At 44.1% G+C, this 162,329-nt stretch carries 142 protein-coding genes and 2 pseudogenes (2 of these 144 only partly in view); 23 read left to right on the top strand and 121 right to left on the bottom strand.

Annotated elements, in window-relative coordinates:
- A protein-coding gene (locus LOZ80_RS35255; protein WP_238168882.1) for an STAS domain-containing protein crosses the window boundary here: on the top strand, positions 1 to 266 show its 3' portion. It extends 22 nt beyond the left edge of the window; 266 of the gene's 288 nt are visible here — the last part of the coding sequence; its start codon lies off the left edge, out of view; it ends in the stop codon at positions 264 to 266.
- Between the two features lie 288 nt (positions 267 to 554).
- Positions 555 to 2,648 (top strand): sensor domain-containing protein, encoded by a 2,094-nt coding sequence (locus tag LOZ80_RS35250; RefSeq protein ID WP_238168881.1) that lies wholly within the window; start codon positions 555 to 557, stop codon positions 2,646 to 2,648.
- A 2-nt stretch (positions 2,649 to 2,650) separates the two neighbouring features.
- Here the strand turns inward: LOZ80_RS35250 and LOZ80_RS35245 are convergent, their stop codons facing one another.
- The 32 genes from LOZ80_RS35245 to LOZ80_RS35095 form a co-directional block, all read right to left on the bottom strand.
- On the bottom strand, positions 2,651 to 3,466 hold the full coding sequence (locus LOZ80_RS35245; protein WP_238168880.1) for a carbohydrate ABC transporter permease: 816 nt from the start codon (positions 3,464 to 3,466) through the stop codon (positions 2,651 to 2,653).
- A 15-nt stretch (positions 3,467 to 3,481) separates the two neighbouring features.
- Positions 3,482 to 4,378 carry a carbohydrate ABC transporter permease gene (locus LOZ80_RS35240; RefSeq protein WP_079414723.1) on the bottom strand — a complete coding sequence of 299 codons (897 nt, stop codon included), beginning with the start codon at positions 4,376 to 4,378 and terminating at the stop codon, positions 3,482 to 3,484.
- A gap of 142 nt (positions 4,379 to 4,520) precedes the next feature.
- On the bottom strand, positions 4,521 to 5,861 hold the full coding sequence (locus LOZ80_RS35235) for an ABC transporter substrate-binding protein (RefSeq protein ID WP_238168879.1): 1,341 nt from the start codon (positions 5,859 to 5,861) through the stop codon (positions 4,521 to 4,523).
- Positions 5,862 to 5,886: 25 nt separating this feature from the next.
- Complete coding sequence (locus LOZ80_RS35230) at positions 5,887 to 6,747, bottom strand: HAD-IIA family hydrolase (protein WP_238168878.1); 861 nt, start codon at positions 6,745 to 6,747, stop codon at positions 5,887 to 5,889.
- 241 nt (positions 6,748 to 6,988) lie between these two features.
- On the bottom strand, positions 6,989 to 7,525 hold the full coding sequence (locus LOZ80_RS35225) for a glycerol-3-phosphate responsive antiterminator (RefSeq protein ID WP_238168877.1): 537 nt from the start codon (positions 7,523 to 7,525) through the stop codon (positions 6,989 to 6,991).
- 75 nt (positions 7,526 to 7,600) lie between these two features.
- Positions 7,601 to 13,030, bottom strand: coding sequence for a glycerophosphodiester phosphodiesterase family protein (locus LOZ80_RS35220; protein ID WP_238168876.1), 5,430 nt, complete (start codon positions 13,028 to 13,030; stop codon positions 7,601 to 7,603).
- 229 nt (positions 13,031 to 13,259) lie between these two features.
- Complete coding sequence (locus LOZ80_RS35215) at positions 13,260 to 14,036, bottom strand: arylamine N-acetyltransferase family protein (RefSeq protein WP_238168875.1); 777 nt, start codon at positions 14,034 to 14,036, stop codon at positions 13,260 to 13,262.
- Positions 14,037 to 14,076: 40 nt separating this feature from the next.
- Positions 14,077 to 14,331: a hypothetical protein gene (locus LOZ80_RS35210; RefSeq protein WP_238168874.1), complete on the bottom strand. Its 255-nt coding sequence runs from the start codon at positions 14,329 to 14,331 to the stop codon at positions 14,077 to 14,079.
- Between the two features lie 39 nt (positions 14,332 to 14,370).
- Entirely contained in the window at positions 14,371 to 15,123 is a 753-nt protein-coding gene (locus tag LOZ80_RS35205; RefSeq protein WP_238168873.1) for a YwmB family TATA-box binding protein, read from the bottom strand.
- 77 nt (positions 15,124 to 15,200) lie between these two features.
- Complete coding sequence (locus LOZ80_RS35200; RefSeq protein WP_238168872.1) at positions 15,201 to 16,727, bottom strand: amino acid permease; 1,527 nt, start codon at positions 16,725 to 16,727, stop codon at positions 15,201 to 15,203.
- Positions 16,728 to 16,778: 51 nt separating this feature from the next.
- Positions 16,779 to 16,907: a hypothetical protein gene (locus LOZ80_RS39250; protein WP_268240172.1), complete on the bottom strand. Its 129-nt coding sequence runs from the start codon at positions 16,905 to 16,907 to the stop codon at positions 16,779 to 16,781.
- Between the two features lie 94 nt (positions 16,908 to 17,001).
- Entirely contained in the window at positions 17,002 to 17,856 is an 855-nt protein-coding gene (gene eutC, locus LOZ80_RS35195; RefSeq protein ID WP_238168871.1) for an ethanolamine ammonia-lyase subunit EutC, read from the bottom strand.
- Positions 17,857 to 17,880: 24 nt separating this feature from the next.
- Positions 17,881 to 19,242 carry an ethanolamine ammonia-lyase subunit EutB gene (locus tag LOZ80_RS35190; protein WP_238168870.1) on the bottom strand — a complete coding sequence of 454 codons (1,362 nt, stop codon included), beginning with the start codon at positions 19,240 to 19,242 and terminating at the stop codon, positions 17,881 to 17,883.
- Positions 19,239 to 20,720 (bottom strand): ethanolamine ammonia-lyase reactivating factor EutA, encoded by a 1,482-nt coding sequence (locus LOZ80_RS35185; protein WP_238168869.1) that lies wholly within the window; start codon positions 20,718 to 20,720, stop codon positions 19,239 to 19,241. Before LOZ80_RS35185 ends, LOZ80_RS35190 begins: the two co-directional genes overlap by 4 nt.
- Positions 20,721 to 20,728: 8 nt before the next feature.
- The gene (locus tag LOZ80_RS35180) at positions 20,729 to 21,178 is read right to left on the bottom strand and encodes a EutP/PduV family microcompartment system protein (RefSeq protein ID WP_238168868.1); all 450 of its coding nucleotides are present in this window, start codon (positions 21,176 to 21,178) and stop codon (positions 20,729 to 20,731) included.
- Between the two features lie 4 nt (positions 21,179 to 21,182).
- Positions 21,183 to 21,524 carry a BMC domain-containing protein gene (locus tag LOZ80_RS35175; protein WP_238168867.1) on the bottom strand — a complete coding sequence of 114 codons (342 nt, stop codon included), beginning with the start codon at positions 21,522 to 21,524 and terminating at the stop codon, positions 21,183 to 21,185.
- Complete coding sequence (locus LOZ80_RS35170; protein ID WP_238168866.1) at positions 21,500 to 21,808, bottom strand: EutN/CcmL family microcompartment protein; 309 nt, start codon at positions 21,806 to 21,808, stop codon at positions 21,500 to 21,502. The genes LOZ80_RS35175 and LOZ80_RS35170 overlap by 25 nt, the downstream gene beginning before the upstream one ends.
- 6 nt (positions 21,809 to 21,814) lie before the next feature.
- Positions 21,815 to 22,615, bottom strand: coding sequence for a hypothetical protein (locus tag LOZ80_RS35165; RefSeq protein WP_238168865.1), 801 nt, complete (start codon positions 22,613 to 22,615; stop codon positions 21,815 to 21,817).
- A 6-nt stretch (positions 22,616 to 22,621) separates the two neighbouring features.
- Positions 22,622 to 23,386, bottom strand: coding sequence for a phosphate propanoyltransferase (pduL, locus tag LOZ80_RS35160; protein ID WP_238168864.1), 765 nt, complete (start codon positions 23,384 to 23,386; stop codon positions 22,622 to 22,624).
- Positions 23,387 to 23,394: 8 nt separating this feature from the next.
- A complete protein-coding gene (eutM, locus tag LOZ80_RS35155) occupies positions 23,395 to 23,682 on the bottom strand; it encodes an ethanolamine utilization microcompartment protein EutM (protein WP_189015910.1) in 288 nt (95 codons plus the stop codon).
- 18 nt (positions 23,683 to 23,700) lie between these two features.
- Positions 23,701 to 25,188: an acetaldehyde dehydrogenase (acetylating) gene (locus LOZ80_RS35150; protein WP_238168863.1), complete on the bottom strand. Its 1,488-nt coding sequence runs from the start codon at positions 25,186 to 25,188 to the stop codon at positions 23,701 to 23,703.
- Positions 25,185 to 25,670, bottom strand: a complete 486-nt coding sequence (locus LOZ80_RS39245; protein WP_283214723.1) for a BMC domain-containing protein — start codon at positions 25,668 to 25,670, stop codon at positions 25,185 to 25,187. Before LOZ80_RS39245 ends, LOZ80_RS35150 begins: the two co-directional genes overlap by 4 nt.
- Before the next feature lie 19 nt (positions 25,671 to 25,689).
- Positions 25,690 to 26,346: an ethanolamine utilization microcompartment protein EutL gene (eutL, locus tag LOZ80_RS35140; RefSeq protein WP_283214722.1), complete on the bottom strand. Its 657-nt coding sequence runs from the start codon at positions 26,344 to 26,346 to the stop codon at positions 25,690 to 25,692.
- Positions 26,347 to 26,998: 652 nt separating this feature from the next.
- The gene (locus LOZ80_RS35135; protein ID WP_238168862.1) at positions 26,999 to 28,594 is read right to left on the bottom strand and encodes a limonene hydroxylase; all 1,596 of its coding nucleotides are present in this window, start codon (positions 28,592 to 28,594) and stop codon (positions 26,999 to 27,001) included.
- Positions 28,595 to 28,703: 109 nt separating this feature from the next.
- A complete protein-coding gene (locus LOZ80_RS35130) occupies positions 28,704 to 29,624 on the bottom strand; it encodes a DUF7638 domain-containing protein (RefSeq protein WP_238168861.1) in 921 nt (306 codons plus the stop codon).
- Between the two features lie 82 nt (positions 29,625 to 29,706).
- On the bottom strand, positions 29,707 to 30,606 hold the full coding sequence (locus LOZ80_RS35125; RefSeq protein ID WP_238168860.1) for an ATP-grasp domain-containing protein: 900 nt from the start codon (positions 30,604 to 30,606) through the stop codon (positions 29,707 to 29,709).
- Positions 30,607 to 30,746: 140 nt separating this feature from the next.
- A complete protein-coding gene (locus LOZ80_RS35120) occupies positions 30,747 to 31,130 on the bottom strand; it encodes an iron chaperone (RefSeq protein ID WP_238168859.1) in 384 nt (127 codons plus the stop codon).
- Positions 31,131 to 31,183: 53 nt separating this feature from the next.
- Complete coding sequence (locus LOZ80_RS35115; RefSeq protein WP_238168858.1) at positions 31,184 to 33,769, bottom strand: metallophosphoesterase; 2,586 nt, start codon at positions 33,767 to 33,769, stop codon at positions 31,184 to 31,186.
- A gap of 3 nt (positions 33,770 to 33,772) precedes the next feature.
- Complete coding sequence (locus LOZ80_RS35110) at positions 33,773 to 35,038, bottom strand: class I SAM-dependent methyltransferase (protein WP_238168857.1); 1,266 nt, start codon at positions 35,036 to 35,038, stop codon at positions 33,773 to 33,775.
- Between the two features lie 305 nt (positions 35,039 to 35,343).
- Positions 35,344 to 36,864, bottom strand: a complete 1,521-nt coding sequence (locus tag LOZ80_RS35105; RefSeq protein ID WP_238168856.1) for a TROVE domain-containing protein — start codon at positions 36,862 to 36,864, stop codon at positions 35,344 to 35,346.
- Positions 36,865 to 37,391: 527 nt separating this feature from the next.
- Complete coding sequence (locus tag LOZ80_RS35100) at positions 37,392 to 38,225, bottom strand: tetratricopeptide repeat protein (protein ID WP_238168855.1); 834 nt, start codon at positions 38,223 to 38,225, stop codon at positions 37,392 to 37,394.
- 24 nt (positions 38,226 to 38,249) lie between these two features.
- On the bottom strand, positions 38,250 to 38,903 hold the full coding sequence (locus LOZ80_RS35095) for a M48 family metallopeptidase (protein ID WP_238173203.1): 654 nt from the start codon (positions 38,901 to 38,903) through the stop codon (positions 38,250 to 38,252).
- A 189-nt stretch (positions 38,904 to 39,092) separates the two neighbouring features.
- On the opposite strand from LOZ80_RS35095, the gene LOZ80_RS35090 reads away from it, so the two are divergent.
- Together LOZ80_RS35090 and LOZ80_RS35085 are read left to right on the top strand one after the other, a co-directional pair.
- Positions 39,093 to 40,535, top strand: a complete 1,443-nt coding sequence (locus LOZ80_RS35090; RefSeq protein WP_238168854.1) for an L-fucose/L-arabinose isomerase family protein — start codon at positions 39,093 to 39,095, stop codon at positions 40,533 to 40,535.
- 27 nt (positions 40,536 to 40,562) lie between these two features.
- On the top strand, positions 40,563 to 41,666 hold the full coding sequence (locus LOZ80_RS35085) for an SGNH/GDSL hydrolase family protein (protein ID WP_238168853.1): 1,104 nt from the start codon (positions 40,563 to 40,565) through the stop codon (positions 41,664 to 41,666).
- A gap of 516 nt (positions 41,667 to 42,182) precedes the next feature.
- On the opposite strand, the gene LOZ80_RS35080 is transcribed toward LOZ80_RS35085, so the two are convergent.
- From LOZ80_RS35080 to LOZ80_RS35070, 3 genes are read right to left on the bottom strand one after another with little or no spacing between them, the layout of a single operon-like run.
- A complete protein-coding gene (locus tag LOZ80_RS35080; protein WP_238168852.1) occupies positions 42,183 to 44,729 on the bottom strand; it encodes a glycoside hydrolase family 2 protein in 2,547 nt (848 codons plus the stop codon).
- Between the two features lie 11 nt (positions 44,730 to 44,740).
- A complete protein-coding gene (locus LOZ80_RS35075; RefSeq protein ID WP_238168851.1) occupies positions 44,741 to 47,206 on the bottom strand; it encodes a hypothetical protein in 2,466 nt (821 codons plus the stop codon).
- A gap of 5 nt (positions 47,207 to 47,211) precedes the next feature.
- The gene (locus tag LOZ80_RS35070) at positions 47,212 to 48,315 is read right to left on the bottom strand and encodes an SGNH/GDSL hydrolase family protein (RefSeq protein WP_238168850.1); all 1,104 of its coding nucleotides are present in this window, start codon (positions 48,313 to 48,315) and stop codon (positions 47,212 to 47,214) included.
- A gap of 114 nt (positions 48,316 to 48,429) precedes the next feature.
- On the opposite strand from LOZ80_RS35070, the gene LOZ80_RS35065 reads away from it, so the two are divergent.
- Entirely contained in the window at positions 48,430 to 49,218 is a 789-nt protein-coding gene (locus LOZ80_RS35065; protein WP_238168849.1) for a helix-turn-helix domain-containing protein, read from the top strand.
- A gap of 239 nt (positions 49,219 to 49,457) precedes the next feature.
- Here LOZ80_RS35065 and LOZ80_RS35060 read toward each other — a convergent pair whose 3' ends face one another.
- From LOZ80_RS35060 to LOZ80_RS35045, 4 genes are all read right to left on the bottom strand, one after another.
- Positions 49,458 to 49,946 (bottom strand): hypothetical protein, encoded by a 489-nt coding sequence (locus LOZ80_RS35060; protein WP_238168848.1) that lies wholly within the window; start codon positions 49,944 to 49,946, stop codon positions 49,458 to 49,460.
- Positions 49,943 to 50,569, bottom strand: a complete 627-nt coding sequence (locus LOZ80_RS35055; RefSeq protein ID WP_238168847.1) for a DUF3990 domain-containing protein — start codon at positions 50,567 to 50,569, stop codon at positions 49,943 to 49,945. Before LOZ80_RS35055 ends, LOZ80_RS35060 begins: the two co-directional genes overlap by 4 nt.
- A 173-nt stretch (positions 50,570 to 50,742) precedes the next feature.
- Complete coding sequence (locus tag LOZ80_RS35050; RefSeq protein ID WP_238173202.1) at positions 50,743 to 51,309, bottom strand: GNAT family N-acetyltransferase; 567 nt, start codon at positions 51,307 to 51,309, stop codon at positions 50,743 to 50,745.
- 509 nt (positions 51,310 to 51,818) lie between these two features.
- Positions 51,819 to 52,241 carry a VOC family protein gene (locus LOZ80_RS35045; RefSeq protein ID WP_238168846.1) on the bottom strand — a complete coding sequence of 141 codons (423 nt, stop codon included), beginning with the start codon at positions 52,239 to 52,241 and terminating at the stop codon, positions 51,819 to 51,821.
- 362 nt (positions 52,242 to 52,603) lie between these two features.
- Between LOZ80_RS35045 and LOZ80_RS35040 the strand changes: the two genes are divergently transcribed.
- Positions 52,604 to 53,425, top strand: coding sequence for a cache domain-containing protein (locus LOZ80_RS35040; RefSeq protein WP_238168845.1), 822 nt, complete (start codon positions 52,604 to 52,606; stop codon positions 53,423 to 53,425).
- Positions 53,426 to 53,747: 322 nt separating this feature from the next.
- The gene (locus LOZ80_RS35035) at positions 53,748 to 54,725 is read left to right on the top strand and encodes an aldo/keto reductase (RefSeq protein WP_238168844.1); all 978 of its coding nucleotides are present in this window, start codon (positions 53,748 to 53,750) and stop codon (positions 54,723 to 54,725) included.
- A 403-nt stretch (positions 54,726 to 55,128) separates the two neighbouring features.
- Here the strand turns inward: LOZ80_RS35035 and LOZ80_RS35030 are convergent, their stop codons facing one another.
- From LOZ80_RS35030 to LOZ80_RS34965, 14 genes are all read right to left on the bottom strand, one after another.
- Positions 55,129 to 55,821, bottom strand: a complete 693-nt coding sequence (locus LOZ80_RS35030) for a 4'-phosphopantetheinyl transferase family protein (protein WP_238168843.1) — start codon at positions 55,819 to 55,821, stop codon at positions 55,129 to 55,131.
- The gene (locus LOZ80_RS35025) at positions 55,778 to 56,881 is read right to left on the bottom strand and encodes a flavin-containing monooxygenase (protein WP_238168842.1); all 1,104 of its coding nucleotides are present in this window, start codon (positions 56,879 to 56,881) and stop codon (positions 55,778 to 55,780) included. Before LOZ80_RS35025 ends, LOZ80_RS35030 begins: the two co-directional genes overlap by 44 nt.
- An 18-nt stretch (positions 56,882 to 56,899) precedes the next feature.
- Entirely contained in the window at positions 56,900 to 59,356 is a 2,457-nt protein-coding gene (locus LOZ80_RS35020) for a type I polyketide synthase (protein ID WP_238168841.1), read from the bottom strand.
- A gap of 26 nt (positions 59,357 to 59,382) precedes the next feature.
- Complete coding sequence (locus LOZ80_RS35015; RefSeq protein ID WP_238168840.1) at positions 59,383 to 61,164, bottom strand: fatty acyl-AMP ligase; 1,782 nt, start codon at positions 61,162 to 61,164, stop codon at positions 59,383 to 59,385.
- Positions 61,165 to 61,178: 14 nt separating this feature from the next.
- Positions 61,179 to 61,481, bottom strand: coding sequence for an acyl carrier protein (locus tag LOZ80_RS35010; RefSeq protein ID WP_238168839.1), 303 nt, complete (start codon positions 61,479 to 61,481; stop codon positions 61,179 to 61,181).
- 24 nt (positions 61,482 to 61,505) lie between these two features.
- A complete protein-coding gene (locus tag LOZ80_RS35005) occupies positions 61,506 to 62,669 on the bottom strand; it encodes a cysteine desulfurase family protein (RefSeq protein WP_238168838.1) in 1,164 nt (387 codons plus the stop codon).
- Positions 62,670 to 62,672: 3 nt separating this feature from the next.
- Entirely contained in the window at positions 62,673 to 63,032 is a 360-nt protein-coding gene (locus LOZ80_RS35000) for an iron-sulfur cluster assembly scaffold protein (RefSeq protein WP_238168837.1), read from the bottom strand.
- A 38-nt stretch (positions 63,033 to 63,070) separates the two neighbouring features.
- A complete protein-coding gene (locus LOZ80_RS34995; RefSeq protein WP_238168836.1) occupies positions 63,071 to 64,249 on the bottom strand; it encodes a LuxE/PaaK family acyltransferase in 1,179 nt (392 codons plus the stop codon).
- Positions 64,250 to 64,272: 23 nt separating this feature from the next.
- Positions 64,273 to 65,679, bottom strand: a complete 1,407-nt coding sequence (locus tag LOZ80_RS34990; protein WP_238168835.1) for an MFS transporter — start codon at positions 65,677 to 65,679, stop codon at positions 64,273 to 64,275.
- A gap of 238 nt (positions 65,680 to 65,917) precedes the next feature.
- Positions 65,918 to 66,607 (bottom strand): carboxymuconolactone decarboxylase family protein, encoded by a 690-nt coding sequence (locus LOZ80_RS34985; RefSeq protein ID WP_238168834.1) that lies wholly within the window; start codon positions 66,605 to 66,607, stop codon positions 65,918 to 65,920.
- A 329-nt stretch (positions 66,608 to 66,936) separates the two neighbouring features.
- On the bottom strand, positions 66,937 to 67,215 hold the full coding sequence (locus tag LOZ80_RS34980; protein WP_238168833.1) for a YxcD family protein: 279 nt from the start codon (positions 67,213 to 67,215) through the stop codon (positions 66,937 to 66,939).
- 2 nt (positions 67,216 to 67,217) lie between these two features.
- The gene (locus tag LOZ80_RS34975; RefSeq protein WP_238168832.1) at positions 67,218 to 67,649 is read right to left on the bottom strand and encodes a hypothetical protein; all 432 of its coding nucleotides are present in this window, start codon (positions 67,647 to 67,649) and stop codon (positions 67,218 to 67,220) included.
- Between the two features lie 131 nt (positions 67,650 to 67,780).
- Positions 67,781 to 68,749 carry an aldo/keto reductase gene (locus tag LOZ80_RS34970; protein WP_238168831.1) on the bottom strand — a complete coding sequence of 323 codons (969 nt, stop codon included), beginning with the start codon at positions 68,747 to 68,749 and terminating at the stop codon, positions 67,781 to 67,783.
- Between the two features lie 138 nt (positions 68,750 to 68,887).
- Entirely contained in the window at positions 68,888 to 70,036 is a 1,149-nt protein-coding gene (locus tag LOZ80_RS34965; RefSeq protein ID WP_238168830.1) for a DUF4163 domain-containing protein, read from the bottom strand.
- Between the two features lie 306 nt (positions 70,037 to 70,342).
- On the opposite strand from LOZ80_RS34965, the gene LOZ80_RS34960 reads away from it, so the two are divergent.
- The gene (locus LOZ80_RS34960) at positions 70,343 to 71,032 is read left to right on the top strand and encodes a YHYH domain-containing protein (protein WP_238168829.1); all 690 of its coding nucleotides are present in this window, start codon (positions 70,343 to 70,345) and stop codon (positions 71,030 to 71,032) included.
- Between the two features lie 783 nt (positions 71,033 to 71,815).
- On the opposite strand, the gene LOZ80_RS34955 is transcribed toward LOZ80_RS34960, so the two are convergent.
- The 14 genes and pseudogenes from LOZ80_RS34955 to LOZ80_RS34890 form a co-directional block, all read right to left on the bottom strand.
- Complete coding sequence (locus tag LOZ80_RS34955) at positions 71,816 to 73,903, bottom strand: TerD family protein (protein WP_238168828.1); 2,088 nt, start codon at positions 73,901 to 73,903, stop codon at positions 71,816 to 71,818.
- Positions 73,904 to 74,293: 390 nt separating this feature from the next.
- Positions 74,294 to 74,476 carry a hypothetical protein gene (locus tag LOZ80_RS34950; protein WP_238168827.1) on the bottom strand — a complete coding sequence of 61 codons (183 nt, stop codon included), beginning with the start codon at positions 74,474 to 74,476 and terminating at the stop codon, positions 74,294 to 74,296.
- A 45-nt stretch (positions 74,477 to 74,521) separates the two neighbouring features.
- Positions 74,522 to 75,553: a hypothetical protein gene (locus LOZ80_RS34945; RefSeq protein WP_238168826.1), complete on the bottom strand. Its 1,032-nt coding sequence runs from the start codon at positions 75,551 to 75,553 to the stop codon at positions 74,522 to 74,524.
- Positions 75,534 to 76,049 carry an RNA polymerase sigma factor gene (locus tag LOZ80_RS34940; RefSeq protein ID WP_238168825.1) on the bottom strand — a complete coding sequence of 172 codons (516 nt, stop codon included), beginning with the start codon at positions 76,047 to 76,049 and terminating at the stop codon, positions 75,534 to 75,536. The genes LOZ80_RS34945 and LOZ80_RS34940 overlap by 20 nt, the downstream gene beginning before the upstream one ends.
- A 149-nt stretch (positions 76,050 to 76,198) precedes the next feature.
- A complete protein-coding gene (locus tag LOZ80_RS34935; RefSeq protein ID WP_238168824.1) occupies positions 76,199 to 76,549 on the bottom strand; it encodes a DUF805 domain-containing protein in 351 nt (116 codons plus the stop codon).
- A 214-nt stretch (positions 76,550 to 76,763) separates the two neighbouring features.
- Positions 76,764 to 77,441, bottom strand: coding sequence for a DUF1266 domain-containing protein (locus LOZ80_RS34930; protein WP_238168823.1), 678 nt, complete (start codon positions 77,439 to 77,441; stop codon positions 76,764 to 76,766).
- Positions 77,442 to 77,458: 17 nt separating this feature from the next.
- Complete coding sequence (locus LOZ80_RS34925) at positions 77,459 to 79,420, bottom strand: J domain-containing protein (RefSeq protein WP_238168822.1); 1,962 nt, start codon at positions 79,418 to 79,420, stop codon at positions 77,459 to 77,461.
- Between the two features lie 2 nt (positions 79,421 to 79,422).
- Positions 79,423 to 81,120, bottom strand: coding sequence for a molecular chaperone HscC (locus tag LOZ80_RS34920; RefSeq protein ID WP_238168821.1), 1,698 nt, complete (start codon positions 81,118 to 81,120; stop codon positions 79,423 to 79,425).
- Between the two features lie 198 nt (positions 81,121 to 81,318).
- Positions 81,319 to 81,834, bottom strand: coding sequence for a hypothetical protein (locus LOZ80_RS34915; RefSeq protein ID WP_238168820.1), 516 nt, complete (start codon positions 81,832 to 81,834; stop codon positions 81,319 to 81,321).
- Between the two features lie 656 nt (positions 81,835 to 82,490).
- Positions 82,491 to 84,149, bottom strand: coding sequence for a GTP-binding protein (locus LOZ80_RS34910; protein WP_238168819.1), 1,659 nt, complete (start codon positions 84,147 to 84,149; stop codon positions 82,491 to 82,493).
- Position 84,150: 1 nt separating this feature from the next.
- Entirely contained in the window at positions 84,151 to 85,074 is a 924-nt protein-coding gene (gene cysD, locus LOZ80_RS34905) for a sulfate adenylyltransferase subunit CysD (protein ID WP_238168818.1), read from the bottom strand.
- A gap of 545 nt (positions 85,075 to 85,619) precedes the next feature.
- Positions 85,620 to 85,931 carry a type II toxin-antitoxin system RelE/ParE family toxin gene (locus LOZ80_RS34900; protein ID WP_238168817.1) on the bottom strand — a complete coding sequence of 104 codons (312 nt, stop codon included), beginning with the start codon at positions 85,929 to 85,931 and terminating at the stop codon, positions 85,620 to 85,622.
- A 90-nt stretch (positions 85,932 to 86,021) separates the two neighbouring features.
- Positions 86,022 to 86,300, bottom strand: a complete 279-nt coding sequence (locus tag LOZ80_RS34895; protein WP_238168816.1) for a type II toxin-antitoxin system Phd/YefM family antitoxin — start codon at positions 86,298 to 86,300, stop codon at positions 86,022 to 86,024.
- A 398-nt stretch (positions 86,301 to 86,698) separates the two neighbouring features.
- Positions 86,699 to 86,835 (bottom strand): annotated as a pseudogene (locus LOZ80_RS34890) (DUF805 domain-containing protein); the annotation flags it as partial.
- Positions 86,836 to 87,049: 214 nt separating this feature from the next.
- On the opposite strand from LOZ80_RS34890, the gene LOZ80_RS34885 reads away from it, so the two are divergent.
- Positions 87,050 to 87,388: a hypothetical protein gene (locus tag LOZ80_RS34885; protein WP_238168815.1), complete on the top strand. Its 339-nt coding sequence runs from the start codon at positions 87,050 to 87,052 to the stop codon at positions 87,386 to 87,388.
- 93 nt (positions 87,389 to 87,481) lie between these two features.
- Here LOZ80_RS34885 and LOZ80_RS34880 read toward each other — a convergent pair whose 3' ends face one another.
- Positions 87,482 to 88,618, bottom strand: coding sequence for an MORN repeat-containing protein (locus LOZ80_RS34880; RefSeq protein WP_238168814.1), 1,137 nt, complete (start codon positions 88,616 to 88,618; stop codon positions 87,482 to 87,484).
- A 188-nt stretch (positions 88,619 to 88,806) separates the two neighbouring features.
- Positions 88,807 to 89,064, bottom strand: coding sequence for a hypothetical protein (locus tag LOZ80_RS34875; RefSeq protein WP_238168813.1), 258 nt, complete (start codon positions 89,062 to 89,064; stop codon positions 88,807 to 88,809).
- Between the two features lie 261 nt (positions 89,065 to 89,325).
- Between LOZ80_RS34875 and LOZ80_RS34870 the strand changes: the two genes are divergently transcribed.
- The gene (locus LOZ80_RS34870; protein WP_238168812.1) at positions 89,326 to 89,673 is read left to right on the top strand and encodes a helix-turn-helix domain-containing protein; all 348 of its coding nucleotides are present in this window, start codon (positions 89,326 to 89,328) and stop codon (positions 89,671 to 89,673) included.
- 48 nt (positions 89,674 to 89,721) lie between these two features.
- On the opposite strand, the gene LOZ80_RS34865 is transcribed toward LOZ80_RS34870, so the two are convergent.
- From LOZ80_RS34865 to LOZ80_RS34810, 12 genes are all read right to left on the bottom strand, one after another.
- Complete coding sequence (locus LOZ80_RS34865) at positions 89,722 to 90,120, bottom strand: hypothetical protein (RefSeq protein WP_238168811.1); 399 nt, start codon at positions 90,118 to 90,120, stop codon at positions 89,722 to 89,724.
- Positions 90,121 to 90,144: 24 nt separating this feature from the next.
- Positions 90,145 to 90,804, bottom strand: a complete 660-nt coding sequence (locus LOZ80_RS34860; protein ID WP_238168810.1) for a restriction endonuclease — start codon at positions 90,802 to 90,804, stop codon at positions 90,145 to 90,147.
- 258 nt (positions 90,805 to 91,062) lie between these two features.
- Positions 91,063 to 93,021 carry a DUF2075 domain-containing protein gene (locus LOZ80_RS34855; protein WP_238168809.1) on the bottom strand — a complete coding sequence of 653 codons (1,959 nt, stop codon included), beginning with the start codon at positions 93,019 to 93,021 and terminating at the stop codon, positions 91,063 to 91,065.
- A gap of 19 nt (positions 93,022 to 93,040) precedes the next feature.
- Positions 93,041 to 93,370, bottom strand: a complete 330-nt coding sequence (locus tag LOZ80_RS34850; protein ID WP_238168808.1) for a nucleotide pyrophosphohydrolase — start codon at positions 93,368 to 93,370, stop codon at positions 93,041 to 93,043.
- A 16-nt stretch (positions 93,371 to 93,386) separates the two neighbouring features.
- On the bottom strand, positions 93,387 to 95,792 hold the full coding sequence (locus LOZ80_RS34845; protein WP_238168807.1) for a restriction endonuclease-like protein: 2,406 nt from the start codon (positions 95,790 to 95,792) through the stop codon (positions 93,387 to 93,389).
- Entirely contained in the window at positions 95,764 to 97,737 is a 1,974-nt protein-coding gene (locus LOZ80_RS34840; RefSeq protein WP_238168806.1) for an McrB family protein, read from the bottom strand. Before LOZ80_RS34840 ends, LOZ80_RS34845 begins: the two co-directional genes overlap by 29 nt.
- A gap of 140 nt (positions 97,738 to 97,877) precedes the next feature.
- Positions 97,878 to 99,617, bottom strand: a complete 1,740-nt coding sequence (locus LOZ80_RS34835; RefSeq protein WP_238168805.1) for a response regulator receiver domain — start codon at positions 99,615 to 99,617, stop codon at positions 97,878 to 97,880.
- A gap of 15 nt (positions 99,618 to 99,632) precedes the next feature.
- Positions 99,633 to 102,740 carry an ATP-binding protein gene (locus LOZ80_RS34830; RefSeq protein ID WP_238168804.1) on the bottom strand — a complete coding sequence of 1,036 codons (3,108 nt, stop codon included), beginning with the start codon at positions 102,738 to 102,740 and terminating at the stop codon, positions 99,633 to 99,635.
- A gap of 305 nt (positions 102,741 to 103,045) precedes the next feature.
- Entirely contained in the window at positions 103,046 to 104,305 is a 1,260-nt protein-coding gene (locus LOZ80_RS34825) for a DNA cytosine methyltransferase (RefSeq protein ID WP_238168803.1), read from the bottom strand.
- A gap of 36 nt (positions 104,306 to 104,341) precedes the next feature.
- Positions 104,342 to 106,282, bottom strand: coding sequence for a hypothetical protein (locus LOZ80_RS34820; RefSeq protein WP_238168802.1), 1,941 nt, complete (start codon positions 106,280 to 106,282; stop codon positions 104,342 to 104,344).
- A 322-nt stretch (positions 106,283 to 106,604) separates the two neighbouring features.
- Positions 106,605 to 106,985 (bottom strand): hypothetical protein, encoded by a 381-nt coding sequence (locus tag LOZ80_RS34815; RefSeq protein WP_238168801.1) that lies wholly within the window; start codon positions 106,983 to 106,985, stop codon positions 106,605 to 106,607.
- Between the two features lie 34 nt (positions 106,986 to 107,019).
- Positions 107,020 to 107,910, bottom strand: a complete 891-nt coding sequence (locus tag LOZ80_RS34810) for an AraC family transcriptional regulator (protein WP_238168800.1) — start codon at positions 107,908 to 107,910, stop codon at positions 107,020 to 107,022.
- Positions 107,911 to 108,112: 202 nt separating this feature from the next.
- Between LOZ80_RS34810 and LOZ80_RS34805 the strand changes: the two genes are divergently transcribed.
- Positions 108,113 to 108,577 carry a nuclear transport factor 2 family protein gene (locus tag LOZ80_RS34805; RefSeq protein WP_238168799.1) on the top strand — a complete coding sequence of 155 codons (465 nt, stop codon included), beginning with the start codon at positions 108,113 to 108,115 and terminating at the stop codon, positions 108,575 to 108,577.
- Positions 108,578 to 109,115: 538 nt separating this feature from the next.
- Here LOZ80_RS34805 and LOZ80_RS34800 read toward each other — a convergent pair.
- From LOZ80_RS34800 to LOZ80_RS34790, 3 genes are all read right to left on the bottom strand, one after another.
- Entirely contained in the window at positions 109,116 to 109,631 is a 516-nt protein-coding gene (locus tag LOZ80_RS34800) for a hypothetical protein (RefSeq protein ID WP_238168798.1), read from the bottom strand.
- A 432-nt stretch (positions 109,632 to 110,063) separates the two neighbouring features.
- The gene (locus LOZ80_RS34795) at positions 110,064 to 110,630 is read right to left on the bottom strand and encodes a YdeI/OmpD-associated family protein (protein WP_238168797.1); all 567 of its coding nucleotides are present in this window, start codon (positions 110,628 to 110,630) and stop codon (positions 110,064 to 110,066) included.
- A gap of 83 nt (positions 110,631 to 110,713) precedes the next feature.
- Positions 110,714 to 111,178 (bottom strand): VOC family protein, encoded by a 465-nt coding sequence (locus LOZ80_RS34790; RefSeq protein WP_238168796.1) that lies wholly within the window; start codon positions 111,176 to 111,178, stop codon positions 110,714 to 110,716.
- Positions 111,179 to 111,275: 97 nt separating this feature from the next.
- On the opposite strand from LOZ80_RS34790, the gene LOZ80_RS34785 reads away from it, so the two are divergent.
- A complete protein-coding gene (locus tag LOZ80_RS34785) occupies positions 111,276 to 112,187 on the top strand; it encodes a helix-turn-helix transcriptional regulator (RefSeq protein WP_238168795.1) in 912 nt (303 codons plus the stop codon).
- On the opposite strand, the gene LOZ80_RS34780 is transcribed toward LOZ80_RS34785, so the two are convergent.
- On the bottom strand, positions 112,178 to 113,728 hold the full coding sequence (locus LOZ80_RS34780; protein ID WP_238168794.1) for an MFS transporter: 1,551 nt from the start codon (positions 113,726 to 113,728) through the stop codon (positions 112,178 to 112,180). The genes LOZ80_RS34785 and LOZ80_RS34780 overlap by 10 nt on opposite strands.
- A gap of 173 nt (positions 113,729 to 113,901) precedes the next feature.
- On the opposite strand from LOZ80_RS34780, the gene LOZ80_RS34775 reads away from it, so the two are divergent.
- Together LOZ80_RS34775 and LOZ80_RS39630 are read left to right on the top strand one after the other, a co-directional pair.
- Positions 113,902 to 114,342 carry an Lrp/AsnC family transcriptional regulator gene (locus LOZ80_RS34775; RefSeq protein ID WP_238168793.1) on the top strand — a complete coding sequence of 147 codons (441 nt, stop codon included), beginning with the start codon at positions 113,902 to 113,904 and terminating at the stop codon, positions 114,340 to 114,342.
- Between the two features lie 286 nt (positions 114,343 to 114,628).
- Positions 114,629 to 114,954, top strand: a pseudogene (locus LOZ80_RS39630) (hypothetical protein); the annotation flags it as partial.
- Positions 114,955 to 114,993: 39 nt separating this feature from the next.
- Here LOZ80_RS39630 and LOZ80_RS34765 read toward each other — a convergent pair.
- From LOZ80_RS34765 to LOZ80_RS34750, 4 genes are read right to left on the bottom strand one after another with little or no spacing between them, the layout of a single operon-like run.
- Positions 114,994 to 115,527 (bottom strand): histidine phosphatase family protein, encoded by a 534-nt coding sequence (locus tag LOZ80_RS34765; protein WP_238168792.1) that lies wholly within the window; start codon positions 115,525 to 115,527, stop codon positions 114,994 to 114,996.
- Between the two features lie 60 nt (positions 115,528 to 115,587).
- Positions 115,588 to 116,037, bottom strand: coding sequence for an SRPBCC family protein (locus LOZ80_RS34760; protein ID WP_238168791.1), 450 nt, complete (start codon positions 116,035 to 116,037; stop codon positions 115,588 to 115,590).
- Positions 116,038 to 116,051: 14 nt separating this feature from the next.
- The gene (locus LOZ80_RS34755; protein ID WP_229757896.1) at positions 116,052 to 116,426 is read right to left on the bottom strand and encodes an ArsR/SmtB family transcription factor; all 375 of its coding nucleotides are present in this window, start codon (positions 116,424 to 116,426) and stop codon (positions 116,052 to 116,054) included.
- 52 nt (positions 116,427 to 116,478) lie between these two features.
- Entirely contained in the window at positions 116,479 to 117,120 is a 642-nt protein-coding gene (locus LOZ80_RS34750; protein WP_238168790.1) for an NAD(P)H-dependent oxidoreductase, read from the bottom strand.
- Positions 117,121 to 117,869: 749 nt separating this feature from the next.
- On the opposite strand from LOZ80_RS34750, the gene LOZ80_RS34745 reads away from it, so the two are divergent.
- The 3 genes from LOZ80_RS34745 (at position 117,870) to LOZ80_RS34735 (ending at position 119,398) form a co-directional block, all read left to right on the top strand.
- Positions 117,870 to 118,244 (top strand): hypothetical protein, encoded by a 375-nt coding sequence (locus LOZ80_RS34745; RefSeq protein ID WP_238168789.1) that lies wholly within the window; start codon positions 117,870 to 117,872, stop codon positions 118,242 to 118,244.
- 180 nt (positions 118,245 to 118,424) lie between these two features.
- Positions 118,425 to 118,928: a protein kinase family protein gene (locus LOZ80_RS34740; protein ID WP_238168788.1), complete on the top strand. Its 504-nt coding sequence runs from the start codon at positions 118,425 to 118,427 to the stop codon at positions 118,926 to 118,928.
- 5 nt (positions 118,929 to 118,933) lie between these two features.
- On the top strand, positions 118,934 to 119,398 hold the full coding sequence (locus LOZ80_RS34735) for a phosphotransferase (RefSeq protein WP_337951043.1): 465 nt from the start codon (positions 118,934 to 118,936) through the stop codon (positions 119,396 to 119,398).
- A 605-nt stretch (positions 119,399 to 120,003) separates the two neighbouring features.
- Here LOZ80_RS34735 and LOZ80_RS34730 read toward each other — a convergent pair.
- The 4 genes from LOZ80_RS34730 to LOZ80_RS34715 form a co-directional block, all read right to left on the bottom strand.
- Entirely contained in the window at positions 120,004 to 120,423 is a 420-nt protein-coding gene (locus LOZ80_RS34730; protein WP_238168787.1) for a hypothetical protein, read from the bottom strand.
- Positions 120,424 to 120,645: 222 nt separating this feature from the next.
- Positions 120,646 to 121,392, bottom strand: coding sequence for a GNAT family N-acetyltransferase (locus LOZ80_RS34725; protein ID WP_238168786.1), 747 nt, complete (start codon positions 121,390 to 121,392; stop codon positions 120,646 to 120,648).
- A gap of 740 nt (positions 121,393 to 122,132) precedes the next feature.
- Positions 122,133 to 122,723, bottom strand: coding sequence for a hypothetical protein (locus LOZ80_RS34720; protein ID WP_238168785.1), 591 nt, complete (start codon positions 122,721 to 122,723; stop codon positions 122,133 to 122,135).
- A 183-nt stretch (positions 122,724 to 122,906) separates the two neighbouring features.
- The gene (locus tag LOZ80_RS34715) at positions 122,907 to 123,491 is read right to left on the bottom strand and encodes an O-methyltransferase (protein ID WP_238168784.1); all 585 of its coding nucleotides are present in this window, start codon (positions 123,489 to 123,491) and stop codon (positions 122,907 to 122,909) included.
- A gap of 680 nt (positions 123,492 to 124,171) precedes the next feature.
- Here LOZ80_RS34715 and LOZ80_RS34710 point away from each other — a divergent pair.
- Positions 124,172 to 125,314 (top strand): matrixin family metalloprotease, encoded by a 1,143-nt coding sequence (locus LOZ80_RS34710; protein WP_238168783.1) that lies wholly within the window; start codon positions 124,172 to 124,174, stop codon positions 125,312 to 125,314.
- A 46-nt stretch (positions 125,315 to 125,360) separates the two neighbouring features.
- Here the strand turns inward: LOZ80_RS34710 and LOZ80_RS34705 are convergent, their stop codons facing one another.
- The 11 genes from LOZ80_RS34705 to LOZ80_RS34655 all read right to left on the bottom strand — a co-directional run bounded on the left by LOZ80_RS34705 (position 125,361) and on the right by LOZ80_RS34655 (position 137,812).
- Positions 125,361 to 125,690, bottom strand: coding sequence for a hypothetical protein (locus LOZ80_RS34705; protein WP_238168782.1), 330 nt, complete (start codon positions 125,688 to 125,690; stop codon positions 125,361 to 125,363).
- A gap of 612 nt (positions 125,691 to 126,302) precedes the next feature.
- On the bottom strand, positions 126,303 to 126,809 hold the full coding sequence (locus LOZ80_RS34700) for a TlpA family protein disulfide reductase (RefSeq protein WP_238168781.1): 507 nt from the start codon (positions 126,807 to 126,809) through the stop codon (positions 126,303 to 126,305).
- Positions 126,810 to 127,802: 993 nt separating this feature from the next.
- Positions 127,803 to 128,168, bottom strand: a complete 366-nt coding sequence (locus tag LOZ80_RS34695; protein WP_238168780.1) for a hypothetical protein — start codon at positions 128,166 to 128,168, stop codon at positions 127,803 to 127,805.
- A 151-nt stretch (positions 128,169 to 128,319) separates the two neighbouring features.
- On the bottom strand, positions 128,320 to 128,706 hold the full coding sequence (locus tag LOZ80_RS34690; RefSeq protein ID WP_238168779.1) for a hypothetical protein: 387 nt from the start codon (positions 128,704 to 128,706) through the stop codon (positions 128,320 to 128,322).
- A 264-nt stretch (positions 128,707 to 128,970) separates the two neighbouring features.
- Positions 128,971 to 129,516 (bottom strand): hypothetical protein, encoded by a 546-nt coding sequence (locus tag LOZ80_RS34685; protein WP_238168778.1) that lies wholly within the window; start codon positions 129,514 to 129,516, stop codon positions 128,971 to 128,973.
- 52 nt (positions 129,517 to 129,568) lie between these two features.
- Positions 129,569 to 129,925 (bottom strand): hypothetical protein, encoded by a 357-nt coding sequence (locus LOZ80_RS34680; RefSeq protein ID WP_238168777.1) that lies wholly within the window; start codon positions 129,923 to 129,925, stop codon positions 129,569 to 129,571.
- 56 nt (positions 129,926 to 129,981) lie between these two features.
- Entirely contained in the window at positions 129,982 to 130,500 is a 519-nt protein-coding gene (locus LOZ80_RS34675) for a hypothetical protein (RefSeq protein ID WP_238168776.1), read from the bottom strand.
- Positions 130,501 to 130,619: 119 nt separating this feature from the next.
- On the bottom strand, positions 130,620 to 131,222 hold the full coding sequence (locus LOZ80_RS34670) for a stalk domain-containing protein (RefSeq protein ID WP_238168775.1): 603 nt from the start codon (positions 131,220 to 131,222) through the stop codon (positions 130,620 to 130,622).
- Positions 131,223 to 131,274: 52 nt separating this feature from the next.
- Positions 131,275 to 131,865, bottom strand: coding sequence for a hypothetical protein (locus LOZ80_RS34665; protein ID WP_238168774.1), 591 nt, complete (start codon positions 131,863 to 131,865; stop codon positions 131,275 to 131,277).
- A gap of 111 nt (positions 131,866 to 131,976) precedes the next feature.
- Positions 131,977 to 133,413 carry a hypothetical protein gene (locus LOZ80_RS34660; protein WP_238168773.1) on the bottom strand — a complete coding sequence of 479 codons (1,437 nt, stop codon included), beginning with the start codon at positions 133,411 to 133,413 and terminating at the stop codon, positions 131,977 to 131,979.
- Between the two features lie 1,024 nt (positions 133,414 to 134,437).
- Positions 134,438 to 137,812, bottom strand: a complete 3,375-nt coding sequence (locus LOZ80_RS34655; protein ID WP_238168772.1) for a HEAT repeat domain-containing protein — start codon at positions 137,810 to 137,812, stop codon at positions 134,438 to 134,440.
- A 217-nt stretch (positions 137,813 to 138,029) separates the two neighbouring features.
- Between LOZ80_RS34655 and LOZ80_RS34650 the strand changes: the two genes are divergently transcribed.
- A complete protein-coding gene (locus tag LOZ80_RS34650; RefSeq protein WP_238168771.1) occupies positions 138,030 to 138,464 on the top strand; it encodes a hypothetical protein in 435 nt (144 codons plus the stop codon).
- Positions 138,465 to 138,618: 154 nt separating this feature from the next.
- Here LOZ80_RS34650 and LOZ80_RS34645 read toward each other — a convergent pair whose 3' ends face one another.
- The 10 genes from LOZ80_RS34645 to LOZ80_RS34600 form a co-directional block, all read right to left on the bottom strand.
- The gene (locus LOZ80_RS34645; RefSeq protein ID WP_238168770.1) at positions 138,619 to 138,816 is read right to left on the bottom strand and encodes a hypothetical protein; all 198 of its coding nucleotides are present in this window, start codon (positions 138,814 to 138,816) and stop codon (positions 138,619 to 138,621) included.
- A gap of 47 nt (positions 138,817 to 138,863) precedes the next feature.
- Positions 138,864 to 139,139 (bottom strand): hypothetical protein, encoded by a 276-nt coding sequence (locus LOZ80_RS34640; RefSeq protein WP_238168769.1) that lies wholly within the window; start codon positions 139,137 to 139,139, stop codon positions 138,864 to 138,866.
- On the bottom strand, positions 139,136 to 139,501 hold the full coding sequence (locus LOZ80_RS34635; RefSeq protein WP_238168768.1) for a hypothetical protein: 366 nt from the start codon (positions 139,499 to 139,501) through the stop codon (positions 139,136 to 139,138). The genes LOZ80_RS34640 and LOZ80_RS34635 overlap by 4 nt, the downstream gene beginning before the upstream one ends.
- A 209-nt stretch (positions 139,502 to 139,710) precedes the next feature.
- Entirely contained in the window at positions 139,711 to 139,992 is a 282-nt protein-coding gene (locus tag LOZ80_RS34630) for a hypothetical protein (RefSeq protein WP_238168767.1), read from the bottom strand.
- Positions 139,993 to 140,140: 148 nt separating this feature from the next.
- Positions 140,141 to 140,869, bottom strand: coding sequence for an ATP-grasp domain-containing protein (locus tag LOZ80_RS34625; protein WP_238168766.1), 729 nt, complete (start codon positions 140,867 to 140,869; stop codon positions 140,141 to 140,143).
- A gap of 74 nt (positions 140,870 to 140,943) precedes the next feature.
- Complete coding sequence (locus tag LOZ80_RS34620) at positions 140,944 to 141,408, bottom strand: hypothetical protein (RefSeq protein WP_238168765.1); 465 nt, start codon at positions 141,406 to 141,408, stop codon at positions 140,944 to 140,946.
- A gap of 141 nt (positions 141,409 to 141,549) precedes the next feature.
- Entirely contained in the window at positions 141,550 to 143,076 is a 1,527-nt protein-coding gene (gene rlmD, locus LOZ80_RS34615; protein WP_443146994.1) for a 23S rRNA (uracil(1939)-C(5))-methyltransferase RlmD, read from the bottom strand.
- Positions 143,077 to 143,139: 63 nt separating this feature from the next.
- Entirely contained in the window at positions 143,140 to 144,120 is a 981-nt protein-coding gene (locus LOZ80_RS34610; RefSeq protein ID WP_238168763.1) for a diacylglycerol kinase, read from the bottom strand.
- On the bottom strand, positions 144,092 to 144,904 hold the full coding sequence (locus tag LOZ80_RS34605; protein ID WP_238168762.1) for a sirohydrochlorin chelatase: 813 nt from the start codon (positions 144,902 to 144,904) through the stop codon (positions 144,092 to 144,094). Before LOZ80_RS34605 ends, LOZ80_RS34610 begins: the two co-directional genes overlap by 29 nt.
- A gap of 153 nt (positions 144,905 to 145,057) precedes the next feature.
- Positions 145,058 to 145,348 carry a YerC/YecD family TrpR-related protein gene (locus LOZ80_RS34600; protein WP_079414635.1) on the bottom strand — a complete coding sequence of 97 codons (291 nt, stop codon included), beginning with the start codon at positions 145,346 to 145,348 and terminating at the stop codon, positions 145,058 to 145,060.
- Positions 145,349 to 145,585: 237 nt separating this feature from the next.
- Between LOZ80_RS34600 and LOZ80_RS34595 the strand changes: the two genes are divergently transcribed.
- Positions 145,586 to 146,233, top strand: a complete 648-nt coding sequence (locus tag LOZ80_RS34595; protein WP_238168761.1) for an aminotransferase — start codon at positions 145,586 to 145,588, stop codon at positions 146,231 to 146,233.
- 323 nt (positions 146,234 to 146,556) lie between these two features.
- On the opposite strand, the gene LOZ80_RS34590 is transcribed toward LOZ80_RS34595, so the two are convergent.
- Entirely contained in the window at positions 146,557 to 152,040 is a 5,484-nt protein-coding gene (locus LOZ80_RS34590; protein ID WP_238168760.1) for an S-layer homology domain-containing protein, read from the bottom strand.
- Positions 152,041 to 152,079: 39 nt separating this feature from the next.
- The gene (locus tag LOZ80_RS34585) at positions 152,080 to 153,249 is read right to left on the bottom strand and encodes a HupE/UreJ family protein (RefSeq protein WP_238168759.1); all 1,170 of its coding nucleotides are present in this window, start codon (positions 153,247 to 153,249) and stop codon (positions 152,080 to 152,082) included.
- A 264-nt stretch (positions 153,250 to 153,513) separates the two neighbouring features.
- Here LOZ80_RS34585 and LOZ80_RS34580 point away from each other — a divergent pair, with 264 nt between their 5' ends.
- Positions 153,514 to 155,700 carry a helix-turn-helix domain-containing protein gene (locus LOZ80_RS34580; protein WP_238168758.1) on the top strand — a complete coding sequence of 729 codons (2,187 nt, stop codon included), beginning with the start codon at positions 153,514 to 153,516 and terminating at the stop codon, positions 155,698 to 155,700.
- Between the two features lie 249 nt (positions 155,701 to 155,949).
- Here LOZ80_RS34580 and LOZ80_RS34575 read toward each other — a convergent pair whose 3' ends face one another.
- Together LOZ80_RS34575 and LOZ80_RS34570 are read right to left on the bottom strand one after the other, a co-directional pair.
- A complete protein-coding gene (locus tag LOZ80_RS34575) occupies positions 155,950 to 157,332 on the bottom strand; it encodes an ABC transporter substrate-binding protein (protein WP_238168757.1) in 1,383 nt (460 codons plus the stop codon).
- Positions 157,333 to 157,413: 81 nt separating this feature from the next.
- Positions 157,414 to 158,493: a DUF3048 domain-containing protein gene (locus tag LOZ80_RS34570; RefSeq protein ID WP_238168756.1), complete on the bottom strand. Its 1,080-nt coding sequence runs from the start codon at positions 158,491 to 158,493 to the stop codon at positions 157,414 to 157,416.
- 326 nt (positions 158,494 to 158,819) lie between these two features.
- Here LOZ80_RS34570 and LOZ80_RS34565 point away from each other — a divergent pair, with 326 nt between their 5' ends.
- Positions 158,820 to 159,233, top strand: coding sequence for a thiol-disulfide oxidoreductase DCC family protein (locus LOZ80_RS34565; protein WP_238168755.1), 414 nt, complete (start codon positions 158,820 to 158,822; stop codon positions 159,231 to 159,233).
- 3 nt (positions 159,234 to 159,236) lie between these two features.
- Here LOZ80_RS34565 and LOZ80_RS34560 read toward each other — a convergent pair whose 3' ends face one another.
- Both LOZ80_RS34560 and LOZ80_RS34555 read right to left on the bottom strand, forming a co-directional pair.
- A complete protein-coding gene (locus LOZ80_RS34560) occupies positions 159,237 to 160,022 on the bottom strand; it encodes a DODA-type extradiol aromatic ring-opening family dioxygenase (RefSeq protein ID WP_238168754.1) in 786 nt (261 codons plus the stop codon).
- A gap of 147 nt (positions 160,023 to 160,169) precedes the next feature.
- Complete coding sequence (locus LOZ80_RS34555; RefSeq protein WP_238168753.1) at positions 160,170 to 161,132, bottom strand: N-acetylmuramoyl-L-alanine amidase; 963 nt, start codon at positions 161,130 to 161,132, stop codon at positions 160,170 to 160,172.
- 160 nt (positions 161,133 to 161,292) lie between these two features.
- On the opposite strand from LOZ80_RS34555, the gene LOZ80_RS39240 reads away from it, so the two are divergent.
- A complete protein-coding gene (locus tag LOZ80_RS39240) occupies positions 161,293 to 161,424 on the top strand; it encodes a hypothetical protein (RefSeq protein ID WP_283214721.1) in 132 nt (43 codons plus the stop codon).
- Between the two features lie 513 nt (positions 161,425 to 161,937).
- Here LOZ80_RS39240 and LOZ80_RS34550 read toward each other — a convergent pair.
- Positions 161,938 to 162,329: the end of a stalk domain-containing protein gene (locus tag LOZ80_RS34550; RefSeq protein ID WP_238168752.1), read on the bottom strand. 562 nt of this gene lie beyond the right edge of the window; 392 of the gene's 954 nt are visible here — the last part of the coding sequence; its start codon lies beyond the right edge, outside the window — the gene reads right to left on this strand; its stop codon occupies positions 161,938 to 161,940.

Below are 162,329 nucleotides of genomic sequence, written 5' to 3'. Positions count from 1 at the left end.
ACGAGCAACAAATAGACGTCATTTTAACCGGATTTATCGGCGTAAAAGAAGCAACCTCCATCAGGCAAATATTGTTTCCGCTCATTCAACAAGAATTTCACAGTCTCACTTTCCATCTGGGGGCAGTTACGGAAATGGACAGTTCTGGACTCGGTCTATTACTGGCCGTGCAGAAGATCGCAACAGATCACAACGCCAGCGTTTCGTTTAGAGATGTAAATGAACAACTAAAAGAACGTTTATACATGGCGGGTATAAAGCTGTAATAAGTAGGAATGTAAAGGAGCTAAGCGGCTAGTAACTGCTTAGCTCCTTTTTTGGGGTTTCCACCGCAGCTTTCTTGGACAGGCTTTGAAATCCAAGGTTGTTCCTTATAGACGGGACAATGGCCACACTAGCGATCTAATGAACTGTATTGGCGTTATCAACAATTGAATTCGTAAGGAGGGCTAACTTCTAGGTGTGATTTACATCACAGTTGGCTCCTGTCAGGCAAGATATAATTGGGTATATGGCTTGGATACAGCGGCACTGCAGCAGAGAGGGGTTCTTCCATGAATCGACATCATCCACATACAGAAGCCCTAAGAGATAGGCAAACATCAGACATGTTCGTATTGTCTTATGCCAGAATATTTCACGATTCACAGGAAGCCATTATGGTTACGGATCCGCACTCGAGAATCATGAGCGTAAATCCCGCTTTCGAAGCGATCACGGGTTATAACGAATCAGAAGTCATCGGACAAAAGCCGAGCATGCTGAAGTCCAGCTTTCAGGATCCCGGATTCTACATTAACATGTGGGCATCTATTCATCAGGACGGAAAGTGGCAAGGGGAGATTTGGAATCGCAGAAAAAACGGAGAAATCTATCCAGAGTGGCTCTCCATTAATTCCGTTAAGGATGAAAACGGGGTTCTGATTAATTACGTGGGCATGTTCTCTGACATCACGCTGCGCAAGAATACAATTTCCAAGCTCAGGCTGCATGCGCAAGTGTTCAGCAATGCTAGCGAGGGCATCATGATAACGGATAAGCAGCTCAAAATTCTATCCGTGAATCAAGCCTTCACAACGATGACTGGATACACGGAACTGGAAGCTGCCGGGCATACGCCGCGATTGCTTCATTCCGGCCTGCAGAATCAATATTTTTATATCCGAATGTGGGAAAGAATTCATACAACCGGCTTCTGGGAAGGCGAAATTTGGAATAAGAGGAAAAATGGCGAGTTGTACCCGGAGTGGCTGTCCATAACAACGATGCGAGATGAAAAGGGAAATATTACAAATTATATTGGCATGTTCACCGATATTACAGAGCGCAAGCAGACGGAGGAGCGCTTGAAATATTTGGCCCATTTCGATAAATTGACGGGGCTGCCTAATCGTGCCTTGCTTAGTGAATTGGTGAACGAAGCCACAACCAGAAGCATAGAAACAAACCGCAAGCTGGCTGTATTTTTTATTGACCTCGATCGTTTCAAAATGGTTAACGACTCTTTGGGACATAGTGTCGGAGACAAGCTGCTCCAGCAAGTCGCCAAGCGATTGATTTCCGCCGTGCGAAAGGACGATATCGTGTCCCGGCTGGGCGGCGACGAGTTTATTATCGTTCTACAGGATTTGCAGGAGCCTGCAGAAGCGGTCATCATTGCCAACCAGCTTATCGCCAGCATCAAAAAGCCCTTCTCGGTGGAGGACAATGAGCTCTATATTAACGCAAGCATCGGTATCTGCATGTATCCTAAGCATGGCGAGGATTTCGAAACGCTGCTTATGCACGCCGATTTGGCCATGTACCAAGCCAAACTTCAAAATGGCGGGTTCCAGTTTTTCAACAAAAGCATCATAAGCACTTTCCTGAGAAAGCTTGACCTGGAGAACGAACTGCGATGGGCGATTGCCAAGAATCAGTTCACTCTCTTTTATCAGCCGCAAGTCAGCGTAGAAACCGGTCAGATGGAAGGAATGGAAGCGCTGATCCGCTGGAATCATCCTATACTCGGACCTGTCTCGCCAGGGGAATTCATTCCGATTGCAGAGGAAACAGGGATCATCATGGATATCGGCAAATGGGTATTGAAAGAGGTTTGCTTGCAGCTCAACCGCTGGCTCTCTGCCTCGCTTGTCGTTCCTTCGATTGCCGTTAATTTATCGGCTAGACAGTTTCTGGCGCCTGACTTGGCCATGTCCATTCATGAGATTGTACATCAGACTAACTGCAACCCTCAACATATCGTGCTCGAAATAACGGAGAGCAGCAGCATGCACGACATCGAGTCGGTGTTACCCATCCTGCATGAGCTCAAATCATTTGGCTTCCAAATCGCGATAGACGATTTCGGCAAGGGCTACTCGGCGCTCGGGTATATCAAACAGTTCCCTATTGATATTCTGAAGATCGACAAGAGCTTCGTCCAAGAACTGACAAGTGATTCCAAGAGCGCAGTCATCACCAAAGCGATCATCGACATGTCTCACGGCATGGATCTTAGGGTCATCGCAGAGGGCGTTGAGACCTTGGAGCAACTGGAATGCCTGCGAAGAATGAACTGCGACATGGTACAAGGTTATTTCATTGATCGTGCTATGCCGACTGAGCAGCTCGAAAAGCATTACTTAAAACGAAGTACGATCAACTAGCTCTATTTAAGACCGGAATGCATGAAGCTCTCTACAAATTGACGTTGAAAGACGAAAAATGCTACTAGCAGCGGTAAAACAACCAGCAATGTTGCAGCAGTTACGGTCCCCCATTGTGCTCCGGTCTCCGAGGTTTGGGCGAAAATAGCTAGTCCCACGGTAAGCGAGCGATTCTCTACCGAATTGGTCACAATGAGCGGCCACATGAAATTACTCCAATGCGTACTGACCGAGATCAATCCAAAAGCAATGTAGGTCGGCTTGGCAGATGGGAAATATACATGCCATAAGGTGCGCCACCACGGGCATCCATCCACTTTGGATGCGTCGTCCAGATCTATTGGAATTTGCTTAAACGTCTGCCGCAGCAAGAAAACACCGAAGGCCGATGCCCAAAAAGGCAGCATAACCGCTAATTTGGTATCGACTAATCCCAGTTGCTTGATAACGGTATAGTTTGGAAAAATAAGGACTTCGGCAGGGATCATAATTTGTACGAGGAATAAGATAAATACAACACCTTGTCCAATAAAACGTAAACGCGCAAAGGCGTAGGCAGCCAATGTTGCTGTAACTATCTGTACAGCGAGAACACCCCCGACAATGATCAGCGTATTGCTGTAGTATCTTAGAAAGGGAACGGTTGACCAGGCCGACACATAGTTGCTGAACGTCGGATTCACGATTGCAAACGGGTTCGCTCTGGTAATAACTTCGCTGGATGGTGTAAATGAAGTGAACACGGTCCACACCAGCGGGATAAGGAATACAATGCCTAATACAACAACAATGGATCGATGCAATGTTCGAGCCAACATAAGTCAGATTACCCCCTAGTAATGAACACGCTTGTCCAAATAAGCATAGTTGAATATAGAAACCGCAAGTAAAATAACAAGCAGCACAACGGTCAGTACGGATGCCCTGCCCATATCCCAGAAGCTAAAGGCTGTCTCATATATGTGGTAAAGCAGCAGATTACTGGCATTATCCGGCCCGCCTTTCGTCATAATATACAGGTGATCGACCAGCTTGAAGGAATTCGTAATGGCTATGATCAGAACGAATAACGTAGTTGGCATCAATAACGGAAACGTAATTTTGCGAAAAACGTGCCACGGCCGTGCGCCTTCCACTTCAGCAGCCTCGTACACTTCCCTAGGCAAATTCTGCAAGCCGGCCAAATAAAAAATCATGAAAAACCCGGCTTCCTTCCAAATGACCATGATAATCATCGAAAAAGTAACCCAATGCGGATCCCCTAACCAGTTATGTGTCGGTACACCTATAAAACCCAGAAATTTGTCCAGCAAACCATAATCAGGCGTATAAATGAACAACCAGATGTTCGCTATCGCAATCATCGGGATTATTGTCGGATAGAAAAAGGCAGCTCGTAGAATGCTCGTTCCCTTCAGTTTGTTATTCACCCAAACAGCTAAATAAATGGCCAATAATAGACTTGTCGGCACGGTGCCGATAGAAAGAAGCATATTGTTTTTCATTACTTTCATAAACACTTCATCTTGCAAAACGTGGGCATATTGCTCGAATCCAACAAACTTCTGGACGGATAGTGTAGAGCTGAAGAAACTCAAATACACCGATTTAATCGTCGGATAGAATGTAAAAAGCGCAAGCAATATTAGGGAAGGAAGAAGCAAAGCATAGGCAAAAGCATTTTCTTTCCAGTTGATTTTCCTTCTTGTTAGCAGCGCTTGCTGTTTCAAATAAATCCCCCCGTACCTTGTATATCTGTATATTAAACGGCTATTGTTTGGGCTGTATGAAAAGCTAAAATAAATCTTGGATGCGGCTATCTCGGCTCATTCACCGTGATAGCCACACCCATCTTAATAAAAATCCAACTACTTATTTGCGGAATGTTTTCAAAATGTCATCTGCCTGCTGTTGGGATTTATCAAGGGCCTCTTTGGGCGACATATTGCCGAGCAAAGCAGCTTGAATGTTATCGTTAAACAATTTGGTCACTTGTCCGTTCTGGAATGTGGATAGTTCACTGTCTGCATATTGAAGCTGATCTCTGGCAACAGCGGCTTGCGGGAAGTCCTTCACATAATTCTTGAGCAGGTCTGTCTCGTAAGCTGCTTTGGTTGTGCCTACATAACCCGTATCAATCGACCACTGCGCAACACGCTGCGGCTGCGTCAAGAATTCGATGAACTTCACAGCCGCTTTCTTGCGGTCTTCTGGAATGCTTTTGAACACATACAAGTTGCCCCCGCCTGTTGGAGAGCCATATTTCTTGTTAGCCGGCAGGAACGATACCCCGAAATCAAATTTGGCGTCCGTTTTCACTTTCGTCAGGTTCCCCGTCGTGTGATACATCATAGCTGTCTTCCCGCTGATGAAATCCGATGGCACCGTCGCCCACTCCAGCGTGCCTTCTGGCATGACTTTATCTTTGCGGCCCAGATCCGTGTAGTATTGCAGCGCTTCTTGCACCTCAGGCTTGTTGAAATATACATTCTTCCCATCATTAGAGACGATGTTCGTGCCTGTTTGCAGAGAAAGTGCCTGCAGCATCCAATATTGGTAACCCGTACTTGGAATTTCGATCCCCCACTGCGATGTTTTGCCAGCGCCGTCCTTCACAGTCAGCTTGCTCGCCGCTTCACGCATTTCGGTCCAGTTCGCCGGGGCCTTATCCGGGTTAAGCCCTGCTTTCTTGAACAAATCTTTGTTGTAATAAAGGACGATCGTGCTGCGCTGGAAAGGAACGCTCCACACCGTTTCGCCTGATTTCGTATTCCCCATGAAAGCATCATAAAAACCGTTGAAATACTCTTTGTTGAAACGCGGTGTTAAATCCTCAATAGCATTCATCGAGAGCAAGCTGTACAAGTCTGTTGAAAGCAGCACCGCCAAATCCGGAGAAGTCCCGCCCTGCACGGAGGTGACGACTTTGGTCATCGTATCTTGATAACTTCCTCCATAGACCGGCTTCACCGTAATCGTGGGATTTTCTTTGTGAAAATCAGCAGCCAGTTGATCAATTAACTTCGTAATGGGGCCGCCAACAGCCACTGGAAAATAGAACTGCAGCTCTACTGGCTTCGCGTCCTGTTTAACAGTCGTCTCTGGTGTAGCAGCCGCCTCGCTGGCAGGAGCAGCTTTCGGTGTGCTTTCACCTTGTCCGCAAGCCGTTGTGACGAGCGCTACTGCCGCTAATGTAAGAAATACTTTTTTCATTGTTCATTCCTCCCGAGAATAGGTTTTATTTGATTTCGCTGAGTGATGCCAGTACATAGTCAGGCTTGATCCCTTGGAGCATGATGTCTTTGCGAGAATCCGCTCCAGTCAAAACGAGTGCTGTATACATGCCATTGGCATTGCCGAAGCAGATATCGGTGGATACTCGGTCGCCTACCATCAAGCATGCTTCTGGCGGGAAAGCCAGCTTCTCTAAGGCCTTTTTGGCGTAGTATTCCGAGGGTTTGCCAATCACTTTATAAACCGACTGCGAACTTGCCGTCTCCAGTGCTTTGACCAAAGACCATGTATCGGGAATCGCCCCATCCTCCAGCGGGCAAAATGGATCTGGGTTAGCAGCAATCAATTGTGCCCCATTGCGGAGAGCGCTCATCCCAAGTGTTAACTTCTCATACGTAAATTGCCTGTCCAGTCCGACAAGAACATGCGTCGCGCCGAGCGGGTCGTTCGTCGTTTCTACACCGTATTGCGCCAGTTCATTCTTCATGGCTTGCTCGCCAATCATCAGTACCTTAGCTTCCGGCAGATATTCCTGAAAGTACATTCTCGATACACATAAGGCCGTTAAAATATCTTCTTTGGAGCAAGCAATCCCCAACTGCGAAAGGCGTTCATGAACGCCCTCTCGCGTATGTGTTGTCGTATTCGTCACGAAGAGGATTGATTTCCCGCTTTTGCGAAGCTTGTCAATCGTAGACAACACACCTGGCAAAAGTTGATTTCCAGCATATACGGTACCGTCCAAATCGAACAAATAGCCGTCAAAAGCAAAGATTCCTTTTGGCACTTTCTGTTGCTCTCGGTTAACTTCTTCTCCACCTGAGGGTTCGAAGCCATTCTTAGGATGTGCAACGCGCTCTGACACAGTTTCTACCCCTTTTCACAGAAAAATAAAAACCCTTGTTCGAAAATGCGAAAATAAGCCTCGGTGAAACATAGCAAAAATGATATGCCCCAGCTTATTTTCGCACTTTGCAGAACAAGGGTTTTCTCCAATTCTCAACCCATCATTACCGGTAAGGTGCTGAATATTTAATTATTAAGTTGATTATACTCCCGCTTTATCACCGGTATATTAAATCCATGTAGAGAATTTGTAAATCGACTTACCACATGGCCGGATCCCCGGTTGAGATGTAATCAGCTCCGCTCGCCAACGCTTCCGTCATCTCATGCTCGTAGCGTATTAATCCACCAACGATTAACGGCTGTTTAATGGTTCCCTTAAGCTCGCGAATCACTCTTGGCATTAAACCGGGCATAAGCTCAACCTCATCGGGCTGACTGCTGTTGATCATGCGAATGGCTGTCTGAATAGCAGCTGAATCAATTGCAAATATACGTTGAATTGTCTTCAAGCCAGCTTGTCTCGCTGCCGTCACCGCTGCTGATTTGGTTGTCAGAATGCCGTCTATCTGAAATTTCTCGGCTAAATAACTGATCGCATAAGAATCTTTCCCTAGACCCGCAACCATTTCCATATGGACGTAGACCTTTTTACCTGAATCATGGGCTTGTCTAATGATCGATTCCAAATTCCCAATATGACCGGTCATTAAATTGATTCTCTCCACGTTACTCTGCAGCATCTTCGGAATTTGTTCCTCTTTCGTGACTGAAGCGATAATCGGGAACGGGTTCATCTGTGCACCTCCAAAAGAAACATACCTTCATCCCAAAGCGTAACATGCGTATGTTTGCTGAGTATAAACCCTGGATTATTCATTCAAGAAATTAGCTTTGACTAGTAAACGTTTCAACATGACGACCGATTGAGCGCGTGTTGCATAGCTGCCAGATGCTAGTGTGTCTGGTGCCATCCCATTCATCAACCCTAATTGAATTGCTGCGGCCATCTCCGATTGAGCCCAGATGATCTGGTCAGCATCTTGGAACGATGCCAAGGTTTCATCCCGCTTGGCGGAGCTTACGCGGGTGTCGATTCCCACAAAGTTCATCGCACGGACGACCATCGCCGCTTGCTCCTCACGTGTGATTTGTTGATTCGGGCGGAACGTTCCGTCCTCATATCCGGTAAACAGACCCGCAGTTGCAGCGGAACCTGCGACATCTGCAAACCAGTCGCTGGCTGCAACATCTTTGAAGCTAGTAGTTTTCGATGCTTCCATGCTTAACCCCAAGGAGCGAACCAACAATGCTGCGAATTCCGCGCGTGTGATCGAACGATCCGCTTCGAAACGGCTGTCGCTTACTCCATCTACGACCAGCTTATTTGCCAATAGCTCAATATCGCCTTTGGCCCAATGATTCGCTAGATCGCTGAAACTTCGATGATTTTCCACAATGGCGAATACGCCATTCTTGTTATGAATCAGCGTAGCTGTTGTCTTACCATCCTTGGTCACAAACAGCGTAGGAACAAAACGAAGTTGATTCGTTCCCGGAATCACTTGTACGCCGGTTGCTTTCTTCGGATCAATTGCCTTATCCAAGAGGATCGTACGAGAAGCATACGTTGCTCCGAGTGTCACAGCAGCCCTTTGTCCTGCTTGATTAGCCGCTTCCACCTCAAAATGAACAGCAGCAGTCATCGGTTTGCCTCCTGCAGCGCTAATGGCCCGATCTATGGCTGAGGCATCTTGACCATCGAGTTTCTTAAGTGTAACTCGAATCCGCAGGTCATCTATGCTTACGCCCAGTTGCTTAGCCAGTTCATCAAGCTTCAACATAGATAAAGGCAGCGTATAAGAGACATTCTCACTTGTGGCAAGCAGCGTTTGACCAGTAAGTTTACTTGCTTCGATCAGACCAGCTGCTTCCAGTTCCAGCGAATCACCGCTAAATTTCACTTCTACCTTAGAATGGGCACCTAGAGATTGCTTAAGTTCGGATGCTGTTACTTTACCTTCTTTGGCTTCAATGACTGCTGCGGCTGGAATGGCAGGTATTGTTGGGCTGCCTCCTGCAGCGGGAGATTCCGGGTTTGAGCCACCTTCGCCTTCACCATCCTGACCTGGTATTTGGATCGAGATAGGCGCTGTATAGATGTCATATTTATTCCCGTCATCCATCGCAGTTGTGTATCTTAACAGAACGTGAGCCGTTCCTGATTTCTTAGCTGTCACTTTAGCTCCGTCCAGAGCAACCAGCTCTTGACCGTCCAAAAGTACGAGTTCGGGGACAATGGTCGATTTCTTCCCTTTGTAAGACTGAACGACAGCTGCGAGAGTAGCGCTCTCTTCTTTAGCAAGCACATACTTCTCTTTCTCAGCTTGAATGGAAGCTGCCCAATCGGAAGCATAGTAGGCATAGTCCGTCGTAATCCCGAAAGCTCCCAGACCCATGTATTGAATAAAAGCACTCTTATCGTTCAGCGTCCATGGTGAAATGATTAGACCGCGATGCTTGGCAGCCTCCATGAATTTCTGGCCCAAGCCGCTATAGCTCGTGTTAAATGAAGCATTCAATCCCTGAAGCAGCTTCAATGTTTCCCTGAGCGACTTCGGAACATTCGTCTCATTCGCATACCCGCTAGTCAACAATCCCAGAGGCATCTCCGGCATAAGCTGCGCCATGCGTTTCAACTGATCTACACTGAAAGACATCGTGTCCACCAAAGCTTCGCCATCTATATCCTTAAGCAATTTGACATAGGCATCGACAGCTGCAGGAGTGCTGGTCTTAATTTCGGACATGACCATAGCACCCTTCTCCCTGGCAAGTTCGATCTGCTCATTCAGGGTTGGAATCTTCACATCGGGGAATCCATTGGGATATGGCTTGTTCGCATTTAATTTCTTTAATTGCTCCAACGTATAGTCTTCAACAAAGCCTGTTCCATTCGTCGTACGCTCCAGTGACCCGTCATGAAGAATGACAATATGTCCGTCCTTCGTCAAATACATGTCGTTCTCGATGAACTCTGCGCCCGCTTCTAAACCCAGCCTATTGCTTTCAATTGTATTCTCAGGAGAATTCGCCGGCATCCCCCGATGAGCGATGATATACGGTTTGCGAATCAATGTCGTATTCTTGTTGTACACTTTCAATGCTTCCCATTGTACAGCAGGCGAATCTGTCACGATCCCATTCACACCTGTCGCAATCAATTGATGCATCGCAATCTGCTTCTCGGGTGTGCTGGCCGTTTCCTTCGACCATACCATAATACTTCGCTGCTGAAGATAAGCAATGTTCTCTCGGGTTGATATCGCTTGCGGCAAAATAGCAATTCTAGCTAAACTTGCCGCTGTTTTTCTTCGAACATCCAACAGTTGATCGGCCTTCAAGCTGCTGTCGCCGCTGAAATCCAAAATGCCTCGGATGATCGGATAAGCGGTTCTCGCTCGTTTGATCAATTCTCCGTTGTCTGACACGACAGCAGCATCTTCCCAACTATTCGCTTTCAAGTATGCCACCAATTGATCTACCGTGGATTCATCCTTTACATAAAAAGCAGGGATGATTCGGCTGCCAATTTGGCTTAGAATTGCATCCAGACTGCTTAATTCAAGCTTTTCTGCAGGGTCTGTTACCTTCAGTCCTGGACCCACATGAATAATGAGATTCGAAGGCAGCGCAGGCGCATCCAGCTTCGCCAAATCTGCCGCACTTTGAAGCTCGCTTACGACGGACGCGGCCATCGCAATGCGGGTTTCCGGCTCGGTCACTTCAACGAAGCGACCATTCGGTACAGGAGGCAGTGCCTCTTGCTGCAGCGTCACGCGAATGTTGTCTACCTTCATTTTGCTGCCATTCGCTTGCAGACCGACCGCTCCTGTCGCATAGACTGTTGCTTGATCCGTATCCACCATGACACGATCGTTGATCCATTCCTGAACACGGTTTCCGTACGCTTTAACCGTATAATGGTACATTTTGGCCGGATCAATAGCTTCGGTATTAGAACCTCTGTCGATCACGTTCCACCCGTTGGCAGGCGTTCTCTCGGCGAATTCGATGCCATTTGCTGCGGTTGCATCTTTTCTGACCGCCATTTGGTAGTAAGGATAATCGTTGTTTTGAATACGGTACATGATGGAGTGCCATCTTGCCGTATCATTTGCCTGCAAGTGAGTCACGTCCGCTTCAATTTTGTAATTGCCAAACTTGCTTAGAAACGAAGGTAGAATGACCCGGGATGGATTATCCGGTGCAGCGAGTGCATTGATCTCAAAAGCTCCGGATTTCACTACAGCATTGGCAGCTGTCGTTCCTTCTTTCCGCGTCCAGCCGGCAGGAAGGGTACCGTCCGCCAGATGATCAAAATTCTCCTCGTACAGGACATAGTCGGTATCTGCTGAGTTTTTGGCAACAACCAGCATACTGACAGATGCGCTATCTTTGGTGCCTGTCAGCGTATAAACACCTTTCTGCTGCACCTTGGGTACATTGTTCTCAATAAGAACTGATGGACTGGTCGATGTCCAAGTCAGCTCATTCCCTTTCACTACACCTGTCGTGAGATTATTAAAGTCTGCTTGAAACTGTACAGCACTAAGATCCAATGGAGTTCCAACCGTCGCAAGTACATACCCTTTGTCGTCACCCTTTAAGGAAACAACCTTGACCCCCGTCAGGGATGGCGTCACTGTGATTTCCTGCGAAGTCTCAGCATTGCCATATACAGCCTTAATGGTTGCTTTCCCTGGCTTAATAGGGTAGATCTGGTTGTTGTTGATTTTGATGACACTTTCATCCGATGAATACAGCTTCACTCGATCCGCAGGCGGCGTCTCCGTAAGACCATCCGAATAGTAGACACTGCTCGTCACGCTTGCCGCGCCGCTTAACGCTTCCAACGAACTGGCTGAGGTAATCGTTAGCCGCTCTGCCGTGATCCGGGTAACCTTCAGATTATCGAAGGATACCTTGCTTTGATCTCCCTGAAAGCCAACTCTCCCTTTCTCCGGGAGCACCGCAGCTGCGAGATTTTTGTCGCCATATAATGTAAAGCTTGTATCGCTTTTGGCTTTAAAATATTGCTTCACATTGTTGTCATAAACCCTTACTTTCATCGTGTAATCCTTATTCACCAGCAGCCCAGCGCCCGTTGCACTTATCGGTGTGGGAGAATACCAATTCCCGTCCGAATTGCGATAAGCGGTCTCAATGGTGCCATTCTGCTTAATGGCCATCTGCGGGTATGGCGGCTTCCCGCTAGCGGGTGCGCGGAACATAATGGATGCCCATCTTCCTGTATTCAAAAAACTGCTAAAACGCACATCTGCTTCAATTGTATAGTTATCCCATTGAACAGGAGCAATGATGCGGCTTTGTTTGGACGTTGCATTCCCGTCGAACGTCATACTCCCATTGCCGTACGTATCTTGCACAACGGTAAAAGGCGGGCTTCCCGCATTCACATCAGATATCCAATTCGGGGGTATCGTCCCTGTGGCATAGCTGTCAAAGTTTTCCTCCAAAAGCACCGGATTGGGGCTTCCTGAGACTGGACTTGTATCCACCAGCTTAAGCGTGCCATAACCGGAGGTATCGTTCCAGAAGGAGGAGGACCCAAAAGCGCTCCAGTAGCTGGATCTTTGCTCTGTTGTAGCGGCCCCATAACGGTCTGTCGTCCCGATCTCCATGCCCAACTGTTTCTGTAGAATAGGATCAAATTTCAGCATTTCCCAAGGTACAGCGATCTCCGTAGACCAGCCTGATGCGGTCTGATTCATCGCTCGCAGTATTTTCTTCTCATCCTTGCCCGCATGATTATTCAGCGCAGCACCGAAATGAAACTCGGGTATGGTCGTTCCAGGCTGATAGACCAGGCCGATCTGCATATCCTCATTGCTGTATGGAGCTGAGCGGTGCACGCTCGGATCAAGAAAGACGTTGATATTATCCTGCTCGAACCAACTGCCCGATTGGCCGTTCAACAAGCTGTCATCATCTGCCTTGACGCCAATATACAAATACTGATTATCCCAGAGCAGGCCAAATTTCGACGCCTTAAAAGAACCTTGTCCAACTTTAACGTTGAGCGATTGATTCAGGCTCCACATGGATTCATCTAGATTGCCGTCGATGATAGGAGCCGTTAACGTTTTGTTGACCTCCATCGTCTTCCTACCCGACTCCTCCGCATGAACGCTAGGGACCCAGGCACTTGGCTGGAAAAGGCCGCTGACCAAGGTCGTAATCGTCACAATCCCTAAAAGCTTTGTTGACATTTTTTTCATGTCGCACATCATCCTTTTCAAAGTTTTGATAGGTGAACAACACAAAAAAACCCTCATTCAACAAAAGGAAAGCACGCGCTCCCTAAGGACGCACTTTTCTTAAGCCGAATAAAAGGGTTTTCTCCTAGACTCATACCCTGAGTATTCATTTGTATCTATTAGTTTCACTTTACCAAGGCTTTGTTATCCTTGCATCAACGTTGCATGAATGTATTGTAAATGCAGCAAGTTAGGAATCTAATTGAATTCCAAAATGCACGAGCAGAGCCTCGTTATATGCTTCATCGGTTTGCGGAGTAAAGGTTTCCACCCCTGAAGAAGTAAAAATACGAAACTCCCGACCTGCAACCGTATTCCGCCCCTCTAAGGTACGAATCGCCAGCATCGGGTTCTTGGTGAATATGGAATCAGGGGCTTTCTCGCACCAAAACGAAGCAAAAATAAAATCCTTCGCCAACTGCGGCTCCTCTGTGAACGAGTAAATGCGCTGCCACTCGCCCTTCTTCTGCTCGCAAAGCACCCAGCCGTAATCAGGATCGCGCTCCATCCGGTAGCACTCATCGCCTTGCTGCTGTTCTAATCCTTCCATTAATGCAATTGGCCTGCGGGGAACGATGCCCCCTACGCCAACGTCGCACAAATATGTCGCCCCTTCGGCTTCGACCCGTAGAACGTGATGACGCCGCTTCGGCGGTGCATTGGACTCGTCGCGCCAAAACCGGGCCACGAAGTCAGTGACCGGATAGCCCAGCTCCCGAAGCAGCCAACCGAATAAGGCATTCAACTCAAAACAATACCCGCCACGCCGGCGTACGACAATCTTTTGATAAACATCTTGCGGGTCCAGTGATAAAGCGATGTGATGGATAATGTCCAAATTCTCATAAGGCACCGTGTGCAAATGGCACTCCTGCAGTTCGGCTAACGTCTTGGCGCTGCCGTCGAGCGAACCCGTAAACCCTATTCGCTCCAGATAGGTCTGAATTTGACTACTTTTGCTATGCATGCCTAACCACCCGTCCTTCGTAAGTTAAACTGGCTGGAATCTATAGATGATTTCGATAGGCATGATTAATTTCCTGCTGGTTGCCATCCTCAAGAACCATGTAGCTATTCACAATAGCCGCTGCAAACATTGCGCGATTGTTGCGAAAGAAGTGAAATAAGAGCCTAGCCTCAGGACGCTCTTCATCATACTGCGCAAAGTTAAAGAAATCGTCATCGACCCAACCATCGCTTCGCAGGTTCTCAATAGCTTCAGCAATAATGCCAGGAATGAATGGCTTGGTTACAGTATTCATATTCGCACCCCTTCGATTTATATAATTCTATGAAATGGACTAGTATTCCATCGTTATGATTGGAGTGCCTACGGTTAAGCGCCATAAGCCCGACGTTGATTCTTGATGAAGAGCAATTTGCAGGTTCACCTTGTTGTTTCCGCTTTGAATGGAAGTTTGGAACTCCTCCGACGCTAAGGACATGCTCACCGTTTTCTGATCCTCATAGCGCTCCACGATATTGCCTTTGAATGCCCGAACCATACGGTTTACCAACGCATCGGAATCCATTCGTCCAGCTGAAGCTTGTTCAACTGCATACCCCTGCACCATGACATTCCACTGGCCTTGGATGCCCAGCTTCTTCAATTGCTCGTCCGCTTGATCCTGCCACTTGATGAGTTCAGACTGTTCGCTTTGTGGCGAAGCATCTAGTCGCAATACGGTATAGCAGCCTGCTTGTCCTGACGGACTTGCGACCGTTAAAGTGGCTTCAGCCCCGGAGACAACCTCCTTGGCAGCGGTATAAATGGGATGGTCGTTCGATTCACGCAATACCGCTGTCTGAGGAAGGCCCAGCTTCTGAGATAGCTCCTTGCCGACTTCCAGCATCTTCTGGTCTAATCCCCCGCATGCTCCGTAATAGCCTGTATATTTGAAAGTAATTTGATTTTCGCTCGTCATATAGGGTCTGACTGTGTTCAATAGCTGCAGTGTTTCTTGCTCACCATGCGCATCGGCCTGACGAACCCAGCCAAAGATAAGACCTGCAATTGAAAGGCATAGGAATGAAATCAACCATATTTTCTGCATATAAAAAGGCACCTCTTCACTAGAATCTTCGACTCTAGTAAAAGGATGCCCAAATCTAGTAAATGTTAAACAGAGGATTAATGTTCCAACTCTTTTTCCCGGCGTAAAATTTCGTCCATCGAAGTATTCAGCGCCGCCTGCGGCCCTGGAAAGTGCTTCTTGTAATACGTCAAATCCATGATAATGAGAAGAATCAACATACCGGCTACGGCATATCCAGCCATTTGATTGGGAGGAATCACCATGACAACACAGATGAAAATAATCCACACCAAGGCCACAACAGAGATGACTGTGCTGTATTTCCCGAGATTCCACGGCCCTAGATGCTTGTCTTGAAATCTTCCCTCTGCCTTGGCCCGCAGCTTGAGATAAATCGGAATGCCATAAGCCACATATAAGCCGACAACACTAACTGCCGTCAGGAAAGCAATGGTCGTGTAAGTCGCATCCGGGTTAACTAGTTTGATGATATAGTCGATGAAAGCAAGCAGGAAGGAGAGGATAATCGCCAACCAAATCGCCTTGGCTGGTGTGCGGTATTTCTTGGAGATCTGCGCCCATTGATGGCTGAGCGGCATGCCTTTGTCCCGGGAGAAGGCGTACATCATGCGGGAAAAAGAAGTGATGGAAGCCAGGCCGCAGAACCACATCGCCGCTGTGACCAGCCATAGAATGACCGAGCCGAATGTCCCGCCTAGCGCTTGGCTGATAACATAGATGAAGGCGTTGCTAGAACCAGCCGCAGCACCGGCATCCTTGATGGACAAGGTGACAAATGCCAGCATGATGAAGCCAATGACGAACGAGTAGGCAACGGATGTGAAAATACCCCAAGGCGCGCGAACACGCGGATTGATCGTCTCTTCAATGGTATGCGCGGAGGCGTCATATCCCGTAAAGGTCCACTGCGCTTGCAAAAGCCCGATTAAAAAAGCAAACATGTAAGGTTTATCGGAGAATGTTTCGCCCACTTTGAACAAATAAGCAACAGGATTCAGGTTGCCTTTGGTGAAGAAGGCCAATGACAGAACGAGCACTGCCACCACAGCGATATGGTACCAGGCGGAGAAGTCGTTCAGCCTCGAAACGATCCGGATCCCAATATGATTCAGTATGCCGTGCGTCAGCAGAATGATTGTGAAACAAATCAATACCGTTGTATTGCTGGAATCATAACCGAACACGCTCGCAATGAGCGGATCGGCGAAGAGGGCTACGGAGTAATCAATACCGGCCACGATGCCGATTTGTCCAATGAGGTTGATCCATGCGGTGTACCAGCCCCAGCGTTTGTTTTTGAGGATAGACGCCCAATGGTAGAGCGCGCCTGCTGTCGGAATGGCGGATGCCAGCTCAGCCATGACGGCTGCAACAAACATGACAAACAGGGCAACGATTGGCCAGCCGAAGCCCATCATTCCTGCGCCGCCATAGGTTAATCCGTGTCCATACAGCGATACAGCGCCTGTCAGAATGGAAATGATCGAGAATGAAATCGCAAAGTTGGAAAATCCCCCCATGCTGCGGAGCAGCTCTTGGGCATAGCCGAACTTGTTTAAATCACTTTTGTCTTTTTCATGATGATTGGAAGGTGTACTCATGTGGAATCCTCCTCATCAGATAACTACGATTCTACAAACAAGGTTCAAGGCTTATTTCCCCAGGAAACTTTCGTGCTTGCTCTCGTCGAATTCGCGTATGCTTTTATTTGCGATTCGGACAATCCATAAAGCAAACAAACACGTGATCACTACGATGACAATGCCAATTGTCAGTCCCATTCCGCCTCCACCTCCTTTTCGGACAATCCTTATAGAAAAGCTTCTGAAAGAAGCGCATTCTCGCTTGGCTGTATCAGTTCTGTTGAAAGTTCCGCTAGATGTCTAGATGGATGCCGCTGGTTTGCTGTTCCAGCATTTTCTTCACGATCGTGCCAATGTGCGCGCCGCCTTCAAGCGGAGGCGTTCCTCCACGATGAATGTTGGAAATGACTGTGCGGTCGCTCTCTACCGTGCCTTTGCGCGGTTTGTAGCACATATAAGCGCTAAGTGATTGTGACGAAACGAGTCCTGGTCTTTCCCCGATCAACAATACAAGTACGTCTGGCTGCACAATATCGCCAATATGATCCATGACAGCTACCCTGCCTCCGCGCACGAAAAAAGGAGTACCTGTGGATAACCCGTAAGAAGCAAGGGAATCGAGCAGCGCCGGATAGACATCACGCAGATTGGCATCCACCGCATTGGCGCTTAAACCATCCGATACCACAATCTGCACCTGCGGCTTGAACTTGCATCTGGCCTGGATTGCAGCGATGCCTTCATCCGTAACGACCCGCCCCATATCGGGGCGTTTCAAATAGTTTTCTGTATTCTCGTAGCGCGTTTCCACCGTAAATAAACCGAATTGCTCCAAAAGTGTCGCACTTGCCTCCCCATAGATGGAATCCACGGCTGCGGCATGATCACGGCGAAATTTAAGCACCTCTTTGGTGAGCGCTCTTGTTCCGACACGCCATACCCCTATTCTTGCAGGGGTGCTTGCAAGCAGTTCGTTCATCCCTTCCGCCCATTTGGGATTGGGAATTGGAGAGACAATAGTATCCAAGCCCAGGTTTGGTTCTGCCGAAGGGACTGCGGTATCCGCAGCTTTGGACAAGGCCAACTTCTTCGCAAGCTCAGCCATCACTCTATCCACAAGCTGGTCCAGCGGGACTGCATTGTACATGAAGGTTCCTCCCTCGTGCAGGTGCTACATAAAAAGGGTCGGATCACCCGCCAAGGGCGTTAATCGACCATTTTCCATAATGCCCATTTTGACCAGCCATTGCTCAAAAGCCGGGGCTGGACGCAGCCTCATCAATTCCCTTAGCGTCGCGATATCGTGATAACTCGTCGATTGGTAATTGAGCATGCAGTCGTCTGCCATTGCTACCCCAATCAAATAGTTAACGCCGGCAGCCGATAGCAGCACCGCCAAATTATCCATATCATTCTGATCCGCCTTCATATGGTTCGTATAGCAAACGTCCACCCCCATCGGCAGCTGCTGCAGCTTGCCCATGAAATGGTCCTCCAACCCGGCCCGAATAACCTGCTTGCTGTCATACAAATACTCAGGTCCAATAAAACCAACGACCGTATTGACGATAAACGGCTTATATGTGCGAGCCAGCCCATAACAGCGGGACTCCAATGTTACCTGATCGATACCGTAATGCGCTTCGGCGGACAGTTCAGAGCCTTGGCCCGTTTCAAAATACCATAGATTCGGCCCTGTCCCCGTACCATCCCTGGCAATCAGCGCATCTGCTTCATCCAGCAGAGCAATATCGATGCCGAAGGCTTTGTTCCCCTCTTCCGTGCCAGCCAAACTTTGAAACACCATATCGGCTGGAGCGCCTTGGCGAATAGCCCGCATCTGAGTTTTGATATGAGCCAGGACACAATTCTGCGTCGGAATTTGCCACTTTTCCATCACTTCCTTAGTGGCCAGCAAAATATTTTTCACGCTATCCGCCGAATCGATGACTGGGTTAATGCCAATGACCGCATCACCGATGCCATAGCTTAATGCTTCATACAAAGCGGCTTTGATTCCCTGAATATTATCCGTAGGATGATTGGGTTGAGCCCTGCCGGACAGCACGCCCTTTTGACCAATCGTAATGTTGCAATGCGAGGTGACCTCCATTTTGGCGGCAGCTTGCACAAGATCCAGATTGCTCATTAACTTGGCTGCAGCGGCAACCATTTCACTGGTTAAACCGCGGGAAAGCCTGCGAATCTCATCATTCCCTGTTTCTTGCCGCAGCAGATACTCCCGCAGCTCCGCCACCGTCCAATTGCGAACCTCCGTATAAATCTTCTCGTTCAGCCCTTCCTCGATCACACGCGACACTTCATCGATCTCCGGCGGCAGCAGCGGATGATTGCGAATGTCAGCGAGCGTCAAATCAGCCAGAACGAGCTTGGCGGCAACCCGCTCCTTCGCATCCTGTGCAGCAATGCCGGCCAGTTGATCGCCTGATTTCTCCTCATTGGCCTTCGCCATGACTTCGGTTAAATGTCGAAATTGAAAGGTTGTACCCAGCAGCGTAGTCTTCAGGTTCACGGGCTTATCCCCTCCGCTCTGTTATGGAAAGCCAGCGTCTTCACCACGACCGGAATCATGATCCCGGAGATCGGCTCACCCAAATCGATATAATCCCCGTACGCCACACGGATTTGATCAATACAGATCACTTTCGGGCGCTGCCCGCACCGTCTGCTCAAGGACTGACCAAGTGCCTTCGCGATATCTGTTTCGCAAATAACGACCAAAACCGTGCTGCTCGGAAAATGGTTAACAAAACTTACATGCAGCTGCTCTGCCAAGAACTGAAGCGAAGGATAGGTAAGGTTGTTCAGACCAGACAAAGCCAGCCCGAACGGCGGCGATTGCGCTTGGTCAAAGAGGCTTGCGCCGCTTCTCATGACGGCATCCATGCTAGCTGCCAGCAGCCCCGTCTGCTCAAGCATCTGCGGCGTGAGTTCAAGCTTAAGCACGGGCAGATTGCGTATCGGCAGCAGCGATGCATCCAGATGCACCGTCGCGCCGCTGATTTCTGTGCTCTGCATGCCAGCGCCGATGACCGTCGCTCTGACCGTCTGATCCGCTTGTACAAGGCGGATTGGATACTGCGCTGAGCACATCTTCCAGGTATGCGCAAGCAAGGGGCCGATATCTTGATGTATCGCGGTTTCAGATATACGAACCGGAGCCTTCCCTTCCATCAGCAGACCGATGCCTCCGGATACCATCCATTCTTCAATGGGGGGGATCACTGCAAGAGGATCGCCGTTGAGCAAGGAGCGAAGCGGCGCATCCTGGGCAGGCGTCGTAAGCCCGCTCAAATAATCCATCAGACTGCGGCACATACCCAGGCAGATCTCTTGAAGGTGCGTAAAGGTAACCGTATCGCCAGCCTCCACATCGTATCCGCTCGCCTTCAACCATGGACGGATGGATAGCGATACATCCAGTACAGTGCCTGTTGCGTCTATCTGGATAAGCCTGCCGCCAACATGAAAGGTTACGGTGCCAACGAGCTTGCCCCTTAGGAAAATAGCGGCATTCGCGGTGCCGCCGCCAATATCAATACTCGCGACCGCCCCGCGAATCTGCCGAGAGCGGCGCTCCGCCCCAGCCCCTTTGCCCGCAAGCAGCCCTTCCAGATCGGCCCCTGCCGTTGCGACCACGAAGTCGCCCGAGCGCTCGGCGAGGAGATGCAGGATTTGCCTCGCGTTTGTTTTGTTCGCCGTTTCGCCGGTAATAATCACGGCGCCTGACTTCAAATCAGCCGGGCGAATGCCGGCCTGCTCGTACTCCCGGGCCACGATTTCCCAGATGCGCTCAGCATTGATCTCGTCCCGGCTCTTCAGCGGTGTCGTATAAATCGGGCTTGCGTGCAGCAACTCCCGCTCCGCGATCTCGAATCGCGGCAGGCTGAGCGCGCCGGATGAGCGCACTAGTTTCAAACGACTTACAACCATCTTCGTCGTGCTCGTTCCGATATCAAGGCCAACGCTTGTGATCCATTCATTCTGCATGTGCTTGTTCACCTATCCCGTTGATGCATGATCGCCATAAGCCGTTCCTTCAGCTTCGCAATGCCTTCCATCGATGCAGCCGATGTCAGGAAGATTTCCCCTTCTGGCAGCGACTGTCTCAGCAGCAAGATCGCGCGGTCGATGTCAGCCTTAGGGTGATCGATTTTGGTCACCGCACCCATCGTGCGAACAGGAAATCCCTGCTCAAATCCAGGAGGGAAAAAGTTCCTGTCCCGCGCAGCATCTTGTACGAAGAGTACCGCTGCTGTCTCGTGAGAGGTCGCCATGAGGGAACGGTAATACAGCGGATTCTCGCTGTATTCGCCTGGTGTGTCGATGATCCAGTCCCGATAGACCAGGCTTTGGGTTTTGATGGCCGGATCGGATTCCCCGAACAAAGCCTTCATTAAGGTTGATTTGCCTGCGCCCACTGCGCCGATAATCATAACTTTTCTCATAGCTTCAAGACCTCGTAATCGGCGCAGTCGCGAATTTCAGCTTTCCCTGCAAGAAATCGTTCACAGCCTCCATCGCCATCTCCACCGCAGCCACTTCTCCGGTAAGCACGAGCGAACCCGTAAACCGATCCAAATAACCGATGCCCACATTGGCTGCTTTGGTCGCAATATCTGCGGCAATAATGGCCGTTTCGGTAGGGGTAAGCGTTAGAATACCGATCGCATTCCGCTCTTCGATGCCAAGTTTCGTATACAGAACGGGGTCTGGATTGGCAATCACATGAGCCAGTGTCAGTTGTTTGCCAGGCACATATTCTTGAATTACTCGCTGTTTCTGCTCTTCCATGCGTTCCCCTCGGTTTCTTGTGCGACCTCATAGCTATCTACAATGCCTACGATCATCGCATCGATCGGCACTTTTTTATCCGTGAACAAGGTTCGCGCCGGACTGCCTCTGGATACGATCACGTTCTCGCCGACGCCGGCTCCAATGCGGTCTGCGGCAATGATCGGCGTGCCCGCTTCACTGTCTTGGAAATCCATAGGCTGGATCACTAATAATTTGAGATTATCCATGCCCACTTCTTTTTGCGTAGCCCATACACTGCCGATTACCTTCCCTAAAAACATAGGACCTCACCCTTCAGCCGTATAGTCGATCGTAATCCCTTTCTCTTGGAGCATGTCTTTGGCGAGAGCAGAAATAATCGTTTTTCGGCCAACTTGCAAGGTGCGAAAAGGTTTCTTCTTGATTTCCCGCGTCACCCAATCCGCAGAGACAAGCCTTCCTTGATAGACGATAGCCCCGTCTGCCACTTGAATAATTGCTTCTGTCCGTGCAGGAGCGGAGCGAACTTTATTCACTGCCATCTCCGCCAACTTCTTCAACGGACCAAATTCTACGCCGTACATTTGCAGTTCCATTTTGTAATAATCAAAAAGGTTTATATAAGGCTTAGGCAGCGCTAGCGTCTTAAGCGTTCGGCGGTCAGCCCGTTTTAGACCCGAAATATCATCACCGATCAAAACAAATTTATGTTGGACCAAGGTGGAGAAAATAATCTCTGAAATAATCGTCCCTTTCATGCCCAGAGCAGCGCGTGCCGCATTATCTAGATCAATTTCCGGAATCACAATGCCCTCATAATCTTGCGGCACCTCCAGAGGCGACGGGGCGAACTCGTCGGAGGCAATGATTTTGCCGCGACCGCTGCATTCTACCTGATGTTTCCCTAGCCAAGACGATGCTTCGCCATCCAGAAATAAAATATCATGATGAATGTCGTGATTCGTTAACCATATAAAATGATCCGTAAAAGCCTCATGAGCCGTACTGTCATCGAAAATGTACAGCACCTTAGGCTGCTTAATCTCCTGTCTGTTTGCTGCATTCAGAAGCTCACGGACAATAGACTCGACCATCATCTTAATCTCCACCAAGAGTTACCTCCTTTCGGTACTCATGATTTCACCGTTTCTGCCAATAACTTGAACCTGGTCGCCTGAGTTCAAATGGGCCGCATTCGCTTCATCGATGTCGATATGGAAATCCAGCGAATACTGGGCGCTTACCCGTACGACTGTCTCCGTAAAAATAAGCGGCCGCTCCCCAGCCGTTTGCACAATGAGCCGATCGCCTTGGTTGACCTCGAAGAGGCGGGCGTCATCCGGGGACATATGCACATGATTCTTGGCTATGATCAGCCCCTGCTGCAAAACAACCACACCACTTGCCCCCACAAGTGTAATGCCAGGCGTCCCCTGGATATCGCCGGATAGTCGGACCGGTGGATGAATGCCCAGCGCATAGCCATCTGTGCGTGAAATTTCCACTTGGGACGCCCCGCGTGAGGGACCTAGAATCCGTACCTGTTGGATGATGCTTTTGGGACCAAGCAAAGCGACGGTTTCGCGAGCAGCGAACTGCCCCTGCTGGGTAAGCTCGCGAAGCGGTGTTAGTGTATAACCAGCGCCGAACAACGCCTGAACATGCTCGGCTGACAAGTGAACATGCCGATTGGACACGCCAACAGGAATACCCGGTAGAATTCGTGGATTCGACGACTGGGCAGACCTCAGTGCGATGCCCCGATCTTTTAGAAAATCAGCGGCCGCCGGCGTCAGCCTATCCCCCTCTTTTAGCAAATATGGATTGGGAATACCTTTCACCAGCTGCGTACGCAGATGCGTTTCCGTAATAAGCGCCATAGACGTATTTATCCTTCAAGCTTAGGAAGAATGAACTCAATGTCGGAGTGCGGACGCGGGATGACGTGGACAGATACCAGCTCTCCCACCTTCTCCGCAGCTGCTGCACCGGCATCCGTGGCCGCTTTGACAGCACCAACATCCCCACGTACCATGACAGTAACCAAGCCTCCGCCAACATGAACCTTCCCGACCAATCTCACATTGGCGGCCTTCACCATCGCATCCGCTGCTTCAATAGAACCTACCAAACCCTTCGTTTCCACCATACCTAGAGCTGCCATTTCTCCTGCCATTTGCATGTCCTCCTCGGGTTATGTATTTACCTGCATGTCGGAAAGTACATTCTTGATGATTTGCTCAACGTCTTCACGCGTAATGCCCAGCGGACTCAAGGTGTCCAAGCTTTCCATAACCCTTGCTGTCACTTCGTCTGCCGGGGACTTCAACGGCATTTCTCTGATACCAAAAGCTACACGCTTCCTATTCAGCAAATGCTGCGGACCAATGTTGTCCGACGTAATATTGCCTCCAAAAGAACCGCAACCGAGCGTCATCGACGGCCAGATGCCTGTCGTTGCCCCGATGCCTCCGAACGTTGTTCCTGTATTCACCACAATGCGCGAAGCTGGCTTCTCCAACCCGAACGCCTCAATGACCGCCATGTCCTCGCCATGAATACCGAGCGTATGTCCAAGTCCGCCAAGCTCCAGAAGCTCCATGCAGCGGAGGCAGCCTTCTCGCCAATCGCTAACCGTGTACAGAGCAAGTACGGGGCTGAGCTTCTCCATGGAAAAAGGATGCGCCAGCCCGACCTCCGACTCTTCCGCAATCATTACCTTTGCTTCCGCTGGAATGGTTATGCCAGCCATACCCGCAATCACTTGCGGAGAGCGGCCCACGACATTCGGGTTCATCCCTTTGCCCATGGTGAGAATCGAGCTGACCTTCGCTTTCTCGTCCTCGTTCAGAAAGTAAGCCCCTTGCCGCCTCAATTCGGCGACCAGCTCATCTTTGACTGCTTGATCGACGACAAGCGCTTGCTCAGAAGCGCAGATCGTCCCGTAGTCGAACGTCTTACTTTGCAATATCTGCCTCACCGCTTGGCTGATCTTCGCGCTTTGGTGGATGTACACCGGCACATTCCCGGGTCCGACACCATAGGCTGGCTTGCCTGAGCTGTAAGCCGCTTTCACCATGGCCGTCCCGCCCGTCGCCAGAATGAGATCCGTCAACTTATGCCTCATCAATTCTCCGCTCGCCTCGACGGAAGGACGGGTTAGACAGTGAATCAGCCCAGGCGGGGCTCCCGCTTTCTCCGCTGCAGCGCGCATAATCGCCGCTGATTCCTGTGAACATCGCAGCGCCGAGGGATGCGGGCTGATCACGATGGCATTCCTTGCTTTGAGTGAAATCAAACATTTGAAAATAACTGTTGAGGTCGGATTCGTCGAGGGAATAATCGCAGCTACAATTCCGACGGGCTGAGCGATTTCCCACACCTTGTTCACATCATCCTTACTAATGATTCCCACCGTCTGCATATCCTTGATTGCTGCATAAACATCTTGGGCAACGAATAGGTTTTTGGTCTTCTTATCGGCAGCTTTGCCAAAGCCTGTCTCTTCCACGGCCATTGCGCCAAGCCGTTCCGCCTCTGACTCCGCAGCCTCGGCCATAGCGGCTACGATGGCGTTAATCTGAGCTTGCGTCATTGCCTCCAGCTGAATCTGCGCCGCCTTCGCCTCTTGGAGGCAATCGCGAACCTCCTGGATCGCTTGCAAATCACTATCGAGCCTCATGTCACGGGACCTCCCCCTTCAATATCCAATTCCTTGAAAAGCCTCAGCAATTCGGCTTTGCTAACCAATTGGATATCCCGCCCGGCAATCGGGAACAGCGGGGTTTGCTGGGCTAGTTCTCTGAGCTGAACGACGCTCATTTTGCTCCAGCTAGGCGCAGGCTTGTCGGGCGCAGGAGTTTGAGATGAGGATACCCTAGCGGGTATATCCCGAATCATCTCGTATACGGAAGGATCAGGCCGCGGAATAACGTGTGTGGCTAGCAGCTTCCCCACTCTCCGCGCCTCATCTGCCCCTGCGTCTACCGCCGCTTTGACCGCTGCCACATCGCCCCAAATATAGATGGTCACGATGCCTGCATCCACTTGCTCATACGCGGTTACTCGGACATCCGCCGTTTTTGCTGCAGCATCTGCCGCTGCAATTAAGGCAGGCAAACCGTGGGTCTCGATCATACCTAGCGACATCAACTTCTCATTCATAGGGAACACCCGCTTCTCTTCAGCCTATTTTCTTAGGATCTCGGGCAATGCTTGTGACGGCGTCCGCGAACGCCGCTGCTGCGGCGGCACAGGCGGATTGACTGCCTGTCAGTAGTCCGCCCGCGAAGTTCGTCTCCGTCGGAGGACCATAGAACTTGCACATTCGCACATCGGCCGCTTTCAGGGCTGCATCCAGTCCGTACACAGCTTCAAGTGGCGGAGCAATGAGATAGGCAAGCGGTTCGCCTTCCCCGATTTCCGCCAGCGAAGAGAGATAGGAGCCTGTTCGGGACACCACATGCGCATAATAGGCGTGGGTGCCTTCTTGGTTGAGAGCGTAGAAGCAAGCTCCCGTCTCCATCACCTGCCTGGCGGCGTCCAGCCCGCTTCTCACTTCAGATGGCGATGCCCCGCCGAGGATGCCAATGAATTCGCCGGACAGAGGCCCAGAAGCATGCCCGGACCCGGCATAAAACGAACGGGCATACACCACTTCGACCGCTGCCTGCTTGGTCGCTTCATCGATTGCTGTGTAGCCCACATCATCGATGCTGGAAGTCAGCAAGCCGAGGCAGCGTATGCCCGGCTTCAGATCCAGCTGATGCGCTAGATCTGCATCAACGTTAGAGATAATCCTCATGGCGAGCGGGATCGCTCGAATCGGATGTTGGTTCACTCCTTTCACCTCTTCACCGTGAATGAATTCAAAAAGGTGCCTAGGCGCACAGAACAGTTCGTCGTTCTTGGACCTGAGGCACCTTTGCCATCTGTATGCTTTTGTTTATGGATATGTGGGTTGGACAAGGAATATGCTGAGGTTGGAAGATTTAGGGGCAATTAAACCTGCCGAAGAAGGGTATATGATTTCAATTGAAATAAGGGAGCTGCCCCAAGGTCGATGAACCTTGAGGACAAGCCCCCCTTTTTACGAACTCAATACCCTTTATTTGATCAAAATGGTGCATTTTGAAAATCTAATGAATTCCAGATACGTTATTCGAAGCAAACAACCACCATTCTGCCTAGAAATTGCTCGATAACGCCGATTCAGTTCATTAGGTTTTTAAAGTAGCCATTTCCTCGTCTATAAGCATCATCCAGTTCATTAGAATAACAGATGGATGGTGAGGCTCCTACTGTATTTGAAGTTAATGCTAGCTCCCGTTCTGTCATATCTACAATTCCATAACACTGTAGCCCATAGCACGATACCCCTTTACCCTCTTCCTATACATACTCATAAGGAGCGGCACCTGAATATCGATATAATCGTAGATTTGCACATCTTGTTTATTAGCATGCAACCGATGCAATCTCCCTGTCCATGCTTATTCCTCCCGTGTAAATAACGAATACTTTACTTCCTTAAGTCGCAGAACCCGCTCCCTCACAGACTCATTCGGTTCGATTTCAGCCAATTGATTCAACGCTATAACAAGTTCATTGCCCCAAGAAGAAGCCTCCCAAGCCTCCAATGCTTTGAGCGCCATATTTCGGTTATTCGTCACTGGACTGTTCAGCCCTACCGCAAGTAGTCCTTTACCCATCCCTTCGTATTCATCTAAACTTTGAAGAATGCCTAGAAGACAACGATGAGGAACATAATCTTGGCCTAATCCCAATTCATCCTTGGGACCTGTAGAGATTTCTTGCAGCGGCAAATGATCTTCAGCCAATTGAACCAGTTTCTTTATACGCTGCAGATCGTCTGTTTTCATGAGATCGTAATAAAGTGACTCTTGTAGTGGGTTCGTAAGCAACTGGGTGTAGAGTGCATCCCAACTATCAATGCCTAGCTTTTTAGCGCAAACAACACCATAATAGCGGTCTACACGATCAGTTGAATTAATGGCATCAATAACAAGGCTCTCCCATTTTGATAATGTGATAATTCTTTGAGAAGCCGCTAGAATCTCCATTCGCAATTTCTCCGTCCATCCCATGGACGTCCGTTTCTCCCACATTTCGTCTGTGTGACTTAATAAGTCACGTATCTCCAAAATCACCGATAATGGTTTTAAGGCATTGCACATCATATATGATAATCTCAAATAGTTAGAAATGGCTTGTGGTGCATGCTCGTAATCATCGATATCCTCAGCAGGGCCTCCGTTTAACAACGCCTGTATGATATCTGTAGCTCCTTCAAATAATTCGCTATCTACTTGCTCCGACGAAAGTGCAGCGTGCAATTCTCCATTTCGTGCGCAAATACAAGCCAGATATTCGTTCATTACACTGTTCTGACAACCTTTACGCAGCAGCCACTGTTTAATCTCAGGAGTACTCGGCTCTAGCCTTTCGACGATATGTATTTTCCCCCAACCGCTAACATCCTTAACTAATTCAAAGAGAACGTTATTCTCATCCTCCATCCCATTCTGAATCGCAACTGTAGCATATAATGTGAATTCTTCATGTTTACCTAGCGTAAGAAGCAGCTCTTTTACGTGTTCATTATGAAATAGCCCCAATAAGGCAATCCCAAATTTAACCACGTTGCGATGGGATCCGTTTTCAGCCAACCATTTTCCCTCTGATAATAAATGTTCAGGATTAACACCCGGATGCTTGCGCAGTTCTTCTAACACTGCATCTATTTTACCGCCAATATCCGCTTTAATGAGCTTTCTGTAGATTGCTTTTCGCAAGGAACGTCTTGGCTTTCTGGACTGCTTTGCTAGTTGATGAACCAACTCCCGTAACTCATCCGTCAGGTTGCCACGCGCAGCATGATGACCCATCGCACCATCCATACCACCAGCCACCCAGCGCATTTTACTTCCAGCCCAATACTCTTCATCATCAGGCAAAGATGTGTTGATTAATCTCCCCTCATCCTGAATTTGTTTTTGAATATAGGCATATATAGAGGTTTCGCCCTCCCAAGGTGCGCGCATTGCTTTATTGAAGAAAATTACCATCCATGATCACCTATTCCTTTTATTGATGTTGGTCTACTAGATCCATTCTCGCTGATTGGGTGGATGGTGAACATGGTGGAAGTATAACGAATGAGGAAATTTAAAGTAACTAGACTTCTCTCTTCTGTTCAGGATGATAAATGATTCTAACATAGTCTGAATCCCTGCTATCCATGTCACCAAGATAAATCCGTTCATGCTCAGGTATTGATTCATATAATTCTTTCAGCTTGGTTCTGGCATCTTCATCCGGATATTCGAGATATTCAAAGTACATCTTTCTACATGATTCTAAGGTCGTTTCTTGACCATTTAATTTGTGATACATATCCATCAGTTCCTTAAACTTCTCCATGGGCTTTGCCGAATATGTTGATTCAGAAAAAGTAACTTCACCAAAATTTTCAAAGTGTATAACTGTAGGAACTTCAATATTTGTAAATAAGGTGCCATCTTCAAATAATTTTTCAATTTCTTCTAACCTGTAGTTCAACTCAAACTCGGAAGTATAACAAACCACACTCCCATCCATATATATAACTAGATTAGCTAAATAACATCTCTGATTATATCTTAAAAAGATTGTGAACCCGTCCCCCTCAGTTGTTTCGTAAAATAACTCTCTCTTTACATAGAATTCCTTGGCTTGTGGTGAATAGCCTACACGCCTCTGTTGCATTAACTCCTTTTCTTCTCTAGAGATCGTGTATAGGTTATTTAGCTTGGGATTAAGCAGTTTAATTATAGTTTTTATATACTTAAAGTAACTTTTTTTGTCATATTTCCAATTTGCAGACTTCACTTTGAACGCACCTAGCCCATGAATTGAAATAATTTCTCCATCGGGTACTTGGGGGATCAACCAATTGCGTTTTATTTTTTCTTCTAACCCGTCTAAATCAACCAGCTCCCAGCAATTAACCATTCCATCTTCGTATACATCAACATTCACATAGAAGTATTGCGAGTTTTTGATGATACCCGGAACCCTGGTTCCTTCGACTGTTTTTTTGCGACTGATCTTCTGCATAATTGCCACCGCCTCTGTTCTAATAAAATCTTTAAGCACCTTAAAGTGTAAAAGCATTTCACGATCTGCGCTCACAAATAGCCTACATGTGCCCTTTCATAAATCCATAAAATTCACCAATATTCGTATGACTAGGCAATCCAGAAACCTGACCGTCCCCTGTTTCAATCACAATCCACTCACCACTAACTGTCTTAGCAATATCCATTGAAAAGAAATGACTCTTAATACCTTTAGCCAAATTGATAAAGGGCTCCAAGTTAGGCCTCTCTAGCTGATAGGATGCTTCGTCCCAATATTCAGCAATCGTCAATAGTTCATGGTTCAGGAAAAATAACCTATACTCGTTAGATAGAGGCATTCCGCTTACAGGATGCTTGATTAAGTGTTCTAGTTCTACATATTCACGGAAAACAACCCCTCCATTAAGTTCTGTTCCCTGTCGCTCAATCAAATTATTAACCACGTATCTCACATGATTACGATCAGAAGCGTCTGGTATAAAACAAGCATCTTCCCATTCATGTTTTCTTGACTTTACATAATCCTTGATCAGAATTGGTCGGTTACCAAATATATGTAATTCCTCATGAATGTTATCCAATTTATTATTCAGGAAGTGAATATCTTTCCAGATACTTAATGGTGTTGCAGCTCGTATCACTTCATATGAATTAGGAAAATAGTGACAATGCACATATTCCTCAGGAGTATTGATTAAGATAAGATTCCTAACCTCCAAGGCTCTATACAACTGCTCGTAATTATCTGGCTTCATCATCCAGCCTCGATAAATAACAGTTTCCTGATTGTCTGGACTTGGAATCCGCTTAATTGCTTTCGAACAATTCCCTTCAAGTAAATCCTCTAATGAAAGAAGCTCCACTTTTATACCCAGCTCAATCGCTTTTCTATATTCAATCTCATAATCAGAATCGACCCATTTCTGATTCAATGGATCGGAACAAAACAAGATTCTCATTTCCCTGCACCTCACATTTATAATCACTTCACAATCCTACCACATTTTGGAATAAGAGCTGTAAAGAGAGTTTAATTATACCCAAACGATATAAAAAATGACCAACCCCTAAACTGGAGTTGGCCCCTATGAACTACGCCCTATTTCTTCGATTTACGTTTCGCCCGTTCGATATTCTCAGCCACCCTAAAAGCAACAATCCTGCCTATTAATTCATAAGGCAACGGCTTGCCAAGCGGAAATTGCACAGATCCCTTAGCCCCTTTGTAAGCGGCTAATTCATCTTTAAAAGCCTCGATTCCGCTCGCCGCGGGATAGAATCCGATGTGATTTTTATAAGCCGCAAAATGTACCAGATTGCCATGCAGATCAAAAGTAGGCATCTGATAGCTAATTTTCTCTTTTGCTTCCGGCACCCATTCTTTGATAAATTGCCTTAACTCTGCAAGGACCTCCTGAACATCAGCAGGAAATGTCGCGATATAGGCATCGATTGATTCGTATGACGTCTTGTTCCCTTCCATATTTTCTCCTTTCGCAGGTCGATCTAGTAACTTTAATATACCATTTCAAGAACCTACAACCTAGGATCAATCTCCCTCTCCTTAGCCACTTCAAACAACAAGTTCGCAACAACTTCCTGATAGGACTCATTCTCTGGCACGATATCACTGAACTTAACTTGCAGCATTTTCTTTCCCAACCGATGTTCATTCAGGGAAGTTCGCAGCTTTTGTTTAATTGTCTTTTGCTTCATTAGCTTTTGGTACTTATGGGGAAACTTGTAGTCGTAGCCATAAATAATGGAAAGGTAATCAGCATTCCGAACTTTCATGTGCGGGGCAGCCCCAGATTCTGAGGCCTCAGGCTTGATAACGACGCCCTCCATGTAGTTGTCTACAGTCAGCTTCGAGAAATATTGTTCTGCCTTCTGTAGGCTATCGGGATCAGCCAAATCCAGCAAAAGGAATTCATCGTCGGATAGGAAACTGTACATCTCTGAAGTTTTCCATTCAGGCAGCAGCTCTTCGCCACTCTGATAAACCACTTTTAACAAGGCAAATGGTTTGTAATCAAGCTCCCCGTCCTCCGCGTAGATGTCCAGCTGCCGTTTATACGTTTGATAGGCTTTCACGTGCTCATCCAGTGGGACATAGGTCTCGCTAATTTCATGCAAATACTTATAATTTTGATACAAGTGAGAGCCATACTTGTCATTTAATACGGTCTTAGACATGTTGAATTGCTCTCTTTCGAAGTCACTGTTCCTATATTCATGAGTCAACTTGCCAAATGCTTCTTCAAAGCCATTCTCCTGCAAAAATGCAAGTTCACTCTCCAAAGCTTTCTCGATTGGCTTAAACTGCCTTTGAATGAGCCCATCGCCAAGTGCTTTCCACGGAAGAAGTTCTCCATCCAAAATAAGCATCTGAACTTGATTAAGCTCCATATATCCACTGAATTTAAGCAGCAGCTTCTGGTAAATGTCCGTCATATCTATTTGTTTTATTTGATAACCGTTACGACTTACCGCAAAACACTGCTCAATATTCTCATGCAAATAAATGTTGCAGCGGGATCCCATATATTTAGGTTGTAAAACAACTTGCTTAACAGACTGCTCGGTAAAATAAGCTAAACCACGTTTCAAAGACTCAAGCTCACACACCGTTTCGTCCTTGTCCGCAGGGGACATGGTCCCTGAAATGAAATTCACTTTATGTCGGGAAGCATAGTGCAATCTGCGAATTTCCTCATCTTCTAGCTCTTGAACTGCCACTTTTCGTTCTTCCATGAACATTGTCTTAAGTTCTTCTGTTACAATGACCTGTGGCGATTTGTAAGCTTTCATAAAAGGCTTGAATGTGATGCTGACCGAGGTTAACGCGTTGCCATGAACGCATCCAGTGTCAAGATGAATTTTATTTTTAATGCGAACTGCGTTCTTAGCAGCGATATGCCCGAATAGGTGATACGGATGGTTCCTCACCGCTTCTTCCTTCAGGAAACTAAGTTGATTCTCATACGACGTTTCTCGGTCGATACGGAAGCTTCGCTGTTGTCGAAGCGAGTTAATATCCATTTTGCCTATATATTTATTTCTACATGGAGCATGTGTGATGTAATAAGATGGACCATGAAGGCCAATAAACCTATAGAATGGTTGTGATCTGGCAATCAAATGGTCGAATTTCCCTTGCAGCTCCTCATCTTCTAGAAGCACCTGTGTAGAATCAAAATACGAATGCAGCATCTCTTGTTGAACGCCGCTGATTTCCCCACGCAGGAACTTATATACGAAGTTCTCATGATTCCCGATAACCAAGATAAACGAATCTTGATTGGCATAAAGAAATTCAATGATTTCTTTGGTATGCTTGCCTTTATCTATCCAATCTCCGGCCAGAATGATCTTCGTATTTTTCACCTTATCCGTTGCGACGAGCTGGTTATTGGCTATTTGGAAGCCATAATCTAGCAAAAGGCCTTTAAGCTCACCTATACATTCATGAACGTCGCCAACCGTTATATACTTGGCGTCTTGAGGTAGTATTGCAGCTAAATAGGCTGCCTGATCCTCGACAATGACTTGATAATCAGGGTTAGGAATGCGTTCCACCTGCGAATAAAAATCTTTGCTTCTCACCTTATGGATTTTGGCATAGCCTTCCCTTGATAGAGAACCTAGAACCTCTCTTCGCAAACGATTAATATGGTGGGTAATGAGCTTTTTGGAACGCTCGGATGCATAATAATCTTCCCGTTTGCGATAGTCGAATAAGATGACTTCCAGGTTATAGTTGTTCTGATGAGCAATTTCACGTACTTTCTCTCGAAAGTCATCTGCCAAGCCGGTCGTGTCCACAACAACGAATTCCGCATTAATGGGAAAGGTGGTGACCATTCTTAATCTCTCGAACAACAGATGAAAAGCCTGTTCACTGGCCTCCAGCATCACTTGATCATATTTGTCGTACTCATAACCGAGTACATCCTGCCGAATACTGTCAGAGGATAGGTATTGTACGTTCGTTTTATAGTTTTTCGCTGAATCTTCGAATTGAAGCTTAGGAATAAGAACTTCCTTGGCGAAGGTCGTTTTCCCACATTCTGTCGATCCAATCATCATAAAAATCGTATGGATTTTAGTCCTAATCTGCACGTCCTAGCCCTCCTTTTTTCTAAGAATAACGCCTTGTGTAGTCTGAATCTGATTAACCCCATCTCCGATGGCTACGAACTCCACTTCCATGTCATCTCCGATAGCCACCTGGTTGAACCACTGCCTGAACTCATCCTGACTCATTTCCCACTTATGATCATCGTGCCTAAATCCCGTTAGTTCATAGAAAGGATTGAAGTCAGCATTCGGGGTTGTAATAATAAATTGTTCAAAAGCTACCTGTCTACAAATATGTTCAATAAGCTCTTTGGCCTCATCTTGGCTCATATGCTCAATAACCTCGGTTAATATCACATCGACCAGTTCTCCATTATACTGCTCAAGAAAATGATCGATTGAGCGAAATGCAATAATATTATCTATTTCTTTTTGCTTCGCTTTGCGGTTGATGACTTCCAACAATTCCTCGTTAATATCAATGGCATAATAACAATCTTCGATTTTCGAAGCATAAGGAATGGCATAGTACCCTTCTCCACAACCAACATCCAGAATTGCTTTATTAAAAGGCAATGCTCTCGCAATAAAGTTTCTCCGTTGAAGTCCCGTTCCGCCAAAATCAAATTTGATGTCGTAGCGGCTTGTTTTTTCCAGATCATTTTTATACTTCTTGAAACGATCTTTGGATGGCAGGAAGTTTCTCACGAATAAGCTGCGAATATAGAACGGCGCATCTATAACGTTGATGCTTTTGATATATTTGTCGAGAATGCTGTCCGAAATATCAATAAACTCATTCCCGAACATGGATAGAAATAAACACAGCACACTAACCACATGAAGCAGTTGATAAAGACTTGTACGTGTCGAAATTTTAAGGGAATAGCTTTTGTGAGCTTGATGCGTCAGTTCAAATGTAAAATCCTTCAGATGCTTCTCAAAAAATGCAACATAGCGCACCAGTTCAATATGAATCATATTAATGAAAAATGAATGCTCATACCCTCCGATGTCTTGCTCGTTATGTACTTTCAATGGGGTAGAAAAGTACTCATTGATCGCATTTAAAGGAAAAAGCGGAGTGTTGTAGCGGGAGACATTGAGATATTCAAAGTTATCTTTCTCATGCTGCTTATAAGAAATATCATTATCTGCATCTTTGAAATAAACGTTAAACGTAGCCTCGTTGGTATACCAGCCATACGACATTCCTTTGCGGACTGACTTGAGCATGAGGCCGGACTGTGGATTTTTCTTGATCATAAAAGAAAACTTAGGATTAGTGGATGTCACCTGAACAATTGCCATTTCTTATATCTCCCTCCAAATTCTTGGCATCCTATGCACAAAAAAAGGCCATGGACTCAAGCGTCCATGACCGATTATTCCATACAACGTCCAGAACTAGCTTGTAAAAGCTATCCCTGATACCGTTAACAGAAACCCAGTGAACCGATGAGAATTCGTCCATTATTTTTTTGTTGGTTGAATTGGTTACTCTGTTCCTGATGTAAACTAACTAATAAATTGGATTTCATCTTCATCGACTCCTTTTCTCTGGGATTTAATACTGCTCATACTAAAGCCTTTTACCAGTTGTTGTCAACTAGAATTTACAACTTCGTTCCTGCCTCACCCTGATCCAAATCCAGTGAGTCAATCCGCTCCTTCAGCGCCCCATAGCCTCGAATCGCCTGAGCAATATAAGTAAGTACGGTATCGCTCCACCCATAGATGTAATGCGTTAGCTCATCATGGACAGGAGTCATCGCATGACGATAAGGGGCAATATCGATAATGAACGCCTTGGCGTCGCGATTAATTTGGGTCCGATAGAGCTTCAACTGCTTATAAAACGCACTTCCACTGTTCTGTTGCTCATCCGTGATGATAATGATTTGGTCAACCTTTGTCTGCTGCTCAATCAGCTTCCGAATCGGAGCCCCCGTATCTGTTCCGCCATAAGCACGAATCTGCTCTGCTTGACCGAGAATGCTGTCCCGGCGGGAAGGCTTCGCATCCGTTACCTCCGTATTGAACAACCAGAACAAAGAGTTCCCTTGTGTCTTTTTGTACAAAGCTAAGGCAAAAACCGAACCAATTTCCAAATACTTGCCCTGCATGGAACCCGATATGTCCAGGAAAATAGCCGTCATCTCGCCGATTTCCGGCAAGTTATCGAACGTCAGGTCGACGGATTCCCTTAGGGTATCCCTAAGCACTGGATGCTCTACTTGCTGAAAAGCGGTTGCGAAGCGAAAAGGCAAGATTTTGGCCTTCCTTAAAGCTTTCTGATCTGTTAGTCTGCTGTTTATATAATCAAGATGCTGTTTATCCTCCAATACACCGGAACGCACTAGCGTATTCAAATGACGCAATATGGCGAACGTTGGCATTTGGTACAGAAGGGCGCACCAAACCGCTTTCGAAGGCTTGATAGCCCCAGTAACCGTTTCGTAGGAAAGCTTCCCCTTCTCAATCCATGCCAACTGTTCTTCTTCCGTTTCAGCTTTCTTCAAGTACTCTAATGCTTCGACCTGCGGCAACAAGGCAAGATTGGCTTCTTGTCCGCGCAAATAGCGGAAAAGTGCTTGCTGCCTAAGATCCATCGGCTTAGGATGGGCCGTAGCAATGGCATCACCTAAGCTATAACTGCGTCCACGACCGTTATATTTCATTGCCCAATACTCCGAAACACCTGCAAGGAATTGGTTCACTTGTCTCTTAATTGCACGGCCGCCTTCGCCACGCCCCAACCCCTTTAGAATTGTTAAGAAATCGGACAAATCAGAAGGAATACGCACAACCTGCATAAAAACTTTGGCAAACAAATCCGGACGATATGCAGATAGAACAGCGAGTCCAAACAAAGGCTGGAGTCTCATAAACCCTTCATTCCTCGCGAACACGAGCGCTTTGGCCATGAACTGTGGATTGGAGGCTGCCATTTCATGGTGAAGTTCAGCTGCATCGTGCAACAGCGCTTTTTGATCGGCATAGAAGGTGTTCTGCATGGTATTGGTTAGGAGCGTTTGCAGATATTGTTCTTCAACCGAACGCGTATACGCTGGGTAATTATCCATGTTAAATATATTTGATTTCAAGGATTTAAAAAGCTTTTTAGCGAAGCTCATACATAACGACCTCCTTCTTGTTTGTAAAGACACTAGTGAGGAAAAAGCGGGATAAGTTGGCTGCAGGAGTCGAACCTGCCATAAAGCCCGGGTGAAACCATGGTCGCTTGAGTGCGGAGTAACCCATCCCAGCGCCTCACTAGTTGGTTAATGACAGGAAGGATCTGTTGTAGATCATCGAGGAAATGGTTTCGGAAAGGTACATGCCGATTAGAAGTCGAAGTAACCCTTCCATACGCCTCGATAATTTGGCTAGATAACGTGTGAACGTCCCTGCCTTCTGAACCCATCTTCGCTCATTGGGATCACGATGAACATGGTGAAAGTATGGCGAGGTGGAGAATATTGGAATCCAATGTAAACATAATCACTCTAATCTAGCCTCCCAGTTAGCATCTATCTTCAACAATGGAGCGGTACATGAACCTTCACTCCCAGCACTACCAGGGCCTCAGGCCGGTCCATACAGCAAAAGAAAAGGGAGATACGTCCACGGACGCATCTCCCTCGCTCTTATATGAGGCTTTTCAAGCTTCAAGCTTGTCAGCCTCCACTTCTCTTAACTCACTTGCTAACGCATCTATATCGCCTTTGGTCAAAGGGGTAATGAGCGCAAGTTCCTTCTCCATTGCCTTGTTAATCTGCTCGATCGCTCCTTGTTTGCGGCCGAGTTTTTGGAGCGTTAGTGCATAGTAATAATAGGATTCTGCATGCTTAGGTGTTTTGCCCATCAGCTTCGTGTACATCTCATCTGCCTCGTCCAGCCGGTCGAGCAAATAATAGTTCTGCGCCAAATTGTCCATAATGGTCAGATCGCTGTCATTATAGGCATAGGCTTCGAGGTTATACGCAAGAGCCGTTTCCAGCTCACCACGCAAAATTTGGAAATAACCAAAATTCCCATAAACAAGTGTGTTCTTAACCTCCTGTGATATTTCCTTCAGGCTGTCATAAGCCTCATCACGTTTGTTCTGCAGCCAATAGACCGTTGCCAAATTAATCTTGGCTTGCATGATCATATCTCTGGTTGCTGTTTGATGAAGAACCTCATTGAAGATATCCTCAGCCTTGCCAAGCTCCCCAACTTTCATTAACAGAAAGCCATAACCGATCTGATGTTTTGGCAGAATGGCGTCTGTACGATAGGCTTTTTCCATCAAAATCAAGGCTTGATCGCGATCCCCTCTCATGTAAGCCAGGTTTCCCCTATGTGCATAGATCGCTGAGCGGCTCTTGTAAGTAAAGTATCCGAGTATCAATACGATGATGGCTACCCCTGCTATCCAGCTTAAAGTAAATCCGATAATAATGACCAAAATTACAGTGATTACGTTAAGAATCCTTTTTATTTTCGGTGTCATGGATGCTGTTCCTCCTCTATAAACTCAAAGCGTCATGGCCTGTCCATAGTGCGCCAGATACGCTTCTTTTTCCTTATAATCCGGCATCAAACTGCCTACACGTCGCCAAAATGATCGATCATGATTCATATGCAGCAGATGGCAGAGCTCGTGGATGATGACATAATCAATAACCTGCACCGGGGCCATTGCCAAGCGATAATTAAAGGTTATTTTCTTATCTGAGCTGCAGCTTCCCCACTTGGTGACGGACTCGTCGATTTCGACGGATTTGGGTTTCACTTTCAGTTGGTTTTGGTAGATTTTGATCCGTTCCCCGATCGTCTTCTTACAGCTTGCGAAATAGAATTTCTTCAAATTAACCCTCAGTTCTTCTTCGGAGAGCCCGTCCGTCTCGATCAGTTCATGAAGATGAACATATTTGCCCAGATGCAGGAACTTCCCGTTGTCTTGATACTCTCTTGTCTTAGGGATATCCCTGGCTTTCGCGATGGCATTCAGCTTTTCCAAAATAACAGCCGCATGCTGTTTCACAGCGCTCATAATGATTTCCTGGCTTGTATCGTTAGGCGCTTTGACGGTTATGAAGCCCGCTGAATCGATATGAATGGATAGCTTTTTTCGACTTCCGTATTGAACATTGAACTCTATGGTATGGTTTTCAACTGTGATTTTCATAGTCCTATTGTAACATAACATCCCGATAATGGCCTGATGGCTCTTCCGTTTGCCGCCCGCATCCAATGATAAAATTTTCACTTTCATAAAATCGTAGAATTACTCAAAAAAGTGTTGATGCCTTCATTGTTTCCACTACTTACATTCACTAAAATGAGGGGTATTCCAACAAAAAAGGATGATTAAACTATGAGCAATTCTTTCCAAAAAGCACGGTCACGCATCGGAGTTATAAACGTCGGACACGAGCCATACTGGGGACAGTTTCCTGGCCTAAAGGAAGAATTAATTGGCTACGGCAATGAGTTCCTGGATCATTTGCGCAAGGAAGACGTAGAGGTCATCAGTGCAGGCTTTGTCGATACTGTCGATAAATCCTTTGCCGCAGCCGCTTACCTCAAAGCACAGGATGTGGATTTTCTCTTTTGTTTTCTGAGCACTTACGTGACCTCGTCTTCTGCAGCAACAGCTATCCTCAATCTGTCGGTGCCCACGGTGCTTGTTGCGCTGCAACCACTGAAACGACTTGATTATTTGAAAACAACGACCTACATGCAGCTCGCCAACGATAACATCTGCTCACTGCCAGAGATCAGCGGGGTATTGATTCGCGCAGGCAAACCTGCTGCCGGAATGATGGTAGGTACTTTGTACGATGATGCTCGCATGTTAACGGAATTAAAAGGGTGGTGCCAAGTCGCCAATGCGAGACGTGCCTTTAAATATGCGCGGATCGGCTATTTGGGCCATACCTATGAGGGTATGTACGACATGAACTCGGACCCTACAGCCTTTACGGCCTCTTTCGGATCCCATGTACAAATGCTGGAGATGTGCGACTTGGCCAAGCTGGTCAATGGTGTGACAGCCAGAGAAACCGCAGACAAGCTTGACGAAATTAAAAGCATATTCACGATTGCTGACCCGTTCATCGATCCGATTACAAGACCCATTAAGCAAGAGGATCTGGATTGGTCGGCGAAGGTCGCTGTCGGTCTGGATAAGCTGATTGCCGAATTCGGGTTGACGGGACTCGCCTACTATTACCGTGGCATGGACAACAATGAATATGAACGAATTGGCGCTAATATGGTGCTAGGGAACTCCTTGCTAACGGGCAAAGGAATTCCGCTTGCCGGAGAAGCTGATTTGAAAACATGCGCAGCTATGCTGATCATGGATCGCCTTGACGCCGGAGGCTCCTTCGCCGAGCTGCATCCTTGCGATTTCGTCGACGATATCGTACTGGTGGGTCATGATGGTCCGCATAACATCAAAATCAGTGACGGTAAGCCGATCATTCGCGGACTTGATCTGTTTCACGGCAAGCGCGGTTCCGGCATCGGCGTAGAGTTCAGCATTCAGTCAGGTCCTGTGACACTGCTGAGCATTTCTCAAACGGCTGACGGCAAATTCAAAATGATCGCCACGGAAGGCGAATCCATCAAAGGGCCGATCCCGCAGACCGGAAACACGAATACACGCTGCAGCTTCAATTGCAGTGTTGGCGAGTTTGTTGAAAAATGGTGCTCCGCGGGCCCTACTCATCATTTCGCATTAGGTGTTGGCCATGTAAACAATAAGATTCGCAAGGTTGCTCAAGTGCTTGGCATTGAATTACAGATCGTTTAACTTGTCATTGTCCAGGAGGAATCCGCCATGGGGAAACCCGCAAACGATATTCAGAAGCTAGATGCGAATCTGCAAGCAGATGCCGCTCGCCTCGATGAATGGGAGTGGCACACGCCGCTTGCTGCCCCATTCCGGGTCACTGGGCTGCCTTGGCTTGCGCAGGACGGCGTGTATCGCAGACTGCCTCTGCGCCCAAGCCACCCTATCCGATCCGAAGTCGATCGGCTTGCGAATTATCCGACCGGCGTGCAGGTCCGCTTTCGGACCAATTCTGTGAAGCTCGCCGTGCGGGTCGTTCTTGCTGATAAAGCAACGATGTACCAAATGCCAGCCACAGGCCAATGCGGCGTAGATTGCTACATCGGCTCTGCCGGTGAGCAGCAATATGTGAATACCTCCCGCTTTGAACTTGGGCAAGCTGAATATGAAAGCGTGCTCTTCGAATCATTTTCGCCGAGCCTGCGGGAAATTACACTGAACCTCCCCCTCTACCAGGGGGTGAAAGAGCTTTGGATCGGCGTTGCGCCCGAGTCAAGGGTGACCGAGTTCCCAGGCTTCGCCTCCGACAAAAAGGTAGTTCTGTACGGAACGTCTATTACCCACGGCGCATGCGCCTCCCGGCCAGGGATGGCGTACCCGAATCAGCTGAGCCGCATGTTTCCGCTCGAGTTCGTGAGTCTCGGTTTCTCCGGCAATGCGCAAGGTGAACCTGAGCTAGCCCACCTCAGCAGCCAAATTGATGATCCCGCCTTGCTCGTGCTCGATTATGAAGGCAATACACCAAGTACGGAGCATTTGGCCAAATCGCTGCCTGAATTCATCCGAATCTACCGCGCTGTCCATCCGGACGTTCCGATTCTCGTCGTTTCGCAAATCCGGTTTGCGAAGGAAGCTTTCGACGAGAGTCTGGTTCAGCGCCGGGAAGAACGCAAGGAGATTCAGCGTGCAGCTGTTGAACGTCTGAACCAAGATGGCGATGCTAACGTTCATTTCTGCGACGGCGGTGAGCTGCTGGGCACCGACTACCAGGAATGTACGGCCGACGGGATTCACCCTTCCGATTTGGGCTACAAGCATATTGCTGAGGGGCTTAAGCCTGTTGTAGCTCGGTTGTTGCAGCCCTTTGTTTAAAGAGGGTGCCCACAAGGTCACTGGCCTTGTGACTCCTGGCAGCTCTCCCCCTATTGTGCGATGCCTATAAGAGTCTTTGGCAGCTCCTATTTGCACAAAAGGTGGGAGTTTTCCATGAATAGCGGCCCTGAAAGACTCTTATTTCGGGTGATGCACGCAAAAACTCCCCACACAAGAATCAATAAGAGCCTCTAAGAGCTCTTATTGGCGCGAAAAGTGGTCTTTTTACACGAATAGGAGTCTCTGGAGACTCTTATCAGGAAGGCAGTTAAAGAGCAATGGAAGCCACAACAAAGGAGCTAAACGCGTACATGCCGTTTAGCTCCTTTTTCGTTCCGATAGTCCATTTTTCTTGAGATTGAATTCAATAGCTGCTTATGAAACAGCCTATTTGCACTTTTGTGCTCTCATCTTCTTTTTTTCCTGCGAAATCACGTGAGAGGCTCGCCTTCTACCGCAAAACTTGCGCAGACTTGCGGGGGATGCCCCCCCCGCATTAATGGCATCCTTGTAGCCCTAACTTTTTAATAAGATCGATCGAGGAACGATGCTGTCGGCCGGAAGGGCGAACCCTTCATGCCGTATCGTTATGTCCCGCTTCTCGGCTGGAAGCAAGTCAAAATATTCATCACTCAGTTGGATCGCATCATCCAAACCAAAATGCACTGCATGCGCAAAAGTATCGCTTGAAACTGTAAAACGCGTAAGCCCGGCATCGATGGTTTGGACGTTGGACACCTGCAATTGGGGATCGGGCAATCGCAGATTGCGAACCACTTCTTTGTGTAACACGGCGGGCTTCAACTCGCTGGATTCACTCAGCGGTCCAGCGAAGAGACAAGCCTCTTCAGACTTGTAGGGAGATGCTGTCCATTGCAGAACAACTTCCCGCGAGAATGGAGGCAAGTCTATATCCACCTCCTGCGTTTGTTTTCCGCTCCCATCATAACGGACAAGGCCATATACCATAGTTTCACGAATGACGGCGCTGGTTTCATTAATAGCTGTAAGCTGAATCACCCCATCCTGCTGGCGCAGAATAAGCTTTACTGGCGCTAATGCCCGCTTCACAAAATAATAAGCAATTTTGCGCGTTAAGTAATAGTCAATAATCGACCAGCCGACCTCGCCCCAGCAATCATTGTACATCCAGAATAAAGCGCCGGAACAAAACAACTTGGCACGCATCGCTTCAAGCGAATATGCCAGCATCAAGCCCTGACATAAGCCTGCATACAGCAAGTAATCCTCGATGGCAAGATGTGCGGGATTTACATAATGCCTGTTTATGCCTGCAAGCACGGTATCTTTTTCAAACATATTCGTATGAAGCCGCCAGAGCTTGCCGTCACGATCCAGCGGCTGACCCTGATGGTAGATTTCAACGGAAGACTTCCGGCTAGGACCTATGTAGCCATACTCCGAGACAAACTTAGCGCTCACCTTGTCATATTCCTCGGGTACAATTCGCTTCTCGATATCAGCATGCATCATGGTATCATTCCAGTGGTGCGTGTCGCCGGATTGGCTCCCATTCGGGTGCTCACCGCCGTACGGCGAGCTGTTCCAATACGGAATCGTGGGACAATTCTGCTGGACTAGGCGGGGCGCGATGTCGTTGTAACATGCCGCTCCCCCATAGAAGTCTGCCGCATCCGTCTCATTCCACCACTCCTCAAAACCCCAATGATTCTCATTGTTGCCGCACCAAAGCGCCAGCGAGCAGTGATTGCGCAGCCGCCTTGTCTGATAATCGATCTCCTGCTCCACTTCATGCCGAAACCAGCTCAGGTTATCTGGATATTTGGCGCAGGAGAACATGAAATCGTGCCAAATTAGAATCCCGTACTCGTCACATTTGTCATAAAAGATATCTCGCTCATAGATGCCTCCGCCCCAAACCCGCAGCATATTGAAGTTGGCTTCCTTCGCCTCACGCAGCAAAGCATCATATTTGGCATCAGTGACCCGCGCATAGATGGAGTCAGCAGGTATCCAATTTCCCCCCTTGCTGAAGGTAGTGACACCGTTTATTTCAAAAGTAAAAGAACGTTCATCCGGGCTCTGCGGAATTTTATCCATCTTTAAGCGCAGCGTGCGTATCCCAAATAAAAAGGCCGGATAATCCACAGCATGCGTTGTTGTCTGGAGCGTTGCCCGAACCGTATACAGCGGCTGCTCCCCCATCCCATTGGGCCACCAAAGCTTGGCATCAGGCACCTTCATTTGAAGTGTGACATAGTTCAGCCCAGAGCGAAGACAACAGTCTTCTTCTATAAGCTGCACTTGCTCGGTACCGAAAAGCAGTTCCAGTTTCAGCTGCGTTTCTAACGTCTGATAGGGATGCAGATTCTCCAGCTCCAGTTGGAACTGCACATGTGCGGCATTGCCGGCAGTGTCCAAGCTTGTCGTTGTAACCTGAATATCTCGAATTTGCATGCGATTGACACAGGTAATATGAACCTCGCCCATAATTCCGCAGGTCGCTACTCTGGGTCCCCAATCCCAACCAAATACATATTGCGGTTTTCTCAGCATGCCCCTGCGATGGTCGCCTCGATGCCCGATCTGCTCGTTCTCATACACAATTTTGGCTTCGTGAATGAAGGCCAGATCATTCTCCGAATAGCGTTCCAAGCCAGAGGTGACGCGCACAAGGAGCTGATTAGCCCCTTGTTGCGCCTTACCTTTGAGATCGCAGGCAAACGGATAAAAAGCGCTGCGATGATGACCTAGATGGCAATCATTCAACCAGACGTCCGCTTCTACATCCAACGATTCGAAGTGAAGAACCATCCGCTCGGATGTCAGCTGTTCTTCTGTCAGGTCAAATTCCTTTTTAAACCACCAAGAGCGTTTCTCCGTCCATTCGCTTGCGAAACATTGATCGGCCACTAGCGGCTCCGCGATTATCCCATGCTCAATCAGCGGCATATGCACATCACAGGGTAAATCGACTTGCAGCCAATCCTGCTGTTTATTCCTAACCATCCTATAATCATCAGCCTGACGAAAGAGCGGCTCCCCTGTCAGCTGCCAACCTTCATTTAGTTGCAGTTTCATCCGTCTGTCACCTACCATGAGATTTCGATCGCACCACTTATGTGCGTAAGCCTTATAGAATCACTGATTGCAGCATCCGTAAGATCGAGGTAGGTATCTCCCCGCTTCACCTCAACGATTCCTGCTCGTAAAGCTTCAAGCGGCGGATAAATCGTTACCGCAGCATCGCGCAGATTAGTCACGCCAATGGCGCGAACCGAGCTTCTTTTCCGTGTAGGATCAGGTGAAAGCTCCCGACAGGAAACCGCTCCAACCTCCTGTTGATCGACGAACACACGACACTCATCATGGAAGGTGCGGTCCAGGGAATAGGAGGCAGCCTCAGGCCCGACTCTTGTCGTTTGGCCAATAATAATTGGAACTCCGTCGGGGAAGCGCATTTGCAGAGAAACCGATGTATCCTGACGGCACCCTGTGAACAGAAACGCATTATCATGCCTGGCAATAAATAGCAGCGCAGGCTTGGTAGCCTCTTCCTGCTTGGTTTGGCGCAGCGAATAACCAAAATCTTCAAGCAGGTAACGCGCAAGAACGGACGCATCCATATAGGGCTCTTCCTGCCGAATCGGCAAATCCGTGACAATGCCTGTTTGAAAAGGAAGCGAGCCTCTGATCCAGCTTACTTGCCCCCCATTCCACGCTGGCAAGGCCCTCGTTAAGGCAAAGATGCGCTCCTGCTCATCCTGCTTGGCAACCGAGCGAACTTGCGTATGCGGATCGCTTGGATCCGCCAGCACTTCCTGAATGAAGCCTCCACTGATAGTGGCATCATGATCCATCAAGGTAGATGGTTGATCCGTGCTGACGCAAGAATCGCCAGACGTCGTGATCGTTACTTCCATTTCACCTGCGAGCCCCGACGCCAACTTAAGATTCAACAGTTCCAGCAGCTCAGGCGTTAGAGCGGGGCCGTACAGCATTACTTTTCCACCATGATGAATATAGGCTATGAGCCGTTCGATGTTATTTTCATGCAGCCAAGACGTTGGTGTGAATAAAATGGTGGCAGCCAACTCGCGAAGTTTGTCATCTGTCATAGCTGTAAAATCATCCGTACTAAGCACCGTATTTAAAGGCAGACCCTGATTAACTGCATTGCGTACAAACCAATCGTTGAAGAAGATCGCCTTGGTATTCTCGGTCGTTTCAGCCACAGCCTCATGATATTCGCGAAAAGGGTACAGCCATGTCAGAATGCCCGGTTGATCCGGGAAATCCTCAATCGCTTTTCTTAGATGCGGGATGACCTCTTGGGCACAAGCTTCGTTCAATTCCCCTTTTTCCGTATCAACCGTCAATATTTCAATAATCCCCGGATTCTCCAGCTTTCCGTCGCTGTTCATACGGGCAACGGCAAGCGGGCAGTAGATGTCATGCGGCTCTCTGTCATATAAATCCCACCAAGGATTCTGCCAGAACCATGGATCATTGGCATAGAACCGGAACAGATAAGTCTCCTTGGGCAGCACAGCAATTCGTGACATATAGGACGTCACTTCCAAACCGAAGTCGAAGTTGAGTGCTCCCCATGGCGAGTTCGGAGGCGGATATTCGATATATTTCCTATCGTAGAGTTCAAGCAGCGGAAAGAGATCCTTGGCTAAATCCATCCCCGTACCGAAATTAGTGCCTCGCACCTCGGTCCGATAATCGGGGCACTCTTGTTTGAATTGCTCCCAGAAAGAAAGTGCCTTGCTCGTCAGCTCTTCATAATTCGCTAGTGGCAGCGTAGTACTGTCGTAATTAGCTCCTAGGAACGTCCATGGGAAAAAGGAGAATCCAAACCCATTGGAGAACCAAATGTAATCAAAACCAAGTGCAGGCAAGAAGCTTGCGCATTGCCGACCTAGAAACTGCCCAAAAGGTGTACCTTCTGGAATGCCGTCTGGATAAGCCGCATAAGCAACCTTGTCTTCATGAAGCTTTGACCACGTGCAGATGACCTTGTAGTCGGCCCTTAAACCGATAGAGCTGCCGCCGAGCTCTGCTATATTCACTTCCGGGTGCAGCTTATATTTGAAATCTGAATAGGCGAATTCAGGCCCTGCATCGAAGGTGGCTCCTACCTCCATCCGAATGCCGAACTTCGTATCTGCAATCCGTTTGAACGCCTCGATAATAAAACGCAAATCGACGTAGGTGATGCGGCACGGATTCTCCCTGTACAGCTTCGCAGCCCTAGGATCATCTTTTCCTTTTAAATGACTGAATTTCTCCTCGTTGGCAAAACCGATGTATCGCCCCCATTCCATCTCCTTGTTGAAGTCGCCGTCCCAGGTCAAGATTTCACTGCCGTCCGCTACCCATAGCAGCATTGAACAGCTATCCGCTAGACCGATCAGCGGCAGCCACTGCTTAATAGCCTCCTCGCATACGGCTTCAATGGCAGTTTGCTCCATACTCATGAATGGCTTCAAGCTCATTTCCAGCGTAACTCTTTGGAGCGCCCGGCTCCCAGTTGCTTGTGCTTGCTTCATGTCTCTCATTCCCCCTTAATAATTCCAATAAGACCTAAATGAAAGTTTGTTCCTGTACAGTCCTCCCGGTTGCCGTGGACAACTTCCAATTCCAGATGATGCTGCCCTTCTGGCAAGTCATCAGCAATCCAGTAGATGCGGAACCAGCCCCCATCTTCACACCAGCCAGGCCGATCCCGACAAGTCGTGACCGCAGGGCCTCCGTCTAGCCGATAGGTGAACTCGGCAGACTTTTTGCCATAATCGAAGGCTAACGCCAGCCCTTTGCCTTTGAATGAGAAAGACAGCTTCGCTCCGACCGCCGATGTGCTCAGGATCTGATCAACCCAAGGCATATGAGCCGCTGCCCGTCTGGTAATCCAAGGTCCCTCCAATTGGACCTCCTCGAATGAGAGCGTATCTACATGCCCCCAATGATTAACATTAAAAGGCGTTGCAAGCGGCTTCTCGGTTGCGGCTAAATCCAAGTCGGCAGTTGCCAGCAATTCTTTTTCCAAATAAGAAATCACACATTGCCCATAGCTCAGGCTTCCGCGATGCGCAGGATGAAGCCCATCCGGCAACCATTCGTCCCAGGTCATACGGCCTTTCTTCACTTCATTCCACGCATGCTGCCCCACCCATACGGAGCTAATGCCGTAATGCTCGGCTAATTGCTCGAATTCAGCGATGCTGGCAGGTACCTCGGCGCGTGACATATCCTCGTACATTCGCTGGCAGTAGGTGTAGACAATCACAAGTTCACTCCGCCCATCTGCCAACAGTTTGCGAATCAATCCCTCTCTTGCTCTCATCCGTGGTTCAGAAGAGGTATTAAAGTCATTCACAGCAAATTCGATGAAAATCAGATCGCAGGGACGGTTAATTAAGTCCCTCTCTGCACGGAATACAGCCAAATCACTTCCGGTAGCACCGATCGCGGCATTCTCCACAGTAATCCGTGCTTGAGGGAACGATTCTACGAACCAACGTGTGACCGGCTCCGGCCAATTCGACATTGACCTGCTATCTGCTGTAATCGACCCGCCAATAAAACCCAGCGTCAAATGTCCTGATTGGAGCCTTTTCTTTACTTTGGACAAGCTATTTCGAATCTGTATAATCTCCATTTCGCACCTTTCTCCACATGAACTTATGCTGAAATTTCTTTTGAGTAATTCTACGATCCATATTACAATGCAAGTAATGAATTGAATCCTGGAGTTAGAGGGAGAATCGTCGTGATGATTAAAACCTTATCCGCCTATTTCGAACATTGCGAGCCGAATTGGCAGGTGCCTACCGCCAGAACGAATAATCATATCCTGCTATTAGTGACAGAAGGTTCTATGGTCTATACCATTGAGAATCAGCCATACCATCTTCAGAAAGGCGACATTTTGTTCATTCCCCAAGGAACCGTCCGTTCGGCTGCCAACATCTCCAGTGATATACATGCTATGTATGTCGCTCATTTCGAATACAGCGGCGACGGAGAGCATCTTCCTTTGCTCACGGATCGACAAATGCGTTGCGTGCATTCCTTTCATTTTGAATACCTGAAGACCAGATTCTCTCTGCTTTCACAGCACTGGCTTCGTAAATCTCCCTACACGGCCACCCTCTGCCATAGCATCTTGCTTGAAATTCTTTCGATTCTCAATGAGCAATCCGATTCGTCATTTCTCCCCAACAAGCACTACAGATTGGTCATGCAGCTGCAGCATTACATCCTCGAGCATTATCGCGAACAAATTCAACTAAGCGAGCTATCCGCGCTTGTCGAACGTACGCCCAACTATGTCAGTACGATTTATAAGCAGGCCACCGGCCAGACCATCACCGAGTACATCCAACAAATTCGGATCGAAGCCGCCCGCGACTTGCTCATCAACTCCCAGATGACCATAGGTGAAATTTCCGAAGCCTTGGGATTTTGCGAGCAGTCCTACTTCAACAAAGTGTTCAAAAAAATAACCGGAACCCTCCCCTCCGCCTACTTAAAGGAGAAAGTGAAAGTTTGGCGGGTATGACACTTCTTAGTTTAAAAGTAGCCATCACACGCCGGAATGTATACTGTAAATTACGTCGAATCCTTTAAAAAATGCAAAGAAAAGCCGGAAAGCCCCCGTCTGTTTGGGGGCTTTCCGGCTTAGAAAATACGAACAAGCTACTCTGGAAAATATAAGTAGCAAAAAGTACGTTGGCTTTTCTGGATTGAGAACGAAGATTCAAGGTTACAACGAGAAAGACACCCGAATTTATGGGTGTCTTATTTCGTTCTTAATTCAGTAATCGTATAAGGTATAAGAAGTTCCTTACCGATACTTGTATCAAAGTACTGTATTGTTTGCTTAGGTACTTCTAACTTCTTCAAATCATCCAGATAGCCACGAACTAGTGGATCATCGCATAGGTTGCGTTTTAGCGATGCACCATATCTCACTCCAGTAACAAATGCCTCTTTAAATTTTGTTTCCTCAACTGCAGATTCATCACTGTCTTGACCATCAATTTCATCAATTCGTTTGATCCATGACTCCGGTGACACTCCTCGATCAGAGGCTTTTTTAAATTCATGGGCAAAATGGGTAGGAGAATCGTAATAATCATTTATTTGATGTAATACAGGTAGATATCGATTAAATAGATCTAAGGCTTCTTGAAATGTCAAAGGTGGTTCCATACGGGTTAATTCGTCTACAATTTCACGTTCATATGCATTTAGTTGATCGTATACGAGCGCATAGTTCTTTGTCATACTTCTTTCCACCTCTCCTGCCGATGATACGGTTCTAGAATGTAATGTGATTCGTAATGCAAAATATTAAGCTGGTCGTTACAAAATACAATCTGAGTGCCAATTTCTTTATCGGTATATGACTTGTTTGTTAGTTTATTAAATGTAATATGAGTCCTAAACCAATTATAGTTTGCCTGAACATCTTGGTGACGAGATCGACTAAACTGCTGAAATATTTCTTTGAAATTACCATCCGCTATAGGTCCTATGATGATCGAATGGTGATGAACACAAGGTTCTGCCTTCACCATTCGATGATTATAAATATAATCCGACCATTCTTGACTCATCCCACTGAATACTAAGATATCGTCAGATGGATATTTAACAGGGTTCACACGAAATTTAATGACAGCCGGCTTAGCCTCAAGATCTGAAGTTGTTCTTAATTTTCGCTTGCTAAATATCTGTGCTTGCTCTAGATCAGCATTTGTATATAAGCCATCGCCAAAATCTTTCAGGTAATGTGTTGAATCCGTACGCCATTTGGTTCGGTCCAAAGGTTTCTGCTTAAAGAAGCTAACGTTATGAAGAAATGTTCCATGATAAACGTATTCAGGTAAAAACAACTCTGCTGTCAAGTTCCTACACCCCTATTATAGCACATTAACTGTGCTTTTTAATCATCGTGTACCCGTATTCTTTAGCACACTAACTCATAAATCGTAAAATTATTCGGCTACCAAATCAGTATAAATGCAGTAAATTACCATAATTATACAACACAAAGAAGAGGTGTGGGTAGTATAAGTTACTAGGCATAATCCTCTTTCAAAAGACCATAAATCTCCAAATCAACAATACCCTTGCCGGACCACACCGCCGCTTGTCTCAACAGGCCCTCCTGGCGGAAGCCATTCTTCAGCAATACTTTCTTGGAAATCTCATTACGGGGCATCACTTCGGCTTGGATTCGGTTGACGTTAATCTCTCTAAATAAATATTCAACCAGAATTTTCACCGCTTCACTCGCGATCCCTTTGCCCCAATGCGATTCTGCTAAAAAATAGCCAATCGTCACCATGTTGACCTTTTGATTCAAATCAAAAACCTCTATAATACCCACTAATTGCTCACTTGCCGTTAGCGTGAATATTCCCCACTTAATCTTTGTCCTTTTCGTAAAATCCCGCTCAAAATGCCCAATCATGCTCTTAACAGTAGCCTTATTGTGCTTGGGAATTATGCCGCAGAATTCAAATACTTGGTCGTTGCTATAAATCGCATAAATCTCATCAAGATGATGCTCTTCAATCTTCTTCAATATGAGCTTATCCGACTTCACAATAGGAAACTGCTCAAAAACTGCCTCCATGTTCATTCCCGCACCGCTCCCTGTTCTTTTCATGATCGAAATATCCCTAAACACTGATCTCTTTAACGGAAATTTGATGGATAGGGGTTAAAAGGCGTGCCATTCCCACCATTTCTTTCTATAGCTGAGAGCAAAGTCTAACAAGAATTCCTTTTTCAGGCAGCACTTCTGAAAATCCTAGCCTGCGGCTAGGTCTTCAAGTCCATGCCCCTTCGCAAGCCTCCTTACGAACTCAACACCCTCTATTCGGCCAAAATCGCTCATTCTGAAAATCTAATGAATACCAGATGCCCTATTTCAAGAAATTGCTAACCATTCGGCCAATAAAGTGCCGGATAACGCCAATCCAGTTCATTAGATCTCCAAAGTAGCCATTTTCTCGTCAATAAGCATCCTACAGTTCATTAGATGCCACTTAAGACCGAAAACCTCCAAAGCAAAGACACCCATGAACCCTATACTTTTAATGAACAAAAGCCCTAGAAGCCAGCTTCCAGGGCCATTACTTTACATGTTTACAGCTGATTCTCACCCGTACTATGGAAAAACTCAATAATTTCCCCATTCAACCCTTTAACAAAGGCAATTCGAACCGGCGTCGGTGGATTGCTGCCTAGGACAACATCTTTGGGTTCTACTGTCACCTCGGCTCCAGCTGCAACTGCCGTTTCAACGGCGGCATCGACGTTATTGCTGCGAAAAGCAACATGGAAATACGAGCCTTCCGGCTTCACTTCACCAGAGCCACCAGCGAAAACTTCGATATAGTTGCCATCGCCGGAATCCAGCAGGATGATGCGACTATCGCCTTCTCCCCAGCTGTGCCCTTCCTTGAAACCCAATCCCTCGGTATAAAACTTCACCGTCGCCTCAAAATCATTCGCCCGCAGCGCAATATGGTGTAAGCCACCGCCGCCTATTTTCTCGTTCGTTCCCATTTCATTAACCTCCTTGAATATAAAGTTGCTGTATAAACCGTCTACCTTAATTATACGACATCCATACGGTATTCCCTACAACCTCAAAGTCTTGCTTATACCAAAAATTCTTTGATTGTTCAATGAAATAGACGTACATTTTCGTCTTGTCGTAATCGCAGGCATTAAAAAAGCTCCTTTGCGCACTGTTCGTCCTAACGGAAGTATAGCACATAGGCAACCGGTGGATCAGATCCGTACAATTGGAACCGGGCAGCTCTCTGATTTTTGTTGGTTTCTTCGAGTTTTGCAAGTTATATTTACTTTTATATATATATGAGCTATTCTCTCTTCTACAAGGCATAGAAGGGGAAGAATAATCCATGAAGCTAAGCGCATTGTTTGCCTCCAAACGCTTTCTTTTCAAAATCGTATTGTGGATCAGTGCATCCGTTCTATTCATTGTTGGCCTTCTATCGATTATTATTTATTTCAATGCCCAAAGCTTAATGATTAATAAGGAATCCGACAACAGCAAAAAATTGCTGCTGCAAGTCAAATACAATACCAATCTAATGAATGAAACCATGAGTCGACTCACGCAATCCCTCTACCTCAATAGCGAAATCACTTCCATTATGTTTGCCGAGCAGGAAAATATGGTCGACGTAATTAAGCGCATTAATAATGTGGTCAACTCACTGACCTCCTCTTATCCCTACATTCACTCCATCAGCATATATAATCGCAATCTCGATCAATTTTACAATGCGGGCTCACCGATTTTTTTTGATGATCCACAGTTGCTTGGGCTGTTTAATGCCAATCAATTGCTGCCTAAACTAAAGCCTATTTTTCGCAATATCCACAAAGTAGTGAATGAATCGAGTAAAAATGAACGTGTCCTTTCCTACTTTATGTATGAAACCTCATTAAACGCTGAAAAACCAAACGGCGCTGTAGTGATCAATGTGAAGCCGGAATGGCTGCTCGATAACATCAAGCAAATCAATATGGTTGATCAGCAAAAGGGGAATAATGTCTTCATTCTCGATCAGCATGGCGACTATTTAGATGTGGATGAAAACATAGCGAAGCCAGATAAGTTAATATGGTTAAAAGAAGAATTTGAAAAGCACAAAATAACGACTTCTGAGTCCGAAAGCTCATTCAAGAGCAACTATCTAGAAACGCAGGGTAAATAGTTAAGGCAGTTGTGTATATTTTGAAAATTGTTTATATCTCTGAAAAATGACTTTTTGGCACCAAAGTGACCCCTCTGCTTTATGCTTTAATCTTCGATAATTACTCAGTAGTTCTAAAATAAGGTATTACTTCACAAGAAGCTCTCCCCCTAGGTTAGTTAATAACTTCAACGTTAGTTAATCACGCCAAGCTCATATACTGAAAACAATTTCACTACTTACACAGATCGAGAAACTTCGTTAGAATATAAATTGTCACACGTACAAGTCTTCAGACCTTTTAGTTTTTACTAATATCAAGAGGAACGTGGGAGGATGAATCATGAAATACTCGTATTTAGGGAAATCTGGACTCAAGGTTAGCCAACTTTGCCTGGGAACGATGAACTTTGGACCGGAAACAGAGGAGAAAGATGCCTTTCGAATCATGGATGCCGCACTGGATGCGGGAATCAATTTCTTCGATACAGCTAACGTCTACGGCGGAGTTGATAAAAGAGGCTGGACCGAAGAAATCATCGGACGCTGGTTCAAACAAGGCGGCGGCCGCAGAGAGAAAGTCATTCTCGCAACCAAAGCCTACGGGGATATGAATGATCCCCACGATGGTCCCAATGCTGAACGGGGCTTATCCGCTTACAAAATCAGACGTCATCTGGAAGCATCACTCAAGAGGCTCCAAACCGACCATATAGAGCTTTACCAAATGCATCATATCGACCGCAACGTATCCTGGGATGAGCTATGGGGCGTATTCGAAGCCGCGGTGAACCAAGGTACCGTTGACTATATCGGCTCCAGCAACTTTGCTGGCTGGCACATTGCCTGTGCCCAAGCGGAGGCCAAAGCCCGTCATTTCCTAGGCTTGGTCTCTGAACAGCACATGTACAATCTACTCGCCAGACTGCCGGAGCTGGAAGTCCTTCCCGCTTCAGAGAAGCTTGGTCTTGGTGTCATTCCATGGAGTCCTCTTGCCGGAGGATTGCTGGGCCGCAACGCCTTGGCCGGGACAGGTGCCCGCAGTGCGCGTTCCGCCGAACGGATTGAGAAACATCGGAGTCAATTGGAACAATTCTCAGCACTTTGCAAGGAAATCGGGGAAAAAGAAGACGTTGTCGCCTTGGCCTGGGTACTATCTCATTCAGCCGTGACTTCGCCCATCATTGGACCGAGAACCATCGAGCAGCTCCAAGACTCATTGCGCGTACCCGAAGTTACCCTGAGTGAGGATACGTTGAGCAAATTGGATGACATTTTCCCCGGACCTGGGAAACCGGCTCCCGAAGCTTATGCTTGGTAGAAGCCTAATATAAAGAATACAAAAAGAGCTAAGCGTCTTTGTACGCTTAGCTCTTTTATTTATGGCTTCTACGCTGCTGTAAGCCTCGAAGCAGAAACCTTTTGAAACTGCGGTGAGCCCCCTTACGAACTCAACACCCTTTATTTGATCAAAATTGGGCATTTTGAAAATCTAATGAACCCCCCTCACGTTATCTCAAGCAAACGGTCACCATTCCGGCTATAAACTGCTCGATAACGCCAATGCAGTTCATTAGATCATAAAAGAGGCTGTTTTCTCGTCTATAAGCATCATTCAGTTCATTAGAGCAACCGATTGATTGTGCGGATGCAGGTGCGGGTGGATGCAGTGCCAGGGCAGAGGCGGGGCTAAGTTCTGTCTATTAACGCTTTATTCCAGTTTATTACACGAGGGGTGAGGCAACGAGTGCCCAATGGAGCAATCGCTCAAAAGGAAGAATCGTCACCTGATCAGGAAACCGATAGTCCGCGCAGCTTACCGCCAAAGGGTAGCTGGACGCCAATTCATACACTCGGCAGAAATAGCCTTGCTCTTCGTACACGGTGAAGGCGTCTTGATGCGAGATCATCACAAAGGATACGCTCGTCAAAGGACAACCAAGCCCGAGACCAATCATCTTGACGAAGCTCTCTTTCATGACCCAACGTCGGCAAAGAAACGTATCCTGGTCTTGAATGCTTTGGAAGTCCCTTAGTTCCGAAGGGGAAAGCAGGCAATCGGCCAACTTCGCAAACCGTGGGCCCTGAATCTCAACATCTATTCCCACCTCACGTGAACCGAGTGCAACTGCTACCCATTCCCCAGCATGAGAAATGTTAAAGAAGACCTCAGGCCGTTCGTATAGCCATGGCTTTCCGTATGGTCCGTAACCTATCCGCAGCAACCCGGGGGCACTGCCAAACTCTTGCTGCAGCGCATATCGCAGCAAGATATCTCCGATTATCATTCTTTGCTGCTGTTTCTTTTGCAGGCATTTGCCGATCTTGTTCCTTCTCGCCTCATCGAGATGAACCTCAAGTGAGTGCCAAATTTCAACTTCCGTATGAGGACAAATCTTCGTAGCTATTATCTTCATTGGCATAGCATTCTCCGTATTGTATAATCATGCGGCTTATGAACTCGGCATCCCGATGCACCCACCCGATCAGCGCTGATCCTCGGCAAGATTGCCAAGGCAGACCTACAACATACAAACCGGGTATCGCGGTCACGCCCCGTTCGTGCTCGATCCCTGCATGATCGCGAGCCATTTCCGGAATATGAATCCAAGGATAGTCCATTCGAAAACCAGTTGCCCAGAGGATTGTGTCCACTTCTAGACTGAATCCATCTGCGAATGAAATTTGCTTCCCCTGCGCCTGAACTGCTCTTCCTAACAGTTTAATACGGCCGCTCGCTATAGCTTCACGCAGTTCATAACCGTAAAGCGGATCCTTCTTCTTCTGAAATCGTCGCCCAACCCATGAATCTGGTGACTTACGCAGCAATCCGATTAATTCATACCACCAGAAAAGACTTTTGCCAAGGAATCGATAAGGCATAAATTGAATGTTGTGGCCGACGGACAGATAAACCCGCCTGCTGCGGGAAAGCTCAAGCGCAATTTGGGCACCGGAATTCCCTCCTCCGATCACCAGTGTATCTGCCAGAGGCAACATCTCCGGGTTACGATAATCAAACGTATGCATCTGCAGCACGTCTGCACTTAGGGAATCGGCGATCGACGGGACATAAGGAGATTGAAAAGGGCCTGTTGCTACCACAACTTGATTGGCTATCCAAGTTCCTTTATTCGTCGTGACATAATAGCGGCCCTTCCGATGAGCAAGACTAATCACCTCAGTTTCCACTTGAACCGGGAGCGCAAAGCGATCTTGATAGCACCGCAAATAATCAGCTATCTCATCCTTCGTCGGGTAATCCCATGGATCTCCAGGAAGCGGCAAACCCGGTAAAGCACTATACCTCCGAGGCGTAAAAAGTGTTAAAGAGTCATACCGACTGCTCCAGGAATGTCCCACTTCGGGACTTTGGTCCAGAATGACGAACCCCCTCTGTTCCAAGTGCAAATAATAACCTACAGAAAGACCCGCTTGCCCACCGCCAATGACAACAATATCGATTCGTCTCAACACAACCCCCCACTCCTCCATTTAACAAAAACAAGTGATGTTATTCGGCTCTTCGGCATTCGCTATCGTAGTCTTCCAACAAGATTGATGGTGCCATGGATAAGTCGGAAGCATGTGGGATAACTTCCGGGTGCGGGCGGATCCTGCAGGCACCAATAGCCCCTTGGTGTACAAGTCACACTGTACTTGCAAACAGGCAAGTTCATCACGGCACTCGATAACGATGACGGTGTTTGCATACTGTGCCACTCCTGGCGGGACCGTCAACAGACAAATAGCGATATCTTTGAAATCGACTCCTATCTCCAACTGCCCCAAATCTGTAGGCTCGCCTTGAACTAGACTTTGGGCGGCCTGCACGAGAGATAATCGACCATCCAGCACATCTGCTGTCAGGCGACCTATCCCTTCCCCAACGCATGATTTGGGGGTTATCCCCCAATGACGCAGCATCTGCGCATAAGCATATTGTTTGGCAAACGCGTTAAACTTGCCTTCTTGCTGAAAGGCATCATCAGCCAGATTGCGATATAACTGTGTCACCACAAAGTAAGATTGGCGAAACACCGGATCGTTAATGATAACTTCCTCTCCGGTATCGCCCGGGTTTTCCCCGTCGTAATCACCGAACCAGAAGACAGCCTCCGCAGGTTGGCTCGCTACATACCCATAGTGCCATAAAGAGCTGCTTTCAGATGCACGGACATAATCTTGCAGTGCAGTTATTAGACTTTCCTTAGAGGATACAACGATCGCCAATCTATGTTCATGATGCTTCCTGCCTCGCGACAATGCAGCCCCCATGGCTGGGAGATCATACTTTTCAGCCTTCTGCAGCCAATGAACATACTTCTGAGCTAGTAGGGATAGTCCATCTTTACGAGCAGCGGATAACGTGAATACAAAAGGTTCCATCTCCGAAGTGTGATCCACATTGCGTACAAGAGGCGGCTTGCCAAGGACAATATGCGCGTTAGTCCCGCCAAATCCAAACGAGCTGACGCCTGCATACACATCATCTCCCAGCTTCAAAGTCTCACACTTTACAGGTACTAAGAAAGGAAAGCCTGCGCGTGGAATCTCGGGATTCCACGTGTGAAAATGCAGATTTGGCGGAACTACTTCGTGTTTCATAATGAGCGCAGTCTTTATGAGTCCTGCAATCCCCGCCGCCGACTCCAGATGACCGATGCTGCTCTTCACCGAACCGAGGTAGATGAAGTCATCTGCCTGTCTGCCATTAGAGAGCACTTGGCCCAAAGCTTTAACTTCAATAGGATCACCTAGAAATGTCCCCGTCCCGTGTGCCTCAATATAGCCAATTTGACTTGGCCGAATGCCTGCTCGCGCATACGCCGAGAGAAGCAGCTTCTCCTGCGCCGATTGATTCGGCGCTGTAATCCCGTTGCTTCGACCATCCTGATTCAACGCGCTCCCTGGGATCACCGCGTATACATCATCGCCATCCTGCAAGGCTTTAGTTAATGGCTTGAGAATAACGACCCCACAGCCTTCACCACGAACGTACCCATCCGCCTGGGCATCGAACGTCTTGCAGCGATCGTCCGATGCCAGCATCCCTGCTTCAGCTAAACTGGAAGTTACCCCATTGGAAAGTATGACGTTCACACCGCCTGCAATAGCTTGCTGACTTTCGCCTGACCATATGCTGTGACAGGCTTGGTGAACAGCGACAAGCGAAGATGAACAAGCGGTATCAATAGCCATACTGGGCCCGTGCAGACCCAAGAAATACGATAGTCGATTCGCTGCAATGCACAGCGCACCGCCCATAGCGGAATGAATATGGAAACCATCCGCCGCTTCTAATTCACGCCTTCCATAGTCGCTATTAGAAATCCCGATAAATACACCACTTTGCGTGTTAGCCCATAGCTCCGGCGAAATCCCCGCATCCATCAACGCTTCCCAGGTGACCTCAAGCAGCAGACGCTGCTGAGGATCCATACGAATGGCCTCTCGATATGAGATATGGAAGAACGGATAGTCGAAGCCATCAATGCCATCGAGATATCCGCCTTGACGATCGACCTTCACTTCTCCAAGCTTCTCGCGATCAGCCGGATACTCCCTTACCGCATCGGTCCCGCACAGTAAGTGATCCCAGAATTCACCGACACCCGAAATGCCTGGGAACCGGCAGCCCATACCCACAATAGCGATAGATTCACGCTGGTCTGGAGTGATACTTGAAGCTGTGGCCACTTCATCGTTCCCTCTTAATCCTCTTTCGCACAAATATAAAGACAGTTCATGAATCGTTGGATAATCCCAGAATATTGTTGGGGATATCGGAATATCCAAAGCGGCGCCCAGTTCCCCGGATAGCTGCATCGTCTTCGCTGAATCAAGTCCATAACTACTAAAAGGCTCACGAATATCAAGCTCCTCTGGGTGTCTACCGAGCAGAAGCGCTATTTCTTTTATTAACCAATTCGTTACATCACTTGACTTCATCCATAACTGCCCCCGTTCAAATGATATTATCCCCGCTGAAGTGTATCCGCTTCATACCCTTGTTTCGTCAATCTGCGTTGAATTTTGCCGCTGGACGTCTTGGGGATCGTCCCCGTTCGGATGAGAACGAGATCTTTCAACGGAAGTTCATACTGTTCCCACACCGCTTGACGAGCGGCTGCCAACACATCACGCTGTAGAATCATGCTCCTGTGGTCAGCGCTCTCCTCTTTGGGCCCGCGATGTCGGAATTCCCTGTTAAGTTCAGCTACAATGACGATCTCTCCGCTGCTTCCTGCAGCCATCTTCGGATGACATTTGTCGTCAATCTGGAAGGCAGCGATATATTCTTTACGCACAGCAGGATGGCAATTCTGCACCGTATATTCCAAGTCCTGTGGATAGATATTGCGGCCCCCCACAATCATGACATCTTTGATTCGCCCAGTAATATACAATTCATTATCATGAATAAAGCCGAGATCTCCTGTCCGCAAAAATCGTTCACCTTCGCAACTAGCCAGTGTGCCTTGGAAGGTAAGCTGAGTCGCTTCAGGGTTTCCCCAGTAACCTTGCGCCACACTGGGACCGCTGACCCAAATTTCGCCAATCATAAGCTCTCCGCACAGCTTGCCTTTTTGAGGATGAACGATGACTGTTCGCTGTTCCGGTACGAGGATTCCGCATCCTACAACAGCCCGAGCATATAAACTCTCCTTCGTTACCACTACGGCCAGATCCCGCTCCAAGCTTTCGGCATCGAGCCATAATGTTGTGTAAGTCTGTTCCCTTTTATAACCGGAAACATACAACGTTCCTTCCGCTAATCCATACGATGGAACCAGGCTCTTGGCCTGAAATCCATAAGGAGTAAACGTCCGGATAAATGTATGCAAAGTTTCTTCTCTGACTGGTTCCGCTCCATTGAAAGCCAACTGCCAACTAGTTAAATCTATGTCACCGTCAGTTTCAGCATTAAATTTCTCTGCACATAACTCATAGGCAAAATTAGGGCCGCCGCTATACGTCGCGCGATATCGAGAGATTGCTTCAAGCCAACGAACTGGCTTCTGCATGAAGCTTACCGGCGACATATAAATCAGTTCACAACCTACATGCAGGGCCATCAGCAGCTGTCCGATTAATCCCATATCATGATAGGCGGGCAGCCAATTCACAATACGGGTCTGCTCGGAGAGCTGAAAATATTTGGCAATCAAACTCATATTGTGAATTAAATTGCCGTGGCTGACCATAACCCCTTTGGGATCAGCTGTTGACCCCGAGGTGTATTGCAAGAACGCGATATCATCTGCCTTACATGGCAGACAGAAAAACTTATGGCTATCATTCAAAGTGTCCGTAGCCATAAAATCCATGCCTGAAAGAAGGGAATCCTCGCTGACATTAGGCATTACATCAGCAATTAATTTAGCAGTTGAAAGGGCAATCTCCGTTCGCGCGCTTCGGATGATGGCATCAAGTCGCGGTGTAGGACGACGCATATGAGGCGGATACGCAGGAATTGGAATGATCCCTGCATATAAACACCCCATAAACCCTGCAATAAATTCCAACCCCGTCGGATACAGCAGCAGCGCAGTCTTAGATGTTCTGCCGCGCCCATGCAGAGCAGAAGCGATCGCCATCGCACGCTGATTCAACTCGGCTGCAGTCATGCTCACTTCCTCATGCTCGCCGTCCACCAAATAAGTGTACATCTTCAAATCCGGCGTAAGCAGCGCCCGAAATTGCAGCAAATCCACAAGATTGGTATGCACAGTATCTTTCATGAAGCCAATTCCCATAAGTTCCCCCCACTCTATGATACGGATGGTACGACACGCTCATAGACATACGCCGCCAGCGTATCGACGGATTGAAAATGGTGACGTATTTGATGAAGCTTCGTTCTATCAATGTGAAATCCAAACTCTTCTTCAATCCCTCCTGCAATATAGAAGGCCTCAACCGATTCCAGACATAAGCCCTCACCAAACAATTGCGCATGGTCCGCAATATCATCCGGAGATACCCCTTTTAATTCAAGGTTCTCAATGATGATCTTCTCTTTAATAATTTTGGCTATTGCAGCTTTATCATAATTTCGGTGCTTGCTGTCCATAAGGACACCTCTCCTTCTTATTGACTAGGTTGGCATTAATTGATTGAAATGCGTTAAAGCACTCTCTATGGACTCTAGCAAATAATGAATATCCATCTCATCTGTAAATTTGCCCATACTTATTCGCAGGGATGAACGGATATCTGCCTCGTCCAGCCCCATCTCTTGCAGCACGTATGAGAGTTTCTTCTGATGATTGGAACTGCAGGCTGAGCCTACAGAAACGGCAATGCCATACCTATGGTCCAGATAAGCAGCCAATGCCTCTCCCCTAATACCGGGAATGCAGAGATTGACAGTATTAGCCAAAGTACGGTTACTATCTAGTGAACCATTGATTTTGAGCCCAGGAGCTATCGCGCGCAGCTTCTCCACGAGGAGTCTTTTGCACCAGAGCAATTTGACCTGTGAATGCTCCATATCCAGCATGGCCACACGGCATGCTTCTGCCGCACCCAGCAGTGAGAGAACGTTCTCTGTGCCGCTTCTCAGACCTTGCTCTTGCCCGCCTCCATGCAGGAGTGGATCAAGCTTATAGCCTGATTGGAGATAAAGCCCACCAATCCCTTTGGGACCGTACAGTTTATGAATGGAAAAAGACAGCGAATCCACCCCCAGCTCTCGGACATGGATTGGCATTTTCCCTACGGCCTGAACAGCATCTGTGTGGATGAAAATCCCCCTAGATCTTGCTATTCGAGCTATTTCCTGCACAGGTTGAATCGCGCCTGTCTCATTGTTAGCCAGCATGATGCTGATCAATTTGGTATCCGGTCGAATGGCGTCCATCACGGCTTGCGGGGAAATAAACCCTTCTGTATCTACAGGGATGCAGGTGATTTCGCCTCCACCGGCATTACGCCAATACCTGAGCGTCTCCTTGACGGAAGGATGCTCAATGACAGACGTAATCACATGTACAGGTGTCCCTGCCCATTGACTGAGATATCCTTTCAATAACCAGTTATTACTCTCGCTTCCACCAGAAGTAATGTACAATTCTTCAGGCTCACTGTGCAGCAACGCAGCTATATGCTGCCTAGCGGAATGGATAGCTACTCTTGCCTTCTGGCCAGAAGCGTGGGTGCTCGATGGATTACCATAGATGTCCATAGACTCCGTTATAACCTGACAAACCCGAGGGTCCAGGGGCGTTGTAGAATTATAGTCAAAGTAACGACCTACCAAGGCTTACACCTCTTTTACAGTGCATAAAGAATCAAACAATTCATCCAAAATATCTAAACAGTGCTTCTGGTTCGGCTCCAGATCACCAAGCAGTTCCCGTCTACTTGTCTGAGACATACCGCTCAATTCCGCTATCGCTTTGCCTTGCACAAACTCGCTAAAAATGCTCGCCGTCGCAATGGATGCCGCACAGCCATAGGCTTTATACTTAATTCCCTTTATTTGGTTTTCATAAAAGGTCGCACAAACATGCACCGTGTCACCGCAAATAGGGTTACCGATGCGAAATGCCAGATCAGGCTGAACGATCTCGCCAATGTTCCTTGGACTCATAAAATGATCAGAAATGATTGCGTTATACATAATCTATCTACTCTCCTTTTGTTAGGTTGAGTGGTCAACTATCCGATATTGCATTGGGTTACTTGGGCTTCCTTATCCGTCATGAATTTCTCCAAGTTAATAGCACAGCAGCCAATTTCGGCCCCTTTAATTCTGTACATATACTGCACGATCTGTCCGTTCCTGCCGCATGAGCAAGTGTTGGAATCCAGATAGACAAGATCATCAGTCAGAATAAAACCTGGATAGGATAACGAACTTGGGTCGTACACAGCCAGCCGTCCCGGCTCGCCAAGAGGGACTTCCTTATTCGGATCATCCAGGCTGCGCACGGAGAAATGGACCCATGGGGGAACATGCTTGGCATGATGTTCGCACTCAATAGCCATGAAATTCGTCTCAACCAAGCCGAACATATCCCGTACTTGCTCACTGTGAATACCAAAAGCCTGCGATACTTGCTGATAGAAATCAGGACGGTCAATCTCTCTGCCTGTGAAGCTTTTCCAACCTCCGAGTGTAATCACTTTCGTTTGCCGGTCCAATTGCATAGTTGGCTCATGCTCGTTCACGTAACGAATTAACCTCTCTACCAAGAACGGCGGCCCGATAATATGGCGTGTATGAACATCCTGCCAGTCTTTCAACTGCTGAACGACCGCCTCCGGTTGGAAGGCATGACCGCTGACAAAAAAGCGGCTGGAATCCAGCAATCCAGAGAACATATTTATTAACTTCACCAGGCCCATCTCTGGCATTTCTTCGGAAGATGGCGCTAAGAATATAGCGGCCCCGCCAAAAAATCCGAACATTTCGCGAAACGTTGAGAAAATGCTGAGCACGCTTCTCGATAACGTTTGCTCATCCCTGCGGGAGATGCTGGGAATTCCGCTAGTCCCTGTGCTTCTCAGCTCATGCTGCAATTCATGAATAGGCTTCGTAAGCAGCAAATGAGCATTAACATCCTTAAATTTGCCGATTCCAATGGCTGGGATGCGTACCACATCTTCGATGCACACAATATCCGTTAATGTCACTCCTTTCTCTTCGCAGATTTTCCGATACAGCGCATTATGCTCATAATGATAGTGGAAATTTTGCTTAATCAGATTCAATTTGATATCTTCTTGCCTGTCATTTGGCAATTGATAGATGGATTTAATCGATGCTATGATACTGCCGATCGGATCAATGCCCAAGCTTTTGGATAAATCGAAAAAAATTGAATATGCTGACATTGTATACCCCCTTAGATTTGGGTTCACTTCCTATCGTTCTTCCGGCGGAGCAGGAGCAAGGAACACATGAAAACGGCCGCGAGAACAGCCCCGCTTAAATAAGCATTCTGAAATCCTGCAACGGCGTAGGTTATCTGTGTCCCGACAGGAGCAGAAGTGCTCCCCATGGAGATGGAGATGAAGATCGCGACCCCAACGGCTCCACCCAGGTTGCGAAACATAGCGAACGTGCCGGAAGCGATGGATAATTGGTCTTCAGGGATGGAATAAGTGCTTAACGTCAGACTGGCGACCGCGAGCATGCCTATCCCCATTCCTGCGAATGCCATGTAAATCATAAATAGCGCTATAGATGATTCCAAATCAAGTGTTCCGAGCAAACTAAAACTGCTAATCGTAATTGTGTAGCCGAGAAGGAGTGGGATGAGACTGCCGCGTTTATCGATCATTTTGCCAATGAAAGGTGCAATGAGAAGTAGACTGACAGATAGAGGAGTAATCATTAGAGATGCTTTAAGTGTGCTGAATTGCATCATGCGTGTTAAAAAAAGCGGAGAAATAATCATAGTTCCCATTAATAAAATACCGCCTAGCAGATTCGTAAGAATGCCTGCGAGATATTGGCGATTGCTGAAAATGGCAAGTTCCAATAAGGGTTCAGCTCTGATTCCCTGTGCCCAAATGAATCCGCCAAGCAGCAACACGGACAAGATAAATTGCCACCATGTGTCCCTGTTCAACCAACCTGTCTCCGTTACCTGAAGGAAACCGTTAATTAAGAGAAATAATCCCATACTGAGTATGATAATACTGAGCCAATCCAGCTTGCCTGGTTGTACGTGATCTTGATAAGACGTAAATCCACTCTTTAACAAGAATAGCGCGCAAAGTATAACAGGAATGTTGAGATAGAACACCCACCGCCAACCGAATACTTCCGTAATGCCGCCGCCTAAGCTGGGGCCTACGGCAATCGCTAGAGCACCTACAGCACTCCATATCCCCATCGCTGCTCCTACTTTTTCTTTGGGAACCACAGAGCGAACCAGACTCATACTCGCCGGTATGGCCATCGCTCCGCTAATGCCTTGTAACACTCTAGCCGTAAGGAGCCAAGCAGCATTAGGTGCCAGGGCACAGAGCAAGGAGCTTAGCATGAACATAACGAGCCCCCAGGCATACAGCCGTTTTTTCCCGTAGAGGTCAGCCAATTTCCCCATGAAGATTAAGAGGATAGCGACTGTCATCGTATAGGCGTTAATGATCCAAGCAGCCGTTCTGAGCTTAATGGCCAACTGGTCGATCATGCTGGGCAGGGCAATATTTACAACCGTACTGTCCAGGAAAATAACGAACAAACCCAGCGAGATGATGAAGACTTGACTCATTCCTGATGCCGTGGAGGCAGAAGCCTTAATCTCGGACTGCATACGCAACTCACCTTCCATTGGTCATAAAAGACGTCCAACCACCGTTGCATACTTCTGACTCAACCACAGATGGTTGAACGTTTCTAGCGTGAGATCCTGGCTGTGGCTTATTTCGATCTCTTGCGCATCATTCTCACAATGACAAACGCGCAACAGCACACAACCAAACATCCAACAACAATCATCGTTGTCGTAGACAATGTAGTTCCTCCCTTCCTATCTCCTTTTTACCGTCGCATTAATTCTGGGCAACAGCATTCGGTTGATAATCGTAAGCATTAAGGGCATTGATGCCATGCGTCAGGACGTATCCAGCATTCGCTACACCGCCGACGAGCACCCCTTCCATAAGCTCCTCCTTAGTTCCACCCAATGCTTTGAACTTCTTCGTATGGCTGTCGATACTATACGCGCATCCGTTGACGTGAGAAACAACCACGGCAATCAATTGCTTGGTTTTGGCATCGATGGCACCGTCCTTCATCGCGTTCGATTGGAATTGATCGAAGGCAGCGAACGTCTCTGGACGCGTTTGTTTAACAAGAGGCAGTTTATCTGCATTCGTCGTTTCGTAAAGCTCATTGACTACGAGGTCATGCATCGTATTCCAGGCATTCACACTATGAAACAAGACAGTTTCAGCATTCACTGCTCCTGCGACCAGAATAGCTTCCACGATCTCTTCCACGGAACCTTCTTGTTTCTTGAACTTCCCTGTGTGAACGTCGATGCAGTAAGGACAGCCTGTGACATGTGTAATGGCTACGGCTATTAATTCCTTCGTTCTGGACGAGATTGCGTTCCCCGCAAAGGCTTCCCCCATGAATTGGAAAAATGAGTTAGCTCCTTGTGGTACAATCTGTTGCAGTTCCGGTACTCTCTTCAAATTGCTGCGCTCATACAAAGAATTGGAATTTTTATGTTCCATTTACACATTCCTCCATTTATTAGTTTTCATTTGTTATTATATCTAACTTAATGGTATCTGTAAATAATTTAATATCTAACTTTATATATTTAAATCCGCTTCCACTTCTTGCTCCAATACATGATCCAACCAGCGGTATAACAAATCAAACAGCCAAAAAACTTAGGCTTTAACAAGGTACTGCGAGGGTTAATTGGACACGATTTCATATTCAACACCTCCTCATTTTAGTTAGATATCTAAACATATAATAGTCAATCATTCTTTTTTTGTCAATGTTTACCACAAAAAATAAGCGACCATCCCCTAGAGGATTGGCCACCTTCGCATCATACCGCTATCTCTGCAATAATCTCTTCTTCCAAAATAAATTGAATCTGATCCCGAAAAACTCTCATCTGATGGTGATTGAACAAATATTGCCCAATGGCTTCAAACAGATTGCCTTCCGTCAGAATTTGGGAGCGGCCTCCCGCGAATACTTCCGCGGAAAAGCCTAAATCCTCGTCCCACATCAGCTCTACGTCAACCTCTGTAGGCTTGAGCCCTTTGCGTTCCGCCATATTCAAACAGACGGCATTCACGATGTCTTGTTCCGTTAAACGCATCCTTAGTACCTCGGGTTATCTTGATTAGTCTTCTTCCTGTTTCTGAAGAATGAGATCACCTTCATAACAACAACGATCAAGACAACAACGGCAAGTACGTTCACCAATAATCCGAGTATATTACCCAGGATGCCCATGCCGCCGAATAGGCCGCCAAACAACAAACCTGCCATCCCGCCGATGAGCAACCCTTTCATCAAACCGCCGCTGAAGAAGCCAGGTTTCTTGGTTGTTGTTGCAGCACCAGGTGTTTTGGTTGTCGAGCTGCTTGGCTCATTTTTTGAAACGTTATTAGCAGGCGCCTTTTGTTGCTCAGTCGGTGTATAGCTCTTGCGCGGCGCTTTATAAGATGACTTCGCTTCAACCAGTGTAGGTATCGTAAAAGAGAACACCAGCATACTTGCCATAATCAGCATTACTAATTTCTTAAACATTGTGTCATGACCTCCAGGTAAAGTTAATATGAAAGTTTGATCACTTTCGTCTTATTCTATACGTCTGAGCCTAGATTTGGTTTCAGTATGAACAAAAGCGGCCAATCCGCCGAAGGATTAGCCGCCTTTTTTTATCTATAGAAATTCCGAATCCAGCGATGCGGCTTCAAATTCGCAAGCTGCTCCTGGGTCAATCCTTGTCCGTCACCAACCCGCATATTGTTCTCCACATTCCGAACGGAGCGCATACCTGGAATGACCGTTGAAACAGCCGGATGGCTAAGCACATATCGCAGAGCGATTTCTGGCATTTGCTCAACAGCGATATCCAGATCAGCAGCGATCTGCTGAACGCGATCATACACCTGCTGCTTGCGGTCGCCTTGGAAATAGTTATTGCGGAAGTCACCTTCACTGAATGTCGTGTCAGGCGTAATCCGGCCCGTCAAGCCGCCTTCATCCAGCGAGACTCGGACAATAACGCCAACATTATGCGCCGCGCAGGCAGGGAGCAATTGATCTTCCGGACTTTGTTCGAAAATGTTGTAAATGACCTGCACCGTATCCACAAGCCCCGATTCAATCAGCTTAATGCCGTTGTTCGGTTGATGATCGTTAATCGATATGCCAAAGTGGCGGATCTTCCCTTGCTCTTTGAGCTTGCGAATCCCTTCGAGCCAATCTCCTTGACCCACCCACTCGTCCGACCAGACATGAAACTGCTGGACATCGATCGTATCCAAGCCCAAGTTGCGCAGGCTTTGCTCTGTACTGGCAATGACATGTTCCGCCGTGAACGCCTCAGCCACCGGCACCCCGTCCCCAGCTGGCCATTGTCTGTTGATGGGAGGGATCTTCGTCGCAACATAGATCGGCTTATCGTGAGCCCTAACCACTTGCCCGACAAGTTTTTCACTGTGCCCATTTCCATAACCCAACGCAGTATCAATAAAATTCAGCCCCAGCTCAATGGAACGATTCAGCGCCTCGATCGACTCGTCATCAGATGCCCCTATCCATGCCGTTTTGCCGATTCCCCATGCGCCGTACCCGATTTCCGATATCTGCAACCCTGTTTTCCCAAGAGTTCTATAGTTCATTTGCTCAGCCTCCATCGATCAACTTTGCTTTCAACTGCTATTATACAGGGAAAGCAAAATCTGCATAAGAACTGAAAAAGTTGTCAGTTAGTAACTTTGGCGTAAGTAGCAGGGAAATACGATCGAAAACGACCAATACTATTTCAGTTCTTTAAAGGTACTTATAATGCTCCGAACATCCAACAACATTTTATCGTATTCTTTGGAGTCCACTTGAGCATCAATATCCCCCTGATAAATGGCTTCGGTCGGGTTCTCTTTAACGAGAACGTTCCCATTAACAACTGCAAGTTTTTTGAATGGAACTGGTTGATCTTTCCCTCCATGATCCCACCATTCATTCCACTCTTTTTCAGAACCCCAGATACTTATTTGAAACCCTAATTTTTTATTTGTATAGACCAATGGTACTTTTGCATCATTCGAAGATCCTGATGAAACAGAGTCGGAAATTCCATTCCATATCTCATTTACCGACTTCATACTGCTCTTGATATTCTTATATTTAATTTCGAACTCGGCATGATCTCCCATTGCATATGGCACACCTAAGCTAATTCCTAAAGCCTCATCTGTGAAATAAAAATTGGCATTTTTAAATGTTTCCAGCAATTCAGTTATCGAATATTTCTCCAAATATCCCTCTTGATAAATTGGACTTACCGATTGAAATGTACCTGTTTGGAAAAACTCCATAAACTTTTTATCTACATGTATAATATCGAATAACTTAATAACAGTCCCTTTATTGACATTAATATTAGTAACAAAAAACACATTATAAGGATGAGCAGCATTTTTGAAATTGGCAATTCCCGTATATTGAATGCTAATCATTTTTTCCCTATTTAGTTTGATACTATAATCAATATTTAATGAAGATAACTCTACTTCCCCATTTTTATACTGCTTTAAAAGCTGCATCGCTTCTTCTCTTATTAAAGAGTTAATTACTTGTTGTTTACTGGTATCCTTTATATTTGTAATTTGAGGGAATTTTATTTCAACGTTTGCTTTTGTATCAATATAGCTTTCTTTCTTTATTTCTAAGTATGCTTGTTTGACCCCTCCTGCTGAGTTCTCCAGAATAATAGGCACCTCATTTTTGGGCATTGGAGACTCCTGTTGAGGTTCCGGATTTATGGGTTTAGTCGTACCGTTCAGAGTTTCTGAAGGAAGGTTAGCACTGTTCCCACTATTTTTTTCTGAACTGATCCTTGTACTGCAAGAGGATTGTAAGAAACAAAATAATATTAACAGCGTAAGAAAACTAATTTTTTTAAACATAAGTGAGAATCTCCTGCCTATTCACCCAGACTGTAATCTATCGTCGATCGGATGCCACAAACTCTTAACAAAATACTGTGGGAGCATCGTAAGTATATTCGTTTTGAGCCAAGATTGAACTCAATTAAACGTACTTTTGAGTTCGCATCTCGGTATATATTAGCCGCAATACACTAGGATAACAGATTTTATATATGTGGTAAATAAAGGGATGCTTAAATCTTTATACCTATATTTGATCATCCTAGCAATCTCTGATAAGATCATCTAGGAAAATACTACTATTTTTAGGGGATGACAAGGGAAATGAAGCTCAAAAAAATTGGACTAACATTATTATCATTCATGATTACCTTATCTGTATCACAATCCGTTTATGCCCATTCAGGCAGAACAGATGCCAATGGAGGTCATAATTGTTCGGCAGCCTCTAAGGCTAAGGGCTTGTGTACGGGATATCATTATCACAACGGTGGATCTTCATCGGGCAGCAGCGGTGGCGGTTCTTCATCCGGGGGATCAACTTCAAATAATAAACCAGCAGAACCCGTCGAAACTGTCCCTAGCGGACAAGTCAAAGTTAGTAAGCCGACCTACAGTATCTATGTAAATGGGACTTCCGTTCCTAATTCATCCTTGAAATACCCTATCATTTCGTATAAGGATATTACTTATTTCCCTATGACTTATAAATTTACACAGGCGCTTGCTCTGGAAACAGTATGGGATGCGGACGTAGGATTTGTAATTCGTAAAACTGCAAACAAAGCTGGTAAGCTCGAATTAGACAGCGGCTCCACAAGCGCAAACTTGTATGCCAGCAAACCCGATTTCAATATCTATGTAAACGATGTCTGGATTGATAATAATGCCGAAGAGTACCCTTTATTGGTATTAAATGATGTTACTTATTTCCCAATGACCTGGCACTACGCCGTGGATGAATTAGGTTTGACCATTAAGCTTGAGAATAATGCTTTTTATATTTCAAAATAATAACTTGCAGAGGAAGAGCCTGTCACAATCGGTAAAAGGAAAGAGGCTGACTCTAGTGGCCAATCGACCTTGAGGCAGGCTTCTTTACGAACTCAATAACCTTTATTTGCTCAAAATGGTCCAACTAGAAAATCTAACGAAGCATAGATGTGTTATTCGAATCAAAAGCTCACCTAACTGCCATTACGGTACCTCATAACGCCAATTCAGTTCGTTAGATCGCCAAAGTAGCCATTTTCTCACCTATAAGCATCATTCAGTTCGTTAGATCGCCAAAGAAGCCATTTTCTCACCTATAAGCATCATTCGGTTCGTTAGAGTGACAGATTAATTGTGAGCCGGCTCGGCGTTGCTCAGCTCTGCACGTAAGGTTGTTTTTCAGCCTTACAGTTACCACTTTAGCCTCAGTCGCCTCTGTAACGCTGAATTTCAACCTTAACCGACCTGAAATGCCGTTCACGCATCACTTTCTCTATCTATAAGGCTGTTTTTCAGCGTTACAAATCCCATTTGAGCCCTAGACGCTCTCGTAACGCTGAATTTCAACCTTAACCCACCCGCGAAATGCCAATTACTTGCTCTTTCTCTGCCATAGATGCTCAGCTGCATCATGAGCGGCCACAACAGGGCCAATCGACCTTGAGCGCCCACCCTTACGATCTCAATACACCTTATTTGCTCAGAATTCCCCCCACCCCCACCAAATTGCCCACCTCCGCCAAAAAGACCAAAAAGGCCACTCCCTAGGTTTCAACCACAGGAGGCAGCCTCTTTCGTTCCACTTCAAGCAATAAACTCCGCCATAATCCGGCTAATATCAAAAGGTGTAATCCCTTCATTCACAGAAAACACCGTCTGCGCACACTCGGCGCGCTCCACGACTTGCCCCCTAGCCATAGCATGCAGCATGAATAAATCATGCAAGGTAGGCTTCTTCAAAGTAGTCATGGCCTTCCCCATCAGGACCATCCCTTTTTGATTCTCCTCGACATTGTTGCAGTAGTAAGGATGCTTCTTCAGGGCCAAGTCGCACCAAATGATCTCCCGCTCCACCAAATCCAGAATAACTGGTATCGCAATCCTCGTATCTGCGGCTAGATCGATGCGATCCAGCACCGTCGAAGGTTCAAAAATCTCCCCCGAACTCGGATACTTCCTCATCATCCAACCCGCGTAACACTCCGGCAGCTCACAGTAAGGCTGTTCCGTGAACGAGTTCAGCGATGCGACAATGTAGCGTCCACCATATTTCACAATAGAAGGAATATCCATATCGATGAACTCACAAGCGCCATGAGGAGCTGAAGTAATATCCCCGCTGTGAGCAGCCTTATATTGATCGGAGCGCAGATTCGTGTAGGAGATATGCTCCACATACTGCCATTTCTCATCATACATCACAGCCGAGAGGTCAATATCCACTCTTCCTGTATGCTTGCCGTTAACAGTCCCTTCCTTCCACCATAAGAAAAAGCGGATCGTGTCCCCTTCCGGCATCTCCAGCCGACTGCCGCGAACGAGGGTACGCAGTGCCTTACTCGCCGACCTTTGAGCAAACGGCATCACATACCGCCTCAACCTCTCATCCACATAAACGTCTCCAAGTGAGGGAAGCTCGGAGAACCGCTTCATTAACGTGCTTTGACATATTTGCACAATCGCCTCACACGTTTCGGCTTCAATCTCGGGCAGCGTGTTCTGGATCGCTACGGCTTTACCTACATTTCCTTTTGGGAAAAATGTCCGCAGATCCTGCCTTTCATTCCGATGCTGAAAATGAGCCATCACTTGCAGCAGCACCGGCGTTGACACATCCGCGGCAACTGCAGCGAACTTTGCCACCATTGGGAGGGCAGACTCGCTGATCCTAAGCAAATGATCCAGTCGTCTGGCGAACTCGCCAGCGCGATTCTTCAATAGATCGGCTGCCAAACCTGCATCCATCTGGCGGAGCGCATGCTCAACTTTGCCGCCAAACGTTGCATAGGGCTTATTATTGCGCAGGATGTCGAAAGCTTCCTTACAGCCCTCATACTTATGCTTGTATTCAGCAGGATGCAGGATTTCTCCGAGACGGATCCAGCGATTTTTGTAGCGCAGCATATCCTCAACCTTGTTCCCGCATGCCTCTAACAACTCCAAAAGCAAGCGCCTCTCTGGGCGTCTGAACTTCCGGAACTGCGTATTCGTTGCAAGGCTTACGTCCCCATCCGACAATGCAGCGGCTAATCGCAGGATATCCGTTGCCGTTTTCAGGTATTTTCCGATGAGCTTAATGTCGGCCTTCTCATATTTAAGAAGCGCGGCTACGACGAATCCCACATTTTCTTTTAAAGGGATCTCGTCCGGCAGCACCGTACTCAAATCCTCATAAGTGGCAATAACCCACTCCACATCTTCCTTATCCGCCTCGGATATCGAACCGTTCGCTCCAATCAGATTCCGAATAACCTGATCAAAATCTTCCGAACTCCCTAAATCAATCATGGTCAAATCAACCTGATCCAATAAGGGCAGTCTCTCCAGCGCAGCATGCTCGGGCAATTTCAGCGTTAAATAATGATGGATCGCTTGCAAATAAAGCTCTGCATCACTTGCCATCATCACTTGTTGCGGAAAATTGGGATACATAGGCCGGAACACGGCATTCGCCCCTACGAGCGACTTCAAATCCTCCACCAATGGATGATACATGTCTAGAAACTCATCAACCGACAACGTTTGAAGAACGTCTATCAGCCTTTTCGAAAAGGTAAATCCTAAGTACTCTACATTTTTCATTGCTGTTGCGATGTATGTCAGAGGAAGACGGTTATGACCAGGATGCACCATGATCTTCCTATTTCTTCTTAGATAAATGGTATTTCTCATTGCGGCATAACGCCTCCTCTTAAGATTATGATTCAATCAGGGAACTTGCCTCTCTAGGTCGCCAATGATTTGAGAAGGAAGAGAGGCAATAGCCTGATTCGTTGTCACTTCTGGAAAGCTGCCGCCCTAAGATCAGGGTTTGGAGAAGGAAGGACGGCAATAGCCTGAAGTAACGTCATCATCCCATATTTTGGAGGGGGTGAACATGGTGGAAGTATGGCGATGATATAAATTGCGAACAAGCAACTGGCAAAACAAAAAACCACCGCCGCTTAATTCGGGGGAGGTTAAAGGAAATTGAGCCTAGATTTTTATGATAGGAATTGTAAGTTCCTCATGCGCAATCCCTACGAATAGTTCCGGCTAACTTGGCATTTTCGGAAGTTACTTCTACAGATCTTCCTCACGAGATCTTTTCACTTCGTCGAGCAGTTCTTTGCCTCTTTCAGGAGATAACATCCCAGCTGCCTCAAGAAGATCATCTACGGAATAATCATCATCTTGGGCTTCAACTGTTTGCTTATCAAGATCAATAAGTACTCGGGCATTATTTATATTTAGTTTTTGAAGCATTAATTTAATTGCACTTGCCGTCTGAAAATCAATTTTAAGGGAGATTCAGTTTTTAATGGGAATTTCTTTCTCAAAAAATACGATAGATGCGATTTCCTTATCATTTATAACATTTTCAAAAGTTTTGATCGTAAGCATTTGGTCATTTAGATAATCTAGCACATGCAATCCAGTAAAAATGCTAGTTGTTTCTGAGGTACCATCTTTATAGTTTATCGTGATAGGGTAATTATCCGAATATTCATTTTGACCCATTTCCTTTAATCTACCGGCGGCTTCGTTAATTTCATTCAATGATCTACTTTGAATCTTTAAAGAAATCGAAATTGGCGAGACGGAGATCGTTTCTAATACTGCCCCATAACCAAACATGGCAATGTTTTGATCTATCTGATAAAGGTTAGAGTACTCCTTGAAATCCAGCTTAAAAGCCGTTTCCCAAAAACCTGGAATGACCGTTTTATAAATCCCTGGAAGCGGATCCGCTGCTTGTAAATCTTTGAATTTGAAATGAACTGTTTGGCCCGCTATTGAATTTTTGGTCATAATATTCATGACCAAGCTAATTTTATTGTCAATAGGATTTCCATCGTCGAGCACCTTAAATCCTATACTCTGATAGTCCTGATCCGTCGTAATCATGTTATCCTCAAAACGGTATCGCGCTGCATTTAAAACAGTGCCTTCTGGCGCAGTAAAGTTCATTATGATATAGGTCAGATTGCTGTCGCCGATAACTTGCTTAATGGTAAGCGAGCCATTCTCGTTTGCCACTTGTTTGTCAACCACATAAGCGCCATTTGATAAATATTCTGCCTGCTCATTATTTACTGGGTTAAGAAATTTTAAAAATGTTTTATCTAATCCCGTATATGCCGCAGCAAAAGCTGTTGTCGTTAAGCAAACCATCAGCACAGCTGCCAATACTACAGATCTTGCGCGTTTCACGGGTGTAAATCCTCTGCGCCTTGTATTTTCGTTCTGACTTTGCGCTAGAATGTTCTGAAACATTTTTTCTTTTTGTTCGGTTGTGGGCGTAAGGGCTTCGAACAGCCGATTAATATTTTTGTTGCTCAAGATAGTTCACTCCCAAATCAATTTTAAGGCGTTTGCGGCCTCTGGATAGTTGTGTTTGGATCGTGCTTTCTTTGTGTCCTAACATCTCTGATAATTCTTTTACCGAGTACTCCTCGAAATAGTAAAGATATAAAACTGTTTTGTACTTTTCCGGAAGTGAAAGCAGTCTTGCAAGCACCTTTCCCGATGGCTCATGACCATTCCAAGAAGAAACTTCCGGTAAAGCATTTAGAGCCACACGACGGGTTGTCCACCAATTTTTAAGAACGTCTTTACAGTGATTTCTGGTGGTTACTATCAACCACGCTTTTTCATGTTCGTGGTCATTGAAGACCATTTGAGATTTGATCAGTTTTAAAAATACAGATTGAACAGCGTCTTCTGCATCAACGGGATTTTTCAAATAGATATAGCACAGCCTGTAAACTTGATCGACATGCCGTTGATAGAGTTCAGCCAACTCTTTATCCGTACGCAATAAAGAATTGTTTTCCATTTATTCGCCTCCTAAATACAACACGATCGATGACTCGAAAATATCCCATTACCCTGATTTCTGTTTATGAACTCATCCAAGCTTACTCTCGCAAAAAAAAAAGCGACCTCGAACCATTCGAGGTCACTCTTTTGCTTTTACAGGTTTCCTTAAGCGAATTGCTTCGGATTAGGACCATACTTGTTCGTATTAGACTCACTGTCTTGGCAGTTGAATACGATAAGAATAATAGAGCCGATAAATGGGATTAAACTAATTAAAACCCACCAAGCGCTCCTCCCCGTATCATGCAGTCTCCGAAAAGAAACAGCAAGCGACGGCAAAAGAACTGCCAAAGAATACAGCAAAGGTAAAACGGAGTTCAGTCCAATTATTGTATCCAAGATGACTAGAATTGTACTAGCGATCGCATTGAAGAGCAGAAACATCCAGTATTCCTTGCGTCGTGCTCTGCCTGAAAACCCTACATAATCTTTTAATACCTTTAAATACCATCCCATTTGAAATCCCCCTTAATCGTCATAAAAACCTATGAAATAATTGCTGTCGACTTTATCTTACAACATTTTGAGCAAAAAAGGATAAAGTTTTACATAATTCTCGATAAAGATTGTGTAAAATTCGACATTTTTCTGTATTACGGTATGCTAAACAGGGTCTCGAAAGAAGAAAAACTCTCCCTTCCGTTGCAGGAAGGAGAGCATTATTTGTCATCTACTTACCAAGATCCATCTGCCACTCCAGTTGGCGAAATGGACTGTTCTTCGCTGCAAACCACTTTTTGATTAAAGCCTGATTCGTTTGCACATAAGTCGGGGAGGTTTCCGCCGCATCGAACTGGCTTCCGGCCACATAAGCCGCAACATACTCTTCCCATCCGGAATAGGATTGCTGGATAAGCTGCGCTACATGCTGCATACGATTAAGGCCTTCTTGTTTGGTCAAGTACCTAAGCGTGATCCCCACACGGCACAAATACAAATACTGGGCATAATCATAAGCCGCGATGCCATCTTCGGGCAGCTTCCTGCAGTAGTAATTGACAATAGAAATCCTGATCGTCTCTTTTTGCTTTTTGGGCAAGGATTGGACATAGTCCATCCGGTCTGTCTCTGAGAGGGCCGACAAGCGGTGACGGATGTCAAGATACGACTGCCTGTTTCCTTCTTGAAGCAGCCATCCCAGCTTGGATTTCAAACCTTGCGCGTTATGAATCTGCCACTCTTCGCTCAATCGGTTGGTCAACCGCTTTTTAGCCAGAATAGAGTCCCTCAAGAATCCATACTTGTACATTGTAAAATAATACGCCAAACGGCCTTTCAGGCAGACCGCCGTCAGTGCCCGCATATACAGTTGCCTGTCCTTTGCCTTGCGGTTTTGCCATATCGTCATGGATGTAGCTCCGTCATTTAGAATTGAACTGCTCTGTATGTTCTCCTGATTTCCCGAATCAAGAGAGCTAAGATACAACAGATAAGTCCTGCATACACGTATAATGCTTTTGGTGCCCGCCATTCTTCCGGAAGAGGGGGAGGTATATTTGTCATAACCAGCTCATCTTCATCTCTAGCCTCGATATACGTATCGACATTCAGGTTATCGAGATAGGAATCGAATCTCGAATCGTTGCTGATCCTGCTCTCCACCGCCTTCAACATGTCTGGTGACGCAATCTCGGTAGCCCTGCCCTTTAATTTAAACACCGGGGGCTTGTACAAAGCTGCAGACCAATGATGAATGTTTCCTGTAAAAATAACAGTCTTATCGTTCAGATAACCCAAGCATACATAACCATAATCCGGACTTATCCCCTCAACTTCGTTAAAACCCGGGTAAATGGCTTTGGTAGTTCCACTGCTTTCATCCCGTATATAATCGGAGTACATATCTGGACATTTAACCATCGTAAGCCCCACGATAATGGTCTGTTTCTGTTGCCCAGATCGTTTTAAATCTTCCTGTGTTTGAACCTCTACGGCGCTTTGCGTCGTGGATATGACTTTCGGTCCTGCTGGTTCCGCAATTGGAGCGCTATCCTTACTCAATGTCCCATTTAGGAAAAGCAGACCAATGACAAGCAACAAACCGTAGATCCATGTTCTTCTCAGCAGAATATGCAGGAACATAGCCGTCGCGCCTATCCAAGCGGGTTTTCCAAGCTCATTGAATAGGGGGGCTAAAACCTGTTTGTCAGGCTTTTCGGATCTAGCCATCAGCGACTCTGCCAATTGCGCATTGACTTGTGCCAGTCCGGTAGTTGCTTCGAAATCATAGGGATCTTGATTAAGCACTTGTATATAAAGTGTTTTGGCGTGCTCCATCTCGCCCAGCATCATGTAGCACCTCGCCTGCAGGCAAAGAGCGTGCAAACTCTCCGGCTTGCGGGAGAGAATCTGTTCGCAGTCCCCGATAGCGTCGTGATAGTGCTCGGCACCATATTGGATTTGCGCGCGGTAATAGTATCCATCCAACTCATCGGGGCTGACTCGGATCGCTTGGTTGCACGCAATAAGCGCCCGCTCGGCGTCGCCCATACGCAAGTAATACTCGCACTGCATACGAAGCAGATCCGGGTCGTCCGGATAAATCGCATGCGCCTCCGCCATGCACCTCCCGGCAAGCTTCAGATCATTCACGATCAAAGCATCAAGCGCTTGCTCCCGATAATCTACAAATCTATCGTAGTCCACGCCTTCATACGCTTTAAAATGACTATACCGAAGCTCCCATGGCTGATCCAACTGTTTAAAGATGTAAGTGATTAACCGCTCAGGGAAGCGCCTAAGGAGATACTCCTTCTCTTCCCGCCACCGGAAATTGCTTTCCAGCAGCTGCCAGACGTCCTTGGGAAAATGGTGGTGAGTTTGCAGGAACTGCATGACCCTGTCATTTAACTGCTGTTTGTACCCCACCTGCCATAAGACATCCGAGCTTAACAATAACGTCCACTTCTCGCTATCTATTCGTGAGAAAAAGTGCTGATACAAAGCTTCGAACTGGCCCATAAAATCATTAATCCGCATCGCCATGCTGGGCGCAGGATTGATACTAGTATCTTGCAAACGTACTTTTGGCGGCGGCGGAATTCGCTCATCTAGCAGCGGCTCGCGGTCGGCTTCCTGCTCATGCTCGCGGTCATCCGACTCAAGCACGGGCTCAGGAATCGGAGTATCAAGCCCGGCAGGAACATCCATTGGTTTCTTCCGCTGGGCCTTCGCGTATTTGATGGCTCGGTCATAGGCCTCTCTCAACTTCTGGTACCCTTCCGGGTCCTCCTCCGGATGAAAGATTTTCAGCTTTTGCGCATATGCCTTTTTGATTACGGACTCATCATCCGTTGGACCAATGCCCAGTAGGCTCCACCATGTCACGGCTAATCATGCCACCTCTCCATTTGCGACAGCTTTGCTTTCAATTCTGCGGCGGCTTTTTTGATCTCCATCTCTTTTTGCGTGGCTAGGACGCTTTCGAAGCGGTTTAACCACAACGCGATTTCAGCGCGTTTCTCACTAAGCGATTCTTCATATAGACGCTCACCTTTTGCAAGCAGCAGCCTGTTTTCCGTTCGCTCTCTCGGATGAATCTTAATGTCTTGGAGCATAAGCAGCCGCTCCTCGATCTCTTGCGGGGAAAGGGCACCGGGACTTTTTTCAATGATCATTTTATTTTTAATGCCAGTTTTGACCGTTACGACCTCAACTTCCAAAATTCCATTAATGTCATACGTATAGCGAATGTCGATAGACTGCTCGCCGGCACGGTCAGACGGGATGGCGATATTCATTTCTCCCAGTTTCATGTTGTTTTCAACACGACGGCTCTCGCCTTGATAGATTTCGAGACGAATGCTTGTCTGATAGTCGGCAATTGTACATACACGCTCGACTTTGCTGACCGGAATAGGCGTATTACGCTCTATGATAGGAAGAAAATAACCGGACTCATGCTTCCCGTTCCCCAACATTTCTGCCACCGAGGTACCCAGGGTATACGGACATACATCCGTTAAAATAATCTCTTGAAGCGCTTCATTCCTCTCTTTCAAGGCAACCTGAATCGCAGCACCCAAAGCGACGGCTTCATCAGGATTAATGTGCAAATAAGGCAGGCGACCGAACATTTTACCGACAACGGATTTGATGACCGGCATGCGTGTGGCGCCGCCAATCAGAATAATCGTATCGAGATCTTCCGGCGAGAGGTCCGCATCCCTGAGCGCACGCTCGATCGGCTGCCGCAAACGAAGCAATAGCGGGGTGACGAGCTTCTCAAAGTCGGCGCGGTCGAGGCTGATTTCATAGGTTTGGCCGCCCATGGCGAAGCTCATTTTGCCCACATTGTTTTGTCCCAGCGCGCGTTTGCACAATTCGGCCTGCTTGTGAATGGCAGAACGGGCCTTCGTGTCCAGCTGCTGAACATCAATACCTTGAGAGTCGACAAAATGGGAAGCTAATATCTGGGTAAAATCTTCACCGCCTAAGTAATTGTCGCCCGCAATCGACTTCACTTCCATAACGCCTTCAAACAACTCCAGAATCGACACGTCAAAAGTCCCGCCACCCAAGTCGAAAACGAGAAACTTCGTTTCCGCTTCTTTTTGGTGCAGGCCGTAGGAAATGGCCGCAGCCGTCGGCTCGCTCAGAAGCCGCTCCACCTTCAGCCCCGCGAGTTCGGCAGCCCGCTTCGTCGCTTTGCGCTGGGTATCATTGAAATAGGCCGGAACGCTAATGACCGCTTCCGTCACCTGCTCGCCCAGGAAATCCTCCGCGTCCCCTTTCAAAGCCCTAATTACAAAAGAGGACAATTCTTCCGGCGAGAATGAATATTTGCCTAATTGAAACATTTTCTCTGTGCCCATGTGTCGTTTAAACGTAGATACGGTTACCTGCGGATGCGTAATGAGCCGTTCTTTGGCAATCTGCCCGACCAGAATCTCACCATTCTCATCCACACTAATCACAGATGGTGTCAAATGTTCCCCAAGTACATTCGGTATAATAGCAGGACCATTATCCGTCCAATAAGCAACAAGGCTATTCGTCGTTCCCAAATCGATTCCTATCGTAGTCATAGCTGCAATCCCCGTTTTCATGAAATAATTAGCACTAGTTATATCGGATAATTATACCATTTTTGTTACACTGTCGGCATTTTGGGATGCATACGAAAAAGGCGTTTATGCATTAATTATGCAAAACGCCGAGAATCGGTATGGTTAATCATCTATTTATACGTTTCGAACATTATGTCATACTCTTAGTGGTGAAACTTAATTCCCTCTATTTTTCCATGCTAAATATTGAATAATAGTAGAAGGAAACAAATGCCTTGCCCCATATTTGTCCCTTGCATATTTTCTCAGGTGGCTCTCTATGAATTTTTCTACATGGGTTAATTCCAAACAAACATATCCATTTTCTATTGTGGCAGAATCTGTAACAAGAACCTTTCCAACTTGGTGAAAATCACCCTCGGCTGTTTGGCTAGTACGTAGTTTTTCAACTATTTTCTCCGTTTTACTTTGACTAAAAAAGCCAAACCTTTGTACACCGTATCTTAGTCTATCTACGTTTCCTAATTTAATCGAATCAAATCGCCCCGATTTGACTTCTACTAGTAGCCCGACGTGTTTATCAGAATTAAAATGATTGAATAACCGTTGATCGGGATCAGCTTTTTTTCCACCAACTTCTTCAAAGGTATATTTATTCCGAATCGCAATCAGATCTATATCTGCATTATGTGAATCATCTAACCCGCGATTATGAAGAACGAAATTGCTCATAACAAAGAAACCATTTAATCGCAAATACCAATATACTAACTCTTCAGCATAATTATTAATGACACATCCACTCGCTTTCGTTTTGTATCTTTTTCAATATCATCGAGTCGTGAAATAAGCGTCTCTCTGAACAAGGCTTTATTTTCTCTTTAACGATAGATATTGTATTCTCCGTATACATCGTCCGCCTGGGAATAGTGCCGAAACACCCACCGTAACGCTGAATTTCAGCGTTAACGAGCGCGAAACGTCCATCCGCCACTCCGTAAGGATGAAAAACAACCTTAAAAGCAGCCGAACCCTGGGAAAAGTGCCGAAACACCCACCGTAACGCTGAATTTCAGCGTTAACGAGCGCGAAACGTCCGTCTGCCACTCCATAAGGATGAAAAACAACCTTAAAGCAGGCGAATCCTAGGGAAAAGTGCCGAAGCACCCACCGTAACTATTGGAAGTTGATTTGTCGGACATCTCTTAAGCTGTTCAATGAGCATAGTTTCCGGACTTTCAAGAGTTATCACATCTAGTGCTGTCATAGCCCCCCGGACAAGTCGATTGTTTCCATGATGAACAGTGGAGCGAACTGATGCCTATCTAAGCGCACACCGTTCATACAACAAAGAAAAGCCCAGAACCTTCGTCCTAGGCTTTCTCACATTATATCGAATAATCCATATCTTTGTTGTTAATTAAATACTTCACAACTCGTTTTACAATATCATTCGCATCTTCTTCAACGGAGGACTTTCTTGCATCCGCTCCGATTTCGATAAACGCTTCACCAATAAGCTCCCGTGCTCCTGCGTACGCGGCATCCGCCGCTACCAACGCAACAAGCCCAGCGTCGTTCATCAATTTCGCCACTTCCGCCAAGCGTTGAGGCGATTCTCCTGCGCCGTTCTCGAGCAGCATCGTATGGTAGCCTCTCGCAACCAAGCGTTTCTCGACTTCCTTCGCAAGCGTTGCAGTCGCCGAAGCTGAGCCGCCAAACCAGATGGTTAGCGGATTTTGACCTTTCTGCTCAGCACGAACATCTCGCGTGACTTCTGCAAGCGACTGCGTCCCTTTGTCGGAGCTTTGCAGTGCCGCATCGATAACGCCGCAAGCGGAAGTCATATTCGTAACGCGATCGATCAGAATAAAGCCGCCGATGCTTTTATTTTGTTCAAACGAATCGAACACGATATCATCCGAAAGCGAAAATTCACATTTCGCCAACTCATTTTTAACTAACTGATGGGTTGGAACCGTATTGCCGGTATTAATATCGATTTTATGCTTAATGGCTGTTACCGTACCCGGCAGCACTTTCGTGCCCACTTTGACCAAATAGTTTTTGCCCGGCGTCAGCACGGAATCATCCATCCAAAGAATCGTTGCGCTAAAGCTATCCGCCTCTTGGATTTTACTATCCTTCGTGAATACACAGCCGCGTGAAACGTCGACTTCCCGATCCAATTGGATCGTAACCGGTTGTCCGGCATAAGCATACTCCCGATCTTGGTCGGTCACCAGGATGCGTTTCACTTTCGCCTTCTCTCGACTAGGCAGCGTCGTCAGCTCATCGCCAACCGCGATACGCCCAGCTTCGATCTGGCCTTGAAAGCCGCGGAACGTATGGTCCGGCCGGCATACCCGCTGAACAGGCATCATAAATTCTTTGGCATTGTCGTTCTGGTGCACATCCACATCTTCCAAATACGGCAGCAAAGCCTTGCCCTCGTACCAAGGAGAATTCGGCGATTTCTTCGTGATGTTATCCCCTTCCGTTGCCGAAACCGGGATGACCTGAATACTTTCAAAGCGGAACTCATCCGTCAACTTCGCGAATTCTTCCCCAATCGCATCAAACTTCTTCGGGTCAAAACCGACCAAATCCATTTTATTCACAGCCAGAACTAGATGTTTAATCCCCATAAGCGCGCAAATCCGAGTGTGCCGCTTGGTTTGTGTAATAACGCCTTTCGTTGCGTCCACAAGGATAATCGCCAGATCCGCAAAAGATGCGCCCACAGCCATGTTACGTGTATATTCTTCATGCCCCGGTGTATCCGCTACAATGAAAGAACGGTGATCCGTCGTAAAATACCGATAAGCCACATCAATCGTAATACCTTGCTCACGCTCGGCTAGCAGCCCGTCAAGCAGTAAGGAATAGTCAATTTTGCCGCCGCGGCTCCCAAGTCTGCTGTCCAGTTCTAATGCTTTCTCCTGGTCGGCGAATAATAGCTTGGCCTCATAAAGCATATGTCCGATTAAGGTGGATTTTCCGTCGTCTACACTTCCGCAAGTAATAAATTTAAGCAGACTTTTCATCTTAGAAATAACCCTCCCGTTTACGTCTTTCCATACTTCCCGCCGCTTCTTGGTCAATTACCCGAGTGGTCCGTTCGGATGAAACCGCACCAAGCGTTTCTTCAATAATGGCATCTATCGTGTCCGCTTCCGACTCGGCTCCACCAGTAAGTGGATAGCAGCCTAATGTGCGAAACCGCATCTTCTTCATTTCAATTTGTTCATGAGGTTCGAGCTTCATGCGATCATCATCTACCAAGATGAGATGTCCGTCGCGTTCGATGACAGGTCTTTCTTGGGCAAAATAGAGCGGCACAATATCAATATTTTCTCGGCGAATGTATTGCCAGATATCTTTCTCTGTCCAGTTGGAGATTGGGAAAACGCGGGTGCTCTCACCTTTATTAATTCTTGTGTTGAAAAGCTTCCACATTTCCGGCCGTTGGTTTTTCGGATCCCAGGCATGATTCTTGTTCCGGAACGAGAAAATCCGCTCCTTCGCGCGCGACTTCTCCTCGTCACGTCTTCCGCCGCCGAACGCAGCCGTAAATCCGTATTTGTCCAACCCCTCTTTTAAGGCTTGGGTTTTCATAATATCCGTATACGCGGAACCATGATCAAATGGGTTAATGCCTTGTTCAATCCCTTCTTGATTGGAGTGAACAATCATTTTGATTCCGAACTCTTTGGCTTTGCGGTCGCGGAATTCAATCATTTCTTTGAACTTCCACGTTGTATCAATATGCATGAAAGGAAACGGCGGCTTCTCCGGATAGAAAGCCTTCAGCGCCAAATGCAGCATCACGGAACTATCCTTCCCGATCGAATACAGCATCACGGGATTCTCACATTCCGCCGCTACTTCTCTGATAATATAAATCGCTTCAGCCTCGAGTTGATCCAGATGCGTCATTTCATCTATAGAATCAAGCATCATTTTTTCCATCGAAAGGTGCCTCCTTTTAATTCTCACTAAATCTATCGGTATTTTCTTATATACTATCAGATTCTAGCTTTTATGCAAAGTGGAAGAAAGTAAAAATCGCTATAATTCTATTATTTTTCTCAAAAATTGCCCTGCTTTTTCTGAAAGAGTTCCTTTACTGGCGTAATAGTCACTGTATGGCATTAAAATCCACTTCGTCACGTCTAGATGGAATGGGGCCAGACAAGCATGGGAAATCGGGCCCCTGTTCATTTTATCCATGAGATCATGAAATATTCTACTCATAATGAATTAAAGTTTCTGCGTCTAATGTCTGCTTCCTATTGTTAGCCTTTTATTCAAAATAAACAACCCTGTCTTACAGACAGGGCCTACTCAAATTCAATATTCATTTTCCTGAAGTCGACCTTCAAACCATGCGCTTATTGAGTGATCATATTCTTCCACTACTGTCATTTCTTCGCCCGCAAGCAAGCTTGCAGGCCCGTGCATTTAATCCAACGCCTACAAAATCGGATAAATCCTACAATACCTAGCTCACCTAATTAAATCAGCGGCTCATAATTGCGTTTTCCATAAAGGATTCGCCGGATTTCCACAACATCATCGTACACAACATAAAAAACTAGATAATTTTCCACAACGAGCACACGATGTGCCGTCTCAAATTTACGATTGTTCTTATAGAGATGACCAGAATAAGGGAATTGCTCTAAATTTATTATGCTTTTATCTAGTTTATCAATAAGAGTGAGTGCAGCTTCAGGTGCAGCAAGCTCGTTGCTGATATAATCGACTATTTCAAGTAAATCTGATTGTGCCAGTTTAAGATAGCTTAACCTATATTTCTTCTCCATCAGCGCGGCTCCTCTAAGTGTGATTACTGTTCAGTCAGCAAACAACAAGAACCAGCAGCTCCATCAAGCCACCGGTTCTTGTTGTCAGATCTATATTCCTTTACTATCCTTTAGTTGCTTCTTTATTTTATCGAAAATCTCAAAGTGGCTATAACGTACATCTGAATTCTTCGCTTCGAGTTCCGCTTCTTTCAATTTTACATAAATCTCATTCTCGAGCTGTATACTCTCATATTGTTCAATACTCATGACAACCATATCACCATATCCATTTTTAGTAAGAAAAACTGGTTCACGGCTTTCGTGAACAATTTTGGATATTTCAGCAAAATTATTTCGCAGATCGGATACAGGTCTTATTTGCGGCATAACTCCCCCTCCTTCATATCCTTATTTTATCATAATTATGATAACGCAACAATGTCTTGAGCGTTTTCTTTAAGCTCTCTACTCCAACCCAATTCCCAATACCCTACTCCCCATATTAAAATACTCCCGCTCCAGCGTGACATTCACCTTACCTAACATCTTGCTCCCGCAATACTCTTTAGCAGCCTCACGGCCGCGTCGTCCACTCTTATGCTTTTTCAGGATTGTCCATAATAATGGAGTCCAATGTAGCCGACTAGTTCTTGCGCTAATTGATACAAAAAGAGCAACATCGAATTTCTCGAGGTCGCTCTTTTTGTATAAGTTAAATATTTTCTGACGGTCCAAGCAATATAGTCCGTTATCCGAATAACTTAGGATTCGGGCCGTATTGGTTTCAGTCCTAGGACTGCATCCAGTATCCCTAAAATGATAGAAGCGATCGCATTAAACAGCAGAAACATCCAGTATTCCTTGCGTCGCGCTCTGCCTGAAAACCCTACGTAATTTTTAAAACCTTCAAATACCATTCCATTTCTAGTCCTCCTTATACATAAAAAAACGATGAAATAATTATTGTCAACTCTATCTTGCGAAATTTCCACTAAAAAAGGATAAAGTTTTACATAATTCTCTATAAAGTTTCAGTAAAAATCGACATTTCCCCCCGCAATTTTATATCTCATTGTATAAATGTTATTATTTAGTCATTGATTTATTCTCATCTTTGTCTCAAAGGAGAACACACAATGAAGAATACGATTAGCAATTATTTAAATCTCATTGCTACAGTAAATGCAATCATACTGACGATTATTTTTTTGTTTTTCAATCCCTACAAACAAGAAGACATAAATTTAGGACATGTTATTTCACTTACTTGCTTGCTCATCTTGCCTTCGATTGTGAGCCTTTTGTTCTCTCTTATGAATAAGAAACTGTTAGCCATTATTGCCGCAATTATTACATTGCCATTGTGCTTATATTTTGGGGTTGCTAAGATTCCAAGTGTATTCAACCTTTACTTATTAACACCAATTCTTTATTTCCTTGGAACCAAATTTAGATTCTTTAGTGAGAAAGTTTGATAAGTAGTAAAAAGGAGACTGCATCCATACATGCAAATCTCCTTTTTGTTTTTTTATAACTTCCATTCGGTCCTGTCAATCCGCCTAAAAAAGTTACTTCAATATATCACCCTTTGTCGGAATACGGACTCCCTGAGGCATGTTAAAGGAAGATACGCCGGAGGACCGCTGTACGCCAGGATTCCGTATCGTGATGCTGATCTTCAGGTCGGTACCTCCCAAGTAGCTTGTTCCGTTGCCCGTTGGTATATTTTCTACAACTTCTCCATCATATACAAGCTTGCCATTATCGTACATCTTGCCGGTTCCGTTGGCATTTCCATTCACGAAATCCCCGTCGTAGGCAATCGCGCCATTCATATAAAATTTGCCTTTCCCCTCGTAAATACCATCCTGATGCTCTCCATCATAATAAAGCGTTCCGTATTCATAGAACTTGCCTTTCCCTGACATGACGCCAGAGGTGAACTGGCCTATATACTTATCCCGCTCATCATCAGAAATAAAAGTACCCGTTCCGTTGTATGTACCGTTCTTGAACGTTCCCTTATACCTTGTTTTTCCATTTGCATGGTATTCAACTCCCATTCCTTCAGGAATGACCGAATCTGGCGTAACCTGCCCAGCGTATTGCAGATAACCTTCGGGAGCATAAATTTTGGCATCCCCCAATTTATTATTCTCCGGACGTGTCATTTCCGAATACAAGCTGCCATCCTCGTTGTAACCTATGTCCTGAATGACTCCATTGACCCTTTTTCCTTCTGAGCGCAGTTTCCCGTCTTCGAAAAACGTTTTGCCGACCAGATTGACTTTCCCATTCACGAATTCACCTTCATAACGCTTTTGTCCGTTCGGGTAATAAGCTGCCCCTTGTCCATGCGCCACGCCATTAACTACCTCACCTATGTATTTGTATGTTATATCAGACATTTTGATCGTCGTTTCTTTCACAGCTGCGCTAGGCTTATCCGCTTTGGCAGGCACTGACGATGCCGCCGCTGGTATGCTGGCAGTTGTTGCCCCATTCTCTCCTGCCTTGGAGGCGTTACCTGGCACCGGTTCATTGGCAAGGACAGTTGAAGCGTTCTGACCAGGAGGTGTGGAGGAAGATAGTTCAGACTTTACGTAGACAGGCTTGTCCGTGACTTTCTCATACAGTTTGTAGCCCAATGTTCCACTAATAGCAAGAAGCGAACCTAACAACAAAATAGCGAGCATATTTCTCATGATGTCACCTCAAAAGATTATTTAATTTGGGATCTCATCTACCCGATGCGAATACATATATTCCCTGCATAGACATGACCTTTTTCTACGTTAGCATACTAAAGGTGATTTTGAAAGTTTCATTGGGGCGGTTGTGTTCGGCAGAAAAACAAAAAAACCTCCCATCTTGAGAGGTTGTGAGTACCGTGTTAATCCATTAGTCCTTTGAGTTTATTATCCAAAATCCCCTTCTCCAGCCTCAAATGAAGCAATTCCGTATCAAGATCCTGACCTATCGTATGAACCGAAGTAATAATGTCCTCTGCTGTAAGCAGGTGAATAGAATCTGCCTTCTCGGAGATGTAGGTTAGGATAATGTCTATTAGCTCTTTGCAAACACTGATTCTATGAATGAGTACTTGTTCCTCTTTAATGGCTTCATTGTATTTGGCAAGGATATCGTTCATGTGGCTCACCTCCGATGATAGGCAATGTTTATCCAACTTCTTTTCTGTTAATGCTGAGTTTAGTAGCTCACAATAGCTATCGCGCAGGCTCCTACAAAAATGTGGAAATGATCTCCTTTCTGTATCATCCTTTGTAAATCCAGTAAATTGGTACTTCGTCGCTAATATTTAAACTTATAAGTGTAATTATTAATAATATACACTATTAAAGGTCTGTTTGCTACATTATTTAAAACCTACTCTATTACTGAGGTGGTTATTATGGGTAACTTACGTAAATTAGTTGGCGAACGGATCAGAATGGTTCGCAAACAAAGAGGATTTTCACAAGAAAAGCTCGGAGAACTGGCTCAATTGAAGAATTCATATATTGGGGATGTCGAAAGAGGCGCTCGGAACATCTCACTTGACTCACTGGATAAAATTATTGCCGCTCTCGATACGGATCTTGGAGCTTTCTTCAATTTCAATGAAATTGATGTTACATCCAATGATTTTGATAAAACGGCAGTATTAGAGGTACACAAACAATTCCTTGAAGATAGAAGCGTTGATGAAATTAAGTTGATACATAAAATATCTAAGGATATTCTGCTTACGAAAAAATGAAATCAAAAGAGCGACTTCGAATTGGTTTTCGAGGTCGCTCTTTTGGTTTTATAGGTTAACTGTTTTCTGATGATCGTAGCAGTATACTTGTCCCGCAAATTTATTTGGACGTTCCAAGCAGTACTCCCTTACCTTCTCACTGACTTTCTTTCCACACTCAGCACACACAAATGATTCCACTTTCGCTTCAACAACTGTATTGATGTGTTGCGTTTGTCTAGCTCTTACAATTCTATGTTTTACAACAACATAACTAATCCGAATCAACAGCAATACGACAACTACGACAAACGCAGTATTTAAATCTGATTCATCTACCTTCAGAACATCTTCACCAGTTGTTTCAAAAACAAAATGTTCAATTATATAAACAAATGCTTTAAGCATTACAATGAGTCCCAGGGCACTAACTAAAAAAGTTGAAATTGTGAGTTTCTTACGTTTCATATTGTCAGCTCTTTTCATTCAAGTTTAAGATATACCCTTCTGGGCTTTCCATCGTTTTAATTTGTCATCTAACATTAGACCGTTAATCAATTTGATATTAAGCTTTTCAGCTGCTTCTTTGGCAACTCTTGTATAATTACTAGTCGTAACAATCCAAGCATCATAGCAACCGTGAACTTGTTTCCCTGCCTTTAGTCTTAGAACAATATCGTTCCCGACATCTCTCTTCCACCTTTTGCATTGCACGGCAATTTTGTAGCCTTCTTTGCCTTTTATTATCAAGTCAACCTCATGATCCCCTGATCCACCGATACGTTCTACCTGATAACCCTGATCTTTATAGTAAAGCATCATCAATCTCTCGAAATCTGTGCCCGAAAGTGAATGAATATTAACTTTAAGTAGCTCACTATCAGATAATACTTTTTTACTATTGCTAGGAGAGCTCTTCACAGGAGACGTAGTTCTTTGTTGTTTTCTAGCCTTCTTATCAGCCCTTCTTTTCTTCGTCCATCGGGCACCAAATATTTCACCGACCAGAACAGAAGAAAAGATAATCACAAAAAACATCCACCAGATTTCTTTTAAACTAGTGAAATAGAAAATTGAAATACCAGATAGAACACAAAATCCACGAACCAAGTAGGCTACTTGTCTTCCTTCTGCGTAATACGTTCTTGCCATTTCAGAACCACCTTTAAAGAGTATTATTGTAACGACATTCAAAACTTCAATAAAAACAATACAATATTCGACAATATTCCTGATTTTTCCTTTAATTCTAAATACTCCGGAGTATTGAACTAAGAAAACCCCTTAACTAGGCAACCCTCCAGACCCCTTCCTAGGAAAGTACTGGATTATGAACGATATCTGTAATGAGCCCCATAACATAGTTTCAAATAAAAAAAACACCCACAGGTGTTTTTTTATTTATTAATTCTACTCATAACTATTTACTTCATAAGCTGCCGCTTGCTCCGCAGCAAGTAACGCACTATCCGAGTAAGGCATATAAACAAACTCATGCTTCTTCTGTATTCTCCGAGTAAGATATTCTTTCAAATCAGGATCTACACAATAAACATAACAACCCTTTTGTCCTCTAGTCATTAATGTACGGTATGTATTCTTAATAATTTGATCAGCAATCTTTAATGCTTTATGCCTATCTTCCTTATGCATCTTTTTAAAACCAGAGAGTGACTTATCGGTTTTAGCACGTTTAAACGGATCTGTAATAAGTTCACCATTTCTATAACGCAAATCTTCACCTATAATGACACCAACATAGTTAAATTCCAGACCCTGCGAAGTATGAATGCAGCCTGCTTGTTCAACGGATTCCGGATCAATCGCCCATGTAGTTGTATTGTTTAAGTTCCAGCTCATGTGGAAATCATGCTCATCAATTGAAATATCATGGATGTTGCTATTGCCCTTCCCGTCAGACTTCCAATCCCAACAGTATCCTGCAACAATTCTAGCTTTATTATCAAGTTGGTTTTTCTCAAAAATTTGGTTCCTAAGCTCATTAGGATCGTCAAATATTTGAAAATCATATTCAATGTCAAATCCCTCGAAATTAGCAGTTTCTCGTATTCCCAATACATCATCCAACCATGCTAAATAACTATCTGAACCGTTGCATCGAAATTGTGATTCTAGTTCCATTTCAACAATCTCAGCCCCATACTGCAAGGCATAGTTCTTAATCTGCTCTTTGTTTCCAACATCATGCATTGCAATTTTTTGATACTCATCAATGAAAAAAACAGAGAACTTGGCAGCATGAATAATTTCCTTCATTTGATTCTCGCCCTTATTTTTGAATAAACCCGACTTCTCGTTCAATCGATGAGCTTCATCTACAATTAATACATCTAACTCATTATTTATCGACTCATAGAAGACGCCTGATCCCTTAAACATATTGGTGATGAATGCCTTTTTATGATTCTTCTGAAGTTTTTTTGTATATACTTCTCTTGGGGCGCTGTTCTTGGTCACATACTGGCACAGAAGATCCTTAGAGGTTAGATTAACTAGAAGATTTATTCCTAGTACTGATTTCCCTGTTCCAGGCCCTCCCTCAACAATAAGCACTTGTTTTTTATCGGAGGTGTGAGCTTTCATAGCCATATGAATAGCTGTCTCAAACACAACTTTCTGCTCATCAATCATCATAAATTCGTCGTTACCATCTAACATTCCTAGCAACGCATCTTGTAGAGATTTTGAGGGCTTTATTTTGCCATGCTCAATGAGATATAAGAGTTTTTTATGATCTGTTTTCTTAATATACGTTGAGATAAACCCTCTTAGCTTTAAAGCATCTCCTTTAGTAAAAACAGGTGCTTCAGTTACATATTTCTCATAGAGCGCATCAGTCAAGGGGTCATTGTTAGTTTGAATGTAGTTATGCAAATAGGCACAGGGATATAAGGATATTTGTTCATTTCTAACCGTCTCATTATATTCTGTAATTAAGTTTGCATAGGTCAAAGCCTGATAGGATGGATGAGTCATTTCCCTCAATCCGCGTCCAACATAAGTTTCTACCACACCATCCTTATGTTCAACTACACTTATATGCTGCCATTGCTTTAATTCAATGATAACAACAGAGTTCTGATTATTTTCATCTAATCCAGTCAAAATAAAATCTATTCTTCTGCCATTAGCTGGCACCTTATATTCAATAGCAATCGTAATATCATTTGGGATTTGGCAAGTATTAAGCACCTTATACATGTAATTCATCGAGTTGTTCCACGAATTGATTTCACTTGCAGAGGTGCGGCCCATTTTTTCCACCATTGACTCAAAAATCTTAACCGCAATACTATCTTCAGTTACATGATCCATGAACTCTTCTTTGGTTGCTTCATAAATAATCATAGATGACTACCCTCTATTCTCATTCCTCAGAATACTTCTTCGCTGTACCCTTAGATTTATCTACGGGGTATTTCTTCGCATTCTTATCTATTTTATTTAAAATCGCCGATTCAATATCAATCTCTAAATCATGGGCAATCATGAGCGAATAAATCAACACATCAGCTAATTCATCTTTAATCTGCTCCATGTTCTGTTTGAGTGCCTCAGAGCTATCTTTCCACTGAAAATTCTCTAGCAATTCGCTTGCTTCTAATGTTAAAGAGATAGCGAGATCCTTCGGGTTATGGAACTGTTTCCAATCCCGTTCATCTCTAAACTCAATAATTTTCTTTATAATAGCATCCATTTCATAGCCCTCCATTCTACTCCAACCCAATCCCCAAAACATTACTTCCCAAATCCAAATGCTCCCGATCCAGCGTAACCTTAACCTTACCCGCACGCCGCTTCTCACGCCAATCCTGCAACTCCTCGTCAGTTTCCAAACGAAGCTCAGAAACTTCCTTAGCCCTATTAAACATATAATCCGTCGTATATAAAATCCGATATATCCCATGCCCCGCGGGAACAATAGCTGCCTCTCTTTTTACCCACTCTTCTACCTCAAAAACAACATAAAGCTCATCCGTAGCACCTCTACTGGAGGGGATAGCCGTTATTGCAGAGCGTGGAACAACCTTCCAATCCTTCACTTTGCCGTACCAGGAAATGCCCGCTTCCTCTGTCCCAAACAAACGAATTGACTGATACAAAGCGACGAATTCCAATCTGGTCAGCACCTTATGGTCGGTTATATTACGAAGTGGTGTATGGTAAAAACCATGCTCAAGCGCAGCCTCCAATTGAGGCTTTTTGCTCAAAGCCCCCACCAACACATTTTTTCCGGACAACTTATTCCCGTAGTACTCTTTGGTACCTCTCGGTCGCGTCGTCCGCTCGTAGGCTTTCTCCGGACTATCCATAATAATCTCGTCCAAAAACTTCTCCATCAAGCTCGTCGAATTCGGCAAAAAAGGAAAAGCCCCAATATTAATGAGCTCCACACTCTTATAAAACTTATGCTGCTGGAAACGCTCTTCATCATGATAGGGAAACAACACATACGCCCCAAACATGCTGCGTTCATACTCTTTACCCTGCCCCTCCGAATACACAATCGCATCTCGATAACGATGCATCGTATTGATATCATCCTCTTCGGGGCCCGGCATCCGATATCGCTCGAAATAAGGAGTCCCCTCATAAGCAGGGTTAATGCGATACTTAGCATCGAAAATATACTTATACTCCGCCGCGGCGTCATTCTTCTTCAACGTAAGCACATTATCCGGCCGCTGCGCCAGCGTCTGACTCCGGTCCCCTTTAGGCAATGCGTTATAAAAGAGGGTAAATATCTCCCCGTTCATTGGGTTTTTATATACCATCTTCGCCTGCTGCGATTTATCCAACGTAACGAACAGTCCACTCCGATTAATGCGGATGATATCCTGTTTAAGCAGTTCATACTTCTTGCTTAAAAGATGATGTATCTTCAAAAAGCACCAGTATTCATAGAGTTGGGCCAAATCTTTCATAGATAGACGGAACAGATCATTCTGGATCGACAAACCTTTTAACAACATTAAATAATATCGATATACTTCTCGGTAGCCCGATGCCATCTGCAAGACCAGAGAAATCGAAAGCTGCTTCATCTCACCAACTCGCAGAAAATCATGCTGCAACAGCCGTTGCACCTGACTCATCATCAAGTTGAGTTTCTTCGTAAGCTCAGGGTCTTGGGCACGACCTTTTTCAGCTAGACGTACTTTAACATCCTTCAACTTCTGCCCAATTCGTACGAGCACCCATTTCACAAAACGATTCTCGGCAGTATCATAATCAACATGACGTCTGCTCTCTAACAAATGTGTCGGAGTAAAACGCTGGCCATCAACCTCAATAATGCCGTTCACCGAGTCCTTGGCTAGGAGCTGTGGTCGTTTGGCTAGGAAAGCAATGTTCTCTTTTCCTGCTCTTTTTACACGCGCTGCATCTACCAGACGATTCTCGCTCTGGAGCTTAGCATGAGGCGATAGCTTAATTCTCTCTATAGCCTGCACAAGCTGCGCAAACACATGCTGCAAAATCGTAAAATACTCCGTCAAACTCTGATGATTCGTTTCTTTCAATCCCGTCAGATTGTACGTTTTACGCAGAAAATCAAAAGATAGATTATAAATTTGCTCATTAACATCATTAAGAATCATTTGATAGTCATTCTTATAATCTATTTTGGCCGGAAAAATCTCCAATTGCAGACGAAAAATAGCCTCTCCATTCAATCGAAGCTCAAGTTCAGAGAGGCCAACTTCATTTTGAAAATTAAGAATTCCCGACAAAATCATTTTTCCAAGTGGTTTAATAGCTTGTCTCACAAGAATGTTATCATGATGAAATGTTAAGGGGATATCCGCCTTCTTCTCGATAACCAACTCATAGGCCTGAGTTTCATAAAAAGTCGGCGAACATGCATCGCCCGAACTCCAACTTTGAAGTGCACCCTGTTCATGGGAGAATACGGAAATAGTCTCAATGACCAAAGAGTCTGCAAGCGGTGCAGCATGAAAATGGGCATCTACCCACGCCTCATCCTCTTTCCGATGAAGATTAAGCGTCTCAACCGTTGGATGAAACGGTTTGCCCTGAATATAGAGATTGAACAGATTCGTCTCGATTCGAAGTAACTCCGTACTTTGATTAAGAGAGCCAGTATGAGGTAAAGCCATCTTCTTCTAACCTCCGTAGCATGAAGGCGATTTTTCTTGCGCTTTGTGGATATTTGGCAGCGGCTAGCGTTTCCATGGATAAATACAGTTTCGAGGCATCTTCCATGTATTCCGAAATAGGCAAGCTCCGATCCTGAGTCACTTGCATTAATTGAAGCAAAGCTTTCTTCACAGATGAACTGCTCCCCTGGATACGAGGCAAAATCTTCTGCAACAACTGCATATCAAATGCCGCTTCCTTACTAAGCAACGCAAACCGCTCATTATAAATCATATAAAAACACACCGCATCCCGAATCCTGAACCCTACATGCGAATGAATCTGTTCCAAAATGCCATTGATTTTGACCAACAACTCCGTCGTCTCTTCGGTTAACTGCTTGTAGTCACGATAAACATCTACCAACTGCAGGTACTCACTTCGTAATAAGGCATTAGGTGGCAGAGCAGTAGCCCCATCTGCCAGTTCTGTTTCAATCGATGGATACTGACCAAGATCTATATAGTTAAACTCGATGGTGTTGGCGCGATCCAATACCTTTTTGCTAAAAGGATGCGTCGTCTCATCCATATTCACTGTTCCCACGATGTACACATTGTCTGGCAAATGTAAGTTGCCGTACACTTCTTTATCTGACTCATTTTGCAGCGAGTCCTTATGTATAAGTGGCGTTGTTACAATCCGCTGGTTATCCCACTCTTGCGTCTCAAGTACACTCAGCAAATCACTGAAATAATGCTCAACCCTTGCCAAATTCATCTCATCTAAGCATATAAAATAGGGCTTATGTTGATTTTCGGGTTTTGAAGCCTCAACCAACACTTCCGTTAACTTCCCCGGACGAAAAGCCCCAGACAAATCTTTATAACCCAAGAGATCTGATGGATCGCTCCAATCTGGTCTCACGGGAATCAAAGAGAATTGGCCATTACTCGCTGTTGCTCCAACTGCCTCAGCGAATAGCTTTACGAGCTTTGTTTTGCCTGTGCCGGAGACACCTGCCAAGATGACGAATGGCTTTGCTTTTAGAGATAGGAAGAAGTTCTCGATCCAGTGGTTGGGGTACATAAACCCTTTGCCGGCGATGAAGTTCTTGATCGTGGTTATTCGTTCAATTACTGTTAGTTCATCTACTAGAGGTGTGAATAAATAGTCATATTCCTCAGATCCAGAAGATTCGATTTCAGAATAATCTATACCATTTTTAATTTCTTGCATCTTATCCCAAACAGGTCTAAATATATCAAAATAGCGAAAGATCTTTTCTTCTAGATTAAATTCTGCTCCTAAAAGTTCTTCTTGTTTGAAATAACGAGTGATCCCTGACTTTGCTCCCGTTTTTTCGCGTATTCGGTTTAGAAACTCATCCATATTTGAAATACTTTGACTACTAGTATTTAGCCATTCCGCTGTAAGAACAAAGCCTTCTTGCTGAAGTAATTTTTCTATTATTTCACGATATGAATTATTTTCAAGGATCTCAAGAAACTTTCGTTCCATTAATCGCATTCTTTGTTCTTTTTCTTCCTTTTTCCAATTCTCTATTTTGCCAGAAGATGTACCCCCAGAACCAAAACAAAAAGTAACTTCAAATACTCCCTTTTGGAAAACCCAAGAGTATTGAAAACTAAATGATTTATCATTGTCGATAGAAATACCTGACCATAAGTAATCCTTTGGTTGATTTCCATAGTATGTAGGACTACCTATTCTTGCTGTGATTATATGATCATCTAGCTTTTCTTTTTTCATAAACAAATTCGCAAATTCATTAGCTATTTTGTTATAAGTAACAAGTTTATTTTCATATTGTTGACGTAATTTCTTCATTAAAGCTTTTTTCTCTTCAATCGAACTAGAATTTCCTTGAATACTATTAATTTGAAATGATATCTGCTGATATGTTTCAAATAATTCGTTATTTAATATTTGGTTTATACTCAAGATAGTCCTCCCCACGCTAAATAAAAATCCAACTCATCTAATTTGGCCTAGAACCCTAACCAAAGAAATGACTTGGATATTAGCTATTAGTGCTCAATATTTTCAAGTAGTAACTATTACTTTAATTTCTTTTAATGCTTTTAATTATCACTCTCATCTTCATTAAATATTACACCAAGAAAGTTTTCAATATAATTAGACTCTTTAAAAAACATTTCATTGACTCCCGCTCTGGACTGATACGCGATATACTTATTCATAATATTTTGTACATAATCTCTTTTCAATGTCATTAGGTTTTTAAACAACTCACCATCATGAACTGCACTTTTATCGAAAGTTTCAATTTGGTAAAATTTCCACTTAATAAAAATCAATTGATCTCCCTCAATTGGCAGAGCAGAACAGTGATATTTTGCGTTTGATTTTTTAATCTCATCTTTATCATTTGTAGCTTCTCCAACAATAAATTTATACTTATTATCAATATCTTCTGGTCGAAAAGTATCACATAAGGGTGTTATACACAGATAATACTTACCATTAATATTTTTTAATATGCTACCTGTTTGAATAACGTTATCATCTGAGTACTTCATAAGATGTGTAAATCTAATAGTTTGAGCCAAAAAAGATTGTTTGAAATTATCGTTAGTACCACCTTGCAACTTGGTCTCGTAAATAAAGTTATCCCATAAAGTCAGAAATAGCACAGCTTCTCTGACCATTTTAATATGTCTTTTATCATTAATTTGAACGTACTTTTTACAATTTAAATCTATCATAGATATAAAACTCTCCAGGGAATTTACATTTGGGTCCGTTAAAATAGCTGTTATTTCATCCATAAATTTTGGTTTAATATATTCATTTATTATCAGATTTTTCGCGTCTCTGGACAAAGCCAATGTTGTACTTAAATATTCAATATCCGGCTGGTTTAAGGGATGTTGAATTAAAGCTGCAAGAAGTTTTTCTTTTTTTCTTTCAAATAAAAAGTGAGTTTCTGTATCATTAGCATCATCAAGAAGACCGGATAATAAGGTATTATTAATAAATCGAGAAATTTTCTGATTAGGAATCTCCGAAGTTAGAATTTGAGTAAACATTACTTTTTCAAATGGCGCATTAAATTTCTGAAGCGTTTTGTGCAATTCTTGATCAAGTTTATTAGCGCAAGCCATAAAATGTAGCGTCGTACTCTTATCCTTCATAAGAGTCTCAACAATTTTATTAATTATCTCATCTGGGGATAGCTGTTTATCCATGATAAATCCAAATAAAGAAGAATCTCCATACATATTTTTATCTTGAAAAAAGAAATTAGCCCCATCTATTACTTCATATTCCTCATTAATTTTATTCAAAACATCATTTCTGTTTTCTTGTGTATAAATAACAACACACCTCAAACCGTTTTCCTTTTCAAGAAATTTTTTTATAATTTGACGTGTTGCCTGTCCCATTTCCGTCGTAGAAGTTGCTCCCGTAATATCTTCAAGATTCCAATCGACAATTAAAATTTTTGTATGAACTAATAACTCTGATATATTATCGATTTGTCTCTTCATCTTTTGATTCGATTTATATTGAATTGGGTGTGTAATTATCCCCGTTTTAATAAAGTTTTTGTACACTTCATGAGGTTTATGGAATGATTTAATCTCAGCTAGCCCAGAACTTTCTTCGGTTGCAGCTATTTCTAGTAGCGCCATTTCATCTTCCTGAGAAAGAACTATCTCATTATCTTTTATTTTTGTAGTTTTAGTTTTGCGTGAACTATACGCTTTCTTCATGTCCATTTGGTCATCAATAATAATAGCATTATTAAAATAATCTCTAACGGTTTTTTCAACGAACTTTAATGCAAGTTGTGTCATTTTCTTTGTAGCCCCTTAGTTAGTATTTAATGTAATACAAAAGCAAGCTCCCTTAAAAGGCCTTGGCTCTAAACCAGGTGTAATAACATCCAATTCATGTCCTTTGGTCCTTAATATATCTCTTGATAAAAACAATCCTAGACCCCGTCCACCAGATCTTTTGGTGAAAAACGGATCAAATATCCTATCTCGATCTCTATAGTCAATGCCTGAACCCGAATCATGAATATAAATCCTATTGTGTTCTTCTTGTAACGTATAAAAATGAATTTCTCTCGTTTTTTGATTTAGCGTCCAATATATCGCATTAGAGATTAGATTAATAATCGGCGTAAATAAGATTACCTCGGCTTCTTTTACTGTTAAGTTTGGTGGAATATCATTAAATATCTTTACATCATATCTACTTAAATCTGTTAAAAAGTAATCAACCGTATTTTGTATAAAATCTCTAAGAACTATTTCACTCTTCCTATTCCTAGTCTGGCGATATAAAGGACTCATCCGTTGATGCAGCTTTTCCAATGATGAAAAAGCTTTATTGGTTTTTTCAACAATTGGCAAGACTTTTGTTTGTTTAAGCGCTTTTGTTAATAATGACAGACTTTCTCTAATAGATCCGTATAACGAATTGAATTCATGTCCTGTTATCTCTGCCGCTAGACCAACTGCGGATAAATCTCGATACAAATCAATTTCTTTTTTTAGTTGACCAATATATGTATCATCATCTAACATTTTTTTCTCTGATAAGTTATTATCCAAGGTATTAACCATTTTTTTTATATATTTTATTTTTTCTGACTCCTGGATATTATCATTGTATTTTGTAAGAATGTCTTGTATTTCTACACTAATTTCTGAGAAATCCTTAATTCTTTTTTCCGCATTAGTAATAGTGTCTTCCATAATAGAGGACTCTCTTGAAGTAACTAGCACATCACGAAGATTAACTATACTAGGTAACATCGTATTCATTCGGCCATTAACGTCGTTAAATATGGAGGTTAGATTATTAATTTCTTCAATTACCATAAATTGAATTTTTCTTTTTAGCCCAGTTAACCGCTCTTCAAAATAATCTTTTTGTACAGACTCTATATTTTTTATAAGTTTTGGATAACTTTCAGTAATCCACTTTTTAGCATAATCTAGTTGATTAATGACTAAATCGACATGCCTATTATTCTCTTCTTTAACTGGATTTTCTTTATTACTTAATAGTATATTTGTGGATAATTCATTAATTTTTTCATTCACATATGATCTAAGCTCTTGTACTTGTTCATTTAATTTTTGATTGCAACTGTCTAATAAATCAATCACTTCAAAATCATGTTCATATCTATTATTTAAGGAAAACTTTAATTGTTGCATTTCATCAACCATACTAAATAAAGATAGTCTTAGTTCCAATAAATTTGTATTTATAGAAACAGAGTTCTCCCATCTTTCTTTTTTCAATTGGTTCAAATTTATTTCTTGGTTAATTTTTTTTATAATTTTTTTATGAAGCACATCATTTTCACTTTTAAAGTTCTTTAAATATTTTTCTAGCTCTATTAAATATTTATTTTCCTTCCTTTTCTCTTCAAGTTTTTGTTGCCTTTGTTCTTCCTCTTTTTTAACTTGCTGAATGTGTTGTTCCCTTTTGCCATTGCCTGACCTATTAGTTCCTAGATGGTCTACTGCCCACCAAACCAGAAGATTTATTATGATTGTTCTAAAATATTCATAATACCCATTTTCAATAAATCCTTCTCTACTTGATTTATCCTGCAAATTTGGATTAAATTCCTTATTTATTTCTATATAACCGTACATCCTTCTAAAACTAAATAAATATGTTCTCATTGATTTACTTCGACGTTCTTCCATATTTAAAAAATCGTTACCCGGTTCTCCATATGGAAGAATTCTCAATTTATCTCTAAAAACATATATCCCTCCAACCACATCTAATTTATCTTTTAGCATCTTATGTTGATCTTTTGGAATACAAGATAGTGACTCAAGTCCTTCGACGAAAAACCAACTTATCTTTATAGGACCGCAATCTTTAAAGCGATCAAAATTCATTCCTGCTGTAAGCTTGTCTCTGCTAGCAATTACTTTTTCGGATTGTTTATTGGTACCAATATAAGAATGCCCCTCAAATCGTCCATCATTAATTACACCCTTCAATGCATAATCATATAAATTAATTTCATCTTCATTTATTGATGTCTTGTTTTCTAATTTAATTCCATCAATATGAATTTTTGGTACAAAACTATTTTTTTTCTCTTCTGTCACGTCTATATCATCTTTCTCTATCTCTTCTTCAAACATATCAATGAAGTTATGGAAAGAAATAAGCATATCCTTTAACCGTTGTTTTCTTCTAACTAAACTCTCATCTTCAATTTGAGTATTATAAATACTCCAATCCCACATATCATCCATAGATTTGATATAAAACAATGTTCCCCCGTTTTTTATTTCTATTAAACGGATTCTATTAATAATTTCGTTTGTTATTTGGAATGAATTTATTTCACTGGTTACCTTGTCGATATCTTCATCAGACCACTTGTCCTTATCTGAAAAGTTCATTAGAAGAATACTCTTTAAATCCTGCATATTGTTTTGCAAATATGATATCAAGTCATTAATTGACTCAAACCCGAGTACTGGTATATCTATATCCTCTAAGAATAAATTCTCATTACGAAAAATTTCCCAGTGCAAGTACATAAGCGACCACTGTCCATGTGCCTCTTCCTCTTGGGGCTTCTTTTTAGAGACTAACAATAATTGGTTACCTAGTAATGAAATCGCTAATCTTCCAATCCCTTTTTCCCCTATTTTAACTCTATCTTTTTTAGTTTTTATTATCTTTTTAGTCTTTTTCGAAAAGGTACCTAATGTAAGCCAGTTATTTTGTAAATCCGAAGTACTCATGCCATCTCCATCATCCCAAACAAGAATCCTTTCCTGAGCTGTATCTACATCAACGAGTCCTTCGCTTGCATCAGCATCATATGAATTTCTTAGTAATTCAGATATAGCAGTAACCTCATCTCTGATCTGCTGTTTTCCAAGCAAATCTACTGCCCTTGCTCTAGTCCTAAACTTAGCCATACTATCACCCCTAATTTGATTCTTATAGACTACTCCATTTATTCCATATTTATGATATTATTCTACGTTATCTTTTCCATCCCTCTTTTCGACAAGTTATGTCTCATATATATCTCTCTTCCCGTTGAATATATTCTTGAATATATATAATCTAATTATCTTTATTACAAATTGCCAAGAGATCTTCATTCTTCCCCTTTCCTAATACGACAAAAAAGCCCTAGCTTTAAGGCAGAGGCTTGCGGATAAGGATTCTTGTTGTTTCGAGAGACTATACTTATAGTGTGAGGTAATTTCTATTCATCTTAATTTACTCTTTGAAAATTCCTTTCTTCTATTGTTTCATTCACTTTTTTCACTTCAGAGTTAATAAAATTTATCTCTTTTATTATATTATTGGCAAAAGCTAGCCCCATTTTTACAGGCACCGCATTTCCTATCTGCATAGCTATTTGTTCCTTTGTTCCATTGAATACATAGTTGACTGGAAATGTCTGAATGATAGCAGCTTCTCTAGCAGAGATAGCTCTGTTTTGTTCAGGATGAGCAAATCTCCCTTTTGCGATACTTAAGCATCCACCCGTTAAGGTTGAGGATACTGTGTCATAATTCATTCTGCCATAAACATCTCCATATCCGACGTTTTCTTTATCCGGTTTATGGCAATTTAACCATAAATTCTCCGGCCAGTCTTTCCTCCCCCCGCCATTATGAGGTGTATGCTCAAGTCTAATTTTGTTTTCAGGTGATATGTTTTTCGAAAAATGTAAAGGATCTGTTACATGTGTTTCACCTGCTTGAATATGTGGCAAGTGTCTGATTACTTCTCCGAGAGAGACCCAAGGATTCTTACCTTCAGATTCATCTCCTTTTTTGGGGTTGTAGTGTGTAGTCTTTGGATATAAATTTTCAATAAATTCGCCATTATTAATATCCCTCCTCTTACCAATTAATACAAGTCTTTTTCTACGCTGGGGTACACCATAGTCAGCCGCATTGATTGTACTATAATGAATATCATATCCTGGAAAATTATTTCGTTTACGTTTTAATTTTGTAATAAAAGCATTAAATATCTGAGGATGTGATAGTATTCCAGGAACATTTTCAAATAATATATACTTAGGTGAAAAATAATGAACAAACCTTAAGTATTCAAATACAAGTAAGTTCCGTTCATCTTCCTCTTTTTCTTTTTTCTCATCTGGTTCTATCTCTGTTAAGTCATTGTCTGCCTTCTTTTTTTTATTTTTATAACTAAATTGTTTTGAGAATCCCTGACAAGGAGAGCACCCCGCTAACAAATCTAATTCTCGAGGTATGACATTGTAAATTCCAGCAAATTCTTGACAACTTATTTTGCGGATATCATCTACCCATACATGCTGTCCATGATTTCTTTCATATGTCGAAGCAAATACCTTGTCATACTCAATGGCCCCCTGTAGTTCAAAGCCAGCTGTCTTTAGCGCTTCGCTCATTCCGCCAGCCCCTGCAAACAAATCAATTGCAGTTGGTTTTTTACTTTTCAAAATTTTATTACTTGATACCTTAAGGTGCAGCATACTCAGTTCCTTCCTAGAGATTCCCTAAAACAATTGTTAGAAATCCTTAAAATTATTATATATATTTACAGATTTAGCTATTGAACCCAGAATAAATTCCTCAGTAATTTGATAGTAAGGCTCCTCTTCTGCTACTAGACCGTTAAATTGATTAAGCATGTAAAAATAAAGTTCTTCAGCGTTAGTATACATTACTTCACTATATTTATAAGAATTTGACCTTTTATGATATTCCCAAAGTGGAAGTTTCTTAGACTCCAAACTATTTTTCAATGTAAAAAAATCAATAACAGGAATATGAGTATTATTCAATTCTTTAAAATTAATTTGCAGTTCTTGGTAACCATTAAAAAAATAATGATTCATCAGTAAAAATGGAGCTACCTTCTTCTCATTCAGATTAATTCCCAGTTTATTACCAATAACACTTCTTTGTTCAGTATTCAATAACACTCGAGTACGCAATTCTAGTTGTTTATAACCGTCATAAACCTTGCCTCTGAGGTTATTGTAAGCTTCCATCATATTCACTGGTTTAATCGTTGCCTTGGCCTCAAATATAAATAAATAGTCCTCCAATATAAACAACCCATCAATCTCAGGGATATCATATTTATCATCCTTAGCAACTTGATATAAATTAATATTTAACTTATCAAAACATGCTTTAATTTGGTTCTCGAATAAATAGCCTTTTTTATCATTGTAATTTCCTATTATTTTAACTTCAGTAGAAAGAATTTTGTCAAAGCAAGACTCAGCAGATATATGTTCAATGAAATAAGGACTAACATAATATACATTGCTTGCTCGAATTAAGGGCTTAGAATGAACAACATGTGTTGATAACTGATGGTCATCGATATTAAAAGAAAGAAGCTCAAGTAAATCTTTTTCACGAGTGTTCAAACCAATCCTACGGAGTAATGCTTTTGTTCCAAGTTTTAATAGAATGTTTTTTTGCCCATCTTCAAATTTCAACTGTTGCTCGAGCATTAACTTCATTATTTTCTTATATAAATCTAGAAGCTGTTCTATTTTAAATATACCTTTCTTATATTCGAAATTATTACTTAGATCACCATATATCGGGTGCAAGATTTTTCTAACCTTATACAGTTCCATATCTACATATAGATCTTTATCCTTAGTTCCATCTAAATGAAGAAGTTCCTTAGACAGGGATTTAATAAATCCACTTTCCTTAAAGATATTTAATTCTTCTTCCTCGCTAATCTCATTATAATGATGCTGATAATTTAAGTCTCTATATATCTCGAATTTTCGCCAATATTCAATATTATGTGATTTTTTAAATACCTGTTCAACTATAACTTCTTCCACCTTATAGTTTTCTATTCTTTTTACTTTGGTTAGTTCCATCATCAAGGTGTTGAGATAGTCTTTCATTGCTCCTTTTTTAGAGATCCTTTTAACAAGTTCTTCACTCACTTTTGAATAATTATCATTCAGTTCTGTTTGTGGAAAAGCATGTTTTCTGATAACATCAATAAACTCATCCATACAATCCAGCACATGTTCAAAATGTGAGTTTAATATTTCCCGTGGATATTTTCGACCGTATAATTCTTCAAAATGATCTATACCATATTTTAAATGATCAATGTAACCAATTAGAGTTTCGATGCTTAAACCTTTTTTATTATTTATGTATATCTTTTCAATTTCCTCATCATATATGCTTTTTTTTTCCATCAAATACTCGATAAATACCAAATCCTCAATAATTTGATTGTCATAATTATCCGTATTCCGAACTGAAATTATTAGTTTTTGTATCTCTTGCTTACTCATTGCATTTATAAACCCGGTTTTCATAAATAATAGATGAAATCTCAAACCATTCATTAAATAATTATTCAATATATAATCAAAGAAAAAACTATTACCTTTCTTTAGCTCTTTTTTAAAATTATTTTCTAATTCTTTTAATATTTGCTTGTCAACAACTCTCACATTTTTTCTCCCTTTATGGTTTGATTAATAATTTATGATCTCAAGTTAAGGAAGAGATTCGACATTTAAAACTTATATCCTGCACCAGTTGCTCTAATTAGTAGGAGATCATTTAACCAAGTATCTATTTATATCAACAAGCATCTGTATGGCACATTCTAAATAAAAGACTACCTGATCAGGTAGCTCTTTATTTAATAATCTATTGTATTATTAATTGTGCCGCCGACTCCACATGCCTCGGATGAGGGATTATATTGCTATGGCGCTTCATGCTAAAACCCGAACCCACTTGCTGTTACTGCATTCTTCGAAATGCCCTTTAAGCTAGTCGCGGCAGTGAATGCAGCTTTCCAAGCGAACCAATATTGCCCTGTGTCAGCACTCGAAGATGATAGGTCGCAAAGCCGCGCCCCGGTATTCCATAGCGCGTCCACACGCCGGGCACTTCCGCAAGCGAAGCGGACTTCGTTACAGTTGCGTCCTTTGTCAGCTCCCGCTCCCACCGGAAGGACCAGATACCGTTCAGTCGAAGCGGTCCATCTTGGTTCAAGCTCCAATCCCTCAGATCCAGCACGCCGTCCTTCGCCCTTGTCTCGGCCCTGTGGAGAGTCAGTCCGAAAATGAGCAGCGCCAGCACACCGGTGAGAACAACGATTATCGCAAACAATGACGTAAATCTTACCCGCCGATTTAGGATCATAAACTCTCTTCACCTCCCGGCATAAGTAGATCTATCATAGCTCATGCACAGCGGCCGCGCCACGCTGCCTCATCCCCGAAGGAGAAACCCCATACCTCTTCTTCCACACCTTCGAGAAGTGCGATACGTTCTCAAAGCCTGTAGCCAAACAGACCTCCGTTATGGATATTCTTGAGTGGGTTAGCAGTTCCTTTGCCTTTTCTAACCGACGGTTGCGAATCCATTGAAATGCAGGCTCATTATAGATCTTCCGGAATTCCCGTTTGAAGGTGGATAAGCTTTTGCCGGACAAATAGGCCAGATCCTGAAGCGATACCGGGTTTAGCAGGTTCTGCTCCACCACTTCAACAATGCTTGTCGGACGCTGCTGCCTCAGCTGCAGGATTTGGTTCAATAACCCTTGGTCCGCATCCAATATATCAAAAAGAAGCTCCAGCATTTTCAGCTTAATTAATTCGTCTTGAATGCCCTCCGACTCTGCAAAATAGGGCTTGAGTGAAGCCATATAGCTTAACAGGCGCTCATTCACCGGATGAACAGTAGCCGCGGCAGGCGATACAGACTTGGAGGAAGGTAGACTGGATATTTTCATAAAATCATGAAGCAATTCATCCTTCAAAAAGAACATCATGTAGTCCAATACATGCCTCGAATCTGCTTCTCCATACTTCTCATACTCAACGACGATTCCTTTATGCAAGAGCGCCATTTCATTTTTCCTTACTGTATGTTCCTGATCACCGTACCTGACAATGTAGACCCCTTCCAGAACAACTAATAGAACATGCTCCTGCAGATACATTCTCCCCGTCTTGATGTCCGAATAGGCGCATGCCCCCATGACCGACAAACCTTTCATCTTCAAAACGCCAACACTGGCTAGACTCTGAGGCATTTTCACAGCCTTGCTTATTACGGACCCCATTCGTCTCACTCCTTATCTGAATACAAGATAACATGAAGTCACCATGGCAATCCAATAGGGAGTCGCTGGAATTCGATGTCCGTTAGCATGAGCCGAATTGACAAACAAAATGAGCCGTATAGCAAAGCTTTGATTACTCGGCTCGGTTACTATGAGGATAGAAGAAACGGATACAAACAAATTGAAAAAAGGTGAGGACAACATGGAAAATGTGAAAATACGATCCCTTGAAGAAGTTGCTGACCGTGATGCGATACGTGATCTCATTGATGCATATGCTTATTGTGCAGACACGAGGGATGCTGAAGGCCAAATGGCATTATTTACGGAAGATACTCTTTTTAGAGTATTTATGGATGAACGTCAAGCAAAACCATCCCAAATCGTTACCAGCAGGAAGGAATTATCACCTATTTTTGATAACCTAAATATGTATGTCTCCACCATGCATGTTAATGGCCAAAGTAAGATTATTTTATCTGGTGATACGGCAATTGGGACAACCTATTGTAATGCTCATCATTTAACAATCGATGGCGATGTCAAGAAATTAATGGTAGCAGCTATAAGGTATAACGACGAATTCATCAAACTGAATAATCAGTGGTTTTTCAAAAAAAGAGATCTCAAGGTTGCATGGGTTGAAACTAAATCCCTTAATAGCTAAAACACCGTTTAACGAGTGCCCTATACCGCGGACAAAAAAGTATGCCTACATCACCATCCATGGTGATGTAGGCATACTCCAGATTTACTACAGATTAATTAAATATTTTGAGAGTGTCTTTACTGCTTATCAATTGCTATTTCTTCAATTCACTCAGTAACTTTTTTAATGTAGCCTTCAAATTCCAGTTCTCCCCTTAACAACTATTGTCCGCTAAAACATTACGTTAACACATATATAAGAATTAAACCTACAATAAATAGGACGGTTCCAATTGATATTGGGATTTTCTTATCTGAGAAACCTGTTTTATCCACTATAAATTCCAATAGTATTACAATGACACTAGAAATAGCCACATTCCATATCGTTCCTAATACGAGATATTTAAAAGTTAATACGTAAGCACAGATGAAAAAAATAAAATTCAAAGGGTATTTTAACTTCAAAATATCATCTCCTTACTTTCATACAACATTATACCAAATACCCATCAGATTTTACATTATCCGATGGATATTTGGTATTTTTGAAATTATTATGGGTTTTTCAAACCATAAAGTGCAAGTGTTTCATCTGGCACTTTTGTACCTGTGTTCCAATAAGAAACATTCTTTGGAGTACTGTAGCTAGAGTCTGGGTATTCAACAGAGGCATTAACATACTCATAGTACTTCAATGTATCGTTATAAGATATTCCAAGTCTAAATTTATAGTAAACTTTTGGAAGGCTATTTAATTGAAAAGCAATGGAAGTTCCGATTGCTCCTGTCGTGCCACTCACCCAAAATCCTTTAATTTTATATCGGGCAGCAATACCATCTAGTAATACTTTAATAGATGCACCAATAGCTATACTTGTTTGGCCATTAACAAAAGTACTATCATAGCTTTCCCCAACAAGAGTATAGCTTCCATCAGGTACGGGTATTGAGTTTGTTGTTGGCGGTGAAACAGGAGCAGCCAAAGCCTGAATTGGAGAGAGTGCAGCAGTTAGAGCGATAATAGCAGAAGTTAATAATAGAGTGCTCTTTCTCATCTTTTGGTTTGTCATTGTAGCCATCCTTTTCAGTGTTTTTAGATTAGTTTCGTTCCATATTTAAAATGATTTGTAAATTTTAGCCAACTAATCTATTAGCATTATTACATATATTCCTTTTAATTGAACATAGGTCAAAAGAACTTTTACAAAATTTAGATCTTATAGTTCAAATCACCTATTCAGTTTATATATACCTATAAATACTTTAATTATTTATTACACTAAAGTAAATGATTGGAGATGGATTGAGAAAAGCTTTAGTATGGGATTAAGCCCGAGAAAACCTAGAAATATCAAGGATTTCCGGTTCCGCAGCGATGGATTCGGCGCTCCTTTCATAGCCCTTTTTAATAGCTTGGTGAGCAGAAAAAAGAGCGGGATCGGGAAATATGCTCCGGATCTCGCTCGAACGTTTTTGTTACTCTATTCTGGCTTTGTATGAAACTAAACCCCTAAACGTCCATTATCATTCCATTGACCATACATTTTGTTCTCTCTCGTATTCATTATGAATTTGTCCAATCTGCTCCTAAACAATTCCGGCTGATTCTTAATGCTTTGTATCGTATCGATCCGAACTCGTTTATATAGATCTGGGAATGCCATGAAATTATCGTACACTTGCTTTTCCTCTTTCAGCCTTTGCTCTATCTCTTCATCTATTCTAAAAGAATTGTGATCCATATCAGGAAGAACCCTTCTTCCTTCGTCTCTCATTAACCCCAACTTGTCGAGGCGGCGGACACGTTCTTTATTTAATTCCGTCCATGAACTTTTTTTACTTCTAGGAGACAACCGCTGAGCCAGCTCCGTGTCAGAAATTTTCTTTTTGACTCCATCGATCCATCCAAAGCACAAAGCTTCCTCGACCACGTCCAAATATAACAACGTATTCGGGGTAGGCGTCATGCTAACCACGACCCAGCAAAACTTCTCAGTCTTTCCATGTTCCTGCAGCCAAATCCTCACATCTTCTCTCGATTTTGCTGGAATCAGATTTTCAATTTCCATATACATGATCCTTTCTGAATTTTTCAAGTAAAAATATACAAGAAAAAATGGTCTTCAATTGCAAGACCATTCTCAAGATTGAGTTACTGTTTGTTAGAAATGACTTTATCAAGAAACTTATCTGCGTCACTATTGAATTTCCACGAAATCCCGAACTTATCAACCAGCATGCCAAAGCACGACGACCAAGGAGTATTGGATAACGGCATTATAACATAGCCACCCACCGATAAACGATTAAAGTATTCTTCTAGTTTTTGTTTATCATCGATGACTAGGCTAATCAGGACATTATTTCCTTTCACCAACTCACCTGTTACCGTCTTCATAGAAGGCAAAATATCGGACATCATGATTTTCCCGCCTCCGAATTCGATGGAAGACTCCATAATCATAGTTAACTCATTTTCTGGCAGTGGATAGTTTGGATCTTGTGGGATGTCGCTAAATTTAACTTTTTTCACTTCCGTTGCACTTAAAGCCTCCGAATAAAATTCAATCCCTTGCTCTGCATTTCCATCAAAGTTTAAATAGACAATAGCTGACATAAAGTAATACCTCCTTCGTGTGATAAATGTAGTATAATCTACAAAAGGTGACAGCTGTATGTCACCATTATCAAATTAATTAGAGGAGGGGGAACATATGGACAAGATTGAGAGACTTATTTCTATCATCATGATCTTGCTGAGAAAAAATATCGTTTCAACAACAGAATTCACGCAATTATTTGATGTGTCCAAAAGAACTATTCTTCGCGATATGGAAACACTGAGCCTATCCAACATCCCGATCTATTCTATCAATGGCGTTCATGGCGGCTACGGTATTATGGATGAATACAAGGTTGATAAACGTCTTTTAAGCAGCTCCGACTTAGAGAATATACTAACTGCGCTCGGCGGATTGGAACAAATTCTAATTAGCGAAGAAGTTGACATTACGATCAAAAAAATAGAGGCAATGGTTAGCCCCTTATCTCTGAAAAGTTCAATTCAACTCTCATTTTATGGTTGGGAGGGTCGGTCTGAAATTCTTCACACCTTGAGGACATTGCAAGAATCCATATTAAAGAGAAGGTTAGTTTCATTTGATTATATAGATAAAAATGGCACCGCGACGAATCGAATTGTCGAGCCCTATCAGCTTCATTTTAGCGAAACGAGTTGGTATCTGAAAGGATTCTGTTTACATCGTATGAGCTATAGAACGTTCAAATTATTTCGGATCGATAAACTTACTATGGATGACAAAACATTTAACCCTAGAGAATATTTAGTAGAACAAGAACGCGAAGCAAGCTATCAGCCGCAGCTAGTCGCTATTCAGGCATTGATTTCCCCTGGCATCCAAGATCAATTCATTGAAAGATACGGTCGAAAAAGTATTGAAAACTATAGTTCTGAATTCTTATTAGCAACAATTGATGTCCCTCACAACAGTACGGGATTTCAATTTCTAGCAAGCTTCGGCACAAATCTCAAAATCGTAGAGCCCCAAACCTATGTTGAAGACTTTCGGAATTATTTGAAACAGATGATGGATAACTATGCTTGAGAAGATCTTGATCTAAAAATCATATAACTGATCGCGGCCAAAACCCACACGCCAATGCCGCCATAGAGCATAACCAAGCCAAATCCGTGCACAAGAGCCGCGTGGACCACAGCTCCGGACGCATCCAGAGAGGACAGTTCTGGCACACCCTGCTTGAGAGAGGCAAAGTTTCCGGCAGCTATTTTCCCGGCCAAAGCCCGCAATTGCGTTGTATCGAGAGTCCCTGGAAGGGCTCCCCTCAAATAAGACAGGATGCCTTCCTGCAAAATGAATCCCATCACGGCGATGTTGATGGCTAGACTGATCAATCTGGCACTCATGTCTATACCGGAAGCCATGCCTGCGCGGGTAATCGGAACTGAGCCAGTAGTCGTGTTGGTCACAGGCGTGTTGGTCAAGCCTAGGCCGATACCAGCCAACAGGGAACCTGGGAGCATGGTCAGCCAGTTGGCGTGATCGCCTCCACTGCCATATTTCATCATAATGAAGCCCAGGCCGATGATGAAAAGACCCAATGGGATAACGATACGCGGCTGATAGCGCAGCGAAAGACGCTCTGCAAGTGGCGGGATCACCAGGGTAGGCAGCGCATAAGCCAAGAGAGACAGCCCGGCGGCTACAATGCCATAACCAAGACCGCTCTGAAAATAAATCGGCAAATAGATCATGAATGGCCAGAAACTGAAATTCATGCCGATGGAGCCAAGGATCGCGCCGGAGAAATTGCGTATCTTGAATACGGAAAAGTCGAACATCGGATGGGCGCTGAGCTTTTCCACAAAAAGAAAAATAATGAAGCTTGCTGCCGCTGCACCAAGAATGCTGATGGAGGCTATGCTGGTAAAGCCTAACTCTGCTCCTTGCGTGATAAAGTAGGCCAGACCAAAGACCGCCAACGAAAGCGTGACAATACCGATAACGTCCAGCTTTTTCGCTTGCGGATCACTGGATTCCTCCACACCCCCAAAAACAAGGATCAGCGTAAGGATGGTCAGCGGTACGTGGATCAGAAAAACCCAATGCCAGTTCCATGCAGCCACGATCATCCCCCCGATAATGGGTCCAAACCCGAGGCCGATCCCGAACACGATCCCCCATATTCCAAAGGCTTTGCTGCGTTCTCGTCCTTCCTGAAACCGATGCGAAAGAATCGCTATCTGGCAAATCTGCATCGCACCGGCACCCACACCTTGAAGAAACCGACTGACGATTAGAACCGATGTGTTTTGCGCCAAACCACAAATCAGGGATGTAACGCCAAACAAAACGAGGCTAATAATGAAAATGCGCCTCCTTCCATAACGGTCAGCTAGGGACCCCACAGCCATCAGAACCGTCGCACAGGCAATGGTGTAGGCATTCATAATCCATTGCATATCCTTAAGATTGCCATGCAATACCTTTTCCAGGGTTGGCAGTATGACTGGCACACTTGAAATTTCGAGACCGAACATTAGCGCGGACAAACATATCGCGGCCAATGCGATGATATGTTTACTGGAATCTTTTGTACCTGCCTTATTTAAATCGTATTTGCTCATTGCTTGCCAATCCTCTCTGACTTCTCATGTGTGAATCGCCTTATTCATGTGAGTGTTATTATATAATTTAAATCGTGCATTTTACATAACACATCAAATCAAATATGATGATTATACAAATAAATCAAAGTTATTTCATTCAAATACCTTAAATTTAAAGGAGCACACTCAAAGTGGATCATGTAGACAAACAAATCCTCTTCTATCTTCAGAACCAGGCAAGGATTTCAATGACTGAACTGGGTAAAAGCGTGGGCTTGTCCCAACCTGCTGTAACGGAACGAGTTAAGAGAATGGAAGAAAAGGGAGTAATCGAAGAATATCGTACCGTCATTTCTCCTGAAAAAATTGGAAAGCATGCGGCCGCCTATATATTGTTTCGGACTAGGGACTGCTTGGCATTTCTTGATTTTGTCCATGCCTCTCCCCATGTTGCCGAGTGTCACCGCATAAGCGGAGAACACAGTTATTTATTGAAAGTAGTGACAGAATCCACACGCACACTCGAAGAGTTTAGCAATCAGTGCGATAAATATGGAACCTATACAGTCCTGATTGTCATGTCTTCACCGATCGATCATAGTCTTCTAATTCATTCTCTCAAAGAAGCATAAGCACCCGAACGATTGCTGGATTAATCGCTCGGCTTCTTTTTTAACACTACCTCTCAATATTCAAATGATAATCGCCTTAAGATAGGCCATCGCGGACTGCAACATCAACAGAAACAGGTGAACCATCGTTAGTATCAAATTTTAGTATCCAAGTGCCTGCTTGATTGGAACCAAAATAGTGTTCTGTAGTAAGCTGGAATAAATATATTTTTCTTCTTTTCCAAAGCCATAAACTCCTCAAACACTAGCAGTCGTACCGACAACTCCGAGTCACCACACCCGTTGCGGATTGGAACAAATTCTAATTAGCGAAGAAGTTGACATTACGATAAAAAAATAGAGGCAATGGTTAGCCCCTTGTCTCTGAAAAGTTCGATTCAACTGTCATTTTATGGTTGGGAGGGTCGGTCTGAGATTCTTTACACCTTGAGGACATTATATAGATAAAAATGGTACCACGACGAATATAATTGAACAATTGATGTCCCTCACAACAGTACAGGATTTCAATTTCTAGCAAGTTTCGGCACAAATCTAAAAATAGTAGAGCCCCAAACCTATGTTAAAGACTTTCGAAATTATTTGAAACAGATGATGGATCACTATTCTTGAGAAGATCTAGATCCAAAAATCATATAACTGATGTAATCTTCATCTTTCAAACACATATAGCTTTCCGTTCTCTGGATAAGTAAATCCGGGGCCGTTGAACCCTCTTTTTCGCAGTTCTTTGCGCATTTCCCTCATAAGCGAGCCATGGCTTACAATCAATATGGATTGGTGTTTGTCGGTAACGATTTGATCCAGAAATTCGCTGAACCTCATCTGTGCCTTTCTGATTTGCTCCCGGCTTGCCTGATTTGTAAGTTGTTTGAGTTTTACCGCGACGGCCCACCATATAAAAGGCATTTTCAGATTTGTAGTAAACGTAGGCAATGGTATTTCCCTTAGTTTGCTGGACTCTACCACTTCTCCTTGGTAGGCTTCCTTCGCCGTTCGGATCGCTCTAAACATGTCGCTAGAGTAACATATTTCCCAATCAATACCACTTAAATCCACATCTTTTACAACAACGTCGGAGTTATCATAATCTGCGAACCATTTCGTCACAACTTCTTTCGACACTAACCTCTGATTCGGGTATGCTTGTTTAACTTCAAAGTGACGAAGAATTCCAATTTTCATACCAAAAACCTCCTTTCTGAGAAAGGCTGGTCTATCCTATGCCACAATTCACGGAACACGTCAATTAAAATAGTTGCACAAGCCACCTTCCAAAGAATTGGTCCAACTATTATTGTGTTTTTTCGCTTCTTTCATCGTAGAGAACTCAGAATGCGTGATCACAAGCTCCGTCTTTTTGTCCTTGCCGACAAAGTCAATCGTAACTAGCGTTTCCTCCGAACCGTCTCCTTCATTCACCCACTTCCAAGTAAACGATAGCTTTTCATGCGGAACGATCTCAACATATCGACCTTCTAAAGTATGAACCTTGCCATTCGGAGCTTTCATATGAAAAAGGTAGTTCCCTCCAAGTGAAACGTCCATTACTTCAATGGTCGTCGTGAAGCCCACCAGCCCCCACCATTGCTTTAACTGTTCTTCCTTCGTCCAAGCCATGAACACTCTTTCCTTGCTCGCGTTGTATACGTGATGAAGCTTAAGGAAAAATTTCTCATCCTGCATTGATATCATGAATAGTGCCTCCGTTAGTCTTCTTTAGATTGATTATCCAAAAAATGTTCAAGGTTGAACACTTGCGCAGTCCAAAACTTCCTCAAGTCCATTAACCACTCGTGAGCGTTTTCCACTACAGTTGGATTTAAATAATAAAACCGATACGTTCCTTCCTTGCGAACTGAAACTAAACCAGCCTTTTCCAACACCTTCAGGTGTTTAGAAACGGCTGGCAAGGACATTTCAAAGGGCTTAGCCAAATTCATGACCGTCATCTCTCCAACGGCCAAACGTCTTATGATTTCTCTTCTCGTCGGGTCAGAAAGTACTTGGAAAACATCGTTTAATAGTTCATCGTTATATTTAACCATACGTTTAAGCTTAGGTGGATTTTTATCTAATGTCAAGCAGATATACCGGATTAGAAACCTCAATTTCGTTGGCTCTTGTGTGCCATAATTAGAAGCTCCAAGCAACTTCGCGCGCTTGTTGAACTGCCTTTTCTTTAATCGCTGACGCATTATCGGGATCTACAGCCATACCTTCAACGAAGATGCTTTCAAAGCTAGGAACCTCAAAAAACTCCATAATGGCATTCAGGTGACGATGTCCCATTTCTAAGTCTGCGAGAGCTGAGCCAGGTGATAATACACTTCCACTTGCTTGAATGTGAACCGCCTTTTTATCTCTCAGCAAGCCAACCCGACCTATACCCGTAACGTATTTGAAAGTTTTGCCTGCTACGCAAATAGAGTCAATATATGCTTTCATCACGGGCGGAAATGAATAATTCCATATCGGATTTACGAATATATACTTATCCGCAGCAACGAATTGATCAACCAGTTCAACCAGACGACCTACTTTGGTTTTTTCTGCATCGGTCAATTTATCAAAAACAGTGCCAGCCCCAAGCTTGCCCCAACCGCTAAAAACATCAGCATCAAGTTCAGGAATACCCATTTTATATAGATCAAGATGTACAACTTCATCATTCGGATTGGCGGATCGGTAAGCCTGCACGAATTCTTTCCCTACTGCCATGCTATATGATATTTCATGATCATTCGGATTTGCTGTGATATATAATACGGTTGCCATGATTAAATTACCTACCTTCAATTTTTTTAGGACAAGTCATAAACATTTTCTCCAAGAAAACTCCTTCACCATTAACTTCCCAATAAACGATAGCCTAAAAAATCGCCTCCATTTCTTATCTCCCGAAACTAATCCAAACAATCAAGAGCACAATCTTGAACTGGTTGTTATTTAACCAAATGGTTATTTAACAACTAGGTTAAATATATAGCGGTTTTTATTTATTGTCAAGCAGCAGCAGACCAAAGAGGTGCATTCAGACATCATGTTCACTTCGCTCAATACGAACGAGCTAGGTTTCGCTCCCCGATTGCGAATAAAAAAATAGCCCCCCATTTTTTGGGGGAACACGGAGTTACTCCAGCTGCCTCGCGCAAAGGGAACTACAGGGCGCTATTCTAGCCAAAAGTGGCATTTCCGGTGGCTAAAGGGAACTACAGTACGTTATTTTGCTTTTTGCTGGGAAAATTCAGCGCTTTCGTGGAAATAAGACCCTGTAGTTCCGCTATGACCCTCACTTCCCTGCTTTTTGCCTAAATAGCGCCCTCTAGTTCTCTTAATTCACCCGCCCATTAGCTCAATGGCCCCTGCGGTCAAAACCTCACCCTACGGTAAAAAGTATTAGAACCACTAACGATAAAAACGACTGAATAAAAGGGCGGATTTTTAGCTCATCTACTAAACTAACATCCTCGCATCTTAACTCTATTTGAATATACTAGTAGAAAATAATGAAGGAGGTGTTGGACATGCCCTTTTCGACTGGCCTGATTACAAATACTAGAGCACTTGGTACTGCGGCATCTAATATTGTTTTAAGCACAAGAAATATTGATACTGTTAACGCGGCAACTGTTACATATCACATCTTTGCTTCTGCTGATTCAAGTGTATTTTATACTGCCTACATGTCATCGTTCATTGTCGATCCGAATTACTTTGACGTAAGAGAGTTTTTTATTGCTGGAAATGTTGCATGTGAAGTTCAAGTTAGTGTAAGTGATTCAACTAGTACGTTAATCTCCGTTTTTGGAATTGATGAATCCGGAAACCTAGTAACCAATCAAGGTAAACTTCAAGAAGACCTTTCTTTTATTACTAGTTTAAGTCCAGTGATTCTTTAGAAAAAGGTGAGTATAGCCCTAAGTTACTATTTAGGGCTTTTTCTATTTTCTTGAATGACGCTCCTGAAATTTTTCTGAAATGGTAATCTTGAATTTATAACTATTTTTGACCTACTGTTGCAAAGGAACAATATGGTAGGATAGTAAGATATTAAAATTTCTCCCTTTGGAGTTGGTATTATGCTTTCTGAAAAAGATTATGAGAAGATTGCGAAAGAAGCCTTAAGAAATTACTCGATTATTTGTAAAGACCTTCTTTACTTAGGGAAAAGTGATAATGTAACATTTCGAGTTAATACAAGTGATGGAAACTTGAAATATCTTATTAAAATCCATATTTCTACTGGTTCCAGTAAAACAAAAGATGTTATCGAATCTGAACTGATTTGGCTTGAAGCATTGGCTAGAGATACTAATTTAATTATCCCTAATCCTGTAAGAAATCTAGAAGGTGGGTTGATTACGGAAATATCAATTATTAACAATGAGGAAAAATTAAATGTGACTTTACATAATTGGGTTAATGGCGAAGTGCTTGGCAGGCAACCAACAAGTCATGAAACAACAAGTCTAGCCCTTTTAATGGCGGCTCTACACAAACATTCTATTCAATGGAATATTCCCGAGAATTTTAAAACACCAATTACAATTCGGATAATTTATTCTCATCACTTAGCCAATTAAAAAAACTGCTAAATTTAGAACTCATTACTACCGAAGAGTTTGCTTGTGTCGAAGAGTCAGCACAAAAAATTTCAAGTGTAATAGAAAGTCAAAAATTATTACAAAATAGTTGGGGAATTATCCATTCTGACCTTCATGAGAGCAATTATGTGTTTTACAAAGATAGCCCTCGACCTATTGATTTTTCCAATTGTGGTTATGGTTTCTATTTATTTGATATTGCTGAAACTTTTATGCATCTTTCATTTGAAAATCGGAGATTATTTATATCAACATATAGGAATGTTCATCAACTGCAAGAAAATTATATAGAGGTATTAGAAGCTTTTTTTATATGGTCTATCGTAAGAAATTTTGGTTTCCATTCATTAAATCCAAATGAACATAAATCTTTATCAGAAAATTTTCCGTCAGTTATTCAAAACTATTTTAAAAAATATCTTAAAGAAGAGAATTTCTTATTAAGCTAACTAATACAAAAAGAAGAAGGGTTCGGCCCCCCTCTTCTTACTATTTCCGCCAATCCATCTCCGATTAAATTGTCCTTCCTCACTAACAGTGAGCAACTCAATTGTGGTCTATAGTTTGCGATTGATGATATGAACGAAAGTATCCTTGTGCAGCAGCATCGCAAGTATAACTTGGTATCCAAGTATTAAATTTTGCAATAATATCATTATCAGACAACAATGATCTTCCTTGTTCAATTTCCTGCTGAATTAGTTCGATTTCACTATATGTTGTTATAAGTCAGCAACTCCTTTCGCTTTTGTTCTGCAACAATTTCAAGTGAAGCATCATCACTCTCATCCCAATTTCCAAAGATGAACTTACGTAATGATTCATTTCTTTTTATTTCACTTATTGAATAGAGCATCATACCAATTGGTCTGTTGGAATGGATAGTTTTTACTCCGTAAAATCTTACGACTATCCTTCGCCGATATAGCTGCTTAACTATACGGAAAGATTTTCGTTTTCCCACCGTATACCTATAATCTTGCTGTCGTGTACCCTGTAGTTCCCTATAAAGCAACAAACTGCTTTTCGTCCATAATATTTGCTCATCGTGCTTTCATCTGCTCAAAATTCTTTGTTCAACTGTCCAAGAAATTACATTGTCAGCCTTTTCCTTACTTCCTTCAAAAGTAAAATAATCATTACCTTGTTTTACAATAATGTTTTTTTCAGGCTTAGTATCATTAACAAACACATAGATGCTAGTGTATTGATATTTTGCTTCCACATAGTCGTTATTCGGCAAATATGATTTACCTTTGAATTTCATAGTAGATATTAAATCATTCATTCGTTTGTCTATTTCATCCAACCCACCTTTAACCCAGTCCACTTTTACATCTTTTGGCTGAAAGTCTTCTAGATTTCCTCTATCCTGTAAAGAAATAATAATTGCTCCTTTGACTTTAGGGTCACCAGGGTTAGAACATCCTGAAACTAAGACAATAGAAAATAGGATTACAAACCAAATTCTCAAATATCAGTCACCTCTACAATATGACGAAATAGATCATGTTTAAGATTTGTCAACAAATCATTCTTTCATCGTAGATTATATATTACAATTACACCACCTTTAAAAGATTGATTTTATTAGTAGCTTACCAAATCGCAGCAACACGCTGCTTTTCATCTTCATTTGATTCGTCAAAATGAAATATCCAAAACTTATAATTCTTGTTGTTTGGCTTAGAGAGCTCTACTTCAAATCATTCAAAAGCTTCTCAAACTTGTTGGGACTTAATATTTCGTGTGTGATAAACTTCCCATTATATAACAGACTAAAGGTTGTCCAAGCAGTTGGAGCCACTAGAGCTTCTTCTCTAGTTTGGATATGGTGGGTGTGGAATGCGAAACCTCGATTACTTGCAACATCCCTTAGTTCCTCCAAGACACCGACAGCAAAAGGACATTGAGCAGTATAGTAAATGTGGATACCCTCCGAGTCAGATGTATGTGTGACGTTAAATACTGGCGTAGGGGCTGAATCGCTCCATTTCAGAGTCATTAGCTCAAAGTAAGGTTCAGATTCATCAACCACTTCAAAACCCATGTATTCGAAGTAGTGCTTCTCACTCAGATAGGGGAGCTTCTTCTTTCCAACAATATGCACGATGCCATCCATCCCAAGCGCCATTGCATCTTCCTTACATTTGTCCAGCAAGTGTTTTCCATGTCCTTGATTCTTATATCTACCAGAAACCCATAGACAATTGACATACATATAGTTAGGGGCTAAGATTGGAACCCACGCTTTTTCCGCAGGAAGATATTCAATAAACACCTTTGAACGCTCATTCAGACGATAGAATACTAACCCATCATCCATACGATCCCTAAGCCATTTCTTTTTTTCGAGTACGGCCTGCTCATACTGCTTTGCACCCAATGCACAGCAAATGTGCTCACGATCAATATTTTGTTTCGTAATTTCTATATAGCTCATCCAACAACCCATCCTTTATCTTAAAAGATGAAAGTATTATTTTATCGCCTAATTAAACACCCAATACTTTCGTCTGATTCCAAAAGCACCAGCTAATCTGTATTCAATGTCATTCTTATCGCAAAAATCCTTATAATATTTCTCGATTTGCTCATTATAATAAGGTTCTTTACTAAGAATTTTTGATATCACTGGATTTGTGTCTCTGCCGTCCTTTTCACGATACAAAATAAAATATTTGTTTTATTTAATGTTCGAATGTGTTGATTTTTTTATATACCATTCTAAATTAGCCCTCATCTCATCGTCCAAGTCATTTACTAATTCGTTAAAAAAATGATCATCAATCTTATAATTCTTTCTGTATTTAATCATTACACGTTGAATTTCTTTCTCATCTATTGCAGAAAGATTACCACCTCTTACTCTTTTCCAGCCGCGATCCTTCATGAAACGTATTGTTATATCATTTTCTAATAACTCAGCTTCTTTTGATGTACATTAGCCCTGCATCAAATTTATCAATTAAATATTCATATTTATGAACTTTTGTCCACACTCTGGGATGAATATCCAATAAATCAACTACACACATGAAAGAGGGTTTCATTTACCACGCCAACAATTTTTTCCTGAGACGAGATCACATAAAACTTCTCTTTTATTTAGGCTGTGTTAGTTAACTCTGTTGGATTTCAATGAAATTAATCTTGGCTACAAAAGCCAAGCTGTTCCTCTTTTTATTGCATTTTGTTTTTCCATAAGGGATTATCAGTTACTAAAAACGTGTTAAATAATGAATCAAAATTCTCACCTTCAAGAGACAAAACAAGAACATAAGGTTCGGAAACCATTGATTCATATAATGTCTCCACTGGCTTTGATAATTCGTTTATGGATAACAATGAAATAACTTTATTTTTAACATTCTCAATTTCAGGGAAATCCTCTAAAACTTCATCTTCTAAGAAAAATTGAGATTTTAGCATTTCAGTTAATTGTCCATTTCCAGAGAACTTCAATAAATCTCTCCAATAAGGACAAGAAATCATTATACCAAGAAATTCCTCAAAGTTTTTTCCAACTTTCCCTGCTTGCCCCTCGGAACTGATAAAGATAACTGGTAAATCTTCCTCATCACCATATCCGTATAAAGCGAACGCACCACCAGAAGCATCTTGTGCTATAATAGTCGCTTTATCATCGACTTCAAAAAAATAATCTTTTGTATTTGAATTAGCTTCTACAATTTCAAAATCATAATATTCAGAAAGAAAATTTATTAGTTCAGTGTTTGAAACAATTTTATGATATATACTTTTAGTTCCCAAAATGTAAAACCTCCAATCTGTATAATGGCTAAGTTACTTGGTTTTGGAACTAATTCGTACAATTGCAATAATTCGTCAGTTCTATCTATATTCATTGTTCATGCCCCATTCTCCATACGTTTGAATGAAATTGCTCATTTAATTAAAGATGCTACTCACTTCTGAGCAGTAATCTGTAATAAGCTATATTTTTGTTACAATAATAAGCCCCGTTGACCAAAATAATTTTGTTATCACTAAATCTTCCCTAGTTTCAATATGGGATACCAATTCAACAACCTTCTGCTTATGACTGTCTCCCCATGATTCAACTTGCGTCAAATCGTCAATGATATACAATCCACCTTGTTTCAACATCTGCAACGTTTCATCTAGGAGATAAAACTTCCCAGGAAAGGTATCGGCAAAAATAAAATCATATACTTCTTTATCCTTGGCATCTTCTATAAACTTTCCACCATCACCTGTATAAAAACTCACTCGTGAATCACTAGCTAAATGTTTCTTAGCGATTGTATGTAAAGATTCCTCTTGTTCTACGGTTACTAATGTTGAATCTCTATCCATTCCATCCAGTATCCAGCTTGTGGAAACCCCTGCCCCTGTACCTAACTCTAAAAAGTATCCTCCCTTTTTTGAAGCCGCGAGGGTTCTCAATATAGTACCTGTTTGGTAATCACAAGATAGATTAAAGCCAGATTGTTCAACATCCTTTTGCAGCTTGTTTAGCATGCTTGGAACTTTGATATTATCGGTATCATTAAACATTTCTATCTCTCCCATCCCATTTGTCATAATCTTTTTGAATATTATAATGATGTTGTACCAACTCTTTCAAATAAAATCGTGCTTTCATGGTAAACACTTTATGAACCATCTCGCAATAAGAAGCCCCACTATCTGACTGACTTATATTGTATACTCTTATAGCTTACTAACTGCTATCACCATATTATATCACCAACTTACAAATTAAGGATATTAGTCTGGAAATAACGAATGTTGCTATTAACGTAAAAAAGCCCTCTAAAAGGGCTTTTCAACATCTAAAGTTGTTATCGTATCGTTACTAATAAAAAGAATACTTTTCTCAATGACATTAACTTTTATTATGAGAGGACAACCCACATTGACTTCTCACTCGTTGTTTCCTTTCCAAACCAACAGTGAGCAGCACTCCACATGTGTGGAGACGGTGAAAGGGATATATTATGTTCTACTTATTTTTATTGGCACCTCCAGTCATTGTTTTGCAATAATCTATTGCAAGCATCTTTAATAATTCCTAATGAAATATACTTTTCAATTGAACGTTGATAGCAACTCTTTATTAAGGTAAATTTACAATTCCCTTATTATGTAATTATATAAATATATATCTATTATATTGAAAAATATGGTACGATGTATCCGTTGTTAAATTTTGTAATTTAAAGGAGATGTTTAGTTTGAAAAAGAAATTGTTATCTTTGTGTACAGTTATTGGGCTTACCTTCTCACTTGCAAATGTTGCTCTTGCAGATACTCCCACGAATCCTTGGCACTTTGATAATAGGAGCATTACTTTTTACAACGATGGTTCTAATCCCACATATAAAGATTTTTGGTTTACAGGTGCTACTAGATGGACAAACGATCCTCAAAGCACTATCACAGTTCAAACAGGGTACCGATACGATTTTAGAGCTGGGAACACAGAGAATTCTAGTGCAACATGGGATGGTATTTGTTATACAAACTATAATTGGCTTACAGGAAATATATCGAGTACAAGGGCTTGGGTGAATACATATTTTACAACACAATCAAGGTATACCATCCCCATTATTAGTGCAATCGCAACTCATGAGCTTGGACATGCAGTCGGATTAGGCCACAATGATACTGAAGCTTCTGTTATGTTAAGTTACACATTCTATTCTAATGGAACTTTAGCAAGAACTTACGAATACCCCACTCCAGCAGATCTTCATTCTGTAAATAACAAATACGATGGTTACCCTTATGGAACTTCATTAACTGCTAAAAATGGAGAATCAACATCTGAAAAAAAAGGAGTACCTTCATTAGAAAAAGTAAAGAACCCTAAGAACAAAGAAAACGTGGTTATTATTGAGCCTTCATGGGCTTATAAATATGATAGTTTAAAAGACCTTGCTGATAGCGCAGACTTAGTAATTGAAGGTACTGTAAAAAAGAAGGATAATATGAAAACAACTTCGAAAAAGGAGTTAACTGAATACAGCACAGGCTCTAGTCTTGAAATAAAGAAAATTCTCAAGGGTGATCCAACATTAGAGAAAAAAGATATTGTTGTAAATCAATTAGGAGGAGAAAGCGAAAATACTCTATATTACTCTCATCACACAACACAGTTACAAGATAACCAAAATGTTATCATTTTCCTTAAAAAAATAGGCGAGAATAACTACATTCCAATTAACGAAGATGATAGTATTTTTGTAAGTACTGATGGTTCAGTTGATAAAGCAAATCAAACTAACCTAAGTACTGAAGGTGAAACTACATATCAACATTTAAACGATCAATCATTATTAACTAAAAGTGAAATCATTTCTAAAATGAAATAATTATCCATACTTCTCCCGAGACTAGCCTAAATGCTAGTCTCATTTATTATTTTTTCAGAGCATCTGCCTTTACAAATTGATTATTCACTTTAACAGCAAGAGCACTTTTAATGTCAAAACCTTTTATTGAATAAATCTCAGTGCCAACAGGATAATAATTCGAGCTTTTATTGTTTGATAAGGTACTTTCATCTTTAGACTGTTCGTCAATTGTACCCAATAATAAATCAATTTTTTTCACTTGTTGATCAGTAACCACATATACTATTTGATTCCAGATAATCATTTTCTCAAATGCAAAACTTTCGTTGGAGTTACTATGGGAACATCCTGCCGTTAAAATAACTAAAGCAATCATTATTAAGGTTTTTTTCACTATTACCACTCCCATTTATTAATCTAATACTTAATAAACGAATAATAATAACTAATAGTTGCACTTTTTTTAAATTTTTTCCAATTATACTTAAACTTATATTATGACACATCATTGTGTATTTTTATTTTATTATACATCAAGAAAAGAAATGCACGTTTCATTTACAAATCAAGCTAACGTACAATTTATTGTATTTATTCTTCTTTGTAGTAATTGAAGTGCTCTATTTCCTAAATCCGTAATTGTTATTTGTGACAAACCGACCCACTATATTCTTCAAATAACTCTTGTAGTATTACATTCTTTGCCTGGATAACCTTCTCTTAGTTCCTTTTCTACACTGATGGATGATATTTTTCGCACGTTATACCCCTTCTTAATAGCCCATTTTCCATCAAATCCATACCTATAGAAACCCATGCTTGAACATTTGTTCTCTAACTTACTGATAAACCAAATACAAAGTCGTGCAATCAGAAACTCCCACACTCTGATCATCTATTCCAGAAAGTGTATTCTAAAAAGCAAGATCTATAGTATTTGAAGTATTATCAATAATTTTGAGATAATAAGCTTCATTTCATCCTTTTTAATATTCATTTAACATCCTTACTCAAAGTTGATCACTGCTTTTCTAAATTGTGCATCAATTATATTTTGATTTGTTGAACCAACGATCCTTTTAGTTTCTTTCCCATTTTTATCAAAAAAAACAAGCGTGGGAAATCCCGGTGAGCCGTATTTTTTATATAATTTATTGTCCTCATCTAGTAATACTGGATAACCAATTTTATATTTAACGACATATTTATCTACTCCACTTCGTTCATCTCGATTGATCAGATTAATACCATATAAGTTAATTTTGTCCTTGTACTTTTCGTAAACAGATACAACTTTAGGAGCATCTTCATTGCAATACGGGCACCAAGAAGTGAAGAAAAGAAAAGCAGTTGGCTTATCTTTAAAAATAATGCTTTCTTCATTTCCTCCCAAATCCTTTAATGATGTCGTTACATACTCTATTTGTCTATTGTTAAAGTTATTAAAAACGGTCACTGCCACTATTCCTAAAATGATGATTGATATTATACTTGCAATTGTTTTTCGATACATCAATGAATACAACTCCCTAGTAACTTAGATTATAAAACTTCTCTTTTATTGAACTCTCGGTTGCAATAGGTAAGCATTTGATGTCATCTCCAGCTTTTCCCCTGCTCCACACCGGACGTGCCAGTTTCCCGGCATCCGGCGTTCCCTCTAACTGAATTTACTAAATCATAAGTTCCTCGTTACTCAAGGATATTGACGGTTTGTCATCCTAGTAGCTTGCACTGTGGCATCCATTGATGTCCCCACTTTCCTACCTGATCGGTGCAATTCACGCTTGGAAAACAATTTTTCTTTTCAGTTAGACTTGGGGCTGTTCCTCCACTCCCATTACAGGAGATTCATCAGTCGTGCCCCTGCCCTCACAAGGATTAATGTATTTCGGCATGCGCCTTATAACAACCGTTTCGGGTAACAGCCCTTGTTGCAACGTCCCTTGCTTTCCAAGTCCCTTACATCCTAGCTATTCTTTCTGGACTTAGGTGCTTCCTCTAAGCCTGTGAGACCAATGCCGCCATTGTTCGGCATAGCGTATTTCATAGGAAAAATTCTTACTTTACGCCGCCCACCCCATCGTTTGATGGTACATATGTTTCCATATGTTCTAACTTTAGACCTGTACATTCGGAAGTTCGTCAGTTCAGTCTGTTTGAACATTCTCACCATATCCAGTTTTTCAGCCGCGCGGCATATCCGTTGGCATACCTTTTCAATAAAGATGGCTCTAGCCTTCGTTCTGCCGAATCTACCTGTACTTCACACCTCATGCTCTGTTAAGCATGACGCGCGCAGGAGTATTGGCGGAATGGTTTCAGGATACATGGTTCCGTCATTCCCATCCTCGGTTGTAAAGTTGAGATCACTGCCGTAATCTCCTGTTTTTCGCACTGTATGGTGCTTATGGCAGAACTTGTCGTACTTCCCCGTTAGTTGAACGCCTTTGAACGTCTCCTTATTTAAGTTCGAATAATTACCTCACACTTTATAACTGCAATTCTATTGCATAACAGCTACTTGCCATAACAATCCGAAAACAGCAGCCCAGAAACAACATAACGTATTGAGTGTATAAGATATCCACTTTCTCCCTATTAGTTTTAAATACAAAACAGTGAAAAGTGGATACGCAATAATAAGTTTAATTACTATCATTACTATTGAGCTCTGATAATCATTTTCTGAAACTAATGAAATCAGGAGATACAATATAATTCCGGCCACCCCTGCCATATATGCTGCAATTTCTTGAATGATTCCATTTATATTTGGGTTGATTTCAAAAACCAAAGAACTTATCGTGGGAATAAATAGCATAATTATGTATTGAATTATCAAATATTTATAAAACTTACCGTCTATCATGTGTCACCTTCTATTGAATAATATAGTTTCCAGGTTAGTCATTAGGCATTTAAACTAGTGTTTACAGCAATAATCTGCCCGTTACTCAAACGAACAAAAAAGGGGCTTCCGCGAGAAAAGCTCCTACACTATCGTTCCTACGTTAGTTGAATCAATTTTCGTTTACGAAAGGCTTATAATCTTGTTCGTACGATAATTTTGTTTCCTCATATGTTGGAATATTAATGAGTTCAACATTTTCTATATTCAATCCTAAAAAATCTTTTGCAATTATTCTCACGCTACTCTTAATCTCATCATTGTCCCAGGATTTAGATAATTTTGTCCACATATCAATATAGACAGGTTTATAGCCATCTATATTCGTAGGAGCAGAATGGGGAACTTGACGAGAAACATCTTCTAAGTCTCTTGGGTATATGTAATGATAATGAATATCTCTGTCACCATTTATAAAACTTTCAATTTCAGCACAATATTCTTTATCATCGCCTATAATATCCATATCGTATTTTAAAAGATTAATTAGACCTGTCACGGTTGTAAGTTCAAAATAACCTAAGATTTTTTTTTGATCTTGATCAGAATAAAGCGTAATTTCATCATTACGACTCTTGCTACAGAAACCATAAGCCCCATACCAAAATAACCAATGTCGAACTCGGACATATATAGTTTGAATATTTATCCCCCCTAGTTTTAGAAATTATCGTATAGTAACTACACCGCGACAATCAACCACAGTGTAACATAATTAACTGAAGATAACTGCCCGTTTAGCTTAATGAAATCCATGTTTTATCTAGTCAGTATCCGTGAGACACATCAGCCAAAACCTGCACTTCTGCTTGTCAAAAATAATCCACGTATAGTCCCAAGCAACATCAAAAAACCAGTCGCACCAAGGGCTATTTGTCTTAAATAATATTACTTCTGCATATCTACCATCAATAATAGTGTCACACAGCTTTTCTGCAATGTTCTTTGCGTCTCTTGGGCTTCCTTGGAACCTTCTATACGCTCCACCATTAAAGAGTGTGGATGCAATCTCACCATCTAAGATAAAAGGCGTGCTTCTCTCAAAAATAACATCATCATGAAATGGGGTACCAATCTTTAACTCTGGTAATGATGTTACAATGTCATAACAAGATAGAAGATTCTCAAAGTAAAGCTTATATTCAATATTCATGAATGGTATCGTGCTGAAAACATCTTTATTTATTACCTCAAAACAAGCAAGAATCACTCCGCCGTTAGCATGAGAATAACTGTATAGTCTTTTAACTTCCTCTATAATAAGAGAATTTATCTGTATATACTTTAACGAATTAGGTTGCCACGACACATTTTCCACTTCCTAATAGTTGTTATAAAATTGCTCTTTTAAGCACAACTTTTCAAGTTTTAGCTGTTCCCCAAACAACTGATATGTACGGTTTTGTCCTTAAAGTTAAGGTTTTATGACGTTCATCATGGAATAACAACAAAACAAATCCCGAATTTCCTTGTTTCTTTATTTCTATTCCATAAACTTCTTCTAATGCGAGTTCTAATATGACCTTATTTTCTTGATGCCATCTCATATAAACATAAGAGATACTTGGTTCTATATCAAACCCTAACACATCAGTTTCTCGTTTTAGAATGAACCTCCATTGTTTATAGTAGTCAGGAACATCCATTTCCTCTAAGGTTAATTGCGGTTCACATTCAAAAATATCAATAAGTTCATGTTCTTCTGGAAAAATCTCCATTCTTTGAACCACCTTACTATGATAAATAAAATCGTGCTTTCATGGTAAACCATTTTTCATTTACATTCATTAAATCCATCCAAGACAATTTGACCCAACTCATGGTCGTTAATAGTTACATCAACTAAATACTCAGGGTCATTCTTTGAATGAGTATAGCCAGTTGTCTTGTACTTCTTCATAATGCTGATTAGATAGCTATTTTCTTTAACATTTTGGGTTACGTTTATGAACAGTTTCGTCCTTATGAAAGAAATCATACTTTTTACTCCTTCAGCCTCAACCCAAAAATCCCCTTTCACATCATTAGGTAAGTATGGTTCTGCAATACTTATTTGAATTGCTTCTTTTATCGCTTTTCCAACATCAGAATCTGTATATGGAGGTACTAATTTAATAAATTTATTATTAGTTGACCTGCAACCAATTGGATTGATTACGCTAGGATTAAAATATATCAGTGAAGTCTTAAAATCTTTATAAACAGCTACTGATGGAAGGTTTAACAAAATTTCGTTATATTGTTTATTTTCAATGTTATCTTCTAACTTTTTTCTTTGAAATAACCTGAACATAGTGACCTACCCTTCAGCATCAATTAAATAAAATCATTTTTTCTTCGTAGATTATATATTACACTAACCATTAAAACTTCGATTTTATCAGAACTGATTTTCTTCACTGCTTATTCAAATTATTCCGACTTATATTCAACAATCTCAATAACTTTAATGTCCACTTTTGCGATATCGGTAAGGGCAAAAAAATCGCTTGATCTCAATTTAAATGTTTTCAGTTCACCTTTTCCAATATCGCTTGCAAAACCATGTAGAGTTGTAATTTTATTTCCATTCTTTAAGGTTATATCAATATCGAAACTAAAAATATTCTTCTCGTAGGTTGTTTCATTAAGCTGGACCTGTCCAATTAAATAAGTTGCTCTAGAAGTGTCATTAGTACCAGTTAGATCAATACTAATTTTCTTGTCAGGATCTATGTAAGGGAATTCTTTAGTTTTAGTTTTAGTTTTATAATCTATTGTAATCTCATTGGGTTTTGAATCCTGACTAGCAGTAAATCCTACCGTCCCACCCATACTTTCTGCAACGTATCTAATCGGTACATATACATGGCCGTTATAATTAATGACTTGATATTCGCTAGGCAAACTTTTATTTTCTCCGTTATAAAAAAACTCAGATGGAAATAATGTGACGTTTAATTCATTGGCTGCAATTACTACAGATGAGAGGGAAATAACAATGCCACACAGAAATGCAATAACGACCTTTTTCATAAATATTCTCCTCCGAACCATTAATTAGCTTTTTTATAAAAGATTCATTTCATTAAAATATAACTGAAACGTCCACATCATCCCATAGTTCTTTTAAGAGCTTACCATCAATTTTTCCTTTTGCGAGCAATTCATTTGTGTCAACGAACGACTGATAATCAGAATACAACTCTGACAGATACCAACCATCCTTGTTATTACTAATAGAATATTCCTTACCCCTATAATTGAAATGGAGCTCATGCCCAATAGCTAAATCTCTTTCCAAGTCTTCATATGAATACGACAACTGAATCAATCTCCTTCCTGAGTTTCCCCTAAAAACAATTAACAAACGTTTCCTCTTAATAATCAATATAATGTTTAAAAGTAATGTACTAATAACGGATGCAAATAAACCTACCATAATTCCAATCAATGGAAGGGTTTCAATATCCCAACCAATTGGAGCAGAAAAACAAAACACTAACCAAATTACCACCAAGAGAACATATATGAGAACATTAAACGTACTAATTATTATCAAATTACTCCAAAATGAATTTGTCTTTTTAATTAAGCGAAGTGCAGTACGATAACTTATGAATATTGGAGTAAGTGAAAGTATCAAAAATACAATAAGCCCATAGTAAGAAATGCTCACATTTTTACCCCCATAAGATTCGTACATATATTCAATTGGCTTATAATAGACTCCCGCGCATCATATGCAGCAGCTATTTTTGAATCTGGATAAGTCTTCTCTTTTATTGACCTATTTTAAGAATTGATCTTTATCACCCTCTGCATGAAAGTCTTTAAGTTTTAAAAGCACTCCGTTCCCTCTATTACCTTTCTTCGTAATTGATTTACTTGGGTCGTGTTCATCTGTTTCTCGAATGCTAAAATCTCCTGTTAGCAAGTTATGGTCTTCTTCATCAGCATTTTCTTGTGTCGTTTTTCCAGTGTTATATGAACCTAGAGTTGCCCCAATTAAATACCAATCATTATCCTGAAATCTGAATCTGTATTTGGCATACCACCTGTCGTTGCTTCCACCGTAAAAGCTTATAAGTAAAGAACCTCTGTCAATGGATATTCCATCTAATGGGTCGCCACATACACCACCTTTATCTGCTTTTAAAATTGCCTTATCGGCGATTATTGATAGTGAAAATTGGTTGTTGCCATTACCAAAAGCAATTAGCAACGCTCTTGGAGGAACTTCATTTTGTTTACTCTTTTCTTCTTCAATTACAACTGCTACATCATCTACGCCATCTTTGTTTAAATCTCCTGTTACTTTTACGGGTTGTCCTTTGCTTTTTTCAAGTATTGTCCAACCGTCGGGAATGAGATTCTTTAGACTTGTAACATCTTTTCTACCAGAAGATGCATTTAACTCTTTAGAATATTGACCATTTAGTTTTTCGATATTTTGTTGAGAAAATTCATACCATTCTACATCTTTTTTATCATCTTGTTTTTTACGGAAAGATTCATATGATTCTTCGGTAACTGGTTTATCATTAATAATAAATTTATTAGTATATGTTGCCTTGCCATCGAAGCTGGAATCTCGATAACCCAAATCGTCAATTTCAGAGGCTTCTTTTTTGAATCTTAGTTTTCCAAACCCATTATTAGATGCACTACCAGCCCAACCAAATGTCCCATCCACTTTAAGACTATTGAACTGTCTATTTCCCAGAATGTATCCATAAACAGAACCATCCAAATAGTGAAGGATTTCATAAAACTGAGGGTATTCTCCTGTTGCTAATTCAAGTACAACTTCAGGTATTTTGTCATCATCCAAATCAAGCAAAGTAAAGCGTTTAACCTTGAAGATAGCATCAAATACTTTTCCATTAGTTAGTAAATCGTTTAAAAATACATTGTTCTTTTCATCTGTGCTTATAAACTTGATCGTATTCTGTAAAACTGCTTTGAAAGATTCTAAAGCAATAGCGCTATTGACTCCTGCCTGTATTGACATTTGTGTTGGTTCTGGAGTTTGAATTAGATTTGCTCCCGATTCTGATGCTGTTGATGTTGATGTTGTGGTCTTTGCAGTCGAAGTCGGTGTTGAAATTATTGAAGATGTGTCTAAGTTTTTGTCACTTTGGGATAATGAAAAAGGACTTGTACATCCAGTAAGTGCTATCATAATCGTAACCATCAGACAAAACCTTATCTTGAATTTTTGCATTTAATCCTCCTTGATCCTACACACGAACTTCTCATTGATTAGAATATTAGCAATTTGTCCAATTACATAGACTAGCGGGGAGTTTACCTAAATAGTACCATGCAGTCCAAGCGACTGTTATTAAAACTGAAAAGATAATAAGCAAAAATAATAAACATGAATGCCTTTTACTTCTTTTTATTTCTCGAATAAGCTTTTCATCATCATCCATAAGAGATGGTTTCCCCCAAAAAGTTGCGATAAACTTCATGTTTTATGTAATGTCTTTAAGCAATTCTGTTAAGCCATTAGGATATAAAATCTTACGTCAATGTTCAAAATCATCAATTGGTATCCATTTAGCGTATGAAATCTTATTAAGCAATTGTTCTCCATTATCGCTCCCCCTAATGTGGACTTCCCTTTAAGCAAGAGGTCATTAAGCGCACTGTTACTTCAAATAAAATCATTCTTTTCTTAACAACTTATAACTTACTAACTGCTATCGCCATATTATATCACCAACTTACAAATTGAGGATATTAGTCTGGAGATAACGAATGTTGCTATTAACGCAAAAAAGCCCTCTAAAAGGGCTTTTCAACATCTAAAGTTGTTATCGTATCGTTACTAATAAAAAGAATACTTTTCTCAATGACATTAACTTTTATTATGAGAGGACAACCCACATTGACTTCTCACTCGTTGTTTCCTTTCCAAACCAACAGTGAGCAGCACTCCACATGTGTGGAGTAAGCAGAGTCAACACGTTTATAACCTAAAATCGGGGATGCCTAAACCCAATTGAATACAATTATTTCACCGCAATCCCCAAGCTTCATAACTAATTCCTACTTTTTAATCATCTCCAACCTTAGGATCTCTCCACTAGTTGCCCGTGAGCTACGAGGCGGCTTGGCTCTTACCTCGGCCGGACTCTCATCGGCTAGTTGTGCCCAGCTTGGCTAGGCGCGCGTGACTCAATCAAAGTTAACGACTTCACCAGGCATTTGCTTGAACACATAATCAGGTTACAGGTCCCGTTCTATTCCAGAGAGGTCCACATGTCCAGAGCCAATATTCGAATCGCCTCATGCCAATGCTTCCGATAAGTCCTCAAACGTTCGGCACTGGCCTGATTCCACATTAAAGACTTGCCGGCCGCCTGCAGCAAAGAAAGCCCCACATACTGAGCCTCGAACTGTGCTCGGGCATCCAGACATTCCACGATAGTCAGAAGCGCCTCCGGCGTCCAATTCCCCTTGCCGGCATGCACGGTTTGAATGACCATTCTATAAGCGTAATCCAACAGATACGGTTGCGCTGTCCCCAACTGTATCACGTGATCCAAACAAGTCACAGCCTGGTCAATGTTGTTCCATTCAATCTTTGCCAAATGCAATTTGATTAAGACGGGCTGCATCGCTTCACAGACAGAGAGGACACCAATGAAACCATCATATAAGGGAACGAGCTCCCGCCTTGCATATTGAGGCAATAAGACAAGCTTGTCGATCAAGGCGAACAGCCGCTGACGATGAGGAAGATCCCTTTCGGCAGATGCGTTCCATTGGGCTGAGCTTTCCGTATCAGCCAATTGCCTACATAAGCCAATCACCTGTTCATTTACCAAACCGTCACGGCAACTGACGATTAATGTATCCAGCGCCGCTTTCCATCTTGAGCTATTCTCTGAATCCATAATGGCCTTGCAGGCGGACTCGGCAAGCAACTCCTCGTTTCCCTTTGCCCAAAAACTCATGGCGCGGAAAGCTTCCTTTGCCACATCCGGGTCGACGCGACCCGCAATCTCGGCAATCCATTGCACATACCTTGGGCGATCCTTCAAGGGAAGTTCGTCAGGCTTCTGGTAAAGAAGACTTTTTACAATATCCCGCTCCGGCGACAAAGCTAATGAGCCCAATATATCCCAACTTCGCTCATCATCAAGCCATTGTCTGGCGGCATGCCCTATCGCGATGAGAACATCCTTATGGGCATTCGGTTTCCCGAATTCACGGAGGAGAAGCGACAGACTTTCACTGCTTTTATAAGCCCCCAACAAGCGGATTGCTTCTTTTCTCACCGTAATTCTCAATTTGTCACGGTTAAGAAGGTCTGCTAACATGGCGGTCATCGACTCCGGCTTCATCTTGCGGACGCATCTGGGGATCGCATACATCGCCACGCGAGCGCGGTCTCCATCTAGATGATCCAATAGAACGGGAAGCGCTTTTTCCGGCTCCTCCCAAAAAGAACAAGCCTGCAGCGCCGACTCTACAATCTGCACTTCCTCATCCTTCAGCAGCTTCGTCCATTGATTGGAGCTGTAGTCCGGCATTTTTGCCAAACCGCGCATGGCAGTTGAACGCTCTCGAAAGTTTCGCTTGGTGTCCAAAGCGACTTTTTCCATAAGCAGAGCCAACTTCTTTTGCTGACGAGGCAGCCATCGATGAAACCCGTCGACAGAGGGAACAACATAAATCGTTTTTCCCGAGAGATGCTTGCCTTTAATGACGGCTCCGGAAATGAACGGGTCCAGCCATTCCTGGCGTTTCAGATGCAAATGCATAAACACCTCTTGAAACGAAATGAAGGAGGGATCTCTGGCCAGCAGCTCTTTAACCCTTTCATCGCGCGTTTTGCGCGGAGCCAGCCAATAATGAACGGCCTGCGGCGACACGCTTTTATCTTGCAACAGTTCCTTCAACAGCAGTTGAAGCTTAGGCAGACGTTCCGCCGCTTTGCCAAACGTTCCCGCCATCCGCAGAATATAAGTAAAGCTCTCCCGTTTATTGGCTTCCACGCCCAGGGCATAAAGCTCATCGGCCAATCTAGTCAGAGCACGGTCCGGCAAACTGTCCCAGTTCATGGAGCGCAACATAAACTGCCCGTCCCTCATCGCCATTCTGGTGAACGTTCTTAGGGCTAATTTAAAAAGAGCGCTCTCGGGCTGTGAGGCATGGTAACGAATTAGGGCAAAAACCAGATTCTCTGTGGACATTCTTGTTGCGTAAGAGGTATCTCTGGCTTCAATCACGCTATCCGCCAGCAAAGTCAAGTCGTCTGCATGGTCATCCGTGAAGATCGTAATCGGACAGCTTGACAGCTCGTTCATGACGGCACTGCGTACCGGGTCCTGATCGTTCTTGATCCGGGTCAGGAAACGCAACGTTTCATTCATCCCGGTTCGCGACAACGCAGTGCTTTTGACTAGATGGATGTAAGCGGCTGCGCGCTCATCCGCGCCAGAAGATCCATATGCGGCTTGTTCCAGCTTTTCTCTGGCGTGGTCTATCAAGCGCCTCGCCGTTATTTCAAGCACGCGGTTCCGACTTTCCACAATCCCCCGAAGACCTAACATTCGGGACGCTTCCTTGTCGCGCAAAAGATGCGGCAATGCATCCAGTAGTTGCATTGGAAAAATTCGCATGCCGCGTCCTTCTTCCTTGTAGGCCGCCTCAAAAATCGATCCGCGCCAGGATGGCGCAAGCGTGTCCAACACCTTCGCTACATGTAAGGGCTGATCGGCCAATAAGGATGTCAGCTCCGCCCACTGCTCGACTGAAAACAGCTTTCTGCACTTCAAAACTCCCGTAGGCACGCCATGAGTCAGTAGATCTCCCCGCGCCTCTTCCCGAGTGAGCAGGCGAAATACACCATTCGGGTCGGCATTCATTAGAATGCCCAATCGCGGTTTGAGTACAGGATGAAGAACATCACTTGGCCCATACTTTAACGCACATTCCAGAACGAAGTTTGGTCTTGATACACTTAGTATTTCAATCGCCGAAGCAAACCTCCACCATATAGGAATTTTCTCCTGCTGTGTTGCGCTCTGCAACACGTGATTGAAGTAATCCGCAACGATAACGGGGTTGCGATTTGTTAACAATTTCCAATTCCGCACCGCATAGCCCAGCTCCGGGAGCCTGTGACGAACCGTTTCCTCCCTGCATGCGGACAGCAATTTTGCAGCCTCAATTCCTCCCCATCGGGAAAGCACAAGCGGCAGCAGCCGCTCCGCCCAATCCTGCCGGCTCACCGTCACGATGCTTCGAAACAGTTGGCGACGGCTCTCGTACGACATGAATACGATTTCCGATTCAATCAAAAAATCCGGCTCCGAGACAACTTCCGGCAAAAGTCTGGCCGCCCGTCCTCTTACGCCCGCCTTCCCATGATTCAAACCAAGTAAAACGGCGCTGGGATCGTTCGCTACACTGGCGCCGGTTAATGCCAAATGCCCCTCATAGGCGCTGCCGCTATCAAGCAACGACGCAAGCAAAGCGGAATAAGTTGCCTCGCCTTTATATTCGCGCCCCAATACGGCTATCCGCTTCATTCTGTCCGAGTATCCCATTGAGTCAAGTTCCGTTAGTAACCGTTTCTTATCCAGCGGATCATTCCGAAACAACAATGTTCTATCTCCTCTCACTTGGTGACAACAAATCCAGACAACCTAATGGCTGTTTAGCACCAAAATTTTCAGCAAACCGTTCCCTCTTATTTTAACAGCTATTGTCTTAGAATGGGAATTCAGTTGTAGTTAGGCTGCCGTTTTTTGTGCAAGCTGTTCCGGGCCACGCTAAACAAACAAGAGGTTTCCCGATTATTGAAGATAACGGAGAAACCTCTTGTTTACTGTTCAGGCATTAGGAGTGGACGAACGTAAATACTTTCTATCGCTGGGCCCCGCCCTGCAGGCAAGTTACCAGAAGTGCACAGCAAGCGCAAAGATTTTCGATTTAAAGAAAAATAAGGACTTAAAGATTTATTCGAAAACGTCAAATACAAACGATCCTGCAAATGGTTATTCGTTGCAGTTCATCGTGGCGGTGAATGAAGTAGGAAGCACGGAAGGCTATGGCGAGGAAATTATCGATCCTGCCGGTAAGATAACAAAGGAGCAGCTCGCAACGTTCCTTGTTCGCAGACTCGACATGAACGAGGAAGCCAAGGCAACGCCAAGCGTGAATGATTTTACTGTATCTGACTGGGCGGAGGGGTATTTCGCCTCCACAAACATCACGATAAGGTCCTTTTTTTTGAAAGCAAGAAGAAGGGAATAGGTAACGAAGCAGACGCACCGATGCAGATCACATCGGTAGATTCAGACACTGTTTTCTTTCCCCATCATGTAGCGCCTTGCTTCGAGGATATCTCCCATCAAGTTTCAATATACAAGTAAACGCGGCTCTTAACGACTGCTACTTATGAGCGACACTACGCACTCCACATGTGTAGAGTCGGTGAAAGGGATATAATAGTTTTCAGCCTGCTATAAACTAACTTGAAAACGCTTGCAATTGTGTCTCTATTTGCTGGAAGTGATGAAACTTTTCTTGCAAATTCTCCTTCTTTGCCAACAGCTAGTGCTGCTCCATAAAGATTAACTATTTCTTGTGCGTTCTCTAATTTCATCTATTTCTCCCTTCTTCATTCATTCGACCTCTTATAAAACTAGTATTTTATTGCTTTAAACCAAGATCATTCAATGAATAGAAATCAATCCCAACAGTCATTCTAGCAACTGTTTCTCCTTCTCTTCTAACAGTGCTTCCCTTTGTCCCTTCTCCAACCCTTATTAAAATCATTCCTTTTTGATTTAATGTTAACTGTGAATATTCACTTGAAAAGACTTCTCCAGTTTTCTCGCTTATGTACCCCAACAAAATTGTCTTACCATCAATTTTTTCGACAATTCCTTTTGCATCTGTAGGTAAGTACTTCTGAATTTCAATCAAAGCTTCTTTTCTTTTCCAAGTAGGAAGTCGTCACCAGAATAGCTTAGTTTGATTTCTTTTACTAAGTCTTTCGAGGTATTAATGAAAACGTCTTGATTCTTATACCCGTAAGCATCCATATATTTTGAAGTATGTTTACCAAATTTGACTTCGAAATCTTTATAATTTCCTCCAAGCTTAGGTTTAACTTCTGGTGTAGGTGTGGAAATTGGCGTAGGTGAAGGAGTAGTTTTATTTTGAGTTGTAGTACTTTGAGCTACTTCTTTTGAAGAGTTAGTTATATTAGATGTTCCAGTGTTGCTATCGCATCCTGAAACTGTTACTGAAATTGCTAGGAACATTATTACACTAAATCTGTTCATGTCTAGAACCGCCTTTTATTTTGTGAAGACATTAAAACCAGTCTTTTATTGTTTGTTATCTTGTAAGAAAATGCTATTATAAACATCTCCTCTTTCTTCCTCTAGCATAATGTTAATGAATTCTTGATGTTCTTCTAAAAGTCTTAATGTAAATCTCAAATTATATAAAGCTTCAATAGTATTTTCGGCATTAAGTTGCCATTTTTTCACTATAAATTTAAATATTTCTTCTGCATACGTAGACCAGATTTAATTTCAGTTACAAGTTCTTCATACTCTTTTTTATTGTCCTTAAGCAGCTTGATTATAGCACAGTCTTTCATACCAGCTTCCGCGTAAGGATCAGTAATTCTAGTATCTTGGCTATCGAGATGAAGAGTTAAGTACTTTGCTTGAATTGAGTTATTCTTCTCTTTGCCATCAATTACAGCATCGATTGCTTCTAGCACCCAATTGCCATCTTCATCTCTATCCTGTAGTTCAGTTTCCAAAAAAAACCTCCAATAGGTCATAACCATCAGGAAGTGAGATTACATGGAATCCATTAGCGTCAATTAACTGAAAATTAATAAGTACCTCTCCTCAACTTACAAGGATACAAACAATGAATTCCGTGTTTTACAGTAAACAGAAGTTATATTAAAAATCACACTCATCTATCGTCGATGTTAACTCAGACCATCTTGCCGATAATAACTTTGCATAATCCAAGGAAAACAACCCATAATGCCCCAAAGAATAGCCATCATTAACTTCAATTAACAATGTTTCACCCTTATCAGTTAATCCAAAATCTACAGCATAGCCATTAGGTGCAGATTTGTATTGCATTACAACATTTTCAATTATTTTGTAATCAAAGTGTAATCTCCAATTACCTCTATATCTTCGAATGTCTAATATTTTTCCATGTCTAACAAAACATCTCCACTCAGCGACAAAATTTACAACCTCAGAGCATAATATTTCTGGATCTTCACCATATGTGCCACATCCAACCAAATCCTTAGTCCCTCTAACTACTACTCCAGTAAACTTCTTATCCTCAACTGGCTTAATAAAAACATTCCAGTTGTCAGGGTTGTTTGCTATTACACTTAATTTTGACTTCCAAATCTTTCTTCCTAAGTAGCTTTCAAGTTCTTCTGGATAATCGATTTCAGGTGCGACTATAGAATATTTAGAAAGTGTTGTCCTAACATCATCAACATAGCTTACTATGATGTCTTCTTTATTATTTTCCGATACTTCATTTATATTTTCGAAATAATGGATTTCGAAGCCCATTTGTTTAAATCCGTCATAAGCAGCATAAAAATTATGATTTGCTATTTGCTTATCAAAACTTTTTTTAATAAAAACCTTCATAAATCACCTACCATCCAGATTATCACTTCTTAGTTTGAACACTAATCATTTTAAATAAAATCAGACTTTTATAATCATATCGACTCGTTGATCTTTCTATTATTCACATATAGTTCAACACATTGGCTATAAACATTATCAGAGTATTTTATTATCTTGGGATAATTTGAAGCGTCAGCAATTCCACTCAGGTAATTTTCTTCATTAATTATAAATTTACTAGTTGGCTCACTCTTATTAAGTAGCTCCAACATTACCTTTTCAATGTCACTTCCTTCGAAGCAACGTACTCCAAACAAGACCATATTATTCTGATCAGTAAATGAATTATATAAGTCAAAAAGTATACACTCTGGGTTTCCTATCTCCGCTTTAAATACAATAACGTCTCCACGTCCTCTACCGTATGAATCATACTTTGACATTAGGAAATCATCATCAAAATGTATATTCATCAAGCTTTTAATTTTAAATAATTCATCCGAGAGATAAATACAGTCAATTGGTAGTAAATAGTGAATCTCTGTCATTTTCCCCATCTCTCGATAGCCCTCACGCCCAATAAAATCTGAATTTTACTACATTAATCATACCAATTTTCACCAATTTAATACATAAGTAATCGAAATATGCACAAAAAAAGAACCTCCTCTTAAGGAAGCCCCTCATTTTAAAACTATTTAATCCTCCCGATATATCCTTACCACGCACTCCACATGTGTCGTATGCGGGAACATATCCACCGGCGTCACCTCCGCGACGCCGTATCCGCCATCGACGAGCACGCGCAAGTCGCGCGCGAGTGTCGATGCGCTGCACGACACGTACACAACGCGCCGCGGCTGCAGCTCGAGGATCGTCGCGAGCAGCGCCGGGTCGCAGCCCTTGCGCGGCGGGTCGACGACGATCACGTCAGGCCGGACGCCCTGGCGTGTCCACTCGGGCAGGACGACCTCGGCGGGTCCTGCCTCGAAGTGCACGTTCGTCATGCCGTTTAACTCGGCATTCTTGCGGGCGTCCGCGATCGCCTCTTCGACGATCTCGACGCCGTACACCTGTCCCGCGCGCTGCGCCAGGAACAGGGAGATCGTGCCGATGCCGCAGTAGGCATCGACCACCGTCTCGCCGCCTGTCAGCGCGGCGTACTCCAAAGCCTTCCCGTACAAGACTTCCGTCTGCACGGGATTCACTTGATAGAACGATCGCGCGGAAATTGCAAATTTCACATCGCCGATATAGTCATAGATGACTTCGCTGCCCCACAGGACGCGAGTCTCGTCTCCAAAAATAACATTCGTCTGCCTCACATTAATGTTATGACAAATGCTTACAACAGCAGGCAGCGCTTCGCGAATGCCAGCAATCCACTCATCCACGCGAGGTATCACACTGCCATTGGTCACGAGGACGACCATGAGCTCACCCGTGCGGAAGCCGACTTTGACGACGACGTGGCGCAGTAGTCCGAGGCCCGTCTCTTCGCGATAAGCGCGGATGCCAAGACGTGAGCCGATCTCTTTCACCCGAGCCACGACTTCGTCGTTGGACTCATGTTGAATCAAGCACGCCTCCATGTCGATGATGCGATGGCTGCCTTGTGCATAGAAGCCGCCGATGAGGCCGCCGCGCTCTTCCCCGAAAGGAACTTGAGCTTTGTTCCGGTAACGCCAAGGATCGGTCATGCCAAGTGTGGGATGAACAATAATGCCCTCTTCATTGGATTCGCTAGCAACCGTCAGCTTCCCAATCCGCACCAAATTATCGACCACCTGCTGCCGCTTCACCCGAAGCTGAGCTTCATAGCTGAGATGCTGCAACTGGCAGCCGCCGCACTCCTCATAGATCACGCAATCCGGTTTAACCCGATCCGGACTCGCTTCCAGCACTTCCACAAGCGCAGCATAACCATACTGCTTCTTCAAATGGTTCACCCGCACCAGTGCACGCTCACCCGGCAGCGCACCCGCAACAAAAAGGGTAAAGCCATTCACACGACCTACCCCTTCGCCATCATGGTTAATCCCCATGATCTCAGCCTCATATTGCTGCCCGATCTGCACCGGCAGATCTGCCATCCAAGCGGGCGCTGCCTTCACAGCCGCCACGGCTGCTCTTCCCGCCTGTTGCCCCGATCTATTCCCTGCGGGCTTCCCACTCTGTTCTCTATGTTTACCTGGCCGAGAGCCAGAACTGCGTTTATCTTTCATAGTACCCTCACTTTAATCCCCATACAAAATTAAAAATGGCTTTTCTTGTTTTCCCATTAAATCCTATTCTTCCCTATGCCCATCATCCACAGGCCCCTTCAAATGAAACGGCGTAGTCAACGTTTCCAGCAGCGTCTTCTTATAAATCGACTGCCCCGATTGATCCACAATGATCTGCAAATGACTTTGCAAATTCGTCATGACGCATGGCAGTGTGCCGCCGAACTCGCCATCGAGGTTCAACTGGACGTAGTCCGGCGAATTGATCTCAATATGATTGGTCTGAAAATAAATCAGATTCGGGTCGCTCAGATGCTCACCGCGCAGCGCGAGCGTAACCACGCGAATGAATTCCGCGAGGTTGCATTTGCGCAGAATCAGGACGTCGAACAGACCGTCATTCATGCTCGCATCCGGGGCCAGCTTCTCGAAGCCGCCGACGGAGTTGGAATTGCCGACAAGGAACATCATGACTTCGTCATGGAATTCCATTTCGCCGGCTTTGACGTAGAGCTCGATAGGCTTGAGTCTAGGCAGCTTCTCTAGTCCCTTCATATAATAGGCCAGTTGGCCGATCATCGTTTTGAGTTTGCTTGGAACTTCGTACGTCAGCTCGGTCATCGAGCCGCCGCCGGCGATGTTGATGAAGTAGCGGTTGTTGATTTTGCCTACATCAATGTCGGTGGTGTACTGCTGCACGATCAGGTCGCAGGCCTGTTCCAGGTTCTTCGGAATGCCTAGCGCACGGGCAAAATCGTTGGTCGTCCCCAGCGGCAGAATGCCCAGCGGCGGTCTTCCTTCGCGTTCGGCCATGCCGTTAACGACTTCGCACAGGGTGCCGTCTCCGCCCGCTGCAATGATTAAATCGAACCCACGGCTAACGGCATGAGCCGCCGCCAGGGTAGCATCCCCTTCGCCAATGGTGGCGTGGGTGGATGTCTCGAATCCGCCGCGCTCGAGGCGCTGCAAGATTTCGGGCAGACGCTTTTTCATTTCCTCCCGGCCAGAAGTCGGATTATAGATCAGTCTTGCTCTTTTGACCATCGTGTCTCATCACCTGTTCGCCGTCTGATATTTCGGAAGCTATCTGCTTCTCGATCCATTTGGAAATTAGCGGACTAGGCAGCAATGCCCGTCCATTATATGTATATGCGAAACCCTCCATACGAGAAGGGATAACTTTCGTTGTGAAATAGCCTTCACTAAGGAAAAGCGGTGCCACAATAACGGTATGCCCGGGCTTCTTCTCAGCCCACCACGCCATCTTCCTGTTCACTTGATCCGGCAAAAGCATAGCGACATCCGCCTCATCGTAACCGCCGAGAGCTTTCAGCCGCTCTGCCAGCAGTTCGAGGCCGTGACGCCATTTCAGATGGAACCCTTTTTCCTTGCTCCCGTGACCGATCAATAAGAGGATCTCCTGACGGGGGGATTCGGACAGTTCTTTGATTTTGTCATAAATAATCTCAGCAATAACGGGATCGTCATCGATCGGCGATGTGAAGTGGATGCGCGCCTGTATGTCGAAAGGCTCCAAATCCGTCTCCAGCAGCGGCTGTTCCACAACCCCCAGCGCATAGCTGATTTCATCAATATGTGTACTCCCAGAGGACACGAACAGGGGCACGACGATGATGTCTGTCACACCTTGCGCCTCTAAGCTATAGATCCCATCCTGGATTAACCGCCCTTCCACGAGCTCCAGATAGGAGGCATAGATCGGAATCCCTTGCGGCATTCTTACGGCTGCCACGGCCTCATCGACGAGCTGAACCCAGCCTTCATCCCTAGATCCATGGCTTATAACCAACACTCCATATGTACGCATACTTGTATTCCCCACCCGTTCCAACCAATAGCTACAATCCTATGCTAACGAAAGTGTTCTCACATGTCAATTGAACAACGGTGAAACAGGAAAAATCCCGCATTACAAACGTAACGCAGGATTCTGAACTATGAGTCTGGCGAAGAGGAAGGATTAACGGCCCAAGCGATCAAGTGTCAGCACATAGCCGTCGTTGCCGTAGTTTAAGCATCTTTTGACCCGTGATATGGTCGCGGTGGATGCCCCTGTTTCGGCTTCAATCTGGTTGTATGTGCAGCCTTTGCGCAGCATGCGAGCTACCTCAAGACGCTGGGACAGCGACTGAATCTCATTGACTGTGCACAAGTCATCAAAAAAGACGTAGCACTCCTCTATATCCTTAAGCGTCAGGATCGCTTCAAAAAGCTGGTCTATCGCTTTATCGTTTAATTTTTTTAATTGCATACGTTATCAACTCCCGGTAGAAAAGCATGTTGGCTTCTATGATCAGTAAGCTCCTGTGTAACTTTCGACACGCTCTGAACAAATCCTGCCTTTAGGATTGCAGAACGTTAAAATTTCTATGCGTTAATGAGTTAAATTGTGACAAATAACCATGACCCGTGACATTCGTCCATACCAACGGTAGGCAAGTGACATATCTTGTAGGAGTTAAATCTTATAAAAAGGTCGTGAATTCTTGTGAGTAATCAAAGACAAATCATTGGCAATGGCGGTCATCGTCCTGAGGTGCATACACGAAGCCTTACTTTACCTACCCAACTGGGGGAAGGCGGTTTCGGCAATTATCCGGGTTTGGGCGGCGGCGGATTTCCTGCTCCTTTTGAAGGAGGCGGCGGTGGACTATTTGGCGGGGGTGCCCCTGGCGGCAACGCTGGTGGATTCTTCGGTGGCGGTGCTCCGGTTGGTAATCCAGGCGGCGGTTTCTTCGGCGGCGGTCCTCCAGCCGTGGGCTCAGGCGGTGGCGGTGGCGGTAATTTCCTCAGCAATCTCTTAGGCGGTGGCGGGGGTGGCGCAGCTGGCGGTTCTTCGAACCCGCTGAGCAGCCTGAATTTGAAGCAAATCTCTGGCTTCGTTGAGCGGATGGGCGGCATCGACGGCATCATCGGCTCGATGGGCAAGGTGCAGAAGTTCATGTCTACCTTCCAGCAGATGGCCCCGATGGTGAAGACACTGTTCAGTTCCCTGGGCAAAGGCAAGGTCGCCTCGGAAGACGTTGAAGTGTTCAAACCTAAACGCAAGCGCCGCAAGAAATCCAGCACAGGCCGCCGCAGAACAGGCGGATCGAAAGGCAGAATCGGCGGTTCCACGAAACGCAAACGGAAGTAACGGAACAACCTAAGCGTCATTCGGCAGAAGCGCAGCTCGCACATGAGAGCAGTGTGTAACTGAGATAGATAGAGGAGTCCCCAAAGACTCCTATTCCTCCCAATTAGCTAGTTTTAACGCGTATAAGAGCCTCTAGGGGCTCTTATTTCTTTGTTTGTTGGAGTTTTTGGGGAAAGGGTTGGCGATACGAGTCTCCAAAGACCGCTATTTCCCACAATGAGCTGCTTTTGACGCGTATAAGAGCCCTTAGGGGCTCTTATTGGTATAGAGAGAAGAGGCTGCCCCCTTAGGTTTTCACAACCTTGTGAGACAGCCTCCTCTATTTACTTCAACGCCAGAACTTTCAACAGCACGGTTACAGCTTCTGCTCTTGTTGTTTGGTCATTCGGAGCGAATTCATTCGCACCTTTGCCTTCAAGGATGCCAAGCTTCTTCATGGACACTACTGCACTTGTCGCCCATGCGGGAATATCCTTGTCGTCTGCGAAGCCAGATGCCGCATTCGCATCAGCGGATTGGCGCACTGCTTGGGCCAGCATCGCCGCCATCTCGGCGCGGGTAATTGGCGCATTCGGGCGGAAGGTTCCGTCCTCGTAGCCATGGATAATCCCCGCCTGAACCGCTTGCGCTACAGCTTGCTGCGCCCATGCTCCGATGCTGGCTGCATCCGCGAATGTCAGCGCAGCGCCATTCCCTTGCGGTTTGAGCGTATTCATCAGCATCACTGCAAATTCTGCGCGCGTTACCGTATGATTCGGCTCGAATGTCCCCTCAGGGTAGCCACTTACGATGCCGCTGCTTACAGCTTGCTTGATGTTCGCCTCTGCCCAGTGTCCGGCAATATCGCTGAGCGTCAGTCCTGGCTTGGTTGGTTCCACAACGGTTGGACCTACAACCATGACCGCATATTTGGTGAAGTGATTCACTTCAACGACGATGCGATCGCCTTCAACTTTGCCGCCGACTTCGATCCATTTTAGCGCCGCTTCATCATAGTAGAAGACAGCTGGCCTTTGAGTGCTTTTGACCATCTTCGGATCGAATTTGAAGCTCAAAGTGACTGGCTTGCTGAAGTTCTCTGAAACGTTTTTTAGAATTTCGTAAATCGGACTAGCCAAAACCTCTTGCTTCGTTATAAGTTTCTGCGTCTCCCTCAGTTTCTCGATCGTTATTTTCAGTTCTTTCGCCGAAGCGTCCGCCGGAATGGATACTGTTACGTCATTGTCCAAACTCACTTCGCCCTTTTTCCCTGTCGGTAGGGTTAAGGTTCCATCTGTCGAGGTGACTTTGTCTTCACTTGGCGTGGATGGTGTGGACGAACCGGAATCTGGTGTTGGTTCCGGATTAGACTTCCCGACTCCCGTCGTAAATCTCCAAATATCCGACTGCTTCCTGCCGCCATAAGCGTCTTGAGCCACCGCATACCATTGGTAGCTTGTACTCGGGGCCAGATCACGCCAAACAACCGAAGCTTGGTCCCCGCTCTTCACATGATCAACGGATCCAATAACATTCGCCGTGTAGACGTTAACGCCAAAATAATCCGTCGCTACGCGCTTGGTTACCGATGCCAGATTCAAATCCAGAGAGAACTCATCTTTGCCTGGATACTCGGCTGGATCGTAGTAATTGTAATCGTTCAAATACGGCGAGTAGGTTTTCATGTTGATTTTGCCATGCGCCATATCGAACTGCATCAGTCGAATGTAGCCCAGCCCGCCTTCCGGAGCGCCTTGGTAGTCAGCCAACATTTGATACACATTGCGATCGGCCACGCCGTCGCCATCATCATCAATGGAATCGATTTTCAGTTCCGCATCATGGTAATGACCGGACAGAGCGGCTATGACGTTCTTATTCGGCTTAATGACGCGTTCGAATACTTTCTCCGCCATCGGCGCGCGGTTATTGGACACGAGCATGAATTCGTGGAAATTCAGGATCGCCTTCCGGTTCGGGTATTTTTTCAAAACTTCGTTAATCCAATCGATTTCTTTGTCGCCATATCCCCAACCCATATACACAACGATGAAATCGTTGCCGTTCGAGGAAACCAGATCGTAGTGACCGCGATTGTTATCGTAGGATTCGCCGTAGGTCGGCTGGTTTTTGAAGCGATCTTCCCCAAACCATTTATCATAATAACTGTAATCGTTGTTTTGGTGCCCTACGTCATGATTTCCGGCCAATACGCCGTAAGGGATTTTGGCGTCCTCCAACACTTTCATGTCTTTATCCGCTTCGACCCATTGGTACTCTTGATCTGCATTATCGACGATATCGCCGGTGTGGATAACATATTTGATTTTGTTATCTTCTTTGTGATCAGCGATCCACTTCACGATATCTTGATAGATGTAAGGATAGCTTTTGGAATAATACTGGGTATCCGACATCCAGACGAAGGAGAAATCATAAGCCGCCGGATCGCTGCTGGCCGTTTGATTCTGTCTGGCGGCTATTTCATCCTGCACCATCACTTGAATCTTGTGGTTGTTCGCATATTCGCCAGCCGTCACATGGGCTTGCAGTTGGAAATCCTCACTGCCCGCAATCACGGTCTTGAGCGGACTCCAGGCAAGTTTGCTTGGACTCCAGGCATATAAGGTAACTTTGCGCCCGTCCAGGGACTTCCCTTTCCAGGTGATTTCCACGCTGTCCGTTCCTTGAATGGAGCTGTCCAACGCTACTTCGAACCGCTGATACGGGAACTTCTCGGCGGAATCATCGACTAGATAATTGCCGTCAATACTGCTTATTAAGGCATAATCCTCTTGGGTAAACGGCGTTTCTCCGTCTGGCTTCTCCTGCTTGGGAGGCTCTGTATCGGAGGCGTTGCGATAGCCGCTGAACTGACCTTGTGTGCTTGCATCGTATTTGAACCCTTGATTGAAAGATACGCTCATTTCATCATTCATCGGGTCTGTTACTTTCACACGCAGAGGAGCATTGCGGTCTACACCCGTCGCTTGCTGACCTGGCGTGATTTGTTCCGGCATATTCGGCATTTCATTCGGTACGGTGAAGTTAACCTTCACATTCGTTGCATTGCCCACTTTATCTGTCGCCTTGATGGTGAATGCGTGCGCTCCTCCAGGAAGCTGAGCAGATGAAGTCGCATAAGGCTGCGAGATCACTTGCTCATCCAGCATAGCCTCGACCTTGTCCACGCCAGCCAGCGCATCGGATATCACGGCATCCAAGTTGAACGCACCGCGGTAAATGACGCCTTCTTCTATCGAAGGTTGGACGACAGGAGCTGTGTTATCCACAGTCACTGTTGCGGTAGCTGTACCCGCGATAGCATGGCTGACCGCAATAGCGTGAGGCCCATCCGTCATTAAAGCCGTATTCCACACATAAGCTCGGGATGCCAACTGGCTATCCGGGATGAGGAATTCGAAATCAACAACCGGATTTTTGCCGACACTGTCGCCCATTTTAATCACTTTGGCCGGATCATTATATTTCACGTCATAAATAATCGTACCGTCATCGAATACGAGACGCACATTCTTCACTTCAAAATCATCTTTGTTCTCTTCAACACGGTCATCAAAAGGCGATGCCTTGGAACCCGCCCGGATGGAGATCACATTGCTGCCTGGCTTCAAACGATCTGCTGTAAAAGGAATCGACAACGTTGTAAACGTATCAATTGGGTCTTGGAAAATAGAGAGGATTTCCTGCCCCTGTGTGACCCCGTTTTTGAAATAGTAGTTCACGCCTGTGACGTCGAAAGCGAAATACGCATCATGCTCAGCGGCATGAAAGGTAGCTTGTGTCAACTCATTGCCATCCATCGCCAGCTTGAGGTCGTCAGCGCCCAACCCTTCGCCTGTCCCTTTGATCACCTTCGTTTGGGTGACAATGTCGCCGTCTTTCACATTCAGACGCAAGCTCGAATGATCGGAGCCGCCTTGAATGGCGATCCGCTTCGTGCTCGATGTGGATTCATTCGTACCGTCCGAGGCAACGAAATAGTAATCCAAATACGCGTTCCCAATCAACTCAGGGGAATAAACCGTGTAATGGTACATCGTATCGGCGAAGCTTTCTTTCAAATAGCGTTTGAGATACGAAGCTTGTTTCTCTGTTTTATAGTAGAGAGCCATCGTTTTCACTTGGGTTTCGTCCTTGGCATCTCCGATTATTTCCAGATCTTGCGACTGTTCAATGATGGTTTTGTTGGTCAGATCGGTTAAGACCGGTTTAATGAGGTCAGGCTTCACTTTCACGGTTTGCTCAGGCACTTGTATTTGATCTACCGTCCCTGGCGTTGCCGCTGCAACAGCCGAGCTATATTTGACCATTGTACTGGTGCCATCAAGCGGGTACTTATAGAACACCCCTTTATTAGGCTTCGCATCACCGGCGATATAATAGGCTGACGAAATTTCCGCTCCGGCATTGGTGGCAATCAGAATACCTCGGTTCGCGCTATTCGCCATACCATCACTATGAATACGCACCAGATTCGTGCCCTCTACCAGATGGGTATTGTAGTTCGCGTTAAATTCTGCCGCTGTAGAATTCATGTTCTGACTGTTGATGATCCAGAAGACCAGGGTCCCTTTGGAAGGGATGATCATGTCTTCCTTGTCCGCAGGCCAGAGGACATCGGCGCTTGGGCCTGAATCGGTGTAGCGATAGACGAGCTTATAATCTTTGAAATTAACAGCTTGATCCGTATTGTTATACACTTCAATGAACTCATAACCGTCCGATGAGCCCACATTCGTGGAATCCGGGACAACTTCCGTCACGAGAAGTGGCGGAATTTTCGTGTAATCCGTTTGATCCAGGGCAATCGCTACCTGGTAGACGTTCGATCTCACGGTATTATGGCCATCATCCGCTTGGATGTAATATTTCAACTGACTATCGACCAGTTTCCCCTTGGGAACCGCAGCTTGATACTGATGGCTGCCAGTAACTGTCATAGGGACAGAATCATAAGCCGCCTGTGCGCCAGTTTGATAGTACACCGCTGCCGTCACGGTCTCATCTTGCTCGGTATTCGTGATTCGGGCTTGCAGCAGCAGGTCATTTCTCTGGTCTGCTTGCGTAACCGGCGTGTGTGCGATAACCGGAGGCTCGGAGAAGTTAAGCGGGACAGGCGGAACCTGAATCACATCTACAACACCTGGTGTAGCCGCAGCAGGAATCGCATCCTCGCCTGATCCGTACATGATCATATTCTTCGTGCCATCTACCGGATATTTGTAAAAGATCCCTTTATCCGGCTTCGTTTGATTATCGTTCTGGTAGCTGGCAACGGAGATATCGCCGCCTGATTTCTCTTGGATTACGAGATCCCGCGGGCTGCTGTTGTGCATGCCCCCTCCGCCTTCAACACGGAACAGATTCACATTCTCATGCAAGTTGGACGCGAAATTCGTGTTGAAATTCGTTTCCGTCAACGCTTTATTGACGCTGTTCATCACCCATAACACGATGGAGGACTGGGACGGGATCACCATACTGCCACCCGGATTGCCGTTATTATACGGCTCCCACACGGTATCCGCTCCGGAGGCCCGGTACACCATATTATAATCTTTGAAATCGATCGCCCTGTTCGTATTGTTGTACACTTCAATAAATTCATAAGCGTCCGAACCGCTCAAATTGGCGGTATCTGGAACTAGCTCCGTAATCAACAGTTTCGGTACTTTCGAGTAGTCAACGGCACTGACTTGCAAGCCATTATCGACAGCAGAGGCCATCGGCGTCAGCATGCTGAACATCATGCCCGCAACCGTTAAACTGGATATCCATCGTTTTAAATTTTTCTTCTTCAACATAGTAACGCCCTCTCATCATCATATCATCCATGCAACTATTTACTGGGTAACAATTCGTTCAAATAACCAATACAGCCCAAATACTCCGACAAGCCCGGAAGCATACAGATTCCAGTTCATCTTAAGCGGGATGCGGCGAACGAGCAGCAGGACAGGGATCACAACCGCTACCACCACAAGTTGACCTATTTCTACGCCTAGATTAAAAGAGAACAAGGGAAGCGCCATATGTCCGGACAATGTCCCTCGCAGCACTTCGGCAAATCCGAAGCCGTGCACTAATCCGAAGAGCAGCGTGACGATTACACGGGCACTCTCTTGCCGCTTCCATATATTCTCAACGGCAATATACACGATACTGAGAGCAATCAGGGGTTCGACGATGCTAGGCGAGAGATACGCGACCTCCATCGAAGAGAGGATCAGCGTGATACAATGGCCCACCGTGAAGGCCGTGATCAGTTTCACGATCTTCCCGACCTTTTGTTCTGCCGCCAGCAGGAGGCCCAACAGGAAGAGCATGTGATCCAAACCAGACCAAATGTGCTCCATTCCCATTACAATGTAGGTCTGCATGGTTCTGAACCAAGAAGCCTCTGTAAGCGTAGGGGACGCTGGCACTTGTACGGAATTGGATGCTTTGGCCGAATGGACCGCCTGTGCCGGATTCCCCGCAGCTGCTCCCGGGCCCTGCACTTGCACAATATAGTTCTGGCTGCCAAGCACCTGCTCAATCGTCTGGCCTCCCACATGAATCGTGGCATAGTTGCTATGATTGGGATCCACCCCGCTGTACCAGAAGAAATTGTACTGCATGAGATAGCGTTTAATCGGAGCAGCGAATTTGTAACGAATATCGATGCCAATCATCTCCATGCTCGCGCGCTTCTCATGCTTGGCGCTTACTACCGCTCCATTTCCAACCTTCCCGTCTCCCGTAACAATGAGCCCGTCATCGACTAACTTGGCGATTGCCGCCAGAGAGCCGGCTAGCTGCCTGTCGCTAATCTTCTCGCCCCCATCGGCTTTATCAGGGAAGATTTGCAGAAAGTCATGTTCCAATATCGATAAATGGTACTGGATCGTATCCGAACCTACCTCAATATCGGAGTAACCGGTTGAAGAGAAATGCGCCTCCACAGCACCGGCAAGGTTCATGACTACCATCACAGCCATCATGAATGCGACGAGGTATTTGCTAAATTTCATTGCGTTCCTATCACTCCTTCCCCAGATCTCGGTTGCTTCTTGGCCATCATAGCTCGGTCCTCTCAGCTTGCCTATACACACGATTTGCGATCTTTCCCCTTTGTTTGGATTCCTCTTTTAAGCTTTTGTGAAGCGGTAAACAAGTAAAATCGCGCAGCTTCCAAAAAAAAGCCCATACCCTAAATTTCCTTTATCAACTACAATAAATAGATAGATAACTCGCCGGAAGCGAATAGCGTTACGACCAGAGGGAGCCTGCGGTTTATGAGCATTTTTTCACACAAACGATCGCTTTTTCGAAATATATTGACCAGCTTCATCATCTTGATTCTGATCTTCTCCTGCTTTCATCTACTGATTTTTGGCTTGCTCAAAAGCCATCTCCGCAGCGAAATGATTCAGCAGAATCGTCTCACGTTGCAGAAAGTAGCCGAGCGCTACCAATTTCAGTTGGATCGGGTCAAAGAGGTTCTGTTCAAAACCTATACCGACAAAAACATGATTGCCTTCAACAGCCAAGTCAGCCTAAAGAAGGACACGGATACCCTGAACACACGTCCGCTCATTGAGAATATCCAGAGTGTTGTGAGTGACTCGGAGCTTTATCTGGATAATCTGATCGTGCTGTTTCGATCCACGAATCTCACGATGAATAAATGGGGTCCCAGTGCCGCCGAGGGCCTGTTCGCTGCTTATGCCAGCACTTCGTACCCGCCCGCTTTCTGGCAAGCCCAGTTCGCACGCGGTGAGAACTATGTCCTGCATCCGGCTGCAAGGTTCGGCGGGCTTTCCACGGACTCAACGTCGTCCAAAACATTGATTCCTTACTCCATCAAGCCAGCCTTGGCTGATAACATGCTCGTTGCTCTGATTGACGCAGACCGCCTGCGGGACGCGATTCTCAAAGAGCACCCTGCTCTGCATCTAGCTATTCTGGGGCCGGACAATACGCCTATTTATCAGACCGATGAAGAGCTGCAAGAATTGCCGGAAGCCTTGCTCGCAGGCAAGACCGAGAACAAGAAATACCTGGCTCAGAACGGCATTTATTATATCGATTATCCAATAGACGGCGGTCTGCATTTCATTATGAAAGTAACCAGTCCCGATTTGGCGGCGAAAATATTGCGTTTGGACAATCTCATGGTGATCCTGCTCGGACTGTCCATTCTTCTAGCTCTGGTGGCGTCATTCTTCTTCAGTAAAAGAATCCATAAGCCGGTTCGGGAGCTGCTCAAAGAAAAGGGCGAAATGAAACAGGAACTTCAGGAGCAACAATCCCTCTTAACGAACTATCATTACATGAATAAATTGAAGAATATTAATCATGAAATGAAGGATTGGTCCTCTATGATGGGGAAGGAAATCGAATTAAAGAAAACCGAGGAAACCTTTACTGTCGTGCTGTATGAGCTTCGCTACCGTTCAGCCGCCTTCGTGGAAGCACCGATGAGCAAGGAGCACATTTCGCTGGCAATAGGCGAGCATTTGAAGCCATTGATTGAGACCAGCTTCCCTGCTTCCCATACGTTCCAAATGGAACATCATCAGTTCCTGTCTGTTTTCCCGGGGACCGAACGAGAGCGCATGTTAACTGTCTTGGACACATTGAAGATGGCGCTCGACCGCGATCTGCGTTACGCTTTGGTCACCATTGCCGTCAGCTCGGCCTTCGAACATTCTGTACAATTCGGACATGCTTACCGGCAAGTCAAAGAAATGGCCATGCAGGCCCGGCTGCTGGAAGAAACGCAGATCATCAGCGAATTCCGCGCAGATCGCTCGGCCTTCACCTTGACACTTGCACAGGAGCAGGATCTGATTGCTGCGCTCAAATCGGGCAAAGAGCTCGATACGCTTAATCTCATCCTGCCATGGCTCGAGGAACTGGCCCAGAAGGAAGCATCCGTCGACATGTTCAGGCTGCTCACGCTGGCCGTAACCGACAAGGCCAAAAAAATCCTCGAACATTACAAAGTCCAGCCCGATATCGCTTGGCAGCTCAAGCCGATCATGCTTCAACTGGAGGAATGCTGCACACTCGAGGAATATACCATCACCTTCCAGACCTATTTCCGAACCGTTACCCAGCTTATTCGGGATAAGAAAGAGATCAGCGATCCTATCATCGACCATGTGCTAGCTGTTGTGCAGGAGCATTATGCGGAAGATCTCTCTTTAGATGTGCTGGCTGACCAACTGAACTTGAGCACCTCCTACCTCTCTACCTATATCAAAGAGAAAACAGGCGCCAACTTCATGGAACACTTGCACGACCGACGCGTCCGCAACGCGCAGCACCTGCTGCACCAGACCGATTTGAACATTCAGGAGATCGGCGTCCAGGTAGGCTACCGGAACATCTCCTCGTTCAACCGCATGTTCAAGAATCGCACCGGCTCCTCGCCGGGCGAGTATCGCAGAACGTCGATGCTGAATCGCACATCGTGATATTTAGTCATCTTGCTAGTTGGTGCGCAGTGCCGCAGAGGTGGGAAACGAGTTGCCTAGTGTGGTGAGTGAGGGGTTTCTGATGGAGAGGTTGGAGCGAGACTAGCTGGTGGGGGCGGAGAGCAGAGGAATTGTCATGGAAACGACGATTCGTTGTTTAAAACAAATATAGAAAAAGGCATTCCACGAGACGTGGATGCCTTATGCATTAGGAAACCGCAGGCGCTCCATCACATAGCGCATGCGCCCCTATTTCACAATTTGATTGTACTCCTCAATTTTAATACCGATTTCTCGCGCTGCGCTGTCGAGCGCCTCCTTAGGCGACATCTGGCCGCTTAGCGCCTGGTTAATGGCGTTCTCCGTCAGCTTCCTCGCATCCGGATAGACGCCCACAACAGCGCCTTGCGTCGCATGATTCAGCTTCGCTGCATCGTGTTGGTCGATAGCTGTCTTGAACTGCGGGAACTGTTTCATATTGTCCTGCACAATGGGCTGCTCATAAGCTTTCTTCGTTATCGGAAAATACCCCGTGCTAACGTGGAAGAAAGCCTGCTGCTCAGGTTCAGACAAATACTGGATGAACACCCAAGCCGCTTGCTGCTCAGCCTCGCTCTTGTTGTTCATTATCCAATTGCTAGCTCCGCCTACCCCGACGCCTCCGCTATCCTTTTGATCCGCTTTCGGGAAAAAGCCCGTCCCTACCTCGAACCGGCCATCAACGGTGTCGAGAATATCGCGCAGCGATGCCGTTGTATCGAAAATCATCGCAACCTTGCCTTCAGCGAATAGCTTCTTCGACTCATCGCTTTTGCCTGAAGGATAGAGCGCGGCCTTGTCGTCGATCAGCCCCTTCCACCATGCGAGTGTCTTGACGCCTTCTGAACCGTTCATCTGCCAAGCCGTTGCTGCACCATCACGTCCGTTGCCGTTATTGACAAGTTCTGCGCCTTGATTAGCAAGGAGCTGCTCCATATACCAGCTTTGTATGCCAAAATAAGCGCCCCACACGCCGTTTCTCGTGATCTGCTTAGCGGCTTGCGCAAGTTCATCGTAATAAACCGGCGGTTTCTCCGGATTCAGCCCGGCTGCTTGGAACAAAGCTTTGTTGTAATAGAGAATAGGGTTAGAGGCATTGAACGGCATCGAATACTGCGTATTTCGCACGATGTAGGTGCCCAGAATAGCCTCGTCTAATTGAGATACATCGTATTTATCCCGAGTAATGAATTGCTGAATAGGCGTAATTGCCTTCGAATCAATCATGAACTGTGTCCCGACATCGTAGACCTGCGCCATGGTCGGCCCCATTTTGGAACCGATGGATGCTTTGAGCTTGGTCAGACTATCGTAGTAGGAACCTTGGTATACCGCTTCTACCTGGATATCTTTATGGGTTGTGTTAAAATTGGTAACCAGCTTGTCCACAGCTTTGCCGTTATCGCCGCTCATGGCGTGCCACCAAACGACTTTCTTCACTTCTTGAACGGTCGATGCCGATGAGGCGGCTTCCGATCCCTTCGCAATCGTTTGCTTGCCCCAAATCGAATAGCTAATGCCGAAAACACCAAACAAAAGCATAATAAATACCAGATAAACAGGTATGGAAATTTTACGTTGAAATTTGTTCATGATATCCCTCCTATGACTTCTAATCATAGGATTCCAATGTGCGTGTACGATTAGCGTTGTGTAAAGCGATTGTAAATTCTGCTACTCCATCTTCAATTGCGTCCCTTCCGGCACGATCTGAACCCACGTATTGCCTGGCAGCAGCGGTACTTCGATCCCTTTGTCGTCGTATGCGCGCAGCAGACCGTTTTTGCGTTCCCACGTTATGGACTGGGATTGTCCCTCTTGCAGAATAACGCCCTTGCCCGGCCCGAAAACATCAACTTCCCGGCGGCCCTCTTTATCCACAATCTTATGCTTGCTCTCCAGTACGAGCAGGTTCCTCGCTTGCAGCTGCTTGCCGCTCTCTTTATCCAAATGCGGCTTGCCTTCCATGCTGCGCTTGTACACGCCTTCGGCGGCATCGTAGTCATATGAAGCGAAATACCCTTTGATATAAGGAATTTGAATGTAGTTCACAGCTGCGCCGGTCAGCTTATTCTGGCCTTCCTTAGCAAAAGTGAGCAGCGGCCCGTTCCACTCCGCGCGGAAATTGTGCGCCTTGGCGCCCTGCTTCATTTTATCCACAGAGGTATAGAGATTGTGCGGCGCTTTGCGTTCCGTGGACCGCCAGTAATAGGCGCCATCCCCGTAGACTTCATCGAGATGGGACAGCTTGCGGCCGGCCATCATATCCATAGCCTCCTGGCTCCAGCCGGCATGCACGATCACCGCATCGAGCGCATCGCCGATTTCTACGAAATAAGGCCGAATGCTGCGCACCGGACCGATCGTCTGCGCCGGATGGCTTTGGAATACGGAGACGAATCTCGTAATCTCGCCCTCTGCGAGAATTTCATACACGATGTCGGCCTGATCAAGGCCGGTCTGCGGCCTGGCTTGCGGTGCGTTCTCGACCATAACCATGAAGGGGCGGCTCTTCACTTCTGTATCTGTGGGCAGGCCCGTCAGCGGGAATTTGAACGGCAGCGTCGTATCAACGGCGGTTGAAGCTGGTTTGGTAGCCGGCGACACGGCGGCGGACGGCGTTGCGGTAGCTTGCGGACTAGGCGAAGGAACGGCAGGTGACGTATTGCTGCACCCAACAAGGGTGATAACAGAGCATCCAAGGACAAGCCAGGTGCTGAGCGTGTGTTTGCGTAGAATCGGCAATGTTTTCAACAGAGCTACACCTCTTCTTCTAAAATTAGTCTATCGTTCTAGTAAATAGATATGCTAGGGAAGAGAAAAATAGAAGACACGAAAAGGAAAATAACGGGATTTCCTCCCTCTAATTGGACGGGTTCCCGTTAACATTGGATCATTAACTGGAAAATAAGATTTCCAGTTCATCTGCCACATATAGCTAATTTGCTGAAAATAGCGCCAGCTTTTCCCTCTAGTTCCCACGGCTCACCTCTGGGACCAAGGATAAACAATTGGAGCCAGCGCTCCAATTCGGTATACTAGAAGCAACCGCCACGCTTTCCCAAGAAGGAGACATCGCCATGACGCAACCAACCCATGACCCTGCCATCGTCCTGTTCGATGGGGTCTGCAACCTTTGCAGCGGAGCTGTGCAGTTCATCCTGCGGAATGACCCTGAAGGCATCTTTCGCTTCGCGTCCTTGCAGTCCGCTATCGGCCAACAACTGCTTGCGCGGCACAATCTGCCGACAGATATCATCAGCACGATTGTGCTGATCGAAGGCGGCCGCGCCTATACCCGCTCAACCGCGGCGCTGCGCATCGCCCGGCGGCTGCGTGGCGCATGGCCTGCAGCCTACGCCGCCATTCTCATTCCTGCTCCGCTGAGGAATCTCGTCTACGGCTTCATCGCGCGCAATCGCTACCGCTGGTTCGGCCAAACTGAGCAGTGCATGCTGCCAACGCCGGCATATAAGCAGCGCTTTCTCGACTAGCGGCTACGACTTCCGCTTCGCCCCGAACATCCAGCAGCACAAGCTGAGCGTGCCCATCTGGAAGCTGTGATGCAGCAGCTTCGCTCTGCGCGTCGTATCCGCTGCGCCCATCGCCAGCAGCAGCGGGACAAAATGCTCCGGCGTCGGAACCGCCTCACGCACATTAGGCGCTCTTTCGTCGTATCGAACCAACGCCTCTAGATTCCACGTCTCCAGCTGCTCCGCCAGCCACTCGTCGAACTCCACAGCCCATACCTGGGGTACTGGATTATTCCGGTCCAGCCGCCTTACATTATGAACCGTCCCGCCGCTGCCGAGGATCAGCACATCCTCCTCCCGCAAAGCGCCTAACGCGGCACCAATGCGGTAATGCTCTTCCGCGGTTAGCCGCGGATTCACCGACAACGTGACTACCGGAATGTCCGCATCCGGGTACATCATAGTAAGCGGCCCCCATGCTCCATGGTCCAGCCCGCGCTCATCATCCAGCTCGCACCGAATGCCATCCTCTTGGAATAACCGCTGTATATGTAAACTAAGCGTCAAATCTCCTTTAGCTGGGTACTTAATGGTATAAAGTTTCTCCGAAAAGCCCGTAAAATCATAGATCGTTTCCGGATGAATGGCAGCGCTAATTTTCTGTACGTCACTTTCCCAGTGCGCACTGAACAGCACGATCGCTTTGGGTCTGGGAATGCTTCGGGCCAGCTTCTGCAGAAACTCGGTGTAAGCATGCTGCTCTATGACCAAACTTGGTGTTCCATGAGCTATAAAAAACGTTGGCAGCATCGCACACCCTCCTTCATCCATGAGTTGGAAAAACCATCCTATCTCCTACATTATACGCCTTTAGGTATAAATAAAACCGCCTTTGGGGGGCGGTTTCGGTTTTCAGTGTATTTATGGCTTGATATTCCTATACTCCCAGCGATCATCTCATCTGCTTGTCATAAATTGCTCAATCCCGTCAGCAATGCCTGCGGCCAGCTTTTTCTGATACTCCGGCTCGGACATGAGCTCGTCCTCTTCCGGATTCGTCATAAAGCCCAGCTCCACTAACACGACCGGCACTTGGGACCAATTGAACCCTGACAAATCGCTCCTCGCTGAGAGTCCTCTTCCGGACGCCTCAGTTGCAGCCTTCAAATGTTCCACAAGGTAGCCCGCCGCCTGACGGCTCTCTGCCGCAATCGGCTTAACGGCTGCCGTGGAAGCAGACGGATACAGTACGGAGAACCCTTTGGTCTTGGGTGAACTATCCCCATCCGCATGAATGCGCACAGCGAGTGCCGCTCCGGCTTCATTCGCCATCTCTGCGCGCTGTTTGTTGCTGATATCGACGTCATGCGTCTCGCGCGTCATCGCAACTTCGATGCCGCGGCGCTCGAGCTGAGCCTTGATCAACAACGAAACCTCCAGGTTGAGAACATATTCCGCTTTTTTCGTGCGGACACCGACCGTCCCGGAGCTGACAGCTGGCTTGGTGTCCCTAACATCAGGGCCCACCTGCTCAGGCGTGTTGTTCCCTTGGCGCTGATGTCCCGGGTCGAGCATGACGAGCTTGCCGGACGACTTGGCCTTGTGGGCAGCAGCCCCCGGTGTTGGTTGCACGGTTGGTTGTGCCGTTGCCTGCGCTTCAGCCTCGCCCACTGCTTGCACCGCAGGCTGCACTGTCGGCTGCACTGTTGGTTCTGATATTACAATCGCCATCTCAGGCGCCGAGCCCACCTTAGCTAGAACTGCTTCTATAGGCAGCTCCGACTCCCTCGGCTGAGTGACCTCAGCGGTCGGTTGAACGACAGACTTCATGTTCGATCTATACACTAAGGCTGTCACCGCAAAACTAATCAAAAGCACTACATACAAGACTCGCCGTGTCTGAATTCCATCTCTTTTCACTAAGCTTCCCCCATCTATCTCTATCCCGTACCAAAGAACGCGTATGATCTTGCTAATTTCGCTTTTTGCTTTGGAAACTCCTGCTAGACTGCGACATATGCATGAATCCTGACACTATTGCCAAAACTATCCTCACGCATAAACGGAAGGAGGCACTCCCATGCACAACCTCTGGAACTTCGTTTCTCAAGAGTGGCTGTCCCTTGTTTTAATCGTTGGTGTACTCGTTGCGGTATGGTTCGTCTATAAACATAAGGACAAGCTCATTAGGGGCACTAATGATAAAAAGTAAGGTTGGCGCAAGAATAATGTTTGTCTTCACTACATCTCCACATACCGTATATGCTAGTTTAACTAATTGGTCTGAATTAGTTACATAAGTGTCATTTATATTGCTTGTATTTACTGTATGTAGAATTGTCTTTGCTAACATAGCAATAGTTTACTGACATTGGTCAATATAGTGTATATTTTGTTTATCTATTCTTTCCGTAATACAAAGAAAAAGTGAGTGTGGACTTATCTTCCACCTCACTACCTAGTATCTTAACTATAATATTGAAGACTTTATGACCAGTGTTATACCAACTATTATGTCAATATAAATTATAAACAGTGTCTTGCATTGCTTATAGTAGCAAACGGTACATGTTCCTAATTATATATTGCTAATTAATAATCAACTACTTGATGTACTTTCCTGCAACTCAACATACATCCATTGTATTGCATATTCATTGATATAATTAGAGACTCAATCCGTAGTAGATTGAGTCTCTCTTTTATAACTACGAATTATAGCAGATTAGTTAAGTTTAATATAGAGAGCACTTGAGTCAAACTCTACGGTACTATCCTGTTGACGAATCCAAAGCATATTACTTTGACCTTTAAATAGAGTAACTAAGATTTTACCAGAGACATTATAAGACTTTGTCTCACCCGGTTTAATCTTATTATCAGAACCAAGAGCATCACCCAAGTTTCTACTAAAAGAACCATCGAATCCATAATCAGTTACTCCAATAATCTTAGCACTTTTATCAGCTACAGTCACTCCTGAGAACTGAGGAACAATACTAGATATGTAGCTATATTCACTACCTGGATCTGGTTTTACCTGAGTATAAGTAATGTTGTCAGCTTTCACTGTAACATCAACTAAAGCCCAACTAGTAGTAGAAGTAGCATCCGGTT

This window comes from Paenibacillus sp. HWE-109, assembly GCF_022163125.1.
GTDB lineage: Bacteria > Bacillota > Bacilli > Paenibacillales > NBRC-103111 > Paenibacillus_E.
Note: the sequence above shows the minus strand (reverse complement) of the source record. Positions and strands in the feature narration are given on the sequence as shown.

Bases quoted from the DNA above. Each gene is read 5' to 3' on its own strand.
- LOZ80_RS34670 (WP_238168775.1), bottom strand. From the start codon at position 131,222: ATGAAAAAGGTCGTTATTGCATTTCTGTGTGGCATTGTTATTTCCCTC.
- LOZ80_RS34565 (WP_238168755.1), top strand. From the start codon at position 158,820: ATGACGCAACCAACCCATGACCCTGCCATCGTCCTGTTCGATGGGGTC.
- LOZ80_RS35105 (WP_238168856.1), bottom strand. From the start codon at position 36,864: ATGAGCTTCGCTAAAAAGCTTTTTAAATCCTTGAAATCAAATATATTT.
- LOZ80_RS34920 (WP_238168821.1), bottom strand. From the start codon at position 81,120: ATGACTACGATAGGAATCGATTTGGGAACGACGAATAGCCTTGTTGCT.
- LOZ80_RS34970 (WP_238168831.1), bottom strand. From the start codon at position 68,749: ATGAACTATAGAACTCTTGGGAAAACAGGGTTGCAGATATCGGAAATC.
- LOZ80_RS34940 (WP_238168825.1), bottom strand. From the start codon at position 76,049: ATGGAAAACAATTCTTTATTGCGTACGGATAAAGAGTTGGCTGAACTC.
- LOZ80_RS35120 (WP_238168859.1), bottom strand. From the start codon at position 31,130: ATGGAAGGGAACAAGACGTCATACGAATCAATCGATGCCTATATCGCG.
- LOZ80_RS34790 (WP_238168796.1), bottom strand. From the start codon at position 111,178: ATGTCAGCTATTGTCTATTTAAACTTTGATGGAAATGCAGAGCAAGGG.
- LOZ80_RS34880 (WP_238168814.1), bottom strand. From the start codon at position 88,618: ATGAGAAATATGCTCGCTATTTTGTTGTTAGGTTCGCTTCTTGCTATT.
- LOZ80_RS35185 (WP_238168869.1), bottom strand. From the start codon at position 20,720: ATGCAGAATGAATGGATCACAAGCGTTGGCCTTGATATCGGAACGAGC.
- LOZ80_RS35130 (WP_238168861.1), bottom strand. From the start codon at position 29,624: ATGCAGAAGATCAGTCGCAAAAAAACAGTCGAAGGAACCAGGGTTCCG.
- LOZ80_RS35060 (WP_238168848.1), bottom strand. From the start codon at position 49,946: ATGACAAAGAACTATGCGCTCGTATACGATCAACTAAATGCATATGAA.
- LOZ80_RS34575 (WP_238168757.1), bottom strand. From the start codon at position 157,332: ATGAACAAATTTCAACGTAAAATTTCCATACCTGTTTATCTGGTATTT.
- LOZ80_RS35045 (WP_238168846.1), bottom strand. From the start codon at position 52,241: ATGGGAACGAACGAGAAAATAGGCGGCGGTGGCTTACACCATATTGCG.
- LOZ80_RS35065 (WP_238168849.1), top strand. From the start codon at position 48,430: ATGATTAAAACCTTATCCGCCTATTTCGAACATTGCGAGCCGAATTGG.
- LOZ80_RS34860 (WP_238168810.1), bottom strand. From the start codon at position 90,804: ATGGCAAGAACGTATTACGCAGAAGGAAGACAAGTAGCCTACTTGGTT.
- rlmD (WP_443146994.1), bottom strand. From the start codon at position 143,076: ATGAAAGATAAACGCAGTTCTGGCTCTCGGCCAGGTAAACATAGAGAA.
- LOZ80_RS35205 (WP_238168873.1), bottom strand. From the start codon at position 15,123: ATGCAGAAAATATGGTTGATTTCATTCCTATGCCTTTCAATTGCAGGT.
- LOZ80_RS34930 (WP_238168823.1), bottom strand. From the start codon at position 77,441: ATGACGATATGGCAAAACCGCAAGGCAAAGGACAGGCAACTGTATATG.
- LOZ80_RS35100 (WP_238168855.1), bottom strand. From the start codon at position 38,225: ATGACACCGAAAATAAAAAGGATTCTTAACGTAATCACTGTAATTTTG.
- LOZ80_RS34605 (WP_238168762.1), bottom strand. From the start codon at position 144,904: ATGCGTACATATGGAGTGTTGGTTATAAGCCATGGATCTAGGGATGAA.
- LOZ80_RS34955 (WP_238168828.1), bottom strand. From the start codon at position 73,903: ATGAGAAATACCATTTATCTAAGAAGAAATAGGAAGATCATGGTGCAT.
- LOZ80_RS34600 (WP_079414635.1), bottom strand. From the start codon at position 145,348: ATGCAATTAAAAAAATTAAACGATAAAGCGATAGACCAGCTTTTTGAA.
- LOZ80_RS34870 (WP_238168812.1), top strand. From the start codon at position 89,326: ATGGGTAACTTACGTAAATTAGTTGGCGAACGGATCAGAATGGTTCGC.
- LOZ80_RS35250 (WP_238168881.1), top strand. From the start codon at position 555: ATGAATCGACATCATCCACATACAGAAGCCCTAAGAGATAGGCAAACA.
- LOZ80_RS35095 (WP_238173203.1), bottom strand. From the start codon at position 38,903: ATGAAAATCACAGTTGAAAACCATACCATAGAGTTCAATGTTCAATAC.
- LOZ80_RS35220 (WP_238168876.1), bottom strand. From the start codon at position 13,030: ATGAAAAAAATGTCAACAAAGCTTTTAGGGATTGTGACGATTACGACC.
- LOZ80_RS34625 (WP_238168766.1), bottom strand. From the start codon at position 140,869: ATGAAGGTTTTTATTAAAAAAAGTTTTGATAAGCAAATAGCAAATCAT.
- LOZ80_RS34560 (WP_238168754.1), bottom strand. From the start codon at position 160,022: ATGCTGCCAACGTTTTTTATAGCTCATGGAACACCAAGTTTGGTCATA.
- LOZ80_RS35090 (WP_238168854.1), top strand. From the start codon at position 39,093: ATGAGCAATTCTTTCCAAAAAGCACGGTCACGCATCGGAGTTATAAAC.
- LOZ80_RS34740 (WP_238168788.1), top strand. From the start codon at position 118,425: ATGCTTTCTGAAAAAGATTATGAGAAGATTGCGAAAGAAGCCTTAAGA.
- LOZ80_RS35015 (WP_238168840.1), bottom strand. From the start codon at position 61,164: ATGGGAATTGGCTTCATGAAAGATACTGTGCATACCAATCTTGTGGAT.
- LOZ80_RS34760 (WP_238168791.1), bottom strand. From the start codon at position 116,037: ATGATATCAATGCAGGATGAGAAATTTTTCCTTAAGCTTCATCACGTA.
- LOZ80_RS35110 (WP_238168857.1), bottom strand. From the start codon at position 35,038: ATGGCAATTGTTCAGGTGACATCCACTAATCCTAAGTTTTCTTTTATG.
- LOZ80_RS35010 (WP_238168839.1), bottom strand. From the start codon at position 61,481: ATGGACAGCAAGCACCGAAATTATGATAAAGCTGCAATAGCCAAAATT.
- LOZ80_RS34900 (WP_238168817.1), bottom strand. From the start codon at position 85,931: ATGGAGAAGAAATATAGGTTAAGCTATCTTAAACTGGCACAATCAGAT.
- LOZ80_RS34965 (WP_238168830.1), bottom strand. From the start codon at position 70,036: ATGTTTAAAAAAATTAGTTTTCTTACGCTGTTAATATTATTTTGTTTC.
- LOZ80_RS35125 (WP_238168860.1), bottom strand. From the start codon at position 30,606: ATGAGAATCTTGTTTTGTTCCGATCCATTGAATCAGAAATGGGTCGAT.
- eutM (WP_189015910.1), bottom strand. From the start codon at position 23,682: ATGGCAGGAGAAATGGCAGCTCTAGGTATGGTGGAAACGAAGGGTTTG.
- LOZ80_RS39250 (WP_268240172.1), bottom strand. From the start codon at position 16,907: ATGGGACTGACAATTGGCATTGTCATCGTAGTGATCACGTGTTTGTTT.
- LOZ80_RS35080 (WP_238168852.1), bottom strand. From the start codon at position 44,729: ATGAAACTGCAACTAAATGAAGGTTGGCAGCTGACAGGGGAGCCGCTC.
- LOZ80_RS35070 (WP_238168850.1), bottom strand. From the start codon at position 48,315: ATGGAGATTATACAGATTCGAAATAGCTTGTCCAAAGTAAAGAAAAGG.
- LOZ80_RS34750 (WP_238168790.1), bottom strand. From the start codon at position 117,120: ATGGCAACCGTATTATATATCACAGCAAATCCGAATGATCATGAAATA.
- LOZ80_RS34875 (WP_238168813.1), bottom strand. From the start codon at position 89,064: ATGAACGATATCCTTGCCAAATACAATGAAGCCATTAAAGAGGAACAA.
- LOZ80_RS35085 (WP_238168853.1), top strand. From the start codon at position 40,563: ATGGGGAAACCCGCAAACGATATTCAGAAGCTAGATGCGAATCTGCAA.
- LOZ80_RS35210 (WP_238168874.1), bottom strand. From the start codon at position 14,331: ATGAATACTGTAACCAAGCCATTCATTCCTGGCATTATTGCTGAAGCT.
- LOZ80_RS34700 (WP_238168781.1), bottom strand. From the start codon at position 126,809: ATGTATCGAAAAACAATTGCAAGTATAATATCAATCATCATTTTAGGA.
- cysD (WP_238168818.1), bottom strand. From the start codon at position 85,074: ATGGAAAAAATGATGCTTGATTCTATAGATGAAATGACGCATCTGGAT.
- LOZ80_RS34845 (WP_238168807.1), bottom strand. From the start codon at position 95,792: ATGGCTTTACCTCATACTGGCTCTCTTAATCAAAGTACGGAGTTACTT.
- LOZ80_RS34835 (WP_238168805.1), bottom strand. From the start codon at position 99,617: ATGACACAACTTGCATTAAAGTTCGTTGAAAAAACCGTTAGAGATTAT.
- LOZ80_RS34785 (WP_238168795.1), top strand. From the start codon at position 111,276: ATGGACAAGATTGAGAGACTTATTTCTATCATCATGATCTTGCTGAGA.
- LOZ80_RS34960 (WP_238168829.1), top strand. From the start codon at position 70,343: ATGAAGCTCAAAAAAATTGGACTAACATTATTATCATTCATGATTACC.
- LOZ80_RS34675 (WP_238168776.1), bottom strand. From the start codon at position 130,500: ATGTTCAGGTTATTTCAAAGAAAAAAGTTAGAAGATAACATTGAAAAT.
- LOZ80_RS35175 (WP_238168867.1), bottom strand. From the start codon at position 21,524: ATGGAAGAGCAGAAACAGCGAGTAATTCAAGAATATGTGCCTGGCAAA.
- LOZ80_RS34585 (WP_238168759.1), bottom strand. From the start codon at position 153,249: ATGAAATTTAGCAAATACCTCGTCGCATTCATGATGGCTGTGATGGTA.
- LOZ80_RS34715 (WP_238168784.1), bottom strand. From the start codon at position 123,491: ATGTTTAATGATACCGATAATATCAAAGTTCCAAGCATGCTAAACAAG.
- LOZ80_RS35030 (WP_238168843.1), bottom strand. From the start codon at position 55,821: ATGAAGATAATAGCTACGAAGATTTGTCCTCATACGGAAGTTGAAATT.
- LOZ80_RS34805 (WP_238168799.1), top strand. From the start codon at position 108,113: ATGGAAAATGTGAAAATACGATCCCTTGAAGAAGTTGCTGACCGTGAT.
- LOZ80_RS34610 (WP_238168763.1), bottom strand. From the start codon at position 144,120: ATGGTCAAAAGAGCAAGACTGATCTATAATCCGACTTCTGGCCGGGAG.
- LOZ80_RS34800 (WP_238168798.1), bottom strand. From the start codon at position 109,631: ATGACAAACCAAAAGATGAGAAAGAGCACTCTATTATTAACTTCTGCT.
- LOZ80_RS39245 (WP_283214723.1), bottom strand. From the start codon at position 25,670: ATGAATGAGAAGTTGATGTCGCTAGGTATGATCGAGACCCACGGTTTG.
- LOZ80_RS34985 (WP_238168834.1), bottom strand. From the start codon at position 66,607: ATGGAACATAAAAATTCCAATTCTTTGTATGAGCGCAGCAATTTGAAG.
- LOZ80_RS34660 (WP_238168773.1), bottom strand. From the start codon at position 133,413: ATGCAAAAATTCAAGATAAGGTTTTGTCTGATGGTTACGATTATGATA.
- LOZ80_RS34865 (WP_238168811.1), bottom strand. From the start codon at position 90,120: ATGAAACGTAAGAAACTCACAATTTCAACTTTTTTAGTTAGTGCCCTG.
- LOZ80_RS34635 (WP_238168768.1), bottom strand. From the start codon at position 139,501: ATGAACAGATTTAGTGTAATAATGTTCCTAGCAATTTCAGTAACAGTT.
- LOZ80_RS35040 (WP_238168845.1), top strand. From the start codon at position 52,604: ATGAAGCTAAGCGCATTGTTTGCCTCCAAACGCTTTCTTTTCAAAATC.
- LOZ80_RS35050 (WP_238173202.1), bottom strand. From the start codon at position 51,309: ATGAACATGGAGGCAGTTTTTGAGCAGTTTCCTATTGTGAAGTCGGAT.
- LOZ80_RS34825 (WP_238168803.1), bottom strand. From the start codon at position 104,305: ATGCTGCACCTTAAGGTATCAAGTAATAAAATTTTGAAAAGTAAAAAA.
- LOZ80_RS34745 (WP_238168789.1), top strand. From the start codon at position 117,870: ATGCCCTTTTCGACTGGCCTGATTACAAATACTAGAGCACTTGGTACT.
- LOZ80_RS35235 (WP_238168879.1), bottom strand. From the start codon at position 5,861: ATGAAAAAAGTATTTCTTACATTAGCGGCAGTAGCGCTCGTCACAACG.
- LOZ80_RS34895 (WP_238168816.1), bottom strand. From the start codon at position 86,300: ATGCCGCAAATAAGACCTGTATCCGATCTGCGAAATAATTTTGCTGAA.
- LOZ80_RS35245 (WP_238168880.1), bottom strand. From the start codon at position 3,466: ATGTTGGCTCGAACATTGCATCGATCCATTGTTGTTGTATTAGGCATT.
- pduL (WP_238168864.1), bottom strand. From the start codon at position 23,386: ATGGCGCTTATTACGGAAACGCATCTGCGTACGCAGCTGGTGAAAGGT.
- LOZ80_RS35075 (WP_238168851.1), bottom strand. From the start codon at position 47,206: ATGAAGCAAGCACAAGCAACTGGGAGCCGGGCGCTCCAAAGAGTTACG.
- LOZ80_RS34980 (WP_238168833.1), bottom strand. From the start codon at position 67,215: ATGCGTTTAACGGAACAAGACATCGTGAATGCCGTCTGTTTGAATATG.
- LOZ80_RS35035 (WP_238168844.1), top strand. From the start codon at position 53,748: ATGAAATACTCGTATTTAGGGAAATCTGGACTCAAGGTTAGCCAACTT.
- LOZ80_RS34795 (WP_238168797.1), bottom strand. From the start codon at position 110,630: ATGGAAATTGAAAATCTGATTCCAGCAAAATCGAGAGAAGATGTGAGG.
- LOZ80_RS34780 (WP_238168794.1), bottom strand. From the start codon at position 113,728: ATGAGCAAATACGATTTAAATAAGGCAGGTACAAAAGATTCCAGTAAA.
- LOZ80_RS34810 (WP_238168800.1), bottom strand. From the start codon at position 107,910: ATGGGGTCCGTAATAAGCAAGGCTGTGAAAATGCCTCAGAGTCTAGCC.
- LOZ80_RS34680 (WP_238168777.1), bottom strand. From the start codon at position 129,925: ATGGAGATTTTTCCAGAAGAACATGAACTTATTGATATTTTTGAATGT.
- LOZ80_RS34975 (WP_238168832.1), bottom strand. From the start codon at position 67,649: ATGTTTAAGAAATTAGTAATGCTGATTATGGCAAGTATGCTGGTGTTC.
- LOZ80_RS34590 (WP_238168760.1), bottom strand. From the start codon at position 152,040: ATGTTGAAGAAGAAAAATTTAAAACGATGGATATCCAGTTTAACGGTT.
- LOZ80_RS34935 (WP_238168824.1), bottom strand. From the start codon at position 76,549: ATGGGATGGTATTTAAAGGTATTAAAAGATTATGTAGGGTTTTCAGGC.
- LOZ80_RS35020 (WP_238168841.1), bottom strand. From the start codon at position 59,356: ATGAAGTCAAGTGATGTAACGAATTGGTTAATAAAAGAAATAGCGCTT.
- LOZ80_RS34645 (WP_238168770.1), bottom strand. From the start codon at position 138,816: ATGAAATTAGAGAACGCACAAGAAATAGTTAATCTTTATGGAGCAGCA.
- LOZ80_RS35000 (WP_238168837.1), bottom strand. From the start codon at position 63,032: ATGTATAACGCAATCATTTCTGATCATTTTATGAGTCCAAGGAACATT.
- LOZ80_RS34725 (WP_238168786.1), bottom strand. From the start codon at position 121,392: ATGAGCTATATAGAAATTACGAAACAAAATATTGATCGTGAGCACATT.
- LOZ80_RS34950 (WP_238168827.1), bottom strand. From the start codon at position 74,476: ATGCTTCAAAAACTAAATATAAATAATGCCCGAGTACTTATTGATCTT.
- LOZ80_RS34910 (WP_238168819.1), bottom strand. From the start codon at position 84,149: ATGAAAAGTCTGCTTAAATTTATTACTTGCGGAAGTGTAGACGACGGA.
- LOZ80_RS34580 (WP_238168758.1), top strand. From the start codon at position 153,514: ATGAGCATTTTTTCACACAAACGATCGCTTTTTCGAAATATATTGACC.
- LOZ80_RS34830 (WP_238168804.1), bottom strand. From the start codon at position 102,740: ATGGCTAAGTTTAGGACTAGAGCAAGGGCAGTAGATTTGCTTGGAAAA.
- LOZ80_RS34915 (WP_238168820.1), bottom strand. From the start codon at position 81,834: ATGAGCAATTTCGTTCTTCATAATCGCGGGTTAGATGATTCACATAAT.
- LOZ80_RS34765 (WP_238168792.1), bottom strand. From the start codon at position 115,527: ATGAAAATTGGAATTCTTCGTCACTTTGAAGTTAAACAAGCATACCCG.
- LOZ80_RS35200 (WP_238168872.1), bottom strand. From the start codon at position 16,727: ATGAGTACACCTTCCAATCATCATGAAAAAGACAAAAGTGATTTAAAC.
- LOZ80_RS35170 (WP_238168866.1), bottom strand. From the start codon at position 21,808: ATGTTTTTAGGGAAGGTAATCGGCAGTGTATGGGCTACGCAAAAAGAA.
- eutC (WP_238168871.1), bottom strand. From the start codon at position 17,856: ATGTACAATGCAGTCCCGCTGGACCAGCTTGTGGATAGAGTGATGGCT.
- LOZ80_RS39240 (WP_283214721.1), top strand. From the start codon at position 161,293: ATGCACAACCTCTGGAACTTCGTTTCTCAAGAGTGGCTGTCCCTTGTT.
- LOZ80_RS34850 (WP_238168808.1), bottom strand. From the start codon at position 93,370: ATGGATGCTATTATAAAGAAAATTATTGAGTTTAGAGATGAACGGGAT.
- LOZ80_RS35135 (WP_238168862.1), bottom strand. From the start codon at position 28,594: ATGGTAATTTTCTTCAATAAAGCAATGCGCGCACCTTGGGAGGGCGAA.
- LOZ80_RS35180 (WP_238168868.1), bottom strand. From the start codon at position 21,178: ATGAGAAAAGTTATGATTATCGGCGCAGTGGGCGCAGGCAAATCAACC.
- LOZ80_RS34855 (WP_238168809.1), bottom strand. From the start codon at position 93,021: ATGATTATTTATGAAGCAACCAAAGAAGAGTTCATGGATCATGTAACT.
- LOZ80_RS34995 (WP_238168836.1), bottom strand. From the start codon at position 64,249: ATGTCAGCATATTCAATTTTTTTCGATTTATCCAAAAGCTTGGGCATT.
- LOZ80_RS34990 (WP_238168835.1), bottom strand. From the start codon at position 65,679: ATGCAGTCCGAGATTAAGGCTTCTGCCTCCACGGCATCAGGAATGAGT.
- LOZ80_RS35225 (WP_238168877.1), bottom strand. From the start codon at position 7,525: ATGAACCCGTTCCCGATTATCGCTTCAGTCACGAAAGAGGAACAAATT.
- LOZ80_RS34620 (WP_238168765.1), bottom strand. From the start codon at position 141,408: ATGGGGAAAATGACAGAGATTCACTATTTACTACCAATTGACTGTATT.
- LOZ80_RS35215 (WP_238168875.1), bottom strand. From the start codon at position 14,036: ATGCATAGCAAAAGTAGTCAAATTCAGACCTATCTGGAGCGAATAGGG.
- LOZ80_RS34695 (WP_238168780.1), bottom strand. From the start codon at position 128,168: ATGATAGACGGTAAGTTTTATAAATATTTGATAATTCAATACATAATT.
- LOZ80_RS34815 (WP_238168801.1), bottom strand. From the start codon at position 106,985: ATGATCCTAAATCGGCGGGTAAGATTTACGTCATTGTTTGCGATAATC.
- LOZ80_RS35150 (WP_238168863.1), bottom strand. From the start codon at position 25,188: ATGAGGCTCGATAGTGATTTGCAAGCGATCCAGGAGGTTCGCGATTGC.
- LOZ80_RS34885 (WP_238168815.1), top strand. From the start codon at position 87,050: ATGAAGAATACGATTAGCAATTATTTAAATCTCATTGCTACAGTAAAT.